A 230686-nucleotide genomic window follows, 5' to 3' on the forward strand; every position below is an offset into this window, starting at 1 on the left:
CCGCAAACTATCGAGGCTATTAATCATGCGAAGTCTGCAGATGTACCTATTATTGTAGCCATCAACAAAATGGATAAACCAGGTGCTAACCCAGACCATGTTAAACAACAATTGTCTGAACATGGCCTTTTACCAGAAGAATGGGGTGGCGATGTAATCATGGTTCCAGTATCTGCTAAACAAAAACAAGGTATTGATGACTTACTTGAAAATATCTTGCTCGTAGCAGAAGTTATGGAATTGAAAGCGAACCCTAACCGTAAGGCATATGGCGTAGTTATCGAGGCTCAACTTGATAAAGGTCGTGGTGCTGTATGTACTGTCTTGGTACAAAAAGGTTCTCTTCGTGTAGGTGATACAGTACTTGCTGGTACTGCATACGGTAAAGTACGTGCCATGACAAATGAGCGCGGTGAAAAAGTAAAAGTTGCTCGTCCATCTATGCCGGTAGAAATTTTGGGCTTCTCCGAAGTTCCACAAGCCGGTGAAATTATAAATGGTATGGATGACAACGAAGCACGTGCAATTGCTGAAAAACGTATTGCTAAGCAACGGGTTCAAGAATTGCAAGCTACACATAAAGTTACATTAGATGATATTTTCAACCAAATTCAACAAGGCGAGTTGAAGGATCTTAATATTATCATCAAAGCCGATGTTCAAGGTTCTGTAGAAGCATTGCGTCAATCTTTAGAAGGCATCAAAAACCCTGAGGTTCGTATTGTTATTGTTCATGCTGCAGTAGGTGCCATTAATGAATCGGATATCATGTTGGCATCTGCATCTAATGCGATTGTAATGGGCTTCAACGTACGCCCTGATGCTAATGTTCGACGTGCAGCGGAACAAGAAAAGGTTGACTTGCGTACATATCGTGTAATTTATGATGCTATCAATGACGTTGAATCTGCTATGCGCGGTATGTTGGCGCCTCAATTTAAAGAGGTTGTCGTAGGTCGTGCAGAAGTGCGTCAGGTTATTTCCACACCAAAGGCTATTGTAGCTGGCTCCTATGTAACAGAAGGTCGTATTACTAACGACTCTGAAGTTCGTTTAATTCGTGACGGCATCGTTGTATTTGAAGGTAAGGTTGATTCTTTACGTCGATTCAAAGACGAAGTTAAGGAAGTTAAAACATCCTTTGAATGTGGTATCTCCTTAGAAGGATATCGCGACATCAAGGAAGGCGACGTTATTGAAGCATACTTGATGGAAGAAATTGCACCTCAATTATAGGAGGTTTATATGAGTGATGTTCGTGTCAGAAAATTACAAGAATTTATCAAACAAGAGGTAAGTCAAATGTTGATGCGTGGGTTGAAAGATCCTCGCATCGGTTTTACCACAATTACTGATGTTCATGTAACAGGTGATTTGCGTGAAGCTACGATTTATGTTTCCTTGTTTGGTTCCGATAAGGAAAAACAAGATACCCTTATCGCATTAAAGCATGCGGCTGGACATATTCGTACCGAGCTTGGAAAGGTACTTAAATTGCGACATATTCCTTCCATCACTTTTGATAAGGATACGTCCTTGGACTATAGCATGCATATTGAATCCCTTTTGAACGAAATTAAAAAGGACGAAGAAACAAATTAAAACAAAGGATACAGAACATGAGTAAGATTACTATTAATCAATTACATATGGCTCTGTGTGAAGCTAATTCTATTATGCTAACCGTCCATGTTAGACCTGATGGCGATGCTATCGGATCCATGGTAGCCTTTTACGAAGCCCTTGTGGGTCAAGGTAAAACTGTATATATGGTAGTAGATGATGTAGTTCCTGAGAAGTACTCATTCTTACGGTATACGGACCACATCCATGATGTCGCCTATTTTGAAACTAATCCAGTTGATATTGATATGCTAATGGTTTTGGATGCTAGCACGTATGAGCGAATTGGCAAAGTAGGTGCACTTTGGAGTGCACCTATTTTTAATATAGACCACCATATTTCTAATACGGAATTTGCGGATTATCTATATTTAAAGCCTGATTTTGCTGCTACTGGTGAAATTGTCACCGACTTATGTACAAAATGGAATTGGCCTATCACTGAGTCTATGGGTATCGCGTTATATATGGCGATAGCTACGGACTGCGGTTTCTTTAAGTTTAGTAATACTACGGCGAATACCCTTGAGATGGCTGCTAAATGTGTAGCTGCAGGGGCTAGACCAAATGTTATTTCTGAAACCATAGAAGCCGTATCTGCCAGTCGTTTAGAGTTAACAAAACAAGTTATGCAAACTATCGAGTTTCATAAGAATAATACAGTTGCTACTATCGAACTAAATCGTGAGGCCATGAATATTCTTGGCGATGATACAGATGGTTTTGTAGACATTATTAGAAATGTTGATACTGTAGATGTGGCAATTTTATTAAAAGCAGAAGCTGATAATAGAACACGTGTAAGTTTACGTTCTAAAGGTATTGATGTGAACGCTGTAGCAAGCCATTTTGGTGGAGGTGGTCACATTCGTGCTGCTGGGTGTACTATTAATTTGCCGTTACAAGAAGCAAAACAGGCTCTCATTGAGGTGATTTAATAATGGATGGCATTTTACCATTTTTAAAACCTCCTGGTATTACGAGTCATGATGCCGTTGCTATTTGTCGTCGTATTTTAAAGGAAAAGCGCATTGGTCATAGTGGTACATTAGATCCTATGGCTTATGGTGTATTGCCTGTATTTCTTGGCAAGGCTACTCGCCTTATAGAATACACCGAGGATTTTGATAAAACTTATGTAGCAGAATGTAAATTGGGTACTTTTACAGATACTGAAGATAGCTCAGGACAAACTGTATTGCCAGATACTAATATGGTATTGCGTGATGGCGTTGTATTGAATCAAGCTATTCAATCTACAGAGATCTCAGCAACTATGGTTAAACCAAGCTTTGAAGAACTGGTTAGCATCTTGAAAAAATTTGCAGGTATTCAGGACCAAAGACCGTCTAAGTATTCAGCTATTAAAGTAAACGGCATTCGAGCTTATGAATATGCCCGTAAAGGTATTCCTGTGGAGCTACTATTACGCCAAATTCATATTAAAAATATTGAGCTCATTGCTTATGGATTCCCTTTTTTCACGGTTCGCGTGACATGCACAGGGGGGACTTATATTCGCTCATTATTACGCGATATTTGTATTGCTTTAGGTATTCCTGGCACTATGACTTCTTTGGCACGTACTCAAGTAGGGCCTTTTGACATCGGTTCCGCTAAGATGGCTGAAGAGATAATGCTACATGGTAAAAGCCTTTTGTTACCAACGGATGCGGCGGTTTCTCATCTTTCAAAAGTGACTGTAAATAGTGTACAATTAAGGATGATGGTGCAAGGGAAGGAATTACCTATTGAAAGGGAATTTTCTTTTACCGAGCCAGATAATTTTTATAGAGCCTATGGACCTCTTGGTTTCATAGGTATTATGAGACGAACAAACCACTCATTAAAGGTGGAAAAAAATATTTTTATTGAAGGATAAGTATGAAGCAAATACATTCGTTTGATGAACTAGGTCAAATCAAAGATACAAAAGTATATGCCCTTGGTACCTTTGATGGCATTCATCGAGGTCATCAACGAGTTATACGTAAGGCTGTTGAAGAGGCTACATCAGTCAATGGCGTAAGTATTATCATTACCTTTGAACATCATCCGTTGACTATATTACATCCAGAACGAGTACCTAAACGGGTGATTCAAGAAGAGATTATGGATACTGTGCTAGAAGAGCTCAAAGTTGACTATATTTTACGATTACCTATGACTGAAGCATTATTAAAAATGACTGCAGATGAATTCTTACATGATCTCTGCAATGATATGAATGTGGAAGCTATTGTAATTGGTGAAAACTTTACATTTGGTGCAAAGGGGCTTGGCAATCCAGAATATATGAAAAAAGTGGTAGCGGATAAGAATATACGAGTTCTTGTACAGCCTTTACTGCCATGTGATGGTCGTAGTACACCTATTTCTAGTACAGAAATTAGAAAGGCTATTCATGAAGGACGTTTGGAGGATGCAAATCATTGGCTAGGTAGGCCATTCCAGTTTAAAGGAACTGTGATTAAAGGTGATCAACGGGGACGCACATTAGGATTTCCAACATTAAATCTATTACTTCCTAATGAAATGGCTACACCTCCAGATGGAGTCTATGCTAATCGTGTATGTATTGGTGGTATTTGGTATGATGGGGTAGGCAATATTGGAGATAATCCAACCTTTAGAAATCAGTACCATAGATGTGAAGTACACGTTTTTAACTTTGACCAGGATATATATGGAAAAGAAGTGATTGTACAGTTCATTTCTTATATTAGAGGAGAAGTTAAATTTAATAACTTACAAGACCTTATCGATCAAATGAAGGTAGATGAAGAACAGGCTCTAGCTATTTTAGCTAATGCATAAAAAGGGGATTCTCATGGATATTAAAGAAGCTCGAAAACAGATAGATAGTATTGATTCTGTATTAGTTACGGAGTTTGAAAAGCGACTCACATTGATTAAAGAAATTGGTAAATATAAGGATGAACATCATTTACCACTTATTGATGAAGAACGGGACGAAAGTATCATTGCTTTACATACTCAAAATTGTAAAGATAAAGTTTTAGCACCTTATGTTGAAAATTATATAAAAACCGTCGTTTCTATGAGTAATGAGTTCTTAAAAGAACACATGCATAAGCATATTTTTCTCATTGGTATGCCTGGCGCAGGTAAGACTACTGTTGGTAAGGTTCTAGCTAAAGAGTTGGGGCGAGATTTTTTTGACTTAGACCAAACGATTCAAGACAAAGTGGGTAAATCTGTTCAAAATATCTATATTTACGATGGTAAAGATGCTTTCAGTGAATATGAATATGCTACAATTAAAGAATTAATTCATAATAAACCATCTGTCATTGCTACAGGTGGCGGTACGGTTACCTATAACAAAACTGTTAAATTGATGCGCAATAATGGTCTTGTTGTATTTGTTAACCGCGATGTAAATCATATTTTAGATGATTTGGATCTAGAGATTCGTCCGCTTGTAAAAGAAAGTATCGAATATATTTTTAATGTATATGAAGAACGATATCCTTTATATGAAAAAGTAGCACATATTAAAATTGGTAACGAAGGCAGTATTACCGATGCAGTGCAAGAAATTATTGAAGCCTTGCCGAATACGGAGAAATAATGGACGCCATACGAGGATTTGTATACCGAACTATATATGAGAATACACAACGTACATATTGCGTGTTTATCCTAAAAGATTATAATGAGGAATACATTACTTGTACTGGCAAATTTGAGTCTCCTAAAGAAGGGGAAGACATCGAAGTACGGGGCCGCTATGTAGAACATGAAAAGTACGGCCGCCAATTTGATGCGAGCAGTGTTGAAAAGTTAAAACCTGATAATATGGGTGCTGCCAAGACTTATTTGTTGAATCTAGGAATAAAAGGTTTTGGTGAAAAATCCGTAGAGAAGGTACTAGAGTATTTCGGTATTCGTATTTTAGAAATTTTACGGGAAGAACGTCCAGAAGAGATTAAGGATGTTCCAGGTCTCCGAAAGAGTGTTAAGGATGAATTATTTAATACCTTACTTGGTGAAGGTATTTTATCCGATTTAAATCATTTTTTTGAAAGTCATCACATTTCATCGAAATGGAGTCGCATTGTATATACCTATTATGGTGTGCAGTCAGTTGCAGTTATAGAGGATAATCCTTATACATTATTACGTGTAGCACCGGATATGCTCTTTGGTACGGCCGATACACTAGCAGAGCATCTTGGTATTAATGGTAGTGATACACGCCGTTTAGAGGCTGGTTTAGAATGGATTCTACGTAGTTTAGATAATCAAGGTCATACATGTTTACCAGTAGACCAACTTATCGGTCGACTTGACGATTTATTACAAACTGATGTAGATGATATTGCGAACTTTATTGAAAGTTTGCTGGAACAAGGTGCACTGTATAGTACGTATTATGAAGACATCTTATATATCTATCCGCCAGAGATGTATGTTTCTGAAGTGGAAGGGGTCCACTATACTCGTGAGTTTCTATTACAAGCTGATCCAATAGCATTAGATATTTCTAGTTTTATTGAAAAGTTTGAACGAGACAACTACATTACTTTTGGTGATGCTCAAAAAGAAGCTATACAGCTCTCATTTTTTGAAAAGTTTTCTCTTATAACTGGTGGTCCTGGTACAGGTAAAACAACTATCATCAAGGCGCTAGTAAAAGGTTTCCAACTCGGTGGATTGGGGCGCATTATACTTTGTGCTCCTACGGGACGTGCTGCAAAGCGTCTGACCGAGGCCACTGAGTTTGAAGCTACTACAATTCATCGTCTATTGGTACCTGTTCAAGGTAGTGACTCCTATGACTTTACAAAGAATGAAGATGATCCTCTAGATATAGATGTCATTATCATCGATGAAGCATCTATGCTTAATGTGCGTTTATTCTATTCTTTGATGGCTGCTATTCCAAAGGAAGCCCATGTCATTATTGTGGGTGACGTAGATCAATTACCACCTATAGGTGCTGGGTTCGTATTAAAAGATTTATTAGATAGTGATTGTGTGCCCTATACACGACTTAATCAGATTTATCGTCAAAGCTCTGGTAATACTATCGTTGAAAGTGCTTACGCAATTAACCGTGGTGAAATGCCTAACCTGGAAGGTGTGAGTGAAGAGTTTTCTTTTATTCCTGTTAAATCTTATGATATGATGATGAAAGCCATCATTGATGTATATAAACGTGAACAAGAGACGATAGAGGATGAATTAGATATTCAAATTATTTCTCCTATGCGCCGTGGTGAAGCAGGTAGTACATTGATATCACAATATGTACAACAAGCCGTAAACCCTCCAGACAGCTATAAGGGAGAAGTTCGTGTCAATGGCATTACGTATCGCGTTGGGGATAAGGTTATTCAAATTCTCAATGATTATGAGTTAGAAGTGTTTAATGGCGAAATTGGCGTTATCTATGCTATTACGCGGACCGATATTTGTATTCGATTTATCCATAAAGAGGTTCGTCTACCTATCGATGAAGCACATATGATTATGCCTGCTTATGCTATTACAGTTCATAAGAGTCAAGGTAGTGAGTATGGTGTAGTTATTATTCCATTTGTTCCACGTTATGGTGGCATGTTACAACGTAATTTGTTGTATACTGCTGTTACACGGGCAAAGCGTAAAGTAATCATCGTTGGTACTACGAGCGCAGTTGAACGTGCTGTGCGTACTGTTAATGCCGATGAACGTTACACATTGTTTAAAGAACGACTACAAGGGAGATGTGATTCGTAATGAGTCTTTGGGATTTCCTATTTCCACCTGTATGCCCTCACTGTGGTGCACCTGTGGCAACACAAGGGGATTGGTGTAAAGCTTGTTTTACAGATTTATTACATATTCGTCATATACCACATAAATTTTTACACTATGTAGATGATGTATGTGTGTTGGCCGAATATCGTGGTGGTCTAAAGTCTATGATTTACGATGTAAAATTTAATGAAAAAAAGGAGCAGTCCAAAGGGGCCGCTCCTTTTTTAGTATCGTACAACTTTTACATGAAATATAATGAGTCTAATATTGTGAATAGTAATTGTAAAATTATGTATGATTATATTGTTCCTGTACCATCTAGCGAAAAGAAAAAAGCTAAGAGAGGATATAATCAAGTAGATTTATTCTTTCTTGAATGGGCTCATTCTTTATGGGAGATAGATAGAAAAAACTTTAAATGGTTAGATTGTATATACAAGTTTGATACTTCTCGAGATATGTGGGGATTAACAAATAAAGAAAGACATCAAAATATTGATGATGCTTTTGTTATACGCGCCGATTACAAGGATATTGATTTTACCAATAAGAATATATTAATTGTTGATGATATATATACTACAGGTGCCACAATTGAAGCTGTAGCAAAAGTCTTACAAAAGCATAAAGCGCTACGCATTGATGCCCTTACGCTGGCTAGTGGTAGTTTCTAATCTTTATTACTAAATGTAGGAATATAATATTTGATTTCATATTAGCCAAGCACATCAATAAATGCTTTAACTACATCAGGATCAAAGAGTGAGCCAGATGCACTAAAGAGTTCTTCTTTTGCTTTAGCTTTTGTTTTAGCCCAAAATTCAGTAGAAGGATTAACTGTTGTATCATAGTAATCTGCTACAGCAATAATTCGAGCTCCTAACGGAATATTGGCACCACGTAAATGTTTGGGATAACCAGAGCCATCCCATTTTTCATGATGGTAACGAATATAAGGTAAAATTTGTTGGCAGCAAGGATAGTTTTCAATCATATTGGCACCACTTGCAGCATGTTGTTTATACTTAGACATTTCTTGCTTATTAAGATATGGAGATTTTTGGATTAATGCATTAGGTACCATTAATAGACCCACGTCATGAAGTAGAGCTGCGTGACGAATCTGTTCAATTTCATTTAATGGTAAACCCATTTTAGCTGCGATGCTAACAGCATAGTTTGAAACCTGGATAGAATGTGTATAGAGATGATAGCTTTTCATTTGTATCATCTGTAAAAGTTGTGCGCTTATGGCTTCTAAACTGTCTTTCTCCAGTTCATACAAACCTGATGGTTGCATCAATGATAACATAAACATAATAAACCCCTCTAACTAACAAACTGAACATATGGTACAACCCCTCGTACTTATGTTCATATCGTACAACTTTAGGCCGTTCTAATTTAACAGTATACAAATTATACACCATAAATAATTTTTTGTGTATGATACGTATGTTCTTACAAATATGTTGTATTCATATTTGGCATACAAAAACTAATTGACAATTTAAGAATCCACTAGATATGGTACTTAAAAAATGTGATTTTAGAAATATTAAAATATTATGAAGAATATTTTAGGTTTTCTATTCCAATTTTCTATACATCAACAAATAGGGGTTGCAAAATTTATTCTCATTGTTCTAAGAATTATGCGATAGTATGTTTGGTAAAAAAATATGTTTGGCTACTTAACTATATAATCAAAATTTTTTAAAATAATAGTAAAACTAGACATGAATACTGTTATTCTTTATAATACGTCTATACGGGTCTGTGGTTGAAAGTCGAGGCTAGTCGCAGGCAAAACGATCCACATAAGCAGCCCAAAGGGTTGTGAGCATGGTGCGGCTTAGGTGTAAGTCCTGCCGATAAAATCGAGAGAGGTAGTAGTGGGGAGTCTTGGACTTATGAGCGAACCTTCCAGCAGGCGAGTGTGGGGGCAAAGACCAGGTCAGCCGTATAGGGGCACATGAGGCTTTTCTCATGTGCTTTTTTTATACAGTTGTATATTATAAAATCTATAGAAAACCACTAACTATGGGAAAGTTTTTATACATAGCCGTAATATTTATACAAATAATGCATAAACTTAAAATATAAATATAGTGATTTTGCGATTATATCTAAAATTATATACAAAATTATTGACATAATTATACTTAATCTATATACTATTATAAAGTAGTAGTAAGTTAAAATAATGAGGTTGATAATATGTTAAATAGCAAAGTAAAAAAAATAATTCTTGGCGGTTGTATGTTAGTGATGGCTGCTTCTTTAGTTGGTGGATGTGGTTCCTCTAATCAACCTACATCTAATAAACTTATCGTTGGCACTAATGCTACATTTGTTCCATTTGAGTTTAAAGATGAAAAAACTCAAGATTATACAGGTTTTGATATTGAATTGATTCGTGCGATCGGTAAGCGTATTAATAAAGATGTAGAGCTAAAAAATGTAGCTTTTGATGCTTTGATTCCAGCTTTGAACACACATGATATTGATGTTGCTGCATCTGGTATGACTATTACAAAAGCGAGAAGTGAAAAAGTATTATTTTCTTCTCCTTATTATGAAAATGCCTTAGCAGTAGTATATAAAGATGGAACGGCTGTGAATTCTCTTGATGACTTAAAGGGTAAAAAAATTGCAGCCCAATTAGGTACTACTGGTGCAGATTTAGCTCATAAAATTGAAGGTACTACTGTAAAAGAATTTGACCATAGTAATGAAGCTTTGTTAGAATTACAAAATGGTGGAGTAGATGCAACTGTAATCGATTTACCTGTAGCTCAATATTACAGTACTAAGCATCCTGACCAACATATTAAATTTATGGCATATCCAAATACTAAAGAATACTTGGGCTTAGCAATTAATAAGGATAACAAAGCATTGCAAGAAGAAATCAATAAAGCAATTGCTGATATGAAGGCTGATGGTGAATTTAATACATTATATAAAAAATGGTTTAATGTAGATGCACCTGCTGATATGCCAGTAGTTTTAGAATTTAAATAATAGGAGAGATTATGAGTTTTAATTGGGGGTTAATTGCGGATAATTTACCGCTCTTGCTACAAGGTGCTCTAGTGACTGTAGAAATTACAGCCATGTCTGTAGGTTGTGGCTTTTTTATCGGTCTTTTAGTATCTTTAGCAAATTTATCTAAATTTAAATTAGTTAGATTGCTTGCAAAATGTTATGTAGATATCATTCGTGGTACACCATTACTGGTGCAAATTTTCCTAATTTATTTTGCCTTGCCTATGATTACAGGTCAACGGATTGATCCATATATTGCGGCTGTTACCGCATGTAGTATTAACTCTGGTGCTTATGTATCTGAAATTTTCCGTGCTGGTATTCAATCTATTGATAAAGGTCAAATGGAGGCCGGTCGTTCTCTTGGTTTAACTTGGGGACAAACCATGCGTTACATCATTATGCCTCAAGCTTTTAAAGCAATTATTCCTCCGTTAGGGAACGAATTTATTGCCATGTTGAAAGATTCCTCTTTAGTTTCTGTTATCGGTTTCGAGGAGTTGACACGTCGTGGTCAATTAATCATTGCTAAAACCTATGCATCCTTTGAAATCTGGGGTACGGTTGCTGTGATTTACCTTATTATGACAGTGACTATCTCACAATTAGTTGGATATCTTGAAAGGAAATATAGCATTAAATGATTAAATTAGAAAATGTACATAAATCTTTTGGTAAAAATGAAGTACTAAAAGGTATTAATTTACATATTGAACAAGGTCAAGTTGTTGTAATCATCGGTCCTTCTGGTTCTGGTAAAAGTACGGTACTGCGCACTATGAACTACTTGGAGGAACCTACATCTGGTAAGGTTATCGTAGATGGCATGGATCTTTCTGATAAGAAAAAGTTAAATGACGTTCGTGCTGAAGTAGGAATGGTTTTCCAAAACTTTAATTTGTTCCCACATATGACGGTTATGGAAAACCTTACCTTAGCACAAACTAAGGTTCGTAAAACATCTATGGAAGAGGCTAAGAAGATAGGTCAAGCTTTACTTGATCGAGTAGGTTTGGCGGATAAAGCCAACGCATACCCTGATTCTTTGTCAGGCGGTCAAAAGCAGCGTGTTGCTATTGCTCGCGCTTTAGCTATGAAACCAAAAGTAATGCTTTTTGATGAACCTACTTCAGCTCTTGATCCTGAAATGGTTAGTGAAGTGCTAGATGTTATGAAGTCTTTAGCTGAGGAAGGTATGACGATGGTCATCGTTACTCATGAAATGGGCTTTGCGAAAAAGGTAGCGGATAGAGTGTTATTTGTTGATGGTGGCTTGATTTTAGAAGATAATACACCTGAACGCGTATTTGATGCACCTACCAATGAAAGAACAAAATCATTCTTAGATAAAATTTTGTTAGATTAAATAATATAATTATAGGAAGCAAATTCTAGAATTAGAAATTGCTTCCTGTTTTTTTACATTAAATTTAACCTATCTATTTATATTATATATGTATAGCTTAATATCTATTAATATATTTGATAACCTTTAGAGTGAATTTATTAATTATAAAGAGTTTGTATAAAGATTTACAGGGTAGATTAATCTGAAAAACACGATTATTGCTATAAATATTTGTGATATAACAATAATTTATACAGTCATTTTTAAAAACAATAATTTTTAATTCACATATTTTTATGATTATAAAAATATACAATTAATTTATAGAGCTTATATAATTATTTATGACATGTATAGATATAGGGATTTTTGAGATTTACAGCAAATGATATTCTTATTTCTAGTGTTTGTATATTCATTAAAAATGTAAATATTGTTGTTTGATATTTTATACATGCTGTGTTATGATACACATATAGAGCAAGACAGTAAGACAATATATATATTTTTAGGAGGATGTTACCATGTTAGGTAAAGTAAAATGGTTCAGCGCAGAAAAAGGTTATGGTTTTATTGAACGTGAAGACGGTAGCGATGTATTTGTACACTACTCTGCAATCCAAGACGAAGGTTTCAAATCTTTGACTGAAGGTCAAAATGTAGAATTTGAGATTGTTGATGGAAACCGTGGACCTCAAGCCGCTAACGTTGTTAAAGCGTAACTACATACCAAAAAAATTATAAAAACAATATATAATTGGACCCCGATAGTATATACTATCGGGGTTTTTTGATTTTCTATATACATTTTATACATAATTCTACAAAAAATATAAAATTTTTAGATAAAAAAGAAGGAGTTTTACAGTTAGATGTAGAAATACTAAATATAACACGAGAGATAAGGTTATATAATACCACACACTCGCATCTCGTGGATGATTTTTAGAAAGGGTGTTGACTTATGAAAGTAGCAATTAGAGGAAAAAACATTGAAGTGACAGATGCCTTAAGAGCATATATCGAAAAAAGATTGAGTAAATTGACTCGTTACTTCGATGATGAGTTAAATGCACAAGCGGTTTTATCCGTTGTAAAAGATAAATCTACAATTGAACTTACATGTTTTGTTGATAAAATCGTTCTTCGTGGTGTGGAAACTAACGATGATATGTACGCAGCTATTGATTTAGTAGTGGATAAAATTGTTCGCCAAATCCATAAATATAAAACTCGTTTGGCTAAACGTTTCAAAAAACAAGAAGCTTTCCATCCTGAAGCTTTGGCAGCTCCTGTGGAAGAAGAAACTATTGAAGTTGTAAAACGCAAACACTTTGTTGTGCGCCCTATGGATGTTGAGGAAGCGATTTTACAAATGAATCTTATTGGTCACGATTTCTTTATGTTCTTTAATGCTGAAACTGAAGCGATGAACGTTGTTTATCGTAGACATGATGGTTTCTATGGTTTGATCGAGCCAGAACTTCAATAATATATAATGTCGGCTGAACTTAATCCTAACTCCTTTCTACTTTAAATCAGCCGATTATTATATTAAGGTGGATGACTTAAAATAGTCATCCACCTTTTTTGCAAAAATAATACTATAAATAATCTTGAAATGCCTTGAATTCTTTGACTATTCAAGGCTTTTTCGTTATAATAAGTTAGATAAAATAATGTAAGATGTCCCGTAGAGGAGTGATTTGTTTGTTAAGCTTTTTACAAAGGCTATTAGGCAATAATAACGCAAAAGAAATTAAAAAAATGCGTGCTATTGCAGATCATATTAATGAAATTGAACCTAATTATATTAAATTAAGTGATGCTAACTTAGTGGCAAAAACTGATGAGTTTAAACGTCGTTTACAAAAAGGGGAAACGTTAGACGACCTATTGCCAGAAGCATTCGCTGTAGTTCGTGAAGCATCTAAACGCGTTTTAGGCATGCGTCATTTCGATGTACAGTTAATGGGGGGCATTTGCCTGCATAATGGTAATATCGCGGAGATGCGTACTGGTGAAGGTAAAACATTAGTAGCTACATTGCCCGTATATTTGAATGCATTGACCGGTAAGGGTGTACACGTTGTAACAGTAAATGATTATTTGGCGACTCGTGATAGCGAGCAAATGGGACGTTTATATAATTTCTTAGGACTTTCCACGGGTCTTATTGTGGCTAATCTTGACTTTAATCAACGTAAAGAAGCCTATGCGTGTGATATTACATATGGTACAAATAATGAGTTTGGTTTTGACTATTTACGGGATAACATGGTAACCGATGTTGTTCAAATGGTACAACGACCATTGAATTATGCCATTGTGGATGAAGTAGACTCCATTCTTATTGATGAAGCAAGAACACCATTAATTATCTCAGGCCCTGGTCAACGTTCCACTGATAATTATTATAAATTGGCTAAAATTGTTCCTCACCTTATAAAAGATGAAGACTATGTTATCGATGAAAAACAAAAAACTATTGCCCCTACAGATTCTGGCATCGCAAAGGTTGAAAAAATGCTTGGCGTTGAAAACCTATATGATGCAGAAAATATCGAGTTGAATCATTTGCTTGGTGCTTCTTTGCGTGCTTATGCTATGATGCATCGTGATACTGATTATGTGGTTAAAGATGGTGAAGTTGTTATCGTCGATGAGTTTACGGGCCGTTTGATGTTTGGACGCCGTTACTCTGATGGTTTGCATCAGGCTATTGAGGCTAAAGAAGGTTTGAAAGTTGAACGCGAAAGCCAAACTTTAGCATCTGTCACATTCCAGAACTATTTCCGTATGTATGATAAATTATCAGGTATGACAGGTACTGCTAAAACAGAAGAAAAAGAATTTATCGATATTTATGGATTAGAGGTTATACCAATTCCACCGAATAAGCCTTTAATCCGGATGGATTTGCCAGATCAAATTTTCAAAACTAAAGCTGCTAAATATCGTGCCGTAGTACGAAATGCAGTAGAACGCCACCAAATAGGGCAACCTATTTTGATTGGTACTACATCTATTACACAGTCTGAAGAACTTTCAGATATGTTGTTACGTGCAGGTGTACCTCATAAAGTATTGAATGCTAAACATCATGAACAAGAAGCAGAAATCGTTGCAGCTGCTGGCCAAATGGGAATGGTAACAATCGCTACTAATATGGCTGGCCGTGGTACTGATATTACTCTTGGAGAAGGTGTGCCAGAACTAGGTGGGTTAGCCATTTTGGGGACAGAACGCCATGAAAGCCGACGTATTGATAATCAATTACGCGGACGTGCTGGTCGTCAAGGGGATCCTGGTTCTTCTCAATTCTTCTTATCATTAGAAGATGACTTAATGCGTATCTTTGGTGCTGACAATATTACAGGTATCATGGATAAACTTGGTATGGAAGAGGATGAACCTATCGAGCATTCTTTGATTACTAAATCTATTGAACGTGCTCAAAAGAAAGTAGAGGATCATAACTATAATATTCGTAAATATGTACTTGAGTATGATGATGTTATGAATCAACAACGTGAAGTATTATACGAACAACGACGCCGTATTTTACGTAACGAATCCTTGCGTGAAACAATTAATGAAATGATTGACAAGCTTGTTACCGAATCTGTAGATGCTTATGCTGATGAAAAGCTCTATCCAGAAGAATGGGATTATGAAGGTCTCTATAAACATTTAAGTCAATATTTCTTAACAGAAGAGATTATGTATTCTCAAGATATGGAAGAATATAGTCGTCAAGACTTATTAGAACGCTTATTAGAAATTGCTCATGAAGAGTATCAAGATCGCGTTGATATGCTTGGAGAGGCTATGTTTAGTCAACTTGAAAAGGCGATTATGTTGCGCGTTGTTGATAATAAATGGATGGAACATTTGGATAATATGGATATGTTACGAGAAGGTATTGGCCTTCGTGCATATGGTCAAAAGAATCCGTTGGTAGAATATAAGTTTGAAGCTTTTGATATGTTCCAAAACATGATTGCAGCTATTCAAGATGAGACAATCATGGCATTATACAAAATTCGTGCACAATTGATTCAAGAAATCGAAGAACCAGTTGATCACTTAGAAGGTGCACAATCCCATCATGAAGATGTGTTGGAGCCACAAAACATAGATTAAGATTTGTGAATGGCACGTTGCTCAAAGGGATTTCCACTGGGCAACGGCCATTTTTCTATTTTGTTAAGGTAATAGTTTATTGATGTAATAGACTAATTAACTAAAGGTGGTGAACATAAATTGTTAGAAGATTTAAAACCGATTATTTCTAATCTAGAAGAACGTATTTATGGGATGAGGGATTCACTTTAACATCGCTCAGAAGGAAGACCGAATATTTACACTTGATGTACAGATGAGTGATCCTACATTTTGGGATAATCCAGATAAAGCTCGTGAGATTTCTCAAGAGGCCACACAACTAAAAAATGCTGTAGAAAGCTATAAGCAACTTGTTAGTGATATTGAAGATGCTAATGTGATGCTTGAAATGGCTATAGATGAAGATGATCGCTCTATGGAGAGTGAAATCAAAGAATATGTTAAGCAAATAGAAGAAACCTTGGAGAAGCAAGAAGTTCTTTTATTGTTAAGTGGTGAATATGATGCAAATAATGCTATTTTAACATTTCATGCTGGTGCTGGTGGGACGGAGGCACAAGATTGGTGTTCTATGTTAATTCGCATGTACTTGCGCTGGGCTGAAAAATCTGGCTTCTCCATCGAGTTAATGGATGAACAACCTGGTGATGAAGCTGGGATAAAATCTTCTACATTCCTAGTTAAAGGTGAAAATGCCTTTGGTTACTTGAAGTCTGAGAAAGGTGTACATCGTCTCGTTCGTATTTCACCATTTGATGCTGCGGCTCGACGTCACACATCATTTGCTGCTGTCGATGTAATGCCTGAAATCGATGATACTGTGGAAATTAATATCGATATGAAAGATGTTCAAGTTGATACGTACCGTGCTAGCGGCGCTGGTGGTCAGCATATTAATAAAACCGATTCTGCTGTTCGCATGACACATAAGCCGACAGGTATTGTAGTACAATGCCAAACACAACGTTCTCAAATGCAGAATAGAGAACAAGCTTTACGTTTGTTACGGGCGAAACTATTTGAGTTAGAGCTCGAAAAGCAAGCTGAACTTAAAGAACAGATTGGAGGTACCTACCAAGCAATTGAGTGGGGAAGTCAAATTCGTTCCTATGTATTCCATCCATATAATCTTGTTAAGGATCATCGTACTAGTGTAGAAACTGGTAATGTTCAAGCTGTTATGGATGGCAACTTAGACCCATTTATCGAAGGTTTCTTAAAAAAAGAGGCTAACTTAACAATTTAGGAGATACTATGAAAAAGTTTTTACTATTCCTATTAGTGCTAATTATTGCTCTTGTAGTGGCATCCCAATTTTTATTACCATCTTTTATTGGCTCTCGTATTGAAAGTCAATTAAATGAAACATTGAAACCAACGGCTCAAACAGTAAATGTTGAGGCTCAACCTGCTTTCAAAATTTTATATGGTGAGGTAGATCGTGTTTATGGCACTTTGGAGAATATTAAACTGGGTAAATTGAATTTTGCTAGCTTCCGATATGATGCTAAACAAATTCTTGTTAATCCAATTTCTTTATTAGCTAGTCAACAAATTGATATCGTTAGTGTTGGGACTGCTAGTATTGATGGGACTATTAATAAAGCTGATTTAGCGACTTTCTTAAGTAATGAAGCAGGTAGTGATATTCAAGACGTACAAGTTGACATTAGTAAAGATAATATCAGCCTAACCGGTAAAATGAATGTAGGCATGGTGTTTAAAGGAGATGTTAAATTAGATGGGAATTTAGAATTAAAGGGCAATACATTATTGTTTTCACCTAAAAAGTTCACCATAAATGGTGCTACAATTCCTGGTATGACATCTAATGTGTTAGAAAGTACTCAAATTTATGACTTCAACAATTTTCCAATTCCTGTAAAAGCGGAAAGTTTGACTGTTGATAATGGTGAAATTCTCATTAAAGTTAAACCTGTACTCAACTAGAAAGGATTTGTCGTGAATCATCGGAACACACAAAAAAGTAAGTACTCATGGATTCTTATACTTTGTATTATTATAGGTCTTTTATCTTCCTTATACTTAGTATTTGAACGCCATCAGATTGAGAAATCTCAAAATCATATTGAAAATATTGTAGACTATGATGCAGTTTTACGAGCCAGCGCCTTTGAAAAGCGTAGTCAACAAGAAGCTTTTGATGCATTACGTAATGCTGGTGTGACTGCTTTTGCTATTTATGATCGCACGTTAGAAAAAGCAAAAGATGCGGGCCAAGTTAAAGTATTAAGCTCTGAAGAGATGGACTCTGTTCGTGTTAATGGCGCTGCGATTAAACCTGGGGCGACTTATGTGGCATTAATTTCAGGTAAAGAAGGTTATTATAAAGAAATTCGAGAGGATTTATACCACCGTATTGGCAAGGACAAGGTGAAAGAGCTTAATACAAGTATTGGTCCTGTTCTTGAATTGTATGGTGCAACAGCAGATAGCTATGCAAAGATGAATCTTGGTATTTCAAAGTTGCAAGCACAAGAGGTTGCAGATCGTGGTTTCAATGTTATCGTTCGTCCAACAAACTATAGAAACGTAACATCTGAAGATATTCAATATGTATTTAAACGACTTGAAGGCATTCCTCATGTAACAGGGATGATTTTTGCTGGTAAAGAAGCTCTAGGTGCACCTAATTTAACGGATGAAACATTAGCATTACTAAATAAAAACCATATTCCACTAGTTGGTATCGAAGCTGTAAATCAGTTGCAGTATGAGCCACAACAAGGTTTCTTGGAAATGGCGGCCAAAAATAATTATAGTGTAGGTCGTGTGTATACTATCGCTAAAGAGGAGTTAAAGAAAATTACCCCTGAAGAAGCGGCACAACGCTTTTACATTAGTGATATAGAACGAAATATTCGTTTTAACTTGTTTCCGATGTATGAAACAGGTATAAATAATGAAACTGTTTTACAGACTACAATCAACTATATTAATATAGCTACAGAGAAATTGGCTGTAAAAGGTTATGAATTTGGTCCAGCGGATATTTATCCTGCTTATACACCAAATCCATTATTAGTAGTTATTACAATGATCGGGGCTATCGCACTTTTTGTATATGTTCTACAAATGATGTTACCAATGTCTAAGCATACGCAACTTGTGGCCTTTTTTGGCATTTCTTTGGCATCCATTGTTGTATTTATTCTTACAAGTGGTACCTTAATTACTCAAATATGGGCTCTATCTAGTGCTATTATGGCTCCTGTAGGTGCTATGATACGCTTGATGGAAGAGTGGCGCCGTTATGATGGTGCACGTCCATTAGGTGCCATTAAGTCTACTATTCTTGCCTTATTATACCTTGTAATTGCTGCATTATTTGCTGCTATTGGCGGTATGTATATCGCATCTTTATTGGGCAATACGAAATTCTTTATGGAGTTTGCTCTCTTTAGAGGTGTTAAGTTGACCTTTGTTCTGCCAATTATTTTAGTTATTATTGCGTACCTTCAACGATTCCCATTGTGGAACGGCCGCATGATTAATTCCAAAGAAGAAGCGAAAACATTTGTAGTGGAATTCTTAACTATGGATGTTAAATTATATGTATTCTTTATAATAGCAGCACTTGGTGGCGCAGTATGGGTATTTGTTGGCCGTAGTGGACACACTGCAGGTGTTCCTGTACCAGGCTTTGAACTTATGCTACGTCGTTTTCTTGAAAATGCAATGTATGCGAGACCGCGTGAAAAAGAGTTCATTATTGGTCATCCTGCTTTAATGCTAGCTACCTTTGCGTTCATGCGTAAGTGGCCTACAGTAATTCATTTCTTATTAACTCTAGCTGGTGTTATTGGCATTGCTTCAATGGTTGAAACCTTCTGTCATCTTAGAACGCCAGTGTTCATGTCCATCATGCGTGGTTATGATGGTTTGTTAATTGGCGCCCTTTTTGGAGTGCTTCTTATCATCGCAGTACGGTTTATGATGTACGTAACACAATGGTTCCAAGCTAGGGAGGTTGACCATGAGTAATATTGTTATCTCTGGTTATTATGGCTTTGGTAATGCTGGTGATGAGGCCATGCTTTGTGCTATTATCGATGCTATTCGTAAAGAAGAGGCTGACGCACATATTACTGTAATTTCTGGTAATCCTAAAGAGACTAGTAAAAAGCATAATATTAATGCTGTAGGTACATTCTCTGCATTGGGTATCTTAAAAGCAATTGCTCATTCGGATCTTGTTATTAGTGGTGGTGGTAGTTTATTACAAGATGCTACTAGTATTCGCAATACTTACTATTACTTAAGTATTATGGCGCTAGCAAAGTTGCTTGGGAAAAAAGTAATGCTATACTCCCAAGGTATTGGTCCTTTAAATCGTTCATCAACACGTCGTGCCGTTGGATTTGTATTGCGTTTTGTAGATACTATTACAGTTAGAGATTCTATTTCAAAGGATGAACTAGTTTCTTTGGGAATTGAAGATGTAGAAGTTACTGCAGATGCGGTATTGGCCATGCAACCAGCAGATCTTTCAATTGGCTCTCATATTCTGAAAGGGTATATATCTAAAATATCTGAAGCAGATGAACAACGTAAACGAATTGGTGTGGCGGTTCGTAGTTGGAAAGAGGATACAGAGTATAGAGAATCCTTAGCTAATGTATTGAGCAGATTACAAGAACAAGATAATGTGGAAATTATCTTTATTCCTATGTCACATCCTGAGGATACAAAAGAGGCTAAGATCATTGCCAGCTATATGCCGAATGGCGCTATTGTGCTAGAAGGTCCGTTCTCTACAGAGCAACAAGTGTCATTATCTGGAAATGTGGACCTCATGATTGGTATACGTCTTCACGCTTTAGTTTTTAGTTCTTTAATGGGAAAACCAGTTATTGGTATTTCCTATGATCCTAAAATTACAAGCTTTTTACATATGATTGGTCAAGAGCCTATTGGCACAATGACTCATTTGCGTGAAGAAGCCTTATATCAATGGTGTCATAAATTGTTGAATTCTCGTGAGGAGTATCAAGCATCTTATGATCGCATTGAATCATTGCGTGTAGATTCCCAACGCAATGCAGAAATTGCTATTTCATTACTTAAAGATTATTAATATATTGGATTTTATCCAGAAAGTGAGGTCTCTATGGCTACATTAACACAAGATGTTAAACAATTAGTTCAAGAGAAGGCAAAAGCTATTCGCGTTGGTATTGTACAGTCTGTAACGGCAGCGAAATCCGGTCACCCAGGTGGTTCATTATCCATCGCCGATGTGATGGCCTTGTTGTACTATGTTGAGATGAATGTAGATCCAGCAAATCCAAAAGCTCCTAATAGAGATCGTTTTGTCCTTTCTAAAGGTCATGCAGCGCCTGCACTATACGCTACATTGGCTGAAAAAGGTTATTTCCCTAAAGAAGAACTCTTGAACTTACGTAAAATTAATCATATGTTACAAGGCCATCCTGATATGAAACACACACCAGGTGTAGATATGTCTACAGGTTCTTTAGGACAAGGCATTTCTGCAGCTTGTGGTATGGCATTGGCAGGCAAAATTGATAATGCAGATTACCGTGTATACTCTATTCTTGGTGATGGTGAGCTTGAAGAAGGTCAAGTGTGGGAAGCTGCAATGTTTGCTGGTTTTTATAAACTGAATAATTTGACAGCTTTTGTCGATTTTAACGGTCTTCAAATTGATGGTGATATTACTAAAGTTCTTTCTCCATTACCAATTCCAGAAAAGTTCAAAGCTTTCAATTGGAATGTTATTGAAGTTAATGGTCATGACCTTGATGAGCTTCATAATGCTATTGAAACTGCGAAAGCTTTTACAGAAGGCCCAACATGTATTATCATGCATACTGTAAAGGGTAAAGGCGTTGAAGAGATGGAAGGTCAAGCAGGCTGGCATGGTAAAGCACCAAGTGAAGAGCAAGGTGTAGCCTTTGTTAATGAAATTATGGGGGTGCAATAATGGGTAAAGCAACACGTGAAGCATATGGTAATGCGCTAGCTCGCATTGGTAAAGAGAATACTAATATTATCGTACTAGATGCGGATTTATCCAAATCTACCAAAACAGACACATTTAAAGCTGTGTGCCCAGAACGTTTCTTTAACGTAGGTATTGCAGAGCAAAACTTGATTTCTGTTGGTGCTGGACTTGCAGCGGCAGGTAAGATACCATTTGTATCATCTTTCTCCATGTTTGCTACAGGACGTGCATTTGAACAAATTCGCAATGCTGTATGCTATCCTAAATTAAACGTGAAAGTATGTGCTACACATGCGGGCATTACTGTTGGTGAGGATGGTGCAACGCACCAAAGTTTAGAGGATATTTCCTGTATGCGTACATTGCCAAATATGACTGTAGTGGTACCTGCTGATGAGCGTGAAACAGAGGCTGTTATCGAATGGGCTGCATCTTATAACGGCCCAGTATACGTTCGTTTGGGGCGTGCTGGTGTAGATGATGTAACAACAGAAGGCTACTCATTTGTGCCAGGTAAATCTACTATTTTGGTAGATGGTTCTGATGCTACAATTATTGCTTGTGGTGCATTAGTTGGACCTACTGTAGAGGCATCTAAAACTTTATCTGAATCTAATATATCTGCACGTGTTATTAATATGGCATCTATTAAACCTATTGATGCTGAAGCAATTATAAAAGCCGCTGCGGAAACTGGTGCTATCGTTACAGCTGAAGAACATAATATTATTGGTGGCCTCGGTTCTGCTGTATCTGAAGTAGTAGTATCTAATAAGCCTGTACCTATGGAATTCGTTGGTGTCCAAGATACATTTGGGGAGAGTGGAACACCAAAAGAACTAATGGCAAAGTATGGCTTAACTGCCAATGATATTGTAGCAGCCGTAAAACGTGTAATCTCTCGTAAATAATCAAAGGGGATCCCATGATTGAATTTAAGAATGTTAGTAAAGTCTATGATAATGGTTCTGTTGCATTAGACGATGTGTGTTTAACCATTAACGATGGTGAATTTGTTCTCGTTTGTGGTCACAGTGGTGCAGGGAAATCAACATTATTTAAGTTATTAACGCATGAGGTAGTGCCAGATGCTGGTACTGTCATTGTTGATGACTTTGATGTTACGCGTATGAAGCGCAGTAAAATTCCTAAATTGCGGAGAAAGCTTGGCGTTGTATTCCAAGACTTCCGATTATTGCCTAATAAAACGGTAGCAGAGAATATTGCTTTTGCTCTTGAAGTTATTGAAGAAAAACCAAAAATCATTAAAGAAAAGGTGAGTCATGTATTAGACCTTGTTGGTTTATCTGAGAAGGCTAATGACTTACCAGAGGATCTTTCTGGCGGGGAACAACAACGTGTTGCTATTGCGCGTGCAATTGTTAATCGCCCAACAGTATTAATTGCTGATGAACCTACTGGTAACCTTGATCCTGATACTAGTAAGGATATTGTTGAATTGTTTAAGCATATTAACAATTTCGGCACTACCGTTATTATGGTTACCCATAATATGGATCTTGTTTCATACTTGAATAAACGCGTTATTCGTTTAAAAGACGGCCGTGTTCAAAGTGATAATATGAGAGGTGCAGAAATTAATGAAGCCTAGAACGATAAAATACTATTTTAAAGAAGCACTGAAGTCTATGAAACGTAATGGACTTATGACATTGGCGTCCATTTCTACAGTGGCTTTATCCTTATTTATGCTCGGTGTATTCCTTTGTGGTGTCATTAATTTGAATAACATGGCATCCAGTCTAGAAAATCAAGTACAGTTAAGTATTTACTTAAAGGATGGTTTAACAACTGATCAAATTATGGCAGTAGGAAAGCAAATTAAGGCTATACCTAACTTAAAGCATTTAGAATTTGTTAATAAAGAGCAAGCTATGAAGGAGTTCAAAGAACGCCTTGGTGATCAACAACAATTGGTGAATGCTTTAGGTGATGTAAATCCGTTGCCTAACTCGTATGTGTTGACCTTTGATAATCCTAGCGATGTAAAAGCAACTGCAAAATTAGCTACGACATTCCAAGGCGTAGAAAGTACACATTATGGTCAAGATATTGTAGAAGAGCTTTTCCGCATTACGCAAGTAATTCGTATTGGTGGGATTGTATTGATTGCTTTCCTAGCAGCTGCAACACTATTCATCATTTCAAATACAATTCGGTTGACTGTATTCGCACGTCGTAAAGAAATTGCAATCATGAAATATGTAGGTGCTACTAATGGATTTATTCGTTGGCCATTTTTGATTGAAGGCATGTTGTTAGGCTTAATTGGTGCTATCATTGCCGTTCTTTGCGTTGGTGAATTTTATCACTTCATCACACTGGAAGTTTCTGAATCATTAGCATTCTTCCCTTTAGTACCAATGTTCCCATTCTTCTATGATGTAGCCCTTTATATCTTAGGTGGCGGCATAGTAGTAGGTGCTATTGGTAGTACTATTTCTTTAAAACAATACATGAAGGTGTAATGTTTATGAATAATAGTATATTTAAATCTCGCTTCGTAGCGGCAATTTTGACTGGTATAGTGGTATTGGGAACACCATTATACATCGTTGCAGAGGACGAAGATTTAACAAATCAACTTGATTCAATTCAACAACAAGTTAATCAACAAAATGCTAAAAAGGCAGATGCTGAAACTGTAATAGTCAGTGTATCCGAACAGTTACGTCAAATCGAAGAACAATTACGTCAGGCTCAGCAACAATTGGATTCTATTCAACAACAACGTATATCTGTTGAAAATGATATTACAGTGAATGAAAAATTACTTGCTGAAGCACAAAAGCGACTAGAAGGGCGAGAAGCCGTATTTTATAAGCGTGTACGTGATATTTATATTAACGGTCGTTTAAGTTATTTAGATGTAGTTATTGGATCTAAAGATTTTACAGACTTTGCTAATCGTTTAGAAATTTTAAAACGAATTATTGATTCTGATATTAAATTAATTGAGGAAATCAAAAAAGAGCGCGCTGAAATAGCGGCTCGAAAGCAAGCACTAGAACAGTCTCGTGCAAAACTAGTTGAGATTGAAAAAGCAGCTGCGGCAAAACGAGCTGAAATAGAGCAAAAAAAGAAAGAACGTGAGGTAGTTCTTCAAAAGGCTCAAAATGATCGTGCTACAGCAATGCAAGCAGTAGAAGAATTAAATGCATCTTCTGCACAGATTACAGCGTTATTGAAAGCACGTCAAGCAGAGCGTGCCGCTGCTCGTGCTGCGGCAGCGGCTCAACAATCTTCACCAACTTACTCTTGGGTACAAGGGTCTGGTCAACTTGGGTGGCCTGTAAGTGGTGAAATTACCTCTCCATATGGCTATCGTACACATCCGATTTGGGGCACTACAATTTATCATTCTGGCATTGATATTGGTGTTGATGAAGGTACACCTGTTCATGCTGCAGATGGTGGTACTGTTGCTTGGTCGGGTTGGATGGGTGGCTATGGTTATGCCGTAGTTATCGATCATGGTAATGGCATGTCTACTCTTTATGGACATAATTCTGAACTTGCTGTCTCTGAAGGGCAAGATGTGGGTAAGGGTCAAGTTATTGCCTATGCTGGTAGCACAGGCAATAGTACAGGGCCACATGTACATTTTGAAGTTCGTATAAGTGGGGATCCTGTGGATCCTATGGGATATTTATAATATGAAATTTGATACACGTACGGTGTTATGGAGTCTATTGAAATATATAGGCTCTGGCATCGTTATTATGTGGCTTACATTTTGGTACCTTTCCGGTTCATTCTGGGGTCTGCCAAGATTATTTATAGCCTATTATACTGCGAGTCAAGTTTTTATGACACCTATGGCTAAAAGTACCCTTTATGATGGTATGCTAAAGGGGTTAATTGACTCTTTGGGAGAACCGCATAGTGTTTATTTAAATGCAGAAGAATATAAGTCCATGAAAATGCAAACATCTGCAATATATGCTGGTGTCGGTATGGTCCTTGGTACTGATGATAAAGGTCTATATGCTGTTAGCGTTATGGAAGACCAACCAGCTTTCAAAGCTGGAATTAAACCTGGAGACCACATTATTGCTATCGATGGACAATCTACTACTGAAATTCCGGTAGAGGAAGCATCTTCTCGTATTCGTGGCGAAGCAGGTACTACTGTAGCTCTTGATATTGAGCGTAATGGTGAAAAGTTGCATTTTGATATCACTCGTGAATCCATTGTTTTGCCTACTGTTAAAAGTAAAATGCTAACTAGCACAGTTGGGTATATTCGTATTAGTCAGTTTGCAGAGAATACTGCAGAAGATTTTGCCACTCAATATAAAGAGCTCCAATCTCAAGGTATGAAGGCTCTTGTCTTAGACTTACGAGATAATCCAGGCGGCTTATTATCTACTACTGAAAAGATATCTAACTATATTATGCCTCCAGGTACACTCGTAACGGTACAAAATCGATCAGGTAAAAAGGATACTTATAAGTCAGATGGACCTGATGTAGCTATGCCGTTGGTTGTTTTAGTTAATAAGGGCTCTGCTAGTGCATCAGAAATCATAGCAGGTGCTGTTCAAGATCGTAAATTAGGCACTATCGTAGGTACAAATACATATGGTAAAGGTACCGTTCAAACTATTTTCCCTAGTTTAGATGATGAAGGAATTAAAGTAACTATTGCTAAGTACCACACACCAAGTGATCGTGTTATTGATGGAACAGGTATTAAACCTGATGTAGAAATCGATTTACCAAAAGGTGTACATCCATCTAGTACATTAGATGATATTCAAATTAAAAAGGCATTAGAGCTATTACAGCAATAATGCATAGGAGTTAAATTATGTTTATAGATAGAGCGCGTGTCTTTGTTAAAGCTGGTGACGGTGGGGATGGTATGTCCAGCTTCCGTCGAGAAAAATACGTGCCAAATGGCGGCCCTAGTGGTGGTGATGGTGGTAAAGGTGCAGATGTTGTTTTTAAAGCTGACAAGAATATTAATACGCTTGTAGACTTTAGATATAAACGTCAGTTTAAGGCACCGGCTGGCGGTAATGGTGAAAGCGCTAATAAGCACGGTCGAGGTTCCAATCCTCTTATCATTCCAGTTCCATTGGGAACTGTAATTAAAGATGAGGAAACAGGAAAAATCTTTTGCGACCTTGTCAACGATGGCGATACCTTTGTTATTGCCAAAGGTGGTCGTGGCGGCCGTGGCAATGCTCGCTTCCAAACGAGTGCTAACCGTGCACCAACCTTTGCAGAAAAGGGTGAACCTGGTGAAGAATTCTGGTTACAATTAGAGCTTAAAGTATTAGCTGATGTAGGTTTATTGGGTTATCCATCTGTAGGTAAATCTAGTATTTTGCGAAAAGTATCTAAAGCTCAACCAGAGGTGGCTGCCTATCATTTTACTACACTAACACCAGTACTCGGGGTAGTTACAATTTCTGGAGATCGTAGCTTTGTTTTGGCCGATATTCCGGGCCTTATTGAAGGGGCTAGTGAAGGTGTAGGTTTAGGTCACAATTTTCTACGTCATGTTGAACGTACGAATATTTTAATTCATGTTTTAGACGTATCTGGTATGGAAGGCCGAGACCCTAAGGTCGACTTTGATGCGATTAATGAAGAGTTACGTAAATACTCTGAAAAATTGGCTAATAAGAAACAAATTGTAGCTCTCAATAAGATCGATATGGTCTTTGATGACACGACGATTCCCGAAACAAAAAAATATTTTGAAGACAAAGGCTATGAAGTATTTCTCATTAACGCCTTAAGTGGTGAAGGTTTGTCAGAACTTATGGAACGAGCTTACTACTATGTAGAAAACTACGAACCAGAGCCTGAAGCAAATGATGATACAGTTGTATACGAAGCAAAACAAGATGTAGAATTTGTCATTACTCGCGGTGATGATGCTGCTTTCTACATTACTGGTAAACGTATTGAACGATTAGTAGCTATGACAAATCTTGACGATGATCAATCTCTTCGTAGATTCCAACGCATTTGGCGCTTTATGGAGCTTGATGCAAAATTGAAGGAAAAAGGCTGTAAAGACGGTGATGAAGTTGTAATCGGCGATCAGCGCTTTACTTTCCAAGAGTAGGAGTAATAATGACAGGAAAACAAAAACGGTATTTACGTTCATTGGCGGCTACAATACCACCAGTTGTCCAAATTGGTAAAAATGGTTTAGAGGATAGTGTTATAGATAGTGCTCGTGCAGCGATTACAGCACGTGAACTTATTAAGGTTAAATTACATAATAATAGTCCTGAAGATAAGACAATTTTTCAAGACTTAGCAGATATGCTTGGCGCTGAATTAGTTCAAGTGATTGGCTTTAATGGTGTTTTATATAAAGCTAAAAAAGAACCTAAAATCATTTTGCCAAAATAATTTTATAATCTAGTAAATCATAAAAATCTGTATACATCGTAGTTAAGAATTTCAACCTTAGGAGGTTAGTCTATGCGCAGCGCTATCGTTAATGCAAAACGAATTGTAGTCAAAGTTGGTAGCAGTACGCTTTGTTACACTAACGGACATTTAAATTTGGAGCGTATTGAAAGATTAGTGCGCCAATTATCAGATTTGGCTAACCGAGGTAAAGAGATTATTCTTGTTTCCTCTGGTGCTACTGGTGCAGGTCTTGCCCCTTTAGGCTTTAAAGAAAAGCCTAGAGATCTCGTATTAAAACAAGCAGCTGCTGCAGTAGGTCAAGGTATTCTCATTCATATGTACGAGCGCATGTTCCGAGAATATGGTCGCACCGTAGGGCAAATTCTTTTAACGAAAGAGGATAGTACTGGACGACATAGTTATCTTAACTTGCGTAATACATTACATACTTTATTGCAACTTAACGTTATTCCTATTATTAATGAAAATGACGTGGTTGCTATCGAAGAATTTAAAATCGGTGATAACGATACATTATCTGCTACTGTTGCAGGTATTGTAGATGCAGATTTACTTATCATTTTGTCAGATATTGAAGGCTTATATACAGCTAACCCAGCCACCAATCCAGATGCTACTTTGATAGAAACTGTTTCTGAAATTAACGATGAAACCTATGCTATTGCAGGTGGTGCTGGTTCTAATATGGGAACGGGGGGTATGTATACAAAAATTAAAGCTGCTCATATGGCAACAAATTCTGGTGTACCAATGGTTATCACCTCAGGTGAAGTAGAGGATTCTGTTCGTCGTGTATGTAAGGGTGAACAAATTGGGACACTTTTTGAAGCCCATGATGCAAGTTTATCTGGTAAACATCATTGGTTGGCTTTTGGTAAACGATTAAAAGGATCCATTACGATTGATGACGGGTGTGCTCGCGCTGTTTTAGATAAGGGTGCTAGCATTCTGCCCGCTGGTATTATTGAAGTAGAGGGGACTTTTGGACCTGGTGATACAATTTCCATTTATCATGATCATAAGGAAATTGGTCGTGGACTTATTAATTATAGTATTGATGATATGAAGGCGATTAAAGGTCACAATACAAATGATATAGCCGAGATTCTGGGTATTAATACGACCTATGATGAGGCTGTACATCGTAATAATCTAGTTTTATTACACTGAGGAAATCCTATGAACCAGTATGAAAAAATTTGTAAAGATATGGGCCAGAGAGCTAAAACGGCATCTTTTGAATTAGCCCAACTCGACCAAGAAACTTTAGATTCTGCATTGTTAGCAATTGCTGATGCTGTAGAAGCACAAACAGATGAAATTATGGCGGCTAATGAGTTAGACCTAGAAAAATCTGTTGACTATAATTTACCTCGAACTATGATAGATCGATTGGCTTTGACACCTAGTCGCATTGCTCAAATGGCAGAAGGGGTGCGTCAAGTGGCTGCTCTTGAAAGTCCTGTAGGTTCCATTATAGAAACAATCACTCGGCCTAATGGTTTGATTATTGAAAAGCGATCAGTACCTTTTGGTGTTATTGGTATCATCTTTGAAGCCCGTCCAAATGTAACCATAGATGCAGGTGTTCTTTGTTTAAAGACGGCAAATGCTACAATTTTACGAGGTGGTAAGGAGGCATTTCACACGAATCAAATCATCGTGTCTATCATGCGGGATACCTTAGAGTCGTTAGGTATTAATGGTGACTCTATTCAACTCGTTGAGGTGCTTGATCGAGATCTGGTTGGAGTACTTTTACAACAACGGGAATATATTGATGTAATCATTCCACGTGGGGGTGCTGGACTTATTCGTCGTGTTGTAGAAGATAGTAGCATTCCTGTTATTGAAACTGGCAGCGGTGTATGTCATACCTTTGTTGATGAATTTGCTGATTTAGAGATGGCTTTAGAAATTGCAGTCAATGCTAAAGTTCAACGTCCATCTGTATGTAACTCTATGGAAACCCTACTAGTTCATCAAGCTGTGGCTAGAGAGTTTTTACCACGCCTTAATATAGCACTACTAGAATATGGTGTTCGTATTCATGGTGATGAGGCTGTAGCTCAATATATGGAGAATACAATTCCTTTAACAGAAGAGTCTTTCAGCACAGAATACAATGATATGGATTTAAATGTGCGTATCGTTGAAAATCTTGAAGAAGCTATTGATCATGTGAATCGGTATACTACACATCACTCTGAGGCTATTATCACAGATGAACCTATGCGTGCTAATGTATTTATGAATTTAGTAGATTGCTCTACTGTGTATCATAATGCATCTACACGTTTTACAGATGGCTTTGAGTTTGGCTTTGGTGCTGAGATTGGCATTAGTACACAAAAACTCCATGCTCGAGGCCCTATGGGGTTACAAGCTTTAACATCTTATAAATATTTTGTATTTGGGGAAGGCCAAGTACGGACGTGAAGAAACTATATTATTTTATAAGGGCATACTTCAGATATCTTCAAACACCTAAGGGCCGATATGAATGGATATCCTATGGAAAGGCATTGCTCTTATTCATCATTATTTGTGTCATTGTCATTAAGGGAGTGACCGCATTATGGTAGAAAAACGTCGCATAGGTATAATTGGTGGAACATTTAATCCCATTCATTTAGGTCATCTCATGATCGCAGAGGTGGCTTGTGAAAGTTTTAATTTAGAAAAAGTTATCTTTGTACCTGCTCGTATTCCACCGCATAAGCAACATGATGTGATTGATAGTCATCATCGGTATGCTATGACGGCGGCCGCAGTTTCAGATAATCCAAATTTTGAAATTTCTGATGTAGAGATGCTCCGAGAAGGTCCTTCGTATACCGTAGATACGATTCAATATTTTAAAAAATTATATGGTCCTACTGTTGAATTTTATTTTATTGCGGGTACGGATACTATTCGTGCATTACCGACTTGGAAATTTATAGATGAACTTATAGATGAGGTTCATTTTATTGGAGCTATTAGGCCAGATGGATCAAGTGCTATTGATTCTACTTTGGATGAGTTAGGATCTAAAGCACGTGAAAAAATACATGTTATGGAAGTGCCTGAAATGAAATTGTCTGCTACGTATTTACGAGAGCGCTTACGGTCTGGAAAGACAGTTCGTTATATGTTGCCTAAATGTGTAGTAGATTATATAGAAGAAAACCATATATATGGGAAGGAATAAATGATGTTATCGTTTGATGAAATACAACATAGGGTAAGCCAATGGATGGGGAAAAAACGTTTTAAGCATACCCTGGGTGTTGTTGAATCTGCAACTCAGTTGGCTAAACTTTACGATGTTGATGTAGAAAAAGCACGATTAGCGGCATTACTACATGATTGTGCTAAAGAAATGCCTTTGAAAGAGATGCAAGATTTGGTGAAGGAGAATAATTACAAAGCTGATGAAGAATTATTAGCCAATGGTAATCTTTTACATGGATTAGCGGGTATGATTCGAGCTAAACTTGAGTTTTCTATAACCGATTCAGAAATTTTAGAAGCTATTCGTGTTCATACAACTGGTAAGGTAGGGATGTCCACATTAGATAAAGTTATATTCTTAGCAGATTATATTGAACCCAATCGTCATTTCCCAGGTGTTGATGAACTTCGAAAGGTAGCTAAAGAAAATCTCGATAGAGCTGTATTGCTTGGTTTTGACAATACTATTAATCACCTTATTGAGCAACATCTTTCTATTTATCCTTTGACCATTCTTGGTCGTAATGATGTATTAAAATCTTGTAAATAATGGAGTTTTTATATGGACGAGCGTGAACGAGCAAGAGCTCGCCGACGTAGAAAAAGACGTCAACAAAAGTCATCTGTAAAGTGGCCTAGAGTCATTTTGGCTATTGTTGTAGTTTTGTCTCTGGTCGGTGGGATAGGATATGGCATATATAGTGGCGTATCATATGCATATAGAGCAATTGTCGGAACTACTGAAGTTACTGAAGCTGTGATAGATAGTGGAAATAAACAGGACGCAAATACTGTATCAGTAGAGCAAAAAGGTTTAGATAAACCTCTATATATTTTGGTTATTGGCACTGATGACAATAATCCTAGCCAAGGTGATAGCTTATTCCTATTATCTGTAAATCTTGATCAAAAAACTTTGGATGTTATCGGCATTCCAAGTAATAGTAAAATCGATAATCGTGACCAAACAGATGCGACCATGTTAAATGGTATTTACGAAAAAGGTGGTATTGAGCTTACTAAAGCTGTTATTGAGGATATGTTCCATATTTCAATACCATACTACGTGGTAGTTAATCAAGATGCTTTCAAGAAAACTAATGATGTGTTAGGGAATCAACAAATTTATGTAGAGCAACCGATGGAACATGTTGATGCAGAAGGCAATAAGGATATTGATTTACGACGTGGTTATCAAACATTAGATAGTAATAATGCCTTAGCATATTTACGATATTCTGATCCTAAACACGATACCTTTACTCGTGTGCAACGACAAGAGCGATTCTTAAAGTTGTGGGTGGAACAAGAGCATAATGCATTTTTCTTAACAAACGCATGGCATATTTGGCGTATTTGGGATCATTATGATAGTAATATTTCTACTTTAGATGCTATTAAGTTGGTATACAATGCGAGCAAAATTAATAAGGAAGAGATCCACTTCTATATTCTTCCTGGTGAAAAAGAGCTTATAGGTGAAACGACTTATTGGAAGGTAAACCCTACGGAAGCTCAACGTTTAGTGGGTATTACAATGGGTAATTTACCAGCTAATGAAATGACGCAATTTATATCTGCACCAACAAATAGTATGTCGAAAGTTGCACCTGAATCGGAACATAATGGTGGCACTATTACAAAGCCCACAGAACCAGGTGAGGAGAGCGGTAGTAAGCGATAAGATAAGAGGCAATATAATGAAAAAGAAAGAAGATATTAAACAAATCGTATTAGAACTTGCACAAGCTGCATTTGATAAAAAGGGCAGAGATATTGAAATTCTTGATTTAGAAGGTATTTCAATGTTAGGTGATTATTTTTTGATTGCTAGTGCAAATAATAGTAGGCAATCTCAAAGCATTGCTGATGAAATGGAAGATAAAGCAGCCGAATTAGGTATAACAGTACAGCATAGAGAAGGTTATCGTGAAGGTGAATGGATCTTATTGGATTTTGGCGATATAATTTGTCATGTCTTTGGTGGTGATGAATTGCGTGAATTCTACGGTTTAGAAGAATTGTGGAATGACGCTGGTCGAGTTCCATTTGAAGGAGTATAATATGGCTACAGAATTGTTGGAAAATACAATTGCCACATTGAAAGTATTGCGTACTAGTGACCAAGGTGCTTTTCTAGATGGTCAAACAGGCAATACAAATGATGATATTTTGCTTCATAAAGATCAACAAACTTCACCAGTTACTATAGGAGATGAGGTAGAAGTATTTTTATATCGCGATCCAAAGGGGCGTTTAACTGCTTCTATGCGTTTACCAGCTATGAAGGTTGGCCAAATTGGTTATGTTGAGGTCATCAATACGACAAATTTTGGTTGCTTCGTTGAGGTTGGCACAGAACGTGGTATCTTTATGCCTCATGCTGAGATGCGTGGTCGCCCTCAGGTAGGGGAAAAGGTATGGGTTCGTCTATATACTGATAAATCTGGCCGTTTTGCGGTCTCCATGGATGTAGATGATGAAATGCGTCGTGCCTCTAAAGCTGCTACTGAAGCTACGGTTGGTCAACTTGTAAAAGGTGCTATCTATAACTTAACGAGTGATGGGGCATTTTTTATCACTCCTGAGCGTTGGATTGCCTTTTTACATCGTTCTGAAATGACGAGAAAGTTAAAAGTAGGGGAAATGATTGAAGGTCGTATTACTTTCAAACGCGATGATGGTCGTGTCAATGTATCTATGCGCCCTACAAAGGAAAAAGCTCTTGTTTCAGATGGTGATATTATTATGGAATATCTTTTAAATCGCGGTGGAAAGATGCCATATAGTGATGAGTCTTCAGCGATGTTGATTAAAGATAAGTTCAATATTAGTAAGGCTGCGTTCAAACGTGCCTTAGGGCATTTAATGAAAGAGAAAAAAATTGTTCAGGAGGATGGTTGGACATTGCTTACCGACATAGGTCGCCAATGGACACCTCTTGTTAGTGATGAGTCCCAAGATGAGGAATAAAGACGATGAAAATTGTCATTGTAGGCGCTGGTAAGGTTGGTTATTCATTAGCACAACGTCTTGTTCAAGACGATCATGATGTATATGTTATCGATCGCTCACCAGAACGCATTCATAATCTTGAAAATACATTAGATGTTAGCCTAGTTTTAGGGAATGGCAGTGATGTTCAATTATTGAATGAAATCGATATGTCTGATGTTGGTATGTTTATTGCTGTTACTGATTCAGATGAGGTTAATATGCTATCCTGTTCGGTAGCTAAAATAAAAGGTGTGCCTACAACTATTGCACGCGTTCGTGATAATAGTGTGGCGGAACATATGGATGAGGAGATACGAGCTCAATTAGGTGTTGATCTTTTCATCAATCCTGAAATGGTTACAGCTCAAGAGTTACTACAAATTTTAGAAACACCATCAGCTATAGATGTTGAGGAGTTCGGTCAGGGTGCTGTGCGCCTTATGGAATTCAAATTGAATAATGAATTTCCTCTATTAGAACAGCCACTAAAAGAAATTCGCTTTCCTGAAGGTGTTCTATTAGTTGGTATTTTGCGCTATGGTGAAATGATTATTCCGCATGGTGAAAGTCGTTTACAGGCTGATGATAGTGTATTTTTCCTAGGTTTGAAAGAGTCCGTTTCTGAAGTGGAGAAACTTTGGTTCCATAATTATAATACATTCTATAAACGGGCTGTAATCATTGGGGCAGGTCTCTTAGGTCGTAACTTAACTGTATTACTAGAAAAAGCTGGTTTTTCTGTGAAGGTTATTGAAAAAGATTTTGACCGTTGTGAGAAACTGGCAAATCAAGTGGATAAAGCCATGGTTATCAATGGGGATGGTACTGATTTTGATTTGCTCGAAGCTGAGGAAATTGCTGATAGCGATGTAATTATTGCTCTAACAGATGATGATAAACTTAACTTACTTGTAGCACTTGTAGGGAAGCATATGGGCATCCCAAAAACTGTTGTTCGTGTGGGACGGCCAGAATATATTATGCTGATGGAGCAAGTAGGTATTGATGTAGTATTTTCTCCACGTTTATTAACTGCAAGTCAAATTTTGCGCTTTGTACGAAGTGGAGAAGGGGTTGTATCTATTTCCACCTTTGAAGGTGGTAAAGCCGAATCTATCGAAATTGAAATTACCAATGAATCACCTGTAGCAGGTAAACAATTGAAAGATATTCGTTTACCTGGGAAGGCCTTAGTAGGTGTAATTTTACGGGAAAATGAAGCTATCGTACCTCGTGGTAATACTCAAATTTTAGATGGTGATCATATCGTTCTCTTTACATTACCTGAATCGGTAAGCAAATTGCTTAAATATCTTACTTAGTAAGGAGGGGCTATGCGAATTCAAATCGTTATGTCCTTAGTGGGTCGACTACTCTATATATTTGGGGTTTTTACTTTAATCCCTTTTATATATAGTGTCGTATTTGAAACTGCATATTGGTCATTCCTTATAACCACAAGCCTTTCTTTAGTTTTGGGGACGCTTTTATCTTATTACGGTTGTGAAAGTCAAAGCTTTAGTATTCGTGATGGGTTCTTAGTTGTATCCTCTACTTGGATATTTACGGTTATTTTGGGGGCTTTACCTTTTTTGGGGAGTGGCATATTGACTAATGCTTTTGATGCTTTATTTGAAGCCACTTCGGGTATTACTGCAACTGGTGCAACTATTATTTATAGTGTTGATACGTTACCAAACACATTTGTATTGTGGCGTGGTCTTATGCACTGGGTTGGAGGGATGGGGATCATCGTCCTTATCTTATCATTTTTAAAGAATTTAGGAGCAGATGCAGCACATTTCTTTAATGCAGAGGCATCTGTACCAAAGCCTGGTGTTGTAATGCCGCGTATTCAATCAATGGCCACCAAGCTTTGGCAGTTGTATATTGCCTTTACTGCTCTTTGCTTTCTTATGCTGTGGGCTGGCGGCATTGAACCTTTTGATGCGTTAAACTATGCCTTTTCTATTATTGCCACGGGTGGATTTGCACCGACATCAGCAGGGGCTTTTATTTATGAACAAAGTAATTATATTTGTTTCGTATTTATATTCTTTATGTTTCTTGCTGGTGGCAATTTCTCTGTGTATTACAATGCACTTCAAAAAGGAATTCGCGTTTTAATTAATGATTTTGAAACACGTATGTACTGGCTTGTAGTGTTTATTGGTATTGCCATTGTATCAATATCTCTAGCATTACAATCTAGCTATTCTAGTCCTTTAGAGATTGTTAGAAATGCTGCCTTTAATTTAGTTTCGCTTCAAACTGGTAGTGGTTTTGCTATTAGTGATTATGATTTGTGGCCTGCTGCAGCACAGATGATGTTATTTATTTGTACATTTTTTGGTGGTTGTAGTGGTTCTACAACGGGCGGTGTAAAAATTATACGACTTATTATTTTGATTAAGAGTTCTATAATTTATCTGCGAAAATCAATTCATCCTGATATGGTTCAAGTAGTACGTATTAATGGCAAACCGATGCCTACTAAATGGATCCAGATGACACAGCAATTTTTATTTTTATATTTAATGATTTATGTGGTATCTGTTTTTCTAATGACTTGTACTGGTCTTAATACATATGATTCTATGCAAGTGGTTACGGCCTTTCTTAGCAATGTAGGACTAGGGTTTGGTGGCTTTGGTCCTACTGATTCCTTTAATGTTATGCCGGATACTGCTAAATGTATTGCTATTGTAGACATGTTACTAGGTCGTTTGGAGTTATTTACGATTTTAGTTATGCTTCACCCTCAGTTTTGGGAAGGGTATTTTATTAAAAAAGAGGTTCCTAAACGATATCGTATTCTATAGGAGGGCGGGAACTATATGGAAGTTATAAAACGTCCTCTAGGGCTTTATAAAGCAAATTGTTATGTACTTATCAAAGAGGGAAAATCTATAATCATTGATCCGGGCTTTCATTGTAACCACATTATTGATATGGTTGCGGATTCTGAACCTATAGCAGTTTTATTGACACATGGTCATTGTGATCATGTGTCAGCCTTGGATGAAGTATGTACACATTATAATATTCCCGCTTATTTACATCCTTTAGATCAAGAATTGTTACAGTTAATTCGACGGAGACCAAGTGTATATAAGAAAAAAATGTATACACATTGTAATGATTTAGTAGAGGGGCAATTACAGTTAGATTCTTTTAATATAATAGTTCATCATACACCTGGGCATAGTGCTGGATCGGTTTGTTTAGAAATTGAAGGCCATCTATTTACTGGTGATACTTTATTTAAACAAAATGTGGGAAATACAGATAATTATAACAGTAATCCAGCTGATTTGATTAAGAGTTTGAATCATCTTTTAACTTTGTCTAAGGAGTTAATTGTTGAGCCTGGACATAGGGAATCTACTATATTAAAACATGAGGAAGAATTTATTAAAAATATTGTAGTATAGTGTTGACAAAAGTCCTGATAACCGATATACTAAGCAAGTACTTTGGTTACGGCCCCGTGGTGTAGCGGTTAACATGTCGCCCTGTCACGGCGAAGATCGTCAGTTCAAATCTGATCGGGGTCGCCATTTATGCCTCGGTAGCTCAGTTGGTAGAGCAACGGACTGAAAATCCGTGTGTCGACAGTTCGATTCTGTCCTGAGGCACCATTTATATGCGGGAATAGCTCAGCGGTAGAGCACCGCCTTGCCAAGGCGGGGGTCGCGAGTTCGAATCTCGTTTCCCGCTCCAATTTTATATGGCGGCATAGCCAAGCGGTAAGGCAGAGGTCTGCAAAACCTTTATTCCCCAGTTCGATTCTGGGTGCCGCCTCCATAATCGTTACCCATGCCGGGGTGGCGGAACAGGCAGACGCAACGGACTTAAAATCCGTCGGTTGGAAACAACCGTACCGGTTCGATTCCGGTCCTCGGCACCAATTAAGACTAACTTTGGGTTAGTCTTTTTTTCTTATATACAATTAAAACGATTTGTGAAAATTATTACTATAAGTTACGTATAAATATATAAGAGATAGATAAATCTATGAATAAGAAACCTAAGTTATTAATTAGTGAATGCCTATTTGGTGTACCTTGTCGATATGATGGCAAAGACAATTATATAGAAACGATAGAGGCTCTAAAGGAATATTATGAATTAGTACCTGTATGTCCGGAAGTGTTAGGGGGACTTAGTACGCCTCGTGATCCTGCGGAGCGGCAGGGTAAACGTATATGTACTGTTAATGGAGCTGATGTTACAGATGAGTTTGTAAGAGGTGCTCAATTAACAGTTGATATTGCACTAAAATATGGTTGCAAGCAAGCTTTGATGAAGGCGAAAAGTCCTAGCTGTGGATATAAGTGTATTTATGATGGAACTTTTACTAGAACATTGAAAAATGGTCATGGATGTACTGTAGAGGCTCTACTAGAAAAGAATGTAAGAATTTATACGGAAAATGATATAGAGCTTTTGCTTGCAGAAAAAAAGAGATGAGTTAAACTCATCTCTTTTTGGTTATATTAAGTTGTTTTAATATAAGAATAACTTAATACAATAGAAAAATAATGGCTACAATATTAATTAAAGACTACTTGTTTGCATTAACAGGATCATTTACTAATGGTTGTTCACCAAGTAATGTTTTTAAGTTATGTAGATTAAATCGATATTGAGCATTACTAAAATCTCGTGTTGCATCATATCGTTGACTTGGAGCATGCATGAGACCAACTAATGTATCGTATAGCAAATCATTAGTAAAGAATTGATGCTCGTGTTTTGCAAGTACCTCAGCAGTCTGTGGATAGGTTGAGCGATATTGTGGAGATAGGTATACCCAGAATGGAATATGTGTCATAACAAAATCAAATGTATCAGGGTTATGCGATTTGTCTAAACTTTCACCGTGATCGGAGAAATACACCATGGCTTGTAAGTTTAATTTGTCTTTGCCATAATTGTAAATTTGTTGTAATAACCAGTCTGTGTATAATTGGCTGTTAGCATATGCTTCTTGACCATCAGGATACGGACCTTGCTTCCACTTGCTAAATTCATGAGGGTAACGGTCATTGTAATAAATATGACTACCCATAATATGTATAACGATAAAGTTGTTTTTGGTAGGATCTACAGTTTCTAATAATGGCAATAGAGCTTCATCATATCGATCTGAGAATGCATAAGATTCATGGGCCCATTTTGTTGTGTCTGCAGTCTTAGCCATTAATGAAATAGCTGTATCATATTCACCGAATACACCTTGATTGCTAAACCAAGAAGTCGTGTATCCTGCTTTTTTAGCAATATCTAAGATATTGGCTGAATCAAGAAATGGTTTATCATCATATTGATTTCGTTCAGATAGTGCACGCTCCAAGGTTGGTACTGTTTGTACGTACGATGAATAGGCATTATCAAAGAAAATAAAGTCTTTATTGTCCGAACGCATATTGCCTTGCCATGGAGTATCGTCATATGGGAAGTTTGGATTATATACTTTCATATAATCTCGAGAACTAGATTCGCCAATGACTAGAATAATAGTACCAGGTGTTTTGTTCACCGCTGTTTCCTTTGTGTCTAAATTAAAGGAATCAAATACTAAGTGGTGATTATCATTATATTGTTGCATTTGTTTTACATAATCGCCTGCAGCAATCCAGTTCGCCACAATACAGGTTTGTGGGAACAAGAAGAATGGTACATATACTAAAAAAGCTACAAGGGATGCGATAAGCATAGCTGAGCGCATAGGACGTGTAGTATTTAAATTTACTACTGCTTTCATACCTAAGTTAGACCAGTACAATAAATAAGTCCATAAGATAAGACCAATACTTATTGCTATAAGACCAGGTATTCCAGATGCATTCTTTAAAAAACCAAATGCTTCTTCTGGATTGGTCATATATACGGCTAGCAGACTGGCTGGCGTTAAGCAATGCCAAGTAGTCATGTAATAGCCGATCTGTAAGAATGGTATTAAGCTCAGAATCATGGAAATGATAGCCATGATTAAGGATGTTGTTTTATGGAAGCGATTTGTTTGGTTCAGTAAAAACTGAATGCCTGATAATCCCATGAAAATTAATAAGCCAAATAAAAAATCATTAGCAAATTCATAGAAGTATAATGGCTTCACATAGGACCAATGGAATAAAAGAGGAAAGGTAAGTGCCCATAAGATTCCGACTAGGCCATATCCTAAAAAAGGCCTGTGGAAAACGGTACACCCCATAAAATATTGAAATAAAAAGGTACCTACAATTGTTGGTACAGCTAAAATCGTAATATCCTCTACATCAAGCCCTAAGGTTATGGGCTCATAAATTAAAAATAAGATGATATATAAAACAATACCTATAATACCAAAGCGAAAAATTGGATTTCGCCCAATTTGCCTCACACTCGATGACATAATAAATCCTCTCTAAAAGGAATACACAATAACGTATCTTTTTTTAATATAAAATAATTACAATAATAAAGATAGCAGATGAGTGTAAAAAAAACAATTATTTGAAAGTACTACTATAAATGCTTTATAATTATATAATTAAAAACATTTTTCTGAGGATTGGGTTTTATGGGAGATTATAACTACAAGTTGGACGTTTTTGAAGGTCCCCTTGATCTGCTCTTGCATCTCATTGAAAAACATAAAATAGAAATTACCGATATTCCTATCGTTGAAATAACGAGTCAATACTTGGCATATTTAGACAATTGGAACCATTTTGATATTCATTATAGTAGTGAATTTCTTGTTATGGCATCTACCTTATTACAGATTAAATCACGCATGTTATTACCTAAGGCTGAACCTGAGCCTGATGAAGCAGAGGATCCACGTGATGAGTTGGTAGCAAAATTAGTAGAATTTAAGAAAATTAAGGATATTACATCTCTATTAATGGAGCGTACCGCTGTATCTGCGAATATATTTAGTCGTCCTGAAGAAACGAGTGTGCTTGGATTAGATAGTGTATATAATTTGGAACTTTCACAGTTATATCAAATTTTTTATCAAACTATAAAACGAGCTAAAGAGTTACCAGAAGAAGAGACGATTCGTGAGGTAAAGGTTGAAAAGGATACGTATAGTTTAGAGGACATGATTATATCCTTGTCTAGTCGTATACATCGTGGCGAATGTCTATATTTTAAGGAGTTATTATTAGCAATTGAAACGAAAAGTGGTATGGTAACCATCTTTATGGCTGTTTTAGAATTATTAAAACAACAAGTTATGGAAATGCGCTATGAAGATGATGATATTATATTCACTGCTACCTTGGAGAGGGCCGTGTAGAAAGGGGGCTATATGAGCTTACCAACAATGCATTTAGAAGCCGTTTTGTTTTCATCGGCAAAGCCTATATCGATAGATATGTTAGCAGAAGTGTTTGGGCTTTCCACAGAGGAGACACAAAAATATATAGAAGAATTACAATGTGAACTAGAAGAACAGAATCGAGGTATTCGAATACGTATATCTGGAGCCGGTGTTGAATTAGTAAGCGCTGTTGAATGTGCTGATTATGTTGGGCATATTCGTAAAAGAGAAGATAAATTATCTAATGCGGCTATGGAAACATTAGCTGTTATCGCCTATAAGCAGCCTATTACAAAGGCGGAAATCGAAGAGGTGCGCGGTGTAAATAGCGATAAAATTATAAAACAATTATTGACTCGATCTCTTATAGCTGAATTAGGTCATAAGGATACTGTAGGTAGACCGATTCTATATGGCACGACTGATGAATTTTTGAGAAGTGCTGGTGTAGAATCGATAGAAGCCTTACATCAAGAAGTTTCGGAAACAGAAGGGTAACATGGAACGATTACAAAAATATATTGCCAGTTGTGGTATTGCATCACGGCGTAAGGCAGAAGAACTAATTACAGAAGGTAAAGTACAGGTCAATGGTCGCAAGGTAACCGAATTAGGGGTCAAAATTAATCCACAAAAAGATAAGGTTAAGGTTAATGGCCAATTATTGGCTCAAGAGAAACCAGTATATTATTTGTTAAATAAGCCAAAGGGGGTCATTACATCTGTGTCTGACCCTCAAGGTCGAGAAACGGTTTTAGATTATATAAAAAATGAAACGAAACGAATTTACCCTATTGGTCGTCTCGATTTATATACAGAAGGTTTGTTACTGCTTACGAATGATGGAGAGTTGGCACAAAATCTAACGCACCCATCTAAAGGCGTGGAAAAGACTTATGAAGTTCGTATCAAAGGTCGTGTTCGCGATGATGATTTGCAAATTATTGCAAATGGTGTAGAGCTTGAAGATGGTATAACTGCACCTGCAACAATTGTAGATTTAGGTTTTGATGATCATAATGGTGTACATGAAGTAGAAATTACAATTCATGAAGGTCGTAATCGTCAAGTTCGTCGTATGTTTGAACACTTTGGCTATCGTATTCATAATTTAAAACGTATTGCGTATGCTGGTCTTACTTTAGGTGGTGTGAAACGAGGCGCTTCTCGTCAACTAACAATTCGTGAAGTAAAAGCGCTAAAAGCATTGGGGACAGATAAGGCATGAAGCAAATCATAGTCATTGGCGGTGGTGCGGCAGGTCTAATGGCAGCTGTTATAGCAGGCCGTGAAGGAGCACGCGTCATCTTATTGGAAAAAATGAATATGGTTGGCAAGAAGATGGGCATTACCGGTAAAGGTCGCTGTAATATTACGAATAGTGCAGATATGGCCGAATTTATAAAAAATACGCCTGGTAATGGTAAGTTCTTGTACGGTGCCTATGAACGCTTTAGTAATGAAGATCTTCTGGACCTATTGCATAGCTGGGGGTTAAAAACTAAAGTAGAACGTGGGGGACGAGTGTTTCCTGAATCCGATTCTGCATTAGAAGTACGCAATATCTTTATGAAAATCCTAAAAAAGTATAATGTTCAAGTTCATTTAAATGAACCTGTTACATCGATTACTGTACAGGAAAATCGTGTAGTTGGTGTTACAACGGATAAGGAACAATATGCTTGTGATGCTGCTATTATTTGTACTGGTGGTGCATCTTATCCATTGACAGGTTCTACTGGTGATGGTTACGTTTTAGCCGAAAAAGTGGGACATACTATTACTGATATTCGTCCATCCTTAGTCCCTATCGTTACAAACGAAACGTGGGTAAAGGAAATTATGGGGCTTAGTCTTCGTAATGTTGAGGTATCCGTAATTTCTAAAAGTAAGGTACAAGCTAAACAATTTGGGGAAATGATGTTTACTCATTTTGGTCTTACGGGGCCTACAATTTTATCATTAAGTCACACGGTAGGTAAGTTGCTTCGTAAGAAAAATCCTCAAATTACCATTGAAATTAATCTTAAGCCTGCTCTAACTGCAGAAGTATTGGATAATCGCTTGCAAAAGGATTTTGATTTATATTCTAAAAAACAATTGGCTAATGGGATGAGGGATTTACTACCTGTAAATCTTATTCCCATTGTTATAAAGCTTGCTGAGTTAAATCCGGCTAAACCAATTAATCAAATTACAAAGGAAGAGCGTTTGCGCTTATGTCATGTATTGCAACATATGACAGTAACTGTTAAGGAATTACGACCTGTAGCGGAAGCTATTGTTACAGCAGGTGGTATTTCATTAAAAGAATTTAATCCTAAAACTATGGAGTCTAAATTGATTGGTGGTTTATATGGTGCTGGTGAAGTACTAGACATAGATGCTTTTACAGGAGGCTATAATTTACAAGCTGCCTTTTCCACAGGCTATGTGGCGGCTATGCATGCCGTACACGGTGATGAAGAATAGAGGTTATTATGAACACTAAAAAAATTGCCATTGCTATTGATGGTCCTGCTGGGGCTGGTAAAAGTAGCATTTCTAAAGTAGTAGCCAATGAATTAGGGTATTTATATATCGATACAGGTTCCATGTATCGCGGTGTTACATGGGCAGTTCTTGATAGTCAAATCGATGTTAAGGATCAAGCTGCTGTAGAAGCTTTATTACCTTCTTTAAATTTGACTTTAGAGCCTACTGCAACAGCATGCAAGGTCTATATTAAAGGGAAAGATGTTACATCATTAATTCGCCAGCAGCAAATTAATGATAATGTATCGACTATAGCTTCTTATAAAGGGGTTCGACAATATTTGGTAGAACGCCAACAAGAGATGGCCGCCGTTGGTGGAGTTATATTAGATGGACGTGATATCGGTTCTGTCGTATTACCTAATGCAGAGCTAAAAATTTATTTAACCGCTTCTGTAGATGCACGTGCAAAACGTAGATGGTTAGAAGTACAAGGTACATCAAACGAGCAAACACTAGACGAAATTAAAAAGAATGTTGTTAGTCGTGATGAAATGGATAAAAATCGTGAAGAGTCTCCACTTGTATGCGTTGAAGATGCAGTGGTTGTAGACTCTAGTAATATGAATTTCGATGAAACTGTGGCATATATATTGAATTTAGTACAGGAGACAATCAATCATGAATAAATTTTCTACCTGGTTATGGCGTACCGCTTTTTGGCTTCGCTATAAGGTAGGGTATGGGTTGAAAGTATATGGTCGCGATAATTTTCCAATGGAAGGGCCTGTTATCGTGGTGCCTAATCATTTAAGTAATAACGATCCCCCTATCTGTGGCTATGCTTTGCCTAGACATGTACACTTTATGGCTAAACAAGAATTATTTGTGAATCCCATTTCACGTTTTTTTTGTACATGGCTTGGTGCATTTCCGTTAAATCGCGGTGCTATTGATAAAGTTGCTATTCGTCATGCCATGGGACTACTTAAAGACAATAAGGTTTTAGGCATATTTGCAGAAGGAAATCGTCAAAAAAGTGGTAAACTTGGTAAATTCCATGATGGTGCAGCATCAATTGCTCTTAGAACAGCTGTTAGCATAGTGCCTGTTGCTATCATTGGCTCTCACAATATGGAACGTAATAAAGTGGCTTGTATTATTGGTAAACCGATTCCAGTTGAAAAAGCTAAAGCGACTCCAGAAGCGATTCAAAAAGTAAATGATAGTGTTAAAAGTGAAATCCAACGAATGATAGATTCTTATCATAACAATTGTATAGAGGAGACTTTATGGAAATAATTTTGGCTGAAAACCATGGTTTTTGCTATGGTGTAAAACGGGCTGTTGAAATGGCAAATGAAGCCGCAAATAACGATGGTAAAAGCTATACATTAGGTCCTATTATTCATAATCCTCAAGTTGTAGGTCGTCTTGAAGACAAAGGGGTAAGCCCTGTTCAAGAAGTGTCTGATATCGCTGAAGGCACAATGATTATTCGCTCTCATGGTGTAGGACCTGCTATTTACGAAGAGGCAGAAGAAAAAGGATTACATGTTGTGGATGCCACATGTCCACATGTAAAAAAAGCACAGCAAGATGCAAAGTCTGTTATAGATGAAGGTATGACTTTGGTGATTTTGGGAGAAAAAAACCATCCTGAGGTCAAAAGCATTAATTTATGGGCAAATAACGAAGGAATAATCATCGAAGATGAAGAATCCGCCCAAAAACTACAAGTTGTGGAAAAAATGGGCGTTGTTGTACAAACAACCTTTTCACAATTCAAATTTAACAGTATAATAGACATATTAGAGAAAAAATCTAAGAATCTTAAGGTTTTCAAAACGATATGCAATGCAACGCAAGAACGACAGAATTCTGCCGTTGATTTAGCACGTAATGTAGATCTTATGATAGTGATAGGCGGTAAGAACAGCGGCAATACAAACCGATTGGCAGAGGTTTGTCGTGACGTTGGATGTACAACGTATCACATTGAAACTTCTACTGAATTACAACTGGAATGGTTTAACCGAGTACAGACGGTAGGAGTAACAGCAGGAGCATCGACTCCCGACTGGATTATTAAGGAGGTCATTGAGACAATGAAAGATTTTGCAGAATTATTAGCAGCCGAAGGTCAAGAAGAATTTAAGAAAGGGAACGTTGTAGAAGGTACAGTAGTTCAAGTCGAAGATGAACGAGCTTATGTATCTTTTGGCTACAAAACTGAAGCCATTTTGAACAGAACTGAAATTTCTTATCCAGCACCAGAATCTGCCAAAGATGTGTTAAAAAATGGTGATGAAATTAAAGCAGTTATCATGAATCACATCAAAGAAGATAATCCTATTTATCTTTCCATGACTCGCTTGGCTAAAGATGAAGATTGGCAATATGTTATCGAAGCACAAGAAAAAGATGAAGCTATCGTATGTAAAGGTATTGATGCTATCCCAGCAGGTTTAGTAGTAACAGTTAAATCCCTTCGTGGTTTCATTCCATTGTCCCAAGGTGATGTTCATTTCGTGAAATCCTTGGACAACTTGGTTGGTACAGAATTTGAAGCTAAAGTACTTGAAATCGATGAAAAGAAAAACCGTTTGGTTCTTTCTCGTCGTGCAGTATTGGAAGTGGAACGTCAAGCTAAATTAGCTGAAGCATTGAAAAATATCAACGTTGGCGAAAACTATAAAGGTATCGTTCGTAAAATCATGCCTTATGGTGCATTCGTAGATATCGGCGGTATTGAAGGTTTACTTCACATTTCCGATATTTCTTGGCAAAAAATCAAAAAAGTGGAAGATGTTCTTTCCGTTGGCCAAGAAATCGAAGTTAAATTACAATCTTTCGACGCTGAAAGCAATAAATTATCCTTGTCCTTAAAAGCTTTATCTAAGAGCCCATGGGACGTTGCTGAAGAAACATTGCATGTTGGCGATGTTATTAACGGCAAAGTTGTTCGTTTAGTAGCTTACGGTGCATTCGTAGCTGTTAATGACGACATCCAAGGTTTACTTCACATTTCCCAAATTACAAAACAACGTAATGCGAAAGTTGAAGATTACTTGAACCGTGGTCAAGAAGTTGAAGTTAAAATCATTTCTCTTAACAAAGATGAAAAGAAATTGGGTTTGGCTTTGACTGAGTTGATGGAATCAAAAGAAACTGCAGAAGACGCTGAATAATTCATTGTCTAATAAAAGGCTAGCCAAGGTTTCCTTGGTTAGCCTTTTTGCGTACTTTACTTAGAATATGATAAAATATAGTAATGTATTAGATTAGATAATGAGGTGAAACTATGGCAAAACCATTAGTGGCTGTTGTAGGCCGTCCAAATGTAGGTAAATCTACACTTTTTAATGCCATTGTTAATAAACGTATCTCTATCGTTGAAGATATTCCGGGGGTAACAAGGGACCGTATTTACTTCGATGCAGAGTGGTTAAATCGTGAGTTTACAATGATCGATACTGGTGGTATCGAGTTCATTACTGAAAATAGTCATGTTATTCCTAAGATGATGCGATTACAAGCTGAATTAGCTATTGAAGAAGCGGATGTAATTTTATTTGTCGTCGATGGTAAACAAGGTATTGTACCTGCTGATGAAGAAGTTGCAAATATTCTTAGAGCTAGTGGAAAACCTATTGTACTCGTAGTTAATAAGATTGATAGTGTAAATCAAGAGCCGAATATTTATGAATTCTACAATCTTGGTTTGGGAGACCCCATTGGCATTTCCGCTAAAAATCTTATGAATTTAGGTGATTTGCTGGATGATACTGTTAAACATTTTCCACCAGTTGGCACTAATGTAGATGATGAAGATACTATTCATGTTGCCGTTATTGGTCGTCCAAATGTAGGTAAATCTTCTTTGACTAATGCATTATTAGGACAAGATCGTGTAATAGTATCTGATGTAGCAGGTACTACTCGAGACTCCATTGATACGTATTGGACTCATGAGGGCCAAAAATTTGTACTTATTGATACGGCGGGAATGCGTCGTAAGTCTAAAATCGAAGAAGCCGTTGAACGATATAGTATTGTCCGATCTTTGCGATCAGTAGATCGTGCTGATATTGTAGTTCTTGTACTAGATGCTCAAGATGGTGTTACAGAACAAGATAAAAAAATTGCAGGTTATGCTTACGAAGCGGGTAAAGGCGTAGTCATTGTTGTGAATAAATGGGATCTTGTTGAAAAAGATGACAAAACAACATTGCGATTTACTGAAGATATTTATGATGAATTAGGTTTTTTACAGTTTGCACCTATCCTGTTTGCTTCTGCTTTAACTAAGCAACGTATTCACCGTTTAGCTGATATGTTGAAGTTTGTATCTGAACAACAATACCGCCGTGTATCTACTGGGACGTTAAATCAATTATTACAAGATGCACAAACCGTAAATCCTGTACCATCTCGCAATGGTAGAATTCCAAAAATCTATTATATGACTCAAGCTAGTGTTAAGCCGCCTACATTTATTTTATTTGTAAATGAACCAGAGCTAATTCACTTCTCTTATATGCGTTTCTTAGAGAATCGATTGCGTGAGTCCTTTGGTTTTGAAGGAACTCCGATTCGTTTAGTATTACGTGGCAAGAAACGGGATGATGAAGACTAATGGATATTATGATTATTGTATATGCTGTATTATCATATCTTATCGGATCAATTCCTAGTGGATTAATTATAGGTAAGCTTTTCTTTAATACAGACGTACGACAATATGGCTCTAAAAATATTGGCGCTACTAATACATATCGAGTTATCGGACTTAAAGCAGCCTTACCTGTATTTTTATGTGATGCTTTAAAAGGGGCAGCAGGAGTTGTGCTACTCTCACCTTATGGGCCTATGTTTATGATCTTAGGTGGTATTCTTGGGATGATGGGACATAACTGGTCTGTTTTCCTGGGGTTTAAGGGTGGTCGTGGTGTTGCCACGGGTTTAGGTGTTCTTGTTGCACTTTCTCCAATAGTAGCATTGATTTGCTTTTTGGTATGGGGTGTTATCGTATACTTCACTAAACTTGTATCTTTAGGCTCTATCATTGCCGCTGCATTAGTACCAGTACTGATGTATTTTACTGGAGAATCCTTCTGGTTTGTTGGCTTTGGCGGGTTAGCAGCTTTGTTTGTCATTGTACGTCACTGGGATAATATTAAGCGTCTACTTGCTGGAAACGAGTTAAAAGTAGAGCGTATTAAAAAGGATTAAAGAATGAATGTTGTTGTTATCGGCTCTGGTAGTTGGGGGACGGCCCTTGCTATTAAATCCGTTTTAGCTAGAAATACTACAACTATATATTGTCGTCGTCCAGAATTTGCGGATAAACTTGCAAAAGACTTAGAGAATAAAGACTATTTACCAGGTGTAAAACTTCCAGAAGAATTACAATATAGTTCTGATTTAGAGGCTTGTATTAGTAATGCTGAAGTGGTATTAATGGTTACTCCTTCTGTACATGTACGTACCAGTTTAGAGGCTATTAAACCGTATGCTCATAAAAATCAAGCCTATATTCTATGTTCAAAAGGTGTAGAACGAAGCAGTGGGAAACTTTTGACGACTGTGATGAAAGAGGTTTTTGCTACCATAGGGTGTAATTTAGCGGTTTTGTCTGGACCTAATCATGCAGAAGAGATTGGGCGTAATTTGCCTGCTGCCTCTGTGTTGAGTACAGAGAATCTAGAAGTGGCTACAACATTGCAAAAGGCATTATGTAGTCAAAACTTTAGAATTTATGCAAATACTGATATGATTGGTGTTGAACTAGCAGGAGCCACGAAAAACATCATTGCCCTTGCAGCGGGTATTGCAGATGGTTTAGCTTTAGGGGATAATTGTAAGGCTTTACTATTAACACGTGGTCTTCATGAGATGACTCGCTTTGGGGTGGCCTTAGGGGCCCAAAAAGAAACTTATGCTGGTCTTGCTGGTATGGGGGATTTGATTGCTACTTGTATGAGCCCACATGGTCGTAATCGTGCGGCTGGTCAAAAACTAGCCGAGGGTAAGACGATGGATTTTATTGTTAATCATACTAATATGGTTGTAGAAGGATTTTTCGCAACAGAAATTATTTATAAAATGGCTTGTAAACATCAAATTGAAATGCCTATAACAAAGGCTTTATATGAGGTTTTATATGAAAAAAAATCTCCATCCATAGCATTAGCTGAGTTGATGGGGCGTGATATTAAAATTGAAGTATCATAAATAAAAGATACTTTTAATTTGGTTATTTATATACTATAATTAATGAGTATAATCTTGTGAGGGTTGTATGCGAATTATTGGCGGAACTGCTAAGGGACATGTCATAAAAGCACCTAAAGGGTTAGATACTAGACCTACACTTGATCGTGTTCGTGAAAGTGTATTTAATGTATTAGCAAATAGAGGTATATTTGGTTCTGATGTACTAGATATATTTTCTGGCACTGGTGCAGTAGCAATTGAAGCCTTAAGTCGTGGTGCAGCACATGCAGTAGCAGTGGACTTTAAAACGGGAAAACTAATTTTAGAGAATGCTAAACATTGTCGTGTGGATGATCGGTTAGAAATTATTCCGAGGAAACTTTCACAATTAAAAAATTATATGGTAGGGCGACAGTTCGATTATATATTTTCTGACCCGCCATATGAAAATGGATTTATACAAGATACCATAGATTTGGTTGTAAACTATGATTTGTTAAAACCTGAAGGTGTTTTATTATTAGAACATCATAAGGATGAGGTTTTTACCTTACCAGAATTATGGGAATGTATAAAAGAACAGAAATTTGGTTATACGGTAGTTTCCTATTTTGTAAAGACAGCCGAAAGGAGCTAAACCTGTGCGTATAGGTGTATGTCCGGGTAGTTTTGACCCAGTTACTAATGGACATGTTGATATTTTTGAACGGGGCAGCCGATTGGTTGATAAATTAATCATTGCTGTCAGCTCAAATCCGAATAAAAATTCCTTATTTTCTATGGAAGAACGGGTTGAGATGATTCGAAATTCTGTCAAACATATTCCTAATGTTGAAATTGATTGTACAGGTGGCTTGCTCAATGAGTATGTTAAATCCAAGAATGCTACTATTATTATTCGAGGATTACGTGCATTGAGCGACTTTGAATATGAATTTCAGCGCGCATTATTTGCAAAATATTTGGATGATGACATTGAAACAGTATTTATTATGACAAATAACAAATACTCTTTTGTCAGCTCCACGGGTATTCGTGAACTAGCTAAATTTGGTGGTAAGCTAGATGGTCTTGTTCCGGATGATGTTAAGGAAAAACTTGAAGAACGCTTTAATACGGTCCATAATAAATAGGGGTGAATTGTATGAAAACAGAAAAATTATTAGAAGATTTAGAGGTTCTTATTGAATCTAGCAGCCGTATTCCTATGACTACAAAACGTATGGTTGAGGAAGACGAAATTATGCGTATTATTGATTCTATTCAGGAATCCTTACCTTTGGAACTTGAAGAATCTCGTCGTATTGTAGCAGATAAAGATAAAGTGTTAGCTGATGCTCAACGTCAGGCTGAAACTTTGATCGATCAAGCTAAAGACTACATTGCTAAATTGACAGCTGAAAGTGAACTTGTAAAACAAGCTCAAGAACAAGCTAATCAAATTATTAATGCAGCAAATCAATCCTCTGATGAGCTGAAAGCTAGCTCTATTCAATATGCTGGTGATGTTCTTAAATATGTTGAAAACAACTTGGAGAAAACATTGGAAAGCTTGCGTCAAAATCGTGAAAGTTTGAAACAAACTGAACAACGTACAGAAGAAAACCAATAGTTTAAACAAAGGCTAGATATCATATTATATCTAGCCTCTTTTTATATTTTAATTCCATAGAAAACTTAAGATAAGTAATATCAAATTTCAGATCAATATGTAAAAAATAATGTGAGCAAAATAATAAGCCAAAAATAAAAGCGAAGGGATACCTTCGCTTTTATCATTCTCTATAGTTTTCTGGTTTTTTAGGCTCCACAATCATAGTTTGATGGGTATTAAAAATAACAAATCCCAAAGGAGATCCAGGTGGCTTTTTGATATTTTTAATGTATGTATAATCTACCGGGACCTTACTAGTATCACGAGCTTTACTAAAGTAGGCTGCATATTGTGCTACTTTAGATAAAATCATATCGTCTGGCTCAATATTGAGTCTCAAAATAAGGTGGGAACCTTGGATATCTTGTGTATGGAACCAAATGTCAGTTGGCTTTGCAAATCGGTGTGTTAAATATTCGTTTTGCTGATTGTTACGACCGATGAATATTTCACCTTCATCAATTGTTAAGTGAATGTAGTTAGATTTACCTAGTTTGTAAGATAATGGTTTTTTTGATTTTTTTATAATGCCTGCATCCATACATTCTTTGCGTATTTCTTCTAAGCTTTCACGAGTAGTGGCTAAGGAGATACTGTATAGAATAGATTGTAAGTATGCTAGTTTTGTGGTACTTGCATTGAGTTGGTACTCGCCGCTAACCATACGATTTTTTAGTTTTGTATAAAGCTTATAGTACCATTGTGCATTTTCCACAATTGTTAAGTTTGGCTTTAAAGGAATAGTTAAGATTTCATTTTCTTCGGAAAGAAGATTTTGCAATTCAATAGACGGTTCGTATTGCACTTGAAGGTGTGCATTTATCATTAAAAGATCACCATATAATTTATAGGTTTCCATTTTCTTAGTATCTTCTAATTCATCTTTAATCTTTTGATGGCGACCTTCTTCCTTTTTGATGGCTGCTATTAAGATTTTTTCTAACTCTTTATCAGCTGTATGAATTGCTTTTGTGTTATGAATGGATTCTTCTAAGGCTTCAGAAATAGTGTTGTATTCTTTTAATACCTTATAGTTATGTAATAAAATGCTTGCGTAAGCCTTTTTATTGTTATCGTTGATTAAAGTAAATAAACCATTGCTATTTTCAAGCTTTTCTTTGAGGTGATACAAAGATTTAGTAAACATATCTAATTGGAAAGTATCTAAATCTGTTATGATTTCTTCACCATTCAGCTTGGAAATATATAAAACTTCATCCAATAAAGGCTTGCCAAAGCCGTTAAAGATAGATCGAATAGATTGCTGTACGGAACCATTACCAAAAGAGGTGAGTAGATTTTTGATTTCATCACAATCAAAGTCCATTAAGCTTACGCGATTAGCATTTGGCGGTAGTTCATATCGTAATTTAGGACTAATAGAACGTTCACGGTTCATAAGTGGAGAGACGTGAATTAAAGATTCTAAAATAACATCGTCTTGTACAAAAATACAGTTGGAATATTTGCCCATTAATTCAACATAAATGTAGGTACTCGTAATGGAACCATCCATTTCCAATTTATCCGTTTGGATGCACATGATTCGGTCGCCATTGATTTGTTCCACCTTTACAATGCGGCTACCTTCAATATGCTTTCGTAAGAACATACAAAGTGAGCTTGGTTCTTTTGGTAAATCTTGCAGTGGTTGACTAAGATACATTGCTGGTGTAGCACCTACGGTAATGATCAAGTTTTGGTCTTCGTTGAGTGCTCGAATTTTAAATAATAATGTAGTTTTATCTATTTGATATAGTTTTTGTATTTGACCTGTTTGTAATCGCTCGTTTATTTCTTTAGCGAGTACAGACATGGTAAGTCCGTCTAAATTCATAGTACTCCTTTCAAATATATTTAGAAGTATAGTTTAGTATACCATAGTGTACATATAATTCTTAGTATTTAAACACGGATTGTGTAATTCGTGGTACAATAATAAAAACTACTAAGGAGGATGACTTATGAAAAGTATGACCGGTTTTGGTTCGGGCACAGCAACCAAAGATGGTATTACCTGTACTGTAGAAATTAAGTCCGTAAATGCACGCTTCTTGGATTTATTTATTCGTAGTCCAAAACAAATGAATCCTTTTGAAAGTATTATTCGTAGAATGATACAAGATCGTATTACTCGTGGTAAGGTTGAGGTATCTGTTTCTATTCAAGATGCAGGAGAGCGACCTAAAACTTTCACCATTAATAGTGTATTGAGAAAACAAATACAAGAGTTATTGGTACAAGAGGAGTTCTATGATGACCCCAAAAAAGTACCATTACAAGCTGTGAATTCGATTTCTAACGAATGGATTCAACAACAAGATACACCAATTGCTGAAGAGGTACTTTCAGATATTGTAAAAGAAGCAACTACTCAAGCATTAGATGCTTTAATAGCAATGCGAACTGCGGAAGGTCAACATATCAATCAGGATTTATTAGAACGTATCGGAACACTTGAATATATAATTACTAAAATAGACACTAATAAAGCTGGTGCTGTAGAAGCATATCGGGAGCATATAAAAACTAAGATTCAGGAATATTTAATTTCTTTAGAAGCGAGTATTAGTGAAGATCGTTTTATACAAGAAATTGCTCTATTAGCTGATAAGACGGATATTACGGAAGAGATTGTCCGATTTACCTCTCATGTGGTACAATTAAAAAATACACTTGCAGATACAAATTCAATCGGTCGTAAGATTGATTTTATTTTGCAAGAAATGAATCGTGAGGTAAATACAATCGGCTCCAAAGCAATGGATTCGATTATTACTGAGTTTGTGGTTCAACTTAAATGTGAGTTAGAGAAAATTAGAGAACAAGTACAGAATGTAGAGTAATAGGAGGTCTATGAATGAGTATTCAATTACTGAATATAGGCTTTGGTAATATGGTATCTGCTAACCGTGTTATGGCTATTATTAGTCCTGAATCCGCCCCTATAAAGCGGATGGTTCAAGATGCTAGAGATAAGGGATTGCTCATTGATGCCACATATGGTCGTAAGACACGTGCTGTATTAGTTATGGATAGTGGTCAAATTGTATTATCTGCAATTCAACCTGAAACCGTAGCACATCGACTTGTGCAACATGATGTGGATGTAGATACAGTGGAATCATAGGAGTGCATATGTCAGACAGAGGATTATTAATCGTTATATCCGGGCCATCTGGCGCAGGTAAAGGTACGATTTGTGCGAATATTCGTAAAGAAATGCCTAATTTAGTTTATTCCGTTTCTATGACAACCCGTGCTCCACGTGTGGGTGAAAGGGAAGGAATTAACTATTTCTTCCGCTCTAAAGAGGAATTTGAGTCTTTGCTTAGTGAAGACGCATTCTTAGAATATGCTAAGGTATATGATAATTACTATGGTACTCCAAAACAGCATGTAATGGATTTATTAGATGATGGGAAAAGTGTACTATTAGAAATCGATATTCAAGGCGCTATGCAGGTTAAGGAACGTTTTAGCGATGCTGTATTTATTTACATTGTACCGCCGTCACTATCGGAGTTATCTGAACGTTTACATAATCGTGGCACAGATGCTAAAGAAGTCATTGATAAACGATTGTCATTGGCTTGTTCAGAATTAGCCTTAGCTCATCGTTATGACTATATCGTCGTAAATGATGATTTAGCAGAGGCTTCTTTAAAGGTTGCCTCTATCTTGCGAGCTGAGTCTTGTAAGATTAGTCGTAATAAAGAGCAAATTCAATATATTTATAAACAATATCAAGAGTCTAAGGAGAAGTGATAGTATGATGGTAAAACCTCCATTAAAAAAATTGGAAAGCCAAGTAGATAGCAAATATACATTGGTGACTTTAGCGGCTAAACGCGCTCGCGAATTAACAGATGGTGAACCTTGCTTAGCAGAATCTACACATGCGACTGACAAGCCTGTATCTTTGGCATTTTATGAAATTGCTGAAGGTGAAGTGACATATAAACGCACTAAAGAAGGCATTAAATAAAAAATCAATTCCTTGTATCAATGATACAAGGAATTTTTAAAAGGAGAAGAACATGCGCGGAAAACATATCATTGTCGCAGTATCTGCAGGTATTGCAGCGTATAAGGCAATTGAAGTGGTAAGCAGACTTCGTAAAAAAGGGGCTGAAGTAAAGGTTGTAATGACACAAAATGCAACGCATATTGCGTCACCTTTAACGTTTGGTGAAATTAGTGGACATCCTGTAGCTTTAGACATGTTTGAACAAGTTCATCAGTGGGATGTAGAACATATTGCACTGGCCACTTGGGCAGATGCATATGTAGTTGTGCCTGCAACAGCAAATGTGATCGGAAAAATTTATGCAGGCATTGCTGATGATATGTTAACTACAACAATTATGGCCACCACAGCACCTAAGTACCTTTGTCCTGCTATGAATACAGAAATGTATAATAATCTTATTACTCAACGCAATTTAGAAGGATTACGTTCTTTGGGCTACCATATTATGGACCCTGCAGAAGGTTGGTTAGCTTGTGGCATCACTGGTGTAGGACGTTTACCGGAGCCCGAAGCAATTGTGGATTGGCTAGAAGCTAAAATGTGCAGCACCAATGAGCTTGAAGGTACTACTATACTTGTTACAGCTGGCGGAACACAGGAGAGTATTGATCCTGTTCGGTATATTGGAAATCGTTCTAGCGGTAAGATGGGGTATGCCATTGCAGAACAGGCTGCACGCATGGGGGCTAAGGTGATATTAGTAAGTGCTCCCACATCCTTGCCTATACCAAATGGCGTAGACTTTATTTCTGTAGATTCCGCGGTATCTATGCAGGAGGCTGTTGAAGCTCGTTATAATGATGTTAATGTAGTTATTATGGCTGCCGCTGTTTCTGACTTTAGAGTCCTTCATAAAGCAGAGCAAAAAATAAAAAAAATGGAGTCTATGACCATAGAACTTGTAAAAAATCCAGATATTCTACAAGGGTTGGGCTCTAAAAAAAGTCATCAAATTCTTGTTGGTTTTGCGGCAGAAACAGAACATGTAATCAAGTATGGTCATGATAAAGTGGCTAAAAAAAATCTAGATATGCTTGTAGCCAATGATGTAAGCAAATCGAATGCAGGTTTTAATGTAGATACGAATGAAGGCTATTTTTTATATCCTGATAAAGAGCCTAAAGAAATGCCTAATATGAAAAAATCTGACCTTGCTCGACATATCCTTAGAGAAGTTATTGATTTAGTAGCAAACAGAGCTGATATAAATTAATTCTTGTGTGTGTTGTTTTAAAAAGGGTGTGTTTTTCTTACATGTTTGCTATACAAAAAGCATATTTAGACGGCTCATTAGGAAAAGGAAAATGGAGTAATAATATTATCGCCGGATTGGTCGTAGGGGTTGTGGCTCTGCCTTTAGCAATGGCCTTTGCTATTGCTAGTGGAGTTACACCGCAAGCGGGCATTTATACGGCAATCATTGCAGGTATATTTGTATCCTTGTTTGGTGGCTCCCCTGTTCAGATTGCGGGCCCTACAGGGGCATTTATCGTTCTATTGAGCAGTATCGTTGTCAATTATGGCTTTGAAGGTTTACAAATTGCGACCATGATGGCAGGAGTTATTCTGGTTTTAATGAGTGTTGCAAAGTTAGGGACAGTCATTCGGTTTATACCCACACCTGTTATTATGGGTTTTACAGCGGGTATTGGTGTTACAATTTGGGTGGGGCAATGGCCATATTTCTTTGGATTTCCACCGTTGCCTTATATGGCTCATTTCCATGAAAAATTATGGGCTATGATTCAGTCCTTACCATACTCTGACTTACCTACATTGGGGATTGCGATCTTAAGCTTAAGTCTACTGTTAGTTTTACCTAGAATCCCATATATTAATAAAGTTCCAGCTCCCATTGTAGCTATGATTGTTGCTACGGTTATTCAAGCCATCTACCAATTTCCTACGGTTTTAACCATTGGTAGTGCATTTGGTGGCATACCTCAAGGTTTGCCAGAATTTTCTGTACCAAAATTGAGTTTTGATAAAATCTTATCCTTAATCGGGCCGGCTTTTACAATTGCCATGCTAGGCGCTATTGAATCCTTATTGTCTGCAGTTGTTGCTGATGGTATGAGTGGAACCAAGCATGAATCTAATACTGAATTATTTGGACAAGGATTAGCTAATATATTTGCGCCATTGTTTGGTGGAATTGCATCAACCGGTGCTATTGCGCGAACTGCCACAAATATTCGTCAAGGTGGTAATTCTCCGGTGGCAGGTATTGTTCATGCCATTACATTAGGTGCCATTCTTTTATTTTTAGCCCCATATGCAGTGTATATTCCGTTGGCATCTATGGCAGCCATATTATTTGTAGTAGCCTACAATATGAGTGATGTACCACGTTTTATACGAATGCTTGTTCTCGCACCTCGTCCAGATCAAATAATATTATTGCTTACCTTTTTCCTGACTATTTTTACGGATTTAGTAGTAGCTGTAAATGTAGGTGTAGTACTTGCAGTGTTGCAGTTTATGCGTAAAATGGTTAATACAATTGATGTGCATGAAGCAAGTAGTGCCGAATTATCAGCTCAGATTAGGCATGAGATTACAATCCATCCAGAAATAATGGTATACACTGTAGATGGCCCATTATTCTTTGGCGCTATAAGTGCATTTGATAGAGCGTTAAACTCTATACATAAAGATCCTAAATATTTAATCATTCGTTTTGTAAAAGTACCATTTGTAGATTTAACGGGTTTACGTATTTTACGAGGTATTATTGAAGAACTTCAAAAAAGAGGCATAGAAGTTTTGCTTAGTGATGTGAGTTACGATATACGTAGAGAGATGTATAAATCTGATTTCTTGGATATTCTGGGCCGTCATCATATGTATCGTCAGTTTGAAAGTGCCCTTCATAAGGCCGAACATGATTTAGCTTTAAAAGAGGCAAGAGAGGTATAATAATGACTTGCTTTCTCACTGTAAATACACTATAATATTTTTGTAACTCATCAAGAGTAGTGGAGGGATAGGCCCTGTGAAGCTACAGCAACCATTCCAAGCGGAAAAGGTGCTAATTCCTATGACAAATGTCGTTAGATGGGAGGGTCTCTCATGAGTGCATGAGAGACTTTTTTTCGTATTAGGAGGATAAAATGGCTGAAAAACATATGTTTTTTACTTCTGAATCTGTTACTGAAGGCCATCCAGATAAAATAGCTGACCAAATTTCTGATGCTGTTTTGGATGCGATTATTGAAAAGGATCCAACTGCTCGTGTGGCTTGTGAAACTTTAGTTACTACTGGTTTAGTTCATGTAGTAGGTGAAATTTCTACTCATACATATGTTGATATTCCTCGCATCGTACGTGATACAATTCGTGAAATTGGTTATACTCGTGCAAAATTTGGTTTTGATTGTGATACTTGTGGTGTACTTGTATCCATCGATGAACAATCTGCGGATATCGCCATGGGCGTTGATGAAGCACTTGAATCAAAAGATGGCAATGGTGAAGTGCTTGATAAAATCGGTGCTGGTGACCAAGGTATGATGTTTGGCTATGCATCTAATGAAACACCTGAACTCATGCCTTTGCCAATTTCCTTGGCACATCGTTTATCTCGTCGACTTACAGAAGTTCGTAAGGATGGGACTTTAACTTACTTACGTCCAGACGGTAAAACTCAAGTTACTGTAGAATATGTTGATGGTAAACCTAAGCGCATTGATACAATTGTTATTTCTACGCAACATAGCCCTGAAGTGACCCAAGAACAAATTAAAGCCGATTTGAAGCGTTATGTAATTGACGCAGCGTTGCCTGCTGAATTCGTTGATGAAAATACTAAATACTTCATCAATCCAACTGGTCGTTTCGTAATTGGAGGCCCTCATGGTGATGCTGGTTTAACTGGCCGTAAAATTATTGTAGATACATACGGTGGTATGGCCCGTCATGGTGGCGGTGCATTTTCTGGTAAGGATCCATCCAAAGTGGACCGTTCTGCAGCATACGCAGCACGTTATGTAGCTAAAAATGTTGTAGCAGCAGGTCTTGCTGATAAATGTGAAGTGCAAGTTGCTTATGCAATTGGGGTTGCTCATCCTGTATCTATTTTAGTTGATACTTTTGGTACAGGTCGCATAGAGGAAACAAAAATTCAAGAGCTTGTTAAAAAACATTTCGACCTTCGTCCAGCAGGAATCATTGAAATGCTTGATTTGTTAAAGCCTCATTATCGCAAAACTGCAGCGTATGGTCACTTTGGTAGAACTGATGTGGATTTACCTTGGGAACGTACAGATAAAGCACAAATTCTAAAAGAAGAAGCTGGCTTATAATACAAAAGGTCTTGGTAGAATTTCTACTGAGACCTTTTATAATAAACGAAAGGAAATAATGTATGCGCGTAGCACAAGTTATAATTAACAGACCAGCCAAACAACTTCATAAACCTTTGAGCTATTTAATGCCTGAAAAGTTTGGTAATGTTTTACCTGGTACGCGCGTACTCATTCCTTTAGGACATAGTCGTGAAGAAGGCATTCTTATTGGTTACGACGAGTTAGTTGAGCCACCAGAGTTCACTTTACGAAATATTGTGCAAGTATTAGATAGTGAACCTTGGTTTACACCGGAAATGATGGATACGGCCCGTCGTCTAAATGAGTATTATTTATTCTCTTATGGCGATGCATTGCGATTGTTTACAGTGAATAAGACATTAAAATCTTACGAGGCACCAAAGGAAGAATGGTTAGTAGTTATGCCAGAATTTTCGGTGGCACAATTTAGTGAACGGAAAAAGAAACAACGAGAATTAGCAAAATACTTACTTGAAGTGGGCGGAGCATCTAAGGCATTACTGCTAGCTAAAGGCTATTCTCGTATGGTCATTAAACAAGTGAGTGAAGCTAAAGGTATTGTCGTTGAAGCTCGTTTTAAAGCCACAAAAACAACATTTGATGAGCTTTTAACAGAAGAAGTTAATATTCCTCTTACTGAAGCTCAACAAGCTGTATATGGACCAATACAAGCTGCAATGAATAGCCATGAACATAAAACCTTTTTACTTCATGGTGTCACTGGTAGTGGTAAGACTCAATTATATTTACGTGCTACAGCAAAATGTATTAGTCAGGATAAGACGGCTATTATTTTAGTACCTGAAATTATATTGACTGATCAAATTGTGAGACGATTTGTAGAAACTTTTGGTGACGAAGTCGTAGTATTTCATAGTAAATTGACGGTACAACAACGGAACAATAATTGGGAGCGTTTGCGCCGTAAGGATAGTCACATTATTATTGGCGCTCGTTCTGCCGTATTTGCGCCAGCTGAGGATATCGGCCTTATTGTGGTCGATGAAGAACATGATCCATCTTATAAACAAGAGGATATGGTTCGGTATCATGCACGTAACGTGGCATTGTGGCGTGCTGAGGCACATGGTTGTCCCGTTATTTTAGGTTCTGCTACACCATCTGTTACTTCGTATTATAAAGCTAAGCAAGGGGAGTATCATTTACTAGAGTTGCCAAATCGCATTTTTGAGCAACCTATGCCGAAGGTTACTATAGTAGATATGAAGGAAGAAATTCTTCATGGAAATTACTCCGTTTTTTCTGATGCCATGAGTCGCTTAATTCAACATACATTGGATGAGCATAATCAAATGATTATTCTGTTAAATAGACGCGGTTATAGTACTTTTGTTATGTGCCGGGATTGTGGGGAAACTATTATGTGTCCTCATTGTGATGTAGCTATGGTTTATCACCAAGCTGGTGAAGAATTGCGTTGTCATTATTGTGAACATCATGAACCAATTCCAACTGTTTGTCCCAAATGTAATAGTAAGAGGATTAAGTTTTTTGGTTCAGGCACACAAAAGGTAGAGGAAGAGTTACGTCGTCACTTTAAATCGGCCCGCATTGCTCGTCTTGATCAAGATGTGACAAAAAAAAAGCAATTAGCAGAAGATATTTTACATGACTTTGGGGCTCATAAATATGATATTTTGTTGGGAACACAAATGGTATCTAAAGGTCATGACTTTAAAGATGTAACAGCTGTTGGTATTTTAACAGCCGATTCAGTTTTGAATATTCCTGTTTATACAGCTTCAGAACGAACTTTTGATTTACTTACTCAAACCTCTGGACGTGCCGGTAGGGGTGAAAAACCGGGTAGCGTTGTAATACAAACATATAATCCTTTAAATTATGCTATAATAAAGAGTAAGGCTCATGATTATATAGGCTTTTACAATGAAGAAATTAAAAATCGTAAAGCTTTAGGATATCCTCCATTTCGCGAAATGATTCATATGGTAGTGCGTCATCAAGATATGAAAATATTAGAGTCTATAGCAAATCGTATTGTCGATGACTTGGAGTCTTATAAAGGAAATCAGGATATTTTGATTAATGGTCCTTATGAAGCGCCTATAAAAAAAGTGCGCGATATGTATCGTTTAGCTATTATGATTCGCGGTACAGATTTAACAAATTTGAAAGAATATATATATAACTCATGGATTTTCACGCAAGAAGGACTGCTGATTGACGTGGATCCCGTGTAGTGTAGGAGTATCAATGGCTGTTTTAGATGTTGTGAAAGCAGGTCATCCCGTTTTAAAACAAGTGGCGGAACCTGTAGAACATGTTAATAAAAAACTTAGAGTCCTTATCGATGATATGGCTGAAACTATGTATAAGACTGAAGGAGTTGGTCTTGCAGCACCTCAAGTGGCTGTAGCTAAACGTATTATCGTTGTAGATGACCAATCTGGTAGTGGTCTTATTGCGCTAATTAACCCTGAAATCACTCATGCTGAAGGTTCTCAAGTTGGACCTGAAGGATGCTTAAGTGTGCCAGGATATTTCGGAGATGTGGAACGATTTAATAAAGTCACCGTTAAAGGTATTGATCCACATAATAAGAAGGTAACTATAAAAGCTGAAGGTTTTTTGGCGCGTATTTTCCAACATGAAATTGATCACTTGGAAGGTCATTTGTTTATTGAAAAAGCAACTAACTTACGATTAATTACTGATCATCCAGAGGAGAAAGAAATTGTCTGATAATAAACAATTACGCATCGTTTTTATGGGGACACCAGACTTTTCTGTGCCTACCTTAGAGGCTTTGATTCAAGCTGGTCATTCTATTGTCGGTGTGTATTGCCAGCCTGATAAACAAAAAGGGCGTGGTAAACAAGTTCAAATGCCCCCTGTAAAAGTAGCTGCTTTAGAGCATGACTTGCCTGTATATCAACCAGTCACTTTGCGTGATGAACAAGTGAGAGCCGAATTAGAAGCATTACAACCAGATGTAGTGATTGTTATTGCGTATGGTAAAATTTTACCTCCTTGGCTTATTCGATTGCCGCAATATGGTTGTATTAATGTTCATGCCTCTATTTTACCTAGTTATAGAGGCGCTGCGCCAATTCACTATGCAATTCTTAATGGAGACTCTAAAACGGGTGTTACCATAATGCATATGGATGATGGACTTGATACAGGTGATATCATCGACATTGTGGAGACAGATATTTTACCCGGTGAAACGACAGGACAGTTATTTGAACGTATAGCTGTACTGGGGGGTGAAACTATAGTACCTGTATTAACTCGTTGGGTTAATGGAGAAATTGTGGCTACACCACAAGATGATACAATGGCTACACATACTACTAAGATTACAAAGGAAATGGGGCAGATCGACTGGTCTAAGCCGGCTAATGAAATTGCAAACCTTATTAGAGGACTTAATCCAGCACCTGGATGTTATACATATCTCGATGGAAAACGTTTAAAAGTATGGTCTGGAGAAGTGGTTCCCAGTGATACGACTCACTGTTTGATAGATATTCATGGAAAACATGTACCAATTGCTATATCAGCCACAACTGTGCCTGGTACAATCGTATCTAAAATAGCCGGTTTAGGTGTATTTTGTGGTGATGGAAATATAATTCTATTAACAGAAGTCCAACCAGAAAATAAAAAACACATTTCTGCAATTGATTTTATAAATGGTCATCAAATAAAGGAAGGTATCGTTTTTGGGGACTCAATATAAGCAGTACGAAACGTATCCGTTATACTTGATTTTATCAACTATTACATGTGCTTTGCTCACAGCAGTACTAGCCTTTCTAATGTATATATTAGAACCAGGACTTTTACAATTGCATCCATTTGCATCAATTATAAGTAGTGTAGTTATATCTATACTTATTGCTATTATATGGATTTTGTGCTTATCTTTAATTGTTGCTAGCACAGGTATTATACGGTTACATCCTATTGTTTTAAGACTAGCCAATCAGTTTATTTATAGATTATTTCCATTAACTTTGGCGATTGGTAAGGTGAGAGGGGTTACTAAGGATCAACTCCGCCAGTCTATGATTGATTTAATCAATCATTTAGTAATGTTAGATATGTATACGGTAGATCCAGAACGTATATTATTATTAACTCCTCACTGTTTACAAGAAAGTTCGTGTGTTCATAAGGTTACACATGATGTATATAATTGTAAGCAGTGTGGGCGATGCCAGGTTGGTAATTTGTTGCAAGTGGCTAAGGACTATGGTTGTCAATTTATAGTTGTCACTGGAGGCACCTTAGCACGGATGAAGGTAAAGGAAGCACGCCCAAAAGCTATTGTAGCAATAGCTTGCGAACGAGATTTAGCAAGTGGAATGGCTGATGTATTTCCCATTCCAGTTATTGGGGTATTAAATGAACGTCCTAATGGGCCATGTTGTAATACAACAGTCGATTCTGAACGTGTTCGAGCAGTAGTAGAACAATTGATTGGTAGGAATAGTAATGATAGAGGTAAAGACTAATCAACAACAAAATATTCGATTGCTCGCTGTAAAAGCATTGAGTGAAATTAATCGCAATGGTGCTTATGCAAATATAAAGTTGCAAGAGTATTTACAGAAATATCATCTATCCGATTTAGATCGAAGATTCTTTACTGAACTTGTGTATGGAGTCATTCGTAGAAAAAATTACTTGGATGCTATTATTGTTTTCTTTGCAAAGCGCCCCTTAAAGAAACTATCTTCTATGGTTGTGGAAATTCTTAGACTTGGTATTTATCAAATTATCTATATGGATAAGGTTCCTGAAAGTGCGGCTGTTAACGAATCTGTTAAACTCGCCAAAAAGCTAACTAGAGGTTTATCTGGTTTTGTAAATGCTGTTTTACGTTCGGTTTTACGTGAAAGTGATAGCATTTCTATCGGTGAACTAGCTAAGTCCGAAGCTGAAGAAATTTCCTTTATCTACAATCAACCATTATGGCTTGTCAACTTATGGATAAAAGAAATGGGAAAAGATAAGACCGTAGATCTTTGTGCTTGGTTTAATGAACAACCTCGTTTGACGGCTCGCATAAATACAGTGAAAGTATCTATTGAGGATTGTTTAAAAGAATTAGAAGATTTAGATTGGATTGTAGAACAGGATACATATATTCCTGAAGTAGTTTATATTGATGGACATCAAGGTCATTTAGAAAAAGCCAAACCTGTTTTAGATGGTCATATTATTTTTATGGATAAAGCATCTATGTTAGTAGCCCATGTGGTGGATCCTCAACCAGGAGAGCGTATCTTAGACTGTTGTGCTGCACCAGGTGGCAAGTCTATGCATATGGCAAGTCTTATGAACAATACAGGAGCTATTATGAGTTGTGATATTTACGACCATAAATTAGAACTGATTAATCAAAATGCTGAGCGATTAGGTGTATCTATTATTTCTACTAAGCTTCAAGATGGTCGTTATCTACCTGATAATTGGAAAGAACAATTTGATCGCGTCTTAGTTGATGCTCCTTGTTCTGGTCTAGGTATATTACAAAAGAAATTAGATATGCGTTGGCGTAAAACAGAGTCTTTACTTATTGAGTTGCCGTCGTTACAGCTTGAAATATTAGAAAAAGCTTCTGAAATGGTTAAGGTTAATGGATATTTAGTATATTCCACATGTACTATGAATAGTGGTGAAAATGAAGCTGTTCTAAATAAATTCTTGGCAATTCATAAGAACTTTATCATCGATCCTGTATCATATAAAGGGGCACCACAAGCTATAGATGGTATGATTACAACCTATCCACCGCGAGATCATATGGATGGTTTCTTTATGGCTCGCATGAAACGCTTATCATAATATAAGAAATGGAGCACCATGATAGAATTATTGGGTAAGTCTTTAGAAGAATTACAATCTATCTTTAAGACCCATAATATACAAAAGTTTCGAGCGAAACAGTTAATTGACTATATCTATCATAGATATATTTTTGATTTTGAAGACATGACACAATTTCCAAAAGACTTGCGTCAATGGCTAGGTGATAATTGTGTTATTTCTTTACCTACATTAATTACAGAGTCTATTGCCCCTGATGGAAAGACTCGCAAAATACTTGTAGAGATGTCAGATCAAAGTCGTGTGGAAGCAGTTTTGATGGAGCAACACTATGGGTATTCCGTATGTGTTTCCTCCCAAGTTGGATGCGCTATGGGATGTGTGTTCTGTGCTTCTACACAAGGTGGCTTATACAGAGATTTAACAGTCGCTGAGATTATTGGACAAGTTGTCATATTTGGGGCTCTTACTAAAGAGGAAATACATACTGTTGTCGTTATGGGCGCAGGGGAGCCGTTACAAAATTATGATAATGTATTACAAGCATTACAACTACTACATGATCCTATGATTTGTAATATTAGTTATCGTAAGATGACGATTTCCACTTGTGGTTGGGTTCCTAATATTTATAAATTAGCTGATGAAGGTTTGCCAATAACCTTAGCACTTTCATTACATGCTACAAATAATGAAGTTCGTCGTAGTATTATGCCCGTTGGGGCACGTTATGAATTGACGGAAGTCTTAGATGCGGTAAAATACTATTATAATACGACACAGCGTCGTGTTACCTTTGAGTATATTCTTATAGATTCTGTAAATGCATCTATGGATGAAGCTCATGCTTTGGGGAAAATCTGTAAAGATTTCCCAAATTGTCATGTTAACTTGATCCCAGTTAATGGCAATGAACATATTGAATTATATAAACCATCTATTACGAATATGAATACATTTAAAGACATCGTCAGTTCCTATGGTGTATCAGTAACGGTACGAAAGAAAATGGGCGATGCAATCCAAGCCGCATGTGGGCAGTTAAAGGCTGCTCATGGTCGGAAAAAGGAGAATCATGAATAATTTTGTTGGTTTAAGTAAAATTGGGCTTGTGCGCCAGCGTAACGAGGACCGTTTCTTCATTGATGGCCATATTTGTGCTGTTACTGATGGCATGGGTGGTTATAGCGGTGGTGAAATTGCAAGTACCTATGCTGTAGATGAAATAAAAGAATATTTGTCCTCCCTTGAAACGATAGGTCAACAAGACTTATGTGATGCTATTATTCACGCTAATCAACGTATTGTAAATCGCGTTGCTTGTGAAGAACGTCTCGCTGGTATGGGTACTACCGCTGTAGTTACAGCTATAAATGGTAATCAACTTTACTGGGCAAGTGTTGGTGATAGTCGTTTGTATGTATATAGAGATGGTCATTTACGACAAATTACTACGGATCATTCTATGGTACAAGAATTATTAACAGCTGGAGAGATTACAAAGGATGAAATGCTAAATCACCCTCAACGGAATTTATTAACTCGCGCAGTTGGTGTTGATGAAATCTTAGAGGTTGATAGTGGCGTAGAATCTATTCTTCCCGGTGATCGTATTTTACTTTGCACTGATGGATTAAGTGGCTATGTATCCGATGATGTAATTGCCTCTGCATTACAATCAACGGATGATGATATGTTGGTTATTGAATCATTGATGGAAGCTGTATATGAAGTCGGAGCAGGAGATAATGTGACCATTGTGGTGGGAACAATCTAATCTAGAAATGGAGAAATAATGAGTACTATGAATATAAAAGGCATACTTCTAGATAACCGCTACCGAATTGTTGATAAAATTGGCGTTGGTGGAATGGCTGATGTATACCTTGGAGAAGATACCTTACTAGGTAGACAAGTAGCAATAAAAGTATTGCATGCTAATTTTGCAAATGATGATGAATTTGTGACTCGATTTAAACGAGAAGCACAAGCGGCAGGTAAATTAAATCATCCAAATATTGTAAATATGTATGATGTAGGTTTTGATCAAAATCTACACTACATTGTCATGGAATATGTAGATGGTGAAACCTTAAAAAAATATATAACTCGTCATGGAAGACTGTCCATAGATGAGGCTGTTAAATTTACTATCGCCATAGCTGAAGGCTTAGAACACGCGCATACAATGGGCATTGTTCATTGTGATATAAAGCCACATAATGTTATTATTACCAATACGGGGCGCGTTAAAGTAACTGACTTTGGTATTGCTCGTGCAATAAATGCAACTAACACAGTTATGTATACGAATTCGATTTTGGGTTCAGCACACTATTTATCACCAGAGCAAGCTAGTGGTAAACCGGTAGACGGCAATACAGATATCTATTCATTGGGTGTTGTATTGTATGAAATGCTTACAGGTCGTGTACCATTTGAAGGGGAAACACCAATTGCGGTAGCATTAAAACATGTTCGTGAGAAGGTAGAACCTCCAACACGATATAATCCATCAATTCCTCCGCTTTTAGAAGCTGTTGTTATGAAAGCATTATCTAAAAATCCTGCTGATCGATTTGATTCTATCTCTGATATGATTAGTGATTTGCGATTATCTCAAGGTTTTACGATGGGCAAAACACAACGTCATGAACCATATGACTTTGCTACACAAATGATTCCTGCTGTTGATCCTGAAGCACTTGAAGATCTTAGTACGATTCAAGAAGAACGAAAAGAAGAGGGTAAAAAGAAGAGTATGTTAAGTAAAATTGCATCGATTCCACAAAAATACATCGTTCTAGGTGCTGCTGTCATTTTCTTAGTAGCATTTTTAGGTGCTTTCTTAAGCTACGGTAATTTCTGGAGTAATACAACAGTAGATGTACCTAATGTGGTAGGCAAACAAGTTTCTGTAGCAAAAAATATCTTAGAAGATAAACATTTGCGTGTGTCTACAAGTGAAGTCACAAATCCAGATGTGCCAGCTGGTCAAGTTATTTCTCAAACTCCTGGGGCTGGAGAGAAGGTTAAAGAGCAACGAACAATCCATCTTGTGGTTTCTAAAGGTGTAGGCGATATTACGGTGCCAGATTTAACTGATTTAACTGTGGATCAAGCCCGTCAACGACTTAAAGATTTAGGTTTAGTTGTGGGGAAAATAACACAGCAATCTGTAGATGGTAAAAAAGATGGTGTAATCATTGCTCAGAGTCCTTCCGGAGATTCTAAAGTGTCTAAAGGGACAACAATTGATCTCGTTGTAAATAAAGCGAAGGCTAAGAAAGTCAAAGTACCTAATCTTGTTGGTATGACATTAAAAGATGCTCGTGATACATTGAGTAATATTCAACTAGGTGTAAATCAAGTATCTGGATCTGTGGAAGAAAAATCTGTGGTTATAGAGCAAAGCATTAAAGCTGGCGATGAAATTGACGAAGGCTCCACATTAAATCTTACGACTGAGTTCAAAGATGATAAAAAGAAATCTGATAAAAAAGATGGAAACAGTGGTAATAAAACAACTGGTACTATAGATGTTACTGTACCAGCTGGTTCTAAAAATCAAGAACTTAAAATTGTCGTAAAAGATGATGAAGGTTCCGCAGTAATTTATGATGATACCAATAAACCTGGAGATCGTATTGTTCGAAAAGTGTCCGGTGTAGGTAATGTACGTATTGAGGTGTACCTCAATGGTGCATTAGTGCAAGAAACTGCATTATAAGAGGTACTATGATTACAGGCATTGTTGTCAAAAATATGAATGGGTACTTTTATGTACAAGATGATACGGGCACCATTCATGAATGTAAGGTTCGTGGTAGACTTAAGAAAGGACGTTATAGTTTACTTGTGGGTGACCGCGTTACGATTTCGGAGGATGGGTTCGTTGAATCCATCCATGGACGTCATAATTCGATGGTACGTCCAGCAGTAGCTAATATTGACCAAGTTGTATTAGTTGTGGCTGCCCATGAACCAGATATTAATGAGCTATTACTTAATAAAATGCTCGTTATGATTGAACATGCGGATATACCTATCGTGCTATGTATCAATAAATGTGACCTGATGGATTCAGAGACGAAAACTATGGTTGATCTTTATAAATCAATTGGTTATAAGGTTTTGATGACATCCACATATAATATGACAGGCATCGATGATTTACGTCATGTGCTTCAACATAAGGTAACAGCTTTTGCAGGTCCATCTGGTGTTGGTAAGAGTAGTCTTTTAAACGCAGTAGACCCAAAATTCGCCTTCCAGACTGGGGAGGTAAGTGATAAGATTAAACGTGGCAAACATACTACTCGTCACGCTTCTTTATATAGTTTAGATGCAGATTCTTTTATCATGGATACACCTGGATTTAGTGCTATTGAATTTAATGATGTTTCCCTTGAAAGATTGCCTACATTATTCCCAGAATTTGGTGAATATGTTGATACTTGTAAATTTAGTCCTTGCTATCATGAACATGAACCCATTTGTGGGATTAAAGCTGCTCTAGAAGCTGGTCATATTCATCAAGGACGATATGATGCTTATATGTCTATACGTAATGATATAGAAAGTCAACGAAAGAGGTTTTAATATGATAAAAATTGCACCATCTATGCTTTCCGCAAATTTTGCGGTGTTAAGCGAGGAATTAAAATCTATTGAAGCAGCGGGGGCTGATTTATTACATATCGATATCATGGATGGACACTTTGTTCCTAATCTAACCTTTGGTGCTCCCATTGTGAAAGCCATTCGTCCATATACAAAATTACCATTTGATGTGCATTTGATGGTTACTAATCCTGGTGATTATGTAGAAGAATTTGCAAAAATTGGTGTAGAATATTTTACTTTTCATCAAGAAACTGTACCTCATATGCATCGTTTGATTCAACATATCAAGCAGTGTGGGATGAAGGCTGGTGTAGCATTGAATCCTAGTACACCTGTATCTCTACTAGAAGATGTAGCGGCAGATTTAGATATGATTTTAATTATGTCTGTGAATCCAGGATTTGGAGGACAATCTTTTATTAAGAATGCCATAAAAAAAGTTAAACAAGCTAAGATATTGTTAGAAGAAGTAGACAATTCAACGGCAGTCATTGAGGTGGACGGTGGTATTAACGATATTACTTGTGTACCGATTAAAAGAGCGGGGGCTACAGTTTTAGTTGCTGGTTCTGCAGTATTTGGTGTTGAAGATCGTGCAAGTATGATTGAATCCATTCGCAATAATTAAATAAATATTTTCATAATATTCTATAATTCAAATTTGAACATAAGATTGTACATCAATAAGAAAGAGAATGTATTTAAAATGAGGAGTGAGGAATACTTAAAGAATTCCTCACTCCTTGCTTGCTTTTGCCATGATTTTTTGTTAGAATTATTAGGTATGAAAAATATGCACGTCAGTGGACTTCGGTACTGTGCCTAATTTTGGGTGACCCGAAGGATGAAGCGGCGGAGGTTAATTAACAGGAGGTGCCACAATGGCAGTAGTATCAATGAAACAATTATTAGAGGCTGGTGTACACTTTGGTCATCAGACTAGAAGATGGAACCCTAAAATGGCGAAATTCATCTTCACTGAACGCAATGGTATTTATATCATTGATTTGTCTAAAACAGTTAAAAAAGTAGAAGAAGCTTACAATTTCTTGCGTGAAGTTGCTTCCCAAGGCGAAGTAATCTTGTTCGTAGGTACTAAAAAACAAGCTCAAGAAGCTATTAAAGAAGAAGCTATCCGTGCTAACATGTTCTTCGTTAACGAACGTTGGTTGGGCGGTATGTTGACTAACTTCAAAACAATTGAAACTCGTATTAAACGTTTAAAACAATTGGAAGCTATGGCAGAAGACGGTACTTTCGAAGTATTGCCTAAAAAAGAAGTTATCGGTCTTCGTCATGAAATGGATAAATTGGAAAAATACCTTGGCGGTATCAAAGATATGCCTAAAATGCCAGGTGCTCTTTTCGTAGTAGATCCTAAAAAAGAAAAAATCGCTATTGCAGAAGCTAAAAAATTGGGTATTCCTGTAGTTGCAACAGTTGACACTAACTGCGACCCAGACGAAGTTGATTTCCCAATTCCAGCAAATGATGACGCTATTCGCGCTGTTAAATTGTTGGCTGGTAAAATGGCTGACGCTGTTCTTGAAGGTCGTCAAGGCGAATCCTTTGAAGAAGCATTAGATAACATGGTAGCTGATTCCGCAGAAATGGTTCGAGACGGTAAAGCTTAATCGTTGTCGTATTAGCATTTGAAAGATAAATCTATAACATATATAATTGGGGTAAGGACTATATCCTTACCTTAATTAATACTAGGAGGAACAAAATAATGGCAATTACTGCTGCTTTGGTAAAAGAATTGCGCGACATGACTGGCGCAGGTATGATGGACGCTAAAAAAGCATTGGTTGAAACTGACGGTAATATCGATAAAGCGGTTGACCTTCTTCGTGAAAAAGGTTTGGCTGCGGCAGCTAAAAAAGCTGGTCGTATTGCAGCTGAAGGTGTAGTACAATCCTACATTCATGCTGGTGGTCGTATCGGTGTTTTAGTGGAAGTTAACTGTGAAACTGACTTCGTTGCAAAAACTGATGATTTCCAAAATTTAGCACGCGACATCGCAATGCAAATTGCAGCTGTAAATCCTACATACTTGAACCGTGAAGAAGTTCCTACTGAAGTAATTGAACACGAAAAACAAGTATTATTGGAACAAGCTAAAGTAGAAGCTGAAGAAGACGTTAAAGCTGGTCGTAAACCAAAACCTGAAGCTGTTTTAGAAAAAATGGTTGCAGGTCGTATTGAAAAATTCTATAAAGAAAATTGCCTATTAGAACAAGTATTCATTAAAGATGGCGATAAAACTGTTACAGACATCATTAATGAAAGTATTGCAAAAATCGGTGAAAACATCAACGTACGTCGTTTTGTTCGCTATGGTTTAGGTGAAGGCATTGAAAAACGCCAAGATGACTTCGTAGCAGAAGTAATGGCATCTGTTGGTAAATAATTAATAAACAATAAGAGAACACCGTACAGTGTTCTCTTATTTTGCAATAGAGGAGTAAAAATATGGCAAAAAGAAAGTTTCGACGTATTGTTTTAAAGTTGAGTGGTGAAGCATTAGCAGGTGAACAAGGTTTTGGTATTAATCCTGATGTTGTTGAAGAATTTGCAAAAGAAATTGCTGCTTTAGCAAAATCCACTGATTTAGAAATCGCGATTGTTGTTGGTGGCGGTAACCTATGGAGAGGTTTAGCTGGTAGCAATCAAGGTATGGATCGTGCTACTGCTGACTATATGGGGATGCTAGCAACAGTGATGAACTCCTTAGCATTGCAAGATGCATTAGAGCAAGCTGGTGTAGATACACGTGTTCAAACAGCTATTGAAATGCAAGAAATTGCAGAACCTTATATTCGTCGTCGCGCTATTCGTCATTTAGAAAAAAAACGTATCGTTATCTTCGGTGCTGGCCTTGGTAAACCTTACTTCTCTACAGATACAACAGCTGCATTACGGGCCGCTGAAATTGAAGCCGATGCTATTTTAATGGCAAAGAAATTTGCAGATGGCGTATATGATTCTGACCCTAAGACAAATCCTAATGCTGTTAAATTTGATGAATTAACATATAACGAGATTATCACAAAAGAATTAAAAGTAATGGATGCTACATCTACAACTTTATGTAAAGATAACAATATTCCTATTATTGTATTTAGCATGGATATTCCTGGTAATATTACAAAAGCTGCTAAAGGTGAAGAAATAGGGACCATTGTTCGAGGAGAATAATTCATATGGAAATTAAAGAATTGTTACAACAAGCAGAAGACCGCATGAATAAGTCTATTGAGGCTTTAAAACATGAATTCGCATCTATTCGTACAGGCCGTGCTAGTGTAGCACTACTTGATAAAGTAATGGTTGATTACTATGGAAGTCCATCACCCATTAATCAAGTTGCGAATATCTCCGTGCCTGAACCTCGCATGATTGTGATTGCACCTTGGGATAAAACAATGATTGGTGCTATTGAAAAAGCAATTTTACAATCTGATTTAGGTTTGAACCCTGGTAATGATGGTGCACAAATTCGTTTAAGTATTCCTCAATTAACTGAGGAACGTCGTAGAGAAATCGTTAAAGTAGTTCATAAAAAGGCTGAAGATGCAAAAGTTGCAGTGCGCAACATTCGTCGCGATGTAAATGAAGCATTAAAAAAAGAAGAGAAAGCTAAAACGATTACTGAAGATGATGCTAAAGACGGTTTAGATCAAATCCAAAAGCTTACCGATGCTAAAGTTAAGCAAATCGATGAGTTAAAAGTAGTAAAAGAAAAGGACGTATTAGAAGTATAATGTTTGATTCTAATAGCCTTATTGGAATACCATGGCAGCTTGCAAAGTCTCGTTTGCAGGCTGCCCATATTCCTTTTAAGGTAATGATTGGTGGATCCTTTAATCGCTTCTTTGAAATTTCAGATAAAGGATTTTATGTGGCACGTATTACAAAGGTTGATGAGTGCTTACATATACTACTATATAGACCAATGATTGCCAGCGACTTCGGAAATTCTATCGAGGTAGACTATGCTAAAGAAATTATTTAACCGTAAACGTTCTGATACGCCTGTCATTGATCGTAATATAATTCCACAACATGTTGCTATTATTATGGATGGTAATGGACGATGGGCTAAACGCAGAGGCATGCCGCGCTCCATGGGGCATCGTGCTGGTGCAGATGTATTAAAAGAAATTGTTATGGCCGCAGATGAGATCGGAATTAGAGCTCTTACGGTATATGGTTTCTCCACGGAGAACTGGAAACGTCCTGAACAGGAAGTTTCTTTACTTATGTCTCTCATAAAAGAATACTTAAATAATAATGTTAAGTATATGCATGAACATAATGTACGCATTCGATTTATTGGTTTTATTGGAGGGCTTTCAGAAAACCTACAAAAAATCATTCAAGATGCAGAATTATTAACTCAGAATAATACAGGCCTCACATTACAGTTAGCGATTAACTATGGTGGGCGTGATGAAATAGTTAGAACTATCCGCGACATTGTAAAATCCGTTGCGGATGGCGTTATTACAATGGACAAAATTACTGAAGAATATGTAAGTTCTCAATTATTCACTAAAGAGTTTAGTGATGTAGATTTATTAATTCGTCCTAGTAGTGATTTTAGAATTAGTAATTTTTTGTTATGGCAACTAGCGTATGCTGAATTTTGGTTTACCGATTTGCATTGGCCAGATTTTACTAAGGAAACTTTACTTGAAGCTGTGGCGGCATATCAGAAACGAGAACGCCGATTTGGTGGCTTATGTGATGAGGAATAAAAAATGTTAAAAACACGTGTTATTACCGCTGTTATTGGTTTTATTATTGCCTTAGGGGCCATTACATTTGGTGGATTAGTATATGATGTGCTAATTACACTTTTAGCTTTATTAGGGTGGCGTGAGTTTGTATTACTTGGTAAAGCTAAACGTGTTCGGATATCCATTATATGGGGATATATTAGCATTTTATTGCTAATGATTGCTCTTGCATGTCATCAGTATATTATAGCTATAGCTATTTTAGTATTAAGTTTATTTGCCAATTATATGTTGTGTACATTTGGTGAAAGTAAGTACTCGATGTCTAGTGTATCCTTTAGTGTATTTGGTTTATTATATATTGGTATGGGTATGACTTCATTACTCTTGATTCGTCATGACTCAATTTACATGGATTTATCAATGCCTTTTGAACTATATAACTGGGGCACTATTACACTTTGGTTATTATTGTTTACTACTTGGGCTAGCGATACCTTTGCATACTTTTCAGGTCGAGCTTTTGGTAAACGTAAAATAGTACCATCCATTAGTCCTAATAAAACACTAGAAGGTTTTATTGGTGGATTTATCGGCTGTATCCTTACAGGTGCAGTATTTTCGTATATCGTTGGCATTCCTTGGTGGATGGGAATCCATGTAGGTATGATTAGCGGTATATTAGCACCATTAGGTGATTTGTTTGAATCAAAGATTAAACGACTATGTAATGTAAAAGATTCTGGTACATTATTACCAGGTCATGGCGGTGTATTGGATCGCTTTGATAGTTTATTATTTGCGGCTCCCATTACATTAGTATATATATTGCTATTTTCGTACTAATTTTATAGAGGTACACTTATGAAATACCTAAGTATTATCGGCAGTACTGGCTCAATCGGTACACAGACGCTTGATGTGGTGTCTCAACATCCAGATCAATTCAAGGTGGTTGCCTTAGTGGCACATCATAATATTGACCTCTTAGAACATCAGATTAAAGAATATAAACCTTTGGTGGCTGGTCTTGTAGATGAAGGTGCTTTTAAAGAATTACAAGCACGCTATACAGGTCCTACAAAATTGATAGGTGGTAAGGAAGCCCTCATTGCAGCAGCTACAATTCAAGAAGCAACAATGATTGTTACTGCTATTGTAGGTGCTGCGGGAATTGAGCCTACAGTGGAAGCTATAAAACAAGGGAAGACTATAGGTCTTGCTAATAAAGAAACTCTTGTTGCTGGAGGTCCATTAATTACGGCTTTAGCTAAAGAACATGGCGTGCAAATCCTACCTATCGATAGTGAACATAGTGCTATATTTCAGTGCTTAGAAGGACAGAAACGTGACAATGTTGATTCTTTAATTGTCACTGCTTCTGGTGGACCTTTACGCACATGGGATTCTAGTAAAATTCAAACTGCAACTGCTGCAGATTGTTTGCGACATCCTACCTGGAATATGGGTAATAAAATAACTATAGACTCTGCCTCTTTATTCAATAAAGGCTTAGAGGTAATAGAAGCTCATTGGTTATTTGGTTTTGATTTTGATCATATTGATGTAGTAGTACATCCTCAAAGTATTGTTCATTCTATGATACGTATGAAGGATGGTGCGATATTAGCGCAAATGGGTAATCCAGATATGCGCGAGCCCATTCAATATGCTTTGACGTATCCCAAACGTGAAGTTTTAAGTATGAATCATCTTGATTTTAGTCAAGCACTACATTTGGAGTTTTTACCTCCACGGTATGACGATTTTCCTGCACTTCGACTTGCGTATGAGGTGGGACGTGCTAGTGGATTTAAACCTGCTGTATTTAATGCAGCTAATGAAACGGCAGTATATGCCTTTTTAGAAGATAAAATCGCCTTTGGTGATATTTATAAAGTCGTTACTTCTGTTCTTGAATCTATGGGACCAGAAGATGATTTTACATTAGATAATTTATTATCCATCGATAGATGGGCCCGTGAAAAGGCAACATCGTTGATGTTATAGGAGAATATATGATTACGGCATTAGCCACAATATTTGTATTTGGTTTAATTGTGTTTATTCATGAATTAGGCCATTTTATTACAGCTAAGATGTCAGGTATGCAAGTTGATGAATTTGCTATAGGTTTTGGTCCAGCCATATTTAAAGTACAAAAAGGGGAAACTTTATATTCTATTCGTATAATTCCTCTTGGAGGATTTAATCGTATTGCTGGTATGACACCTGACGAGCCTCTTAATGAGCGCTCCTTTTATAATAAACCTGCGTGGAAAAAATTTATTGTTATTTCTGCAGGGGCTGTATTTAACTTTATATTAGCCATTGTACTTTTCTTTGGCCTAAATGTGACTGTAGGAAATCTTACATATACAAATGAACCTGTAATTGGTAACATTATTGCGGGTAGTTCTGCAGAACAGGCTCATTTAGAAGCTAACGATAGAATTATTACGATTGATGGTAAAAAAATTAGTACTTGGGATGATATTCGTCCTAGCTTACAAGGCACAGCAAACCATGGTGTAACTGTTGTTGTAGAGCGTGAAGGACAAACTATAGAGACTACGGTAATACCTAAAATGGAACAAGATAGTCCTAAGATTGGCATCTACCCTAGCTTTACTCGTGAAACTTATAGTATTGGTGAATCTTTGAGCCTTGCTGTTAGTCGGACGGGGCAAACTATTGTTGCTATGGTCAGTGGGATTTACGATATGATTCGTGGCACACAAGCAGCCGAATTATCTGGTCCAGTAGGAATTTCCCAAATGGCAGGTACTATTGCACAATCAGGATTTGCACCACTATTAAGTTTTGCTGCATTCCTTAGTATTAACTTAGGGGTTATTAATCTTTTACCATTACCTGTTTTAGATGGTGGTCACTTAATTATTATCTTGGCGGAAGCTATAACAGGCCGTAGATTACCTGCTAAAGCTCTTATGTATATACAAATGGTTGGGGTTGCCTTAATGGTAGCATTATTCTTATATGTAACAACGCAGGATATTTTCCGTTTACTATAAGACAGATGGGAGATTACAATGATTGTACGTAAACCAACAAATGGTATCTATGTAGGTACAGTTAAAATCGGCGATTATGCACCGGTAAGTATTCAATCTATGATTACTACGGATCCAGTACATACAGAGAAGGCAATTGCAGAAATTAATCATTTAGCAGAGGCTGGTTGTGAACTGGTTCGTGTCGCCGTTCCTACAATGGCATCTGCAAAGGCTTTAAAGGCTGTTAGAGCGGGCATTTCAATTCCTTTGATCGCCGATATTCACTTTGATTATAGATTAGCTTTAGAAGCTATTGAAAATAATGTTGATGGATTGCGCATTAATCCAGGAAATATTGGTGGTGAAGATAAGGTTTTAGCCGTTATTGAAAAGGCAAAACCTAAACAAATCCCAATTCGCATTGGTGTTAATGCAGGCTCTTTACCAAAGCATATTCTCGATGCTCATGGAGGACATCCTACAGCGGATGGTATGGTTGAAACAGCTTTAGAACACGTAAGAATTTTAGAAAAACTCGATTATCGTCAAATGAAATTATCCATTAAAGCAACGGAAGTACCTCTAATGGTGGAAGCATATCGTAAGTTATCTGATAAGATTCCTTATCCGTTACATTTAGGTGTAACAGAAGCTGGTACTATTAAACAAGGCACTATTAAATCTGCTATGGGGATTGGTGCATTATTGCTCGATGGCATTGGTGATACATTACGGGTATCCTTAACTGGAGATCCAATTCACGAAATTGAAGTAGGTAGAAGTATTTTAAGTAGTTTAGGATTAAGAAATTTTGGGGCCACTATGATATCTTGTCCTACATGTGGCCGTTGCCAAGTAAATTTATTTGATATGGCTGGTATTGTAGAAGAACGTCTAGCAGATATAAAAGCGCCTATTAAGGTTGCCGTTATGGGGTGTGTTGTAAATGGTCCAGGGGAAGCGCGTGAGGCCGACTTTGGTATTGCTGGTGGTGATGGTCAAGGTATTATTTTCCGTAAAGGGAAAGTTATTAAGACTGTACCAGAAGCCGAATTAGTAGATACATTGTTTAGAGAAATTGACCAATATTTAGAAAATTTAGATGAGGAGTCTTTATGTTAGCCACTAAATTATATGCACCTACATTGCGTGAGGTTCCATCTGACGCTGATGTAGTAAGCCAACAGCTTATGCTTCGCGCTGGTTTTATGCGTAAAACTGCAAATGGTTTATATAGTTTCTTACCATTGGGTTGGAGAAGTATCAAAAAGATTGAAGCTATTGTACGTGAAGAAATGGATCGTGCTAGTGCTCAAGAAATTATGATGCCAATTTTACAGCCTGCAGAAATTTGGAAAGAGTCTGGCCGTTGGAACGCATATGGCGCAGAAATGATGCGTATCAATGATCGTCATGATAATGAATTCTGTCTAGGACCAACACATGAAGAGATGATTACAACCCTCGTTAAAAATGAGATTAACTCATATCGTCAATTACCAGTCAACTTATATCAAATTCAAAGTAAATTCCGTGATGAGCGTCGTCCACGTTATGGCTTGATGCGTAGCCGAGAATTCATTATGAAAGATGCTTATTCTTTTGATGTAGATGAAGCCGGTTTAGATGAATCCTATAAATCTATGTACGATGCATATACACGTATTTTTACACGTTGTGGTCTTACATTCCGCCCAGTAGAGGCTGATAGTGGTGCAATAGGTGGTAGTGGTACGCATGAGTTCATGGCCATTGCCGAAGCTGGTGAAGCTGATATCGTATATTGTACCAAGTGTGATTATGCAGCTAACATTGAAATCGGCAAGCCTGGTATCATGAAGCAAGACGAAGAAGTTCTTCAAGAGTTATCTGTTGTGGATACACCAAATGCAAGTTCTATTGAAGCTGTGGCAGACATGTTAAATTTACCATTACATAAAACTATTAAAGCGGTAGTATTTTCTATTGATGGTAAAGTGGTATTAGCCATTGTTCGTGGTGACCATGAAGTAAATGAAGTCGCTGTACAACATGCCGTTCTTGGCTCTGTAGAGCCTGAGATGGCTACCCCTGAAGAATTAGAAAAAGTAGGTTTAACAGCTGGTTTCATCAGTCCTATTGGTTTAAAACAAACAGAAGAATTTGCTATTGTTGTTGATGAATCTGTTATGGAAACTTACAATGTTTGTGGTGGCGCTAATAAAAAAGATGCTCACTACGTTAATATCAATCCAAAACGGGACTTTAATGTAGAAGATATTATTGTTGCTCCAATTCGTTTAATCACGAAGGACGATGTGTGTCCTAAATGTGGGGGTGCTTTAGAACATGCTAAAGGCATCGAAGTGGGTCAAGTATTTAAATTGGGTACAAAGTATTCTGAAGCATTACAAGCTACATTCTTAGATCAAAATGGTCGTCCTAATCCAATGATTATGGGTTGCTATGGTATCGGTGTATCTCGTACACTAGCTGCTGCTATTGAGCAATATCACGATGAAAATGGTATTATTTGGCCACGTTCTATCGCTCCATTTGAAGCAGTTATTGTTCCAATTAATGCAAAAGACGAAGCATTAATGTCTACTAGTCAAACTATTTATACTGCATTACAAAATACTGGTGTAGATGTATTGTTAGATGATCGTAAAGATCGTGCAGGTGTTAAGTTCAAAGATGCTGATTTGATTGGTTATCCACTTCGCATTACAGTAAGTAAAAATACTCTTGAGAATAACGAAGTAGAAATTCAAATCCGTAAGTCTGGAGAAGCTCTTCCATGTGCTATTGATTCTGTATCTGATAAAGTAACAGAATTGCTTCAAAACTTATAATAGAATTGCGATTCTAGTGAATGTTCATTAGGGTCGCAATTTTTCTTTCTAAACTTGAATTAATAGATTAAATAAGTCATAATTAAATGATAGAATATTTGGAATGGAGGTGCTATATGCTTGTAGATTTTCATATACATTCCATCTTTTCAGATGGTGTTGAAACACCTAAAGATCTATTGCAACATGCCATAGACTGTAATGTATCTATGATGGCTTTAACCGATCATGATGAAATAGACGGCATTCAAGCATTGCGTGCTGCTCAAAAGAAGTTAGATCCTAATGAATCTATTAAAATCGTAAATGGCTGTGAATTTAGTGCTGATTATAAAGATAAGTCAATTCATATTTTAGGATATTGTTTTGATGAAAATAATAAAGATTTAATCGATTTTATTACGTTTTTTAAAGGAAAACGTGAAGAACGTATCGATGAAATTATCCGTCGTTGTAACAATGAAGGATATTATATTACAAAAGAAGAGCTCATTAAACAATTTCCTGATACTAAAGCTTATGGTCGCCCACATATTGGTAAACTTTTAATTGATGATGGTTATGCCAAGGATATTAATGATGTATTTAAAGGTATTCTTCGAAAAGATAGTCCTTGCTATGTTCCTAAGGTAAAAGTAGAGGTTCCTTATATTATTGATATTATACATAAAGCTGGAGGACTTGCTGTTATGGCTCATCCTAAATTGGTTACCAGTGATGAATATGTGTTGGAAATGTTAGATTATGATTTTGATGGTATGGAGGTATATCACTCAAAGCATAATGATGATGATGTGGAGCGATATAAAGAATTCGCTAAAAAGCATAAGCTATTTATTACTGGTGGTTCTGATTACCATGGTATTGTAGGCAAGAAACCTGATAGATTTGGTGATTACTTAGTATCTGGTAAGGATGTATCAGAATTTATTAGTTTGTTATAAATGACGAGGTAGGCTATGGAAGTCGTTGCTTTTGTAGGTAGTAGTGGCACAGGTAAAAGTCATCGTGCCCTCGTAGTTGCTCATGAAAATAAAATTGAATGTATCATCGATGATGGTATTTTGATTCATGATAATAAAATTGTAGCTGGCTTTTCTGCAAAAAAAGAGTCTAGTCGTTTAAAAGCTGTTCGTCGTGCTATTTTTCAAGACGAAGTACAAGTTAAATCCGTACGAGAACAATTAGATAAGATTAAACCTAATAAGCTTATGATTATCGGCACTTCTGATAATATGGTTAAGAAGATTACTAAAGCTTTAGGCTTACAAGAACCTGATCGATATATTCGTATAGAAGATGTTGCAACACCTAAGGAAATTGAAAAGGCACAACATGCACGTCTTAAAGAGGGTAAACATATAATTCCTGTGCCGACTATGGAATTAAAGCCACACTTTAGGGGGTATTTGATTGATCCAATCAAAACCATGTGGCGCCGCAGGACTTTGAAAAAACAAGATCAAGATACCTTAGGTCAAATTGGTTCTGAAGGATTTGAACGTTCTGTTGTACGGCCAGCTTTTAGCTACTATGGTCGACTCACTTTTGACGATGAAGTAATTATTAAATTGATTAGAAATGGGTTAAAAAAAGTAGCTGGTGTTGATGAGACCAGTATAATTTCTTTTAAAAAAAGCGACAAAGGTCAAAACGGTCTTGTTGTTGATATGGCTGTAGTTATTGAACATGGATATCCTGTTAAACCGTTGATGCAACAGGTACAAAAATCTGTTCGCAATGAAATTGAATATATTACCGGCATGTCTATTGAACGCATGTCCATTAAAGTTAAGAATATTATTGAAACAAAACGAAAGATTGTTAAAGTGTAGGAGTTAGAATGAAGTCTTATTATATTTACACCTATGGTTGTCAAATGAATACTGCCGACTCTGAGCGATTATCGCATCAGCTGGAATCTGTTGGGTATATACCAACAGAGAATGTTGAAACTGCAGATTTAATTCTGCTAAATACTTGTGCAGTGCGTGAAAATGCAGAAACTAAAGTTTATGGGCGTATAGGTGAGCTAAAAAGACTAAAACGTAATAATAAAAACTTGATTATCGCCGTCACAGGATGTATGGCTCAAAAAAATCAAGCAGAAATGTTTAAACGAGCTCCTCATATTGATATTGTATTAGGCACTCATAATATTCAACATATTAACGAGATGATTGAAGAAGTACAACATGGACATACGCATCAAATCAACGTAGATATGGATAACTCTGTATTACCTGAATTAGAGGCAAAACCAAATGGCTCTTTTTATGCATGGGTACCTATTATGAATGGATGTAATAAATTTTGCACCTATTGTATTGTTCCCCATGTACGTGGTAGAGAGATTAGCCGTCCTGTAGAGGCCATTGTTAAAGAGGTTACAGACCTAGGGGTTAAAGGATTTAAAGAGATCACTTTATTGGGGCAAAATGTAAACTCTTATGGCCTAGATTTTAAAGATGGTACAGATTTTGGTACATTAGTTGATGCTCTTGATGGTATTCCTGGTATAGAACGTATTCGCTATATGACAAGTCATCCTCAAGATATGAGTAAGTCTATGATTGATGCTCTTGGTAGGTCATCCAATATTGTGACGCATTTACATTTACCTATTCAATCTGGTTCCAATCGTATTTTAAAGAAAATGAATCGTCATTACACGGTAGAACATTATAAAGAATTACTTTCTTATTGCCGTGAAAAAATAAAAGATGTGGTGGTGACTACGGATATCATTGTAGGTTTCCCAGGAGAAACTGAGGAAGATTTTCAAGCTACATTACAATTATTAAAAGATGTGCGCTATGACATGGCGTATACGTTTATCTACTCTAAGCGATCTGGAACGCCAGCAGCAACTATGGATGATCAAATTCCAGAAGAGATTAAGCGCGTTCGCTTACAAACATTGATGGATGTACAAAATGAAATCTCTTATGAATTAAATAAACCTATGGAAGGACAAGTATTTGATATTATTGTAGAGGGACCAAGTCCTCGTGATGAAGACATGTGGTTCGGTCGTACATCTGGTAATAAAATGGTTTTATTCCCTAAGGATGACTCCCTATCAATTGGTCAAACTGTACCAGCTCATATCGATAAAGCTCAAACATGGGTTTGTTATGGTAGTATTGTAAAATAAACTATTAGAATCAAAAAGAACTCGTCACTATTATGTTAACTCTAAGGTTAGAATTTTTATCTAAAATTAGTTTGCTAAACATGTGGTGGCGATGTTCTTTTTTACCATAGATGCTGATTAGAAATCATATGTGTTATAATAATAAAATAATATAAAAGTTGTATATTGAAGACATTCATAGGTATGAACACCATTTACATTTTGTATTTTTACAAAGAAGGTGTAACTATGAAACTTGATTTAAACGCTGTAGGCGAAACGGCATTATTGACACTATATGCAAGAGCGAAAGATTATGAGTCAGATCAATCTGTATTAAAGGATCAGAAATCCTGGGATATTTTAAAGCATATTGATTATGATTTTGATCAATTTAAAGATGTTAAGATGTCTTATTATGGAATTTTAGGACGAGCAAAAGTAATCGATGAAGAGATACGAAACTTTATATCTCTATATCCAGATTGTATCGTCGTATCATTAGGTGCCGGTTTAGATACTATGTTTTATCGAGTCGACAACGGTTATATTGATTGGTATAATATCGATTTTGCCGGAGTGATTGAAGCACGTACACAATTTTTTGAGCCTCATGAACGAGTCCATAATTTAGTGAGTTCTATAACTGATGAATTGTGGACTAAAAATATTGAGATAAATGGACGAAAACTACTGCTTGTTAGTGAAGGTGTAGTTATGTATCTTACATTGGATGAAATGAAGCAGTTTTTAGGCTTGCTGACTGATTCTTTTGAAGAGTTTACGTTATATCTTGATATGATTTCTCCATATGTGGCGAAACGCACTAAACAACATGATATGCTTAGTAAAATGAATGTTTCTTTTCAGTGGGGAACTAAGGACGGTCATGAAATTGTAGTTATGAATCCTAAGCTTAAACAGACTGGATTGATTAATTTTACAGGAAGTATGTTGTCCTTAGCACCTATTGTTTATAAATTATTATACCCGTTTATATATTTGTTTAATAATCGTATGGGAATATACGAATATAAGCGGAATCTGTGATATGACTCATAATATATGAGGTGAATATGAGTAAAAAGCAAACACCTATGATGGAGCAGTATTTAGATATTAAATCTAGATACTCTGAAGAATTATTGTTCTTTCGATTAGGTGATTTTTATGAATTATTTAATGAGGATGCTTTAGTCGCATCACGTGAACTTAATATTACCTTAACAGGTCGTCCTACAGGAGATGAGGAACGCACACCGATGTGTGGCGTTCCTTTTCATGCGGCTGAAAGCTACATAGAAACGCTTGTAAAAAAAGGATATAAAGTTGCTATCTGTGAACAACTAGAAGATCCTAAAGCAGTTAAAGGCATTGTTAAGCGCGATGTCATTAAAGTTGTTACTCCTGGTACAGTGATGACAGAAAATGGTAACGATGCACGGTCAAATAACTTTTTATCATTATTTTATATGGTAAAAGATACGTGGATTCTTGTGTTTTCTGATGTATCTACAGGGGAAGTTATTTGGCACCGCATTACTGATTGTGAAAAACGCAGTGATATGTACGATGCACTCAGCATGTATAGACCAAGTGAAATCATATTGCCTGAAGGAACGATATTACCGCAAGATATTCAGGATTTTATTGAAAATCAATTTAGTAATGTCGTATTTTCTCCTTTTTCTACATACTATACACAACGTGAAGTAGCTGAAAAAGCTGTAACTCATTTCGGTGATTTAGGCCTTATGGAAGAGGATGTATGGGAAGCATTAGGTTATATGCTTTTATATTTAGAGGATATCATTAAATCTGAAATTTCTCATATCAACTATGTACATCAATTAAGTGTAGGTAATCGCCTTATTCTTGATACATCTTCTTTGCGGCACCTTGAAATTACTCATAATTTACGCGATGGTGGACAAAAAGGTACTTTACTGGATGTACTAGATCGTACGTTGACACCAATGGGGGCACGCCTTTTAAAACAATGGCTTGAAAGTCCATTAACTGATATAAATCAAATACAACGTCGTCAAGCAGCCGTTTCAGAACTTATTACACGCGGTGCTGAACGTTCTCATATTCGTAACTTTTTAGATTGTATTTACGATTTTGAACGCATCGTTGGTCGTGTTGAAACCGGATCTGTGTCTCCCAGAGATTTAACGGCTCTTCGTGAGTCATTAGCAGTTCTACCTGATATTAAGAATGTATTAGGTACATGTTCAAGTCTAGCTTTAACATCTATTAATGAGCGCATGCAAGATCATAAAGATATTTATGACTTATTATGTCGAGCTATTGCAGAGCAACCAGCGTTGACATTAAAAGACGGTCGTGTTATTAAAGATGGATTTAATGCTGATTTAGATGAGCTACGTTCTTTAGCGACTAATAGCGAGCAATGGCTTGCTAAGATGGAAGCGGATATTAAAGAAGCTACAGGGCTTTCAAAAATTAAGACTGGTTACAATAAAGTGTTTGGTTACTATTTCGAGGTATCCCATAGTAAATCAGAACAAGTACCAGACTATTTCATACGAAAACAAACCCTGGCCAATGCTGAACGCTATATTACGCCTGAGTTAAAAGAGTTTGAAATTAAAATTCTCAGCGCAAAAGATAAAATCATCGCTTTAGAGCACGAACTATATCAACAATTGCGTAATGATATTAAACTCGTTATCAAAGATGTGCAAGAAACGGCTCGTGCTCTTGCAGACCTTGATGTATTATGCTCATTAGCATTAGTTGGATACGAAGAAAACTATATTTGTCCAACTATTGTGATGAATGGTCAAATCAATATTCGTGATGGTCGTCATCCTGTTATTGAAAAGTTCTTAAAACGTGAGGTATTCGTACCAAATGATATCGTTTTAAATCATGATGAAGAAGAATTTTTACTCATTACAGGCCCTAATATGGCAGGTAAATCTACTTACATGCGTCAAGCGGCTATCTTAATGATTATGGCACAGATTGGTTCCTTTATCCCTGCTCGTGAAGCGTCTATCTCACCTGTGGATCGTATTTTTACACGTGTCGGTGCTAGCGACGATATTTCTACTGGTCAAAGCACGTTCATGGTAGAAATGAAAGAGGTAGCGTATATTTTAGAAAATGCTACTCATAATAGTTTAATTATTCTCGATGAAATTGGTCGGGGTACGAGTACCTTTGATGGTTTGAGTATCGCACAAGCCGTAGTGGAACATATTTGTAAGCACATTCATAGCAAGACTTTATTTGCAACGCACTACCATGAATTGATTTGCTTAGAAGAAAGCTATAGTAAATTAAAAAATTATACCGTTGCAGTTAAAGAAAAAGGGAAAGATGTTGCTTTCTTGCGTCGTATCATTAAAGGTGGTGCAGATCGCAGTTATGGTATCCATGTTGCCAGACTGGCGGGCCTACCTAACTCTGTATTAAAACGAGCTGAAGTGATTTTAGAATCCTTGGAAGATCAAAGTCATGATGCAAGTGACTTAAATAATCGAGTTATGGGTGCTCAACTTACTAATGTGGCAAAACCAGCGGTTAAGCAAGTTAGTGATTCTCCACTAGGCAATTTATTTACCCATTCCGTAGTAGATAGTTTACTGGAAGTCGATGTAATGAGCATGACTCCAATTGAAGCATTAAATAAATTATATGAACTACAAGAGGAGGCTCGTAAAGGAGGCGGGAAATAATGGCAACCATTCACGTATTGGATGAAACGACAATCAATAAGATAGCTGCCGGTGAAGTCGTTGAACGTCCCGCATCAGTTATTAAAGAGCTCATTGAAAACTCTATTGATGCGTCTGCCACTAATATTGAGGTTGAAATTGGTGAAGGCGGTGTGGCCTATATGCGGATTACTGATAATGGTATCGGTATGACGGAGGAAGATGCTCGCTTGGCGATTCTACGTCATGCAACCTCTAAAATTCAACAAGTAGAGGACCTCTTTGATATTGCGTCCCTAGGCTTCCGTGGGGAGGCTTTGGCTAGTATTGCCTCTGTATCTCATTTCTCTTTGACTACTCGTAAAGCAGACTCTGATTTGGGGACTCGTATTACTGTTGATGGCGGCACTTTTACCGATTGCATTCCTTATGGTGCGGCACCTGGTACAACTATCGAAATTAAAGATTTATTTTATAATACGCCGGCTCGTCGTAAATTCTTAAAAACGGAGCGTACAGAAGCCTCTAAAATTCAAGATATTGTAGGGAAATTAGCTCTAAGTAATCCACATATTTCTTTTAAGCTTATCATAGATGATCGGGTAGCTATTATCACACCAGGAAATGGCGATATTAGTGATACTGTAGCTGCGCTATATGGATATAAAACCAAAGATGATATTTTTACTGTTGCTTATGAAAGTGATTCTATCTATATCGATGGCGTAGTGAGTAAGCCCACACTTCTTAAAAGTACAAGGATATGGCAGACCATTATCGTCAATAATCGCGTGATTTCTGATAAAACCATAATGAAGGCTATCGATAATGCATACCATGCACTATTGCCGAAAAATGGTCATCCTTTAGTGGTACTAAATATTACTGTGCCTGCGAGAATGGTTGATATAAACGTACATCCTCGCAAGAGTGAAGTTAAATTCTCAGATGATAAGATTATATTTAAAGCCGTATATCACGGTATCTTAAATGCTTTAAATAATCCACTCCATGAGAGATACGAACGAGAGTCATCATCTTATATGACTGGTACAGTTGCTAACATATCCGATAAATATGGTAATGATATTGCTAGTAATAGTAATAGTAATAGTGATATTAAGAATTTTAGTTCTAATAGTACATTCTTAGCTGGTAATACTACTTATGATTCTTATCAAGCACCTACTGTTGTACACGATTCGATGCAGTCAGCTGAACATATAGCAACAGCTATAGATTATGATAAGGTTTTTGGTGGACGCCGTACAAAAGGCTATGAAGTCATGCGCGGTGAAACTTCGCAGTTTGTGGAAAATCTTAAAACAAAGGGGTATACACCACCTGCACCTAAGGCTACTTATGAACAATCCTCTTTTGTAGATGAAAGTTTTGAAGCTGTTCCTACTGCATACACTAGTTATACTTCGGAAGATGTAGAGAAGTTTAAATCCTTGTCTCACGATATTCGTAACGAAGAGATAGAAGAACGTACAATTCAAAACTCGGGCTTTTTACCAATGGGTCAAGTTGCATCTTGTTATATATTAGCTAAAAAAGGTGATGATCTATATATCATAGATCAACATGCTGCACATGAGCGTGTGCGTTATGATAAGTTGTGTAAGTCTTCTGAATCGATTCCTATGCAATCTATTTTGGTTCCTCAGTATAGTGAGGCCACAAATGATGAAATGAATTTAGTAGAGGAAGAACGAGAAACATTACTTGATCTTGGCTTTGATGTAGAGTTAGGTGGTCCTACTAAGATAAAATTAGTAGGGGCTCCAGTAGATTTAGTAGAGTCAAAAGCATTTGAAATTCTGCAATATATATTCTCTTACTTACATGATCATCAACAGCCTACTAAGGCCCAATTACGACATGAAATGTTAGCTTATGCATCTTGTAGAGGGGCCATCAAGGCAGGTCATAATTTAAATATGTATCAAATGACTACCTTAATTGAGGACTTATTTAGTACCGAAAAACCATATGTATGTCCTCATGGTCGTCCTACGATTATCAAATTTACACCTGATGAATTAGGTAAATTATTCTTACGGTCTTAATATGAATATATTAACTACAGCTCAAAAATCTAATGAGGCCATTCAAGAGGAAGCCAAAGCTTTGGCTTCCTCTATGCATATGGCCTATATAAAAAGAGGAAAATTATCTATACCAGCATTATTTAATGCTCATCCATGTGATTTTATTGCTGTTCTTTCTGGTAATGGCTTAACTATTCATTTTCCTGATAATCAGCAACATAGCTTTCATTTATCCATGGCTCAATTACGTATACTACGTTTGCAACGTGGAGAAGGAGATCATTTAATTAATGCTGTTCAGACAATACTAAGTACTAATGAAATAACTGATAAAGAAGAATTTTCGTTTCTTGATTGTACAATTGGTCTTGGTAGTGACAGTATCGTCATGAGCTATGCTTTTCCTCAGGCTAAAATAAAAGGTCTAGAAGGTTCTCTATCTATATGGCTTGCCACATCTTATGGTTTATCTCATTATTCGCATAATGTGAAAAGTGTGACGGACGCATTACGTCGTATTGAGGTAAGTTATGATACCTTTGAAAACTATGTACCTAATCTACCAGATGAAAGTATAGATATTATTTATTTTGATCCTATGTTTGAGGTCCCTGTAGAGGATAGTCCTCAATTTAAACCACTTCGTGGACATACTGTGGAAAGTCGTATTGATGATAAAATTATGGAGGAAGCTATGCGTGTTGCCTCTTATGGTGTTATTATTAAAGAACGACCATTTAGTTCTGTCTTTCAGAAATATCCACCTCACCAATGGGTGGGGGGAAAATATAGCCGTATAGGTTATGGAATATATATGAAGGAGTTATTGTGAATCCCTTAATTACCATCGTTGGACCTACTGCGGTAGGCAAAACAGATCTTACCTTGGAATTAGCAGAACAGCTACATGCTGAGGTTATTTCTGGTGATGCTTACCAGGTTTATAAACAACTTAATATTGGTACCGCTAAACCATCGGTGGATGAACTTAATCGGGTGAAACATCATCTCATCGATATACTGGAACCAAATGATTCATATTCGGTATCTATTTTTCAAAATCAAGCTAAAGAAATAATTGCAAGATTAAAAGATAGAAATATTCTTCCTATTCTGTCTGGTGGTACAGGACTGTATGTCCAATCATTATTGGAGAACTACAACTTTAATGATGTTAAACCTGACGAATATTTGCGAGCAGAACTCGATGAGATCTATAGTACAAAAGGTATTGAAGGCTTACGAGACTATGCTTTCACATTAGGTAAAGAGCATAATATAGAGATACAATATAGCGACAAACATCGTTTGTATCGAGCTATTGAGATATTACATCATGGTGATGTAGATTCGTTGCGAAATCAGACAAAAGATGGTGTATCCTATAAAGGACCTGTTATCGGTCTTATGAGAGATCGTGATAAACTATATGAGCGCATCAATTTACGGGTTGATATGATGTTTGATGCAGGCTTGATTGAAGAAGTGGAACAACTCATAAAATTTAGTGTGAAGCCAGATTGCCAAGCATTTAAAGGTATTGGCTATAAAGAAGTTGTTGACTATATAAATGGCAATATAATATTAGATGAGTGTCGTGACTTAATTAAGAAGAATACACGTCACTTTGCTAAGCGCCAAATTACATGGTATAAACGTATGCCATATATAGAATGGATACATATTGATAGCAATACATCTAAAGATTTTATATTTAATAAAGCTATGGATTTAATCCGTAGAGAAGGATTAGCATGACATTAGAAGAAATACGTAGTAAAGCCCTAGAAATGGCTGAACCAGAATTTAAGAAATTTGAACCTATTGCATTGGCCAATACAAAAAAAGTATTAGAAGCCTTTAAGGAATGCCAAGTATCTGATTATCATTTCACTGGTACTACTGGTTATGGATATAACGACGTAGGGCGTGAAAAATTAGATGAAGTATTTGCCTATGTATTTAAAGGTGAAAAGGCTATCATTCGTCCTCATTTTGTTTCTGGTACACATGCGTTAGCTACTACATTAATTTCTTTGATGGGAAATGGCTCTAAAGGGACAGAGTTTATCTATGCCGTAGGGGCTCCTTATGATACGATGCAATCCGTTATCGGTGCCGCTCGTGAAGTACGTGGTTCTTTAGTAGAAAAAGGCTTTACCTATACTGAGGTACCATTGAAAGATAATACTTATGATGTTGAAGCTATTGCTAACGCTGTTAACGATAATACGCGGGTAGTAGTCATTCAACGGTCTAGAGGCTATAGCACTCGTGAACCTTTATCTATTGCAGATATTAAGATTATTGTAGATGCTGTAAAAGCTAAAAATTCTAAAACGATTTGTTTCGTAGATAATTGTTACGGTGAATTTACAGAGCTGCAAGAACCATTAGAAGCTGGTGCTGATATTATGGCTGGCTCTCTCATTAAAAATGCAGGTGGCGGTTTAGCACCAACTGGTGGTTATATTGTTGGTAGAGAAAACCTTGTAGAGGATGCAGCGTATCAATTGACAGCTCCTGGACTTGGCGATCATATGGGTTCATATGCTCCTGGTTATCGCTTGTTCTTCCAAGGTTTATTTATGGCACCTCACGTAGTATTACAAGCTCTTAAAGGTGCTGTATATACGGCTGCTGTAGGTGAGTTACTAGGCTATGATGTATTCCCTAAGGTAAATGCTGATCGCTATGATTTGATTCAAGCCATTAATCTGAAAAATGGGGAAGAAATGGAGCATTTCTGTGTAGGTATGCAAGCCTATTCTCCTGTAGATGCTCACGTACATCCTATTCCTGGGGATATGCCTGGGTACGAAGATAAAATCATCATGGCTGGTGGTACCTTTGTACAAGGTTCCTCTATTGAACTCAGTGCCGATGGTCCTATACGTCCACCATATACAATTTTCATGCAGGGTGGCCTAGTATTTGAACATTCCATGCTTGGTATTTTAGGAGCTGCTGAAGAACTATTAAAACATAGATAATATTTAGAATCTCTTTCTTTTGTGAAAGGGATTCTTTTTATTTCAAATCTTTTCAATATACCTATTTCTAGGCTATAATATAAGTTGCTATAATTTTATAGCAATACTACTCGGACTTTTACACCGAACTAGTGTTTTACACGTCAGGCTTTCACCCTGATTAGTTTTATGATCAAGAGATCATTAAAAGGAGAAAGTATGGAAAAAGTTATCGCTGTAGCTATGAGTGGCGGCGTAGACAGTTCTTTAACTGCTGCAATGCTATTAAAACAAGGCTATAAAGTATTTGGTATTACCCTATGGTTATGGGTGAGTGGTACGCCCTATGATGAGGTGCCTCTTGCCGTAACTGATGCTAAGAAGATGTGTGATTTTCTTGGTATCGAGCATCATGTTATCGATGCTCGTGATGTATTCTACGAAAACGTAGTAGATTACTTTGTAAAAGAATATGCCTATGGTCGTACGCCAAATCCTTGTGTATTTTGTAACAAGAACATCAAGTTTGACTTGATGCTCAATCGTGCTCTTGAATTAGGTGCCACACATATGGTAACTGGTCATTATGCACAAGTAAATTATAATGAAGAAACAGGTCTATATGAGTTACATAAAGGTGTTGATCCTACAAAAGATCAAAGTTATGTTATGTACAATATGAACCAACGTATTTTGAGTCATCTTATGTTCCCATTAGGTGGTCAATGTAAGACTGAAACACGTAAATTAGCTGCTGAATATGATTTGCCAGTCGCTAAAAAACCAGATAGCGTGGATATTTGTTTCTTGCCTCATGGGAACTATCAAAAGCTAGTGGTCGAAGAAATGAAGGGTAAACCAGAGTCTGGTAATATCGTTACCGAAGATGGTGAGGTATTAGGTAAGCACAACGGCTTATTTAATTATACGATTGGTCAACGTAAAGGTCTTGGTATTGCATATAAACACCCTTTATATGTTATTGGATTTAATGGGGATCGTAATGAGGTCATCGTGGGTCCTAACGAACGTCTCTTTACAAATCGCATGATTTGTAAGTTCTATAACTTCTTAGATGATACAATTCATAAGGAATTGAAGGCAGAAGGAAAAATTCGCTATGCAGCTAACCCTTCTCCTTGCATAGCACGTATTTTAGATGACGATACAATGGAGGTTATTTTTGAAGAACCACAACGGGCTATTACCCCAGGTCAGTCTGTAGCCTTTTATAATGGCACTCAATTATTGGGAGGTGCTGTTATCGATCGCGTATGTTAGAAAGGAGAATACAAGTTCTTTGAACTTGTTTACATAGTATGTCAACGAAAAAGATTCGAAACTTCTGTATTATAGCTCATATCGACCATGGTAAATCAACCATCGCTGATAGATTAATTGAATATACTGGTACATTACAAAAACGTGAAATGGAGGCTCAAGTTTTGGACTCCATGGACCTTGAACGTGAACGCGGCATTACTATTAAAGCGCAATCTGTTCGTATTTTGTATAAAGCTCAAGACGGTGAAGAATATATTTTGAATCTCATTGATACTCCGGGCCACGTCGATTTCAGCTATGAAGTATCTCGTTCTCTTGCAGCTTGTGAAGGGGCATTACTCGTAGTCGATGCTGCACAAGGTGTGGAAGCACAAACGTTGGCAAATGTATATCTCGCTTTAGAACATGATCTTGAAATCATTCCTGTTATTAACAAGATTGATTTGCCGTCAGCAGATCCTGATCGCGTTAAACAAGAAATTGAAGATATTATTGGTTTAGACGCTTCTGATGCTGTATTATGCTCTGCCAAATCAGGTATCGGTATTCCTGATATTTTAGAAGCTATTGTAAATAAAGTTCCTGCACCACCAGATAAATCTGATAAGCCAACAAGAGCCTTGATTTTTGATAGCCGTTTTGATGTGTATAAAGGTGCTATTGCTTATGTCCGCGTAAAAGAAGGGTCTATAAAAGCAAAAGATACAATTCGCATGATGCATGATAAAAAGGACTTTGATGTTACAGAACTCGGTATTTTTACTCCCAATCTTGTACCTGTGCAAGAATTACCATGTGGCTCAGTAGGTTGTATTGCAGCTAGCATCAAAAATGTAAAAGATTGCCATGTAGGCGATACTGTAACATTAGCTAATAATCCTGCATCAGAACCATTGCCTGGTTATCGTAAGGCTGTATCTATGGTGTACTGTGGCCTTTATCCAACAGAATCTAAAGATTATGAAAACCTTCGGGATGCATTAGAAAAGTTACAGCTTAATGATGCTGCCTTAGAATATGAAGCAGAAACATCATTGGCATTGGGTTTTGGTTTCCGTTGTGGGTTTCTCGGTCTTTTGCATATGGACGTAATTCAAGAACGTTTAGAACGTGAATATAACTTGACGCTTATTACGACGGCTCCATCTGTAAATTACAAAGTGTACAAAACAAATGGGGAAATGCTCGAAGTCGATAATCCTGCTAAATTACCACCTCCAACGGAAATTGACTATATCGAAGAGCCTTATGTAAAGGCTACAACAATTGTACCTAAAGATTTTGTTGGTACTATCATGGAATTATCTCAAGATAAACGCGGTGAATATCAATCTATGGAATATTTGGATGAAACACGCGTATCTGTCGTTTATCACTTGCCATTGAGTGAAATCATTTATGATTACTTTGATAAATTAAAATCCGCTACAAAGGGATATGCATCTCTTGACTACGAATTGATTGGATATAAACAATCTCCAATGGTTAAGATGGATATTCTCTTAAATGGAGATCCTGTAGATGCATTATCCATTATTGTACACAAAGACCGTGCAGCTACACGTGGTCGTGCATTAGCTGAGAAATTGAAAGAATTGATTCCTCGTCAAATGTTTGAAATTCCTATTCAAGCGGCGGTAGGTACAAAAATTGTGGCTCGTGAAACTGTAAAAGCTTGGCGTAAGGATGTTTTGGCAAAATGTTACGGTGGTGATATTTCTCGTAAGCGTAAATTACTTGAAAAACAAAAAGCCGGTAAGAAACGCATGAAGTCCGTCGGTTCCGTAGAGATCCCGCAAGAAGCATTCATGGTGATTCTCAAGGTTGAGGACTAATAAAATGAAAACAGATTCTGATATTCTGAATCTGTCTACGCTGAGGGATATGGGGCTGTATGTCCATATCCCTTTTTGTAAACAGAAATGTATGTATTGTGATTTTCCTGCTTATCAAAATTTACAAGATTATTACGAAACCTATGTATATGCTTTAGTTCAAGAAATCGATTTATGGGTCTTTGAACATCCAGAGTCTACATCTAAAGCTATTGATACAATTTATTTTGGTGGAGGTACGCCTACAGAATTATCGATTCAACAACTACAGATGATTCTTGATAAAATCAAAAATACTTTTACAATTTCTGACGATTGTCATATGACTATTGAATCAAATCCTGGGGAAGTAGATCTATCGTATTTAACGAAACTTGTTAAACTAGGATTTAATCGTATAAGCTTTGGTGTTCAAACATTTGATGATAAGGCGCTTACATTGCTTCATCGCAGTCACAACGGGGAACAGGCAAAACAAGCCGTTTATGATGCTAAAGAGGCGGGCTTTACCGATATCAATATTGATTTGATTTATGGTTTGCCACGACAAACATTAGAGGATATTCAACATAATTTAGATATTGTAAAAGATTTACCGATTAATCATATTTCAACGTATGGACTTCAAGTTGAGGTAGGAACGTATCTATATCATTTAGTACAAAAGAACCTTATTTCTATTCCTAGTGAAACCATTGATGAATCCATGTATGATACGATGATGGAAGGATTAAAAGATTTAGGCTTTGAACGATATGAGATTTCAAATTTCGCCAAGGCTAATTCCTATAGTCGTCATAATTTAAAATATTGGCACTATATAGATTATTTAGGCTTTGGTGCTGGTGCTCATTCCTTCTATGACGGAGTACGCCGTAGTAATAATCGTAATGTAATGCCCTATATACAATCTGTTGACAGATATATTATGCCTACTATCGATACGGAGACGATTACTTTAGAACGAGCTCAAGAGGATTTTTGTTTTTTAGCTCTTCGCACTAAATGGGGCCTTGATAAGCAAAAATTCGAAGATAAATTTGGCGTATCTATCCATGATTTGTTTGCTACTACTTTAGAGGATTTAGTTAGTAAAGGTCTATTAGAGTATCAAAATGCAAGTTATCATTTAACCGCTGAAGGTGCCAAGCATGGGAACTATGTATTTAGTCAATTTATTCGTGAGTAATTTCTCACAGTTTCTCAAAATCTAATATGTTAGTATAAATAGGATGATGGTGAATAAGCATGCTAGATTTGAGGAGGAGCGATGAAGACATCTGTAATATTACACGGTTTACATAATGAATTTACTTTAGATCAAATGAAAGCATGCATAGAACTTGCTGAAAAATATGGTGGATCCTTCCGTCATGTTGTAACAGGTATACAAATTACAGGTATTGAAAAAGATGATAAGGAACAGTTTATTTCTGAATTGCCTGATGGCGTGACAACTGTTATTCATAGAGGTGTTAATTCCTTAATTGCTTGTGTAGGTAAAGGCCATTGTAAAAATGGACAAATGGAAACTAAAGAATTGGCTGATTATGTAGAGAGAAAACATTACGGCCGAAAAACCTCTCACAAGTGCAAAATCGGCATCAGTGGATGTGGACGTAACTGCCCAGATGCAATGGTAAAGGATATTGCCTTTATTGGTACATCTCAAGGTTTTATGTTGGCTGTTGGTGGTAATACAGGCATGAGACCTGAAGCAGGAAAAATTTTAGCAAGAAAACTAACTATTGAGCAATCTAAAAAAGCTGTAGATATTTTGATTGATTGGTATGCTAAATATGGTGAACCTCGTGAACGTATGGGGAAACTGTTGGAGCGTCTTGGTAATCCATTAGAAGGGGTAGATCTATAAATTAATTAGTACATTTTAGTTCTAATTGATTTATAGTTTATAGTCCGTAAATTCTTGGGCCAAAAAAGTATTTTAACTAAGAGTTTATTGACAACTAAATTATTATATATAAACACTTATACTATTTCAGGTTTTAATAATATAAATTTTATTAGACCAATATATTCTAATATTTAAATTTTAGGATATGACATAAACGTAGATAGTATAAGTGTTTTCTTATTGTTACACTTTGATTTTTTGACCAATTAATTAAAAATATTGAATTGTCTTTTTGACTAAATAGATATTATTTGACTTTTTAAGGATTTTTCTGCTTGACATTTTTTTTGAATATGATAATATTATACATGCGATTAGCACTCAAAGTTAATGAGTGCTAACAAGAGGTGTCATTATGGATGAAAGAAAACAGCGCATCTTGCGAGCCATAATTGAAGACTATGTTAAGTCCGCAGAACCTGTAGGATCTCGAACGATTGCTAAAAATTATGATCTTGGCATCAGTCCTGCTACGGTGCGGAACGAAATGTCCGATTTAGAGGAATTAGGCTATTTAGAGCAACCTCATACATCGGCTGGGCGTATTCCTTCAGCTAAGGGCTATCGCTTATATGTTGATTCTATGCTGAGTCGACAACCTGTTCCATTACAGGATGCTGAAAAAATTGAAATGTTATGGAAACGTTCCAATGGATCAACGAGTGAACTCTTTCTAAATATGGCTAAACTACTTTCACAGGTAAGTCATAGCATGAGTTTATTCTTAGCACCAGCCCATGATAGAGCATTAATCAAATACATTCATGTATTACCGCTAGATAGTCATCAAGCCATTATGGTAGTTATTACTGAAACAGGAGCACTCGATAATGAGTTGATGTACTTTGGTGAAAGTGTTTCACCAGAGCTTTTACAAAGTCTAGCCATACAATTTAGCAATGCACTACAGAATGTAAGTATTGGTCATGTAACGGCTGAGGCCTTAGGATCTATATTGGTCCATATGGAAGGACCGCAGGGAATTTTATTAATCCTTTCGGAGACATTATTACGAGCTATTAATAAACGTAAGTTGTTCTATTCGGTAGGTACCACAGAGTTGTTAAATCAACCAGAGTTTAAGTCTGTTGAGAAGGTACAACCCTTGCTTTCCTTAGTGGAAGAACAAAATCAATTAGGACAGTTATTAAAAGATGATTCTCCAACACCTGTTAAGGTCAAGATTGGTATTGAGAATGAAACTGAAGCGCTACATTCAATGAGTGTGGTACAAGCTGATTTTACGAATCAAGATCAGCCTATCGGAACTCTTGCTATTCTTGGTCCAACGCGGATGGAATACGGACGTATCATCGGCATGTTGTCCCATATGAAACATATAATGGAAACTATGGTAAAAGAACAAAACAGAAAGGGCAAATAATGGCTGAAGAACAAGACATTAAACAAGAAACAGTGGAGGAAACAGAGGATACTACGAATGTAGAGGAACCAACTGTTGAAAAAACTGAAGAAGCTGTGGCTGATGCTGCTCAAGTGTTAGAAGAACTTAAAGCCGACTTTGATAATCGCTATAAACGGTTACAAGCGGACTTTGAAAATTTCAAACGTCGTACTAACCAGGAAAAAGAGCAACTTGCTGGATATGTAAAAGGGGATGTATTAACGGACCTTCTTCCTGTATTGGATAACTTTGAACGGGCCGTTCAAAGTCCTGCAGAAGGGGAAGCAAAAGTATTCCTCGATGGATTCATTATGATTCATCAAAATTTGATGGCTATGTTATCTAAACATGGTTTAGCTGTTATTGAAGCTGTGGGGCAACCATTTGATCCAAATTTCCATCAAGCGATTATGCGTGTACCGTCAGATGAATATGAATCCGATACGGTGTGTGAAGTATTGCAAACTGGCTATACTGTTGATGGTCGTTGTATACGTCCAGCAATGGTAAAAGTTGTTGAATAGATTATAAAGTTTTAGGAGGTATATATTATGGCAAAGGTAATTGGTATTGATTTAGGGACAACAAACTCTTGTGTTGCTGTTATGGAAGGCGGCGAACCTACGGTTATTACAAATCAAGAAGGTGCACGTACAACTCCTTCCGTTGTTGGGTTTGCAAAAAATGGAGAACGTTTAGTTGGTCAATTGGCTAAACGTCAAGCTGTATCTAACCCAGAAAATACAATCATTTCTATTAAACGTCACATGGGTACAGACTACAAAGTAACTGTAGAAGGTAAATCTTATACTCCTCAAGAAATTTCTGCAATGATTCTTCAAAAAATCAAAGCTGATGCAGAAGCTTACTTGGGCGAACCTGTAAAACAAGCTGTTATTACAGTTCCTGCATACTTTACAGATGCTCAACGTCAAGCTACAAAAGACGCAGGTGCCATTGCAGGTCTTGAAGTACTTCGTATCATCAACGAACCTACAGCAGCTGCTCTTGCATATGGTGTAGATAAAGATGAAGATGGTAAAGTTCTTGTATTTGACCTTGGTGGTGGTACATTCGACGTATCTATCCTTGAACTTGGTGACGGTGTATTTGAAGTATTAGCAACATCTGGTAATAACCACCTTGGTGGGGATGACTTCGACCAACGCATTATGAACTACCTTATTGAAGAGTTCAAAAAAGAAACTGGTATCGATTTATCCAATGATAAATTAGCTGATCAACGTTTAAAAGAAGCTGCTGAAAAAGCAAAAATTGAATTGTCTGGCGTAGCTAGCACAAATATCAACTTGCCATTTATCACAGCTGATGCTACTGGTCCTAAACATTTGGATGTAACATTGACTCGTGCTAAATTTGAAGAATTAACTGCTGATTTGGTACAAGCTACTATAGAACCTACTCGTAAAGCTATGAGTGATGCTGGCTTATCTGCATCCGATATCGATAAAGTATTGTTAGTTGGTGGTTCTAGCCGTATTCCAGCTGTACAAGAAGCAATCAAAAAAGTATTGGGTAAAGAACCAACTAAAAATGTTAACCCTGATGAATGTGTAGCTATTGGTGCTGCTATTCAAGGTGGCGTATTAGTAGGTGAAGTTAAAGACGTATTGTTACTTGACGTAACGCCATTGTCCCTTGGTATCGAAACAATGGGTGGCGTATTCACACGTATTATCGATCGTAACACTACAATCCCTACATCTAAATCTCAAGTATTCTCCACTGCCGCAGATAACCAACCATCTGTAGATATCCATGTATTGCAAGGTGAACGTGAGTTCGCAGCAGATAATAAAACATTGGGTCGTTTCAACTTGGATGGTATCCCAGCTGCTCCTCGTGGGGTTCCTCAAATCGAAGTAACATTTGACATCGATGCTAATGGTATCGTACATGTAAAAGCTAAAGATTTAGGTACTCAAAAGGAACAAAAGATTACCATTACTTCTTCTAGCGGCTTGAAAGAAGAAGAAATTGACCGCATGGTTAAAGAAGCTGAAGCTCATGCAGCGGAAGATAAAGCTAGAAAAGAAGAATTAGATGTTAAAAACAATGCTGATTCCTTAGTATATCAAGCTGAGAAAGCATTGAAAGACCTTGAAGGTAAAGGCGATGCTGCTTTGATGAAAGAAGTAGAAGAAGCGAAAGATAAATTGAAAAAATCTATCGAAGCTGGCAATATCGAAGACATCAAAAAAGATAGTGAAGCTTTGGAACAACCATTACATAAATTAGCAGAACAAATGTATGCAGCAGCTCAACAAGCTCAACAAGCAGCTGGTGGTGCTGAACAAGGTCAACAACAAACAAAATCTGATGACAATGTAGTTGATGCTGATTACACAGTAGTGGATGATGACAAGAAATAAGAAGGGTTGGTAACGAATGGCACGAGATTATTATGACATCCTAGGGGTTAGTAAAAATGCCTCTCAAGATGAAATCAAAAAAGCCTTCCGTAAAAAGGCACGCCAATACCACCCAGATGTAAATAAAGATAATCCAAAGGAAGCGGAAGCAAAGTTTAAAGAAGCTAACGAAGCTTATGAAGTCTTGTCTGATGAAACTAAAAAAGCTCAATATGACCAATTCGGCCACGACGCCTTCAAACAAGGAGGCGGCGCTGGTGCCGGTGGTTTCCAAGGCGGCTTTGGCGGTTTCGGTGGTCAAGCTGGAGACTTTGGTGATATCTTTGGCGACATTTTTGGTGGCATGTTTGGTGGTGGACGCCAACAACAAGGCCCTCAAAAAGGTAATGACTTGCGTGAAGATATCGATATTTCCTTTGAAGATGCAGCCTTTGGTAAATCTATGGAAATTGAAGTGCATCGTCATGAAGAATGTGATCACTGTCATGGTACTGGTGGTGAACCAGGCTCTCGTGTCGATACTTGTCCAAACTGTCATGGTTCTGGTCAAGAAGCGGTTATTCAAAATACTCCATTTGGACGTATGCAGTCCGTTCGCACTTGTTCCCGCTGTCATGGTACGGGTAAAAGCATTGAAAAACCTTGCTCTAAATGCCGTGGTACTGGCGAAATGTTGGCTAAACGGAAGATTTCCATTAAAATTCCAGCTGGTGTAGATAGCGGATCTCGTTTACGTGTAGCCAATGAAGGGGAACCTGGTATTTTAGGCGGTCCTAAAGGGGATCTCTATGTATATATCTTTGTTCGTCCTCACAAGGAATTTGAACGAAATGGTAATGACGTTATTAGCCGTGTAAATATTAGCTTTGCTCAAGCTGCTCTTGGTGCGACTATACAAGTTAACACTTTAGATGGTAAAGTAGAGTTAAAGATTCCGGAAGGTACTCAAACGGGAACGGCATTCCGCGTAAAGGGCAAAGGTATACCATATTTGCGTAACCCTAACCAAAGGGGTGACCAACACATTGTGGTAACCGTCCAAACGCCTAAGAAGTTGACAGACACTCAACGTGAGCTATTGTTACGCTTTGCAAATGAAAGTAATGAAGATGTAAATAACTTACAAGTGAGCAAAAGTCTCTTTGAAAAAATCAAGGACTGTTTGACTAAATGAACAGCTCATGTGAAGGAATGGTTTGTTCCATCACATTCCCTATAAAGGAGCATATATGCAATGGATAGAAGTATCCATTGTCTGTGAAAGAGTAGCCACCGATGAGGTGACTACTCTTTTTGACGATTATGCAGACAATGGAATTATAGAAGAAGATGTTGAAAATCAGCCTAATTTAATAAAATTAACTATGTATGCTGATATATCACTCGATATGAATATGATTAAGGCGGATTTAGTAAAACGGCTTACTGAGGCCAATATCAAGGTTATATCAATAGATACAGATATTCTTGATGAGTCAACTTGGTTAAACTCTTGGCAACAGTATATTGAACCTACAGAAATTTTACCTAACTTAATCATTAAACCAGCATGGCAGGAATACAATAATGTAGATAATAAAATTATTATTGAAATTGATTCAGATATTTCCTTTGGTACCGGGTCTCATGAGACGACACGGACTTGTGCAGAGCTATTAAAATCCTATAGTAAATCTATGGATCTTGATACAGTTACTTGTTTGGATATTGGTACTGGCACAGGTATTCTTTTATTAGTAGCAGCCCATTTAGGTATTAAAAATTTAGTTGGTATAGATATAGAAGAGTATGCTGCAAATCAAGCTAGAATTAACTGTGAGAATAATCATGTATCTGCTGAAATCATTTGTGGTAATTTGGATAGTGATTTCAATGGTACTGCCCAATTAATTTTAGCTAATCTAACAGTGGATCCCCTTAAAATACTATTACCTCAAATTGGTAAGAAACTGGATGATAGGGGCATTTTGATTATTAGTGGCATTATTGATGATCGTTATGATGAAATCATGCCATATATTGAGGCTCATTGGCATATTATTGAGGAGCGCGTTGCAGGGCCTTGGCATACGTTTGCGCTAGAAAAACGATGAAAAAGATTTTTATTCCTACACCATTAGATGAAATAATAGAATTACCAAAAGATGTAACCCATCATGTACTACATGTATTTCGCCATAATATGGAGAAGCCTATAACTGTAACCGGCAGCGACAATCGTTGTGGTACATATCAAATTACAGCAGAAGTAGATGGTAAAGCTCAAGCAAAACTGATTGAATATGTAGAAGGAAATCTAGCATCGTATCGTACTATTCTAGTTCAATCATTATTAAAAGGTGAAAAGCTAGAATGGGTGTTACAAAAGGCGACGGAGTTAAATGTGGATACAATTTATCTTGTGCCCACAGCTAACTGCGTAGCTAAATATGATGAAAAAAAGCTTCAATCAAAAGTAAATCGTTGGGAAAAAATAATGCTAGAAGCAGCTCAACAATGTGGACGAAATCACTTGCCTACACTAGTAGTAGGAGAGACGCTTTTACAAGCATTAGACATTGAATCTGAGGCGTTGAAATTGGTAGCCTATGAAAATGAAGCAGGTCAGACTATCAAAGATGTACTTAAAACTTTACATTCCGATAAGTCTGTAACTGATGTTTTAATTTGTATAGGTCCTGAAGGGGGCTATCAAGAGAAGGAAATCAATGCTATTATAAAATATGGTGGAAAATCAGTATCGCTGGGAAATACAATTTTACGGGCTGAAACTGCTGCTATTGGATCGTTAGCGATGATTCGATATGAATTAGAATTATAAATTAAATAAGAATAGAGAGGTGCAATGAAAACCGTTGCTTTTACAACCTTAGGGTGTCGCGTAAACCAATATGATACAGATGCCATGAAAGGTTTATTTTTACAAAATAATTACGAAGCGGTAGACTTCGATGAAAAAGCTGATATATATGTAATTAATACCTGTTCTGTAACGAATATGGGGGAAAAGAAATCCCGTCAATTAATCCGCAAGGCAAAGCGTCAAAATGAAGATGCCTATGTTATTGTAACTGGTTGTTATGCTCAGCTTGATCCAGATGCGATTGCCGCTATAGATGGTGTTAATCTCGTTATTGGTACAAATAATCGCTCTAAAATTGTTGAATTAGTAGAGCAATTAGAATCTACAGAACGACAAATCAATGCTGTTCGGGATATCATGAAGGAATCTAACTTCGAGGAAATGCCGTTATATGGTAATGAATCTGACAAAGCTCGTGCGTTCATGAAAATTCAAGAAGGTTGTAATAACTATTGCGCCTTTTGTATCATTCCTTATACTCGAGGAAAATTAAAATCTCGTAAAGTTGATGATATTGTACAAGAGGCAAAACGTTTAGTAGATCATGGATTCCATGAAATCGTATTAACTGGTATACATTTGGGTAATTACGGTGTCGAATTACCAGGTCGTCCAACATTAGCTGATGTGGTAAAAGCTTTATTAGAGATTCCTAATTTATACCGCATTCGTTTCGGGTCCATTGAATCCGTAGAGGTTTCTGATGAGTTAGTAGAATTAATGGCTACCAATAAACGTGTTTGTCCTCATTTACATTTACCATTACAAGCTGGTTCTGATCATGTATTAAAGTTGATGAAACGCCATTATACATTACAAGAATATAAAGATTTAATTACAAGTTTACGTTCTCGTATTAAAGATTTATCAATTACAACTGATATTATTGCTGGTTTCCCTCAAGAAACTGATGAAGACTTCGAAGAAACATTGAATACAGTACGTGAAATTGGATTTACGCACATTCATGCCTTCCCATACTCCATTCGTGAGGGTACACCTGCAGCCACCATGGCGGATCAAGTACCAGAAGCTGTTAAGAAGACTCGTGTAGCACTTTTAAATGGCCTTAGCCAATCTGGTTATGAACGATACGCAAAATCTCGCATTGGTAAGCCTGGTGAGATTCTCATCGAAAAGGAAGAGAATGGATACTATATGGGCTTAACAAATGAATATATAAATGGTAAAGTTAAGTCTGATGGGACACGTAAAATTGGTGATCTCGTTGGTGGAACTGTTGTAGGTTTAGAAGATAATTATTTAATTATTGAGTAAGGAGTTAGATTATGAGTGACTGCATTTTTTGCAAAATTATCAATGGTGAAATTCCGTCTAAAAAAGTGTTAGAAAATGATAAATTCTATGCTTTTTATGATATTCAACCTGTAAAAAAAGTTCATGTATTAATCGTACCTAAAAATCACGTGTCTAATATTGCACATCTTAATGAAAAGAATGCAGATTATGTTGAAGGGTTACTGCCATTTGTTCGTGATGTAGCAAAAGAGCTTGGTATCTCTAAAGATGGATATCGTTTAATTTTTAATACTGGTGAAAAAGCAGGCCAAACTGTATTCCATATGCATGCACACCTTTTAGGTGGAGAAGAGATGGGCTGGCCAGAAGCCTAATTTTGAGTATTATGCATTCTTTTTATAATACTCATTAAAAAACCTATAAAATATACTTGAAAATATTGACAACATCTATACCTATACATATAATATTATATGTGCGTATGTAAATTATCAGCACTTCCCGAGATTATTTTTGGAGGGAGGGATATAGATGTCTGAAATCAAAGTCGGTAAAAACGAAACGCTTGAAAGTGCTCTTCGTCGATTCAAACGCTCCTGCCAAAAAGCGGGTGTTTTGTCTGAAGTAAGAAAACGCGAACACTATGAAAAACCAAGCGTAAAAAGAAAGAAAAAATCTGAAGCAGCAAGAAAACGCAAATTCAGAGCATAAGATGATTACCCTAATTCTGCCTTTTCATGGCTTTATGAAATCCAGAATTAGGGTTTCTTTATTATATACATAAGGAGGAAATATGAGTTTAAAAGATCAATTAAAGGAAGATATGAAAGCAGCTATGAAAGCTCGTGAAGAAGGTAAAACAGCGTTATCTGTAATTCGTATGGTCAATAGTGCCATAAAAAATACAGAAATCAATGACAAAATTGAGCTAGATGATGCTGGCATTCTTGGCATTTTAGCTAAAGAAATGAAAACTCGTCAAGATTCCTTAACAGAATTTGAAAAAGCGGGACGTGAGGACTTAATTAGTCATGTAAAAGAAGAAATGGCTGTATTGCAAAAATACTTACCAGAGCAATTGAAAGAAGATGAAATTCGTACAATTGTACAAGAAGCCATTGCTGCATGTGGTGATAACGTAAATATGGGCAATGTTATGAAACATGTAATGCCAAAAACAAAAGGGCGTGCAGATGGTAAGGTTGTCAATAATATTGTTAAAGAATTACTTGGATAATATATAGTGATATCAACGACCATTCTATATACAGTTATTGATTAAAGTTGATAGTATTGGATGTGTTAGATGTAACTTTAAAAGAATAATGAAATTCTATAGAAAGTTATTGACATATATTTTCAACATATGATAATATGAACTCAATAAAATAATTGGTCAACGAAGACTCCACTTTAGATATATAGATTTATATATTTATTTGTTGGAGTCTTTTTCTTTTAGGAGGAACAAATATGTCGACAACTAACGAATTATTATATTACATTCCGGCGGGTCAATATGGGAAAGAAGGCGTTCTTGCATTATTAGAACAACATCCTGAAATCAAGTTCGTATCTCTTGTAGGTATTGACTTAGCAGGTAATGATACTGATGAAAAGATTCCTATGTCAGCATTCTTCGATGACTACGAATCTTTCTTTGAAGGTCGTGCTGTTCAAACAGATGGTTCCTCTGTAGTACTTACAAATATTGCTACATTAAATAATGCTCGTGTAGATATGTGGGGCGATCCAAGTGTAAACTGGTTTGTTGATTACAACTACGAAAATATTGATCCTGTTACAGGATTACCAACTGGTACACTTCGTATTCCTGCATTCTTGATGCATAACTATCGCTATGTAGATTCTCGTTCTATTTTAAAACGCAGCTGCGACTATGTACGTGCTGAATTATTGGCTTTGATTAAAGAACATGGTTTACCTGGTATGCCGCATGTGAAAGCTGATGAAGTTGTAGATATCATTTTCACATCTGCAACAGAACTAGAATTCTGGGTAAAAACTCCATCTAGAACAGTTACCAAAAAAGAATTATCCGTATCCCAAAAATTACAAGAACAATACTGGCAACGTACTCATGGTACAGTTCGCACTGCATTAGAACAAGCTGTTGAACGTCTTGATAGATATGGTATGGTTGCTGAAATGGGTCATAAAGAAGTAGGTGGCGTTAAAGCTAAACTTGATGAAGATGGTCATGAAGCCGTTGTATTAGAACAATTAGAAATCGACTGGAAATTCTCAAATAATCCATTACAAACAGCAGATAATGAATTACAAGCTCGTATCATTGTTCGTGAAGTATTCCGTGAAAATGGTCTTGATGTAACATTTAATGCAAAACCAATAATTGGTGTAGCTGGTTCTGGTGAACATACTCATTTTGGTGTTATGGCTAAATTAAAATCTGGTAAAGTTGTTAACTTATTTAGCCCAGAAGATATGCGTAAAGAATCTGCTAGCTCTTTAGGCATTGGTGCAATTATGGGACTTTTAAAACACTATGAAGCCATTAATCCATTCATCAGCTCTACAACAGATTCTTTAAACCGTTTAAAACCTGGGTTTGAAGCGCCAGTATGTATTGTTACATCTTTAGGTACTGATCCATCTGAACCTAGCCGTAACCGTACAATCCTTTGCGGTTTAATTCGAGATATCGATAATCCTATGGCGACACGTTATGAATTGCGTTCTCCAAATCCTTACACCAATACATATACTGCTTTAGCGTTGATCTTTATTTCTGCATTTGATGGTATGAAATATGCCATTACATCTGGTAAAACACAAGCTCAATTGGAAGCAGAGCTTTCCAAAGAAGTAGGTGAAACATCTGATTATCTTGCTACAAATCGTGCATACCGTACTGAAAAAGATGTGTTTGATGATTTCACACAAGAAGAACGTAATCAAATGTTTGGTGTTGCTCCAGCTACTGTATGGGAAAACATAAAGGGTTACCAAAATAATCCTGAATTAGTAGAAACATTGGCTCAAGGCAATGCATTTGCTAAAGATTTAATGGACTCCTTTATTGCCTCCATTCTTAAACGCTGGAAACTAGTATTGGCTAACCGCTTAATCCCAAACAATTTGGATACAGTTCGTAGCATGGTTGCAATTCATACTGACAGCCGAAATAGTGTAGATGATAAACGCTTTGCAGAAGTTAATGACTTACGTTTCTACCTTGCGAAAGATAGTGATGATCGTAAATCCTTATTCACTCGTTTAATTGATGCACTTAATGATGGTGAATATGATTTAGCATCCCAATTACAAATCGAAATGAATGATAAAATGGAAGAATTAGAAGCTAAGTACGCTAACTACGCTAAAAATATCTTCTAATAAAATCAATTTATTAATAAAAATGGCCTCTACTACGGTAGAGGCCATTTTTCATTTAAATATATCTAAATAAATTAGATATATTCAAACAAAACGATTTAAATTTTATTCGTTATGTCCAATAAATTTTTCTACTAATACTAAGCTACATACAAGTACAAAAATTGCAACAGACCAAATTAAATTATCAAATGATGATTCATGATTGATAATTAGAAGTCTTACAATTGCAGTTATGCCAATGTATAAAAAGAAGTTAAGCGGAAAGTGGAAGTTATTTTTAAAATATTTAACGATGAGTGCAATAAACTCAAAGTATAGAAAGAAGGTAATTAGTTCTTCAATCAATAAAGAGTATGTACTATAACCTTGAATATTCGCCCACGTAACATAGACAAGACTAATCAATGTATTAATAAGTGCAATACAAAGTGCAATACCAACGCCTACAAGGGCTATATTTTTTATCGTTAATAATAGTTTAGAAATACGAATCCACATATATAATTCACCTACAATAAAAATCTAAATACTATACTACATAAAAAAGACCGTACACCGTACGGTCTTTTTACCTTTATATTAAGCTATTAGCAAAAATCTTAAGATTAGATATCAGCTTTAATAGCTTCTAATGCAGCATCGAAGTTAACTGCTTGAGTTACTTCTGGTACATATTCAACATAAGTTACTTTGTTATCTTTGTTGATTACTACAACGCCACGAGTTAAAAGACGAAGCTCTTCAATCAAGAAACCGTAGTTTTCACCGAAGGAAGCATCTTTGTGGTCAGACAAAGTAATAACTTTATCTACGCCCGCAGCACCACACCAACGTTTTTGAGCGAATGGTAAGTCCATAGAAATTGTCAATACGACTACATCTTCGGAAAGAGCTGTTGCATCTTGGTTGAACCAACGAGTTTGAGCATCACAAACACCTGTATCAAGGGAAGGAACAACGGAGATAACTTTTACTTTACCTTCGAAGTCTTTTAAAGTTTTAGCTTGCAAGTCATTACTCAATACAGTGAAGTCTGGAGCTTGTTGACCTACTTTAATTTCTGGGCCAACTAATGTGATAGGGCCACCTGCAAATGTTACTACGCCAGTACGTTTTTCCATGTTTTATTCCTCCTAAGAGTTTTAATTCTAATTATGTAAGATAAAATTTCTTTATATGCATAGTATAACATTTACATTACTATAAGTAAACTAAAAAATTCGATATAGTATTAATTTAGAAAAAACTTTAAGATTGATTACCATTAAAATTTAAAGAGGTCATTTAACTTATATTGTTGAAATACAACTACTGCTGTGATAAAAATATTTAATCTAACTATTATACATATAGGTGTATTAATGTATTATAAAAAATGTGTATACTATAAAGAGTAAAGTTAACATAATAAAGTTTGTTGATTTAGCTTTTACAGTATTGATTCAAATTCAATTACAATATAATAATACTAATGATTATATAGGCAATGATTTTAATTAGACTTAATAGAATATATTAGAGAGGACCTATGAAACCAATAGATTTATTTATGCAGTTTTTCCGGCGTGAAGGCTGGATCTATGCCATTGGCTTAACTATGTTGATGGCAATTGATGTGGCTTTTTTATTTGTTCCTCAATTCATTGGCAATGCTATAGATACATTGAGCAATAATAAGGAAGGTTTAGTTACTTATATTTATTATTTTATTTTATTATTTATTATTATCACTATTTTGAAAGTTATTTCACGTAGAACCCTATTAGGATCTATTCGTCGCATGGAGTATCTTTTTCGTGAGATTTTGTGTAGTAAAGCATTACAAGTAAAAACAACGTACTATGAGGCTAATGGACCTGGTAAGGTTATGGCGCTCATGACTAACGATGTAACATCGTTACGTGTTGCCCTTGGTCTAGGTGTAATGATTGTAGTGGATATTATTTTCTATTCCGTTGTGGGCTCCATAATATTAATTCAAAAGATTAATACTGTATTAGCTTTTAAAATTATGACACCTGTATTCTTAATTATTGTGACTATATTTGTACTAGGCAGAAAGCTACGTATTAAACAACGTAGTGCACAAGCTACTTATAGCGATTTAACAGAGTTTGGACAAGAGCTATTTCAAGGGATGGATGTTATTCGCGCTTTTAATCGTGAAAGCATTATATCTAACTCTTTTGAAAAAATAAATAAACTTAATTATAAGAAGAATATGGATGTTGCACTACTAGATGCAATATTAACACCGTTAACAAGAATTGCACCCTTTATCTGTATCAGTATTAGTATTTTTATTTGTGGACATTTAGCTGTAGAAGGTAAAATGACTATAGGCGAATTTGTTACAATCAATTCTTTTATAATGTTAATTGTAGGGCCTTTAATAGGCTTTGGAGGCCTTATTTCTATTGTACAAAAAGGTCTTGCTTCTTTAGATCGTATCATGGATTTCTTGCATTTGCCCACTGAAACAATAGATGATACCGATGAGGTATTGCCACTTGAGGATATTCACATCCGATACTTAGATTTTAATTATGAAAACTCTAAAGGTCATGCATTATCTCAAGTGACAACGACAATACCGAAAGGCTCTTTTATTGGTTTAGTTGGCAAACCTGGTTCTGGTAAAAGTACATTGTTTAAATTGCTTATTGGATTACAAGAATGTCCGGAACAGTCCATTTATTTTGGTAATCAAGATTTAGCTGCTGTTTCTTTATCAAAACTTAGAAACTCAATTGCTTATGTGCCAACACAATCTTACCTTTTAAGTACGACCATTGCAGATAATATTAAATTTGGTAAAAATTTACCTATGCACGAAACTGTAGAGGTTGCGGCACAAAAGGCAGACTTATATAGAGATTTAGGCGATTTGTTAAACGATGATTTACATGAGCTCGCTGAAGAAGGTCATGATTTATCAGGTGGACAAAAGCAGCGAATCAATATGGCTCGCGGCTTTTATAAAAATGCACCATATTTATTGCTAGATGATTGTTTTTCTGCTTTAGATGCAGTAACAGTTACAACTATTTTAAATACATTACATAATGTAAAAGAACAAACAATTTTATGTATTTCACAGCGATTAGAGGTTGTAGAGAAAGCAGATAAAATTCTAGTATTCGATGAGGGGCGTATCGTAGAAGAAGGTACTCATAAAGAATTATTAGCTAACAATGGTTTATACCGCACCTTATATGAAGCGCAGAAAGGAGAGGCCCATTATGAAGAAGCGTAATCTAAGAAATGACTGGGCTTTGTTCTCCTATATAACTGGCTACATTAAGCCTTATTTAGGTATTCTATTATTAGCAACGGTTGCGCTAGCAGGAAATTTAGTGCTATTACTTTTACGACCGTATATAACAAAGCAAGTCATCGATCTTGGCTTTGCCACTAATGATATCGCTGTTATTGAATACTATGCTCTAATGTATGGACTTACTATAATTGGTAGTGTTTTATTTATTTTTGTAGAGAATTATTTTTTAAAAAGTTTTGGTCAAAAAATAATTTATAATATTCGTAGTATTGTCTTTAAAAAGATTCTTAATAAACCACATGATGAATTTTATAAGTTGCCGATTGGCAATTGGGTAACTCGCATCACTAATGATGTAGAGTCATTACGTACATTATATACAGATGTAATTTTGAATTTATCTAGTAGCGGTTTGATGATTATTGGTATATTAGGATTTATGTATGCTATTAATGTACCCCTAGCTATCATCATGACAATTTTATTACCTATAATGGGTGGAATTATTTGGGTGTTTCAAAAGTTTTCCCGCAAAGCATTTCGTCAGGTAAGACGCTCTGTAGCTGCATCTAATGCGAGTATCAAGGAACTGTTAAATTATATTGTAATCGTAAAATCCTATGGTGGCGAAAAAGCAATTGAGGAACGTTATAATACTGTTAATAAAGGTTTCTTAGAAGCAGGCCTTTTTGAAGTTACTACATTTTCTATTTTTAGACCACTCGTAGATGGTCTATTCTTTGTTGCGTTAATTGTTATTTTTACAACTACGAATTTAATAGACTCTGTAGCTGACGCTGGTACAGTATTTGCCTTTATCCAATATATGGACCGATTCTTCCAACCATTAAAGGAAATTGCAGATAAATATAACTCACTACAAAGTGCATTAGCTGGTGCTGAAAGATTAGTTCCCTTATTAGAGGAAGAAGAGCGTCAGATGGCTAATGAAGTTCCTGATGAATTTAAACATATAGAGACCATTGAATTTGAGCATGTGTGGTTTTCCTATAATAATAACGACATTTATGCGCTAGAAGACTTTACATTAAACATTAAAGCTGGAGAATTCATAGGGATTGTAGGTCCTTCTGGTAGTGGTAAATCTACACTTTTAGCATTGTTGATGGGGGTCTACAAACCAACAAGAGGGACTATCTATATCAACGGTATAAATATTACCAAATATGACAATTCTGTGCTTCGCCATTTAATGGGATATGTTTTTCAGCAAGCTTATCTATTTAAGGGTTCCATTAGAGATAACTTAACACTTTTTGATACATCAATTTCTAATGAGGAAATGATCAATGCAGCAAAACAAGTTAATTTGGATTCTATGATTGAACAACTTCCGGAAGGGTATGAGACACCGGTTGGTTATTTAGGCTCCTTATTATCTGATGGGCAAAAACAATTATTGGCTTTTGGCCGTACCTTGATTAAAAAAACACCAATTCTATTGCTAGATGAAGCAACGGCTAATATCGATAGTCATACGGAGAAGCAAATTCAAGCAAGTATTGAAAATATTCGAGGTAGTAAAACAATCGTAAGTATTGCTCATCGTCTTTCAACAGTAGAAGATGCCAATAAAATAGTGTATATGGAATATGGTAAAATAATAGAAAAAGGATCTTTTAATGAGCTTATCAACTTAAAAGGGGCCTTTTATAATCTATGGAATAATCAACACAGTGGGAGTTAGTATGGAATTTATCCAATCTAAAGATAATAAAACGATTAAGCGAATTATCTCATTAAGGCAACGTAAAAATCGCCAAAAAAATGGAGAGTACATCGTTGAAGGCATTCGCTCTATTCGAGATATTGCAGCTATGGGTGCAGTAAAAACAATCGTTATACGTGAATCTAAAGCGCAAGATAAAAATATATTAGATTTATTAGACTTAGATACTGTTCAATCTGTACCTAAATATATCGCACAAGATCCAGTGTTTGATAAAGTAGATAATACCGTAAATGGACAAGGTGTAGTTGCTATTGTATCAAAGCCTACATATGATATTGAATCAATTTCTATTGTGGATGGTTTATATATTACATTAGATGGTGTTCAAGATCCCGGCAATCTAGGTACCATTATTCGTACTGCTGTTGCAGCAGGTGTTAAAGGGATATTTTTGATGAAAGGAACTGTGGACCCTTTTAATGACAAGACAGTGCGCAGTACTATGAGCGCCTTACATAAAATACCTTTATATGAAGACATTACCTTATCTCTGTTACATGATATGGTAACCGAGTCTAATATGACTAGCTATGTAACAGCTTTAGAACATTCCAATCCTTATCATACTGTAAGTTATGCTAAGCGAACTATGCTAGTATTAGGAAACGAAGGAAATGGTGTAACACCAGAAGTTATGAATCTATGTACAAATCGTATTATGATTCCTATGTATGGTGATATGGAATCCTTAAATGTAAGCGTAGCTGCTGCATTATGTATGTATAAAGTACAAGAACAATTGATGCCTTAGTATATATATGATAAAATTTTATGACCTTATAAAAAGTCCTCTACTAGTAAACAAGTAGAGGGCTTTTGTATTGATTTTTTAGTTGTGTATTTGGTAAAATAACATATATCCTTTGTGGGAGAACAAAGTTCTCCCTTTTTTTCATGAAAAGGAAGATAACTATGTCCAAATTAATTGTAAATGCAGACGATTTTGGCCTTCATAGTGCAGTTAATGCTGGTATTATTGATGGTCACCGTAGAGGTATTATTACCAGTACCTCTTTAATGGCAGGAGGAGAAGCTTTTACAGAAGCCGTAAGTATGGCAAAACAAAACCCTAAGTTGGGCATTGGTATTCATATTACCTTGGTGGGTGGGGTCAAACCAGTATGTGATCCATCAGAAGTTTCATCACTTCTCACACCAGAAGGTGTATTTCCAGAGAACTATGTAGAATTTATTAAACGTATTTACTCTGGCAAAATCAATTATAGTGAATTACGTAAAGAGATTCATGCACAAATAGCTCAAATAATGGATACCGGCTTAAGGGTAACTCATATTGATGGACATCAACATTTGCATGTGTTACCAACGGTATTGCCAATTGTGATTGAACAGGCAAAATCCTTTGGTATACATGCTATACGTATACCCGATGAGTCTACTGGTTTTATGAATTATATGTATTCCCCAATTCGATTTCTTGGTAAAGTTGGTTTATCAACGGTTGCGGCTAATGCGCGACCAATCATACGAAATAATTGTATGACTACAACCCAATATTTTTGGGGCATGGTAAATGGAGGTCATATAAATCAGAAATCTCTAATGGGTATCCTAAAAGCGGTAAATAAACATTCTGGTACACATGAATTGATGGTTCACCCAGGTAGTAATAGTAGTATTCTTAGTAAGCTTTATAATTGGGGTTATCATTGGGAAGATGAGTTGCATGCACTCTGTTCCAGTCATACGCGATTATATATAAGTCAACATGATATAGAGCTCATTAATTATGGAGACTTGGTATGAGTAAAATGATGAAGAGAGGCATCTTTATGTTTCTCTTGTTATTGGCTGTATCAATTGGTATTATTTACTATACTATTGATTTAGATGCATTGAAAGCCATATCATCTTTTAATAGTATTTCCTTATTATTAGCTTTAGTTGCTTTAGTAGCAGGTATGTATTTTGATGGATTACGACTTCAAAGGCTCGTAAAAATTGGTGGTTACAAGTTATCGATACGAGCAGTGCTACGAGTTATTTTTAGTAATTATTTTATGGCTATGTTGACACCTGGAGCTAGCGGTGGTGCTGTCGCGCAAGTACTGGTGTTGAGAAGTTATGGCGTACCTATATCTAAAGGTACACCGATTGTATTAATACGTACCGTATTTTCCATTATGTTTTTGGTCATTATGCTGCCATTAGTATTCTTACGAGATGCTATTGAAATTCCATATATCTCTCGTGATATGCTTTTGATTTTTGCCGTGCTTGCTGTTATAGCAACCTTAGTGGGAACTTATATATTACAGACTAAGTATATGCGTCAATTTGTCTATAATCTAGCACAACGATTTAAAGCACATAACACTAAAGATTGGCTTTCTAAATTAGAAACACTAAATCAAGGTCTTGGTTTACTTTATAAACAACCTGTCCAATCTTTAATAGTTTTTATTGAATCTGGTTTGAGTTTATTATGCTTATATTGTATTGCACCCGCCTTAATGTATGCTTTCACACCAGATATTCCTATTATCGATATTTTAGATCGCATGATTTTATTAAATCTTATTTTGTATTTTGCACCAACCCCAGGGGGAACAGGCATTGCAGAAGGTCTATTTGTAGTATTATTTAGTGCCTTTGTACCTAATGGAACAGTGGGCATCATCGCTGTAGGATGGCGTGTTGTGGCTGAGTATATGCCATTCTTCATCGGTATGTATGCAGTATTAACATTATATGGACGACAATTCGTTGCCCAAGAAACTTCAAGAGAACAATAAGGGAGTGTGCTCTATGTCTAAACCAAAAAAAGATAAATTTTATCTGGTTCAAGAAGATATTTTACCAGAGGCTATAAAAAAGACGATAAAAGTAAAAGAAATTCTAAAACTAGGTGAGGTTAAAACAATTAACGAAGCAGTTGAAAAAATGGATTTAAGTCGATCTGCGTATTATAAATACAAGGATTATGTTTTTCCATTTTTTGAAATTGCTCAAGGAAAAATTGTTAGTATTTATGTTTCTATGTCAAATGAATCTGGTATGTTATCAAGCGTTTTGAAAGCCATTGCTGAACGTAACGGTAGTATTTTAACGATTAATCAAGATATTCCATTACAAGGCATTGCGAATAGTAGCATTTCTTTTGAAACCAAGGATTTACAAGGCTCATTAGAAGATTTATTGCTAGATATTCGCTCTATGAAGGGTATTATAAAGGTAGAGATTTTAGGCCAAGCATAGGCTAATTAAGAGAGTAGGACGATTATGACCACTATAAAAATTGCTTTATTAGGTTTTGGTACTGTTGCACAAGGTACTTTTAACTTATTGCAAGACAATGCTGAATTAATTAAAAATCGTACAGGTGTCAATGTTGAAATTTCTAAAATTTACGTACGAAATCCAGAAAAATATAGTCATATTATATTACCAGAAACAGCTAAATATGTAACTGATATTGATGAAGTATTAAAAGATGACTCCATTCAAATGGTAGTGGAATTAATGGGTGGTACAAACTTTGCAAAAGATTGTGTAGAAGGGGCTTTAAAAGCTAAGAAGAATGTGGTAACTGCCAATAAAGACTTATTAGCAGAAGCTGGTCCATACTTATTAGACTTAGCGAGTAAAAATGGGGTAGACTTACGTTTTGAAGCATCTGTTTTAGGTGGTATTCCTATAATCCGCACATTATATGAATCGTTAGCCGGTAATCGTATTACTGAAATCATTGGCATTATGAACGGTACTACAAACTTTATTTTGACTAAAATGTCTGAAGAAGGTTTAAGCTATCAAGATGTATTGAAAGAAGCACAAGAGTTAGGATATGCAGAGGCAGATCCTACAGCTGATGTTGAAGGCCTTGATGCAGCTCGTAAATTGGCAATACTTGCATCCATTAGTTTTAACCGTCGTATTTTCTTTGAAGATGTAACTGTAGAAGGTATTACTTGTATTGATACTGAAGATATAAAATTTGGGAAAGAGTTTGGTTACAATATTAAATTATTAGGTATTGCTAAAGAAACTGCTCAAGGATTATCTCTAAATGTATACCCTGCATTTATTCCTACTACACATCCATTGGCATCTGTTCGCGGATCCTATAATGCGATTTATGTAAAGGGGAATGGTATCGACGATGTCATGTTATATGGTCGTGGTGCAGGTAGCTTACCGACAGGTAGTTCTGTAGTATCTGACATTATGGAAGTGGCAAAGAATGTTTCTTATAATGAAACGGGACGTTTGAAACCGTTCTATTATGATCAAAAAGATATTTATTCTCCAGGTAAAATTCAATCTAGCTACTACTTGCGTTTAGCAGTAGATAATAAAACAGGTGTACTAGCAAAAATCTCTGCAAAATTAGCAGAACAAAAGATTTCTGTTTTATCCATCGTTCAACGAAATATGGATCCAGAAACTGCAGTTCTTGCCATTGTTACATCTAAATGCCCAAGATCTTATATTTTAAATCTTATAGACTCTTTTAATAGCTTGCGCTCCGTTAAGGCTGTTAATAGTGTCATTCGTATTATGGAAGCTTAATTATGAATACTGTTCGTGTACAAGTACCTGCCACTAGTGCAAACTGTGGCCCAGGTTTTGATTGCTTAGGATTAGCACTAAATCTTTATAATATATTCAGCTTTACACCAGATGAAAATGCTACAGAATATACATATACTTTTGAAGGTTTTGGTGCAGATATTCTACGCGCTGAAGATCCTAAAAAGAATCTAATTGGTTTCGCTATGGATCAAGTTTTTGCTACTGCTCAAGAACCAATTCGATATGGTCATATAACTTCTGAAACCTTGATTCCTCCCTCTCGTGGACTAGGTAGTAGTAGTACGGCTATCGTAGGGGGGCTTTTACTGGCGAACGCATTGGTAAAGCATCCACTTTCAAAAGAAGAGTTACTAGTTATAGCAAATCGTATGGAAGGTCATCCAGATAATGTGGCGCCAGCTATTTACGGAAATTTATGTTGTGCTACAGGTTTAAAAAATAAGGTACTAAACACGGTCATTTCTATTCCTCCGGAGCTACATTTTGCTGTTGTAGTACCAGAAGTCATGGTATCTACTGAATATGCTCGTTCTGTGCTACCAAATCATATTCCATTTAAAGAAGCTGTACAAAATGTAAGTCATGCTTCATTATTTGTAACAAGCTTAATTACGCATCAATTAAGTAATTTATCTGTTGCCTTAGATGACAACTTGCATGTACCTTATCGTAAGACATTGATTCCTCATTGTGATGAAGTTTTTGAAGCCGCAAAAGTTGCTGGAGCTTACGGTGCTACTATCAGTGGATCGGGTTCTACTCTGATTGCATATGTTGATAAAACTCATGTACAAGAGGTAGCAAAGGCTATGGGGGCCGTATTCACAGCAAATGAGATTGAAAATAAAATATATTGCTTAGAAGCTGATACAACTGGAGCGTTAATTATATAGTTTATGGTATAATTATAGTGTTAGGCACAGTCCATAACAATAATTGGAGGAAACTATGAACAATATAAAAACAACACTTTTATTAGCGACTCTAACAGCCATTTTAGTGGTTATTGGTGATATGATTGGCGGCAGAAGCGGTATGATTATGATGTTTGTCATATCCATGGGTATGAATTTTATGTCCTATTGGTACAGCGATAAAATCGTTTTAGCCCAATACAATGCTCAACCTGTTACTGCACAGTCTAATCCAAAACTATATGCAATGGTAGATCAATTGGCTAAAAATGGTAATTTACCAATGCCAAAGGTTTATATCATTCCCAGTGAAGTACCGAATGCATTTGCAACAGGTAGAAATCCTAGTCATGCAGCAGTTGCTGTTACAGAAGGTATCCAACGTCTATTAACTGATGAAGAATTAGAAGGTGTGCTTGCACACGAATTAACACATGTTAAGAATCGAGATACATTGATTAGTACAATTGCAGCTATGATGGCTGGTGCTATTTCTATGATAGCCAATATACTTCAATTTACTGCCATATTTGGGCGTTCCGATGATCGAGAAGGCACTAACCCTTTGGCACTTCTTGGTACAATCATTATTGCACCTATCGCAGCTGGTCTTATTCAGATGAGTATTTCCCGTACTCGTGAGTTTTTAGCTGATGAGGGGGGCGGAGATATGTGTCGCAATCCATTAGCACTGGCTTCTGCACTTGCAAAAATTGACTACTACTCTAAACATGGTGCATTGCCTAATGCAAGTAATGCTACAGCCCATATGTTTATTATTAACCCTATGATGGGAATTGGTGAAAGCTTGAGCAATCTTTTTAGTACACATCCTCGCACGGAAGAACGTATTCAAAAGTTAAAGAAACAAGCTATAAATCCAAAGTATAAAGAAAAGGCAATATTATAATTAGTATCTACTGGAGGGTATTATGCAAGAAACATTAGTTTTAATTAAACCAGATGCAGTTAAACGTCAATTAAGTGGTGAAATTCTTAGCCGTTATGAACGTAAAGGCCTTGTTATTAAAGCATTAAAACTCTTACAAGTACCTCGTGAATTAGCGGAAGAACATTATGCAGAACATAAGGAAAAACCATTCTTTGGTGAATTAGTTGATTTTATTACATCAGGACCAGTTCTTGCTTTTGTGTTAGCTGGTGAGAACGCAATTGTATCCGTACGTGCTTTAAACGGAGCAACAAATCCTGTAGATGCTGCCCCTGGTAGTATTCGTGGTGACTATGCCCTAACAATGGATGCTAACGTAGTACATGCTTCTGATTCTCCAGAAGCCGCTGCTCGTGAAATTCATCTTTGGTTCCCTGAATACAAATAATCTCAAGGTTGGGATTCTTTAGCTTTTATTTCTACATCCATGTTATCTATAGGAGGTAATCATATGGCAAGTAGCGTTTATACAAAAACAGGTGATGCTGGTACAACTGGTTTATACACGGGAGAACGTGTACAGAAATCATCTTTACGCGTAGAAGCTTATGGTACAATCGATGAATTACAAGCTTTTTTAGGATTGGCTCGCGCTTATGCTGAAAATCCACGTGTTTCTGCTGAATTATACGATATTGAGCGCAACTTATGGACATTAATGGCCGATATTGCAAGTTTAAATGCCGCTCCGGTAATTACTGAGCAATATGTAAAGCATTTAGAAAAAGTTATAGATCGCTTTGATGCAAAATTAGAACCTTTATCTAGTTTTGTTATTCCAGGTGAAAAACAATCTTCTGCTTACTTACATGTAGCTAGAACGATTACTCGACGTGCGGAACGCGCTTTATGGCGGGTATTAGACGCTGGTGAAAGTGTTCACGAATCTAATTTAAAATACTTAAATCGTCTATCCGACCTTTGCTTTATCTTGTGTCGTGTAGAGGAAGAACTTGGAGCAGAATAAACAAAAAAAGCTATGTATTTTACATAGCTTTTTGCTCGTTATAGACCTTATTGTGAAATTGTTTGGTTTAAAACATCTTGAGGACTAGGATAGTAGAAAAAGATATGAGGAATTTCATAACGGAATTTTTCTCTTAATAGATTGGCTAATGTTGTTTCAAAGTTTATAATTTTATCAGCGCCGAAATCAAAGTCTTCAACTAATACTAAGAGTTGTGCTTCAACTTGAGGTGCATTTTCTGGTAAGGCTTCTGGTGGTAGCGGAACATTCACTACTACTCGTGCAGTACCAATATATTTACCTTGCCCGTCATCGATGGCAACACGATATGTGTTATCCCATAAAGTAGCCATCATTTTTAGTTTCATATTCATAATTTCCATAGTATCGCTCCTTTGTTATACTTATAATGATACTGAAATTATAAATTCTTGTATAGGTGCATTATGAAATCACAAATTATATTGTGTTCCGGTGGGGCACGTAGTGGAAAAAGTGAATTTGCTGAACGTTTAGCATTGGCTACAAAAGGTTTAAAAGCTTATGTAGCTACGGGCCAAGCTTTTGATGAGGAAATGGTGGATCGCATCAAAAAACATCAAGAGCGACGAGGAAAAATATGGAATAATTTTGAAGTACCTTTACATTTAGCTGATGAATGGGAAAATATCAGTAAATCAGCAGATGTAATTCTTATAGATTGTTTAACCATGTTCACTACCAATCACATGATGGCTTATGGCTCCATTCGTGGTCAAGAAGATGCTAATAGTTTAGAACAGACAATACTTTCAGAATTAGACACTTTATTAGACTCGATACAATCATGTGAAGGTAAAACAGTTATATTTGTGACCAATGAAATTGGGTTAGGTATTGTGCCGGATAATAAACTGGCTAGATATTTTAGAGATATTGCTGGTCGTGTGAATCGAGCAGTAGCTTCTGTTGCAGATAAACTCTATTTAACAATTAGTGGTGTTACCATTGAATTGAAATCACAGGAGGTTCATATAAATGGCTAAGAAAATAATGTTTCAAGGAACGAGTTCTAATGTAGGTAAAAGTATTCTTTGTACTGCATTATGCCGTATTTTTTATAGAAAAGGTTTTAAGACCGTTCCTTTTAAAGCACAAAATATGGCTCTCAATTCTTATGTGACAAAATGGGGCGATGAAATTGGTCGTGCTCAAGTCGCTCAAGCCGAAGCCGCTGGTATTGATCCAATAGTTCAAATGAATCCTGTTTTATTAAAACCTACAGGCAATCAATCGTCTCAAGTTGTATTGATGGGAAAACCTGTTGGTGTATATAGTGCTAAAGAATATCATACTAAATATTCTCTAACCGCTTTAGATAAGGTTAAAGAATCTATCGATTTCTTAGATTCAAATTTTGATATGATGGTTATCGAAGGTGCTGGTAGCCCTGCAGAAGTTAACTTAAAAGCAAATGACATTGTAAATATGCGTATTGCCAAGATGACTCAAGCTCCAGTTTTTCTCATTGCAGATATTGACCGAGGTGGTGCTATTGCGTCTATTGTTGGTACCTTAGAACTATTAGAACCAGAAGAACGCGATCTTATCAAAGGTATCGTTATCAATAAATTCCGTGGTGATATCAAACTATTAGAACCAGCTCTTACATTTATTGAAGAAAAAACAGGTAAAAAAGTGGTAGGAGTTATTCCTGCCATTGAAAACCTCGATATTGATGAAGAAGATTCTGTTGCATTAGAGAACAAACGCAATAGTGGGTCTAAAGATATTCAGGTCGTAGTTATGCAAACACCTAAAATCTCTAATTTTACAGACTTTGATGCACTTAATTATGAGCCAGATGTATCTGTCCGTTTTGTAGGCCCTGGAGATGTTATCGGTACACCAGATTTAATTATATTACCTGGTTCTAAAAATACATTGGCTGACTTAACATATTTACGCGATACAGGCTTTGCTGATGAAATCAAAAAATTGGCTGCTCAAGGTACACCTGTTATCGGTGTTTGTGGCGGTAACCAAATGTTAGGTAAAACTATTTATGATCCGCATCATATGGAAGGTGATATCGAGGAAATTGAAGGACTTGGCCTTGTTGAATCCTCCACGACTATGAAGGCTCAAAAAACTACCCATCAAGTACAATTCAATGTATCTAATTTACAGTTCTTAAATGGTACTTTCAGGGGTGAAAAATTAGTAGGCTATGAAATTCATATGGGGGATACTACACCACTAGCAGATACAGTGTCTCGTTGCTTTACAATTACAAGTCGCAGTGAAGAGGCCGTCAATGTTATTGATGGTTTTATTGATGGCAATCATCAGGTAATGGGTACATATATTCACGGTGTATTTGATAATGACGAGTTTAGACGTTTTATTATCAATCAATTACGTGAACGCAAGGGATTACAACCATTAGATGTAGTATTCCATTATTTTGAACATAAAAATGCGGCATATAATCGCTTAGCTGATATTGTGGAGGAACATTTAGATATGGACTATATTATGTCTACTTTGGGATAGTAGAGGAGATATATGGAACATTTAACATTTTTTCACTGGTTTTCGAAGTATAACTTTGTGTGTATACCAGTTTTAGCATTTTTATTGGATTTAATTATTGGAGATCCTAATAGTAAATATCATCCAGTGGGCATTATTGGACGTATAATATCTTTTTTTGAAGCCGTTCTTTATAAGGACACTGATAATGATACGAAGAAATTGTGGTACGGTGGTATTGCAGTAGGTTTAATTCTTATATCGGTATATATCATAGTATCTTTATTGTTATGGCTAGGTGGAGTAGTAGACAAATGGGTATACTATGCTTTCGAAGTAGTGATCCTCTACATCGCCATTTCTCCACGTTCATTGGCTGGCGCAGGTTTTACGATTAGTCAGTTAATAAAACAAGGTAATATCGTAGAAGCTCGTAAACGTTTATCCTGGATTGTGGGACGTGATACTGAAGACCTAGATGAAAGTGAAATCACTCGTGCTACAGTAGAAACGATTGCGGAAAATACGGTAGATGGTATCATTGCACCTTTTTTCTTTTTTATTATCGGTGGCCCTATGGGGGCTATTCTTTATAGAACTGCTAATACTATGGATTCTATGTTAGGCTATAAGAATCAAAAGTACTTGTACTTTGGTCGCGTAGCTGCACGCTTTGATGACATATTAAATTGGATTCCTGCCCGAATTACCTTTGTATTAATTGTAATTTCTGCATTCTTTTTACGCTTTGATGCAAAAAAGGCGATCCAAATTGGTTTGCGCGATGCTAAGAAACATCCAAGCCCTAATGGTGGTTACGCAGAAGCACCAGTTGCAGGAGCTTTACATATTCGCTTAGGTGGTTACAATCAATATTTCAAAAAAATGACTTTTCGCGAATATATGGGTGACCCTATTGAAAAGTTGAATCGCAACCATATTACACGAACTATTTATATGATGTATGTTACGACTATACTAATGGTCATCATTAGTACAGTCATTACCTATGGGATGAATGTATAATGACACCTTTTTTTATAGCACTACAATTTTTAACGCGTTTAAAACTTGTAAATCAAACTGAATGGTCTGTAGAGGACTTTGGTAAATCGGTAGTAGCCTTTCCTTATGTGGGCCTTATTATTGGTCTCATACTAGCTATATTATATGGCGTATTGTCGCCATTTATTCCGATTATGCCATTGATGTTAATTATCGTTGTGGCTGAGTTTTTAATAACTGGTGGCCTTCATGCTGATGGTTTGATGGATACAAGCGATGGTTTGTTTTCCGGCCGTGAAAGAGAACGTAAACTAGAAATCATGAAAGATAGTCGTATAGGCTCCTTTGGAGTTGTTGCTTTTGTATTTGTTACACTTTTGAAATGGCAATTATTAGCTTCGATTCCATCGGCTGAATTTATTCCTATGGCACTCATTATGATGCCTTTAATGAGCCGCTGGTCTATGGTTTTTAGTATTCGATCCTATCCATATGCTAGAGAACAGGGGATGGGGGCAGCATTTGCTAATTTAGCACCTAAATATGTTATTACTTATAACACCATATCTACGTTCTTTATGCCTATTCTATTACTATTAATCGGTTTAGTATTATATACACTTTTATATGGTGCTTATGCAATTTTTTCAGCACCTGATGTAGGGTATTTGGTAGGACTAGGTGTGTTAGTATATGCTACTATAGGTATTTTCCAAATCAATATTGTTAGCATGATTATTACGTATATTATTAACCGATTATTAAACCGCTATATTGTAAAAGCGTTAGGTGGCACTACTGGTGATACATATGGATTTGTTGTGGAAGTAACTGAAGTATTATTGATATTGGTATATAGCATAATTTTATCTATACTATCAGCTACGGTAGTTAATAATCCAACTATGTTCTAACTCTAAATTTTTGATTTTCAAAGTTTTAATATCTTTAGAACGTATACTTTATTTGATGTGAAAGGAGTTTAATGTGACCTATTATGTAAGAGCCCCAGGTACATGTGGGGAATTTCTACAAGGTTCTATTGATGGTCAGTCATTTTTAGTGACATGTCCAATTAATCGATACTCCTACGCATTGAGTAATGTAATACAACCTTTTTCTAAAGAATTTTGTGCACTTCAACCAAAATCTGCACAAGCTCGTAAATTAGTACAAGAATTGGTCCAACAAAAAAATAAAAATCAAATTTGCCCGCCTGTGTATGTAAGATCCGATATTCTGCAAGGAAAAGGCATGGCTTCAAGTTCGGCAGATATTTCTGTAACAGCTATGGCTACAGCTTTGGCCATGGACTATGATTTATCATTAAAAGAACTTGAGCAAATTTGTCTATCTGTAGAGCCTACAGATGCCTCTTTTTATCAAGGTGTAACTCAGTTTGATTATATTAAAGGGACTATCTCTAAGCCATTAGGTATGTGCCCACCTTTAAAAATCCTCGTTTTTGACGAAGGCGGTAGCATTGATACAGTTAGCTTTAATAAACAAGCAGATTTACAAAATAAAATTTTAGAAAAAGAATCTATTATACAAGAATCCTTTGATTTCTTTAAACAGGGTCTTATAACGCATGATATAAAGCTCATTGGCCAAGCTGCTACATTAAGTGCTTTTGGCAATCAGCGTATTTTATATAAACCTAATTTATATGACTTTCACGATGTAGGTAATTCTTATAATAGTGTGGGAACAATCATCGCTCATAGCGGAACCATTATGGGACTATTATTCCCCGTTGATTATGGTCGTATTGATGATTGTAAGAATGAGATTTTACGTAAGTTGCCACAATTAACCTATGTAGATACGGTTGAAACTACGAATGAAGGATTAACTTATATCAAACGATAAAGTATTTCATAGAAAGAGAATAGTATGTCTAAAATACATGGGGGCAATATCTTTCAGTTTGCCCATGAACAACGAATTGAACCATACGATGTTATTGACTTTAGTGCTAATATTAATTCACTAGGCCCTAGCCAACGTGGCTTATCTGCATTAGAATCTCAATTGCGATATATATCACATTATCCGGATGCTACAAATGATGATATATTAAATGCCATTGCTGATATCTATGGTATGAATAAAAATCAAATTGTAGTTGGCAATGGAGCAGCAGAGCTATTATATGCAATTTGTCGGTTACCTGGCTATACGGGCGCTTTTGTTCCCGCACCAGGTTTTTCTGAATATAAAGCAGCTTTAGAAGCAAGTAGAATTCCAGTACGCGATATTTATTATCGACCACGGGAAGATGAACATGGAAAACCTTATTTTGAGGTTCCTTATTTAGCATTAGAAACTTTTGCAGCTGAGTTAAAGGGGCAAGATGGTCGTATTATTGTATTTCTAGGTAATCCCAATAATCCAGATGGTACGTTACTTGATAAAAACCATATTCGTACTATTGCAAGCATGCTGAAAGATGCTAATAGTTTACTTGTTATAGATGAGTCCTTTATCGATTTTGTTGGTAACGACACATTACAAGATAATGAATACTCCATGCGCTCCCTAGTTAACGAGTTTGATAATATTATCGTGGTTCATTCTTTTACAAAATTCTATGCCGTGCCAGGGCTACGAATTGGTGCTGCTTTCAGCAATCCTCTTATCATTGAGCAACTAAATAGTTTTATTCCCACTTGGTCTGTTAACACATTAGCTCAATCCTATACAGAGGCGGCTTTGAATGATGTAGAGTATGTGAAACGAACAAAACAAGTATTACATGAAGAGCAACTTTTTATGCATAACTCATTAGATACTATAGATGGTATTACTGTATATCCGCCTTCAGCTAATTTTATGTTGTTCCACATTGAGCAAGAAGGAATAACGGCAGAGTCGATTAATGAAGCTCTTAAAAAAGATAATATGATTGTTCGCAACTGTGATTCTTATATGGGATTAAATAATCAATGGGTTCGCGTTGCAATTAAAGATCATGATACTAATGTTAAGTTAGTAGAAAAATTAACAGATATTTTGAAAGTATAGGAAGACTATGAAGACATTGTATATTGTGCGCCATGGTGAAACTGATTGGAACAAAATGGGAAAATACCAAGGCATCACAGATGTTCCACTTAATGAAAATGGTTTAAATCAAGCAAAGGCATGTGGTCAGGCTCTTAAAGATGTTAAATTTGATCGCATATTATCTAGTGATTTGAGTCGTGCTTTAGTTACAGCTGAAGTCATTCGCGGGGAACGTACTACTCCTATAACAGTAGATAAACGCTTACGAGAACTTAATTTTGGCGATTGGGAAGCTATGCTATTTTCAGATATCGAAGATCGTTGGCCTGGTTTGATAGATGAAATGTATTTGCGACCACATCTAGTTAAGGTTCCTAATGGTGAAAGCTTTAAGAATTTACAAGACCGTGCATGGGAAGGTCTAGAGGAATTTATCAATGTTAATAATGAGGAGGAAACACTTCTCATTGCTTGTCATGGTGGAACTATACGAACATTATTGTGTAAATTATTAGATATTTCCATTAGTCATTGTTGGAATTTTAGTCAAGGTAATACAGCAATTAATCGTATATTCTATAATGGCATGGGAGAGTTTGATCATAATATTTTAAACTTGCTCAATGATACAGCACACGTAGATATATTACAAGGTCATGCATGATGCGACTAGATAAATTATTAGCCAATAAAGCTTATGGTAGTCGAAAAGAAGTCCATCAAATCATAAAGGATAGAAGGGTTACCATCAATGGTAGTATAACAACGAAAAAAGATACTCACATTGATATTAATGTTGATATAGTTGCTGTTGATGGTAAGGTTGTTAGTACTACTCAACTTTATTATGTAAAATTTCATAAGCCAAAGGGCTATGTTACAGCGGTAGAAGATTCTAATCACCCTGTTGTTATGGATTTACTCCCTCCAGAATTCATAAAAATGGGAGTTGTTCCAGTAGGCAGATTAGACAAGGATACAGAAGGACTTTTATTATTAACTAATGATGGTGTGTGGGGACATTCTATCATCAATGGTAATAAACATGTGCCTAAGATTTATTACGTAGAATTTGAAGGAACGCTATCTGATGAAGGTATACAACGTATTAAAAAGGGAATTCTTCTTGGAGATGGTACGCAATGTAAACCGGCAGAAATCGAATCTGTATCGTTACACTCAGCACATATAACGATTGAAGAAGGCAAATATCATCAAGTTAAGCGCATGATTGGTGCTGCAGGTGGTACTGTAACATATTTGAAACGTCTTACGATTGGTCATATTGATTTAAGTGGCATTGAGGAAGTTGGTTCTGCAATGGAATTGACCGTTGAACAGATAGAGGGCTTTAAAAAATAGCATAAAATTCTATTCAATATAGGCATTTTATGGTAAGATTAATTGTACTTTATAGACTAGGAGCAAGATTATGAATGGATTAAATCTGCTACAACAGTATATTAAAGAGCAAGAATTAACAGGCGTCATTTTAATAAGCCCTATAAATTTACATTATTTTGCAGGCTTTACTGGTACTACAGGCTTTGCTATCATTACTCAAGATAAAGCCTTTATGATTACTGATTTCAGATATACTGAACAAGCAACAAAACAATGTGAAGGGTACACAGTTATTCAATATGAAACAACTGTTATGGATACTCTTGTAGATATATTCAATGAATATCATATTCACGAAGGTTTATTCGGTATAGAAGGCAAACAAATGCCTGTGGATACGTATGAAACTTTATGTGATACATTAGATGAACGCTTTAATTTTACATCTATCAATTTTGCAAAACTACGTGCGGTTAAGCGTGAAGATGAATTAGACTTATTGCGTAAAGCTGCTAAAATTGGTGATGGTGCTTTTGCTGCCTTGCTACCACAACTAAAGGTAGGGATGACAGAAAACGAAGCGCGCATTATATTAGAATCAGAAATGTTAAAACGTGGATCAGAGGAACCTTCCTTTGCAACCATTGTTGCTTCTGGTAATCGTTCTAGTATGCCTCATGGTGTAGCCAGTGATAAGGTCATTGAAGCAGGTGATTTTGTTACCTTTGACTTTGGTGCAGTATATAAGGGTTATCATTCTGATATGACTAGAACTATTGTAATGGGGCCTGCCTCTGAATTACAAAAGAACCTGTATGGTATAGTTTTAGAAGCACAAAAACGTGGCGTAGCTGCAGTTCGGGCTGGTATTACTGGTAAAGAACTTGATGCAGTTTGTCGTGATTATATTAAAGAACATGGATATACCAAGGAATTTAATCATGGTACTGGGCATGGCGTAGGTCTTGAGATTCACGAAGAACCAGTAGCCAATACTAAATCCGATACGGTATTTACAGAAAATATGATCATTACGGTAGAACCTGGCATTTATATAACAGGTACTATCGGATTGAGAATAGAGGATAGTGTCATCGTCAAATCTGACGGCTATGAGGTGTTGACACATAGTCCAAAAGAGTTAATTGAAATAGGTATTTAGAAGGAGAAGAGTTAGATGATTTCCAGTAATGATTTTCGTCCAGGTGTAACCGTTGAAATTGACGGTAATGTATGGCAAGTAGTTGATTTTCAACACGTTAAACCAGGTAAAGGTGCTGCATTCGTACGTACTAAAATGAAAAACTTGCAAACTGGTTCTGTAGTTGAGCGTACATTTAATGCAGGTGAAAAAGTGCCTAAAGCACATGTTGATCGTCGTCGTATGCAATACTTATATGAATCTGATGGCTCTTATACATTCATGGATAACGAAACTTATGATCAAGTTGAACTTACCCTTGAACAATTAGGTGATGCTAAAAACTTCCTTCTTGAAAATATGGAAGTATCCATCATGTTTTTCCAAGGTATCGTAATCGGTATCGATTTACCTGTAGCTGTTGAACTTCGCGTAGTTGAAACAGATCCTGGTATCCGTGGCGATACTGCGACTGGTGGTAATAAACCAGCCGTATTAGAAACAGGCTACACTGTAAAAGTACCTCTCTTCATTGAAGTAGATGATGTACTTCGTATTGATACTCGTACAGGACAATACATCGAACGTGCCTAATACTCATTGATATGTATTGGGGCAAGATCTTTTCAAGGAATCTTATTCCCCATATATCGTAACATTTGCACTGTAAGCACTTGTCGTCTATGTAATTATATATAGGGACAGGTGCTTTTTTTGAAAGAGGCCAGTATGACCAAGAAAAATACTGAACTAGAGTCGGGTAAGATTAAGATTAACGATGATGTATATGCTACAATTGTAACAATGACAGCGCTTGACACAAAGGGAATTCATCATATGAGTTCCACCTTTAATGATGGCGTTAACACTTTTTTTAGACGTAAATCCGATCATGAAGGTGTTAAGATATCCTTTAACGATGAAGGAGCAATATCAGTTACACTATATGTGTGCATTCAGTATGGATATCGTATTCCTGATGTTGTTTTACGTCTACAAGAGCGCATTAAAACTGCTTTAGTCTCTTATACAGAAATTGAGGTTCAAACTATTGATGTAGTTGTACAAGACATTATTTTTGATGATTTAGTAACACCTCAACAGCCATAGGAGGTATCTCTATGAGTTCAGATAATCAATTAAATTATGGTTTAGACACGGATACCATTGATATTGCAGATTCTGTCATCATTGATGTAGCAACAAAAACTTTAGGAACCATTCCTGGTATTCATTCTTTAAGCCCACGCTTTTACGATGAGTTGGTAGAGGGTATTACACATGCTTTTGGTCAGCGTAGCTTACCTGGTATCAATGTAAAGCATCGTAAAGGTTTTATTGAAATTAACATTTATATTAAAGCATTGTATGGATATAATCTCATTGAATTATCAAAACAATTGCAATTAGAAATCAAACAAACCTTAAAAAATATGCTAGATCTTGATCATATTAAGGTTGATGTGCATATTGAAGGTATTGTAAAAGAAAAGGAGCCAGTTTTACATGGTAACTAAGCGAAATCGGCGAGAGGCTCGTCAATACGCATTCCAAATGTTATATGCCAATGAATTTCATACTGATCAAAATGATGTTCAATTTCCTGAAGGAAACATTCATAAAGCAATGGATAAGGCATATGCAAATAGTATTATAGAGGGTGTACTATCAAACACTGAAGCAATTGATGCTACATTACAGCCATTCTGTAAATCTCGTAAAGTAGCAAATTTAGATAAGGTGGATCGTTCTATTTTACGTATTGCCGTTTGGGAAATGACAAATAAAGCGGAAGCTTTAGAGCCATCCATTGCTATTAATGAAGCCATTCAATTAGCAAAAGAGTTTGGATCTGATGCATCTTATAAATTAATTAATGCAATCTTAGACGCATACAATAAGAGTAAATAATGAAACGATATTACTTAGGCATTGATACGAGCTGTTACACCACAAGTTGTGCCATTGTAGATAGCGACTTTCACATAGTAGGGGAAGCACGTAAAATCTTAGAGGTAAAACCAGGTGAGCGAGGACTACAACAATCAAATATGGTCTTTCAGCATATAAAGGCATTACCTAAGCTAATGTCAGAATTACCTCAGGTATCGATTAGCGGTATCGGTGTTAGTGGCTTTCCACGGCGCGAAGAAAATTCGTATATGCCAGCCTTTATGGTTGGGTTAGGCCAAGGAGAAACCTTGAGTCATCTTATGAATGTACCTTTACATATTTTTGCACATCAAGAGAATCATATATTAGCTGCTTTGAGGGATTTAAAAAATATTCCTAATGAGCCATTTTTGGCATTACATCTATCAGGTGGCACGACAGAACTAGTATATTGCCATTATCAAGGAAACGGTATTTTTGAATCTCACATCGTTGGTGGTTCTAAAGATTTACAAGGGGGGCAATATGTTGATCGTATAGGTGTCGCATTAGGCTTACCATTTCCTGCAGGTAAACATTTAGAGGCTTTAGCATTACAAACTACAGAATATGAACCATTGCCATCATCTGTAAAAGACGGATGGATTAGCTTTGCCGGTCCTTGTAGTGCTGCTATGCGGCGTATAAATAACGCTATGAGTGATATAGATAAATCTAAGTTAGCTAGAGCTGTTTTTACTTCCATTGGAAATGCTCTAGAAAAAATGATTACTTATCATACTAAAGAGAAACCTGTACGTACACTTATCGCTGTAGGTGGTGTGATGAGTAATAGTTTACTTCGTAAGCGCATGGAAATTTGTTGTAAACGTAATCGTCTCCAATTACATGTAGCGCAGACACAATTTTCTGTTGATAATGCCACAGGTAATGCTTTTGGTGCTGCATATTTACAAGAATCTAGAGGATAATCGTGAATGTACTAACCATTACACAATTGAACAATCTCATAAAGCGTACTTTAGACCGTGAATATCTATTAAAGAATGTATATGTAAGTGGTACAATCATTAATGCAAAATGCCATAGTAGTGGACATATGTATTTTTCTTTAAAAGATGAGGAATCTGCTATTGATGTGACAATGTGGTCTAGTACAGTCATGCAAAAGGGACTAGTTAATGCCATTCAAAATGGTTTATTAGTAACTGTAAAAGCATCTGTTAACTTTTACAATAAAATGGGCCGTTTAAATCTCATTGCATCAGATATGCAGATAGGTGCTAAAAGTCCGTTACAGCTTGAATTTGACGCTCTAAAACGAGCGTTAACTGCTTTGGGGTACTTTGATGATAGCCATAAAGTAGGTTTACCCTATATGGCGAGTTGCATTGGTATTGTTACATCCCAATCTGGTGCTGTATTACATGATATTCTACATGTTAGTAAACAACGCAATCCACTAGTTCAATTTAAATTGTTTTCCGTTCCTGTACAAGGTAGTACCGCAGGCCCAATTATAGCAAAAGGAATTGCTACGGCAGATGCTGATCCAGATATTGATGTCATCATCGTTGGTCGTGGTGGTGGATCTATGGAGGACTTGTGGTGTTTCAATGATAGAGCTGTTGTAGAGGCAATTTATAATGCTCATACACCGATTATTTCGGCGGTAGGTCATGAAACAGATTACACCTTATGTGATTATGTAGCTGATGCGCGCGGGGCTACGCCTAGCCATGCTACAGAAATGGCAGTACTTCCAATTACTACATTACAAGATCAGCTGACAGAAAAAGAAGAGTATTTACACGAATATATACGCTATACACTACAACAAAAACGTACAGATTTAACATTGCTCTTTAATCGAAAACTTGGTATTCCAGCTCTGCAATTTTTACATAAGCAAAAATCACACTTACAAGAGCTTTCACAAACTCTAACTAATGCAACTAAAGAACGATGTAATGCAGAGAGACATAGCTTAGCATTATTGGCACAACAGTTAGAGTCGCTAAATCCATTACAAATGATGATTAAAGGTTTTGCAAAGGTTGAGCATGATAACAAACCTATTACATCGGTTGCCCAATTACAACTAAATGACGATATACGAGTTACACTAGCTGATGGTTATATTACTGCTACGGTAAAGGAGGCGCACAAGGATGGCCGCATCACTAAAAAGTTATGAGAAAAAATATAAGGCCTTAGAAGATATTGTTAAGCAATTAGACGATGGGGATATGACCATTTCTGAGCTTTTATCACAATATAAAAAGGGCTTAACTTTGGTAAAAGAATGTGCTGAAATGCTTGACTCTGTTGAAGATGAAGTACAACAAATTATCGAAGAAGTCCGCATCAGCGAATAAGGAGATTCTATGTTCAAAGATTATTTAGCATCTAGCAAACAAAATATTGAACAATGGTTAGGCGAAGTACTTAATAGCCCAAATCAAGAATTTGAACAACTTTATGAATCTATGAATTATAGTTTAATGCAAGGTGGCAAACGAATACGACCTATTTTAACTAAGGCTGTGTTGGAAATGCTTCATAAAGAGCCAGCTGATTATAAGGAATTTCTATGTGCTATGGAGTGTATCCATACGTATTCATTAGTTCATGATGATTTACCAGCTATGGATAATGATGATTATCGTAGAGGTAATTTGACCAATCACAAAGTATACGGTGAGGGACTTGCTATTTTAGCCGGTGATGGGTTATTAACATATGCCTTTCAATTGATGACTTCAAATACAGTTGCTAGTGCACAGCAAAAACTAGATGCTATAAAATGTGTTGCTACTGCGGCTGGTCCTGAAGGTATGGTTGGGGGACAAGCCTTTGATTTGCTCAGCGAAGACAAACATATTCCTTTAGAAGAATTAAAGGTTTTACATACTGGTAAAACAGGTGCACTATTTAACGCTTCTGTAGAATTAGGTCTTATTCTTGGAAGTGCTAATAAGACTACGCGAACAGCCCTTATGGAATATTCTAATTGCCTGGGATTATTATTCCAAATTACTGATGATATTTTAGATGTAACCGGTACTATTGAAGAATTAGGAAAAACACCCGGTAGTGATATTCGCCAACATAAATCTACCTATGTATCTTTACTAGGTTTAGAGCAAGCAAAACATCAAGCCTACTTAGTAGGTAGCCAAGCTCATGATGCGTTAAACTTGGTTTCTTATGATACAACTATACTATCAGCATTAATTGATTATCTTTTAGAACGTACGAATTAATGGGTATTACCTGTAGAAGGTATAAACAATGATTGATATATTACCACAAATAGCACATAATTATATCGCGCAAGCTGCATTTTGGGGCTGGTTTACGGCTCAAGCTATCAAATTTGTATGGCAACTCTTAAGACATGGTAAATTCCGACCAGAGCGCCTTGTTGGATCTGGTGGTTTTCCAAGTTCACATACATCATTTGTAATTGCTACAACAACAGCGATTTATCTTAAAAATGGTGTAACGGATCTATTTATATTATCCTTAGTATTTTCAATTGTTGTTATGTATGATGCGTCTGGTGTACGATTAGAGGCAGGACGACAAGCTCAAATACTTAATCAAATTGTAGATTATTTTACCAAAAAGAATATACCTGTTGTCATTACACGTAAAGAAGCATTAAAAGAGTTGTTGGGACATACACCTATCGAAGTATTTGGTGGTTTAATTCTCGGTATTCTTGTGGCCTTTATTCAGTTTTATTGTATTTATCATGGTGTAATATGAGCAATAAAGAACGATTAGATATACTCCTCGTTAATCGAGGCCTTTTTGAAAGTAGAGAAAAAGCAAAAGCAGCTATTATGGCGGGCCTTATATTTATGGATACTACACGTATAGATAAAGCAGGCACCAAGATTCCTGTGGATGCCAATATTATTGTAAAAGGCAATACTTTACCTTATGTAAGTCGTGGAGGACTTAAATTAGAAAAGGCTATTCAAACTTACCCTATCGATTTACATGGGACTGTGATGATTGATATAGGAGCTAGTACAGGTGGTTTTACAGATTGCGCATTACAAAACGGTGCGTCTAAGGTCTTTGCCATCGATGTAGGATATAATCAATTAGCTTGGAAATTACGCCAAGATTCACGTGTGATTAATATGGAGAAACAAAATATCCGTACTGTTACCGCTGAACAAATAGGTGAACTTGTTGATTTTATTTCTATTGATGTAGCATTTATTTCTTTAGACAAAGTTTTACCAGTAGCTACTAATTTATTAAAAGATACGGGCTCACTTGTGGCCTTAATAAAACCACAATTTGAGGCTGGTAAAGAAAATGTTGGTAAGGGCGGTATAGTGCGAGATAGTGAAATCCATAAAGAAGTTTTACATCGTATTCTACACGTTGCGTATGATTGTGGATTGTATACACATGGCTTAACTTTCTCACCAATTAAAGGTATGGAAGGCAATATAGAGTTTTTAGGTTATTTTAAAAAGTACGAAGAAGGGGCCTTAACCATTGATGATACTTTGATTGATACAGTGGTTGCAGAAGCCCATTCATTATAGGAGATTACTATGCGTATCGGATTCTTCCCCAATATGGGGAAAAGCAATATTATGGCAGTTCTAAAAATGGCTGCACATATTTGTAAAGATGAAGGTATCGAAGTATTTTTGCCAGATGATCTCGAATCAGATGCACCTGCACGAGTACTTAAGATTCCTGAAACTCATATTTTAAGTCGTCCAGAAATCTTCAAACAAATAGATATTGCCTTTAGTTTTGGTGGTGATGGTACCATCATCCATCTTGCAAGACAAATTTATCCATATAATGTACCTGTTTGTGGTATTAATCTTGGCGAACTAGGTTTTTTAAATCAAATTGAAATTCATCAAATGCAAAGTCATATTAAACGTATTGCTAATGGTGATTATAATATTGAAAAGCGTGGACATTTATATGCTTATATAGAACGTCATAAGGGTAAAGAGGAAGAACTAGTTCCTATCATTAACGAAATTGTTATCACTCGTGCTGAGCCTGCTAAAATGGCGCGAATTAATATGTCTATTAATAATCAACACACGCAAATGTATCCATCGGATGGTTTAATTATTTCCTCTGCTACAGGTTCTACCGGCTATAATCTATCGGCTGGTGGTCCAATCATGAAACCAGATAATCGGTCCATCATTGTCACCCCAGTAGCGCCACACTTAATTCAAGGTGTAAGCCTTGTTTTAGAGGAACATGATACGATTCAAATTACAATGCCGGAAAGAGAACCACAATTACATATTTGTATTGATGGTACATTTGACTATACTTTTACAAATAAAGAAACCTTACATATAAGCTCTAACCCTGTATATTGTTTATTTGTACGATTCAAGGATCAATGTTTCTTTGGTACACTATTTAAAAAGTTAGCATCTCGTCGAGATGAATTGTTATAACCAAATCTCAAGTGGGGTGGTTTTGTGATTAACATTAACAATGCTGTTCAATTCCAACATTTAATCTGGGATCGATGTATGGAAAATGCCAAAGTGGTAGTAGATGCTACTTGTGGTAATGGCCATGATCTTTTATACCTTTCTAAACGGGCACAAAAAGCATGCCATCTATATGGAATTGATATTCAAATGAAAGCTATTAAAACTAGCAAAGAGCTTTTACAATCAAATGATATTGCACCAGAAGTAAGTTTAACGTTTATTCATGACTCTCATGATTTGGCAGTAGCTCATCAATTAAAAGATGAAGTTATTGATTTAATGATTTTTAACCTTGGATATTTACCTGGAGGAGATCACCAAGTTGTAACAAAACCTCACCAAACCATTGATGCCATAAATGAAGGTTTACACAAACTTTCCAAGTCTGGAGTTATTACAATAGTTGCTTACCCTGGAACAACAGAGGGATTTGAAGAAATGCAGTCTCTTAAATCGTATTTATCAGATTTAGATCAGAAAATATATAATGTATGCCATTGGCATCCGATGAACCAAATACATAATCCACCTGAGTTATTTATATTGCAAAAACGATAAAACGAAATATATCTTTATTCATTATGAATAAAACTCATACTCAGTTAGTAAAACCCCCTTTATAGGGGATTTTAATTATACATGTATATTTTTCTATTTTTAAATTATTAATTCCCTATAAATAGATGAACCTTATGAGCTATGAATTTGCACGTTATCAATATATAGAATATTAACAATATTTTAAATATTAATATAATATGCATAAGACGTATAATATATGCGATTTATACCATATATTAATTATGAATATATGGTATAATATTATCAGAAAGATACTATTCTCTTTTATGTGCAAGGTTTAAAAAAGGGAGTTCAAAATGAAACGCTATCGCTATAACAAAATTAAAGAGATCGTGCAGTCCAAGGCGATTGAAACACAAGAGGAATTAGCTGCGGCTTTACTAGAAGAAGGTATTGAAGTTACACAAGCTACAGTTTCTCGTGATATTAAGGAATTAATGTTAATCAAAATTCCTACAGGCGATGGACATTATCGTTATGCATTATCTCCAGAGGAAAATGTAGTTTTATCTCGTAGTCGTATTAACCGACTATTCCAAGATTCTTTGATTAAGGTTGATCACAGTTTAAACCAAGTTGTATTACATACAATCCCTGGTTCTGCTCAATCTGTAGCATTTTCTATCGACCATGCAAAATGGACTGAAATTATTGGTACATTAGCAGGGGACGATACTATTTTGTTAATTGCAAAATCCGAAGCTGAAGTTCCAGCAATTTTAGCGAAAATTCAAGATTTAATGAAGGACTAATAATATGTTAACGCAAATGAGCATTCGCAACTTTGCGTTGATTGAGCAAATGAATATTTCATTTAATGATGGCATTACTATCTTTACCGGCGAAACTGGGGCAGGGAAATCCATTCTTATGGATGCCTTTAGTATCCTATTAGGAGAACGCGCAAGTAGCGAGTTTATTCGTCACGGTAAAGATAGTTTTGTTATTGATGGAATATTTGATATTGCTAATCACCAAAGTATTCAAGACCTATTAGAGTCTAAAAATATCATGATAGAAGAAGGCCAGTTAATTCTATCAAGATCTTTTAACCGTAATGGCAAATCTAGTATATTGGCTAATGATCAACCAATACCTTTAAAAGCTTTAAAGGAGATTGGTCAATACTTAGCAGATATTCACGGACAATATAGCAACCAACGTTTACTAGACGCTGATACACACCATGAATATTTAGATACTTTTAATAAAGAAGGAAAGGAAGCCTATAAAGCTTATACTGATGCGTATAAAATTTATAAGCAAGCAAAACAAGATGTAGATCATTTACAAGAAAATATGTCTGAGCGAGCCCGGGAGCTTGATATGCTTAGATACCAAATCGATGAAATTGAAGATGCTGGTCTGAGTGTTGGTGAAGATGTAACTATTGCAGAAGAACTTAAGCGTCTTGACAGTTTTGAACATATCGATAAGGTTTTAGGTTCTTGTTATGATGCCTTTTATAATGGACGTCAACCATTACTTGATACGATTAACTCGATTAAGGTAGAGGTTAATGATCTAGTAAAATATGACAGCGAGTTAAAAGAAGTCTCAGAAATGGTGGACTCTGCTTATTTCCAACTAGAAGAAGCTGCACAATCTTTAGATCGTTACAGGGATACTATCAGCTACGATGAAGAGCGTTATAAATATTGCCAAGACAGAGATACCACAATTTATAGCTTAAAGAAAAAATATGGTGAAACCGTAGAAGATATTCTAGCATACGAAGAAAAGGCGCAATCTCGTTTAGAAGAACTAGAAGACCTTGTATTTGCTCAAGATGAATTAGAAACTCGTCTTGAAGAAGCAAAAAAGGTAGCAGAAGAAGCGTTAACAGTTTTACACGAGGTACGTCAAAAAAATGCAAAAGAGATTGCTACGGCCTTACATCAAGAATTAATGGATCTAGGAATGCCCAAAGGGGATATTCAATTTCATATTGAAGAGGGAACTGAATTATCCTCATTAGGTGCAAAGTCTATTGAAATGTTATTCTCCGCAAATAAAGGGGAACAGTTATTACCTCTACATAAAGTAGCATCTGGCGGTGAGTTAGCTCGCATTGCATTAGCCTTTAAATCAGTATTCCGCAGTGACGCTTTTAAAACGATGGTATTTGATGAAATTGACGTTGGTATCAGCGGTGATATAGCACTTAAGGTGGCAGAAAAAATACTTAATTTATCTAGAACAAATCAAGTATTTTGTATTACCCATTTGCCTCAAACTGCAAGTATTGCGAAACAACACTATCATCTATCTAAAATAGAGGAAGATGATCGTACAATCTCTACATTAGTAGTCTTAAATGAGGAAGAACGAGTAACACAAATCGCGTCTATGATGTCTGGTAAGGGAATGTCTACTACAGCACTTGCGGCGGCGAAAGAACTTATTGACCATTTTAATTGACTAAAATCGCATAATTACTTATACTAATAGTATTAAATGAATATATTGATAGAGGTGCGAGTATTAAGAGTAATCATGAGGAGTAGGCATGCATTGATCCATGATAAAAGGGATGCTTGCCGAAGTTCGATGATTGCGACTCATCGTTCTGGTTGTCTATTTAATAGATAGACAACTGTCATCAATCTTGTATTGGTGGAGTGCTATCATTGAGCTTTTCATAAGAGTATATATAGCTATATAATCTATAAGGCCAGTGGATGCATCCACTGGCTTTTTTGGAGGTATATATGATTCGAGTAATGGTAAATGGCGCTGGCGGCAAAATGGGTCGTGAAGTGGTCAAAGCAGTACATAACGATCCTGATTTAACATTAGTTGGTGGTATTGATCCGACTAAGGCAGGGGAAGATGTAGGCTCTGTAGCAGGAATCGAACAATTAGGTATCAAGATGAATGCCTCCATTGATGAGGTATTAGATATAAATAAACCTGATGTGATTGTAGATTTCACTAATCCTGCAGTTATTTATGAAAACGCGAAGAAAATGTTATCCGCTGGTATTCATGTAGTCATCGGTACTACAGGATTGACCGCAGAACAACGTGATGAACTTGATACAATAGGTCGTTCCAATCAAGCAAATTGCTTAGTGGCGCCAAATTTTTCTCTTGGGGCGGTAATGATGATGAAAGTGTCTGCAGAGCTCGCTCCATATTTCCCTAATGTAGAAATTATAGAATTACATCATAATCACAAATACGATGCGCCTTCTGGCACAGCTATTTTAACAGCTAAATTGATTAACGATGCTAAACAAGCTGCTAAGGTAACTGCTGATGAGGATTTAACTCGTGAAAGCTTACCAGGTGCTCGTGGTGCTAAGGTTGACGATGTAACAATTCATAGTGTACGCCTTCCAGGTTATGTGGCTCATCAAGAAGTTTTATTTGGTGGTTATGATGAAACATTAACCATACGTCATGATAGCTTAAGCCGTTTATCTTTTATGCCAGGCGTAGTATTAGCATGTAAAAAAATTAGTTCTAAAACTGGCTTAACATACGGTTTAGAACATTATTTATAATATTTGTGCAAGGAGATGTATCAATGAAAAAACCTAATATTGCAATTCTAGGTGCTACTGGTGCAGTAGGTGCTGAATTTATTACACTTATTGAAGAACGTAACTTTCCTTATGAAAACTTAAAACTATTAGCTTCCGCTCGTTCTGCAGGTACAGAACTTACTGTGAATGGTAAAACATATATTGTAGAAGAAGCAAAACCTGAATCTTTTGATAATATTGATATTGCGCTATTTGCAGGTGGCTCTATATCTAAAACATTAGCGCCAGAAGCCGCTAAACGCGGTGCTATTGTAATCGATAACTCTAGTGCATTCCGTATGGATCCTGAAGTTCCACTCGTAGTACCAGAAGTTAACCCAGAAGATATCTTGAAACATAAAGGTATCATTGCAAATCCTAACTGCTCTACAATTATCATGAGTTTAGGATTAAAACCTCTTCATGATCTCTCTCCAATTAAACGTGTAGTTGTAAGTACATACCAAGCTGTATCTGGGGCAGGTAAAGAAGGTATTGAAGAACTTGAAAATCAAGTAAAACAATATACTGCAGGCGAAGAAATGACAGCAAATCTGTTGCCAACCGGCTCTGCTCCTAAACACTATCCTGTAGCATTCAACTTATTGCCACAAATTGATGTGTTCTTAGAAAATGATTATACTAAAGAAGAAATGAAGATGGTTTACGAAACGCAAAAAATTCTTCATGACGAAACTATTCAAGTAGTCCCAACTACAGTTCGTGTTCCTGTATATCGCTCCCATTCTGAATCTGTCTTGGTAGAAACAGCAGAACCTGTATCTGTAGAGGCTTTCAAGGTGGCATGTGAAAAATTCCCTGGGTTACAAGTTAAAGATAATCCTGCTGAACAAATTTACCCTATGCCATTGTATACATCTAATCAAAACAACTGTGAAATTGGTCGTATTCGTAAAGACTTATATAATGACAAAGGTATGAACTTCTGGATTGTAGGGGATCAAATTCGTAAAGGTGCAGCTCTTAACGCGTTGCAAATTGCTGAGTACTTGGTGGAAAAACAAGCATTTTAATCTATCAAGGGGGGGACATATATGAAAACCTTTGGTCGAGTGTTAACAGCTATGGTGACATCCTTTAATAGTGATGGATCCGTAAATATTGAAAATTGTGTTGCTATCGCCAATCATCTGTTAGATAATGGCTCTGATGGTCTTGTGGTTTGTGGCACAACGGGTGAAAACCCAACTATGTCTAGAGACGAAAAATTAGCTCTATTTAATGCGATTGCAAAAGAATGTGGACATAAAGGTTCGATTATTGCCAATGTAGGTAGTAACGATACAATGGCTTCTGCAGAATTTGTAAAGGAAGTCTCTAAAATCGATGGTATCGATGGTTTGCTAGTTGTAGTACCTTATTACAATAAACCGAACCAACAAGGTCAATATTTGCATTTTAAAACTATTGCAGAAGCTACTACATTGCCAATTATGGTGTATAATGTACCAAGTCGTGTAGGGACAGGTATTTTCCCAACTACCTTAGTTCAACTACATAACGAATATCCACATATTTGTGCTATCAAAGAGGCAAGTGGTAATTTAATGATTGCTTCTGAAATTAAGCGTTTAATGCCTGGAGATGATTTCATGGTATATAGTGGGGACGATGGTCTTACATTACCGATGTTATCTATTGGAGGATGTGGAGTCGTATCTGTAGTATCTCATGTAGCAGGCAAAGATATGAATGCTATGATTCAAGCTTATGAATCTGGCCATAACTACGAAGCGATTCGTATTCATCAAGCTTTATCAGAAATTATAAAAGCGATGTTCATCACCACAAATCCGATTCCTGTTAAATATGCAGCCCGTAAAATTGGCTTACCTGTGGGAAAATTTAATTTACCAATGTGTGAACCAACGGCCGATGAAGCAGCATATATTGATAAAGCATTAGCAGAATATCTAAAATAAAATATCAGTATAAAATAAAAACCAGTGACTACATTGTAGCTACTGGTTTTTATTTTATACTGCAATCTTACTGTTATTTTTGATTAGAGTGACATTATTTGTATTAAATTAATTGTATTTTAATGTAAAAATTTATAATTATGGTATAATTTCTCTGGAGATAGTATTTTTAACTATACTCTAGTCTACTGTTAATTCATGATAAACAGACAAATTGTGAAAGTTCGAACCGACCAATATGGCGGGTACATTTAAAACACAAGGAGTTTAGCATGATACTAACAATGTTAAAAGGTAAAATTCACAGAGCTACTGTGACACAAGCAGAGCTTGATTATGTAGGGAGCATTACAATTGATACAGATTTATTGAATGCATCCGGAATACGAGAATATGAACAAGTTCAAATTGTAAATATTAATAATGGAGCACGTTTTAGTACATATACTATTGCCGGAGAAGCAGGTAGTGGTGTTATATGTTTAAATGGTGCTGCTGCACGACATGTGCAAGTACATGATAAGATAATTATCATGTGTTATGCACAGCTTGATGAAAGCGAAGTTGAGAGCCATAATCCTCTCGTTGTATTTGTAGATAACAATAACAAGATAAGTCATATAAAAAACTATGAGAAACATGGTTTATTAGTTGATCAAAAATAATTGTCATTGATCGAATTACAGTAGACTGTATAGGAGACTATCTTCGTATTTACAATATAACGGAGGAATATAATGGAATTTATAACAACTATCGAAAATGTGCGGAATACAGTAAATAGCTGGAGAAAAGATGGTTACACAATTGGTTTTGTACCAACCATGGGATTCTTACATGAAGGACATGCTGCATTAATAGATCAAGCTAGAAAAAATAACGATAAAATCATTGTCTCTATATTTGTAAATCCTATTCAATTTGGAGAAAATGAAGACTTGAGTACTTACCCTCGTGATATTAATAGCGATAAAAAGTTATGTGAATCACATGGTGTTGATCTTATTTTTGCTCCAAATCCGGAGGAAATGTACCAAGATAAAAAGGCATTTGTAAACATTGCGGATTTATCTGATACATTGTGTGGTATTCGCAGACCAATTCACTTTAAAGGCGTTTGCACTGTGGTGGCAAAATTCTTTAATATTATTCAACCAACAAATGCGTATTTTGGTGAAAAAGATGCACAGCAATTAGCCATTATACGTAAAATGGTCTTTGATTTAAATTTTCCTGTCAATATTATTGGTGTTCCCATTGTTCGTGAAGAAGATGGTTTAGCAAAATCTTCTCGTAATACATATTTGTCTAGTGAAGAACGGAAAGCTGCTACAATCTTGTATAAAGCTATTCAATTAGGAAAACAAACTATACAATATGGTTGTCCTGCTAAATGTATCATTGATACTATGACAGACACTATACAAACCGAACCGCTTGCTAAGATAGATTATATTTCAGTTGTTGATGCTAAGACTATGCAACCTGTACAAGAGGTTACTGCTCCAGTATTAGTGGCTATGGCTATATATATTGGTTCTACACGACTTATCGATAACTTCTCATACGATCCAAAATAAGGAGAGAAGTTATGAATCATTTACTTACACTCAACAACGTTCTTTCCAAATACTTGATTTTTATAATCCTAGGCTTTTCATGTATCGCCTATATAGTACCAGAATACTTTACTTGGGCAATCGCTTATACACCATTTTTACTTGGTATAGCAATGTTTGGAATGGGGCTTACTATTAAGTTTGAAAGCTTATGTAGTATCCTTAGGCATCCAAAAGATATTTGTATTGGTGTACTTGCACAATATACGATAATGCCTCTATTAGCCTGGGGAATTTGCCATATATTCACATTATCACCAGATATTGTTATTGGTGTAATATTAGTAGGTTGTTGTCCCGGCGGAACAGCCAGTAATGTTATAACCTATATTGCCAATGGTGATGTCCCTTTATCTGTAGGAATGACTATTACTTCAACATTGATAGCTCCCATAGTTACACCATTATTAATCTTATATATTGGTGGCGCATGGGTAGATGTTCAAGTACTACCTATGATGATTACTATGGTAAAAGTTATTATTGTGCCAATTTTATTAGGCGCAGCAATCCAATATGTATGTAAATCACATATTAATACTTTAACCAGCATTAGTCCGATCTTCTCAATGATTGCTATTATACTATTAATAGCAGCCATTATTGCTATCAACAAGGATAAACTATTCGTTTCTGGGCTTGAAACACTTATTGTTGTTGGTATACATAATATACTAGGTCTACTACTAGGCTTAGGTGTAGGAGCACTGCTTAAATTAAGATATGATAAAACTACAGCGCTAGCAATAGAGGTAGGAATGCAAAATAGTGGTTTAGCCGTAACATTGGCAGCAACAAATTTTGCATTAAATCCATTAGCGACGCTAGTAGGGGCTATTTTTAGTGTATGGCATAATATATCAGGTGCTATTTTTGCTACTCTACGGAGAGAAAATAGTTTACATTAAAAATAAACTTTATATATGTAACAAAAAAACGGCAACAATATGTTGCCGTTTTTTTGTTTATATTCTATCTCGCACAAGACCGATTACGAGACCCTCAATATGACAATCATCTACAATAATTGGATCAAAATCATCATTTTCAGGCTGCAAACGAATGTGACCATTTTCTTTGTAAAAACGTTTTACTGTAGCTTCATCATCGATACGTGCTACAACTACATCGCCATTATTTGCTGTATTTTGATGGCGTACGATGAGCATATCACCTTCATACATACCGATATTCATCATAGATTCGCCTTGAACACGAAGTAAGAAACAATCGGAATCACCAGTTAATTGAACTGGCAATGTAAGCGTGGACTCTAAGTTTTCCACCGCAGTAATAGGCATACCTGCTTGTACAGTACCGATAAGAGGTACTTGTTTAAGACCTGCACCTAAAAACTCAAAGTTATCAGAGCTAGACGTTTCATTACCAGTTACTGAAATAGAAGGTTTAGTATCTTCTAAAACAGTAATAGCACGATTTTTATTTGGATCACGCTTAATATAGCCAAATTTTTCTAGCGCATTCAAATGAGATTGAACAGTAGAAGTGGAACTTAGCCCTACATGTGTACAGATTTCACGAACTGTAGGACAACGATATTCATTATGTAATGAATCTTTTATAAAGTCTAATATACGGCGCTGTTTTGTATTAATATCTGTAGCAGGGCGTCTCACGATAAACCTCCAAAGTCAATCTAATGTCAAAATAATGTCAATATATCTATGCGTAAAAATTACCACATAACGTACTATATAATAAAAATATAAGATATTTACTTAACTTATATACCTATTATAGGCAATTTTAAAAGTTTTTGCAAACATTTGTTCTAAAACGCTTGACCGAACATTCGTTCGTGTGGTATTATAAGCATGTAAACAAACAAATGTTCTCAGATATTATGTTCGATGTAAATGTGAGGTATGAGATGAAAAATATATTGATGATGGTAGGAATGTGCTTAACAGTATTATTTGGTTATAATATGTCAAATCCTACAACAGAGGTAAATACACATAATGTACGTGAAGTAAAGGTTCAAGCAGGTGATACAATGTGGGATATTGCAGCACGTACAGCTCATAAAGATATGGATGTTCGTGAAATGGTATATGCTATGAAGGAACTCAACAATATTAGCGATTCTGGTGCGCTTGTACCTGGTACCGTTTTGAAAGTACCAGCAAATAAATCTGATAGTCCAGTTAGAGCTTTGGACTATATGGCTCAAAACTAAATATATATGGGTTAATCCCACGCAAAAAAGCAGCTACTCTAACAGAGATAGCTGCTTTTTGTTATCTAATGTATGTTATTAAACGATTTATAGTTATTGTCTAAATCAACTGATTTATGATTGTTATCTAAATCGCTTTTCAAAAATTGTAGAGATAGGATTATCTACAAACTTATTCGCTTCATTAATATAACGACGAACCATATTTACACTATGATGACGTGTTTGTCGCATAATATTACGTTCTTCAACACCATAAGCTGCTGCAGTCGTTGCAAAGCCATGACGTAAACTATGGGCGCCATACATAGTCGGATCTAGACCAATAAGAGAAATATATTTTTTTACGATTTCTGAAATCATCTTATCGGATATAGCTGTTTTACGTAAAGACATATTTTTTGTAAACCCTCTAAATACAGGTCCCTCAGTAATACCAGAAGCACGTAACCATTGTTGTAAGGCTCGTACTGCATCTAACGGAGAAGCAGATAAATGTGGGATAGCTACCACGGCACCTTGACCTTCTTGGTCGGCCTTAGAGGATGCTACAAAGATTTCAACACCTTGTGGTAAAAATTGAAGATTTTCTACTGTAATAGCCGCAATCTCACTGCGACGGAAGGCACCCATAAAGCCAATCAAAAGAATAGCTTTATCACGCAATAATTGAAGTTCCGGAACATTTAGCTTAGCCATACAGTCTATAATATCTTCAATATCTTCTAATAAAACTGGTGTTTTCCCTTGTTGAAACGTTCCTTTTAACCGTCTAATGCCACGTAAGGCCTGTTTTACAATAGGTGCCATACATGGATTATTTCTTTGACCAGAAGCATTAAAATTTTCAGATATAGCACTTATACGACGTGAAATTGTATTTGCCTTTGCATAATCTGCTAGATCGTTAATATAATTTACTATTGTTTCTGGTGTAGCTGGAAAATAAGATACCTTTTGATAGGTACACCAATCTACAAAATCGTCCCAATCCGATTCGTAAGCATCAAGAGTATTCTCGGCCTTAGATAACAATATGCTTTGTTTTGCTTTCATAGACAACTTTGTACTATTCATAAGCGCATCGTTATTGCGCAAATAGAAATGTTTTTGTTGTTTCTTAGACTTTGACATAATTCACCCTTACCCCTAAAATATCAATATAATTGTACCATAGATTAGATCTATATATGCTATAATTAGAGAATATAATAACTTATTCGGGAGAATTTACCAATACATGACGAAGAAATATATATTAGTAGGAACAGTCCTTGTTCTTTTAGGTACAACTGGCTGCTCATACATTCCAACAGAAAACATTTCTTATGGTGTATATTATAATGATACAGATCTATCAAATACACCAAAGAACAAATTACAAGCGCGTTTGCAAGAGTTGAACGATAAGATACCTCAGACTATATCTATCGATATGGGAAATAATAAAAAACAACAAGCTACATATCATGATTTAGGCATTCAATTCGATACAGAGGGTTTGGTAAAAGCTATTTCCACATATGGCTATGAGGATGATATGTGGACAGTACTGTCACATAGATTTAATGGATTATTTTATGGTCATCATTTTAAACCACAATATAAGTTAGACGAAGTAAAGGGGAAAACATATCTCACTGAGTTAGCAAAAACAATAGATACACCTGGTCATGATGCATATCTTACTGTTGAAAATGGACAAGTAGTAATACATCCCGCCAAAGAAGGTAAACGTATTGATATCGATGCCACCCTCAAAAAGCTGAAAGATGATTTACAATCTGGCGATAGTATAAATTCACTTTCTATGGTATTTACTACGCAGAATACAGTAAAAGTTACCGATACTGATCTAAAACCTTTAAATACTGTATTAGCATCTTTCACAACGGAGTATAATCCAGGTAATGAAAGCAGAACACATAATATCCAATTAGCTTCTGATAAGATAAATGGTACACTCATTAAGCCAGGCGCACAATTCTCCTTTAACGATGTTGTAGGCGAACGTACTGCAGAAGCTGGCTATGATGATGCACCTGTTATGATTGATGGCAAATTAGTTCCTGGCATTGGTGGCGGTATTTGCCAAGTAAGTTCTACTATTTTTAATACAGCTTTATTATCCGGAATGAATATTGTTGAACGAACTCCTCACTTTGAACCAGTTGGATATATTCAAGCTGGCAGAGATGCTACTGTAGCTTGGGGCTATTTAGATTTTAAGTTTAGAAATCCATATCAGCATTCTATTTATATCTTAAGCGTTATGAATAATGGAACCTTAACTATTTATATTATTGGTACAGCTCAAGATAAACCAAAAAATGTATCTATCTCTGTAGGCGATTACAGTGAGATTCCTAATAAAACAATAACTAAGGTAGATCCATCTTTAAAAGAAAAAGAGGTACAAGAAGGACATGTAGGCTTGAAAATGAATACATATAGAACCATTACATATGGCAACTGGGTTACTCAAACCGATTCCTTTGAGTCTGTATATGACCCAGTAGATACAATTATTACAATGCCTACTACATCTGAAGCAGCAGTAAAAAAAGGTGACAAAAAGAAAACATAATTATAGTTTTTATGAAATATAGCCTAAACTATTGACCATTAGATATAAATAGTTTAGGCTATAATTTGGGCTGTAAATGAGAAATCATTATAGACGTAAATAAATTAGTATAGATTAATTATTAAAATAAAAAGCATAAGATATTCTCAATAATTATCATTTAGATGAGAGTAGAATAGAAGAGGAATTTATGGACACAATTTTACAATTTGATCACTCTTTAATCTTCTATGTACATGAACATTTTGTATATAGTTTTTTAACACCAATTATGGCATTTATTTCAAAAATCACAAGTAATGGCGCATTATGGATTATAATAGCCTTATTATTAATGCTACAAAAAAAATATCGCGTTTTAGGCGTGGCAATTATTATTGCTTTAGGATTTGTATTTATAATTGGCGACCAAGGTTTAAAACCAAATGTAGCGAGATTAAGACCATTTGTTGATTTTCCAAATGTAACGGTGCCGTTAGAATCTGCACTACCAAAAGCTACAAGCTATTCATTCCCATCAGGTCATAGTTTTGGTTCATTTGCATCATCTATGACCATTTACCTAGGCTTAACTCAAATAGCGCCTCAGAAGCGATATTTAGGGATTTTAGCATTGTTAGGTTCAATAGTAGTAGCGTTCTCTAGAGTTTACTTATTTGCGCATTATCCAACAGATGTATTAACAGGTTTAGTATTAGGGATCATCGTAGGATTTATTGCCTGGAAGTTAGCAAGAATTGGTTGGAACTGGTGGACTAACCGTCATAATGATGTAGAATACGAACCATACACATTTAAACGTAAATAAGCAAAAATAAGCAAAAAACTTGATAACATAAGGGATTGGGCCATTTAGGCCCAATTTTCTTATACAAATTACTTCCGATAATATATCGTTATCGGAAGTAATTCATATTAAAAACAAAAACTAGCCTATAAGTTTATAAGCTAGTTTATTTTAGTTAATCAAAATAATCAGTAAAAATTAATTTTTCTATATGCCAATAAAGTATTATTATTACATAAAATTTATATTGAATTTTTTAGAATTAGATTGTAAAATAGTAATATAAATTATCTGATTTACTCATACTCTTATGGAGGAATTTTATGTGCTGGTGTGATATTGTAAGTAAAGCCAAAATTGGCGGTTTAAAACATTTAGGAAATGGCATGGAGAGTTCTTTAAGATTTCTTGCTGAAATGGTTGTTGGTTTAAGTATTATTCGCGTGTTAGTTAACTGGGTTTTTGGTATCTAATTTCTCAGATGAATATAAACATATTAATAGGCGCTTAGTTATCTAAGCGCCTTATTTTTATATATTTTGATTTATAAAATTAGTTCCTTAACTATACACCCAGTGTATTATTCATATGCTTCGCTACAATCAATGTATTCCATAATAATTTGACAGATTTGACCATCTTTATCAAATGCCCAGTATACTGGATATAAACCATCACCAAATCCAGATTGAATCATCGGTACTGTCAATTCTGTATCAGGAATTGTAAAGTTAATCCAATCACCTTTAGAACGTTGGTATTGTGGATAGGCCATAGCATTTAATTGGAATAAATCACTATAATAGTCATCGTATATATTTTTTTCAGGATAGTTTATATGCCATTGTTCATAAAACTTATTATATGTTTCAATTGTTTGTGCATCTACAATTGTAGCTAAACCCGAATCTACAGGAAATCCAATATAGGTATCCCCATCATCTAAATCGGTTAAGTCTTCAGTCCCTTTTAATGCTAATTCGTAATATACAGGCTCATTACCGCTAAAAACAACTCGACTAGCTACATAACGATATTCATTTGGTTCCATTTCGATTATCTTAGTATCTAACAGATACGTACCTGGTGTTACCTGTCTAAGATATGTATCTGGTTTACTTGGCAATGTTACTAGAGGATCACAACACGTAATATATCCTGTTGGAAAATTTACCGTCCACATGGGTAATGTGTGTAACGGAAATCCTTTTAACTCTTTTCTGTTAAATAAATCATGATATGGTACGGTAGGTTTTAATTTACCTTCGGAACCTAATCGGTTAAAGGTTTGAATCCATTCGCTAGTTAATTTAGATTGTTCCATATTACTCCTCGGCTTCGTATTTACAATGAATATATTCGCCTTCTAATACTTCGTAGGCTGCGGTTTTACGTATAATTTGCTTTACTAATGTATCTAGTTTAGAACCATTTGTATAGTCTGCAGGTGCATAATAACGGATACGATGATGACGCATCATCTTATATACCTTTTCTTTATCTTTCTTAAATGGATCATATACACCTATAGAATGACCCCCATTAGCGTTCACAAGACTCATACAAGGAATATCTGTATCGCTATCCCCAATATAAATCATGTTACGGAACGGCACTCGTTGATTTTCAGGCTTAATGTAATCATTAACACCAGTATCATTAATATCAAGAATTCCTTTTTGAATACGGAACAAAAATTGTGTCTTATTCGTATAGTTAATGGCTTGTGCAGGCCAAACAGCTACACCTTTATCATCAAACATAAATGCACTGGCATAGATTTTGGTGAAAGCCCCCTCTTTTGCCATTTCAGTGCCTTCGATCATCTCTTTTAAGCCAGACGAAATAATATAATGTTCAATCTTAACGCCTTGTTCTAAGCCATATTCGCGAATACGTTCAAACCAAGTCCGTACCCCTTCGTATAATTCTACTTGATTGCCGTATTCCATGAGTTTATCTTTTGTTACATAGAAATGGCCTACAGCTTCTTGAATCATTTTGTACATATAGGCTAAGTTATTATCCATATCATGTTTTTTAGCCAATTGATTTGATTCATGCCAAAATTGTTTGATTTGCTCTTCGTTATAGCCTACCGATTGAATGAAACCTTGTGCCTGCATATCGTCAGGGGTTAATGTCTTATCAAAGTCGTAACACATTGCTAACACGGGCATAGATGAGTCAGATGATTGTAAATTATCTTTACTATCTTTCTTATACGTTATCATAAATGCACCTCCTTTTAAATTAAACAAAAAATACATTTACACTCTCTTATATTCCTAAGATTCCTTCTTGACAACCCCTTTGGTATCTATTTTACACGGTAAGTCAATTCATTTAATTTAGTAATTTCTAGTAATTTTGCTTAAAATAAGCTATCTTGTTTTATAGTTTCCTCTACAATCCAGCTCTTCTCCGAACTTTCTTTGATAATTTCTCTTTTTGAAAGTTTTCCAATAAGTAAGCTAGAATTTGGATCATGATGTAAACGATTATATCGAACTGCTGCTTGATTAGTATTGGCATAACAATAACGGCAAAAGTGGCTACAGCTATCGTAGGCACCAATATCACCATGTAAATAACAATTACATTCTGGTCGTGCTGGCGTACGTTTTGGTGCTTTTAATTTTATATTCCAGGCCCTTTCATAACAATCTAAAGTAAGGCACCCCTCCGTATCAGCACCAATTTCTTTAAAGATATGCCCTTCTCCACAGGTTTTGAGAGTCATATGATGAGAACGAGCTATGGATAGAAATTCTTTAATAATCTTATTTTGAACATCTAAACTCGGTCTGTACCCTTCTGGGAAATTCTGAGCCACCTTATCAAATATATCTAAAAAGCTAACAACAACTGTATCTGTATAATCTTTAAGGGACTTGGCCATTATATAAAAGCTTTCAAAATGAAAATCTACTGTATACTCATTGGTTAAAATGATAGGATCATAGCGCCATACAATAGATTGTGGAGTAAGCAGTTTGGATATGTGTTTAAATCCCTCTATAACAGAAGCATAAGGTGGTACATAGGGCTCAATATCAGTTCCATAAGGCGTTATTGTCATATGCCAGTATTGTCTGTAGTCAACAATTTCATTTAGTAGTGGAATAAATGGTAAAGGATTCTTAGTACAAAATGCAATGCCATCTATTACCTCTTGATTAATAGGATACCGAGTCACCTGTAGCGGATTATATGGATTACGAACATCTACAAACCCTTCACGGACACGATTGATTAGCCATTGGCCATAAAAAGCAGGAATATCTGTACGTTGTCCAGTCTGTAATATCATAGCCCTGCCCTTTCCTTAAAATAAAACATAGAAGTATTATATCATACCTCATAGTTAGTATTTATGGAATTAATGTGATTTTTGCTGTATAGTTCGTTATTATTTTATGATACTATAAATACTATAGAATATGAGGAGAAGTAAAATATGAACGATATTTTTGAACGCAATCACCCTATGAAAGATGATAAAGACTTTATTACATCCTATTGGACAGATCGGGCTAAAGATTTTGGTGCTTTACGCGCTAAAGAATTGGAAAGTCCAAAACTAAAATTATGGATAGACGAATTAACAAGTCATATATTTGATTTTGATAGATCTTTACGTATATTAGATATTGGTTGTGGAGCTGGATTTTTCAGCATCATCCTATCTCAACTAGGTCATACAGTGCATGGCATTGATATTACGCCCAATATGATAGATGAAGCGAATCAACTAGCACAGTCGCTAGATTGTGATGCAACTTTCTCCGTAATGGATGCAGAAAATCTTAGCTTTGATACTAATACCTTTGATATCGTTGTAGCTCGTAATGTGACGTGGAACTTACCTCATCCAGATAAAGCCTATGCCGAATGGTTACGCGTTATTCGCTCAGGTGGTTTAATTCTCAATTATGATGCGGAACATGCTCGTAATCACCATGATTTACCGCAATCCGTTCATCATGCTCACGAACATGTTAGTAAGGAATTAAAAGAACGATGTCATACCATTTATCATATGCTCGAGATTTCTTCTTATACACGACCAGAATGGGATAAAGAACTGCTCACTAAATTAGGTGCTAGCTCTGTATCAATTGATCCCACAGTAGGCCCTCGTATTTACAGCGAAGAAGATGAATTTTATATTCCTGTACCAATGTTCTTGGTGAAAGTAATTAAATAAATCTATATAATATATAACACAAAACCCACTCTATGATTATCATGAGTGGGTTTTGTATTTAGATTAACTGCTAATTACTAAAATATACCTGAGCTTTATCAATCTCTGCCCGTAGTTTTTCTTCATCAATTGTAAGCAGTTCTTTGTCTTTCATAAGAACTTTACCACCCACAATTGTAGTATTTACATCGGAGCTATTAGCAGAGTATACAAGAGCTGCTAAATCATTGTAACGAGGCATCCAGTGCATACCAGATACGTCATATAACACGATATCTGCACGATAGCCTTTCGCTAATACACCAAGGTCTCTATAGCCAAGTGCTTTTGCGCCTTCTATAGTGCCCATATTCCAAGCTGCTTGTGCAGGAATGGCTTTAGGATCATAGAGTCGTGCTTTATGCAATGTAGCTGCAAGGCGTACTTCTTCAAGCATATCAGCATTATTATTAGAAGCGGAACCATCTGTGCCAAGACCAACAGTAATACCTTTAGCAATCATTTCAGGAACAGGTGCAATACCACTAGCTAATTTAAGGTTAGATTGCGGATTATGTGCTACTGATACATTATTTTCTGCCATAATAGCCATATCTTCGTCTGTAACATGAACACAGTGTGCGGCCAATGTAGTATTCCAGAATAGACCTAATTCATGCATATGAGCGATAGGAGTTTTACCTGTAGCTTTTATAACATTCTCCACTTCCCCTTTAGTTTCGGACAAATGCATGTGAATACCACAGTTTAACTCATGAGATAAGGCGATAACCTTTTCCATGTAAGCATCGGGACAAGTATATGGAGCATGTGGTCCAAGCAACACTTTGATGCGGTCATTATCAAAGCCATTCCAAGTGCGGAATAAATCAGCATTTTCAACTAATGCTTGATCTGCTGTTGGAGATACACCCGCTAAGCCACGAGATAATACAGATCGAATACCTGTTTCTTCTACCACCTCAGCTGTAGTATTCATAAAGAAATACATGTCGCTAAAAGTTGTGGTACCCGTGCGCAACATTTCAGCAATGCCAAGTTGTGTGCCATAACGGACATAATCGTCGTTTAGTTTTGCTTCTGTTGGCCAAATTGCTGTTTCAAGCCATTCCATAAGCTCAAGATCATCTGCATAGTTTCTAAATAGCCCCATCGCAATATGAGTGTGCGTATTTACAAGACCTGGCGCTGCCAATTGGCCTTTACCATCTAGTACTTCCTCAGCAACATCTTTTGCCTTAATAGCTTCACTATCCTTTAAAATAGCTGTAATATAGCCATGTTCAATTTCAATGGCATGATTTTTAAGAACACCCTCATCGGTGAGGACGTCTACATGAGTAATCAATAAATCAGACATAGTCTTCCCTCATAGGTATAACCGAGCCATAATAGCTCGGTTATATTTGTTTAATTTGAAAGCTAGTAATAGTTTGGATACAAAATGTATTCCAGAAACCATCATATTTCAATACAGTATTAGTTTACTTTTGTTAGATAATCGATTTGTTCTTGTGTTAAAGAATCTAAGTCATAGCCCATGGAGTTCAACTTAAGTTTAGCGATTTCCACATCTAATTCATGAGGCAATACGTATACTTTTGGATCCATTTCTTTACCGTTTTTCAAGATATACTCTGCAGCAAGGGCTTGCATAGCAAATGACAAGTCCATAATTTCTGCAGGGTGACCATCGCCAGCTGCAAGGTTTACTAGACGGCCTTCAGCCAATACATAGAGTTTACGACCATCAGACATAGTATAGCCTTCGATGTTTTGGCGAACCCTTTCGTGGCTTACAGCAAGTTCAGTAAGATCAGAAACATTCACTTCGCAGTCAAAGTGACCAGCATTACATAAGATAGCTTTATCTTTCATCACTTTGTAATGCTCTTTTACAATAACATCTTTACAACCTGTTACAGTACAGAAGATATCCCCAACCTTAGCGGCTTCAATCATAGGCAATACTTTGAAGCCATCAAATACAGCCTCTATAGCTTTAATTGGATCTACTTCAGTTACATATACGTGTGCACCAAGGCCTTTTGCGCGCATCGCAACGCCTTTACCACACCAGCCATAACCAGCAACAACAACGTTCTTACCTGTTACAGTCAAGTTCGTAGTGCGCATGATACCATCCCAAACGGACTGACCTGTACCATAGCGATTATCGAAAAGATATTTACAGTAAGAGTCATTTACAGCAATCATAGGGAATGTTAATTGTTTAGCGTTCTCTAATGCATATAAACGATGTACACCTGTTGTAGTTTCTTCACTCCCCCCTAACAAACGTTCTTTTGCATCTTGTCGTGTAGTATGCAATAGATTTACTAAATCACCACCATCATCAATGATAATATGTGGTTTATGATCAAGTGCTTTATGGAGGAAGTTAAAATATTCTTCATCAGTACAATCGTACCAAGCATATACAGTAATGCCCATATCTACAAGACCTGCAGCTACATCGTCTTGTGTAGACAACGGATTGGAGCCCGTTACAATTACATCTGCACCACCGCGTTTTAATACAGTCGCAAGGTATGCTGTTTTTGCTTCCAAGTGAACACTAACAACAATTGTTTGGCCTTTGAAAGTTTGTTCTGCTTCAAAACGGTCACCTAATGTGTTTAATGTAGGCATAAAGTTAGAAACCCAATCAATTTTTTTGCGACCTTCTGTTGCTAAATTTATGTCTCTAATTAAAGATTGCATAATATCTCCTTTTACTCATACAAGTAGATACAATAAAATAAATAGTTGATAGTAAATCTACTTAGATTTATTGATATTATATAATGTTGTTAATATCGTTGTAGATACTTACTTATATAGATAATATATTGCTTATATTTTGAATGCTTAATAAGCTAATCATTAAGATAATAGATTATTTAGATTCTACAATCTGGCGTAGCTTACCGATTGATTCTTCATAATTTGGAGTCAATACTCCCTCTTCGGTGATAATCGCTGTTACAAGTTCATGAGGTGTTACATCAAATGCAGGATTAAGTACATCAATACCACTAGGGGCTGTTTGAACACCGTGTAAAGCGGTTACTTCATCATCGTTACGCATCTCAATAGGAATATCGCTACCATTTTCCAAAGTAAAATCAAATGTACTATAAGGAGCGGCTACATAAAACGGAATATTGTGGAATTTAGCTAGTACAGCCACACCATAGGTACCAATCTTATTGGCTACATCCCCTTTTGTAGTGATGCGGTCAGCACCGACGATAACGGCATCAATTAATCCATGTTGCATCGCATAGGCTGCCATATTATCTGTTTCAAGAGTAATAGGAATACCATCCTCGTAAAGTTCAAAGGCTGTGAGTCGAGCACCTTGTAATAATGGACGTGTTTCATCAGCATACACGTGTTCCAGTTGTCCATTTTCATGTAATTTACGAACAACACCAAGTGCTGTTCCTAGACCACCTGTAGCTAGTGCACCCGCATTACAATGAGTTAAGATGCGAATATTCTTTTTACCTTCAAATAATGTAGAACCTGCTTCGGCCATACGTCTATTCAAAGACACATCTTCTTCGTGAATGATAATAGCCTCTTTTGTAATGAGGTCTACTACTTCACTCATTGAGGACATACTGTCAACATTAGTTTTCACAAGAGAAATGACACGATCTACAGCCCAAGCTAAGTTGATTGCCGTAGGGCGAGTTTCTTTTAAGATCTCACTAAACTCATATAAGCTTGTAAGTTGTTCACTAAATGGCGCCTCTAAACGTCCTGCTTCCATAGCAGCTAAAATGAGACCATAACTAGCAGCTACGCCAATAGCAGGTGCGCCACGAACGCGAAGCATTTTAATAGCTTCGGCCACTTGGCGCCAATCTGTACAGTGAACGTATGTAATTTCAGTAGGCAATTTAGTTTGATCTAATAGTACCAGCGTATCTTTACGCCATTCAATATTAATCATAACTTCTCCTTCGATAAACTATTGTGTATCATTATGAGTTGATTATAGTTTAAAACCACCATATTCATGCATGCGATTATGAGCATCATAACGAGCATCCACATCGATTGCATCAATAGCTCCTAAGATAAGAGATTTTAGTTGAGCCGCCATATTGCCCATCATTTCTACAACTTCCGCATGTGTCAAAGCAGATTCAGAAATACCTGCTGCATAGTTGGTAATCATAGAGATCGTAGCATATGCCATTTCAGCTTCATTCGCTAAATTTACTTCCGGTACATTTGTCATACCTACTGTATCGCCACCGAGCATGTGGAACATTTTGATTTCTGCAGGAGTCTCAAAACGAGGGCCTTCAGTACATACATAGGTACCGCCATTATGTATCGTAAGGCCTTGTTCCGTACCTACCTTTTGAAGAATATCACGTAATTCAGGGCAGTATGGATTTGTTACATCAAGATGTGCCACTGGACGGTCCCCACCTTCATAAAACGTAGTGATGCGGTTCTTTGTAAAATCTAAGAATTGGTCAGTCAACACAAAATGACCTGGCTTAAAGTTCTCATTTAAAGAACCTACTGCTGTCGTGGAGATAATAAATGTAACGCCTAGTTTTTTGAGGCCCCAAATATTAGCACGATAGTTAATTTTGTGTGGAGGAATTGTATGATCTTTGCCGTGACGAGCTACAAAGATTACAGTTTTCCCATGGTATGTACCTTGTACATAATCTATTTCACCATATGGTGTCATTAAGGATTCTTCATGAATATTTTCAAAGATGGACGGATCATAAACACCAGTACCACCAATTATGCCAATTGCACTCATTGTGACCTCCTATTATTAATAACTCTATCTTTTATTTTCTCATAGAATAGAAAAACAGGCTATAGGAAAAACCTAGTAGCCTGTATTTTTTCTACATATTATAAAGTTTTTATTGAATTGGACCTTTTGGGATGAACATATCTTGTAACTCTTCACGTGTGAAATGATATTTTTCATTACAATAATGGCAAACAAGCTCTGTTACGTCATCTTCCAAAATAGCATTCTTATCTTCTTCACGTAATGTCATTAGCACACTGGCAAAGCGATCACGACCACAACGACATTGGAAATGAATTGGTTCATTATATACTTCATTCACAGTTAAACCATCGAGAACACGTTCCATAAGACCTTTACCATCTGGGTTTGCTTTCAAATATTCTGTAATAGGACCAAGTTCATTAATATTCTTTTCTACTTGTGCTAATGCTTCATCTGTAGCATCCGGTAAGGCTTGTACGATAAAACCTCCAGCTACAACCGTATGGTAATCTGGATCTACTAATACACCTAAACTAATCGTAGACGGTACTTGTTCAGATGCATATAAATAATATGCCAAATCCTCTGCTACTTCACCACTTTGAATCGGGCTTGTAGAAGTATAGTCTTGCGCTAACTGCGTGAAACGAGTCACTTGCACTTCCCCATTATGACCTACGGCAGAACCAACATCAAGCTTACCAGCATGCTTTAAAGGTACATCAACATGTGGATCATCTACATAGCCTCGAACCGTATTATCAGAGAATGCATCTACATGAACTACACCTAGTGGACCATCACCTTTAATACGAAGACTTACGTTTTCATGGTTTTTAAAATCCCCAGCTAATAAAATAGCTCCCGTCATAGCACGACCTAAAGCAGCTGTTGCTACAGGCCATAAATCATGACGTACACGAGCTGTTTCAACTGTATCGGTTGTTACAGCTAAAGACATACGAACCCCTTCTCGGGTTGTAAAACGTTTTATATAATCCATTCTATCATTCCTTATTTCTACTGATTTTATTAAGGTATTACTTTTATATTGCTTATATAGTATATCATGTCAAATATTTAACTTTCAATAATAGAGAATATATGTTCGTCTAGTCTTATTTAAATTTAAAAGAACATATTTTCGATGATATAAAAACACCCAGTACCATAAGATACTGAGTGTTATATATACAATTCTTAGATTTGATCGATAAGGTTAACCATTTCGATTGCACCCATCGCACAATCATAACCTTTATTACCCGCTTTTGTACCTGCGCGTTCGATAGCTTGCTCAATGTTTTCAGTAGTTACTACACCAAACATAACAGGAATACCAGTTTCCAAAGATACATGTGCGATACCTTTGGCTACTTCGTTGCATACATAATCATAATGAGTAGTGGCCCCACGAATAACAGCACCTACACAAATAACTGCATCATAACGACCAGATAAAGCTGCTTTCTTAGCAATCAAAGGAATCTCATAAGCACCTGGAACCCAAATTACTGTAATATCCTCTTGTTTAACATCGTGACGAAGTAAACAATCTTCAGCGCCTCCGATTAATTTAGATGTAATGAACTCGTTGAAACGAGAACCGATAATAGCAAATTTCTTACCAGTACCTAATAAGTTACCTTCTTGAACCATCATTATATTGACCTCCTTTATTCCATCTAAGGAAATATATATGTAACGACCGAGTTATATGGTGAAAGTTAATTAGTCTTCTAACATATGACCCATTTTCTCTTCTTTTGTTTTTAAATAGCCTGCATTAAATTTATTTGCAGCAATGATGAGTGGTACACGGCTAGTTACATTGATTCCCCAATGTTCTAAGCCATGACGCTTTTCGGGATTGTTAGTTAATAAGCGGATGCTTTTAATACCCAAGAAACGGATAATTTGAGCCGCTAAGGAGTATTCACGCATATCTGCAGGGAAGCCTAATTGTTCATTTGCTTCTACTGTATCAAGGCCCTGTTCTTGTAATGCATAGGCTTTAATTTTATTGGTCAAACCAATGCCACGGCCCTCTTGTCGCATATATACAACAACGCCTTTGCCTTCTTTTTCAATAGCGCGCAACGCATTGTCTAATTGTTCGCCACAATCACAGCGCTTAGAACCAAATACATCGCCTGTTAAACATTCAGAATGAATACGTACAAGCACATCGCTACAATCTTGAACATTGCCCTTTACGATAGCTAAATGCTCTTTATGATCTAATTCATTTTTAAATACAAAGATATTAAAATCACCAAATTTAGTAGGCAACTTAGAACAAGCACCAAGCTCAACCATATCTTCATGTTGTTTACGATATTCTATAAGTTCTGCTACAGAAGCAATTTTCAAGTCATGCTCCTTAGCAAATTTCATAAGATCTGGCAAACGGGCCATATCGCCATTGTCTTTAGTAATTTCACAAATAACGGCAGCCTCTTGTAACCCTGCTAGGCGACAAAGGTCGATAGATGCCTCAGTATGACCTTGACGTACCAATACGCCGCCCTCTTTATATACAAGTGGAAATACGTGACCTGGACGACGGAAATCTTGAGGTTTCGCATTAGGATCTAATAGTTTTTGAATTGTATAAGCACGCTCTGCAGGAGATACGCCTGTTGTAGTATCTACATGATCCACAGTCACAGTAAAAGCAGTTTCATGGTTATCAGTATTTTTGGTAACCATTGCAGGAATGCCAAGTTTTTCTAACGCTTCGCGGCGCATAGGCGTACATACGATACCGCGAGCGTATTTAACCATGAAGTTAATGTTTTCTTGCGTCGCAAACTCTGCAGCAATGATAAGATCGCCTTCGTTTTCACGGCTTTCATCATCAACGATAATAACAGGTTTACCAGCTTTAAGGTCTTGTAAGACCTCATTAATAGAATGTAATTGTTCGCTCATAGGAACGCTCCTTACTTATATAAATCCATTCTCTACTAAGAGGGATTGCATAGATTTTTTAGGCTTTTCTTCGGTAGGTTCACTACCAAGATTCATAAAATGACGAATATATCGTCCAGCAATATCCGTTTCTAAATTGACCTCTGTTCCAATATGAGCAAAACCTAAAATAGTTTCACTCAAAGTGTGAGGAATGATAGAGACGGAAAAACTGCTGTCTGTTCGTCGCATAATAGTGAGGCTAATCCCATCGATGGTAATGGAGCCCTTATAGATAACATAATCCATAACAGATTTTGGAGCCTCGATAGTAAAGATAATGGCATTATCGGTTTGTTCACGATTAATAATACGACCTGTACCATCTACATGGCCTGCCACAATGTGACCACCAAATCTACCATTAGCAAGCATAGCTCGCTCTAAGTTGACTGGTTGATGGACTTTCAAATTAGTAAACGTAGTCATCTTAATGGATTCTGGCATCACATCCGCTGTAAATATACTATTGCCAATCGTTGTGGCCGTCAAGCACACCCCATTAACAGCTACGGAATCACCAACTTTTAAATCGCTAAAAATTTTTTCTCCTCGAATTGTTATGGCTAAGGATTTAGGGCCCTTTTTAATGTTCTCGATGCGGCCGATTTCTTCAACGATTCCCGTGAACATAAGTGCCCCTCCTTCCTTGACGATACGCTTCAATGCGAATGTTATTATCTAATACTTTAGTCTTGGTAAAAGTTAATTGCGGTGAAACCTCTAAACTTTCAAAACCTCGACCTCCTACAGCAGGTGTTGCATCGTTACCACCAATAATGGTATTTCCAATATATATTACGACCTTATCAAAGTTCTTCGTTTCCACAAAGGAACTGATAATTGCAGATCCACCTTCAACAAGAATAGATGTGTAACCTAGTTCACCTAGTTTTGTAAGAATATCATCGATAGATAATTTCTTAATATCTATGACAATGTCTGTGCTCTTGCTTTTACGAGTAGAAATAGATTCTACTACGGTTACTTGAGCACCAACTTGTTCTAAGGCTTGTATCCGATCCTTAGGACAACCTTTAGATACGAATATATGAATCTTGCGATTATTTATTTCAAAGACACGACTAGTAGTAGGTGTTCTACCAAGACTATCCAAGATAATTACATTTGGTTGATGAATCGTAATCGGTTCATCAAGTATGCTTTTATCTAATAACGCATCTGATAATTCACTATCCGTTAAACGACAATTTAACTGTGGATTATCTGCCAAAATTGTACCAATTCCAACGAGCATGGCATCATGCGTGGCACGCAACACATGTCCATCACGACGAGAGGACTCATTTGTAATCCATTGAGATTGTCCAGTAGATGTAGCAATTTTCCCATCTAGTGACATAGCACTTTTTAGAGTGACAAAAGGCTTACCTGTCTGTATATAGGTAAAGAAATGCTCATTTAGTTCAGCACATTCATCACTACATACGGGGCAAACAACCTCAATACCTGCTTCACGAAGTAACTCCATTCCTTTTCCAGAAACTAGTGGATTTGGATCCGTACTACCTACTATTACTTTAGCTATACCAGCCTCAATGATACGAAGCGCACAAGGTGGTGTTTTTCCATAATGGGAACATGGCTCTAATGTTACGTATAAAGTAGCACCTTTGGCATTATCACCTGCTTGATTTAGTGCATGCACCTCAGCATGAGCTGTACCAGCTTTATGGTGATAACCTTCACCGATTATTGTATTATCTTTTACCACAACAGCACCAACCAAAGGATTTGGTGAGGTGTGACCTGTGGCTAATTTTGCCAGTTCAATGGCGCGCTTCATATATACTACGTCATCCACCATATCACCTCAATAAAAAAAGGACTATTACATAGTCCTTGGGTCATCATAAATGCGCACAACAAACGTGCCTCGTCTTTTCTCATCCAGACTCTACTGTCGGTATCGGAATTGCACCGATTCATACCAAAAAGGTTCGCGGACTTTACCGCCGGTAAGGAATTTCACCTATCCCCAAAGACTTATCTATTTTGTTTATGAATTAATAGTAACACTTTTATTAATGTTATGCAAGAATAATAGTTTTGTATTGAGAAAGAATATTAAATAATTTAATTAAAATATAATTTTTAGAACACAAATACTAGAACAATATAAATAATAATATATATTTACTTTTAATATAAACATATATAAACTATGTATACAGTAAATAGTAACTTTTATCACATAATTACAAGTTAAACAAGTCTAATATAGTATATATGGTTTGGATAACCATATTTTAATGATAGTAATTATTAAATATAGGTGATAATATGGCAAAAAAACGAATTTCTGATGTACTTATAGAAGTCTTAGCCAATGCGGGCATCGAACGCATTTACGGTATCACTGGAGATAGTCTAAACTCTGTAAATGATAGTTTACGCCGCAATGGTAAAATTGCTTTTGAACATGTACGACATGAAGAAACAGCAGCCTTTGCTGCCGGTGCAGAAGCATCCCTAACTCATAAACTAACTGTATGTGCTGGTAGCTCTGGTCCTGGCAACTTACACTTAATTAATGGTCTCTTCGACTGCCATCGCAATCGTGTTCCAGTATTGGCCATTGCTTCTCACATTCCTCAATCTGAAGTAGGTTTGAACTATTTCCAAGAAACACATCCAGAAAACTTATTTAAAGAATGTTCTTGTTTCTGCGAACTTGTATCCAATCCTAAACAAATGCCGGAAATTCTATTCCGTGCTATGAACGCTGCTGTTGGTAACCAAGATGTTGCTGTTATCGTTCTTCCTGGGGACGTTGCAGTTATGGAAATGGAAATTGATGAATTACCTGTGTGGAACCCACCTCGTTTACCTCATATCGTTCCACAACGAGAAGATATTGAAGAAATGGCGGCTCATTTAGAAACAGGCAAACGTATTACCCTATTCTGTGGTGCCGGCTGTGAAGGTGCTCATGACGAAGTAGTAGAATTAGCAAAACGCTTACAAGCACCGGTTGTACATGCTTTCAGAGGTAAAGAATGGGTTGAATGGGATAATCCATATGATGTAGGTATGACTGGCCTATTAGGCTATACATCTGGCTACCGTGCTATTGAACAATGTGATACATTGGTAATGCTTGGTACAGACTTCCCTTATCGTCCATTCTATCCAGAAAATGCGAAAGTAATACAAGTAGATAGAGATCCTAGTGCTTTAGGTCGTCGCGTACCTCTTACACAAGGTATCATTGGTACTGTAAAAGATACGTTAAAAGAATTATTACCTCTTGTAGGCCAACGTGGTGATACTGAATTTATTGATACTGTACGTAAAGCATATACAAAATTTAGAGCTGATTTAGATAGTTATGCCGTAGCTGAACCAGATGGTGTAGCAATTCACCCTCAATACTTCGTAAATCGCCTCAATAAACTAGCAGCAGAAGACGCAATCTTTACCTTTGACGTAGGTACTCCAGTTATTTGGACTGCTCGTCACTTAAAAACAAATGGTAAACGTCGCATCTTAGGTTCCTATAACCATGGGTCTATGGCGAATGCTATGATGCATGCTATTGGTGCTCAAAATGCATGTCCTAACCGTCAAGTCATCTCCCTCTCTGGTGATGGTGGCTTTACAATGATGATGGGCGAAATGTTAACATTAAAACAACTTAACTTACCAGTTAAAATCTTTGTATTCAATAACGAAGAACTTAGCTTTATCGCTATGGAAATGAAAGCTTCTGGTTATCTAGACTACGCTACAGACTTTGTAAATCCAGATTTCGGTAAACTTGCTGAAGCTGCTGGTATCAAAGGTGTGAGCATTCATAACTCTAGCGAAGTTGATGAAAAAATCATGGAAGCCCTTAACCATAATGGCCCAGTCATCGTTAATGTTCGCGTAGATAAACAAGAACTTGCTATGCCTCCTAAAATTGCATATCAACAAGCTAAGGGCTTCAGCAAATACTTGATCAATGCAATCCTTGATGGCCGTGGTACAGAGCTTAAAGAAATGGCCAAAACAAACTGGATGAAATATAAATCCCTATACTAATATTGCCAATTTACAAAATCTGCCAAAATAAATAAACTGCAAAACTTTCAAAAAGAGGCGTCATCAAATGATGACACCTCTTTTATTGCATAATTTTAATCATATACTGTTATAAAACCTTCAGTCCAGCCCCTTAAATTGAGAGTAATTGTATCAATTCCTAAACAATCTAAACCATATACATTAAATATATCCCAGGTCTTATACCAATCTAATGCTTTCTCTGCATATTCTAAAGTGCTAAATAAACCTATGTATCCAGAACTGGAATAATATGGATCTATATCGTAATCATACCAAACACCATAAATTTTGTTATTTACTATTTCATAGTTAATATCATCACCTATATGAGTACAATCATTTAAATAGTGAGTTTTTATAGAAAAGGAATCATCATTTAACTTAGAAAATCCAGACAATATTTTAGATTCAACTAGAGCCTCTTCAGCTAATGATATATCAGAAAAAAATCCTAATCCAAAATATTCTGTATAAGGTAGCTCTTCATTTTTTTTATAGTGTGCTAAAGCTTCATATATTGGAACTCTCATAATTCACCAACTTACTTTAATATAATAACAAGATAAAAATTACACTTTAATTATTTCTATCTATAATAGTCATCCTCGTAATCCTCTTTATACCGTATCGCATCGACCTCTGATGGAGATAATATATTCCCCTCTTCATCTACATATTCCAGGAATTCATTAAAGTATACACCTGGAATATCTGATTCTTCTAGTACTGGTGTATCCTCAGACTCAATATCCCAAAATTCTAGTTCAACATCGTGATTTTGCACTTCCTCAGTGATGTTAGATTCACTATTATTACCTTCCAAATTTATTTTGGGTTCTTTATAATCATTACAATCCGATGAGTTGATTCCTAAAACTTTTAATACCCCACTTATCATTACATAACACTCCCTTGCACCAATGATATATATTAATTATATTGTAGCAAACTACATAAAAATAAGCACTATATCAACATTTGGTATATAGTGCTTACTTTGTATTTAAGTCTTATCTTATATTTTATTATGCTCCAAACAGTGACATTTGTTCGTCTTCAGGAAGTTCACCACAGCATTTGAGGTCTTTCATAAGATCAATGATGGTATTTGATACTTTACAACGGCGTTGTAAGTCTTTTAGAGATGTAAATGGACGTTCATTTCTTTCCTCGACGATAGCATCAGCCACTGTTTCACCTAGAGAATCAATGGCTAAGAATGGTGGCAATAAAGCGCCATCCTTAATACTAAAGCGTCTAGCTTCGGAATGTTGAATATCTACATTAATAAAACGATAGCCCCGTTGATACATCTCCATAGATACTTCCAAGGCACTCATAAGGTCCTTATCTTTAGGACTGGCAGCACGATCAAGAGCCTTGATACGGTTAAACTCGGTCAATTGTGTTTTGAGGTCCCCTGTCATGATCCGTAAATCGAAGGCTTTCGCACGAATGGAGAAGTAAGCTGCATAAAATGCCAATGGATGATATACCTTAAACCAAGCAATACGGAAAGCCATCATTACGTAAGCTACCGCATGGGCCCGTGGGAATAGATAGGAAATCTTTTTACAAGATTCAATAAACCATTCAGGAATATTATTTTCACGCATTTCTGCTTCAAATTCCGTCGTAGCTTGCCCTTGTTTATTTCGTTTTTCAATACCCTTACCTTTACGAACGTTTTCCATTACGAAGAAACTATGTTTTCTATCCATACCACGATGAATCAAGAAGTTCATTACGTCGTCACGTGTTGAAATGGCTTCATTCAACTTACAAGTACCATTTTTAATGAGATCTTGCGCATTGTCAAGCCATACGTTTGTACCATGTGAAAAGCCAGAAATACGAACTAAATCAGAGAATGTTTGGGGACGAGAGTCTTCAAGCATGCCCCGTACGAATTTCGTGCCACATTCTGGAACAGCCAAGCTAGCTACTTGGTCACCTTGCAATTGCTCAGGTGTTAAACCAATCCCCTCTGTAGAGGAGAACAAGCTTAATGTCTTTGGATCATCAAATGGTATTGTCTTAGCATCGATACCAGTCAAATCCTCTAACATACGAATAATGGTCGGATCATCATGGCCCAGAATATCAAGCTTAGTCATACGACCTTCAATGGAGTGATAATCAAAGTGTGTCGTTAATACGCCACTTTCCTTTTTATTAGCTGGATGTTGAATTGGCGTAAAGTGATGCACATCCATATCTCGAGGACATACCATAATACCACCAGGATGTTGGCCTGTAGTATTCTTCACATTTGTAAAGCCCTTTGCTAAATGTTCAAAAAAACCATTACGAGCTTGAATGTCTCTAATTTCGGCGTACTTTTTAACATAACCAAAAGCAGTTTTATCTGCTATAGTGCCGATTGTACCTGCTTTAAATACATTATCACGGCCAAATAGTTCTTCCGTATATTTGTGAGCTTTTGCTTGGTAATCACCAGAGAAGTTAAGGTCAATATCTGGAACCTTATCACCTTCGAAACCAAGGAAAATAGCAAATGGAATATCGTGACCATTTGTTTGTAAAGCATGACCGCATTCAGGACAGTCTTTACGAGGCAAGTCAAAGCCCCCTGCATATTCACCCTTTTCAAAGAATTCTGAATATTTACAGTTAGGGCATACATAATGAGGCGGTAATGGGTTTACCTCTGTAATCTCAGACATGGTAGCGGCAAAGGATGACCCTACGGAACCACGGGAACCTACGAGATACCCATCATCAAGAGATTTTTTTACCAGCTTATGAGCGATGTAATACAATACGCCGTAACCATTGGAAATAATACAATCCAATTCATAATCGAGACGTTCTTGTACGACACGAGGCAATGGATCACCATAAATAGCCTTCGCATTTCTATAGCACATTTCTGTGAAAGCTTCGTCAGCACCTTCAATCTTAGGTGAATATGTACCATCAGGCACTGGCTTAATATCTTCAATGCTATCATTAATAGCACGTGTATTAGTAACGACTACTTCGTATGCTTTCTCTTCGCTTAAATAAGGGAAGGACGCAAGCATTTCATCTGTAGTACGTAAATGTAAATCTGGCTGTTCGTCTGCATCTGGATAACCACATGCAGTTAACATGATTTCACGATAAATTTTTTCTTCTGGTGTCAGGTAGTGAACGTCACAAGTAGCACATACAGGTTTGTTTAAGGCTTCTCCTAATTCGATAACGGTCTTATTCATATCAATAAGTGCCTGCTCGTCGGGCATGAGACCTTTACGAACCAAAAACGTATTGTTAGTATGTGGTTGAATCTCAAGATAATCGTAGAAGGATGCTACTTCCAAAAGCTCTTCTTTTGTAGCTCCACGAACAATGGATTGCATAAGCTCCCCTGCTTCACAGGCAGAACCGATGATAATACCTTCACGATGTTCTTCAATAACGGAGCGAGGCAAACGCGGACGAACTTTGTAATGTTCAAGGTGAGAAATGGAAATCATTTTATATAAATTACGCAAACCAACCATATTCTTAGCTAATAAAATAATATGGTAACGTTTATCTTTTTCTTTCTTTTTCTTTTTATCTAGTACAGGCTCTTCATCTTTTATTACCGTTTCATCTTCGATGAGGTAACCTTCTACACCATAGATAACTTTAACACCTAACTCCTTACCAAGAGCTTGCGCTTCTGGGAAGGCTTGTACTACGCCATGGTCCGTAATAGCCACCGCAGGATGGCCCCATTTTTTAATTGTTTTAAACAAGTCTTTTACAGATACAAGAGCATCTTTATCACTCATCTTGGTATGTAAGTGGAGTTCCACACGAGAGTCCGGACGATTTTCAGTTCGTTCCACACTAGTAGTTTCTATTGCTTCAATACTGCGAATAGAAAGAATATAATCCTTGTCAAAACGATCATCAAAGCTAACACTACCTTGTACGCGAACCCGTTGTAAGCCTTTTAGTTGTTTTAGTAATTCATCCCCTTCTTCAGGACTGTTCGTAAACTTGATAAATTTAATGCTATTTGTATCATCTACAATGCTGCCGTTAACGATACTTTTACCCGTCTTAGTATCACGTTTATCTAAACCAACAAAGACACCTTCAAAAATTACACTAGGTGTATCCAAGGTGCCCATGATTTTAGATGTGACCCCTTCAATTTTAGGTCCTAAAATCATGCCTTCATCAGTAGGTGCATCCTTTGGTACACGACGAGGATATTTACCATCCCCTTCACTTCCTTTAGCCGTAGATTTTGTAGTTTTTTTAGGTCCAAAGCCTTTGCTTGCTTTAGGTGTACTGCTCACAGATGCGATAGTATCACTACTGCTAGATTCGGCAGCCGTATGATTAGAACGAGACACAACAACTGGACTATTGTTGAAATAGCCTAATTCAATAGCTTCTACAAATGGGGCAAAATCATCTTCGTCTACATCATCATATTCATGTTGTTGGTCATAACCCGCAAAAGACTTGCCTCTAGGTTCTTGATTTTTAGCCTCTTCAGCTTCACGTTGTGCTTCAGCCGCTTCAATCCATTCACCAGCACCACAGCCACCGCCATAATAATAGGTATCTAACCCTTCACCCGTTTCAGTATCTACTTTCCAAGCAAAGCAACAAGCTGTATCTGTATTTGTTGGAATATCATCAAAAGAGATATTTTTTTCCTTATACCATGCAGACAACCTTTCACGTAGACTAAGCAATGTGGAAAATGCAGAGTCTGCTGCTTGAATCGTCACATGTTGGCTATGACAGTTCACATAGAAGGATGATTTCTTATTCTGTTTTGGTACAACACGATAACGTACTTTCATTTTTATCCCTTATACCCACAGTAGGTAATACATAAATCTCTAAATCGCCAAATATCGCCCTTGCTGCTACGGCTATCTAATATAATCTCATAAAGCCCTTTTAATAAAGCTCGTAGAGCCTTAATTGAAATTCTCGGACTCGCCTCGTAAGCTAGCTTAATCGGATATGGTTTAAATGACGAATCATGATCCTTACATAAGTTTTGTATGGCTTGAACAGACATACCCACTTGGCGACATTCGCTAACTAGCAACTGTAAACGTAATTGCCCCTCAATATAGCTCATAGCACGGTCTAATTCTTTATAGCCGAACATAAATGGAAATAGTTCAAGTAATGTATCGATATCTCTTTTTAATAGAGCCTCTTTAAAAGTAAAAATGTTTTTGGCTCCATAGTCACTACCGTTTTCTTCGAGAAATTCTTTGGTAATAACCTTTTCCCCAGTAATCTGTAAAAAATATCGGTCAAACTCAGTTCTCATAAAAGAAACAGGTACCTCTTGCCACAAATCAATGAGATGAGCCACATATTCCTGTGCATCAGGCGTCATTTTAAAGCCGTTAGACGTACAGTACTGACGTATCCACATCACGAGGTCTGCCCCTTCAAGACGCTTACATTGATGATTTGGTATTTTTTCTAAAATCTCTTTATTCTGCTTAATACGTTTATCAATCATATCATGATAAATCAAAACGATAGGATTATCTCCATTATATTCCAAGAGGAGTTCATACAATGGAATCCAAGCATCACTATTTTTGCCACTTTTACGAATGATAGGCAAATTAACTAAACAGAAGACCTTTTGATCGCCAAAAAGTGAATCTTCACATAGTTTTTCACTTATTTTTTGTGGGCCCACCTCATCATCTAATACAGTCACTGGAAGGTCTGGATAGGCACTTAAAAATTTACGTTTTTCTTCTTCAATTAATTGTGGTTCGTCGCCATAGATGAGTTGAATATGTGCCATGTTCCCTCCTTTCACAGATAGATATCTTTAATAAAGCTGTATCCCATTATATACATATGTTCTGATGATGGATCCACATCGCGTAAAGCACCATGAGGACTACTAAACAAAACAGTACTACGCGGTGAAATACGATCAATTTCATGCATTACACTAAATCGACTCGTTATAAATAAAACATTAGCCTTATCATTTAATTTTAGATTTTTTTCTCTACTTTGTCCATTATATACGACTATTTGGTTCATACCATTTTTATATATTACCCTTGCCGAACCGTTACTGTGAAAGTACTTAACTTTTACCATTCTAGGATTCATGCCATATGCCCTAATAGTTTGATTAATTAGACTTTCATTAGGCATTGTTTTAATATAATCTGGTGCATCGATTAACAAATATGCCTGTTCATGGTTTGGTGCTATACACAGCAGCACATTACACTGTTTCATAGGAATATAATGGATTAACGTATTCTTGTGATGATGAGTCACATAGTATGAAACACCATAGGCTGCAACCATGCATAATAAGGACATTACTACATATACAGTATACTTCTTCTTATGTGTCAAAAAGTACGTAAACAGACCTAGTAAAGTATAATATACATAAACACAATAAAGATGCATCATACCAAGCCAAAGTAAACTACCACTACTCCCTAAGACATGATTTAAATATAACGATATGCGTAATAGTACATCTATCAAAGACCATGGAAAAGATATAGACATTACATAGCTAATAACAGTGCTTATAAAGATTAAAATGATGGATATATCTAATATAGGTGCTACTATGCAAGCTGCTAATAAACTAGCAATACTAATATAGTGAAAGTAATACAGCTGTAGCGGCAAGATGAGCAACTGTGCTGACACACATAAAACAAGGGGTGTTTTAATCCATTTTGGTAGCCATTGTATCCGTTCATATAGTACCTTCCCCCATATAAGTAAACCATAGGTTGCACCAAAGGATAGTTGAAAGCTTACATCAAACAAAGAAAAAGGATCATATACAAGACATAGTATAGCGCATATACATAAAGCCTGTTTAGCTTGATATAATCGTCCTTTTACATAAGCCATGCACATGAGTATACTCATCATCGTTGCACGTATAACAGGTGCATCTCCACCAACGATACAGCAATATATACAAGCTACTAATATACCTAAAATTAAGCATGTGCGCTTCCCTAATTTAACGAGTCTTCCTAAACCGTAAATTAAGGCTAATAGCAGTGCAATATGTGAGCCAGAGATAGATAAAATATGGATGAGACCCGTATAAGCAAAATCTTTCATTCGCTTTTCCCCTAGCTCACTATAATGACCACCCAAGCATAAGGCTTGTGCTAATACCTTTTGTGGACCATCTAGATTACTAGCAATATTTTTTTCAATAGATTCTCGTATTTGACCACATAAATATAAACTTTTTCCATATAGTTTTTCAGAAAATGTTTCTTTAAAGTGGAATGCTTGTAAATCTTTATTAGTAGCAGATCGATATACACCATCATAGATTCGACCTCTTGTATTAGAGCTCATATATCTGCCTCTAAGATTAATGCGTCCTTCCTCTTCAATGAGAAATAAGCTTTTTGGTGTACCTTCAATTATTGCTTGTTCCCCTAGCCGTATTGTATACTTTGTAGCAGATACCTTTGAGTAAATCTGTAATCGACCCTGTGCCTTAATATAGTCATTTTTAGCAGAATCTTTATAGGGATGTAATCCATGTAACTCTACATTATATTTGTAATATTCCTGTCCATCTAGATTTACTATTTCAGGAGATGATACAACAGTACCTAGATATTCTCCTTCTTGCTGTAAATAGTATGATGTATAGCTACTATAATTAATAATTTGTAAGTCTGTATGATAATAGGATAATCCCATTGCAGCAAAAACTAATATTAATAAATTGGCATATAAACGCCACCTACAATAAGATTGCATTATTTTAATAACAGTTACACCAATAATAGCTAAGGCAATCGCAAAAATATAATGCATTTGACTAAGTACGGGATAATATTTACCATATCCTAATATAGTGCCAATTATTATAGATCCCAATATAGTATGTGCCCATTGGCTATAAGTTATAAATGGCTTTGTATTAACTAAAACTTGAGTATTGAAGATTGATTCCTCAAACGCTCGTTCTGTATTCCTAAATTTAGATTGTAATTTTATCTTTAATCTTCTTAAATACGCCATCACCGATGCCCTTCACCCCCTTGATACCTTCAACGGATGTAAAGGGTCCTTTTTGTGAACGATACTCTTCAATTCTTTTTGCCATAGCGGGTCCTATGCCTGGTAATGCATCAAGATCTTTTGCAGAAGCTGTATTGATATTAATTTTGTTACCGCGCAATAAAACCTCTGGATTACCGTGGAAGTTAAATACTATGTGGATATGATCTCCCGCATTAACCGACTTTGCCATATTGACTGATTCTACATCAGCATAAGGTAATAGCCCACCTGCTAACTGAACTACATCACCTACAGTAGCACTACTTTCAAACTCATATAAACCAGGTGAAACTACGGCGCCCGTAATATAAGCTATAGGTTTGTTGGATGTTTGTTCAACAGTTGATATAGAAGAATTTCCATCTATTGCTCCTTCAACTAAGACAGAATCGCTTTCATCTGTTATAATAGGCCATAGGAAATAAATTCCTACTAAAATACATAGGATTAATATAATTGTCATATATGGCTTCAATTTTACTTTCATAGTGCACCTCCTACTGAAAGAATTCCCTATGAAAAAGTAAACTCCTACCGTTGACTCTATTGGTCACACCAGCAGGAGTTTCATAATTGATGTCGAATATAAGGAGATACAATGAATCAAGAAATATTAAAAAAATATGCACATACCTTGTTAAAATATGGCGTAAATTTACAAGAAGATCAAACTCTTGTTATTTCTGTAGATGTGGAAAACAAAGACTTTGCAGTTATCGTCACAGAAGAAGCATATGAATTAGGTGCCAAAGAGGTTGTCCTCAACTGGAGATGTTCTCCAATCGCTCGTCAACGTTTATTACATGCTAAGGAATCTGTATTAGAAAGACCGGCTAACTGGATACCTGAATTCTACAAGCAATACATCGATGATAAGGCCGCTTTCTTATCTTTGATTAGTGCGAACCCAAAAGCGTTAGAAGGTATTCCAACAAATCGTATTTCACTACAATCTCGTAACTTAAATAAAGCTTTATCCTTCTACCATACAACGATTATGAACTCCTCTGTTACATGGTGCGTTGCTTCTGTACCAACGGTTCTATGGGCAGATTTACTTGGCTATGAAGGTACAGATGAAGAGAAAATTGAACAACTATGGGCTACCCTATTAAAACTTTGCCGCATTGAAGGTGTAGAACCGAAAGACACATATCGTCATCACATGGCAAAATTGCGTCACCGCTGTGAAGCATTGAATAAATTAGACTTAAAGGCATTGCGTTATACTTGTAAAAATGGTACTGACCTCTTATTAGAATTACCAGAAGGTCATATATGGCTAGGTGGTGAAGAATCTTCAAAGGATGGCACTATTTTTAATGCCAATATTCCTACAGAGGAAGTTTTCTCCGCACCCCAATATAATGGTGTTAATGGTATTGTATACAGCACAAAACCTTTAATTTACCATGGCAATACTATTTCTGATTTCTCCTTTACTTTCAAAGAAGGTAAAATCGTTGATTATACTGCAAAAGAAGGTTATGAAGTATTAAAAGAGTTAATAGAAACCGATGAAGGCTCCCACTACCTCGGCGAAGTTGCTTTGGTGGACCACTTCAGCCCAATTAGCCAATCTAACCAAATTTTCTACGAAACATTGTTTGATGAAAATGCATCCTGCCATTTAGCGATTGGTGCATCTTATCCTACATGCCTCAAAAATAGTGATGGTTTATCTGAAGAAGAATTAAAAGAACGTGGCCTTAACTACTCCTTAACACATGTAGACTTTATGATTGGTCATGAACATATGAATATTAAAGGCTACACTCGTGATGGCCAAGAAGTAGACATTATGATTGATGGCCGTTTACAAGTATAAACATGACTACAGTGTAATCCTACATTGGATGATAGTAAAAACTGTACGTTCAATCTAACGGATCTGGTTGATATCAATTTATAATAGAAAACTACATATAAAAGAGCCCCTATATACGCTTGTATATAGGGGTTCTTATAAGTGGTAAAAAATTATTATATCACAATGTAATATTCAATGTGCGGCCTGTAGATTTGTATTCAATAATGTCTACACCTGCGGTTTTCAACATCCGTTTGGATGCTTTTACTTCTTTTGTATCCTTATAGAGATCATCGCGATAGATAACGGCTTTAATACCACTTTGAATGATGGCTTTCGCACATTCATTACATGGGAAAAGCGTTACATATATTTTAGAGCCCTCTAGAGAACCGCCACGATAATTTAAGATTGCATTGAGTTCGCTATGTACAGTATAGAAATATTTGTTATCATCAGCTGTATCACGTTCCCATGTGAAATCATCATCACTGCAATTCAAAGGCATACCATTATAACCAATGGACAAGATTTTATTATCATTACTAACAATACATGCACCAACTTGTGTATTTGGATCCTTAGAACGTTGTGCTGCCAAAATGGCAACACCCATGAAGTATTCATCCCAGGAAATATAATCGCTACGTTTTGCCATAATTACCTCACTTAAAATAAGCCCCCTTCTACCTATGTAGTTGGGGGCTTACAATATTAAACAAATAGAATATCCTTATTTAACAACGATATTTACAAGTTTACCAGGTACGTAAATAACTTTTACGATATACTTACCTTCTATAAATTCTTGAACACGGCTAGATTCTTTGGCCAATGTTTCTAATTCTTCTTTTGTAATATTTACGGAAACAGTAAGTTTATCACGAACTTTACCATTTACTTGCAAGACTACTTCTACTTCGTCTACAACGAGAGCGGATTCTTCATATACAGGCCATTTTTCTGTGTGAATGGATGTAGTTTCACCCAATTCATGCCACAATTCTTCTGTAATATGAGGCACAAATGGCGCTAAAAGAAGCAATAAGGAATGTGTCAATTCATTAGCTAATGCACTATTGATTGTTTCTACTTTATCCTTATGAGCATACATAGCATTTACAAGTTCCATGATGGCAGAAATCGCTGTATTAAAGTTGAAATTATTATCTAAGTCTTCCGTAACCTTTTTGATAACACGGTGTAATTCACGACGCAATCCGAATTCGTCTTTTGTAAGATCACCAGTTACATTTTTCTTAGACTCTTCGTTGTACGCATCAACAATACGCCATACACGGCCTAAGAAACGATAGGAACCTTCAACACCTTGGTCAGACCAATCAAGGTCACGATCTACAGGAGCTGCAAATAGAATGAACAAGCGAGCAGTATCAGCACCATAGGTATTGATAATTTCTTCAGGAGAAACTACATTACCTTTGGATTTAGACATTTTACTGCCTTCTTTAAGAACCATACCCTGTGTCAACAAGCCACGGAATGGTTCATTTGCATCGATAAGGCCTAAATCGTGAATAACTTTCACAAAGAATCGAGAGTACAATAAATGCAAGATAGCATGTTCAATACCGCCGATGTATTGGTCAACATTCATCCAGTAATTAGCAATTTTTTTATCGAATGAAGCTTGGTCATTTTTAGCATCTGTATAGCGCAAGAAGTACCAAGAGGAATCGATAAATGTGTCCATCGTGTCTGTTTCACGACGTGCAGGGCCACCACACTTAGGACATGTAGTATTTAGGAAGCTTTCAGATGTAGCTAATGGAGATACGGCACCAGATTCAAATTTAACATTCTCTGGCAAGCGTACTGGCAACTCTTCTTCAGGAACGAGTTGTTCACCACATTTTTCACAATATACTACAGGAATTGGCACGCCCCAGTAACGTTGACGAGAAATCAACCAGTCACGAAGGCGGAAGTTTACTTTACCTTCACCAATACCGCGTTCATTAAGAGCAGCTGTAATATTTTTACGAGCCTCTGCAGATGTTTGGCCGTTATAATCGCCAGAGTTAACTAGAATGCCATCTTCATGGTACCATTCTTGCCATTTTTCAAGGCTATATTCTTCGCCTTCACAAGCTACAACCTGTTTAATTGGCAAATCGTATTTATGAGCAAATTCCCAGTCACGTTCATCATGTGCAGGAGAACCCATTACAGCGCCTGTACCGTAGTCTACTAATACATAGTTAGCAATCCAAACCGGTACTTGTTCGCCAGACATAGGGTTTACTGCATAAGAGCCGGTGAACATACCTTCTTTAGGTGCCTCTGTAGATGTACGGTCGATATCGCTCATATTCCGCATACGTGTAATAAAAGCTTCTAATTCAGCTTTATTAGGAGCGTTTTCAATAATGCGTTCTACATATGGATGTTCAGGAGCCAGTACTACATAGCTTACGCCATAAATTGTATCTACACGGGTCGTATACACAGATACACGTTCATTAATAGACGGTACTTCAAAGGAAAACTCCGTACCTTCTGAGCGGCCAATCCAATTCTTTTGCATCAATTTAACGCGTTGTGGCCAGTGATCAAGAGTATCCAAATCAGTTAACAAGCGATCTGCATATTCAGTGATGCGCAAGAACCATTGAGACAAGTCTTTTTTCTCAACTGGGTTATCACAGCGCCAGCAAGCACCATCGATGACTTGTTCGTTTGCCAAAACAGTATGACAAGTTTCACACCAGTTTACTTTAGCTTCTTTTTTGTACGCTAAGCCTTTTTTATAAAATTGTTGGAAGAACCATTGAGTCCATTTATAGTAATCTTCTTTGCAAGTCGCTACTTCACGGTCCCAATCGTAGGACAAACCAAGAGCTTTTTGTTGTAATTTCATGTTCTCGATATTATCAAGAGTCCATGTTTTAGGTGCAATACCATGTTTGATAGCCGCATTTTCAGCAGGCATACCAAAGGAGTCCCAGCCCATTGGATGCAACACGTTGAAGCCCTTCATTTTTTTGAAACGAGCTACTACGTCACCGATGGAATAGTTACGCACGTGACCCATGTGTAAGTTACCAGATGGGTACGGGAACATTTCTAATACATAGTATTTTTCTTTAGATTCATCATATTCTGTTTTAAATGTATGGTTATCTTCCCAATACTGTTGCCACTTTTTTTCAATATCTTGGGCTACATACTTTTCGTTCATGTAGGGGCCTCCTCATATGGTCAACCTCATAGGTTGCCATTTTATAATTAATATTTTTATTTTACTACGTACTGTAAAAGCAGTCAAACACTAGCGTTTTACGACTTGAATAGTTTTTATTAAATCATTTTTAGGGCTTGTATTTTGATCAGAACTATGACTAGTATATAAATCATTTTGCTCTTTAACAGTTTGTTTATTGTGTTCTTTTCTAGCTTTAGCATCTTCTTCTAAGCGTTTTTTCTCAGCTTTTACTTTTTCAACTTCTTCTTTTGCTTTGCGTTTAGCAGCTTCTTTCTCTTCTTTAGCTTTCCGTTTTGCTTCCGCTTTAGCTGCTTTTTCTTTTTCTTTTTCTTCTAAGCGTAATTTGTATTGTTCAAGCTTTGTTAATGGTTTAGCTTCTTGAACTACAGGTTCAGGAACAACTGCTGTAGGAGATTTAGGAATACCACGTCCTAAGTCTTTTTCTTGAATCATAGTAATCGTAGAAATATCTTCAAACCCTTTACGCCATGCTGCAAACCCACCAAGGTGTAATTCTTTTACCAGATCAAGTTTTAAGCCTAACGATGTATTATCTTCAAACCAAATACGATCTGAACCAGAAGCTGTTGGAATAGATAAATAGTATAACTTTAATCGATCGTCCCAAGTCATTTTATCTCTGTAATTAGCAAAGTAATTACTTGTATTCTTCATAGCCAATGTCTCGCTTTTTGCATAACCATTCGTTTCATGCCATAAGCGCATATAGAATGGTACGCCTAATATTAACTTTTGAGAAGGAACTTCAGATAGCATTCTTTCTGTATGGCTACGGACCCAAGGATAACTTGCAACAGGACCTGCAGTAGTACTCTTAGCCCAAGTTTCGTCATACGCCATAAGAACTACATAATCTACTGTATCTGCCAAAGCTTTACGGTTATACACTAATGACCATTCTGGACTATCAGAATAGCCAGTCACATCGATAGAAGTTTTAATATTATACTGATGTAAATGATTAGACAAATATGCTACAAATGTTGTTAAACGATCACGATCAGCATAATTAATGTTTTCAAAGTCAAAGTTATAACCATCAAACCCATATATATAGGCATATTGAACAAGGTTATGAGCAAATTTCTTCCATACCGATTGATCCGACAAAATACCACTTGTAAAATTAGAGTCAAACCGATTAGTAATTAACGGCCAAATATGATAGCCTTTATCCTTATACGCTTTCACATAATCAATATTTACATTTGAACTTGCTTCTAAACCTAAGCTATGCAATTTAAACCAACTTGGAGAAATAATATTATCACCACTCGTATTGAGTTTTGCCTGATACGGAATTCCCTCTGTTGTCCATGGATCAAAAGCCCAAGCCAATGGTGTTTGCAATGTATAAGGTGCTTTCACCGTAGATGCTTCTGGTGCAGGTCCTAAAATAAGTTGACCATTATTTTTTGTATAACTAACACCCAGCATAGCTGGCTCAGACTCAATATCTACATAGGATATACCATCTTTTTTGGTAATGGGCAATTTAACAGGTTCACCTACGGCTGCAGGATTTAAAATAACCGTATCACCTTGTAATTCACTTTGTGGAATATATACTGTATATGCTGTTTTATATTGATTTGCTTCGTAATGACGTGTAGTAGTGGCTAAAAATTGATCTAATGGTACCAATACCTCTGCTTGTACGATTGTACTAGATAATGCAGACATTACTAAAGCTGTTAATGATTTTATAATAGTAGATTTACGAATCATGTACTCTCCTAATTCTAGGTCCCATACTGGGATACAATACCAATCTCTATATTATACCATATTATATATAGTTCATCTCTTTTCTTGCATGAAGGATATATGTAATTTATAATTTAATTTATGTACTAATAAAAAATTATCACATAAGGAGTTTTGTATGCATCAATATTTATTTTTCATAGGGGACTTCCCTATTAGAGCCTATGGTACCATGTTAGCTTTGGCTATCATTTGTGGTGCCTCTGTTGCCTATGTACTTTTGAAAAAGGATGGCCGCGGTTGGCATGAACACATCATCGACTTTTCCATTACTGTAGCCGTAGCTGGTCTCATCGGTGCTCGTCTATGGGACGTATTCTTCTTTGATTGGGATTATTACGGTAATCATTTATTAGAAATTCCCTTTGTTTGGCAAGGAGGTATGGCCATTCAAGGTGGCGTGGTACTAGGCACAATTGCTGGCTATTGGTATCTTCGTAAAAACAAAATTGACTTTTGGGCTTTTGCCGATTTATTTGCCCCTGCATTGATTTTAGCTCAATCGGTAGGCCGTATGGCAAACCTTTTAAACGGTGATGCTTTCGGTCATCCTACGGGTGGTAATTATGGTATTATCTATCCTGAAAGTACCCTTGCCTATCGCACCTACGGTAATCAGCCGCTTTGGCCTGCCGAAGTATGGGAAGGTCAAATTGATATTCTCATCTTTGTAGCCCTTCTATTATTTGGATCTTTCAAACATGCTAAGGGCCAAGTGTTCGTACTATATGCCATTCTCTATTCTACGGCTCGCTTCTTCTTAGAGTTCTTACGTGGCGATTACGTAAACTTAACGCTAGGTTTAAAATCTGCTCAAATGACGAGTTTAATAGCCATCATTGTAGGTATCTGTGTATTCATTTATCTAGGCTATCTTGAAAAGAAAAATCAAGCTGTTATAGTAGCTACAGAATCAACAACAAAAACTAAAAAACGTAAATAATAAATACAAAAATACTTAACAAAAAAGTCCTACACTCATGGGTTTTACCTATGAATGTAGGACTTTTACTATTTTCTGAAATAAAACTATTTCTTAAAAGGCTATTTCTTATAAATTTTCTTTAGCTTTTAGAGCATCCAGTTCTTCTAAAGCACGATTTGCAATCAGTGCATTTTTTTCTTTTTTCTTGCGTACTTTTTGAGGCCATGGATCCATGATGCCAAAGTTGACATTCATCGGTTGGAAGTTAGAGCCTTCGTAGTTAGAAATATAGTGACTAAGGGAACCGATAGCCGTCGTCTTAGGAAACTCAATAAATGGTTGTTCCTCTAAGTAACGGTCTACTTGTAGGCCTACCATTAGACCACTAGCAGCAGATTCTAAATAACCTTCAACTCCAGTCATTTGACCAGCAAAGAATAAACGCGGTTCCTTTTTAAGCTGGAATGCATGATTCAATAACTCAGGAGAATTGATATACGTATTGCGATGCATAACACCATAACGAATAAAATCGGCATTTTCAAGGCCTGGAATCATACCGAATACACGCTTTTGCTCGCCCCATTTTAAATGAGTTTGAAAGCCTACCAAATTAAACATGGTACCTTCTTTATTCTCCTTACGCAATTGCACAACTGCATAAGATTCCTCATCGGTGCGTTTATCCACTAAGCCCACAGGCTTTAAGGGCCCATAACGCAATGTATCTTCCCCACGGCTCGCCATAATTTCTACGGGCATACAGCCTTCAAAGTAGATTTCCTTTTCAAAATCTTTTGGTTGTACGGCTTCAGCCGTTGTAAGCTCATGCCAGAACGCTTTATATTCTTCTTCGGTCATAGGACAGTTAAGATAATCCGCATCGCCCTTATCATAACGTGAGGCAGCAAAAACTTTATCATAGTTTAAGGATTCAGCCGTTACAATAGGTGCAGCAGCATCGTAGAAGTAAAAGCCTGTTTCACCAGTTAAGGCCTTAATCTTATCTCCTAATGCTTCAGATGTAAGCGGACCAGATGCAAAAATAACAGTTGCTTCTGTAGGAAGTTCAGTGACCTCTTCTAGATGAACTGTAATATTAGGATGACCTTTTACTTTTTTCGTCACCATTTCACTAAATAAATGACGATCAACGGCTAAAGCACCACCTGCAGGAACAGCAGTTGCATCAGCACATTCCATAATGATGGAACCGAGACGACGCATTTCTTCTTTCAAAAGACCTACCGCATTTTCAATATTACCAGCGCGCAACGAGTTACTACATACGAGCTCTGCAAATTGATCTGTTTGGTGCGCAGGAGAACTCTTAACAGGACGCATTTCATATAAGTCTACATGAATGCCTCGGTTAGCAAGCTGCCAAGCTGCTTCGGATCCTGCAAGGCCTGCACCAATAACGATAACATTTTTATGATTCAATTGTAGTTTCCTCTTTTTTAGCTTTGCTAGACTTTTTAGATTCTTTTACAGTTTCTTCACTAGCTTCGCTTTTTTTCTTTCTTGTTTTCTTTGGTGGCCTAGTAGGACAAGTTTCATTGGAACAGAACTTTTTAACTGTACCATTTTTATATGTCTTTTCAACCATTATAGAACCACATGTTTCACAGAAATCATGAGTTGGCTTATCCCATAATGTAAAGTCGCATTGTGGGTATCGATTACAGCCATAGAAAATACGCCCACGACGAGACTTGCGTTCTACGATTTCCCCTTCTTTACATTTAGGACATGTTACACCAGTTCCTACTGTAATAGGTTTAGTATTTTTACATTCCGGGAAGTTAGAACATGCTAAGAACTTACCGTAGCGACCAAATTTATATACCATTGGGCTATTGCAAAGTTCACAGATTTCATCACTTTCCATAGATGCAATTTCAATGCGGTCTACGTCACTTGCATCTTCTAGCTCTTGCGCAAAGACCTCGTAGAAATCAGATAATACTTTTACATACGTATCCTTGCCAGACGCAATAGCATCTAGTTCTTCTTCTAGATCACGGGTAAAGCCAGTATTGATGATTTTTTCAAAGTATGCAATCAAGAAATCTACCACCACAAAGCCTAGCTCTGTAGGCACGAATTGTTTATTCGTATTTTCCACATAGTTACGGCTTACGATAGTATCTAGAATTGGTGCGTATGTACTAGGGCGACCAATGCCGAGTTCTTCTAATGTCTTGATAAGACTCGCCTCGGAGTAACGTGGAGGTGGTTGTGTGAAATGTTGTTCAGGCAATACCTCTACCGTATGGGCAGCATCATTCTTTTTTAAAACAGGTAATTGAGGTACATCCTCTTTTTTTGCATCTTCATAAACGGTACTGAAACCTGGGAAGATAACACGAGAGCCAGTCGCTTTAAATGTATAGTCATCTTTTACATTCAACTCTATCGTTGTGGATTCATTTAGTTGCGGCGCCATTTGGCTAGCCATAAAACGATTCCAAATCAACGTATATAGCTTAAGTTCATCACGACTCAAGAATGGTTCCACCATTTTAGGTGTTAACTCGAGAGATGTAGGACGAATAGCCTCATGCGCATCTTGTGCAGAACCCTTAGAGCCGTACACATTTGGTTTAGACGGATAATAGTCTTCCCCATAATTGCGAAGAATAAAGTCCTTAGCCATAGCTTGCATCTCTTTAGAGATACGCGTAGAGTCTGTACGCATATATGTAATCAAACCTACGTGGCCATAGGAGCCAATTTCTAAACCTTCATATAAATGTTGGGCGATCATCATCGTACGCTTAGCACCAAAGTTCAATTTACGCACGCCGTCTTGTTGCAACGTAGATGTTGTAAACGGAGGTGCCGCTTTACGAGAACGTTTGCGCTTTTCAATATTTGTCACTACTGCATCTTCACCGCCAATAGCATCAACCACGGCTTGTGCATCACTTTCAGTAGTAATATCGATTTTCTCGCCTTTAATATGTGTCAACTCCGCTGTGAAAGATTCTTTTTTAGGTGTTTCAAAATTACCTTTAATGGTCCAATATTCTTGTGGTTCGAAGGCTTGGATTTCGCGCTCTCGTTCACAGATAAGTCGAACTGCTACAGATTGTACACGACCAGCGCTGAGTCCTTTACATACTTTTTTCCAAAGTAATGGACTCAATTTATAACCTACGATACGATCTAATACACGGCGCGCTTGTTGAGCATCTACCATATTCATATCGATGGTACGTGGAGCCTCCAAAGCCTCTGCTACGGCATTTTTAGTGATTTCATTAAACGTAATACGACAGGTAGACTTAGAATCTACATTGAGAATGTACGCTAAGTGCCAAGAAATGGCTTCCCCTTCGCGGTCAGGGTCAGTTGCAAGCAATACGGCGCTGCTTTCATCAGCATAGGAAACGAGTTCATCTATAACCTTTTTACGAGTTACAAGATTGCTGTAGCGCGGTGTAAAGCCATGCTCTATATCGATGCCCATTTGAGATTTAGGCAAGTCTCGTAGATGGCCCATACTTGCTTTTACCACATAGTTAGGACCTAAGAATTTTTCAATTGTTTTAGATTTAGCAGGAGATTCTACAATAACCAAGACTTTGCCGTCCGGATTATATACGCGAGGTTCCCGTTGCTCCGGTGGCACGGAAGTTTGTAGTACAGATTTATCCCGTACAATCCCCATTGGAGTAAGGGCTTCTTTAGTAACCTTACGCTTTATAGTAGTACTCTCTTTCTTAGTATTTTTCTTTTCTGTATCTTTACTAGTACTAGCTGCTTTCGGCTCGCCAATAACGATAGATCGTTTAATGGACAAGTATATCACTCCTAGTCATATTAATATAGCCTCTCGGCGGATGATTCTCTATAGCCCCTTCCATTTCTAATGTTAGTAATAAGGGCTGTAGTTGTTGTAATGGAATACGAGTCGCTTTCAAAATATCACTAACCGTAATACATCGATCATGAGGTATTTCATTCAATATTACACTCCTATCCACATTAAAGCTTAACATAGAGCACCCTTTTCTATCAACACTTTGACTATGATTTCCTATTTGAACGCTAGCTTTTACGCCTTTATTACCTTTATTATTTGTTGGTAAAAGTTTATGTTCACTAGAAAAATATTCCCGCATTGTTAAATGGTATTGTTCAACTATATCCTCATAACCAGTAAGTACATATGCACCATTTTTCATTAAGAATTTATTTCCGTCTGCCGTATGGTCTAATAGATTACATGGTACCACAAATACATCTCGACCTTCACTAACCGCCATATCTGCCGTAATCAAAGAACCACTACTAGACTTGGCCTCCACTACGATAACACCTCTGCATAATCCACTAATGATACGATTCCGTGCTGGGAAATGTTTTGCGGACGGCGGTGTACCTGGCGGGTATTCGGATAGAAGTAACCCATTATTTTGTAACATACGATCAAATAATTTTGCATTTTCTCGAGGATAGGTAATATCTAAACCACAACCCATAACAATGATTCCATACCCCTGACTAGCCAGAAGGCCTTCATGACCATGTGAGTCTATACCACGGGCCCCACCGCTAACAATAATGGTACTGTATTTACCTAATTCTTTGCCGAGCATTCTCGCCACATTCCGGCCATATAAGGAGCAACTCCTTGCTCCAACAATAGCAATGCGATTTAATCGTCCATCTAAGAGTGCCTGATTACCTCTCATAAATAAAATGGCTGGCGGATTGTATATATGATTTAAGATAGACGGAAAGTCTTTGTCTAAAAAGGTAGTAAAATCCATCTGGTATTCGTCTACTTTATGGATAATATAATCTAATTTTTCATCTTTAGCCGATGCTGAAATGGCACGTTTATCAGATGCAGAAATATGTGTATAAGATTTTAAGTTTTCTACATTCTTAATAGCTTGCCACGCATCATAAGGGGATCCAAAATCCTCTATAAATCGCCTTACATATGTGGCTCCAACATTGTATAAGCTTTGTAATCCTGCAATATAAATATTGTCATCGTATCTAATCATATAAACACCTAGTAATTCTTTCTAAGTATATAATCATTAATTTTATATAGAATCAAACAACTACTTTTGGCAAATAAACAACTACTAAATTTATGAGATACTTACTTTATTTGCCAGTTCTAAATAACATTGCTTCAGAAATATGATGTGGTTCTACTTTTGGATTTTCTTCTAAATCAGCAATTGTACGAGCCACCTTTAATATGCGATCAAAAGCTCGCCCACTTAAATGAAAATGGTCAAATATATTGCCTAAAACACTCCAAGCCTTATCTGTAATATTGCATAGTTCACTAATTGCCTTATGAGGAACTGCTCCATTCGAATTAAAGTCAAAACCTTCATATCGTTTCTGTTGCATAGCAGTGGCCATGATAACTTGTTGTCTCATACTTTCACTCGTCATATTTGAAGATGATGTATCTAACAGCTGTTCAAGGGTCGGTCTCTCAACGGGAATATGCAAATCAATACGATCCATAATCGGCCCTGATAACCGTTGCTGATAGTTTTTAACCATCGTTTCTGTACAGACACATTCCTTATGAGGATCATGGTAATACCCACAAGGACAAGGATTGGCCGCAAGAATACAAATAAAATTAGCTGGATATATATAATTTCCTTGAGACCGATTTATAGTAATCGTTCTAGACTCTAAAGGCTGTCGTAATGCATCGATTACTTGGTGTTGAAACTCAGGCGCTTCATCCATAAATAATACACCTCCGTGAGCTAATGTTACCTCTCCAGGACGTCCCTGAATTCCTCCACCGACTATACTAGCCAAAGTAGCCGTATGATGAGGATGTCTAAAAGGTCTAGATGTAACTAGCCCATTATCGCCCAGCAAACCTATTACATCTTGTATACGACTCACTTCAACAATTTCATTCCAAGTCATAGGAGGCAATATGGTCGGCAATCGTTCTGCCATCATCGTTTTACCCCCACCTGGAGGCCCTATCATAATACAATGATGATGACCTGCAGCACTAATGAGCATGGCTCGTTTGCCTAACTCTTGACCTTGTACATCGCCAAAATCAACTGTATATAGTTGATTAGTCTTTATAGTTATACTTTCATCCGTAACAGACGTATCAACACAATTATTACTAATCATAGTTACTTGTGATTTACTGATTGTATATAGATTTTCATTGCTTCCGGTTAATGGCATAGACTCTAAAGACCCTGGAATTGATTTATTGGCATTGTGTTTATTTACTTTTTCTTTTTTGATACTTATTTGTTTATTTTTATCAACTACCTTTGGCTTAATTTGTTCCTCTAAAATAGTAATAATTTCTTGTAGTGATGATCCACCATATATGGTTAAATTAGGAATAGACTGTAGCACTTTACCATTTGCAATACTTGTATAAACTGTTGAATAGTTAGCATCTAATCCTGCTAGCGACATAGCTAAAGTCCCAAAGGTTGGTAATAGCGAACCATCTAACGCTAACTCTCCCATAAACAAACTCTTATCAAATAAAGCCGAAATCTTTGCTTTACGCCCCTTTATCTGTCCTGATGCAAGCAGAACCCCTAAAGCGATAGCTAAATCGAGTCCAGCGCTACTTTTACGAATTGTAGCCGGAGCTAAATTGACTACGATGCGTCTCATTGGAAATTCGTATCCACTATTTTTAATGGCCGCTCGTACCCGTTCACGAGCCTCTTTAACCGATTGATTAGGTAGTCCAACGATATCAAAAACTGGCAAACCTTGTGATATATCGACCTCTACAGTAATGATGCATCCATCAATGCCGTGTAAGGTGGCTCCATATAATTTTGCGTACATAAACTGACCTCACTAAAAGCACTGTGGTAAATAATGAATAGAACTTTGAAAGTCTTCGTGTAAATACACCTCTATTACATCAAAGGATATTTCCTTCCAACGGCGCTTTTTTTGATTTAGATCATATAGAAACAACATGGCAGCTCGTTTAATATGCTTTTGTTTTTTCTTGGTAACTGCCTCACGTGCTAGTCCATGTTGCATACCTCGGCGAGCTTTAATCTCTATAAAATGATAGACTAAATCACGTTTAGCAATGATGTCGATTTCCCCTAATCGGGTTCGATAATTTATATCTACTACAATAAGTCCCATTTTTTCAATATAGTTAGTAGCTACTCGTTCTCCCCATTTGCCTAGTTCTTTTGAATCGAGTTCATTAAATGCTTTACCAGTACTAATCGTTTTCATATATACCTCCTAATAAGGTGTATCTGCAACAATAACTCATAGAATTTTAATATCTATACTATATTAATCTTTCAACAGGTAATACTTACTTGTAGCGTAAATTATGGAGGTAACAAAAGTAAATACAAAAGAGGTTCCTAATAGTCACATAGGTGACCAATAGGAACCTCTTTACGGATATAAACTATATGCAATTTATAATGATAATACGAATAAAACTAATACGACTATAGGACTGAACTTAATAGTCGAATCATAAAATAAATCTATTACCCATATATAAATAACTAAGATTTACTCAGATTTAACCCAACGCACAATAGATTTAATAGGCTCAAAGCTCTTACGATGAAGCGGTGTTACCCCTTGTTGCTCGATAGCTTCTTTATGTAATTCCGTATAGTAACCTTTATGAATACCAAAGCCATAGCCAGGGAACTCATCATCAAGGCTCTTCATATATCGATCTCGCGTAACCTTTGCAATGATAGATGCAGCAGCAATATTAGAGCTTTTGCTATCACCTTTAATGATGGATTCAACGGGAATCCTCAAATCAGGCAATTTCATAGCATCGGCTACTACTGCTTCAGCTGGTACGCTGAGCGTACGAATAGCCTCATACATCGCTTGTCGCGTTGCTTCATAAATATTGAGTTCATCAATCTTTTCTGGACCGTAGGAAATACAGCTAACAGCAACGGCTTCGTCCATGATGATATCATAGAGTGCTTCCCGTTTTTCCTCTGTTAGTTTTTTAGAGTCATTGAGCCCCGGAATTAATGTCATAGGTGGCAAGATAACAGCAGCTACCGTAACAGGCCCCGCAATAGGCCCACGCCCCACTTCATCAACGCCAGCCACATGATAGATACCTTGATCATAGAACATGCCTTCATAGTCATACATACCCATGAGGCGTTGCTGTTCTTTTAACTCTTTTTCTTGACGCTTAATATAAGAAGCAGCTAATTTCTGTACAGAACTACGAGTATCCTCTTGAGCAAAAGACAAAATCTCTAAGGCTTGTTCAGTTTCAAAAAGAGCTTTAATATCTGCTACTTTTAACTTAGAAAATATATCCTTATCCATTATGACTCTCCTCACCATCTGCAGGGTAGTACGGTTCTTCATCAACTTGATCGAGAGTAATTGTACCTAACTTAGTATTGCGGTAGTCTTGCAAGATAATACGGCGAGCCTTGTCAAAATCTACAATGCCACCACTTACAAGACAACCTCGACGACGCCCGATGCTTTCAAGAATCGTATCAACATCGGTCATCTCTTCTTCCTTTAATTTATAACGCTCTACCAAAATATTTGGCGTGTTCGTCAATAAGTAATTTAATAGCTGTTTTATAACATGCTCTAAATCATAAACATCATCGGAAATGGCACCTGTCATAGCGAGGCGAGCCGCTGCACGTTGGTCCCCTAATTTTGGCCATAATACACCTGGTGTATCAAGCAATTCAAGATTTTTACCGATTTTAACCCACTGTTGACCACGTGTATGACCTGCCTTATTAGCTGTACGCGTTGCAGCAGAACCAGCTAAAGAGTTAATCAATGTAGATTTACCAACATTAGGAATGCCTAAGATGATAGTCCTAACAGAACGACTGCGAATACCTTTCGCTACCCAACGATCAATGATAGGTTTACTTAGACGTTCTACGGTAGATAATAATTTTTTATTGCCTTTGCCAGATTTAGAATCGATAGCCAATACTGTAATGCCTTGTTTAGTAAAGAATTCAGTCCATTCCTTTGTGGATTTAGGATCAGCTAAGTCAACTTTATTTAACAGTACAATATGTGGTTTTTGACCAACGAGTTCAAGGATTACAGGATTCGCACTAGAGCGAGGAATACGCGCATCTAATAACTCGATAACAACATCTACCTTCTTGATGTACTCTGTAATCATACGAGTAGCTTTCGCCATATGCCCAGGGAACCAATGTACGATAGGTGAATCTGCCATTTTATATCCTTTCTACATACTTTATATACATCTCATAGAGATACTTAGTATATTTTATATTTATCTTTTTACAGCTCTATATTCCTCTATTATAACTCTTTAATTCATAGAATAATAAAATAGAACTATTCATATCTAATCTTAGCAAAAATAAAAGGCTGCCAACGGCAGCCTTTTATGAACATTAGCGTTTTTCGCGAATACGAGCAGCTTTACCAGTAAGGTTACGTAAGTAGTACAATTTAGCACGACGAACAACACCACGACGCATAACTTCGATTTTAGCTAAACGTGGGCTGTGAAGTGGGAATGTACGTTCTACACCTACACCGGATGCAATACGACGAACTGTAAAAGTTTCACGTACGCCACCGTTTTGACGTTTGATTACCAAACCTTCGAACACTTGGATACGTTCACGAGTACCTTCCACTACTTTTACGTGTACGCGAACTGTGTCACCAGCGCGGAAAGTAGGGATGTCTGTACGAAGTTGTTCTTGTTCAAGTACGTTAATAATGTTCATTGTTTCCTCCTGTTTGCAGACATTCAATACCTACACCTTATAGGCAGCGGACTGTCTCAAATTAACAGCAATATAGTATCATAAATCACGTACTGTTAGCAAGTATTTTCTATATTATTTTAATAATCCAAATATTTACGTATTATTTACGCATAATTGGTCGTTTTAACTTACCTAATAAGCGGTATAAATTCTCCTGTTCTTCATCCGATAAATCAGAGAACATTACATTAAGAAATTCGTTATATGTATGTAAAAGAGTTTTGCCTAACCGTTTCCCCTCATATGTTAAAGTAACTACAGATATACGTTTATCCATATAATCAATATGTTTTGTAACATATCCCAATTCAATGAGAATATCTGTCTGCTCCGACACAGTAGCGGGACGCATATTTAGAGCATCTACTAACTGCTTCTGTGATGCTCCTTGAGAACGCATATATAATTCAATAATAATTCTATCACGAGACTTTTCTTTGCCGCTTGGCACCTTACATAAGGCTTTATATAATTCATCATGATTCATAATCATCTATCTCCTCATACAACTTTGTATATTATAAAGTATTCTCCATAGTCTCTAAAAATCCTGCATAAAATTTGCATATTCTTCGTAAAAGCAAAAAAGAGGTACGCACGGTACCTCTTCTCCTGTATATCATTGTAAAAAATTTAACTTTTACTGAAATATGTTATTTTAATGCGCTAATATCGCCGATAATGGCCATTACACTGTATGCTAAACGAACGAGTTGTAAACGGTTAGCTTTAATTGCTTCATCTTTATCCATAACCATTACATCTTCAAAGAATTTGTTGATGGCTGGAACTAAAGTAGCTGGAACTGCCACAACTGCATCATAATCGCCAGCTTCCCAAGCAGCACTACTCGCTTCAGATGCTTTAGTAGCAGCTTCAAACAATGCTTTTTCAGCATCTTCTTTCAACAAATCGCTATTAACACCAGTATATTCCACATCTTTTACAAGATTGTACATACGAGTATAAGCTTGAACAAGTTCAACGTTTTCATCGATGCGGTTAGCTAACAATGCATTTACAAGACCTTCAGCATCAGCAACGGACAATTCGTTGTTGGACAACAACAAGTCAATTACATGATGAGGAACTTCGCGATCAAGGAAGATATTTTTCAAACGAAGTGTGAAGAATTCTTCTACTTGACCAAGCAATTCGTCTTGTTTTTCAGCTGGCACATTAAGTAATTCCAGAGATGCTTTGAAAATTGGACGCAAGCTGATATTCCACTCACTACCAAGTAAGATGTTCAATATACCAATAGTTTGACGACGCAATGCATATGGATCTTGAGAGCCTGTAGGAATTAAACCACGGCTGAAAGTAGCAACGATGTTATCTACTTTATCGATAATGGACAATACTTTACCTGCTTCAGTTTGAGGCAATACATCACCTGCAAAACGTGGTAAATATTGTTCGAAAATAGCTTCTGCTACTTCAGGAGATTCACCATCAAGTAAAGCGTATTCTTTACCCATTACACCTTGTAATTCAGTGAACTCTGTAACCATACCTGTTGTAAGGTCAGTTTTAGCGAGCTCTGTAGCACGTTCTAACACAACAGCTGCATCTTCATGTAAACCACATTCTTCACCAAATACACGGCCCAATTTAAGTAAACGTTCAGTTTTATCCGCTAAGTTACCAAGACCTTCTTGGAATACAATTTTAGTTAAACCATCTTGACGGTCGATAAGAGGTTTCTTGCGGTCTTCGTTAAAGAAAAATTTAGCATCATCAAGACGTGCACGCAATACACGTTCATTACCAGCTTGAACCACTTCGATAGAATGATCGGAGCCGTTACGAACTGTTAAGAACATTGGCAACAATTTGCCGTCTTGGTCAACCAATGGGAAGTAGCGTTGATGGTCTTTCATAGGTGTAATGATAGCTGCATCTGGAAGTGCCAAGTAGGATTCTTCGAATCCACCACACAATGCTGTAGGCCATTCAACAAGATAGTTAATTTCTTCTAACAAATCATCATCCCAAACGATGGATGCATTTTTAGAAGCTGCAATGTCATGTAATTGTTTGGAAATCAATTCACGACGTGCGTCTTGATCAACCATAACAAAGTTTTCTTTTAATGTGTCTACATAGGATGATGCATTTTTGATAGTGATTTCATCAGCACCTAAGAATCGATGACCACGTGTTACATTACCAGATTTAACAGTAGCAAATTCTACAGGAATTACTTCTTCATCAAGTAAAGCTACAAGCCAACGTACAGGACGTACGAACTTAGCATCTAAATTACCCCAATGCATGGATTTAGGGAAGTTAAGACCTGTAATCAATTGTGGCAACATGTCTGTGACGATATCTTTTGCAGGTACGCCTGCAGTTTTAGTTTCAGCGTAAATATAGCCGTCTTCTACAACGAGATCAGCTACATCAAGACCTTTACCACGAGCAAAGCCGATAGCTGCTTTTGTTGCATTGCCATCAGCATCATAGGCGATGGATGCAGAAGGACCTTTATGACGTTCGCTGATTTCAGCAGATGTATCAGCAAGACCTTTCACGATAAGAGCCAAACGACGTGGTGTGCCGTATGTTGCGATGCTTTCAAAAGGAAGATGGGCATCATTTAATTTTGTTTCAGCCAATTGTTTCAATTGACCTAAGATATTTGGCATAAAGCCGGCAGGAATTTCTTCTGCACCGATTTCAAATAATAAATCTTTTGCCATCTTATTTATCTCCTTTCAAAAGTGGGAAACCTAATTCTTCGCGTTTAGCAAGGTATTGTTGTGCACAAATACGAGCCAATGCACGTACGCGGCCGATGAAAGCAGTACGTTCGCTGATGGAAATAGCACCACGGGAATCAAGCAAGTTGAATGTGTGGGAACATTTCAATACATAGTCATAAGCTGGTAATACATAACCTGCTTCACAAACGCGTTTTGCTTCTGCTTCGTACATATCAAACAATTTAAAGAGCATATCTGTATCAGCTAATTCAAAGTTGTAAACAGACTGTTCAACTTCGTTAGCATGCCAAACGTCACCGTATGTAACGTTTTCATTCCATTTAAGGTCATATACGTTTTCTACGCCTTGAATGTACATAGCCAAACGTTCTAAACCGTATGTAATTTCTACGGAAACTGGTTTACAGTCGATGGAACCAACTTGTTGGAAATATGTGAATTGAGTTACTTCCATACCATCGAGCCATACTTCCCAACCAAGGCCCCAAGCGCCCAATGTTGGAGATTCCCAGTTATCCTCTACGAAACGGATATCGTGATCTTCAGCATGAATACCAAGAGTTGCCAAGGATTGTAAGTACAATTCTTGGATATTATCTGGAGATGGTTTCACGATAACTTGGAATTGATGATGTTGGAACAAACGATTAGGGTTATCACCATAACGACCGTCTGCTGGACGACGAGAAGGCTCTACATAACATACAGCCCATGGTTCAGGACCAATAGCATGCAAGAATGTAGCAGGGTTCATTGTGCCTGCGCCCTTTTCGATGTCATATGGATTTTGAACGATACAACCTTGATCGCTCCAGAATTTTTGTAGATTTAAAATAATCTCTTGAAATGTCATTGCTGCCTCCACTTTACACAACCGACATAAAATCAACCATTTCGTTACAAACAAAAAAGTCCCTGTAACGAAAAACGTTACAGGGACGAGTATACCCGCGGTTCCACCCTATTTGGCTTGCGCCCTCTTTTTTCTATGTTGGCCTTTACTAACAGATACCTGCGTTCCTGCCAATGCTCTACAGCGCCTTCAACCAAATGTGAGCTTACACCATCCTCACTCGCTAGAGAGGTTTACTACTCTGCTTCATCGCATATATTATAGACAATATTGTAGCAATACAGAGGGATGAATGTCAACACAAGTAAATATATCAACTATATAAGAATGAAATCAAAGATTATTAATAAAACTAATGATTAACATTCTATTACTCGATTTCTTTATAATGTATCAACGAATCAATATCTCTTTCTAAATCTTTTTTCTTCACTAAGCTAAAATCTAAACAATCGATAGCTATATCCATAAATGCAAAGTTAATAGTAAACTCATAGCCTACTGCTGTAGCATAACCTTTATCAACATGTCTATTTTTTATAACACCTCTTGATCGAACGTCTTTAGTCTCTATAGAAATATCTTGAATAAAAAGACTAGATTTACCAGTTTTAAATCTAGGTAAAAAAAGTGTGTTCATTAAATCATTATCTATATTAATTTGAGTACAATACTTAAATTCTAGATAAAATGTCTCTGCCACTAAAACAGCTCTATTACCTAAATCAGTAACTAAAAAGTCCAACATTTGTTCATCAGCATACTGCAATGAAATTAATTCAGATTCTATAATTTGTATTTTATCCATAAATATCCTCAAAAACTTTAACTATTATCTATCAAAATATAAGAAAATATTTTTAATCAAATAAAATATAAAAAATATCAACTTAAAATAATCATTATTGTAAGATTAATATTACAAGTTATTTAATCGCTCAAGTATAAAGATCTCTTTTCTATAAAAATACCTAAAATCAGGAGACTTACCAATCCAAAAATTACTAACTCTATAACGAAGACTATAATTATTTTCAGAGGTAATATTTCTACTATTTTATCTCCAGATTAGAACTCAATATATTATTACACTAAATATATATCCCATAAATATACTCCATAAATATAAATATTAAAGCAAATACTAATACAGCTAAGACAAATAATGCTAAGAAAGTACGAGTCAGAATCCATCCTCTTTTTTCATACTCCGTTAGTGTTCCAGCTTTATTTTTACGCCATAAGATATAAGTACCTACCATACCTATTCCAAGCATAAATAGTGCATTAAAGTCCTCAATGAATTTAGGCAAACCAAAATACGATTCTATTAAAATACTGATTAAGAAATAGTTGCCAATTAGTGTTAAAATTGTAACCTTCCGAGTACCCCAAGATTTAATCATATAATAATTAAAACTTAAAAGTAAAAATATATTTACTATTTGTTTTTCCACACGTTTCCCCCTGAGGAAATATTCTAGCCATAAAAAATGTATTCTAATAACATAATTTAGTTAATGCAATACAATCCATAAAATAAACATAACTACAATTATATATATAATTTTCAATTACATAGAGAATAAGATAGCCATTAAAAATAACAATATTGTAAAAAAAGAAAATAGGTAATAAGTCCTTTTATTGTCACTATTTTTATAAATTAGTGAAAACAGGTATGTACTAAATGATAGCAATAAAAACTCAATTAGGTATTTAAATTCTTTATTTATAGTATCCAAGAACTTTAAATCCGTAAACATTACAAATAAAAATATGCCAAAACTAATCAATCTATATTTTTCATTTATGTCTTCATTAGATCTTCGGATATATTGAATTACACTATAGGCAAATGCTAAAAATAAGGATATAGTAGCAAAATAATATATAAAGTTCATTGATTTAATTACTCCTCATTTTTACTTCTTCATCCTCCAGAATATTTTCACATGGCTTATTTAGTAAATATACTATCCTCTTTATAAAAGAATCTAATACGATATAACAAATATATAAGCCCTAAAATTGTTACTATCTCGAACATAATTTATTCTCCAAATTAATTTAAGAGCATACTTACCTTAAATTAGTATGATCTAGTAACCCAAGTATCACAATCATATCGTGGTTTTGAGTCCTTCTTAGTTATCTCAGATATAATCTTTCTTTCATCTTCTGAAAATTGATCAATACTGTCTAAAATTATAAGTTCATCCCCATATGCTTTTTGCAAATACTGTAAATTACTATCTGCTGGAGATTCAAATGTTTTACTAAAGCCTTTATGATTTGGAATAATTCGTACTGTTCCATAGGGTAATACGTTAACAACAACTATACCGAAATCACCATTAGAATATATATAGGGAAAATCTGTAGCAAAACCAGTCATATTTTTATTGAGCCCTGTTTGTTTGCCATAATCTACAAGAGAGTTTATAAATATTTGATATTCGTATATTCTAATTCCAACAAAAAGTAGAATAATTACTAGTAACGATAAAACTACTGTACAAGTTATCTTTATAAGCTTTCTAATGGGCATAAAAACTCCTTAATTCTTCTGAGGTAAATACAAAAGGTATATTAGTAACTTTATTTTATAAGGTTGCTTCAATCCTAATTATACTAATTTACAAGTTTTGCTCTAAAGCTAATAAATCTACATTATTATATACTAAAGTCAATAACTTATAGTTTTGATCTATTGAAAATTTTCCTTTAAGGCCACCTGCATCAACAAATGAGTAGGTATTATCATTAATTTTATAGAATTCACTTTCTAAGGGTACAAAATATTTATCTAATGCTAGACCAACTTTCTCTGCCTCTTTTTCAGAGCACTGTAAAGTTTCTTGTACGCGTTTAAAGAATGGTTTGTGTACATTTTCTATTCTGTCTTCTATTGTTTTATTAACTTTCTTATAAGTCTTATATCTATAAATTAGATACAAGATGGCTAGTAGTAAAGCAATATTCTCTTTCATAATCGCCTCTAACATATACTAAATATACTTATATAATATATAAGAACATAGACTTAAATGAATCATTATAGTTATATAAATAAATTGTAAACCACCTACCAAAGATAATCAATTTATCTTCGATAGGTGGTTTATTTTATTCACCCTTAGCAATACGATCTAAGAGTTCAATATAGCTTTGTTTATTTAAGGCTGGTGTAAAGTGGTCTAATACATCTTTAGCGCCCGCTGCATCATCGTATAGTAAGTCTACAATAGTCATAGCCAAGGCTTGTGCTGTTTTAATGTACGCTACATCAGGTACAGAGATTTCATATTCCGCACTGTGTAGTACACCACTGATACAACCAACCCATGGATGGATGACCGGCATTAAGTGAGATACGTCCCCCATGTCTGTACTAGCTGTTATATGTGGGCCTTGGTATACATTGGCTTCACCAAAGATAGGGTTTGAATTTTCTCGTAATAGAGCATTCATACGTTCATCATTACGCATCGGTAAATAGCCTGGTAGGTCATTGATAACACATGTTGCCCCTACTGCATCCCCACCAGCTTTTAAGGCTCTGTTAACACGATGGTTACCATCTACAATAGCTTCAATATTAGAAGCACGCACGTAACTTTCAACTTGAACATAATCAGGCACACAGTTTACCAATGTACCGCCTTGATTAATGATGGGATGGAATCTGAAATAATCGCTTTCTTTGAAAGTTTCACGAATGGAGTTAACCCCCATAACGCCCATCAAAGCAGCATTAAGAGCATTGATGCCTTCATGAGGTGCCTGAGCCGCATGAGCTACCTTACCGTGATATTCAATCAGCTTAGATACAAAACCATTAGAGGTACTACCAAGCCCCATTTCACCAGCTGGAGTTTTGGCTGTCTCCACATGCATTTGCATAGCCATATCGATATCGTCAAAAGCACCTTCATAGATGAGCTGTTGCTTGCCACCCATATACTTAAGTTTGCCTTGCTCACGCAATTTATTGCGGTAATCAATCTCAATCATTTCCTCTGCCGGAACAGCAAATAGCACAACATCGCCTGCTAATTCGTCCATCACTGCTTGTAGGCCTATAGCTACGGCAAACATATTAGTAATTTGCACATTATGACCACAGCAATGAGCAGCCCCTGTTAAATCATCGGCACGAGGATGGCGAGGACAGAGAATGGCATCTAATTCCCCAACCATGGCAACCGTATATTTACTATCTCGGCCTTTCATTCTACCTTTTACACCTGTCAGTGCATGACCTGTAGTATAAGAAATGCCAAGTTCATCAAACATAGCTTGAACCTTTTTAGATGTTTTCACCTCTTTAAAACCTAGCTCAGGTTCAGCCATAATAGATTCTGCTAATTCTCGTAAACGCGGTTGTGCATCAACAATAGCTTTACAAACACGTTGTTTTACTTCTTCCTTTGTCATACGGCTCATAATATCTCCTTTATAAAATCGACCGTATAAAATACGGTCGATCATGGAATCATAATGTATAGATATCTTATAAAATATAAATCTATATGTATATCTTAACATAGTTTAGACATCTAACATTATGATTTAGTATTAAATTAAACCTTCTAAATGAAGTACTAATTGTGCTAATGCTGTTGCACAGATGAAAGTACCTGCTGTTACAGCTAGTGCAACAGGAATAATACGCCAAGATAATCGACGGAATGCACCAAGGTCTTTACCTAAGGATAAACCTGCATAAGCAAGTACAGGTGTTGTTGTTGCAAGGAATGTAACTTGGCTAGTTTTAGCAATAATCCATTCTTGGCCAGGCATACCAGGTAAGGATGCAATAACACCAACTAAAGATACCCAGAATACCATAGGCAATTTATTAGCATATGGCAAGTTAGAGATCAAAGCGCCAATTGTAGCAAGGACTGCCAAGATAGCTACGCCAACTAAACTATCACTAAATAGATGTTTGCCATCCATTACATTACCTACTGCAGTGATGATAGCAGCAATACAGATAACGATGACAAATTGTGTTAATTTTTCGCTTTTACTCATGACTTGCTGCCTCCTCTGCTAAATCTTGTTCACGGGTACGACCTGTAAAGAAGTTGTATGTTTTTTCCATAACAGGTAAAGAAACAAATAGACCAAAGTATACGCCTAGAACGGTAGTTAACAAGTTTGCAGCCCCAGCAAGAGCCATAATTTGTTGTTCATAATCTGGATATACTGCAATGATCGGAGCTGTAGCAGCAGCCATCATACTAGCACTACCTACGCCAGCGCCCATAGCCAATGCCAATGGATGGAACCAACCAGATTGTGCCAACATCCCCGCCAATACTGAAGACCACATAGCGCCAATAAGAACGCCACAAATGTACATGCCCATAACACCACGGCCCTCAGGAGAGCTAAAGCCAAATTTGTCGATAATAATCGCTACGTTCGGCTCACGGTCTACAGAGTAACAAGCACCTACTGCTTCACGACGCATACCAACTAATAAAGCTACAGGTAAACCAAATACAATAGTACCAAAGAAATGACCAAGCTCTTGTAATAACAATGCCCAGCCAGCACTTGTAAGAATACCAAGATTTGGACCGATACCTAAACCGACTTTTACCATCAAGATCATAACGGCGATACCGATATAATCAGCAGATTTTTCCATCTGTTTAATGGTTAGGATTTTAAACTTAGGAATAGAAATTAATAAACCTAGAATCAATGTGTACAATAATGGCAATAATACAACAGGACCTAGTTTTTTTATGCCTATAAATTCAGCGACTACAGTTAGTACGAGCGCTAGAAAATGTATTTTGAGATTTCCCAAAAGCTGCATAATGACCTCCTATAAAAACATATAATATAACATTATTATATTATAAATAATTATTATTTATAGTGTCAATTACAGATGTACATTTGTCTATTTGAATTATTCTTTTCCAATAATATAAAGACCCTGTTCAGCATCAACTACCTCAATGATAATATTTTCTATCATTGATGGTTTTACTTTATGAAATCTTTGTTCTTCTTCATCATAATAAATGGCCCATTCAGATATAGATGCCGGAATACTGTCACTATCATAATCCTTCCCTCTCCAAATAGCATCATCTCTAAAATAACTTAGTCCATCTTTTACTAATTCTGTATCTAAACAAAATTCACCAGCTAAGCTAACATGATTATCTAATAGAAGATCTCTAACAATGATGGCTTCATATTCCCAACTTAGAAAACATAAATAATCAAAGTATCTAAGTGCTATCTTGTAATCCCAACGATTGTTTAAGACCATCGTTTGATATAATTTATTTACTAACTCATAATCAGAAAATATATAATAATAGTCGTTAGTTAAAAGAAAATTATATATCTGTTGAATTTCTTGTAGTTCTAACGTTTTATCTTCATTTATTTTGTCTATAGGCAACGAAGAAAATATTGTATCCATATAGTACCTCATAATATATTTCAACAAAAGGCAGTTTGATTTCTCAAACTGCCTTTTTACTGTCATTAAATTATGGAATTTAAAAACTTTACGCTTTGCAACGGTTTACCTATTTCTTGTTCACAATATGCAAATAGTAGCTTTTCAAGTTCCTTCCAAATTGTTTTGGGAAATTCTAAAGGCGTATCTTCACCCCACTGGTAAGCTAGAATCTGAGGTAATGCGGCTTTCACAGAACGAGAAATGCTAAGATTTGTTGTTTCTTTCACCTGCATCCAGAATGGCTCGATTCCGTCTTGATGGTTAAAAGCATTAGCACTAGGGACAACCCCTGCGAGAGATAATAGTTGCCATCCAAGCATTATCGTTCCCAATTGTACATTGCGGCGCCGAATTTGTTTGGAATAGTTTACAACAGTATCAAAGACCTTGCGATCTACGTCATACATGGCAAATAACTCTTGAATGAGCTCACTCGCTACCGCTGCATAAGCAATATTATCGAGGTTTACATCTAAGGATTCCACCACATAGGAGCCATCAATTTGCGTAACATTTACATATTCTCCATCGGGTACAACTGTAATATACATGGCACTAAATGGACGTAAATAGGAGCTGTTGCGCATCGTCATCATTCGCTTATGTGGAATCGATGCTTTAATAAGTCCCAAGCTAGGCGTAATAAACGTAAATACGGAATACAACTTATACTTTTTTCGACTTATGACGATGGCTGGCGTATTAAAACCACCATTAAGCTTCTTCATTTTCTTCTTCCGTTGGTTCCTCTACTGGTATAGGTGTTACTTTAATGCGAGAGATACGATATCCTTGCATTTGAGTAACTTCAAAGGTGTAACCATGAGCATCCACCGTATCACCTACGATTGGTGTACGTTCTAATAAACCAAAGACATAGCCACCTATTGTATCAGAATCAGAATTATCAATTTCAATATTCATAATTTCTTCTACTTCGTCTACGAGGACCTTGCCATCAAACTCGAAGGAACCATCTGCATAGGACATCGTAGCTGGTAAATGCGGCTCATGCTCGTCTTGTATATCTCCAACTAGCTCTTCTATAATATCTTCTAAGCCTACAAGACCTACCATGCCACCATATTCATCTACTACTACAGCTAGATATATACGGCGCGTTCTCATATATTGCAACAAGGTAGATAATTTCATTACCTCTGGAACAGTAAGAATATCTCGTTTAATATTGCGCAAATCCTTACGGGCTTGATTAGGGCGTTCCATTAAATCTTTAATGTGAACGAGGCCAATAATGTGGTCCTTATCCTCTACACAGAGTGGATAACGTGTATGTACTTTAGAGCGAATAACCTTCATCGCTTCATCGTAACCATCTTCAACGAATACGCAGTCTACGTCTTGACGAGGCACCATAACCTCTTTCGCCATGCGATCTACGAAGTTAAAGACATTATCGATTAACTCAGACTCTACTTGGTCCAATTGCCCTTCCTCGTGGCTTCGAGAAATCATCATGCGAATTTCTTCCTCTGAGTACACAAGGTCAAGCTCTGTTAAATATTTTGTTTTGTAAAAGCCTAAAATAACATTGGAGATTTTACTAGCAATCCAAATAAATGGATACACCAATTTACCTGCAGCCACGACGATACGGCTATAGGTATTTACATATTTTGTAGGGAAGGATAAGCCCAATGCTTTAGGTACAATTTCACCAAAAATTAGGACGATTAAGCTAATTAATAGTAATAGAATAATATCTAACACTAAATGCATCCAAGTACTATGAATATTAAGAACCGCCACTATACGATCAACAATATTATCGAATACAAAAGTACCTGTGCCTGCAAGGGCCAAAATAAAGAATAGAATCAAAAACTGTGTAGTATTTAAAAAATACTCAGGATTTTGATAAAGCTTTAATAAAAATTCTCTATCCTTCTCCAAGAGGATGTCCATATCCTCTACATGTTCTTTACGAAGGCGTGCAAAGGAGAACTTAGCAACCACAAAAAAGTTAATTAAAAAAATACATAACAGACCAAACCCTATGGGTAACAGGCCATCTACACTATCCATCTTTATTCCTTTCATATGAATATGGAAACACTTATTTTTTTTTATTATATCAAATTATTTTCTATAACCAAGTTCAGATAACATACCAGATTTATTTCTCCAATCTTTTTTTACTTTAACCCAAAGGTCCAAGTACACCTTTGTAGCTAATAGCTTTTGAATATCTGCGCGCGCTTCAGCACCAAGTTGTTTTAATAAAGCACCTTTTTTACCGATGATAATACCCTTTTGAGAGTCTCTTTCACAGTAGATTGTAGCACGGATATAGGTAGTACTGTCATCACGTGTTTTCATTTCATCTACGTCTACAGCGATAGCATGAGGAATCTCATCTCGTGTAGCTAACAAGATTTTTTCACGAATGATATCGGAAATAATAAGGCGTTCCGGTTGATCCGTAATCATATCCTCCGGAAAATATTGTGGACCTTCCGGCAAGGTTTCCTCTAGAACCTTAAGAATTTCAGATAAGTTCTCTTTATCTTTTGCTGAAATAGGAATTACACCTGCAAAAGGATATGCATCTTGATAAGAAACGATTGCTTCTAAAAGCTCTTCTTTTTTGAGTGTATCAATTTTGTTGACTACCAAAAATACAGGAACCTTTACACGTTTCAATTGTTCAATAATAAAATTATCCCCAGGACCACGTTTTTCATTGCCTGCTACGACAAATAAAACAGCTTCCGTTTCTTTTAAGGACTCAATAGCAGCATCTACCATGAATTCGCCTAACTTGTGCTTAGGTTTATGCACACCAGGTGTATCCATAAATACGATTTGTTTGGATTCATCCGTATATACGCAGATGATACGGTTGCGTGTTGTTTGAGCCTTATCGGATACGATAGCAATCTTATCGCCAATAAGAGCGTTGATTAAGGTAGATTTACCCACATTAGGGCGTCCTACAACGGCAACAAAGCCTGATTTAAAATGTTCGTTCTTATTCATTATATGGTGCATCCTCCCGCACATAACCCAGATTACCTAGGATAAATTCTTCCTCTGTGCGCATCTCTTTTTTATCTTCGTCGTTCATATGGTCATAGCCTAAAATATGTAAGCAACTGTGAGTCGTTAAATATGCTAATTCCCGTTCAAAACTATGTCCATATTCAATAGCTTGTTCACGAGTACGCTCTAAGGAAATAATCATATCACCAAGTAAGTGATGTTCCTCTTCACTACCTTCGTAATCATCCCCTTCATTGAGGGCAAAGGACAATACATCCGTTGGTCTATCGATGCCTCGATATTCCTTATTAAGCTCGTGAATTTTAGCATTATTGCAGAGTAAAATACTCATTTCATCTTCGTCGAGGCCATATACGCGACTCACTTCATCGCAGACCTTGCGTATAACAGCCTCAATATTGGAATCCTCTTGAATTCCTTCATCATAGCTAATGTGTATATACATGCTTATCCTTTCGCTACATTCTCTTTGGATACTGCGTTAGATTCTGTAGTCTCACCAGCTAACTTACGTTCGTGATATGCATCGTAAGCTTTTACAATGCGACCTACTAAATCGTGACGAACAACGTCTTGATCGCTAAAGTAAACCATATTAATACCAGGCACATGACGCAATACCTTTTCAGCCTCGCCCAGACCAGACACAACACGTGGAGGTAAGTCAATTTGTGTCTTATCACCGTTGACTACCATTTTAGAATTGTTACCTAGACGAGTTAGGAACATTTTCATCTGCTCTGCCGTCGTATTTTGAGCCTCATCGAGAATGACAAAGGCATTTTCCAATGTACGGCCACGCATATACGCTAGTGGTGCTACCTCGATAGTACCACGTTCCATAAAGCGTTGTACTTGCTCGATACCAAACATTTCATGTAATGCATCATAAAGAGGTCTCAAATATGGATCAACCTTGTCTTGTAATTCACCAGGTAGGAAGCCTAACCGTTCACCTGCCTCTACAGCAGGGCGTGTCAAAATAATTTTATCTACATTGCGGTTTTTTAAATAGAATGCAGCTAAAGCTACTGCTAGGAATGTTTTACCTGTACCAGCAGGACCAATACCAAAAGTAATAGTATTTTTTCGGATACTATCTACATAGTATTTTTGACCTTCCGTTTTAGGCGTAATATTTTTACCGCGCATATTAACGGATAAGGTATCCTCAAACATAGTATGTACGGCATCAGCTTTACCATTGGCCACGAGTTTGGCTGCAATACGCACTTGAGACTCAGTTATGGTACTACCTTCACGGTAAAGGAATACTAATTCTTCAAGGGTACGATAAAGAGCTTCTACTTGTTTTTCATCGCCCTTTATAACTACCGTATCACCACGTGCCACTACATCTGCAGAGATGACTTCAAGCATCATATGCAGATATCGATTATGTTGACCTAGTATGGATTGTGCTAGGTCATATGTAGGAAATGTAAATACTTGTTCGCTCATACAACCTCCTAATCTATAAATTTACGAACTGCTTTACCATTTAGGTAATCGCAGAGATCACCTTGATTAGCATCTAGTTCGTCTAGTTTATCATCAATTAAATCTTGTACGCGCCACCAACCCATGGACCAGTTTGTAAAAAGTGTATTATCTTCAGGCGCTCTCCCTACAAGACGCTGTAAAACAATATCAGGGTGTAAATGACGTACAAAATTAACAACCCGATCAGCATATTCTTCCGCACTAATTAGGGTAAACTGACCCTCTTGATACCACTTGGCCATCAATGTATTTTTAACAATATATAACGCATGTAATTTAACTTGATCTACACCAAGGGCTGACAAAATGCGAGCCCCTTCAATAGTATCCTTCATGGTATCCCATGGTAAATTAACTATCATATGAGTAGTTATGTTAAATCCATATCGCTTAATCCGTAATACGGCATCAATAAACTGGGCTAAATCATGACCACGATTAATTTTCTCTAATGTATCATAGTTAACCGTTTGAAGACCTAGCTCAATATAGATATCCTTATGAAAGCGATCCCTAATATCAGCTAATATTTCAAGATATTCATCAGCAATACAATCGGGTCTTGTTGCAATAGCAATGCCCACGGCTTCATCGATACAACCTTGTTCAATATAGCTTTTAAAATCATCAAGATTCAAGTAGGTATTACTAAAGTTTTGGTAATAAGGGATGAACTTCTTTGCTTTATATTTAGGGCCTATGTGAGCAATATTTTCCTCTAATTGCATGCGTACCGTCATCCACGCTGGACGATTTTCATAGCCTGCACCAATTTCACCGCAGAATGTACATCCCCCTACGCCTGCCGAACCATCACGGTTAGGACAGGTCAAGGGTAGTGCTACAGGTAATTTATAAACCTTTTCCCCATATGTTTCTTTATAATATTTAGATACCATGCGGTATCGTTTTGGTCTCGTTGTATCGGTCATAACACTCCTATTAAACTAACCAATCATCGCTTATTATGTAATATTTCAACTATCATAAATTCTCTAATCTTTTGATTATATAAAATTAGATAAACTATTTTTATATTACTAACAAGCCTCTATTTCAGGACGTATAAAAGGTTTTACCTCTTTATTTACGTCGATTACAACTGTAAAAGGTACATTTGGTACATTCTCTATACCTAACACTTTAGCCGTGTCCTTAGACATAGGCATTTCTACATATTGTTGGCGAATTTTGCGCCACTCTTTAAATGTATAGTTTGGAATATATTGAGATGCAATTTCTTCATTGCGCCAGAATGCTTCCCCTTCTTGTAAAAGTTCTTTTGTCTGCTTCGGTAAACCAACGGCTTCACTGCGAACCTTACCGCGATAACTAACGAGTGTATCATATTGTAATAATTCGGCAGCCACTGTATCGCCTTTAGCTAGAAAGAAATTGTACAAAAACTCAATTTGATCAATATCTTTTAAATTAATCTTATGATTACCCGCATCGAGCCAAGCCTGTGTCATGTCACAGAAATAGGAAAAGGCATCTTTTTTTATCTCCACTTTAGATGGATCGTACTTTTTCATAGGTGGTACATGATTAGTTTCTGTATTTTCCCCAGTTATAGATGTATCAGTATGTTCTTTTATAAGCTTACTACCAATATAGCCAAACACAGTTCTAAATCGTTCACTATTATAAAAGCGTTCAAAGACATCTTCAAAGTGTTTTAAGAAGCGTATATCTCTATAAGGAAGCACGTGAGTACTTAATACCTCATATGGCGCTAAGGGATCACTAATGTATTGATACTCTTCCATACGGCGTACACCAGAACCCTTTAACAGTTTTAAAAAACCAATTTGTAACGCATGTGGCTGTAAACTAAAAAGATCATTAAAGGATAATCCAAATCGTTGTTTATTCTCGTAAGGCAGTCCTACAATTAAATCCATGTGCACATGAGTTCGGCCTGCTTCAATAATAGGACGAATAGCCTTTTGAATATACGGCCAATCATTATATCGATTAATAGCATCCAAGGTTTTCTTATGTGTACTTTGAACCCCTACCTCGATTTGAATACGACCTAGAGGTGTTTCACAGAGAATATTTGTTTCCCATTCCGTCATTAGTTCTGGTTCCATTTCTAGATGGAAATTCGTCTCTGTATCAGCATCGCGTATAAATTCCATCAATGGACGATGATGCTTCGGTGCACAGTTGAAGGTTCTATCAACAAATTTAACTTGTTTTACCTTATGATCGATAAACCACTGTAGTTCTTTAAAAGTTCTTTCTTGCGGGAAAAAACGAACTGTATTCTTATTCCCAGATAAGCAGTACTGACAAGAGAATGGGCACCCTCGAGAGGATTCATAGTAGATGATTTTATGTTCTAAATCTATCATATCCTCTTCTATATATGGGAATGGTATAGTACTCAGATCTTTTACCTCCACCGTATCAGTAGAGCCCAGGAGTCGGCCAGAAATGTGGCGACCACGTACGCCAGGAATCTGCTCTTCTAAGCCATCCTTGCCAGCGATTAGTGCACTAATAAGTTGATAAAAAGCTTCTTCCCCCTCACCTTGTACGACATAGTCCACAGCAGCACAACGATTTAAGATTTCATCGGCTGTGAAAGACACCTCCGGCCCACCTAAAATAATTTTAATATCTGGTCGCACAGCTTTCACCATGTCTACTACATGTAAAGTCATCTCAATATTCCAGATATAGCAAGCAAAGCCCAATACATCTATATTACGCTCTGTAATATCGCTAAGAATATGTAAAACAGGCATATTAATAGTATATTCTACTATATCGTATGCCTGTCCGTGAGCCTGCCCATACGCTTTGAGATAACGCAAAGCCAAGGAAGAATGTATAAATTTTGAGTTTAATGTGGATAAAACTACGTTCATAGGTCCCCTTTAAATCATCGAATGGCTCAGCCACCGTCTAGTCATAATATATGTATTATACCATTAAAAGAGACTAAATATAATAGAAATAATAGCACCCACTAAAATAACAACAGTTGCGACAGTGAGAATGATACTGCCAAAGAATACAACAGCAGCCAAAATAATCCCTAAAACAATAAACAAGACAATTCGACTAAGCCAGCTTGTACTAGTAAAGCTATACACCTTAACTTTCGGTTCATATTGATTGTTTTCATCGTAATATTGTTGCTCGTCATTGATATTGGTTGGCGTTGAATCTACATGGACGGAATCGCCTACCTCTTCAATAGTTACACCATCAAATTCTCGTCTCTCATCATCGGATAATACGCGTGTATTAGGTTCACCAGAATAAGTACTGCGACTATAAGTATCATCTGATTGACCATTTCTATATGTATATTGATTATTGTTTATATTGTGTTGATCATTCATATGTATTTCCTTTATATGAACAAATAATAATAAATTTTATACAATTTATTATACCATATTTTACCATCATAATAGCAAATAGAAATCCCTTCAGATATAAAGCCATATATCTGAAGGGATTATTTTTTATATTACTTAATGCTAATATATGTTAACACTCATATCAGTCATTTAAGAATTTTTTAAGTAATTCATTTACCATTCCAGGATTAGCTCGGCCTTTGGATTCCTTCATAACTTGACCAACTAAGAAGCCTATAGCCTTACCATTACCACTCTTGAAGTCTGCTACTGGTTGTGGATTATTAGCAATAACTTGCTTAACAATTTCTTCAATAGCACCAGTATCTGTGATTTGAACTAGACCTTCCTCTTTTACAATAGTATCAGCATCCTTGCCGGATTCCCACATGGATACGATAACTTTTTTCGCAATTTTACCCGAAATTGTACCTTTGTCGATTAGGGCAATCATACCAGCCAAGTTTTCAGGACTTACCTTGGATTCAGCAAATGTTAAACCGCTTTCATTAATCATCTTGGACAAGTCACCAAGCATCCAGTTAGCAACAGTCTTAGGATCTGCACCTGCTTTTACAGTAGCATCTAAGAAGTCCGCTGTTTTACGGGATACAGTAAGAATAGTTGCATCTTCACGAGACAAGCCATATTCAGATACAAAACGTTCAATCTTAGCATCTTGTAATTCTGGCAGTGCACGACGTACTTCTTCGATTTTTTCATCTGTAATTACGATTGGTACCAAATCTGGTTCTGGGAAGTAACGGTAATCGTTTTCTTCGTCTTTTTTACGCATACCAAGAGTGATACCTTGTGCATCATCCCAAGTACGTGTTTCTTGATCTACAGTACCGCCAGCTTCGATTAACTTAGCTTGGCGCAATGCTTCATATTCAACAACTTTTTGGATTGCAGTTAAAGAGTTAACATTTTTAGTTTCTGTACGTGTACCAAATTCTGTAGTGCCACGTAAACGTACGGATACGTTACAGTCACCACGCAAAGAACCCTCTTCCATACGACCGTCAGATACTTCTAAATATTGCAAAATAGAACGTAATTTTTCAACGTATGCTCTCGCTTCTGCACCGGAACGAATATCTGGTTCAGATACGATTTCAAGAAGAGGTACACCCGTACGATTGTAGTCAACATTAGAAGATTTAGAGTCGGAAATAGTGTTGCCACTATGGACGAGTTTACCTGCATCCTCTTCCATATGAATACGGGTAATACCGATGCGTTTAGTTTCACCATTAACCTCAATATCTAAATGACCATTTAAGCAAATTGGCAAATCATATTGAGATGTTTGATAGTTTTTAGGCAAATCAGGATAATAGTAGTTTTTACGGTCAAATTTGTTAAAGTTAAGGATTTCACAATTCAATGCTAAACCTACTTTAATAGCAAATTCTACTACTTGTTTATTTAACACAGGCATTGCACCAGGTAAGCCAAGGCACACTGGGCATACATGTGTATTTTGATCACCGCCAAATTCAGTGGTACAACCACAGAAGATTTTAGACTTAGTCTTAAGCTCTGTATGAACCTCTAAACCAACGACTGTTTCGTATTTACTACTCATAGAGAAACCTCCCCAGTTGGTGCTACTAATTGACAGTCTGGACGTGCTTGTTCAAATGTGAAAGCGGCACGTAACAATGTTTCTTCACCCATAGCAGGTCCAAGCAATTGTAAGCCGATTGGCAAATTACTGTTGCTCATACCTGCTGGAATGCTAATGCCTGGAATACCTGCAAGGTTTGCTGGTACCGTACAGATATCTTCTAAATACATTGCCAATGGGTCATTTGCTTTTTCACCAAATTTATAAGACGTATTAGGTGCCGTTGGTGTTAAAATCAAATCCACTTTGGAGAATGCTTCATCAAATTCATTTTTAATGAGGCGGCGGACTTTTAATGCTTTCAAATAGTAAGCATCATAGTAACCAGCGCTCAATACATAAGTACCTAACAAGATACGGCGTTGTACCTCAGGGCCAAAACCTTCTGTACGAGTTTTAGTATACATGTCTACTAGATTATCTGCAGGTACGCGCATACCATAGCTTACGCCGTCATAACGAGCCAAGTTGGAGCTTGCCTCTGCCAATGCGATGATATAGTATGCAGACAACGCATATTTAGAGTTAGGCAAGGAAATCTCAACGATTTCAGCACCTAATTTTTTATATGTTTCGATAGCCTCTTCCATAGCTTTGCGAACTTCACTATTAAGACCTTCACCAAAGAATTCTTTTGGCACACCAATTTTAAGATTTTTTACATCATTTACAAGAGCTGTAGTGTAATCCACACGAGCACCTGGAATCGATGTAGAATCCTTTGCATCGTAACCAGAAATAGCATTCAATACCAATGCAGCATCCGTTACATTCCGTGTAACAGGTCCGATTTGATCTAAAGAAGATGCAAAAGCAATAAGGCCGTAACGGGATACATTACCATAGGTTGGTTTTAAACCTACTACGCCACAGAAAGAGGCTGGTTGACGAATGGAGCCACCTGTATCAGAACCGAGAGCCCAAATTGCAGAACCACTGGAAACAGCAGCTGCACTACCACCAGAAGAACCACCCGGTACACAGTCAATATTCCATGGATTAGTCGTTTTTGCTAATGCAGAATTCTCTGTAGAGCCGCCCATAGCAAATTCATCCATATTAAGTTTACCAAGGCTAATATAATGATTATCTTGTAAGCGCTCGATAACAGATGCATTATATGGAGGCACAAAGTTTTCTAACATCTTAGACGCACAAGTTGCAGGTTCGTCTTTGATACAAATATTATCTTTAATCGCACCAGGAATACCAGCTAATGGAGAAATCGCTTCACCTTTAGCAATTGCTTCGTCTACAACCTTAGCTATAGTTAAAGCACGGTCATGAGAATCGAACAAGTACGCATGCACAGTCGGTTCCACTTTAGCTTTATGAGCAATAACAGCATTCGTCAATTCAACGGCACTGATTTCTTTATTCACAAGTTTTTTATGTAATTCATGAATTGTCGACACAGCAAAATCTCCTATTCTTGTACAACACGAGGCACTTTAAAGTACCCATCTTCTGCTTCTGGAGCATTGGATAAAGCTAACTCATGATCAAGGGATGGTTTCTTTTCATCCTCTCTAAATACATTGTGTAAAGGTACAGCATGAGCCATTGGTTCAACACCATCTAGTTCTAATGCATCTAGTTCAGCAACATAGGTCAAGATGTCGGACAACTCTTTTTCTACATGTGCCATATGTTCTTCTTTAACTTCCAAACGTGAAAGCAAGGCGATTTTTTTTATTTCCTCTTGGCTGATTTTCATCGGAACACATCCTTTCATAATTACTTATTATAAAGCATAGATGTATTATTTTCAAAGGAATTACTATACCTGTACAGCGGCTTTACGTAGGACGGAGCAATCAGGTATAGTAATTCCTTTTTTTACTAATTAATGCTAATAAAACGGGGCCCATCAAAAATTAAATATCTTCTCCGAGTTCTTTTAATAGCTCTACGAACTCTTCTTCGTTTAACACACGAATACCCAATTCATTTGCTTTAGTGAGTTTACTACCACTATCTTCTCCAGCTACGACGAGTGTTGTCTTCTTAGAAACGGAACCAGTAACCTTAGCCCCATGAGCTTCAAGGATTTTACCCGCTTCAGTGCGTCCCATCACCTCAAGTTTGCCTGTGAGAACGACAATTTCCCCTTCCAATTGATTGCCTGCAGCTTCTACTACATCTACGGTCATCTTAAGACCTGCTTGAGTTAAGCCTTCAATAATTGCCACATGTGATGGATCTTGACGATATTCAATAATGCTATCTGCCATTGTGGGCCCGATTTCTTCAACTGCAACTAGCTCATCCTTAGTAATGGTCATGAACCGTTCCATAGATTTGACCACATTAGCTATAGTGGTAGCAGCCTTGGAGCCAATTAAACGGATTCCTAAACCATATAAGACTCGATCCAAACCGCGTGATTTAGAATCATTAATAGCCTTCACCAAATTTTCTGCAGATTTTTTACCCATACGATCCATCGTAACAAGTTGATCCACAGTTAAGTGATATAAATCAACCACATTTGTAATTAACTTGTTGTTGATTAAATTTTCTACGATACTAGGACCAAGGCCATCGATATTCATAGCATCACGAGAGGCAAAGTGGATAATTTGTTCCTTTTCAATGGCTGGACAATGTTTATTCGTACATCGCACTGCCGCTTCTCCTTCACGACGAACTGCAGGAGATTCACATACAGGACATGTATTAGGAATTGTAAAAGGAATTTCGGAGCCATTTCGCTTTTCAGGAACAACACGGATAACTTCTGGAATGATTTCCGCCGCCTTGTGAATGATAACGTGGTCACCAATACGGATGTCTTTTTCATTGATGAAATCTTGGTTGTGTAATGTGACACGGCTTACGTTTGTGCCAGATACAAATACGGATTCAAGCTCACCAATAGGTGTTAGAACACCTGTACGGCCTACATTAATTGTAATATCTTTTAGGATTGTTTCCACTTCTTCCGGTGGATACTTGTATGCAGTGGCCCATTTAGGATCCTTTGCAGTGCTACCAAGAACCTCTTGATCATCAAAGTTATTTACCTTAATAACCATTCCATCTGTATCATATGGAAGTTCATGGCGTTTATCACCCCAATAATCAATGGCTTCAATTACTTCATCAATTGTTTTACATACACGATAATGAGGATTTACAGAGAACTTAAAGTTCTCTAAGCTCTTAAGCAATTCCTCTTGGCTATGAATATTGGCTCCCACTTCAGAACCTATAGCATATGCGAAAAATGCAAGATTCCGGTTAGCAGTAATAGCTGGGTCTTGTTGTCGTAAGGAACCTGCTGCAGCATTGCGAGGATTTACGAAGGTCGGGAGACCTTCTTCATCACGTTCTTCATTAATACGTTTAAATTCACTATGAGGCATATACGCTTCACCACGAACTTCAATAAACTCAGGCGCATTATCTAAAAATAATGGAATAGATTTAATGGTACGTACATTAGCTGTTACATCTTCACCAACGCGACCATCACCACGCGTAACAGCACGGACAAACATACCATTTTCATAGTGTAAATTAACCGCTAAGCCATCGATTTTTAGTTCTACAACATACGAAGATGGCTTATGGCCAAGTTCCTTTTCTACACGATTTCCAAATGCTCGTACTTCATCAGCATTAAATACATTACTGAGGCTTAACATAGGACGTCCATGAACGACCTTTTCAAAAGAGCCTTCTACCTTCATACCGACCCGTTGTGTTGGAGAAGATGGCACAATATATTCAGGATGAGCTGTTTCTAAATCCACAAGCTCACGATATTTTTTATCATATTCAAAGTCGCTCATAGTAGGAGCATCTTTTACGTAGTATAAATACTGCGCATGAGTAAGCTCCTGTTGCAACTCTTTAATTCTATCTTTCGGATTCATTTTACACCCTTTTATACACAAATATATTTAGTTATATGATTGTATGTGTTTTCTATTTAAATATAAACGTAATTAGACGAATCATCCCTTTTTAACAGGCGCAAATTTTGCCATTACGACACGTACACCTTGTGTAGGGAACTCGATAGTCAATTTCATACCCGCCCCTTCACCAGTTACGTTGATTACTTTACCATTACCCCATTTACTATGAATAGCCGTATCGCCCACCTTCCAGTCGGCAATTACTTCATTACGAACAATTGGCTTCGTCACAGGGCGGCTAGTAACACTCATATGTTGGGGTACATGACGTTTAATATCGTCAGGCACTTTACGCTTAGCACGTAAGCCATCTACTAATTCTTCGGGAATTTCATCGATAAATCGAGATGGTAAATAACTACTAGTACGGCCAAATACGGTTCTAGTAGTGGCATTAGAAATATATAATTCCTTTTCAGCACGCGTAATACCTACATAAGCAAGACGACGTTCCTCTTCAATTTCTTCAGGGTTCATCAAGGTACGACTATGAGGGAATAAACCTTCTTCCAACCCACATAAGAATACGATAGGAAATTCCAAACCCTTTGCAGCATGTAATGTCATCAATGTCACTTTAGCCTCTTCTTGTTCGAAGGAGTCTACATCGTTAACAAGTGCTACTTGCTCTAAAAAGTCCTCTACAGTACCAGATGGATTTGTATCTTGGAAGTCTTTTGCCACAGATAAAAGCTCACCAATATTCTCAGCACGAGCTTGATCTTGTGGGTCTGTACTCTCTTCTAATTGTGCCAAATAACCTGTTCTATCTAGAATAGACTCTAAGATATCGAGTACAGTTTTATCTTCCATTTCAGAAACAAGAGTAAAGATGAGAATACCGAATTCTTCTAACTTTTCTTTAGTTTTTCCCTTGATAGAATCAATTAAGTGTAACTGCGTAAGCGTCATAAACAAAGACGTTCCTTTTTCACGAGCATAGTCTTGTAGTTTAGCAACTGTAGTGGCCCCAATACTCCGTTTTGGCACATTAATGATGCGCAATAAGCTCAAATCATCAAAGGGATTGTATAATACGCGTAAATAAGCTAAAACGTCTTTGATTTCTTTACGATCATAGAACTTTGTGCCCCCTACCATCGTATAGGGTAAGGCCCGCTTAATAAGTGCTTCTTCAAGGACACGAGACTGGGCGTTTGTACGATATAAAATGGCCATATCCCCATATGGAACATCGTGAATATCATGTTTTTTAGCGATTGTGTCACCGATAAAAGCTGCTTCCTCATGTTCGGATTGAGCCGTAAAATGCTGAATTTTTGCGCCTTCTATTTTATCGGTCCAAAGATTTTTCTCTGGGCGACCTTCATTATTATCGATAACAGCATTGGCTGCATCGAGAATAATCTTAGTAGAACGATAGTTTTGCTCTAATTTAATAGATGTACAATTAGGATAGTCCTTTTCAAAATCTAAGATATTTTGAATATCAGCGCCACGCCAAGCGTAAATACTTTGATCAGCATCACCCACGACGGCAATATTCTTCCAATGTGAAGCTAATAATTTCGCCAATAAATATTGTGCATGGTTTGTATCTTGATACTCGTCAATCATGACATAACGGAAACGATGACTATATTTATCAAGAACAGTTGCATTAGACTGTAATAATTTAACGGCTACTAATAATAGATCATCAAAATCTAATGCATTATTCTTGCGCAACTCCCGCTCATAATACTCATAAACATCAGCTACCTTTTGTTGGTAAAAGTCTCGTGCTTGTTTTCTAAAATCAGAAGCAAAAAGTAATTTATTCTTAGCATCTGATATGGCAGCAATCATAGCCCCTACAGGATAGTATTTATCATCCAAATTTAACGCTTTCAATGCGGCCTTAATAACAGCTTGAGAGTCAGATGTGTCATAGATAGTAAAATTGCTGTTATACCCTAAGAAACTATCTATTTCAAAACGTAAAAACTTAGCACAAAAGCTGTGGAATGTACTGAGCCAAATACGATTTGCCACATCGCCTACAAGACCTTCTACACGGCTTTTCATTTCTTTCGCCGCTTTATTGGTGAAAGTAATCGCCAAGATTTCATAAGGATTAACACCTTGTGCCAATAAATGTGCAATACGAACTGTTAAGACCTTTGTTTTACCAGATCCAGCACCAGCTAAAATCAATAAAGGGCCTTCCGTATGCTGGACTGCTTGTTGTTGTTCTTTATTTAAACCTGTTAATAATGAATTCATCGAAACACACCTATTGCCCTTACTTATGCAATACAAACTCCAAATATACATAAATGATCTTTATAAATCTGTGAAATAAGTATGTATAGTTAAAAGCTAAATTATTATATGCAAATAAACACATTTATAATAGCAATTAAAATATTCATGCAATATACTTGAAGCCCTATAAATAGAGAAGAAGAACGTTGCGAGCAACGTTCTTTTTTAGTTTGTATACTATTTCATAGCACCAAGAATTGGTGGTACAATTTGTTTTTTACGAGACATAGTATTAGGTAAGAATACACCATTATCTTTTATTTCTTTTTCAAATGCTTTAGTAACTACAGCTTCTACATCGCCACTAAACAACAATGTTGTACTCTCATCGAGAATATTTGTAATCATGATGTAAGATGCATCGTAGTTATTAGCATTGCGAAGCGCTTCTAAGGCTTGTACTAGTTCACCTTGTTTAGCCAATATATCAGTTGTATCCATAACAGAAATTTGACCGATAGAAATAGTCTTACCTGCTTCAGAGAATTCTTTCATGTCTGTACGAACAATATCATCGTTAGTTAAATCAGAAATATCTGCTCCCGCTTTCAACATATCTAGCCCATAGGACTCAATATCTACGCCAGCGATTTCAGCTAATTTATGAGCCATTTCTTTATCTGTTTCTGTACATGTTGGAGAACGGAATAACACAGTATCAGAAATGATAGCAGATAACATCAAGCCTGCAACGCCTTTAGGAATTTCTTGATTATTCTCCATGTACAACTTAGTAATGATTGTATTAGAGCAACCTACAGGTTCTAAACGCATGAATACAGGTCCATCAGTTTCGAAGTCACCAATGCGGTGATGATCGACAACACCACACATATTCATGGATTTATAGCCATCAATTATTTGTTTGGATTCGTTATGGTCTGTTAAATACAAATTACCGCCTTCTGGAGCAAACTCTTCCCAATTTTTAACAACTTGAGGGTGAGCAAAGCCAAAATGGTTCAAAATATATGTTGTTTCTTTGTTAGCTTCACCTGCACAGACTGGAGTTGCTGGTGTCCCCATTTGTGTTAGTAAGTTAGCAAAGGAAATAGCAGAACAAATTGAATCAGTATCAGGGCTTTTATGACCTGCTACATATGTTTTTACATCACTCATAATATACCTCTTTTATATTAATTTCATACTTAATATCGACTTACGTCAATCCGATTTTTAACTATATCATTATATCATAAATCATACAAAAAAACACGCCACTACTAAGTAGTGACGTGTTTTTAACATTCTATAAAATTATCTAATATAAATGATTAGTCGTGATTCTTTTTGCGGTTTGTAAACAAACCAGGTCCAATTGTTTCAATGATGATAAACAACATTGGGATGATAAAGATACCAAACAATGTAGCTGTTGTCATCCCTGCTACTACAGTAATACCCATAGAAGTACGTGCACCAGAACCAGCACCACTAGATACTGCCAATGGTAATACACCAAGGATAAATGCAAAGGATGTCATCAAAATTGGACGCAAACGAATTTTTGCAGCTTCGATAGCAGCATCAACAACATTCATACCACGCTCGTCAACGCGAATCTTAGCATACTCGATAATCAAAATCGCATTTTTCGCAGCCAAGCCAACCAAGGTTAAGAGACCGATCTGCATATAAATATCATTTGCTAAGAAATATCTGCCTGTGAAGTTCAATAAGAATGGTACTAAAGAAGCACCAATCATACCAGATGGTACGGAGAACAATACGGCAAATGGAACCTTCCAAGACTCATATAAGGCAGCCAAGATTAAGAATACAAAGACAAGCCCTAAACCTAGAATCAACATAGTTTGAGAACCGGCTTTTAACTCTTCACGAGATTGCCCTGCCCAATCATATGTATAACCAGCAGGTAATGTTTTAGCGGCGGCCTCTTTTAATGCATTGATAGCATCACCAGAGGAATATCCTCTAGCTTGAGAACCACCAATTTGTACGGCCATCGCATTATCAAAGCGAGTAATGCTAGATGGTGTACCCGTTTGTTCCTTTGTAATATAGTTAGAAACAGGTACCATTTGGCCATTACTATTTCTAACAGCTAACATATTAAGCTGATCTGCATTTTGACGATATGCGTCTTCCGCTTGGACTACAACCTTATAGTTTTTACCATAAGTAGTAAAGTCGTTAACTTGAATACTACCGTAGAACCCTTGCAAAGTGGTAAAGATATCAGCTAATACTACACCATCTTGAGCCGCTTTTTCACGATTTACATCAAATTGTAATGTCGGCGTAGATGTATCAAAAGTAGTATAAATGGATTGAATTGCTGGGCTCTTACGAGCTTCCGCAATAAATTCATTAGTACGATCAGCCATAACTTGTGGACTATCGCCAGCTTTATTGATGATGTACATACTAAAACCACCAGTTGTACCCAAACCAGGAATGGATGGTGGATTCATAGCAATTACAGTTGCTTCTGGTACACCTTGAGCGGCAAAACCAAAGGTTTGACCAACCATTGCATTAATAGAAGTTGCAGCAGTAGTACGATATTTCCAGTCAGACATAGTAGCAAAAATTACACCAGCACTAGACTTTTGACCACCACCTAAAAGGTCAAAACCAGCGACAGTAAATACTTCTTGGAATAATTGTTCATCCTTAGGTTTTTCAGGATCATTTTTTTCTTCCAAGAAAGATGCAATTTTTTCAAGTGTAGCCATAGTCCGTTCAGATGTAGCACCAGGTGGCTCATTAATAGCAATCATGTAGTAACCACTATCTTCAGCTGGTACGAAAGAAGTTGGTAAGAAGTGGAATACTAAGGCTGTACCACCTGCAAATACTAGCAATGTAATAACAATTAAACTTAAACGATGGCTTAAACGCGCTAATTGGATGCCATACCAATTACTGAATCGTTCTAAAGCAACATTAAACTTATTTAATTGGCGATGTAACCAATCTTCACGATTTTTAGATATATGTGGTTTCAACATGGTAGCACATAATGCTGGTGTCAACACAAGTGCAATAATAGCTGAAATTACAACGGAAACAGCAATCGTTAATGCGAACTGTTTGTAAAGGATGCCTGTCATACCACCCATGAAAGCAACTGGTACAAATACAGCAGTCAATACAAAGGCAATACCAATTACTGGTCCTTGCACATTTTCCATTGCTTTAATAGCCGCCTCTTTTGGAGGTAAACCATTATATTTTAACTCATATTCAACAGCCTCTACCACTACGATAGCATCATCAACAACAAGGCCGATAGCCAAAACCATGGCAAAAAGCGTCAAAGTGTTAATAGAGAAATCTAATAAAACAAAAGCACCAAATGTGCCAAGCAAAGATACTGGCACAGCAATCATAGGAATGATTGTGGATCGCCAAGATTGTAAGAAGACATATACTACAACTAAAACAAGGAGCAATGCCTCTACAAATGTATGCTCAACCTCATTAATAGATGCACTTACGAATTTAGTATTATCTACAACTACGTTATATTGCATATCTGGTGGGAAGGATTTAGATTGCTCATCTAGAACCTTCTTAACATTAGCAATTGTTTCTAATGCATTAGCATCATTTTGTAGGGAAATAGCAAAACCGGCAACCTCTTTATGAGCAGATTTTGCGATGAAGTCATACCCTTCAGCCCCAATTTGAATACGGGAGACATCTTTTAGATGTAATACCTTACCATTAGTGCTTTTAATAGCAATATTGCCAAATTGTTCAGGTGTTACGAGACGTCCATCAATTTTGATAGGATATTGAAAGGCTTGTTCACCATTTGTAGGGTTTTTCCCTACTGTACCTGCTGCGGCTTGTAAGTTTTGACCTTTTATAGCCGCCGTAACTTCAGAGATAGTAACACCAAGTTTTTGCATCTTCGCAGGATCCAACCAAATGCGCATAGAATAATCAGAGCCGAACTCCTGTACAGAACCAACACCCTTAATGGATTTGATTGTATCCATCATATAATTGGTACCATAGTTCTTTAAGAATGTTGCATCATATGTGCCATTTGGTGAACTCAAAGAGAATATAAGTGCCATATCACCAGAAGATTTAGTAGTTGTAACACCTACAGCCTGTACCTCTGAAGGCAATTGTGCAAGTGCTGCTTGAACACGGTTTTGCGTATTAACCGCATCCATATCAGCATCTGTACCTTGATTGAACTGAACAGTCAACGAATAGCTACCGTTACTGGAACTATTAGATGTCATATAGTCCATATCTTGTACGCCTACAATCTGCGTTTCAATAACACTGGCTACTGTATCATTAACAACTTGAGCAGTTGCACCAGTATAAGCAGTATTAACTTGAACTGTAGGTGGAGAAATTTGTGGATATCGAGCTACCGGAAGGTTCATCATAGAGATAAGCCCTACCAACGTGATAACAATGGCTATTACGATGGCAAAGATAGGTCGATTAATAAAGAATTTCGACACGATCTATCCTCCTTTTATTTTGTAGCTTTCAACTGTTCTTTAGTTAGTAGTTTGCCATTTACTTTTACGCCATTTTTCACCTTAGTTAAGCCGTCAACGATGATTGTATCACCAGCAGCCAAACCAGATTTAATGATCGTTTCATTACCTTTAGTACCACCAATCTCTACTGTCTTTTGTTCTACTACACCAGCTGCATTTACAACATAAACAAAGTTTTTGTCCATGATTTGTAAAATTGCACGACTTGGTACAAGGATTGCATTTTTAAGCTTTTCACCAGGAGAAACAACAGTAGCATACATATTAGGTAATAATAAATGATTAGGATTTGGGAAGGACGCTTTCAATACAAGCTTACCCGTAGATTGATCTAAACTCTTAGCCGCTTGCACGATAGAACCAAGTTCATTATATGTTTCGCCATTAGCAAGTTTTAATTGAATATTTGGACCATTAGAATCATCCGTTGTAGGATTCTTCATAAAATCAAGATATTCTTGCTCAGTCATACTAAACTCAACGAAGATTGGATCAATAGAATCGATTGTAACCAATGTAGTAGAGCCAGCCTGAACATAAGTGCCTGTATCTACGTCATCCATGCGTAATGTACCAGAATATGGTGCATATACCATGGTATCCCCCATATTATCTTGAGCAATTTTCACGGATGCTTCATACGCTTCATAAGTAGCCTTAGCTTGCTCTGTAGCACTACGTTGCGTATCTACACGTTGTTGAGCAATCGCATCTTGTGATGCCAAAGTTTCATAACGTTGAAGATCTACTTCAGCATTTTTCAAGTTTGCATTAGCTTGAGCGGCTTGTGCTTCTGCATTAGCAAGACTCGCTTCATATTGACGAGAATCAATTCGATATAATGGTTGTCCCGCTACTACTTGTTCCCCACCTTTTACAAACTTCTCAACAATATAACCACTTACACGAGCATGTACAGCTACAGAGTTCTCCGCAACTACAGTGCCAGCAAATGTTTGATCAACTTGTGTATCACTTGCTGTAAGTTTATATGTATTAACATTAATCTCACCAGCTTGCTGTTGATTGTTGCCACACCCTGCAATCATCACAGCAGACATTACGAGAGCTGCTAACATACGGGAATAACGATACTTCATTATCTGTACTCCTTTTCAGAAACGAATCATTCATGTCACATAATTTCATAAATATCTTTATATATTTTACAGGATTATATAGATAAAGTCAATTTTTCCGATACCTTTCAACCATTGTTAAACACAGATAAAATCTGATTAAACTCGCAAACATTGTATACAATAAAAATGATAAAAACCATTGACTTTAAATTTGTAATTTGAACACTGTTAGATAAAAAATATAAAATTATAACTAATTAGTTTACTTTATCTACTTTCACATACTACAGTATAGCCACTATCATTCACTAAAATCGCTTCACTATTATTTATCGCCACTAATGATATCTTATCTTGATAGTTTTCTAGTATCTTCTGGGTGGATTCTTCAAATGGATATTCCCCTATATGAGGTAAAACATAATGTTCAAATACATTTACACCCGTATAATCATCTAGTTCAGATGCTATGCTTTTATCATCCATCATCTGACTATATTCAATATTTTCGGACATAATAATCGCTCCAGCAGATTCACCAATATAAAATAAGCCTTCTTTGATTCTTTCATAAAGTAGGCCTATAAGATTTTTCTTTTTCAGCTCTTGTAATAGATAAAATGTGTTACCACCAGATATACAGATACATTCAGTCTTTGAAAGTTTATTCTTTAAATAATCTTCATCATATTTAGAAATATCAATAATTTCCAATTCATATCCTAAAGACTTTAACATCTCAACACCTTCATCAATATATCCAGTATATGGTTCAACATTACCAGCAGTAGGAATAAAAACTATCTTATTCGAATCCATTTTCGAAAGATATTTTTTTGTTATACTTTCTGTTCCCGCTAAATATGACATAAGTAACATTTCCATGAACTATCACCTCTCACAAATTTATAACTGTTTATTAATGGCAAGATTAATTTAATATAGAAAAACCACTTAATCGGCTATTCTATATCTATTATAGCCGAATAATCATAAATTTATCTGTAAGTACAGAATTATTTCTAATAAAAATGTACTTTTCTAGTTGGTGGAGATGAGGGGAGTCGAACCCCTGTCCAAAAGTGTTGCCATATAGACTTCTCCGAGCACAGTCTATGATTGAGATTTCGGGTTGCTATCGCTCACAGACAAGCTACACAACCCCAGTTCATATTGTCTCGCCTAATTCATATGAACAACTAAATTAGACCAGCCTACTGTTTGACGTCCATTCACACTTGGTAGGCACAAGTATGAGGGACGTAGCTTATGCAGCTAATGCAAAATTTTCTTCTGCGTTTAAATGTTTTCCCACCGTTTAACGGCCTCATGGAACGCCGACTCGCTATCTATACCACACGCACCCCTGTCGAAACCTTTACATCCCCGTGCGTCGGTCTCATAATTATAAGCCCATTTAATACAGCTGTCAATTATATAGAGCCTTTATAATTCAGTTAAATCTATAACTTCTAGATTACTTTATCCACTACTACAAATGAAGCTATTATATAGAATCATAAAATTAATTCAATTCTTTGATAGCTTTATCCAATGTCCGGCACACATAATCAATTTGTTCTTTATTATGAGCAGCTGTAACGGTTAAACGAATTCTACTTTCACCAACAGGAACTGTAGGCGGACGTATCGCTGTACCTATAATTCCAGCATTGTATAGATAATCAGATACTGCTAGTGTATCTTCATTACTTCCGATTAATATTGGGAAAATTGGAGTTTCATTGGTCGCTTCAATTCCCATGGCAATCAATTGAAGAGCCATATAGTTTACGTTCTCTTGTAAACGTCCTAATACAGATGTATCAGACTCAAGAATATGCAACGCAGCCAGGGCTGCCCCTATGTCAGCAGGAGATAATGCAGTGGAGAATATAAAGCTACGACTCATATTCACAAGATAATCAATGATGGTGCTATTAGCAGCTACATAGCCGCCAACAGAACCTAACGATTTGCTCAATGTACCTAGCTGAATATCCACTTCTTTCTCGAGACCATAATAAGCAGCCGTTCCATGACCGCTACCAATGGTCCCCGTCGCATGAGCATCGTCTACCATAAGTAAAGCATTATACTCACGGCTAACCTCGTAAAGCTTATCTAATGGGGCTATATCGCCATCCATGCTAAAGACCCCATCTGTGACAATGAGCTTACGTGCATTACGATCTACTTGTTTAAGTAAAAACTTTAACTCCTCTACATCACAGTGACTATAGGCTTTTACAGTAGCCTTACTCAATCTACAACCATCAATAATACTAGCATGGTTTAATTCATCGCTAAAAATGGTCATATTTTTATTTGCTATGGCAGAAATAGTACCTACATTTGCCATGTAACCCGTATTAAAGACGAGAGCTTTTTCTGTATTCTTAAATTTTGCTAGTTCTCTTTCAAGATCTGTAAACAAGGGAAATGTACCGGATACCAGACGCGATCCACCTGATCCAGTACCATATTGTTGAGCTCCCTTAATGGCCCCCTCTATTACACGTTCATCAAAAGTAAGACCTAAATAATTATTTGACGCCATCATCAAATATTCTTTATCATTTCTTTTAACACGTACTGCGTCTATAGGGCAATATTCCGTTAATGTACGCAAATTTAGGTTATTGATTTTATTATTTAATTGCTCTTGGAAGAATTTATACATACAATCACCGCTGAACAAGTACTGGTGCTTTTTCCAAATACTTGATTACACAGTCCACATCAGTATTTGGTTTAACAAAAAATACACGCCCTCCTAGATTAGATCCAAATTCTTTCATGCTAGGAATTCGATGGTAAATATCATTGCAAGCAACATAGCCTACTGTGTAATCAGGATCATCAGACCAACATAATTCACCTACAATCCCCTCTGCAGATTGCACTTTAGAAGCCAATACTAAGGCCTCTCTCATATGTTCATTTTCCCCTAGTTTTTCAGAGTCAAAGGAGTCCATATGACTCACGCGAACACCACGGTTACCAGAATCTATGCGCTCACCAGAAATTGCATCAACCAACATAGCACCTCGCATAGATGAATCTAAACCTTCTAATAGAAAAATAGCATGTTTAACAGCAGTTTCACTAATATCAGCGCCCTGTAAAAGTTCAACAGCTAATTGATGTGCCTCGGCAACAGTATTCGCCAAATGTTCATTTACCTTTAAACATTCTATATATGTAATTGTTTCTGCAGGAATTAAGTCCACTGTAATATTAATAAAATCAGCTGTCCCCTTACTATGATGCAGCGCTCGTTCGGCTAAAGACTGGGCAATAGATCCAACTTGATTTAAGGTCACAATGCGTTCTGCGCCAGAAATATGGTGGCCCCCGTTTTCATGGGGACCACCTTGAGCCGCGCGCATACGCACACTATATAATTCGTCCATTATGATACCTTACCTTTAACTACATTACTTTGAGGTACTTGGTTGTGAATTTTATAGAATACTTTCACAAATACTGGTGCCATAATTACTGTAAAGATCATACCTGGAACTGCGAGAGCTATCATCGGTAATGCAGCCTTACCAACGTATAAAGACAAAGATAATCGCGCTAAAGCAGATGCAATTGGACCAGAAACCATAATACCTATCATGTGATTATGGCAGATCCAAAGGATTAGTCCCACAATGAGCCGGAATTGCATAGCAATCATAACATTTAAAATGGTTTGAGTACCTAATGCTAAGCCTATTAGACTAGATAAACAACCACTTATAATATACTTTTTAAATCCGAATACGGCACATATCGCTACCGCCAACGGGGCTGATAATTGAAACTCTATACCTGGAATGACATTAGGTATTTTAATAGCCCCTAATACAGTAATCATGGCAGTTAAAATAGCAACCTCTGTAATGTACCGAATGTTCTGATTCATAATGTATCTCCTCTACTTAGAAAATGTCAACTACAAACATCTCTTATTGTTTACATTATAAATTCTCACTGTATTTTTATCAACCACTAAAAATAACATAGTTAACAAATATACAAAAAGAACCAAGCCATATCGACTTGATTCCTTATAATTCTTAATATTTTTGTTGCTCTTTAATTCGCTTAGCAATATCGCGCTTGGCATCACGTTCCGCCATATCTTGACGCTTGTCATAAAGTTTCTTACCAGTTACTAGACCCACAGTAACCTTTACATAACCGTGACTAAAATGAAAGTTTAGCGGCACTAAAGAAAATCCTTTTTCCTTAACTTGAGCATGTAACTTATTGATTTCAGATTTATGCATCAATAACTTGCGTGTCCGCTCCGGTTCATGGTTAAAACGATTACCTTGTTCATACGGACTGATATGTACACCATACAATAAAATTTCCCCTTTATCTATACGACAAAAGCTGTCCTTAAGATTAAGCTTACCTTGACGAATAGACTTTATTTCAGTTCCTGTTAAAGCAATACCAGCTTCATAGGTTTCATGAATATGAAAATCATGACGCGCCTTACGATTGTCAGCAATAAGCGATGGGCTAGATTTCTTTGCCATATTCTCCTCTATCGTTTACGTTTACTTTTAGATTTTTTAGATTGACTACGTTTTGTAGCTTTATTTGACTTCTTGCGACTCGATTTACCTTTTTTAGATTTTTTACTGAAAGCATCATATCTAGAACGCCCAGCTTTTGAATCATCTCGTTTAGAAGTTTTTCTACCGTTTTTTCGGGATGACTTTCGCCCCTTTAGATTTCCAAAACCATCACGACTAGTAGCATAGTCAGAGCCACTACTCAATTGTTCTTGGATAGCCATCAGATTATCTACTTCACCAAGAACAAAATCGATTTGTTTCTTTTCTACATCGGCTTTTACAAGTGTAACAGTAACCTTTTCACCTAAGTGATAGGTTTTACCTGTCCGCTTACCAACAAGAACAAAATGTTCTTCGTCAAAGAAATAATAATCGTCGTTCATCATGCTAATATGCACGAGACCGTCGATACCATTCTCTAACTCTACGAACATGCCAAAGGAGGTTATGCTCGCAATAGTGCCTTCAAAAACTTCGCCTACAAATGGAACCATGTATTGAGTCTTCTTTAGATCAGTAGTTTCTCGTTCTGCCTCGGTTGCCACTTGTTCTTGTATGGAAGAATGTTCCACAGCACCAGCTAAGAAAGCTTCATCTACATCTCGTTTAGAGTATCCACCCTTCCAGTGCATATCCGCTTTTAAAAGTCGATGTACCATCAAATCCGGATAACGTCTAATGGGAGATGTAAAATGCGTATAGCAAGTGGATGCTAACCCAAAATGGCCGACGTTTTCAATGCTATATTTCGCTTGCTGCATAGAACGTAAGGTCATAATTTGAGCCACTTGCTCAATATCTTGTCCCTTCACTACATCAAGGATTTTTTGGAAATCTCGTGGTGTTACACCATCAGCACTAAGGACAAGAGTTTGACCTAAATAATGTAATACCTTTTGGAATAAATCCAATTTTTCTTCACTAGGATGTTCATGAATACGATATACCGATGTACGTTGAGTATCCTTTAAATGCGTAGCTACCGTCTCATTAGCAATGAGCATACATTCTTCGATAAGCCGCTCTGCCATAGTTCGATCGCGTTTTACGATACGCAACGGTGTACCATCGAGATCAAGTAATACCTTATATTCCGGAAAATCAAAGTCTAATGCCCCTCTACGACGACGCATACGATTTAAA

General features: G+C 36.6%; 220 protein-coding genes, 5 tRNA genes, 1 other RNA gene and 3 riboswitches (2 of these 229 only partly in view). Of the genes, 155 read left to right on the forward strand and 71 right to left on the reverse strand.

Going from position 1 to position 230686, the window contains the following annotated elements; genetic code table 11:
• The 8 genes in view from infB to KHY58_RS00310 are tightly spaced (at most 17 nt apart) and all read left to right on the forward strand, a layout consistent with a single transcriptional unit that may run on beyond the window.
• Window positions 1-1236: the 3' portion of a translation initiation factor IF-2 gene (gene infB, locus KHY58_RS00275; protein WP_077708369.1), read on the forward strand. It extends 1233 nt beyond the left edge of the window; only the last 1236 of its 2469 coding nucleotides appear in the window; its start codon lies beyond the left edge, outside the window; its stop codon occupies window positions 1234-1236.
• A 9-nt stretch (window positions 1237-1245) separates the two neighbouring features.
• Complete coding sequence (gene rbfA / locus KHY58_RS00280) at window positions 1246-1602, forward strand: 30S ribosome-binding factor RbfA (RefSeq protein WP_012864260.1); 357 nt, start codon at window positions 1246-1248, stop codon at window positions 1600-1602.
• A 17-nt stretch (window positions 1603-1619) separates the two neighbouring features.
• Window positions 1620-2561, forward strand: a complete 942-nt coding sequence (locus KHY58_RS00285) for a DHH family phosphoesterase (RefSeq protein WP_278457495.1) — start codon at window positions 1620-1622, stop codon at window positions 2559-2561.
• A 2-nt stretch (window positions 2562-2563) separates the two neighbouring features.
• On the forward strand, window positions 2564-3505 hold the full coding sequence (locus KHY58_RS00290; RefSeq protein ID WP_278457496.1) for a tRNA pseudouridine synthase B: 942 nt from the start codon (window positions 2564-2566) through the stop codon (window positions 3503-3505).
• 2 nt (window positions 3506-3507) lie between these two features.
• On the forward strand, window positions 3508-4440 hold the full coding sequence (locus tag KHY58_RS00295) for a bifunctional riboflavin kinase/FAD synthetase (protein ID WP_278457497.1): 933 nt from the start codon (window positions 3508-3510) through the stop codon (window positions 4438-4440).
• 13 nt (window positions 4441-4453) lie between these two features.
• On the forward strand, window positions 4454-5218 hold the full coding sequence (locus KHY58_RS00300; RefSeq protein WP_012864264.1) for a shikimate kinase: 765 nt from the start codon (window positions 4454-4456) through the stop codon (window positions 5216-5218).
• Entirely contained in the window at window positions 5218-7371 is a 2154-nt protein-coding gene (locus KHY58_RS00305; RefSeq protein ID WP_012864265.1) for an SF1B family DNA helicase RecD2, read from the forward strand. The genes KHY58_RS00300 and KHY58_RS00305 overlap by 1 nt, the downstream gene beginning before the upstream one ends.
• Window positions 7371-8066 (forward strand): ComF family protein, encoded by a 696-nt coding sequence (locus tag KHY58_RS00310; protein ID WP_278471457.1) that lies wholly within the window; start codon window positions 7371-7373, stop codon window positions 8064-8066. The genes KHY58_RS00305 and KHY58_RS00310 overlap by 1 nt, the downstream gene beginning before the upstream one ends.
• Window positions 8067-8107: 41 nt before the next feature.
• Here KHY58_RS00310 and KHY58_RS00315 read toward each other — a convergent pair whose 3' ends face one another.
• Window positions 8108-8710, reverse strand: coding sequence for an HD-GYP domain-containing protein (locus KHY58_RS00315; RefSeq protein ID WP_004693025.1), 603 nt, complete (start codon window positions 8708-8710; stop codon window positions 8108-8110).
• Between the two features lie 902 nt (window positions 8711-9612).
• On the opposite strand from KHY58_RS00315, the gene KHY58_RS00320 reads away from it, so the two are divergent.
• The 34 genes from KHY58_RS00320 (at window position 9613) to KHY58_RS00485 (ending at window position 39017) form a co-directional block, all read left to right on the forward strand.
• Window positions 9613-10419, forward strand: a complete 807-nt coding sequence (locus tag KHY58_RS00320) for a basic amino acid ABC transporter substrate-binding protein (RefSeq protein WP_012864267.1) — start codon at window positions 9613-9615, stop codon at window positions 10417-10419.
• 11 nt (window positions 10420-10430) lie between these two features.
• Window positions 10431-11087, forward strand: coding sequence for an amino acid ABC transporter permease (locus tag KHY58_RS00325; RefSeq protein ID WP_012864268.1), 657 nt, complete (start codon window positions 10431-10433; stop codon window positions 11085-11087).
• Window positions 11084-11809 (forward strand): amino acid ABC transporter ATP-binding protein, encoded by a 726-nt coding sequence (locus KHY58_RS00330; RefSeq protein WP_012864269.1) that lies wholly within the window; start codon window positions 11084-11086, stop codon window positions 11807-11809. The genes KHY58_RS00325 and KHY58_RS00330 overlap by 4 nt, the downstream gene beginning before the upstream one ends.
• A 506-nt stretch (window positions 11810-12315) precedes the next feature.
• On the forward strand, window positions 12316-12513 hold the full coding sequence (locus tag KHY58_RS00335; protein WP_004693056.1) for a cold shock domain-containing protein: 198 nt from the start codon (window positions 12316-12318) through the stop codon (window positions 12511-12513).
• 242 nt (window positions 12514-12755) lie between these two features.
• The gene (gene hpf / locus KHY58_RS00340; RefSeq protein WP_101928219.1) at window positions 12756-13283 is read left to right on the forward strand and encodes a ribosome hibernation-promoting factor, HPF/YfiA family; all 528 of its coding nucleotides are present in this window, start codon (window positions 12756-12758) and stop codon (window positions 13281-13283) included.
• Window positions 13284-13501: 218 nt separating this feature from the next.
• Window positions 13502-15937: a preprotein translocase subunit SecA gene (gene secA, locus KHY58_RS00345; protein WP_278471460.1), complete on the forward strand. Its 2436-nt coding sequence runs from the start codon at window positions 13502-13504 to the stop codon at window positions 15935-15937.
• Between the two features lie 120 nt (window positions 15938-16057).
• A protein-coding gene (prfB, locus tag KHY58_RS00350) for a peptide chain release factor 2 (RefSeq protein WP_278471462.1) occupies window positions 16058-17165 on the forward strand; the annotation gives its coding sequence in 2 pieces (ribosomal slippage) (window positions 16058-16114 and window positions 16116-17165; 1107 coding nt in all).
• 8 nt (window positions 17166-17173) lie between these two features.
• The gene (locus KHY58_RS00355; RefSeq protein ID WP_012864273.1) at window positions 17174-17869 is read left to right on the forward strand and encodes an LmeA family phospholipid-binding protein; all 696 of its coding nucleotides are present in this window, start codon (window positions 17174-17176) and stop codon (window positions 17867-17869) included.
• A gap of 12 nt (window positions 17870-17881) precedes the next feature.
• A complete protein-coding gene (locus KHY58_RS00360) occupies window positions 17882-19924 on the forward strand; it encodes a DUF5693 family protein (protein ID WP_278471463.1) in 2043 nt (680 codons plus the stop codon).
• Complete coding sequence (csaB, locus tag KHY58_RS00365) at window positions 19917-21017, forward strand: polysaccharide pyruvyl transferase CsaB (RefSeq protein WP_004693157.1); 1101 nt, start codon at window positions 19917-19919, stop codon at window positions 21015-21017. Before KHY58_RS00360 ends, csaB begins: the two co-directional genes overlap by 8 nt.
• A gap of 33 nt (window positions 21018-21050) precedes the next feature.
• Complete coding sequence (locus KHY58_RS00370; protein ID WP_012864276.1) at window positions 21051-21887, forward strand: transketolase; 837 nt, start codon at window positions 21051-21053, stop codon at window positions 21885-21887.
• On the forward strand, window positions 21887-22819 hold the full coding sequence (locus tag KHY58_RS00375) for a transketolase family protein (RefSeq protein WP_278471466.1): 933 nt from the start codon (window positions 21887-21889) through the stop codon (window positions 22817-22819). The genes KHY58_RS00370 and KHY58_RS00375 overlap by 1 nt, the downstream gene beginning before the upstream one ends.
• A 14-nt stretch (window positions 22820-22833) precedes the next feature.
• Window positions 22834-23520 carry a cell division ATP-binding protein FtsE gene (gene ftsE / locus KHY58_RS00380; RefSeq protein WP_004693165.1) on the forward strand — a complete coding sequence of 229 codons (687 nt, stop codon included), beginning with the start codon at window positions 22834-22836 and terminating at the stop codon, window positions 23518-23520.
• Window positions 23510-24397 carry a permease-like cell division protein FtsX gene (ftsX, locus tag KHY58_RS00385; protein WP_012864279.1) on the forward strand — a complete coding sequence of 296 codons (888 nt, stop codon included), beginning with the start codon at window positions 23510-23512 and terminating at the stop codon, window positions 24395-24397. The genes ftsE and ftsX overlap by 11 nt, the downstream gene beginning before the upstream one ends.
• 5 nt (window positions 24398-24402) lie before the next feature.
• Entirely contained in the window at window positions 24403-25584 is a 1182-nt protein-coding gene (locus KHY58_RS00390) for a murein hydrolase activator EnvC family protein (protein ID WP_012864280.1), read from the forward strand.
• A gap of 1 nt (window position 25585) precedes the next feature.
• Window positions 25586-26725: a S41 family peptidase gene (locus KHY58_RS00395; RefSeq protein WP_278471469.1), complete on the forward strand. Its 1140-nt coding sequence runs from the start codon at window positions 25586-25588 to the stop codon at window positions 26723-26725.
• A 17-nt stretch (window positions 26726-26742) separates the two neighbouring features.
• Entirely contained in the window at window positions 26743-28014 is a 1272-nt protein-coding gene (gene obgE / locus KHY58_RS00400; RefSeq protein WP_278471471.1) for a GTPase ObgE, read from the forward strand.
• Between the two features lie 8 nt (window positions 28015-28022).
• Window positions 28023-28307, forward strand: coding sequence for a ribosome assembly RNA-binding protein YhbY (gene yhbY / locus KHY58_RS00405; RefSeq protein ID WP_004693176.1), 285 nt, complete (start codon window positions 28023-28025; stop codon window positions 28305-28307).
• A 72-nt stretch (window positions 28308-28379) separates the two neighbouring features.
• Window positions 28380-29501, forward strand: a complete 1122-nt coding sequence (gene proB, locus KHY58_RS00410) for a glutamate 5-kinase (protein ID WP_278471473.1) — start codon at window positions 28380-28382, stop codon at window positions 29499-29501.
• 9 nt (window positions 29502-29510) lie between these two features.
• Window positions 29511-30770 carry a glutamate-5-semialdehyde dehydrogenase gene (locus tag KHY58_RS00415; RefSeq protein WP_278471475.1) on the forward strand — a complete coding sequence of 420 codons (1260 nt, stop codon included), beginning with the start codon at window positions 29511-29513 and terminating at the stop codon, window positions 30768-30770.
• A gap of 139 nt (window positions 30771-30909) precedes the next feature.
• Window positions 30910-31524 carry a nicotinate-nucleotide adenylyltransferase gene (gene nadD, locus KHY58_RS00420; RefSeq protein WP_278471477.1) on the forward strand — a complete coding sequence of 205 codons (615 nt, stop codon included), beginning with the start codon at window positions 30910-30912 and terminating at the stop codon, window positions 31522-31524.
• Between the two features lie 3 nt (window positions 31525-31527).
• Entirely contained in the window at window positions 31528-32097 is a 570-nt protein-coding gene (yqeK, locus tag KHY58_RS00425) for a bis(5'-nucleosyl)-tetraphosphatase (symmetrical) YqeK (RefSeq protein WP_278471921.1), read from the forward strand.
• A gap of 12 nt (window positions 32098-32109) precedes the next feature.
• Window positions 32110-33231: an LCP family protein gene (locus KHY58_RS00430; protein WP_278471480.1), complete on the forward strand. Its 1122-nt coding sequence runs from the start codon at window positions 32110-32112 to the stop codon at window positions 33229-33231.
• A gap of 16 nt (window positions 33232-33247) precedes the next feature.
• On the forward strand, window positions 33248-33610 hold the full coding sequence (rsfS, locus tag KHY58_RS00435) for a ribosome silencing factor (protein WP_278471482.1): 363 nt from the start codon (window positions 33248-33250) through the stop codon (window positions 33608-33610).
• 1 nt (window position 33611) lies between these two features.
• Window positions 33612-34520, forward strand: a complete 909-nt coding sequence (locus tag KHY58_RS00440) for a CvfB family protein (RefSeq protein ID WP_004697457.1) — start codon at window positions 33612-33614, stop codon at window positions 34518-34520.
• Window positions 34521-34525: 5 nt separating this feature from the next.
• A complete protein-coding gene (gene trkA, locus KHY58_RS00445) occupies window positions 34526-35866 on the forward strand; it encodes a Trk system potassium transporter TrkA (protein ID WP_004697013.1) in 1341 nt (446 codons plus the stop codon).
• Window positions 35867-35878: 12 nt separating this feature from the next.
• The gene (locus tag KHY58_RS00450; protein ID WP_278471485.1) at window positions 35879-37366 is read left to right on the forward strand and encodes a TrkH family potassium uptake protein; all 1488 of its coding nucleotides are present in this window, start codon (window positions 35879-35881) and stop codon (window positions 37364-37366) included.
• 15 nt (window positions 37367-37381) lie between these two features.
• Window positions 37382-37978 (forward strand): MBL fold metallo-hydrolase, encoded by a 597-nt coding sequence (locus tag KHY58_RS00455; RefSeq protein WP_012864290.1) that lies wholly within the window; start codon window positions 37382-37384, stop codon window positions 37976-37978.
• Between the two features lie 50 nt (window positions 37979-38028).
• Window positions 38029-38104: transfer RNA gene (locus KHY58_RS00460), tRNA-Asp, on the forward strand.
• A 5-nt stretch (window positions 38105-38109) separates the two neighbouring features.
• A tRNA-Phe gene (locus KHY58_RS00465) sits at window positions 38110-38185 on the forward strand.
• A 7-nt stretch (window positions 38186-38192) separates the two neighbouring features.
• A tRNA-Gly gene (locus KHY58_RS00470) sits at window positions 38193-38267 on the forward strand.
• Window positions 38268-38276: 9 nt separating this feature from the next.
• Window positions 38277-38351, forward strand: a tRNA-Cys gene (locus KHY58_RS00475).
• A 14-nt stretch (window positions 38352-38365) separates the two neighbouring features.
• Window positions 38366-38454 (forward strand) — tRNA-Leu (locus KHY58_RS00480).
• 107 nt (window positions 38455-38561) lie between these two features.
• Complete coding sequence (locus KHY58_RS00485) at window positions 38562-39017, forward strand: DUF523 domain-containing protein (RefSeq protein WP_101928229.1); 456 nt, start codon at window positions 38562-38564, stop codon at window positions 39015-39017.
• 94 nt (window positions 39018-39111) lie between these two features.
• On the opposite strand, the gene KHY58_RS00490 is transcribed toward KHY58_RS00485, so the two are convergent.
• A complete protein-coding gene (locus tag KHY58_RS00490; protein ID WP_278471488.1) occupies window positions 39112-40944 on the reverse strand; it encodes a phosphoethanolamine transferase in 1833 nt (610 codons plus the stop codon).
• A 168-nt stretch (window positions 40945-41112) separates the two neighbouring features.
• Between KHY58_RS00490 and KHY58_RS00495 the strand changes: the two genes are divergently transcribed.
• The 13 genes from KHY58_RS00495 to KHY58_RS00555 all read left to right on the forward strand — a co-directional run bounded on the left by KHY58_RS00495 (window position 41113) and on the right by KHY58_RS00555 (window position 52168).
• On the forward strand, window positions 41113-41838 hold the full coding sequence (locus KHY58_RS00495; RefSeq protein ID WP_278471489.1) for a segregation and condensation protein A: 726 nt from the start codon (window positions 41113-41115) through the stop codon (window positions 41836-41838).
• 12 nt (window positions 41839-41850) lie between these two features.
• Window positions 41851-42360, forward strand: a complete 510-nt coding sequence (scpB, locus tag KHY58_RS00500) for an SMC-Scp complex subunit ScpB (protein WP_012864293.1) — start codon at window positions 41851-41853, stop codon at window positions 42358-42360.
• 1 nt (window position 42361) lies between these two features.
• Window positions 42362-43090, forward strand: a complete 729-nt coding sequence (locus KHY58_RS00505) for a pseudouridine synthase (protein WP_004697430.1) — start codon at window positions 42362-42364, stop codon at window positions 43088-43090.
• Entirely contained in the window at window positions 43087-44334 is a 1248-nt protein-coding gene (locus KHY58_RS00510; protein WP_278471492.1) for an NAD(P)/FAD-dependent oxidoreductase, read from the forward strand. Before KHY58_RS00505 ends, KHY58_RS00510 begins: the two co-directional genes overlap by 4 nt.
• An 8-nt stretch (window positions 44335-44342) precedes the next feature.
• Complete coding sequence (cmk, locus tag KHY58_RS00515) at window positions 44343-45026, forward strand: (d)CMP kinase (protein ID WP_004693214.1); 684 nt, start codon at window positions 44343-44345, stop codon at window positions 45024-45026.
• Window positions 45019-45639 (forward strand): lysophospholipid acyltransferase family protein, encoded by a 621-nt coding sequence (locus KHY58_RS00520; protein ID WP_004697382.1) that lies wholly within the window; start codon window positions 45019-45021, stop codon window positions 45637-45639. Before cmk ends, KHY58_RS00520 begins: the two co-directional genes overlap by 8 nt.
• Window positions 45630-47528, forward strand: a complete 1899-nt coding sequence (locus KHY58_RS00525; RefSeq protein WP_004693217.1) for a bifunctional 4-hydroxy-3-methylbut-2-enyl diphosphate reductase/30S ribosomal protein S1 — start codon at window positions 45630-45632, stop codon at window positions 47526-47528. The genes KHY58_RS00520 and KHY58_RS00525 overlap by 10 nt, the downstream gene beginning before the upstream one ends.
• A 113-nt stretch (window positions 47529-47641) precedes the next feature.
• Window positions 47642-48976 carry a ribosome biogenesis GTPase Der gene (gene der / locus KHY58_RS00530; RefSeq protein ID WP_101928232.1) on the forward strand — a complete coding sequence of 445 codons (1335 nt, stop codon included), beginning with the start codon at window positions 47642-47644 and terminating at the stop codon, window positions 48974-48976.
• Window positions 48976-49572: a glycerol-3-phosphate 1-O-acyltransferase PlsY gene (plsY, locus tag KHY58_RS00535; protein ID WP_101928233.1), complete on the forward strand. Its 597-nt coding sequence runs from the start codon at window positions 48976-48978 to the stop codon at window positions 49570-49572. Before der ends, plsY begins: the two co-directional genes overlap by 1 nt.
• A gap of 3 nt (window positions 49573-49575) precedes the next feature.
• Complete coding sequence (locus tag KHY58_RS00540; RefSeq protein ID WP_278471497.1) at window positions 49576-50574, forward strand: NAD(P)H-dependent glycerol-3-phosphate dehydrogenase; 999 nt, start codon at window positions 49576-49578, stop codon at window positions 50572-50574.
• 67 nt (window positions 50575-50641) lie between these two features.
• Window positions 50642-51193, forward strand: a complete 552-nt coding sequence (rsmD, locus tag KHY58_RS00545; protein ID WP_278471499.1) for a 16S rRNA (guanine(966)-N(2))-methyltransferase RsmD — start codon at window positions 50642-50644, stop codon at window positions 51191-51193.
• Between the two features lie 4 nt (window positions 51194-51197).
• Window positions 51198-51689, forward strand: coding sequence for a pantetheine-phosphate adenylyltransferase (gene coaD / locus KHY58_RS00550; protein WP_004693226.1), 492 nt, complete (start codon window positions 51198-51200; stop codon window positions 51687-51689).
• An 11-nt stretch (window positions 51690-51700) separates the two neighbouring features.
• Window positions 51701-52168, forward strand: coding sequence for a hypothetical protein (locus KHY58_RS00555; RefSeq protein WP_004693228.1), 468 nt, complete (start codon window positions 51701-51703; stop codon window positions 52166-52168).
• Between the two features lie 163 nt (window positions 52169-52331).
• On the opposite strand, the gene KHY58_RS00560 is transcribed toward KHY58_RS00555, so the two are convergent.
• Window positions 52332-54047, reverse strand: a complete 1716-nt coding sequence (locus tag KHY58_RS00560; protein WP_278471501.1) for an Rqc2 family fibronectin-binding protein — start codon at window positions 54045-54047, stop codon at window positions 52332-52334.
• A gap of 127 nt (window positions 54048-54174) precedes the next feature.
• Between KHY58_RS00560 and KHY58_RS00565 the strand changes: the two genes are divergently transcribed.
• The 52 genes from KHY58_RS00565 (at window position 54175) to KHY58_RS00820 (ending at window position 109800) form a co-directional block, all read left to right on the forward strand.
• Window positions 54175-55056 (forward strand): YicC/YloC family endoribonuclease, encoded by an 882-nt coding sequence (locus KHY58_RS00565; protein ID WP_278471504.1) that lies wholly within the window; start codon window positions 54175-54177, stop codon window positions 55054-55056.
• Between the two features lie 14 nt (window positions 55057-55070).
• Complete coding sequence (gene remA, locus KHY58_RS00570) at window positions 55071-55340, forward strand: extracellular matrix/biofilm regulator RemA (protein WP_004695657.1); 270 nt, start codon at window positions 55071-55073, stop codon at window positions 55338-55340.
• An 8-nt stretch (window positions 55341-55348) separates the two neighbouring features.
• Window positions 55349-55978, forward strand: a complete 630-nt coding sequence (gmk, locus tag KHY58_RS00575) for a guanylate kinase (protein ID WP_101928236.1) — start codon at window positions 55349-55351, stop codon at window positions 55976-55978.
• A 4-nt stretch (window positions 55979-55982) separates the two neighbouring features.
• Window positions 55983-56198 carry a DNA-directed RNA polymerase subunit omega gene (gene rpoZ / locus KHY58_RS00580; protein ID WP_004695660.1) on the forward strand — a complete coding sequence of 72 codons (216 nt, stop codon included), beginning with the start codon at window positions 55983-55985 and terminating at the stop codon, window positions 56196-56198.
• Between the two features lie 52 nt (window positions 56199-56250).
• Window positions 56251-57456, forward strand: a complete 1206-nt coding sequence (gene coaBC, locus KHY58_RS00585; protein ID WP_278471509.1) for a bifunctional phosphopantothenoylcysteine decarboxylase/phosphopantothenate--cysteine ligase CoaBC — start codon at window positions 56251-56253, stop codon at window positions 57454-57456.
• A 41-nt stretch (window positions 57457-57497) separates the two neighbouring features.
• Window positions 57498-59162 carry a SulP family inorganic anion transporter gene (locus KHY58_RS00590; protein WP_060919763.1) on the forward strand — a complete coding sequence of 555 codons (1665 nt, stop codon included), beginning with the start codon at window positions 57498-57500 and terminating at the stop codon, window positions 59160-59162.
• A 44-nt stretch (window positions 59163-59206) separates the two neighbouring features.
• A riboswitch (SAM riboswitch) is annotated at window positions 59207-59307 on the forward strand.
• Window positions 59308-59356: 49 nt separating this feature from the next.
• Entirely contained in the window at window positions 59357-60547 is a 1191-nt protein-coding gene (gene metK, locus KHY58_RS00595) for a methionine adenosyltransferase (RefSeq protein ID WP_004695665.1), read from the forward strand.
• 62 nt (window positions 60548-60609) lie between these two features.
• Window positions 60610-62793, forward strand: a complete 2184-nt coding sequence (gene priA / locus KHY58_RS00600; RefSeq protein ID WP_278471512.1) for a replication restart helicase PriA — start codon at window positions 60610-60612, stop codon at window positions 62791-62793.
• Window positions 62794-62806: 13 nt separating this feature from the next.
• Complete coding sequence (def, locus tag KHY58_RS00605; RefSeq protein ID WP_012864309.1) at window positions 62807-63295, forward strand: peptide deformylase; 489 nt, start codon at window positions 62807-62809, stop codon at window positions 63293-63295.
• Window positions 63288-64298, forward strand: a complete 1011-nt coding sequence (gene fmt, locus KHY58_RS00610) for a methionyl-tRNA formyltransferase (protein ID WP_278471514.1) — start codon at window positions 63288-63290, stop codon at window positions 64296-64298. The genes def and fmt overlap by 8 nt, the downstream gene beginning before the upstream one ends.
• Window positions 64282-65076 carry a DUF116 domain-containing protein gene (locus KHY58_RS00615; RefSeq protein WP_278471517.1) on the forward strand — a complete coding sequence of 265 codons (795 nt, stop codon included), beginning with the start codon at window positions 64282-64284 and terminating at the stop codon, window positions 65074-65076. The genes fmt and KHY58_RS00615 overlap by 17 nt, the downstream gene beginning before the upstream one ends.
• A complete protein-coding gene (gene rsmB / locus KHY58_RS00620; RefSeq protein ID WP_278471519.1) occupies window positions 65057-66412 on the forward strand; it encodes a 16S rRNA (cytosine(967)-C(5))-methyltransferase RsmB in 1356 nt (451 codons plus the stop codon). The genes KHY58_RS00615 and rsmB overlap by 20 nt, the downstream gene beginning before the upstream one ends.
• An 18-nt stretch (window positions 66413-66430) precedes the next feature.
• Window positions 66431-67477 (forward strand): 23S rRNA (adenine(2503)-C(2))-methyltransferase RlmN, encoded by a 1047-nt coding sequence (gene rlmN / locus KHY58_RS00625; protein ID WP_278471521.1) that lies wholly within the window; start codon window positions 66431-66433, stop codon window positions 67475-67477.
• Window positions 67470-68171, forward strand: a complete 702-nt coding sequence (locus KHY58_RS00630) for a Stp1/IreP family PP2C-type Ser/Thr phosphatase (RefSeq protein WP_004697417.1) — start codon at window positions 67470-67472, stop codon at window positions 68169-68171. The genes rlmN and KHY58_RS00630 overlap by 8 nt, the downstream gene beginning before the upstream one ends.
• A 27-nt stretch (window positions 68172-68198) precedes the next feature.
• Window positions 68199-70124, forward strand: coding sequence for a Stk1 family PASTA domain-containing Ser/Thr kinase (pknB, locus tag KHY58_RS00635; protein ID WP_042466902.1), 1926 nt, complete (start codon window positions 68199-68201; stop codon window positions 70122-70124).
• Between the two features lie 8 nt (window positions 70125-70132).
• Window positions 70133-70996, forward strand: a complete 864-nt coding sequence (gene rsgA, locus KHY58_RS00640) for a ribosome small subunit-dependent GTPase A (RefSeq protein WP_278471524.1) — start codon at window positions 70133-70135, stop codon at window positions 70994-70996.
• Window position 70997: 1 nt separating this feature from the next.
• Entirely contained in the window at window positions 70998-71648 is a 651-nt protein-coding gene (rpe, locus tag KHY58_RS00645) for a ribulose-phosphate 3-epimerase (RefSeq protein WP_012864315.1), read from the forward strand.
• A gap of 253 nt (window positions 71649-71901) precedes the next feature.
• A complete protein-coding gene (gene rpsB / locus KHY58_RS00650; RefSeq protein ID WP_004695687.1) occupies window positions 71902-72654 on the forward strand; it encodes a 30S ribosomal protein S2 in 753 nt (250 codons plus the stop codon).
• A gap of 98 nt (window positions 72655-72752) precedes the next feature.
• Entirely contained in the window at window positions 72753-73433 is a 681-nt protein-coding gene (gene tsf / locus KHY58_RS00655; RefSeq protein WP_004695689.1) for a translation elongation factor Ts, read from the forward strand.
• A 62-nt stretch (window positions 73434-73495) separates the two neighbouring features.
• The gene (gene pyrH / locus KHY58_RS00660; protein WP_008713845.1) at window positions 73496-74221 is read left to right on the forward strand and encodes a UMP kinase; all 726 of its coding nucleotides are present in this window, start codon (window positions 73496-73498) and stop codon (window positions 74219-74221) included.
• 5 nt (window positions 74222-74226) lie between these two features.
• Window positions 74227-74787 carry a ribosome recycling factor gene (frr, locus tag KHY58_RS00665; protein WP_118091439.1) on the forward strand — a complete coding sequence of 187 codons (561 nt, stop codon included), beginning with the start codon at window positions 74227-74229 and terminating at the stop codon, window positions 74785-74787.
• Window positions 74787-75038 (forward strand): hypothetical protein, encoded by a 252-nt coding sequence (locus KHY58_RS00670; protein WP_004697100.1) that lies wholly within the window; start codon window positions 74787-74789, stop codon window positions 75036-75038. The genes frr and KHY58_RS00670 overlap by 1 nt, the downstream gene beginning before the upstream one ends.
• Window positions 75019-75783 carry an isoprenyl transferase gene (locus KHY58_RS00675; protein ID WP_008713849.1) on the forward strand — a complete coding sequence of 255 codons (765 nt, stop codon included), beginning with the start codon at window positions 75019-75021 and terminating at the stop codon, window positions 75781-75783. The genes KHY58_RS00670 and KHY58_RS00675 overlap by 20 nt, the downstream gene beginning before the upstream one ends.
• A gap of 3 nt (window positions 75784-75786) precedes the next feature.
• Window positions 75787-76611: a phosphatidate cytidylyltransferase gene (locus KHY58_RS00680; RefSeq protein ID WP_012864317.1), complete on the forward strand. Its 825-nt coding sequence runs from the start codon at window positions 75787-75789 to the stop codon at window positions 76609-76611.
• A gap of 18 nt (window positions 76612-76629) precedes the next feature.
• The gene (locus tag KHY58_RS00685; protein WP_060919769.1) at window positions 76630-77775 is read left to right on the forward strand and encodes a 1-deoxy-D-xylulose-5-phosphate reductoisomerase; all 1146 of its coding nucleotides are present in this window, start codon (window positions 76630-76632) and stop codon (window positions 77773-77775) included.
• 8 nt (window positions 77776-77783) lie between these two features.
• Window positions 77784-78800, forward strand: coding sequence for an RIP metalloprotease RseP (gene rseP / locus KHY58_RS00690; RefSeq protein WP_008600853.1), 1017 nt, complete (start codon window positions 77784-77786; stop codon window positions 78798-78800).
• Between the two features lie 18 nt (window positions 78801-78818).
• Window positions 78819-79904 (forward strand): flavodoxin-dependent (E)-4-hydroxy-3-methylbut-2-enyl-diphosphate synthase, encoded by a 1086-nt coding sequence (ispG, locus tag KHY58_RS00695; protein ID WP_024061700.1) that lies wholly within the window; start codon window positions 78819-78821, stop codon window positions 79902-79904.
• The gene (locus KHY58_RS00700) at window positions 79898-81616 is read left to right on the forward strand and encodes a proline--tRNA ligase (protein WP_278471528.1); all 1719 of its coding nucleotides are present in this window, start codon (window positions 79898-79900) and stop codon (window positions 81614-81616) included. Before ispG ends, KHY58_RS00700 begins: the two co-directional genes overlap by 7 nt.
• Before the next feature lie 116 nt (window positions 81617-81732).
• Window positions 81733-82560, forward strand: a complete 828-nt coding sequence (locus KHY58_RS00705; protein WP_278471530.1) for a PHP domain-containing protein — start codon at window positions 81733-81735, stop codon at window positions 82558-82560.
• 15 nt (window positions 82561-82575) lie between these two features.
• Entirely contained in the window at window positions 82576-83451 is an 876-nt protein-coding gene (locus tag KHY58_RS00710; protein WP_004695710.1) for an Asp23/Gls24 family envelope stress response protein, read from the forward strand.
• An 8-nt stretch (window positions 83452-83459) separates the two neighbouring features.
• Window positions 83460-84773, forward strand: a complete 1314-nt coding sequence (miaB, locus tag KHY58_RS00715) for a tRNA (N6-isopentenyl adenosine(37)-C2)-methylthiotransferase MiaB (RefSeq protein WP_021148119.1) — start codon at window positions 83460-83462, stop codon at window positions 84771-84773.
• Window positions 84774-85001: 228 nt separating this feature from the next.
• Window positions 85002-85802, forward strand: coding sequence for a class I SAM-dependent methyltransferase (locus KHY58_RS00720; RefSeq protein ID WP_004697379.1), 801 nt, complete (start codon window positions 85002-85004; stop codon window positions 85800-85802).
• Between the two features lie 26 nt (window positions 85803-85828).
• Window positions 85829-88462: a DNA mismatch repair protein MutS gene (gene mutS / locus KHY58_RS00725; RefSeq protein WP_004697306.1), complete on the forward strand. Its 2634-nt coding sequence runs from the start codon at window positions 85829-85831 to the stop codon at window positions 88460-88462.
• Entirely contained in the window at window positions 88462-90513 is a 2052-nt protein-coding gene (gene mutL, locus KHY58_RS00730) for a DNA mismatch repair endonuclease MutL (protein ID WP_077708390.1), read from the forward strand. The genes mutS and mutL overlap by 1 nt, the downstream gene beginning before the upstream one ends.
• 1 nt (window position 90514) lies before the next feature.
• Window positions 90515-91327: a class I SAM-dependent methyltransferase gene (locus KHY58_RS00735; RefSeq protein WP_021148121.1), complete on the forward strand. Its 813-nt coding sequence runs from the start codon at window positions 90515-90517 to the stop codon at window positions 91325-91327.
• Window positions 91324-92253: a tRNA (adenosine(37)-N6)-dimethylallyltransferase MiaA gene (gene miaA, locus KHY58_RS00740; RefSeq protein ID WP_278471533.1), complete on the forward strand. Its 930-nt coding sequence runs from the start codon at window positions 91324-91326 to the stop codon at window positions 92251-92253. Before KHY58_RS00735 ends, miaA begins: the two co-directional genes overlap by 4 nt.
• Entirely contained in the window at window positions 92250-93488 is a 1239-nt protein-coding gene (locus tag KHY58_RS00745; RefSeq protein WP_021148123.1) for an aminotransferase class I/II-fold pyridoxal phosphate-dependent enzyme, read from the forward strand. The genes miaA and KHY58_RS00745 overlap by 4 nt, the downstream gene beginning before the upstream one ends.
• A gap of 198 nt (window positions 93489-93686) precedes the next feature.
• Window positions 93687-94748, forward strand: a complete 1062-nt coding sequence (gene mnmA, locus KHY58_RS00750; RefSeq protein WP_021148124.1) for a tRNA 2-thiouridine(34) synthase MnmA — start codon at window positions 93687-93689, stop codon at window positions 94746-94748.
• A gap of 38 nt (window positions 94749-94786) precedes the next feature.
• Entirely contained in the window at window positions 94787-96586 is a 1800-nt protein-coding gene (gene lepA / locus KHY58_RS00755; protein ID WP_278471535.1) for a translation elongation factor 4, read from the forward strand.
• Window positions 96587-96590: 4 nt separating this feature from the next.
• Window positions 96591-97775: a radical SAM family heme chaperone HemW gene (gene hemW, locus KHY58_RS00760; RefSeq protein ID WP_077708391.1), complete on the forward strand. Its 1185-nt coding sequence runs from the start codon at window positions 96591-96593 to the stop codon at window positions 97773-97775.
• Between the two features lie 81 nt (window positions 97776-97856).
• Window positions 97857-98459 (forward strand): nitrite and sulphite reductase 4Fe-4S domain protein, encoded by a 603-nt coding sequence (locus KHY58_RS00765; RefSeq protein ID WP_004695732.1) that lies wholly within the window; start codon window positions 97857-97859, stop codon window positions 98457-98459.
• Window positions 98460-98856: 397 nt separating this feature from the next.
• Window positions 98857-99885, forward strand: a complete 1029-nt coding sequence (gene hrcA / locus KHY58_RS00770) for a heat-inducible transcriptional repressor HrcA (RefSeq protein ID WP_021148127.1) — start codon at window positions 98857-98859, stop codon at window positions 99883-99885.
• Entirely contained in the window at window positions 99885-100430 is a 546-nt protein-coding gene (gene grpE / locus KHY58_RS00775) for a nucleotide exchange factor GrpE (protein WP_004696996.1), read from the forward strand. The genes hrcA and grpE overlap by 1 nt, the downstream gene beginning before the upstream one ends.
• Window positions 100431-100457: 27 nt before the next feature.
• On the forward strand, window positions 100458-102299 hold the full coding sequence (dnaK, locus tag KHY58_RS00780) for a molecular chaperone DnaK (RefSeq protein WP_004697142.1): 1842 nt from the start codon (window positions 100458-100460) through the stop codon (window positions 102297-102299).
• 16 nt (window positions 102300-102315) lie between these two features.
• Window positions 102316-103473 (forward strand): molecular chaperone DnaJ, encoded by a 1158-nt coding sequence (dnaJ, locus tag KHY58_RS00785; RefSeq protein ID WP_278471537.1) that lies wholly within the window; start codon window positions 102316-102318, stop codon window positions 103471-103473.
• Window positions 103474-103528: 55 nt separating this feature from the next.
• Window positions 103529-104392 carry a 50S ribosomal protein L11 methyltransferase gene (locus tag KHY58_RS00790; protein ID WP_008713878.1) on the forward strand — a complete coding sequence of 288 codons (864 nt, stop codon included), beginning with the start codon at window positions 103529-103531 and terminating at the stop codon, window positions 104390-104392.
• A complete protein-coding gene (locus KHY58_RS00795) occupies window positions 104389-105120 on the forward strand; it encodes an RsmE family RNA methyltransferase (RefSeq protein ID WP_004695742.1) in 732 nt (243 codons plus the stop codon). The genes KHY58_RS00790 and KHY58_RS00795 overlap by 4 nt, the downstream gene beginning before the upstream one ends.
• Window positions 105121-105144: 24 nt before the next feature.
• Window positions 105145-106440 carry a tRNA (N(6)-L-threonylcarbamoyladenosine(37)-C(2))-methylthiotransferase MtaB gene (gene mtaB, locus KHY58_RS00800; RefSeq protein ID WP_004695745.1) on the forward strand — a complete coding sequence of 432 codons (1296 nt, stop codon included), beginning with the start codon at window positions 105145-105147 and terminating at the stop codon, window positions 106438-106440.
• 11 nt (window positions 106441-106451) lie between these two features.
• The gene (locus KHY58_RS00805; protein WP_004695748.1) at window positions 106452-106796 is read left to right on the forward strand and encodes a histidine triad nucleotide-binding protein; all 345 of its coding nucleotides are present in this window, start codon (window positions 106452-106454) and stop codon (window positions 106794-106796) included.
• A gap of 157 nt (window positions 106797-106953) precedes the next feature.
• Window positions 106954-107133, forward strand: a complete 180-nt coding sequence (rpsU, locus tag KHY58_RS00810; RefSeq protein ID WP_004695751.1) for a 30S ribosomal protein S21 — start codon at window positions 106954-106956, stop codon at window positions 107131-107133.
• Between the two features lie 82 nt (window positions 107134-107215).
• Window positions 107216-107659 (forward strand): GatB/YqeY domain-containing protein, encoded by a 444-nt coding sequence (locus KHY58_RS00815; RefSeq protein WP_004695753.1) that lies wholly within the window; start codon window positions 107216-107218, stop codon window positions 107657-107659.
• A gap of 236 nt (window positions 107660-107895) precedes the next feature.
• Window positions 107896-109800, forward strand: a complete 1905-nt coding sequence (locus tag KHY58_RS00820) for a glutamine synthetase (RefSeq protein ID WP_004695754.1) — start codon at window positions 107896-107898, stop codon at window positions 109798-109800.
• Window positions 109801-109905: 105 nt separating this feature from the next.
• On the opposite strand, the gene KHY58_RS00825 is transcribed toward KHY58_RS00820, so the two are convergent.
• Together KHY58_RS00825 and tpx are read right to left on the reverse strand one after the other, a co-directional pair.
• The gene (locus KHY58_RS00825) at window positions 109906-110301 is read right to left on the reverse strand and encodes a phosphate-starvation-inducible protein PsiE (RefSeq protein ID WP_004695756.1); all 396 of its coding nucleotides are present in this window, start codon (window positions 110299-110301) and stop codon (window positions 109906-109908) included.
• A 107-nt stretch (window positions 110302-110408) separates the two neighbouring features.
• Complete coding sequence (tpx, locus tag KHY58_RS00830) at window positions 110409-110924, reverse strand: thiol peroxidase (protein ID WP_008600893.1); 516 nt, start codon at window positions 110922-110924, stop codon at window positions 110409-110411.
• A 407-nt stretch (window positions 110925-111331) separates the two neighbouring features.
• Here tpx and KHY58_RS00835 point away from each other — a divergent pair, with 407 nt between their 5' ends.
• The 11 genes from KHY58_RS00835 (at window position 111332) to KHY58_RS00885 (ending at window position 122226) form a co-directional block, all read left to right on the forward strand.
• Window positions 111332-113059, forward strand: a complete 1728-nt coding sequence (locus KHY58_RS00835; protein ID WP_120054761.1) for an ABC transporter ATP-binding protein — start codon at window positions 111332-111334, stop codon at window positions 113057-113059.
• Window positions 113046-114791: an ABC transporter ATP-binding protein gene (locus KHY58_RS00840; protein ID WP_278471544.1), complete on the forward strand. Its 1746-nt coding sequence runs from the start codon at window positions 113046-113048 to the stop codon at window positions 114789-114791. Before KHY58_RS00835 ends, KHY58_RS00840 begins: the two co-directional genes overlap by 14 nt.
• Before the next feature lies 1 nt (window position 114792).
• The gene (locus KHY58_RS00845) at window positions 114793-115587 is read left to right on the forward strand and encodes a TrmH family RNA methyltransferase (protein ID WP_120054763.1); all 795 of its coding nucleotides are present in this window, start codon (window positions 114793-114795) and stop codon (window positions 115585-115587) included.
• A 161-nt stretch (window positions 115588-115748) separates the two neighbouring features.
• Window positions 115749-116603, forward strand: coding sequence for a ChbG/HpnK family deacetylase (locus KHY58_RS00850; RefSeq protein ID WP_120054764.1), 855 nt, complete (start codon window positions 115749-115751; stop codon window positions 116601-116603).
• On the forward strand, window positions 116600-117592 hold the full coding sequence (locus KHY58_RS00855; RefSeq protein WP_120054765.1) for a lysylphosphatidylglycerol synthase transmembrane domain-containing protein: 993 nt from the start codon (window positions 116600-116602) through the stop codon (window positions 117590-117592). Before KHY58_RS00850 ends, KHY58_RS00855 begins: the two co-directional genes overlap by 4 nt.
• A 13-nt stretch (window positions 117593-117605) precedes the next feature.
• Window positions 117606-118055, forward strand: coding sequence for an ACT domain-containing protein (locus KHY58_RS00860; RefSeq protein WP_004695770.1), 450 nt, complete (start codon window positions 117606-117608; stop codon window positions 118053-118055).
• Window positions 118056-118079: 24 nt separating this feature from the next.
• Window positions 118080-119369 (forward strand): homoserine dehydrogenase, encoded by a 1290-nt coding sequence (locus KHY58_RS00865; protein WP_120054766.1) that lies wholly within the window; start codon window positions 118080-118082, stop codon window positions 119367-119369.
• Between the two features lie 2 nt (window positions 119370-119371).
• Window positions 119372-120286: a homoserine kinase gene (gene thrB / locus KHY58_RS00870; protein WP_278471549.1), complete on the forward strand. Its 915-nt coding sequence runs from the start codon at window positions 119372-119374 to the stop codon at window positions 120284-120286.
• Between the two features lie 55 nt (window positions 120287-120341).
• A complete protein-coding gene (gene htpX, locus KHY58_RS00875) occupies window positions 120342-121217 on the forward strand; it encodes a zinc metalloprotease HtpX (RefSeq protein WP_278471551.1) in 876 nt (291 codons plus the stop codon).
• A gap of 22 nt (window positions 121218-121239) precedes the next feature.
• On the forward strand, window positions 121240-121647 hold the full coding sequence (gene ndk, locus KHY58_RS00880) for a nucleoside-diphosphate kinase (RefSeq protein ID WP_004695778.1): 408 nt from the start codon (window positions 121240-121242) through the stop codon (window positions 121645-121647).
• A gap of 63 nt (window positions 121648-121710) precedes the next feature.
• On the forward strand, window positions 121711-122226 hold the full coding sequence (locus KHY58_RS00885) for a cob(I)yrinic acid a,c-diamide adenosyltransferase (protein ID WP_012864346.1): 516 nt from the start codon (window positions 121711-121713) through the stop codon (window positions 122224-122226).
• 47 nt (window positions 122227-122273) lie between these two features.
• Here KHY58_RS00885 and KHY58_RS00890 read toward each other — a convergent pair whose 3' ends face one another.
• Window positions 122274-122609 (reverse strand): hypothetical protein, encoded by a 336-nt coding sequence (locus KHY58_RS00890; protein ID WP_004695781.1) that lies wholly within the window; start codon window positions 122607-122609, stop codon window positions 122274-122276.
• A gap of 63 nt (window positions 122610-122672) precedes the next feature.
• On the opposite strand from KHY58_RS00890, the gene cobU reads away from it, so the two are divergent.
• From cobU to KHY58_RS01035, 29 genes are all read left to right on the forward strand, one after another.
• Complete coding sequence (gene cobU / locus KHY58_RS00895; RefSeq protein WP_120054769.1) at window positions 122673-123251, forward strand: bifunctional adenosylcobinamide kinase/adenosylcobinamide-phosphate guanylyltransferase; 579 nt, start codon at window positions 122673-122675, stop codon at window positions 123249-123251.
• A complete protein-coding gene (locus tag KHY58_RS00900) occupies window positions 123244-124761 on the forward strand; it encodes a cobyric acid synthase (RefSeq protein ID WP_120054770.1) in 1518 nt (505 codons plus the stop codon). Before cobU ends, KHY58_RS00900 begins: the two co-directional genes overlap by 8 nt.
• A 12-nt stretch (window positions 124762-124773) precedes the next feature.
• Window positions 124774-125766: an adenosylcobinamide-phosphate synthase CbiB gene (gene cbiB, locus KHY58_RS00905; RefSeq protein ID WP_278471558.1), complete on the forward strand. Its 993-nt coding sequence runs from the start codon at window positions 124774-124776 to the stop codon at window positions 125764-125766.
• Entirely contained in the window at window positions 125766-126659 is an 894-nt protein-coding gene (gene cobS, locus KHY58_RS00910; RefSeq protein WP_077708403.1) for an adenosylcobinamide-GDP ribazoletransferase, read from the forward strand. The genes cbiB and cobS overlap by 1 nt, the downstream gene beginning before the upstream one ends.
• A gap of 73 nt (window positions 126660-126732) precedes the next feature.
• Window positions 126733-127617: a GHMP kinase gene (locus tag KHY58_RS00915; protein ID WP_120054772.1), complete on the forward strand. Its 885-nt coding sequence runs from the start codon at window positions 126733-126735 to the stop codon at window positions 127615-127617.
• Between the two features lie 24 nt (window positions 127618-127641).
• Window positions 127642-128772, forward strand: a complete 1131-nt coding sequence (locus tag KHY58_RS00920) for a pyridoxal phosphate-dependent aminotransferase (protein WP_278471561.1) — start codon at window positions 127642-127644, stop codon at window positions 128770-128772.
• 7 nt (window positions 128773-128779) lie between these two features.
• Window positions 128780-129418 carry an alpha-ribazole phosphatase gene (gene cobC / locus KHY58_RS00925; RefSeq protein WP_120054774.1) on the forward strand — a complete coding sequence of 213 codons (639 nt, stop codon included), beginning with the start codon at window positions 128780-128782 and terminating at the stop codon, window positions 129416-129418.
• Window positions 129418-130116, forward strand: a complete 699-nt coding sequence (locus KHY58_RS00930; RefSeq protein ID WP_120054860.1) for a pseudouridine synthase — start codon at window positions 129418-129420, stop codon at window positions 130114-130116. The genes cobC and KHY58_RS00930 overlap by 1 nt, the downstream gene beginning before the upstream one ends.
• A gap of 70 nt (window positions 130117-130186) precedes the next feature.
• The gene (locus KHY58_RS00935) at window positions 130187-131260 is read left to right on the forward strand and encodes a M24 family metallopeptidase (protein ID WP_278471565.1); all 1074 of its coding nucleotides are present in this window, start codon (window positions 130187-130189) and stop codon (window positions 131258-131260) included.
• Window positions 131261-131275: 15 nt separating this feature from the next.
• Window positions 131276-131833 carry an elongation factor P gene (efp, locus tag KHY58_RS00940; protein ID WP_004695799.1) on the forward strand — a complete coding sequence of 186 codons (558 nt, stop codon included), beginning with the start codon at window positions 131276-131278 and terminating at the stop codon, window positions 131831-131833.
• A 135-nt stretch (window positions 131834-131968) separates the two neighbouring features.
• Window positions 131969-132349, forward strand: a complete 381-nt coding sequence (locus KHY58_RS00945; protein ID WP_004695801.1) for an Asp23/Gls24 family envelope stress response protein — start codon at window positions 131969-131971, stop codon at window positions 132347-132349.
• An 11-nt stretch (window positions 132350-132360) separates the two neighbouring features.
• On the forward strand, window positions 132361-132756 hold the full coding sequence (locus KHY58_RS00950) for an Asp23/Gls24 family envelope stress response protein (protein WP_004695803.1): 396 nt from the start codon (window positions 132361-132363) through the stop codon (window positions 132754-132756).
• Window positions 132746-133150: a transcription antitermination factor NusB gene (nusB, locus tag KHY58_RS00955; protein WP_120054776.1), complete on the forward strand. Its 405-nt coding sequence runs from the start codon at window positions 132746-132748 to the stop codon at window positions 133148-133150. Before KHY58_RS00950 ends, nusB begins: the two co-directional genes overlap by 11 nt.
• A complete protein-coding gene (locus KHY58_RS00960) occupies window positions 133150-134103 on the forward strand; it encodes a metallohydrolase (RefSeq protein ID WP_120054777.1) in 954 nt (317 codons plus the stop codon). The genes nusB and KHY58_RS00960 overlap by 1 nt, the downstream gene beginning before the upstream one ends.
• Window positions 134104-134105: 2 nt before the next feature.
• Entirely contained in the window at window positions 134106-135329 is a 1224-nt protein-coding gene (gene xseA, locus KHY58_RS00965) for an exodeoxyribonuclease VII large subunit (RefSeq protein WP_120054778.1), read from the forward strand.
• Window positions 135304-135510, forward strand: a complete 207-nt coding sequence (gene xseB / locus KHY58_RS00970; protein WP_004697322.1) for an exodeoxyribonuclease VII small subunit — start codon at window positions 135304-135306, stop codon at window positions 135508-135510. Before xseA ends, xseB begins: the two co-directional genes overlap by 26 nt.
• Window positions 135511-135519: 9 nt before the next feature.
• Window positions 135520-136398: a polyprenyl synthetase family protein gene (locus KHY58_RS00975; RefSeq protein WP_012864361.1), complete on the forward strand. Its 879-nt coding sequence runs from the start codon at window positions 135520-135522 to the stop codon at window positions 136396-136398.
• Between the two features lie 28 nt (window positions 136399-136426).
• Entirely contained in the window at window positions 136427-136906 is a 480-nt protein-coding gene (locus KHY58_RS00980; RefSeq protein ID WP_004695814.1) for a divergent PAP2 family protein, read from the forward strand.
• On the forward strand, window positions 136903-137706 hold the full coding sequence (locus KHY58_RS00985) for a TlyA family RNA methyltransferase (protein ID WP_120054779.1): 804 nt from the start codon (window positions 136903-136905) through the stop codon (window positions 137704-137706). Before KHY58_RS00980 ends, KHY58_RS00985 begins: the two co-directional genes overlap by 4 nt.
• Window positions 137707-137715: 9 nt before the next feature.
• Window positions 137716-138600, forward strand: a complete 885-nt coding sequence (locus KHY58_RS00990) for an NAD(+)/NADH kinase (RefSeq protein WP_004697273.1) — start codon at window positions 137716-137718, stop codon at window positions 138598-138600.
• 24 nt (window positions 138601-138624) lie between these two features.
• Window positions 138625-139200 (forward strand): tRNA (mnm(5)s(2)U34)-methyltransferase, encoded by a 576-nt coding sequence (locus KHY58_RS00995; RefSeq protein WP_004695822.1) that lies wholly within the window; start codon window positions 138625-138627, stop codon window positions 139198-139200.
• A gap of 320 nt (window positions 139201-139520) precedes the next feature.
• Window positions 139521-139976: an arginine repressor gene (gene argR / locus KHY58_RS01000; RefSeq protein ID WP_004695825.1), complete on the forward strand. Its 456-nt coding sequence runs from the start codon at window positions 139521-139523 to the stop codon at window positions 139974-139976.
• Between the two features lie 4 nt (window positions 139977-139980).
• Window positions 139981-141645, forward strand: a complete 1665-nt coding sequence (recN, locus tag KHY58_RS01005) for a DNA repair protein RecN (RefSeq protein WP_278471570.1) — start codon at window positions 139981-139983, stop codon at window positions 141643-141645.
• A 41-nt stretch (window positions 141646-141686) separates the two neighbouring features.
• Window positions 141687-141859, forward strand: a riboswitch (Lysine riboswitch).
• 76 nt (window positions 141860-141935) lie between these two features.
• Window positions 141936-142733: a 4-hydroxy-tetrahydrodipicolinate reductase gene (dapB, locus tag KHY58_RS01010; protein WP_077708418.1), complete on the forward strand. Its 798-nt coding sequence runs from the start codon at window positions 141936-141938 to the stop codon at window positions 142731-142733.
• A 23-nt stretch (window positions 142734-142756) separates the two neighbouring features.
• Window positions 142757-143788, forward strand: coding sequence for an aspartate-semialdehyde dehydrogenase (locus KHY58_RS01015; RefSeq protein WP_119562960.1), 1032 nt, complete (start codon window positions 142757-142759; stop codon window positions 143786-143788).
• Window positions 143789-143809: 21 nt separating this feature from the next.
• A complete protein-coding gene (gene dapA, locus KHY58_RS01020; RefSeq protein WP_215675651.1) occupies window positions 143810-144697 on the forward strand; it encodes a 4-hydroxy-tetrahydrodipicolinate synthase in 888 nt (295 codons plus the stop codon).
• A 272-nt stretch (window positions 144698-144969) separates the two neighbouring features.
• On the forward strand, window positions 144970-145362 hold the full coding sequence (gene panD / locus KHY58_RS01025) for an aspartate 1-decarboxylase (RefSeq protein WP_004695834.1): 393 nt from the start codon (window positions 144970-144972) through the stop codon (window positions 145360-145362).
• A gap of 72 nt (window positions 145363-145434) precedes the next feature.
• Window positions 145435-146277: a pantoate--beta-alanine ligase gene (panC, locus tag KHY58_RS01030; RefSeq protein WP_278471573.1), complete on the forward strand. Its 843-nt coding sequence runs from the start codon at window positions 145435-145437 to the stop codon at window positions 146275-146277.
• An 11-nt stretch (window positions 146278-146288) separates the two neighbouring features.
• Entirely contained in the window at window positions 146289-147224 is a 936-nt protein-coding gene (locus KHY58_RS01035) for a bile acid:sodium symporter family protein (RefSeq protein ID WP_101928275.1), read from the forward strand.
• Between the two features lie 57 nt (window positions 147225-147281).
• Here KHY58_RS01035 and lexA read toward each other — a convergent pair whose 3' ends face one another.
• Window positions 147282-147953 (reverse strand): transcriptional repressor LexA, encoded by a 672-nt coding sequence (gene lexA / locus KHY58_RS01040; protein WP_012864371.1) that lies wholly within the window; start codon window positions 147951-147953, stop codon window positions 147282-147284.
• Window positions 147954-148207: 254 nt separating this feature from the next.
• On the opposite strand from lexA, the gene KHY58_RS01045 reads away from it, so the two are divergent.
• Window positions 148208-148516 carry a LysM peptidoglycan-binding domain-containing protein gene (locus tag KHY58_RS01045; RefSeq protein WP_215675645.1) on the forward strand — a complete coding sequence of 103 codons (309 nt, stop codon included), beginning with the start codon at window positions 148208-148210 and terminating at the stop codon, window positions 148514-148516.
• A gap of 123 nt (window positions 148517-148639) precedes the next feature.
• Here KHY58_RS01045 and KHY58_RS01050 read toward each other — a convergent pair whose 3' ends face one another.
• Complete coding sequence (locus KHY58_RS01050) at window positions 148640-149650, reverse strand: site-specific integrase (RefSeq protein WP_215675643.1); 1011 nt, start codon at window positions 149648-149650, stop codon at window positions 148640-148642.
• Window positions 149651-149756: 106 nt separating this feature from the next.
• On the opposite strand from KHY58_RS01050, the gene KHY58_RS01055 reads away from it, so the two are divergent.
• The 3 genes from KHY58_RS01055 (at window position 149757) to KHY58_RS01065 (ending at window position 152363) form a co-directional block, all read left to right on the forward strand.
• A complete protein-coding gene (locus tag KHY58_RS01055; RefSeq protein WP_004695846.1) occupies window positions 149757-151103 on the forward strand; it encodes a VanW family protein in 1347 nt (448 codons plus the stop codon).
• 190 nt (window positions 151104-151293) lie between these two features.
• Window positions 151294-151911: a phosphatase PAP2 family protein gene (locus KHY58_RS01060; RefSeq protein ID WP_004695848.1), complete on the forward strand. Its 618-nt coding sequence runs from the start codon at window positions 151294-151296 to the stop codon at window positions 151909-151911.
• Between the two features lie 302 nt (window positions 151912-152213).
• Window positions 152214-152363: a hypothetical protein gene (locus tag KHY58_RS01065; RefSeq protein WP_004695850.1), complete on the forward strand. Its 150-nt coding sequence runs from the start codon at window positions 152214-152216 to the stop codon at window positions 152361-152363.
• A 107-nt stretch (window positions 152364-152470) separates the two neighbouring features.
• On the opposite strand, the gene KHY58_RS01070 is transcribed toward KHY58_RS01065, so the two are convergent.
• The 3 genes from KHY58_RS01070 to KHY58_RS01080 all read right to left on the reverse strand — a co-directional run bounded on the left by KHY58_RS01070 (window position 152471) and on the right by KHY58_RS01080 (window position 155203).
• Entirely contained in the window at window positions 152471-153214 is a 744-nt protein-coding gene (locus KHY58_RS01070; protein WP_278471578.1) for a DUF4241 domain-containing protein, read from the reverse strand.
• A 1-nt stretch (window position 153215) separates the two neighbouring features.
• Window positions 153216-154124 (reverse strand): HAD family hydrolase, encoded by a 909-nt coding sequence (locus KHY58_RS01075; protein ID WP_278471579.1) that lies wholly within the window; start codon window positions 154122-154124, stop codon window positions 153216-153218.
• A gap of 140 nt (window positions 154125-154264) precedes the next feature.
• Entirely contained in the window at window positions 154265-155203 is a 939-nt protein-coding gene (locus tag KHY58_RS01080) for a DUF1848 domain-containing protein (protein ID WP_278471580.1), read from the reverse strand.
• Window positions 155204-155350: 147 nt separating this feature from the next.
• Here KHY58_RS01080 and KHY58_RS01085 point away from each other — a divergent pair, with 147 nt between their 5' ends.
• Window positions 155351-156100 (forward strand): class I SAM-dependent methyltransferase, encoded by a 750-nt coding sequence (locus KHY58_RS01085; RefSeq protein WP_278471581.1) that lies wholly within the window; start codon window positions 155351-155353, stop codon window positions 156098-156100.
• 70 nt (window positions 156101-156170) lie between these two features.
• On the opposite strand, the gene KHY58_RS01090 is transcribed toward KHY58_RS01085, so the two are convergent.
• The 9 genes from KHY58_RS01090 to ribD all read right to left on the reverse strand — a co-directional run bounded on the left by KHY58_RS01090 (window position 156171) and on the right by ribD (window position 165687).
• Window positions 156171-157460, reverse strand: a complete 1290-nt coding sequence (locus KHY58_RS01090) for an amidohydrolase (protein ID WP_278471583.1) — start codon at window positions 157458-157460, stop codon at window positions 156171-156173.
• 119 nt (window positions 157461-157579) lie between these two features.
• Window positions 157580-158824 carry an adenosylhomocysteinase gene (locus tag KHY58_RS01095; protein WP_004697218.1) on the reverse strand — a complete coding sequence of 415 codons (1245 nt, stop codon included), beginning with the start codon at window positions 158822-158824 and terminating at the stop codon, window positions 157580-157582.
• Between the two features lie 175 nt (window positions 158825-158999).
• Window positions 159000-160064, reverse strand: coding sequence for an S-methyl-5-thioribose-1-phosphate isomerase (gene mtnA, locus KHY58_RS01100; protein ID WP_278471585.1), 1065 nt, complete (start codon window positions 160062-160064; stop codon window positions 159000-159002).
• Window positions 160065-160106: 42 nt separating this feature from the next.
• Window positions 160107-160901, reverse strand: a complete 795-nt coding sequence (gene mtnP / locus KHY58_RS01105; RefSeq protein WP_021148163.1) for an S-methyl-5'-thioadenosine phosphorylase — start codon at window positions 160899-160901, stop codon at window positions 160107-160109.
• A gap of 109 nt (window positions 160902-161010) precedes the next feature.
• A complete protein-coding gene (gene hslO / locus KHY58_RS01110; RefSeq protein WP_021148164.1) occupies window positions 161011-161889 on the reverse strand; it encodes an Hsp33 family molecular chaperone HslO in 879 nt (292 codons plus the stop codon).
• A gap of 197 nt (window positions 161890-162086) precedes the next feature.
• Window positions 162087-162548 carry a 6,7-dimethyl-8-ribityllumazine synthase gene (gene ribE / locus KHY58_RS01115; RefSeq protein WP_004697404.1) on the reverse strand — a complete coding sequence of 154 codons (462 nt, stop codon included), beginning with the start codon at window positions 162546-162548 and terminating at the stop codon, window positions 162087-162089.
• Between the two features lie 69 nt (window positions 162549-162617).
• Window positions 162618-163820 (reverse strand): bifunctional 3,4-dihydroxy-2-butanone-4-phosphate synthase/GTP cyclohydrolase II, encoded by a 1203-nt coding sequence (locus KHY58_RS01120; protein WP_155086223.1) that lies wholly within the window; start codon window positions 163818-163820, stop codon window positions 162618-162620.
• Between the two features lie 15 nt (window positions 163821-163835).
• Window positions 163836-164492, reverse strand: coding sequence for a riboflavin synthase (locus KHY58_RS01125; protein ID WP_024061652.1), 657 nt, complete (start codon window positions 164490-164492; stop codon window positions 163836-163838).
• A complete protein-coding gene (gene ribD / locus KHY58_RS01130; protein ID WP_278471586.1) occupies window positions 164473-165687 on the reverse strand; it encodes a bifunctional diaminohydroxyphosphoribosylaminopyrimidine deaminase/5-amino-6-(5-phosphoribosylamino)uracil reductase RibD in 1215 nt (404 codons plus the stop codon). Before ribD ends, KHY58_RS01125 begins: the two co-directional genes overlap by 20 nt.
• A 67-nt stretch (window positions 165688-165754) precedes the next feature.
• A riboswitch (FMN riboswitch) is annotated at window positions 165755-165870 on the reverse strand.
• A gap of 293 nt (window positions 165871-166163) precedes the next feature.
• On the opposite strand from ribD, the gene poxB reads away from it, so the two are divergent.
• The gene (poxB, locus tag KHY58_RS01135) at window positions 166164-167906 is read left to right on the forward strand and encodes a ubiquinone-dependent pyruvate dehydrogenase (RefSeq protein ID WP_119562969.1); all 1743 of its coding nucleotides are present in this window, start codon (window positions 166164-166166) and stop codon (window positions 167904-167906) included.
• A gap of 95 nt (window positions 167907-168001) precedes the next feature.
• Here poxB and KHY58_RS01140 read toward each other — a convergent pair whose 3' ends face one another.
• The 6 genes from KHY58_RS01140 to KHY58_RS01165 all read right to left on the reverse strand — a co-directional run bounded on the left by KHY58_RS01140 (window position 168002) and on the right by KHY58_RS01165 (window position 176493).
• The gene (locus tag KHY58_RS01140) at window positions 168002-168460 is read right to left on the reverse strand and encodes a hypothetical protein (RefSeq protein WP_119562970.1); all 459 of its coding nucleotides are present in this window, start codon (window positions 168458-168460) and stop codon (window positions 168002-168004) included.
• A 56-nt stretch (window positions 168461-168516) separates the two neighbouring features.
• On the reverse strand, window positions 168517-168828 hold the full coding sequence (locus KHY58_RS01145; RefSeq protein WP_229055772.1) for a hypothetical protein: 312 nt from the start codon (window positions 168826-168828) through the stop codon (window positions 168517-168519).
• A 127-nt stretch (window positions 168829-168955) separates the two neighbouring features.
• Complete coding sequence (locus KHY58_RS01150; RefSeq protein WP_119562971.1) at window positions 168956-172747, reverse strand: PolC-type DNA polymerase III; 3792 nt, start codon at window positions 172745-172747, stop codon at window positions 168956-168958.
• A 2-nt stretch (window positions 172748-172749) separates the two neighbouring features.
• Window positions 172750-173727, reverse strand: coding sequence for a DNA polymerase III subunit delta (holA, locus tag KHY58_RS01155; RefSeq protein WP_024061647.1), 978 nt, complete (start codon window positions 173725-173727; stop codon window positions 172750-172752).
• Between the two features lie 11 nt (window positions 173728-173738).
• Window positions 173739-175967, reverse strand: a complete 2229-nt coding sequence (locus KHY58_RS01160) for a ComEC/Rec2 family competence protein (protein ID WP_278471588.1) — start codon at window positions 175965-175967, stop codon at window positions 173739-173741.
• Window positions 175924-176493, reverse strand: coding sequence for a helix-hairpin-helix domain-containing protein (locus KHY58_RS01165; protein ID WP_021148170.1), 570 nt, complete (start codon window positions 176491-176493; stop codon window positions 175924-175926). Before KHY58_RS01165 ends, KHY58_RS01160 begins: the two co-directional genes overlap by 44 nt.
• Before the next feature lie 111 nt (window positions 176494-176604).
• On the opposite strand from KHY58_RS01165, the gene KHY58_RS01170 reads away from it, so the two are divergent.
• Window positions 176605-177834 carry an aminopeptidase gene (locus tag KHY58_RS01170; protein ID WP_278471590.1) on the forward strand — a complete coding sequence of 410 codons (1230 nt, stop codon included), beginning with the start codon at window positions 176605-176607 and terminating at the stop codon, window positions 177832-177834.
• A gap of 160 nt (window positions 177835-177994) precedes the next feature.
• On the opposite strand, the gene KHY58_RS01175 is transcribed toward KHY58_RS01170, so the two are convergent.
• The 3 genes from KHY58_RS01175 to KHY58_RS01185 all read right to left on the reverse strand — a co-directional run bounded on the left by KHY58_RS01175 (window position 177995) and on the right by KHY58_RS01185 (window position 182791).
• Complete coding sequence (locus KHY58_RS01175; protein WP_004695896.1) at window positions 177995-178474, reverse strand: deoxycytidylate deaminase; 480 nt, start codon at window positions 178472-178474, stop codon at window positions 177995-177997.
• 75 nt (window positions 178475-178549) lie between these two features.
• Complete coding sequence (leuS, locus tag KHY58_RS01180) at window positions 178550-181018, reverse strand: leucine--tRNA ligase (protein ID WP_278471592.1); 2469 nt, start codon at window positions 181016-181018, stop codon at window positions 178550-178552.
• A 90-nt stretch (window positions 181019-181108) separates the two neighbouring features.
• Window positions 181109-182791, reverse strand: coding sequence for a glycosyl hydrolase family 18 protein (locus KHY58_RS01185; protein ID WP_278471594.1), 1683 nt, complete (start codon window positions 182789-182791; stop codon window positions 181109-181111).
• A 157-nt stretch (window positions 182792-182948) separates the two neighbouring features.
• Here KHY58_RS01185 and lgt point away from each other — a divergent pair, with 157 nt between their 5' ends.
• The gene (gene lgt / locus KHY58_RS01190; RefSeq protein ID WP_008713970.1) at window positions 182949-183773 is read left to right on the forward strand and encodes a prolipoprotein diacylglyceryl transferase; all 825 of its coding nucleotides are present in this window, start codon (window positions 182949-182951) and stop codon (window positions 183771-183773) included.
• 108 nt (window positions 183774-183881) lie between these two features.
• On the opposite strand, the gene trmFO is transcribed toward lgt, so the two are convergent.
• The 42 genes from trmFO to rnr form a co-directional block, all read right to left on the reverse strand.
• Window positions 183882-185198, reverse strand: a complete 1317-nt coding sequence (gene trmFO / locus KHY58_RS01195; RefSeq protein WP_008713971.1) for a methylenetetrahydrofolate--tRNA-(uracil(54)-C(5))-methyltransferase (FADH(2)-oxidizing) TrmFO — start codon at window positions 185196-185198, stop codon at window positions 183882-183884.
• Window positions 185188-187563 (reverse strand): type I DNA topoisomerase, encoded by a 2376-nt coding sequence (gene topA / locus KHY58_RS01200; protein WP_278471596.1) that lies wholly within the window; start codon window positions 187561-187563, stop codon window positions 185188-185190. Before topA ends, trmFO begins: the two co-directional genes overlap by 11 nt.
• A complete protein-coding gene (dprA, locus tag KHY58_RS01205) occupies window positions 187553-188779 on the reverse strand; it encodes a DNA-processing protein DprA (RefSeq protein WP_270278705.1) in 1227 nt (408 codons plus the stop codon). Before dprA ends, topA begins: the two co-directional genes overlap by 11 nt.
• 106 nt (window positions 188780-188885) lie before the next feature.
• Complete coding sequence (locus KHY58_RS01210; protein WP_278471599.1) at window positions 188886-190592, reverse strand: YifB family Mg chelatase-like AAA ATPase; 1707 nt, start codon at window positions 190590-190592, stop codon at window positions 188886-188888.
• Window positions 190593-190604: 12 nt separating this feature from the next.
• Entirely contained in the window at window positions 190605-191003 is a 399-nt protein-coding gene (locus KHY58_RS01215; protein ID WP_101928298.1) for a YraN family protein, read from the reverse strand.
• A gap of 294 nt (window positions 191004-191297) precedes the next feature.
• Window positions 191298-192095, reverse strand: a complete 798-nt coding sequence (locus KHY58_RS01220; protein ID WP_101928299.1) for a ribonuclease HII — start codon at window positions 192093-192095, stop codon at window positions 191298-191300.
• Window positions 192088-192993, reverse strand: coding sequence for a ribosome biogenesis GTPase YlqF (gene ylqF / locus KHY58_RS01225; RefSeq protein ID WP_101928300.1), 906 nt, complete (start codon window positions 192991-192993; stop codon window positions 192088-192090). The genes KHY58_RS01220 and ylqF overlap by 8 nt, the downstream gene beginning before the upstream one ends.
• A gap of 184 nt (window positions 192994-193177) precedes the next feature.
• Complete coding sequence (rplS, locus tag KHY58_RS01230; RefSeq protein ID WP_004695921.1) at window positions 193178-193519, reverse strand: 50S ribosomal protein L19; 342 nt, start codon at window positions 193517-193519, stop codon at window positions 193178-193180.
• Window positions 193520-193661: 142 nt separating this feature from the next.
• On the reverse strand, window positions 193662-194048 hold the full coding sequence (locus KHY58_RS01235; protein WP_101928418.1) for a MarR family winged helix-turn-helix transcriptional regulator: 387 nt from the start codon (window positions 194046-194048) through the stop codon (window positions 193662-193664).
• A 166-nt stretch (window positions 194049-194214) separates the two neighbouring features.
• Complete coding sequence (gene glyS, locus KHY58_RS01240; RefSeq protein ID WP_278471601.1) at window positions 194215-196266, reverse strand: glycine--tRNA ligase subunit beta; 2052 nt, start codon at window positions 196264-196266, stop codon at window positions 194215-194217.
• 1 nt (window position 196267) lies between these two features.
• Entirely contained in the window at window positions 196268-197143 is an 876-nt protein-coding gene (gene glyQ / locus KHY58_RS01245; protein ID WP_039969172.1) for a glycine--tRNA ligase subunit alpha, read from the reverse strand.
• A gap of 370 nt (window positions 197144-197513) precedes the next feature.
• Window positions 197514-197951, reverse strand: a complete 438-nt coding sequence (locus KHY58_RS01250; protein ID WP_101928302.1) for a hypothetical protein — start codon at window positions 197949-197951, stop codon at window positions 197514-197516.
• Window positions 197952-198234: 283 nt separating this feature from the next.
• On the reverse strand, window positions 198235-198600 hold the full coding sequence (locus tag KHY58_RS01255) for a hypothetical protein (RefSeq protein WP_257876752.1): 366 nt from the start codon (window positions 198598-198600) through the stop codon (window positions 198235-198237).
• Between the two features lie 635 nt (window positions 198601-199235).
• Window positions 199236-199694, reverse strand: coding sequence for a hypothetical protein (locus KHY58_RS01260; RefSeq protein WP_257876753.1), 459 nt, complete (start codon window positions 199692-199694; stop codon window positions 199236-199238).
• 88 nt (window positions 199695-199782) lie between these two features.
• Window positions 199783-200136: a hypothetical protein gene (locus KHY58_RS01265; RefSeq protein ID WP_257876754.1), complete on the reverse strand. Its 354-nt coding sequence runs from the start codon at window positions 200134-200136 to the stop codon at window positions 199783-199785.
• Between the two features lie 136 nt (window positions 200137-200272).
• Window positions 200273-201592, reverse strand: a complete 1320-nt coding sequence (locus KHY58_RS01270) for an amidohydrolase (protein ID WP_101928305.1) — start codon at window positions 201590-201592, stop codon at window positions 200273-200275.
• Between the two features lie 132 nt (window positions 201593-201724).
• The gene (locus tag KHY58_RS01275; protein ID WP_004695934.1) at window positions 201725-202186 is read right to left on the reverse strand and encodes a hypothetical protein; all 462 of its coding nucleotides are present in this window, start codon (window positions 202184-202186) and stop codon (window positions 201725-201727) included.
• Complete coding sequence (locus KHY58_RS01280) at window positions 202179-202982, reverse strand: DUF3100 domain-containing protein (RefSeq protein ID WP_118091262.1); 804 nt, start codon at window positions 202980-202982, stop codon at window positions 202179-202181. Before KHY58_RS01280 ends, KHY58_RS01275 begins: the two co-directional genes overlap by 8 nt.
• 96 nt (window positions 202983-203078) lie before the next feature.
• A complete protein-coding gene (locus tag KHY58_RS01285) occupies window positions 203079-203603 on the reverse strand; it encodes a hypothetical protein (RefSeq protein ID WP_101928308.1) in 525 nt (174 codons plus the stop codon).
• Between the two features lie 65 nt (window positions 203604-203668).
• Entirely contained in the window at window positions 203669-204373 is a 705-nt protein-coding gene (gene recO / locus KHY58_RS01290) for a DNA repair protein RecO (protein ID WP_278471604.1), read from the reverse strand.
• Window positions 204360-205691: a hemolysin family protein gene (locus tag KHY58_RS01295; RefSeq protein WP_004695947.1), complete on the reverse strand. Its 1332-nt coding sequence runs from the start codon at window positions 205689-205691 to the stop codon at window positions 204360-204362. The genes recO and KHY58_RS01295 overlap by 14 nt, the downstream gene beginning before the upstream one ends.
• Window positions 205692-205745: 54 nt before the next feature.
• The gene (gene era, locus KHY58_RS01300) at window positions 205746-206645 is read right to left on the reverse strand and encodes a GTPase Era (RefSeq protein ID WP_024061833.1); all 900 of its coding nucleotides are present in this window, start codon (window positions 206643-206645) and stop codon (window positions 205746-205748) included.
• On the reverse strand, window positions 206638-207114 hold the full coding sequence (gene ybeY, locus KHY58_RS01305) for an rRNA maturation RNase YbeY (protein WP_008714003.1): 477 nt from the start codon (window positions 207112-207114) through the stop codon (window positions 206638-206640). The genes era and ybeY overlap by 8 nt, the downstream gene beginning before the upstream one ends.
• A gap of 2 nt (window positions 207115-207116) precedes the next feature.
• Entirely contained in the window at window positions 207117-208130 is a 1014-nt protein-coding gene (locus tag KHY58_RS01310) for a PhoH family protein (RefSeq protein ID WP_024061834.1), read from the reverse strand.
• A gap of 8 nt (window positions 208131-208138) precedes the next feature.
• Window positions 208139-209104: a TIGR01212 family radical SAM protein gene (locus tag KHY58_RS01315; RefSeq protein ID WP_024061835.1), complete on the reverse strand. Its 966-nt coding sequence runs from the start codon at window positions 209102-209104 to the stop codon at window positions 208139-208141.
• A 108-nt stretch (window positions 209105-209212) separates the two neighbouring features.
• Window positions 209213-211051 (reverse strand): B12-binding domain-containing radical SAM protein, encoded by a 1839-nt coding sequence (locus KHY58_RS01320; protein WP_278471606.1) that lies wholly within the window; start codon window positions 211049-211051, stop codon window positions 209213-209215.
• A gap of 63 nt (window positions 211052-211114) precedes the next feature.
• Window positions 211115-211531 carry a DUF4229 domain-containing protein gene (locus KHY58_RS01325; RefSeq protein WP_278471608.1) on the reverse strand — a complete coding sequence of 139 codons (417 nt, stop codon included), beginning with the start codon at window positions 211529-211531 and terminating at the stop codon, window positions 211115-211117.
• Between the two features lie 163 nt (window positions 211532-211694).
• The gene (gatB, locus tag KHY58_RS01330) at window positions 211695-213143 is read right to left on the reverse strand and encodes an Asp-tRNA(Asn)/Glu-tRNA(Gln) amidotransferase subunit GatB (protein WP_101928315.1); all 1449 of its coding nucleotides are present in this window, start codon (window positions 213141-213143) and stop codon (window positions 211695-211697) included.
• Complete coding sequence (gene gatA, locus KHY58_RS01335; RefSeq protein WP_278471610.1) at window positions 213140-214600, reverse strand: Asp-tRNA(Asn)/Glu-tRNA(Gln) amidotransferase subunit GatA; 1461 nt, start codon at window positions 214598-214600, stop codon at window positions 213140-213142. Before gatA ends, gatB begins: the two co-directional genes overlap by 4 nt.
• Before the next feature lie 11 nt (window positions 214601-214611).
• Window positions 214612-214902 (reverse strand): Asp-tRNA(Asn)/Glu-tRNA(Gln) amidotransferase subunit GatC, encoded by a 291-nt coding sequence (gatC, locus tag KHY58_RS01340; RefSeq protein ID WP_004695967.1) that lies wholly within the window; start codon window positions 214900-214902, stop codon window positions 214612-214614.
• Between the two features lie 160 nt (window positions 214903-215062).
• A complete protein-coding gene (gene ligA, locus KHY58_RS01345; RefSeq protein WP_012864425.1) occupies window positions 215063-217066 on the reverse strand; it encodes an NAD-dependent DNA ligase LigA in 2004 nt (667 codons plus the stop codon).
• A gap of 81 nt (window positions 217067-217147) precedes the next feature.
• Window positions 217148-219337 (reverse strand): DNA helicase PcrA, encoded by a 2190-nt coding sequence (pcrA, locus tag KHY58_RS01350; protein ID WP_004695971.1) that lies wholly within the window; start codon window positions 219335-219337, stop codon window positions 217148-217150.
• A gap of 219 nt (window positions 219338-219556) precedes the next feature.
• Window positions 219557-220498 carry a manganese-dependent inorganic pyrophosphatase gene (locus tag KHY58_RS01355; RefSeq protein ID WP_012864426.1) on the reverse strand — a complete coding sequence of 314 codons (942 nt, stop codon included), beginning with the start codon at window positions 220496-220498 and terminating at the stop codon, window positions 219557-219559.
• A 155-nt stretch (window positions 220499-220653) separates the two neighbouring features.
• Window positions 220654-223836 (reverse strand): efflux RND transporter permease subunit, encoded by a 3183-nt coding sequence (locus KHY58_RS01360; RefSeq protein ID WP_278471612.1) that lies wholly within the window; start codon window positions 223834-223836, stop codon window positions 220654-220656.
• 14 nt (window positions 223837-223850) lie between these two features.
• On the reverse strand, window positions 223851-224978 hold the full coding sequence (locus KHY58_RS01365; protein WP_278471613.1) for an efflux RND transporter periplasmic adaptor subunit: 1128 nt from the start codon (window positions 224976-224978) through the stop codon (window positions 223851-223853).
• 249 nt (window positions 224979-225227) lie between these two features.
• Window positions 225228-225845: a Type 1 glutamine amidotransferase-like domain-containing protein gene (locus KHY58_RS01370; RefSeq protein WP_278471616.1), complete on the reverse strand. Its 618-nt coding sequence runs from the start codon at window positions 225843-225845 to the stop codon at window positions 225228-225230.
• 161 nt (window positions 225846-226006) lie between these two features.
• Window positions 226007-226348, reverse strand: a transfer-messenger RNA (tmRNA) gene (gene ssrA / locus KHY58_RS01375).
• A 137-nt stretch (window positions 226349-226485) separates the two neighbouring features.
• Window positions 226486-227643 carry an 8-amino-7-oxononanoate synthase gene (gene bioF / locus KHY58_RS01380; protein ID WP_278471618.1) on the reverse strand — a complete coding sequence of 386 codons (1158 nt, stop codon included), beginning with the start codon at window positions 227641-227643 and terminating at the stop codon, window positions 226486-226488.
• A gap of 4 nt (window positions 227644-227647) precedes the next feature.
• On the reverse strand, window positions 227648-228376 hold the full coding sequence (locus tag KHY58_RS01385) for a 6-carboxyhexanoate--CoA ligase (RefSeq protein ID WP_004695984.1): 729 nt from the start codon (window positions 228374-228376) through the stop codon (window positions 227648-227650).
• Window positions 228376-228876 (reverse strand): hypothetical protein, encoded by a 501-nt coding sequence (locus tag KHY58_RS01390; RefSeq protein WP_004695986.1) that lies wholly within the window; start codon window positions 228874-228876, stop codon window positions 228376-228378. The genes KHY58_RS01385 and KHY58_RS01390 overlap by 1 nt, the downstream gene beginning before the upstream one ends.
• Window positions 228877-229030: 154 nt before the next feature.
• Complete coding sequence (gene smpB / locus KHY58_RS01395) at window positions 229031-229501, reverse strand: SsrA-binding protein SmpB (protein WP_004695987.1); 471 nt, start codon at window positions 229499-229501, stop codon at window positions 229031-229033.
• Between the two features lie 8 nt (window positions 229502-229509).
• Window positions 229510-230686, reverse strand: the 3' end of a protein-coding gene (gene rnr / locus KHY58_RS01400; protein ID WP_008714023.1) for a ribonuclease R. Its footprint extends 1187 nt past the window's final position; only the last 1177 of its 2364 coding nucleotides appear in the window; the start codon falls outside the window, past its right edge; the stop codon is at window positions 229510-229512.

This window comes from Veillonella parvula, from assembly GCF_018366295.1.
Classification (GTDB): domain Bacteria; phylum Bacillota; class Negativicutes; order Veillonellales; family Veillonellaceae; genus Veillonella; species Veillonella parvula_P.

What these genes read in the sequence shown, in the direction of transcription:
- remA (WP_004695657.1), top strand. Translation starts at nt 55,071, where the DNA reads ATGAGTATTCAATTACTGAATATAGGCTTTGGTAATATGGTATCTGCT.
- KHY58_RS01125 (WP_024061652.1), bottom strand. Translation starts at nt 164,492, where the DNA reads ATGTTCACGGGAATCGTTGAAGAAATCGGCCGCATCGAGAACATTAAA.
- bioF (WP_278471618.1), bottom strand. Translation starts at nt 227,643, where the DNA reads ATGTATAAATTCTTCCAAGAGCAATTAAATAATAAAATCAATAACCTA.
- holA (WP_024061647.1), bottom strand. Translation starts at nt 173,727, where the DNA reads ATGGCACATATTCAACTCATCTATGGCGACGAACCACAATTAATTGAA.
- KHY58_RS01390 (WP_004695986.1), bottom strand. Translation starts at nt 228,876, where the DNA reads ATGAATCAGAACATTCGGTACATTACAGAGGTTGCTATTTTAACTGCC.
- ribE (WP_004697404.1), bottom strand. Translation starts at nt 162,548, where the DNA reads ATGATGGTTCAAGAAGGTAACTTATTAGGTACTGGTAAGAAATTTGCT.
- KHY58_RS00900 (WP_120054770.1), top strand. Translation starts at nt 123,244, where the DNA reads ATGGCTAAGAAAATAATGTTTCAAGGAACGAGTTCTAATGTAGGTAAA.
- KHY58_RS00865 (WP_120054766.1), top strand. Translation starts at nt 118,080, where the DNA reads ATGACCACTATAAAAATTGCTTTATTAGGTTTTGGTACTGTTGCACAA.
- gatB (WP_101928315.1), bottom strand. Translation starts at nt 213,143, where the DNA reads ATGAGTAGTAAATACGAAACAGTCGTTGGTTTAGAGGTTCATACAGAG.
- KHY58_RS00300 (WP_012864264.1), top strand. Translation starts at nt 4,454, where the DNA reads ATGGATATTAAAGAAGCTCGAAAACAGATAGATAGTATTGATTCTGTA.
- KHY58_RS00860 (WP_004695770.1), top strand. Translation starts at nt 117,606, where the DNA reads ATGTCTAAACCAAAAAAAGATAAATTTTATCTGGTTCAAGAAGATATT.
- KHY58_RS00490 (WP_278471488.1), bottom strand. Translation starts at nt 40,944, where the DNA reads ATGTCATCGAGTGTGAGGCAAATTGGGCGAAATCCAATTTTTCGCTTT.
- KHY58_RS00310 (WP_278471457.1), top strand. Translation starts at nt 7,371, where the DNA reads ATGAGTCTTTGGGATTTCCTATTTCCACCTGTATGCCCTCACTGTGGT.
- panC (WP_278471573.1), top strand. Translation starts at nt 145,435, where the DNA reads ATGGAATTTATAACAACTATCGAAAATGTGCGGAATACAGTAAATAGC.
- KHY58_RS00295 (WP_278457497.1), top strand. Translation starts at nt 3,508, where the DNA reads ATGAAGCAAATACATTCGTTTGATGAACTAGGTCAAATCAAAGATACA.
- rpsU (WP_004695751.1), top strand. Translation starts at nt 106,954, where the DNA reads ATGTCTGAAATCAAAGTCGGTAAAAACGAAACGCTTGAAAGTGCTCTT.
- KHY58_RS01270 (WP_101928305.1), bottom strand. Translation starts at nt 201,592, where the DNA reads ATGAGCCGTATGACAAAGGAAGAAGTAAAACAACGTGTTTGTAAAGCT.
- KHY58_RS00560 (WP_278471501.1), bottom strand. Translation starts at nt 54,047, where the DNA reads ATGAATTTAGACGGACTTACCATGTCTGTACTCGCTAAAGAAATAAAC.
- pknB (WP_042466902.1), top strand. Translation starts at nt 68,199, where the DNA reads ATGAATATAAAAGGCATACTTCTAGATAACCGCTACCGAATTGTTGAT.
- KHY58_RS01250 (WP_101928302.1), bottom strand. Translation starts at nt 197,951, where the DNA reads ATGGATAAAATACAAATTATAGAATCTGAATTAATTTCATTGCAGTAT.
- KHY58_RS00835 (WP_120054761.1), top strand. Translation starts at nt 111,332, where the DNA reads ATGAAACCAATAGATTTATTTATGCAGTTTTTCCGGCGTGAAGGCTGG.
- KHY58_RS01075 (WP_278471579.1), bottom strand. Translation starts at nt 154,124, where the DNA reads ATGATAACGTATAAGAAAGATAGTAAAGATAATTTACAATCATCTGAC.
- yhbY (WP_004693176.1), top strand. Translation starts at nt 28,023, where the DNA reads ATGACAGGAAAACAAAAACGGTATTTACGTTCATTGGCGGCTACAATA.
- KHY58_RS00335 (WP_004693056.1), top strand. Translation starts at nt 12,316, where the DNA reads ATGTTAGGTAAAGTAAAATGGTTCAGCGCAGAAAAAGGTTATGGTTTT.
- KHY58_RS00375 (WP_278471466.1), top strand. Translation starts at nt 21,887, where the DNA reads ATGGGTAAAGCAACACGTGAAGCATATGGTAATGCGCTAGCTCGCATT.
- KHY58_RS00825 (WP_004695756.1), bottom strand. Translation starts at nt 110,301, where the DNA reads ATGTGGATTCGTATTTCTAAACTATTATTAACGATAAAAAATATAGCC.
- KHY58_RS01070 (WP_278471578.1), bottom strand. Translation starts at nt 153,214, where the DNA reads ATGGAACAATCTAAATTAACTAGCGAATGGATTCAAACCTTTAACCGA.
- KHY58_RS00890 (WP_004695781.1), bottom strand. Translation starts at nt 122,609, where the DNA reads ATGGAAATTATGAATATGAAACTAAAAATGATGGCTACTTTATGGGAT.
- KHY58_RS01150 (WP_119562971.1), bottom strand. Translation starts at nt 172,747, where the DNA reads ATGAAAGTACGTTATCGTGTTGTACCAAAACAGAATAAGAAATCATCC.
- xseB (WP_004697322.1), top strand. Translation starts at nt 135,304, where the DNA reads ATGGCCGCATCACTAAAAAGTTATGAGAAAAAATATAAGGCCTTAGAA.
- KHY58_RS01055 (WP_004695846.1), top strand. Translation starts at nt 149,757, where the DNA reads ATGACGAAGAAATATATATTAGTAGGAACAGTCCTTGTTCTTTTAGGT.
- KHY58_RS00315 (WP_004693025.1), bottom strand. Translation starts at nt 8,710, where the DNA reads ATGTTTATGTTATCATTGATGCAACCATCAGGTTTGTATGAACTGGAG.
- grpE (WP_004696996.1), top strand. Translation starts at nt 99,885, where the DNA reads ATGGCTGAAGAACAAGACATTAAACAAGAAACAGTGGAGGAAACAGAG.
- lepA (WP_278471535.1), top strand. Translation starts at nt 94,787, where the DNA reads ATGTCAACGAAAAAGATTCGAAACTTCTGTATTATAGCTCATATCGAC.
- KHY58_RS00850 (WP_120054764.1), top strand. Translation starts at nt 115,749, where the DNA reads ATGTCCAAATTAATTGTAAATGCAGACGATTTTGGCCTTCATAGTGCA.
- KHY58_RS00840 (WP_278471544.1), top strand. Translation starts at nt 113,046, where the DNA reads ATGAAGAAGCGTAATCTAAGAAATGACTGGGCTTTGTTCTCCTATATA.
- KHY58_RS01090 (WP_278471583.1), bottom strand. Translation starts at nt 157,460, where the DNA reads ATGTCTGATTTATTGATTACTCATGTAGACGTCCTCACCGATGAGGGT.
- recN (WP_278471570.1), top strand. Translation starts at nt 139,981, where the DNA reads ATGTTAACGCAAATGAGCATTCGCAACTTTGCGTTGATTGAGCAAATG.
- KHY58_RS00430 (WP_278471480.1), top strand. Translation starts at nt 32,110, where the DNA reads ATGGACGAGCGTGAACGAGCAAGAGCTCGCCGACGTAGAAAAAGACGT.
- KHY58_RS01095 (WP_004697218.1), bottom strand. Translation starts at nt 158,824, where the DNA reads ATGCAATCTTTAATTAGAGACATAAATTTAGCAACAGAAGGTCGCAAA.
- ligA (WP_012864425.1), bottom strand. Translation starts at nt 217,066, where the DNA reads ATGAATCCGAAAGATAGAATTAAAGAGTTGCAACAGGAGCTTACTCAT.
- priA (WP_278471512.1), top strand. Translation starts at nt 60,610, where the DNA reads ATGCGCGTAGCACAAGTTATAATTAACAGACCAGCCAAACAACTTCAT.
- KHY58_RS01185 (WP_278471594.1), bottom strand. Translation starts at nt 182,791, where the DNA reads ATGATTCGTAAATCTACTATTATAAAATCATTAACAGCTTTAGTAATG.
- KHY58_RS01050 (WP_215675643.1), bottom strand. Translation starts at nt 149,650, where the DNA reads ATGTCAAAGTCTAAGAAACAACAAAAACATTTCTATTTGCGCAATAAC.
- pcrA (WP_004695971.1), bottom strand. Translation starts at nt 219,337, where the DNA reads ATGAATTCATTATTAACAGGTTTAAATAAAGAACAACAACAAGCAGTC.
- ispG (WP_024061700.1), top strand. Translation starts at nt 78,819, where the DNA reads ATGATTGTACGTAAACCAACAAATGGTATCTATGTAGGTACAGTTAAA.
- tpx (WP_008600893.1), bottom strand. Translation starts at nt 110,924, where the DNA reads ATGGAAAAACGTACTGGCGTAGTAACATTTGCAGGTGGCCCTATCACA.
- KHY58_RS01120 (WP_155086223.1), bottom strand. Translation starts at nt 163,820, where the DNA reads ATGAGCGAACAATTACATTCTATTAATGAGGTCTTACAAGACCTTAAA.
- argR (WP_004695825.1), top strand. Translation starts at nt 139,521, where the DNA reads ATGAAACGCTATCGCTATAACAAAATTAAAGAGATCGTGCAGTCCAAG.
- KHY58_RS01065 (WP_004695850.1), top strand. Translation starts at nt 152,214, where the DNA reads ATGTGCTGGTGTGATATTGTAAGTAAAGCCAAAATTGGCGGTTTAAAA.
- frr (WP_118091439.1), top strand. Translation starts at nt 74,227, where the DNA reads ATGGAAATTAAAGAATTGTTACAACAAGCAGAAGACCGCATGAATAAG.
- dnaK (WP_004697142.1), top strand. Translation starts at nt 100,458, where the DNA reads ATGGCAAAGGTAATTGGTATTGATTTAGGGACAACAAACTCTTGTGTT.
- hpf (WP_101928219.1), top strand. Translation starts at nt 12,756, where the DNA reads ATGAAAGTAGCAATTAGAGGAAAAAACATTGAAGTGACAGATGCCTTA.
- KHY58_RS00790 (WP_008713878.1), top strand. Translation starts at nt 103,529, where the DNA reads ATGCAATGGATAGAAGTATCCATTGTCTGTGAAAGAGTAGCCACCGAT.
- nusB (WP_120054776.1), top strand. Translation starts at nt 132,746, where the DNA reads ATGGTAACTAAGCGAAATCGGCGAGAGGCTCGTCAATACGCATTCCAA.
- KHY58_RS00950 (WP_004695803.1), top strand. Translation starts at nt 132,361, where the DNA reads ATGAGTTCAGATAATCAATTAAATTATGGTTTAGACACGGATACCATT.
- KHY58_RS01315 (WP_024061835.1), bottom strand. Translation starts at nt 209,104, where the DNA reads ATGACCGATACAACGAGACCAAAACGATACCGCATGGTATCTAAATAT.
- gmk (WP_101928236.1), top strand. Translation starts at nt 55,349, where the DNA reads ATGTCAGACAGAGGATTATTAATCGTTATATCCGGGCCATCTGGCGCA.
- KHY58_RS00485 (WP_101928229.1), top strand. Translation starts at nt 38,562, where the DNA reads ATGAATAAGAAACCTAAGTTATTAATTAGTGAATGCCTATTTGGTGTA.
- miaB (WP_021148119.1), top strand. Translation starts at nt 83,460, where the DNA reads ATGAAGTCTTATTATATTTACACCTATGGTTGTCAAATGAATACTGCC.
- yqeK (WP_278471921.1), top strand. Translation starts at nt 31,528, where the DNA reads ATGTTATCGTTTGATGAAATACAACATAGGGTAAGCCAATGGATGGGG.
- KHY58_RS00885 (WP_012864346.1), top strand. Translation starts at nt 121,711, where the DNA reads ATGGCAAGTAGCGTTTATACAAAAACAGGTGATGCTGGTACAACTGGT.
- ribD (WP_278471586.1), bottom strand. Translation starts at nt 165,687, where the DNA reads ATGGTGGATGACGTAGTATATATGAAGCGCGCCATTGAACTGGCAAAA.
- KHY58_RS00285 (WP_278457495.1), top strand. Translation starts at nt 1,620, where the DNA reads ATGAGTAAGATTACTATTAATCAATTACATATGGCTCTGTGTGAAGCT.
- scpB (WP_012864293.1), top strand. Translation starts at nt 41,851, where the DNA reads ATGAGCTTACCAACAATGCATTTAGAAGCCGTTTTGTTTTCATCGGCA.
- ylqF (WP_101928300.1), bottom strand. Translation starts at nt 192,993, where the DNA reads ATGGCAGATTCACCTATCGTACATTGGTTCCCTGGGCATATGGCGAAA.
- recO (WP_278471604.1), bottom strand. Translation starts at nt 204,373, where the DNA reads ATGAAGAAGCTTAATGGTGGTTTTAATACGCCAGCCATCGTCATAAGT.
- KHY58_RS00390 (WP_012864280.1), top strand. Translation starts at nt 24,403, where the DNA reads ATGAATAATAGTATATTTAAATCTCGCTTCGTAGCGGCAATTTTGACT.
- KHY58_RS01060 (WP_004695848.1), top strand. Translation starts at nt 151,294, where the DNA reads ATGGACACAATTTTACAATTTGATCACTCTTTAATCTTCTATGTACAT.
- KHY58_RS00720 (WP_004697379.1), top strand. Translation starts at nt 85,002, where the DNA reads ATGAAACTTGATTTAAACGCTGTAGGCGAAACGGCATTATTGACACTA.
- leuS (WP_278471592.1), bottom strand. Translation starts at nt 181,018, where the DNA reads ATGAACGAAAAGTATGTAGCCCAAGATATTGAAAAAAAGTGGCAACAG.
- trkA (WP_004697013.1), top strand. Translation starts at nt 34,526, where the DNA reads ATGAAAATTGTCATTGTAGGCGCTGGTAAGGTTGGTTATTCATTAGCA.
- KHY58_RS00670 (WP_004697100.1), top strand. Translation starts at nt 74,787, where the DNA reads ATGTTTGATTCTAATAGCCTTATTGGAATACCATGGCAGCTTGCAAAG.
- KHY58_RS01355 (WP_012864426.1), bottom strand. Translation starts at nt 220,498, where the DNA reads ATGAGTGATGTAAAAACATATGTAGCAGGTCATAAAAGCCCTGATACT.
- KHY58_RS00440 (WP_004697457.1), top strand. Translation starts at nt 33,612, where the DNA reads ATGGCTACAGAATTGTTGGAAAATACAATTGCCACATTGAAAGTATTG.
- obgE (WP_278471471.1), top strand. Translation starts at nt 26,743, where the DNA reads ATGTTTATAGATAGAGCGCGTGTCTTTGTTAAAGCTGGTGACGGTGGG.
- KHY58_RS01215 (WP_101928298.1), bottom strand. Translation starts at nt 191,003, where the DNA reads ATGAAAACGATTAGTACTGGTAAAGCATTTAATGAACTCGATTCAAAA.
- tsf (WP_004695689.1), top strand. Translation starts at nt 72,753, where the DNA reads ATGGCAATTACTGCTGCTTTGGTAAAAGAATTGCGCGACATGACTGGC.
- KHY58_RS00855 (WP_120054765.1), top strand. Translation starts at nt 116,600, where the DNA reads ATGAGTAAAATGATGAAGAGAGGCATCTTTATGTTTCTCTTGTTATTG.
- cmk (WP_004693214.1), top strand. Translation starts at nt 44,343, where the DNA reads ATGAACACTAAAAAAATTGCCATTGCTATTGATGGTCCTGCTGGGGCT.
- csaB (WP_004693157.1), top strand. Translation starts at nt 19,917, where the DNA reads ATGAGTAATATTGTTATCTCTGGTTATTATGGCTTTGGTAATGCTGGT.
- KHY58_RS01015 (WP_119562960.1), top strand. Translation starts at nt 142,757, where the DNA reads ATGAAAAAACCTAATATTGCAATTCTAGGTGCTACTGGTGCAGTAGGT.
- KHY58_RS00540 (WP_278471497.1), top strand. Translation starts at nt 49,576, where the DNA reads ATGAATGTTGTTGTTATCGGCTCTGGTAGTTGGGGGACGGCCCTTGCT.
- KHY58_RS00975 (WP_012864361.1), top strand. Translation starts at nt 135,520, where the DNA reads ATGTTCAAAGATTATTTAGCATCTAGCAAACAAAATATTGAACAATGG.
- KHY58_RS00320 (WP_012864267.1), top strand. Translation starts at nt 9,613, where the DNA reads ATGTTAAATAGCAAAGTAAAAAAAATAATTCTTGGCGGTTGTATGTTA.
- hrcA (WP_021148127.1), top strand. Translation starts at nt 98,857, where the DNA reads ATGGATGAAAGAAAACAGCGCATCTTGCGAGCCATAATTGAAGACTAT.
- rbfA (WP_012864260.1), top strand. Translation starts at nt 1,246, where the DNA reads ATGAGTGATGTTCGTGTCAGAAAATTACAAGAATTTATCAAACAAGAG.
- KHY58_RS00845 (WP_120054763.1), top strand. Translation starts at nt 114,793, where the DNA reads ATGGAATTTATCCAATCTAAAGATAATAAAACGATTAAGCGAATTATC.
- cobU (WP_120054769.1), top strand. Translation starts at nt 122,673, where the DNA reads ATGAAATCACAAATTATATTGTGTTCCGGTGGGGCACGTAGTGGAAAA.
- KHY58_RS00325 (WP_012864268.1), top strand. Translation starts at nt 10,431, where the DNA reads ATGAGTTTTAATTGGGGGTTAATTGCGGATAATTTACCGCTCTTGCTA.
- KHY58_RS00710 (WP_004695710.1), top strand. Translation starts at nt 82,576, where the DNA reads ATGGAAGTCGTTGCTTTTGTAGGTAGTAGTGGCACAGGTAAAAGTCAT.
- KHY58_RS00370 (WP_012864276.1), top strand. Translation starts at nt 21,051, where the DNA reads ATGGCTACATTAACACAAGATGTTAAACAATTAGTTCAAGAGAAGGCA.
- htpX (WP_278471551.1), top strand. Translation starts at nt 120,342, where the DNA reads ATGAACAATATAAAAACAACACTTTTATTAGCGACTCTAACAGCCATT.
- KHY58_RS00685 (WP_060919769.1), top strand. Translation starts at nt 76,630, where the DNA reads ATGAAATACCTAAGTATTATCGGCAGTACTGGCTCAATCGGTACACAG.
- KHY58_RS00505 (WP_004697430.1), top strand. Translation starts at nt 42,362, where the DNA reads ATGGAACGATTACAAAAATATATTGCCAGTTGTGGTATTGCATCACGG.
- rseP (WP_008600853.1), top strand. Translation starts at nt 77,784, where the DNA reads ATGATTACGGCATTAGCCACAATATTTGTATTTGGTTTAATTGTGTTT.
- KHY58_RS01170 (WP_278471590.1), top strand. Translation starts at nt 176,605, where the DNA reads ATGAATCAAGAAATATTAAAAAAATATGCACATACCTTGTTAAAATAT.
- rsmB (WP_278471519.1), top strand. Translation starts at nt 65,057, where the DNA reads ATGATAGAGGTAAAGACTAATCAACAACAAAATATTCGATTGCTCGCT.
- KHY58_RS00415 (WP_278471475.1), top strand. Translation starts at nt 29,511, where the DNA reads ATGAACCAGTATGAAAAAATTTGTAAAGATATGGGCCAGAGAGCTAAA.
- lgt (WP_008713970.1), top strand. Translation starts at nt 182,949, where the DNA reads ATGCATCAATATTTATTTTTCATAGGGGACTTCCCTATTAGAGCCTAT.
- metK (WP_004695665.1), top strand. Translation starts at nt 59,357, where the DNA reads ATGGCTGAAAAACATATGTTTTTTACTTCTGAATCTGTTACTGAAGGC.
- KHY58_RS01295 (WP_004695947.1), bottom strand. Translation starts at nt 205,691, where the DNA reads ATGGATAGTGTAGATGGCCTGTTACCCATAGGGTTTGGTCTGTTATGT.
- KHY58_RS01210 (WP_278471599.1), bottom strand. Translation starts at nt 190,592, where the DNA reads ATGTACGCAAAATTATATGGAGCCACCTTACACGGCATTGATGGATGC.
- cobC (WP_120054774.1), top strand. Translation starts at nt 128,780, where the DNA reads ATGAAGACATTGTATATTGTGCGCCATGGTGAAACTGATTGGAACAAA.
- pyrH (WP_008713845.1), top strand. Translation starts at nt 73,496, where the DNA reads ATGGCAAAAAGAAAGTTTCGACGTATTGTTTTAAAGTTGAGTGGTGAA.
- KHY58_RS00935 (WP_278471565.1), top strand. Translation starts at nt 130,187, where the DNA reads ATGAATGGATTAAATCTGCTACAACAGTATATTAAAGAGCAAGAATTA.
- KHY58_RS01285 (WP_101928308.1), bottom strand. Translation starts at nt 203,603, where the DNA reads ATGGATACAATATTTTCTTCGTTGCCTATAGACAAAATAAATGAAGAT.
- KHY58_RS01265 (WP_257876754.1), bottom strand. Translation starts at nt 200,136, where the DNA reads ATGAAAGAGAATATTGCTTTACTACTAGCCATCTTGTATCTAATTTAT.
- KHY58_RS00930 (WP_120054860.1), top strand. Translation starts at nt 129,418, where the DNA reads ATGCGACTAGATAAATTATTAGCCAATAAAGCTTATGGTAGTCGAAAA.
- mtnA (WP_278471585.1), bottom strand. Translation starts at nt 160,064, where the DNA reads ATGATTAATATTGAATGGCGTAAAGATACGCTGGTACTATTAGATCAA.
- hemW (WP_077708391.1), top strand. Translation starts at nt 96,591, where the DNA reads ATGAAAACAGATTCTGATATTCTGAATCTGTCTACGCTGAGGGATATG.
- rsfS (WP_278471482.1), top strand. Translation starts at nt 33,248, where the DNA reads ATGAAAAAGAAAGAAGATATTAAACAAATCGTATTAGAACTTGCACAA.
- KHY58_RS00985 (WP_120054779.1), top strand. Translation starts at nt 136,903, where the DNA reads ATGAGCAATAAAGAACGATTAGATATACTCCTCGTTAATCGAGGCCTT.
- rplS (WP_004695921.1), bottom strand. Translation starts at nt 193,519, where the DNA reads ATGAACATTATTAACGTACTTGAACAAGAACAACTTCGTACAGACATC.
- KHY58_RS00765 (WP_004695732.1), top strand. Translation starts at nt 97,857, where the DNA reads ATGAAGACATCTGTAATATTACACGGTTTACATAATGAATTTACTTTA.
- KHY58_RS00705 (WP_278471530.1), top strand. Translation starts at nt 81,733, where the DNA reads ATGCTTGTAGATTTTCATATACATTCCATCTTTTCAGATGGTGTTGAA.
- thrB (WP_278471549.1), top strand. Translation starts at nt 119,372, where the DNA reads ATGAATACTGTTCGTGTACAAGTACCTGCCACTAGTGCAAACTGTGGC.
- KHY58_RS00520 (WP_004697382.1), top strand. Translation starts at nt 45,019, where the DNA reads ATGAATAAATTTTCTACCTGGTTATGGCGTACCGCTTTTTGGCTTCGC.
- KHY58_RS00450 (WP_278471485.1), top strand. Translation starts at nt 35,879, where the DNA reads ATGCGAATTCAAATCGTTATGTCCTTAGTGGGTCGACTACTCTATATA.
- coaBC (WP_278471509.1), top strand. Translation starts at nt 56,251, where the DNA reads ATGCGCGGAAAACATATCATTGTCGCAGTATCTGCAGGTATTGCAGCG.
- gatC (WP_004695967.1), bottom strand. Translation starts at nt 214,902, where the DNA reads ATGAAAATCAGCCAAGAGGAAATAAAAAAAATCGCCTTGCTTTCACGT.
- poxB (WP_119562969.1), top strand. Translation starts at nt 166,164, where the DNA reads ATGGCAAAAAAACGAATTTCTGATGTACTTATAGAAGTCTTAGCCAAT.
- KHY58_RS01175 (WP_004695896.1), bottom strand. Translation starts at nt 178,474, where the DNA reads ATGGCAAAACGTAGCGATTATATTTCCTGGGATGAATACTTCATGGGT.
- glyQ (WP_039969172.1), bottom strand. Translation starts at nt 197,143, where the DNA reads ATGACATTTCAAGAGATTATTTTAAATCTACAAAAATTCTGGAGCGAT.
- proB (WP_278471473.1), top strand. Translation starts at nt 28,380, where the DNA reads ATGCGCAGCGCTATCGTTAATGCAAAACGAATTGTAGTCAAAGTTGGT.
- mutS (WP_004697306.1), top strand. Translation starts at nt 85,829, where the DNA reads ATGAGTAAAAAGCAAACACCTATGATGGAGCAGTATTTAGATATTAAA.
- KHY58_RS00960 (WP_120054777.1), top strand. Translation starts at nt 133,150, where the DNA reads ATGAAACGATATTACTTAGGCATTGATACGAGCTGTTACACCACAAGT.
- KHY58_RS00990 (WP_004697273.1), top strand. Translation starts at nt 137,716, where the DNA reads ATGCGTATCGGATTCTTCCCCAATATGGGGAAAAGCAATATTATGGCA.
- panD (WP_004695834.1), top strand. Translation starts at nt 144,970, where the DNA reads ATGATACTAACAATGTTAAAAGGTAAAATTCACAGAGCTACTGTGACA.
- KHY58_RS01320 (WP_278471606.1), bottom strand. Translation starts at nt 211,051, where the DNA reads ATGAACGTAGTTTTATCCACATTAAACTCAAAATTTATACATTCTTCC.
- KHY58_RS00680 (WP_012864317.1), top strand. Translation starts at nt 75,787, where the DNA reads ATGTTAAAAACACGTGTTATTACCGCTGTTATTGGTTTTATTATTGCC.
- rpe (WP_012864315.1), top strand. Translation starts at nt 70,998, where the DNA reads ATGATAAAAATTGCACCATCTATGCTTTCCGCAAATTTTGCGGTGTTA.
- KHY58_RS00700 (WP_278471528.1), top strand. Translation starts at nt 79,898, where the DNA reads ATGTTAGCCACTAAATTATATGCACCTACATTGCGTGAGGTTCCATCT.
- KHY58_RS01370 (WP_278471616.1), bottom strand. Translation starts at nt 225,845, where the DNA reads ATGGAAATGTTACTTATGTCATATTTAGCGGGAACAGAAAGTATAACA.
- dprA (WP_270278705.1), bottom strand. Translation starts at nt 188,779, where the DNA reads ATGATTAGATACGATGACAATATTTATATTGCAGGATTACAAAGCTTA.
- KHY58_RS00920 (WP_278471561.1), top strand. Translation starts at nt 127,642, where the DNA reads ATGTCTAAAATACATGGGGGCAATATCTTTCAGTTTGCCCATGAACAA.
- mnmA (WP_021148124.1), top strand. Translation starts at nt 93,687, where the DNA reads ATGGAAAAAGTTATCGCTGTAGCTATGAGTGGCGGCGTAGACAGTTCT.
- KHY58_RS00455 (WP_012864290.1), top strand. Translation starts at nt 37,382, where the DNA reads ATGGAAGTTATAAAACGTCCTCTAGGGCTTTATAAAGCAAATTGTTAT.
- KHY58_RS00525 (WP_004693217.1), top strand. Translation starts at nt 45,630, where the DNA reads ATGGAAATAATTTTGGCTGAAAACCATGGTTTTTGCTATGGTGTAAAA.
- der (WP_101928232.1), top strand. Translation starts at nt 47,642, where the DNA reads ATGGCAAAACCATTAGTGGCTGTTGTAGGCCGTCCAAATGTAGGTAAA.
- KHY58_RS00745 (WP_021148123.1), top strand. Translation starts at nt 92,250, where the DNA reads ATGACATTAGAAGAAATACGTAGTAAAGCCCTAGAAATGGCTGAACCA.
- KHY58_RS01275 (WP_004695934.1), bottom strand. Translation starts at nt 202,186, where the DNA reads ATGAGTAAAAGCGAAAAATTAACACAATTTGTCATCGTTATCTGTATT.
- KHY58_RS01080 (WP_278471580.1), bottom strand. Translation starts at nt 155,203, where the DNA reads ATGATATTACAGACTGGACAACGTACAGATATTCCTGCTTTTTATGGC.
- KHY58_RS00510 (WP_278471492.1), top strand. Translation starts at nt 43,087, where the DNA reads ATGAAGCAAATCATAGTCATTGGCGGTGGTGCGGCAGGTCTAATGGCA.
- plsY (WP_101928233.1), top strand. Translation starts at nt 48,976, where the DNA reads ATGGATATTATGATTATTGTATATGCTGTATTATCATATCTTATCGGA.
- KHY58_RS01035 (WP_101928275.1), top strand. Translation starts at nt 146,289, where the DNA reads ATGAATCATTTACTTACACTCAACAACGTTCTTTCCAAATACTTGATT.
- cbiB (WP_278471558.1), top strand. Translation starts at nt 124,774, where the DNA reads ATGGAACATTTAACATTTTTTCACTGGTTTTCGAAGTATAACTTTGTG.
- ybeY (WP_008714003.1), bottom strand. Translation starts at nt 207,114, where the DNA reads ATGTATATACACATTAGCTATGATGAAGGAATTCAAGAGGATTCCAAT.
- era (WP_024061833.1), bottom strand. Translation starts at nt 206,645, where the DNA reads ATGAATAAGAACGAACATTTTAAATCAGGCTTTGTTGCCGTTGTAGGA.
- rlmN (WP_278471521.1), top strand. Translation starts at nt 66,431, where the DNA reads ATGATAGAATTATTGGGTAAGTCTTTAGAAGAATTACAATCTATCTTT.
- KHY58_RS00980 (WP_004695814.1), top strand. Translation starts at nt 136,427, where the DNA reads ATGATTGATATATTACCACAAATAGCACATAATTATATCGCGCAAGCT.
- smpB (WP_004695987.1), bottom strand. Translation starts at nt 229,501, where the DNA reads ATGGCAAAGAAATCTAGCCCATCGCTTATTGCTGACAATCGTAAGGCG.
- KHY58_RS00565 (WP_278471504.1), top strand. Translation starts at nt 54,175, where the DNA reads ATGAAAAGTATGACCGGTTTTGGTTCGGGCACAGCAACCAAAGATGGT.
- KHY58_RS00305 (WP_012864265.1), top strand. Translation starts at nt 5,218, where the DNA reads ATGGACGCCATACGAGGATTTGTATACCGAACTATATATGAGAATACA.
- KHY58_RS00555 (WP_004693228.1), top strand. Translation starts at nt 51,701, where the DNA reads ATGAAAACAGAAAAATTATTAGAAGATTTAGAGGTTCTTATTGAATCT.
- ftsE (WP_004693165.1), top strand. Translation starts at nt 22,834, where the DNA reads ATGATTGAATTTAAGAATGTTAGTAAAGTCTATGATAATGGTTCTGTT.
- cobS (WP_077708403.1), top strand. Translation starts at nt 125,766, where the DNA reads ATGACACCTTTTTTTATAGCACTACAATTTTTAACGCGTTTAAAACTT.
- KHY58_RS00355 (WP_012864273.1), top strand. Translation starts at nt 17,174, where the DNA reads ATGAAAAAGTTTTTACTATTCCTATTAGTGCTAATTATTGCTCTTGTA.
- KHY58_RS00735 (WP_021148121.1), top strand. Translation starts at nt 90,515, where the DNA reads ATGAATATATTAACTACAGCTCAAAAATCTAATGAGGCCATTCAAGAG.
- mutL (WP_077708390.1), top strand. Translation starts at nt 88,462, where the DNA reads ATGGCAACCATTCACGTATTGGATGAAACGACAATCAATAAGATAGCT.
- glyS (WP_278471601.1), bottom strand. Translation starts at nt 196,266, where the DNA reads ATGGCAAAAGATTTATTATTTGAAATCGGTGCAGAAGAAATTCCTGCC.
- KHY58_RS00590 (WP_060919763.1), top strand. Translation starts at nt 57,498, where the DNA reads ATGTTTGCTATACAAAAAGCATATTTAGACGGCTCATTAGGAAAAGGA.
- KHY58_RS01385 (WP_004695984.1), bottom strand. Translation starts at nt 228,376, where the DNA reads ATGGACGAATTATATAGTGTGCGTATGCGCGCGGCTCAAGGTGGTCCC.
- KHY58_RS00395 (WP_278471469.1), top strand. Translation starts at nt 25,586, where the DNA reads ATGAAATTTGATACACGTACGGTGTTATGGAGTCTATTGAAATATATA.
- efp (WP_004695799.1), top strand. Translation starts at nt 131,276, where the DNA reads ATGATTTCCAGTAATGATTTTCGTCCAGGTGTAACCGTTGAAATTGAC.
- rsmD (WP_278471499.1), top strand. Translation starts at nt 50,642, where the DNA reads ATGCGAATTATTGGCGGAACTGCTAAGGGACATGTCATAAAAGCACCT.
- KHY58_RS00495 (WP_278471489.1), top strand. Translation starts at nt 41,113, where the DNA reads ATGGGAGATTATAACTACAAGTTGGACGTTTTTGAAGGTCCCCTTGAT.
- hslO (WP_021148164.1), bottom strand. Translation starts at nt 161,889, where the DNA reads ATGGATTATATAAAACGTTTTACAACCCGAGAAGGGGTTCGTATGTCT.
- KHY58_RS01310 (WP_024061834.1), bottom strand. Translation starts at nt 208,130, where the DNA reads ATGAGCGAACAAGTATTTACATTTCCTACATATGACCTAGCACAATCC.
- KHY58_RS01140 (WP_119562970.1), bottom strand. Translation starts at nt 168,460, where the DNA reads ATGAGAGTTCCAATATATGAAGCTTTAGCACACTATAAAAAAAATGAA.
- mtaB (WP_004695745.1), top strand. Translation starts at nt 105,145, where the DNA reads ATGAAAACCGTTGCTTTTACAACCTTAGGGTGTCGCGTAAACCAATAT.
- KHY58_RS01235 (WP_101928418.1), bottom strand. Translation starts at nt 194,048, where the DNA reads ATGAATCATGATGAATTATATAAAGCCTTATGTAAGGTGCCAAGCGGC.
- rpsB (WP_004695687.1), top strand. Translation starts at nt 71,902, where the DNA reads ATGGCAGTAGTATCAATGAAACAATTATTAGAGGCTGGTGTACACTTT.
- KHY58_RS00820 (WP_004695754.1), top strand. Translation starts at nt 107,896, where the DNA reads ATGTCGACAACTAACGAATTATTATATTACATTCCGGCGGGTCAATAT.
- rpoZ (WP_004695660.1), top strand. Translation starts at nt 55,983, where the DNA reads ATGATGGTAAAACCTCCATTAAAAAAATTGGAAAGCCAAGTAGATAGC.
- KHY58_RS00630 (WP_004697417.1), top strand. Translation starts at nt 67,470, where the DNA reads ATGAATAATTTTGTTGGTTTAAGTAAAATTGGGCTTGTGCGCCAGCGT.
- KHY58_RS01220 (WP_101928299.1), bottom strand. Translation starts at nt 192,095, where the DNA reads ATGGATAAGGATATATTTTCTAAGTTAAAAGTAGCAGATATTAAAGCT.
- KHY58_RS01365 (WP_278471613.1), bottom strand. Translation starts at nt 224,978, where the DNA reads ATGAAGTATCGTTATTCCCGTATGTTAGCAGCTCTCGTAATGTCTGCT.
- KHY58_RS01085 (WP_278471581.1), top strand. Translation starts at nt 155,351, where the DNA reads ATGAACGATATTTTTGAACGCAATCACCCTATGAAAGATGATAAAGAC.
- ftsX (WP_012864279.1), top strand. Translation starts at nt 23,510, where the DNA reads ATGAAGCCTAGAACGATAAAATACTATTTTAAAGAAGCACTGAAGTCT.
- nadD (WP_278471477.1), top strand. Translation starts at nt 30,910, where the DNA reads ATGGTAGAAAAACGTCGCATAGGTATAATTGGTGGAACATTTAATCCC.
- KHY58_RS00805 (WP_004695748.1), top strand. Translation starts at nt 106,452, where the DNA reads ATGAGTGACTGCATTTTTTGCAAAATTATCAATGGTGAAATTCCGTCT.
- KHY58_RS01280 (WP_118091262.1), bottom strand. Translation starts at nt 202,982, where the DNA reads ATGCAGCTTTTGGGAAATCTCAAAATACATTTTCTAGCGCTCGTACTA.
- KHY58_RS00330 (WP_012864269.1), top strand. Translation starts at nt 11,084, where the DNA reads ATGATTAAATTAGAAAATGTACATAAATCTTTTGGTAAAAATGAAGTA.
- dnaJ (WP_278471537.1), top strand. Translation starts at nt 102,316, where the DNA reads ATGGCACGAGATTATTATGACATCCTAGGGGTTAGTAAAAATGCCTCT.
- KHY58_RS01165 (WP_021148170.1), bottom strand. Translation starts at nt 176,493, where the DNA reads ATGAAAGTAAAATTGAAGCCATATATGACAATTATATTAATCCTATGT.
- KHY58_RS00795 (WP_004695742.1), top strand. Translation starts at nt 104,389, where the DNA reads ATGAAAAAGATTTTTATTCCTACACCATTAGATGAAATAATAGAATTA.
- dapB (WP_077708418.1), top strand. Translation starts at nt 141,936, where the DNA reads ATGATTCGAGTAATGGTAAATGGCGCTGGCGGCAAAATGGGTCGTGAA.
- KHY58_RS01045 (WP_215675645.1), top strand. Translation starts at nt 148,208, where the DNA reads ATGAAAAATATATTGATGATGGTAGGAATGTGCTTAACAGTATTATTT.
- KHY58_RS01325 (WP_278471608.1), bottom strand. Translation starts at nt 211,531, where the DNA reads ATGAATGATCAACACAATATAAACAATAATCAATATACATATAGAAAT.
- KHY58_RS00945 (WP_004695801.1), top strand. Translation starts at nt 131,969, where the DNA reads ATGACCAAGAAAAATACTGAACTAGAGTCGGGTAAGATTAAGATTAAC.
- mtnP (WP_021148163.1), bottom strand. Translation starts at nt 160,901, where the DNA reads ATGAGTGCAATTGGCATAATTGGTGGTACTGGTGTTTATGATCCGTCC.
- KHY58_RS00675 (WP_008713849.1), top strand. Translation starts at nt 75,019, where the DNA reads ATGCTAAAGAAATTATTTAACCGTAAACGTTCTGATACGCCTGTCATT.
- rsgA (WP_278471524.1), top strand. Translation starts at nt 70,133, where the DNA reads ATGATTACAGGCATTGTTGTCAAAAATATGAATGGGTACTTTTATGTA.
- ndk (WP_004695778.1), top strand. Translation starts at nt 121,240, where the DNA reads ATGCAAGAAACATTAGTTTTAATTAAACCAGATGCAGTTAAACGTCAA.
- KHY58_RS00290 (WP_278457496.1), top strand. Translation starts at nt 2,564, where the DNA reads ATGGATGGCATTTTACCATTTTTAAAACCTCCTGGTATTACGAGTCAT.
- KHY58_RS01145 (WP_229055772.1), bottom strand. Translation starts at nt 168,828, where the DNA reads ATGATAAGTGGGGTATTAAAAGTTTTAGGAATCAACTCATCGGATTGT.
- dapA (WP_215675651.1), top strand. Translation starts at nt 143,810, where the DNA reads ATGAAAACCTTTGGTCGAGTGTTAACAGCTATGGTGACATCCTTTAAT.
- KHY58_RS01260 (WP_257876753.1), bottom strand. Translation starts at nt 199,694, where the DNA reads ATGCCCATTAGAAAGCTTATAAAGATAACTTGTACAGTAGTTTTATCG.
- def (WP_012864309.1), top strand. Translation starts at nt 62,807, where the DNA reads ATGGCTGTTTTAGATGTTGTGAAAGCAGGTCATCCCGTTTTAAAACAA.
- KHY58_RS00815 (WP_004695753.1), top strand. Translation starts at nt 107,216, where the DNA reads ATGAGTTTAAAAGATCAATTAAAGGAAGATATGAAAGCAGCTATGAAA.